Origin of the sequence: Deinococcus metallilatus (genome assembly GCF_004758605.1) — a bacterium.
GTDB lineage: Bacteria > Deinococcota > Deinococci > Deinococcales > Deinococcaceae > Deinococcus > Deinococcus metallilatus.
On the sequence record NZ_CP038512.1, the window covers coordinates 1,442,501 to 1,665,325 of the forward strand.

The 222,825-nt window shown below is 68.7% G+C and carries 224 protein-coding genes and 1 riboswitch (2 of these 225 only partly in view); of the genes, 121 read left to right on the forward strand and 103 right to left on the reverse strand.

Annotated features, from left to right (window positions below; translation table 11 throughout):
- Both E5F05_RS12945 and E5F05_RS12950 read right to left on the reverse strand, forming a co-directional pair.
- Positions 1-450, reverse strand: partial view of an aminoglycoside phosphotransferase family protein gene (locus E5F05_RS12945; protein WP_241687159.1) — the 5' portion only. The gene continues 360 nt to the left of window position 1, outside the view; the window shows 450 of its 810 coding nt (coding positions 1-450); it begins with the start codon at positions 448-450; the stop codon falls past the left edge of the window.
- Between the two features lie 25 nt (positions 451-475).
- Entirely contained in the window at positions 476-1,615 is a 1,140-nt protein-coding gene (locus E5F05_RS12950) for an alpha/beta hydrolase family protein (RefSeq protein WP_129119035.1), read from the reverse strand.
- Positions 1,616-1,749: 134 nt separating this feature from the next.
- On the opposite strand from E5F05_RS12950, the gene E5F05_RS12955 reads away from it, so the two are divergent.
- The 5 genes from E5F05_RS12955 to tsaD are packed head-to-tail and all read left to right on the forward strand — an operon-like array spanning position 1,750 to position 5,549.
- Complete coding sequence (locus tag E5F05_RS12955) at positions 1,750-2,574, forward strand: undecaprenyl-diphosphate phosphatase (protein WP_129119036.1); 825 nt, start codon at positions 1,750-1,752, stop codon at positions 2,572-2,574.
- A gap of 36 nt (positions 2,575-2,610) precedes the next feature.
- Positions 2,611-3,660, forward strand: a complete 1,050-nt coding sequence (locus tag E5F05_RS12960; RefSeq protein WP_129119037.1) for a heme-dependent oxidative N-demethylase subunit alpha family protein — start codon at positions 2,611-2,613, stop codon at positions 3,658-3,660.
- The gene (locus E5F05_RS12965) at positions 3,657-4,100 is read left to right on the forward strand and encodes a guanyl-specific ribonuclease (RefSeq protein ID WP_129119038.1); all 444 of its coding nucleotides are present in this window, start codon (positions 3,657-3,659) and stop codon (positions 4,098-4,100) included. Before E5F05_RS12960 ends, E5F05_RS12965 begins: the two co-directional genes overlap by 4 nt.
- The gene (locus tag E5F05_RS12970; protein WP_221274245.1) at positions 4,100-4,495 is read left to right on the forward strand and encodes a barstar family protein; all 396 of its coding nucleotides are present in this window, start codon (positions 4,100-4,102) and stop codon (positions 4,493-4,495) included. The genes E5F05_RS12965 and E5F05_RS12970 overlap by 1 nt, the downstream gene beginning before the upstream one ends.
- 52 nt (positions 4,496-4,547) lie before the next feature.
- Positions 4,548-5,549, forward strand: a complete 1,002-nt coding sequence (tsaD, locus tag E5F05_RS12975; RefSeq protein WP_129119040.1) for a tRNA (adenosine(37)-N6)-threonylcarbamoyltransferase complex transferase subunit TsaD — start codon at positions 4,548-4,550, stop codon at positions 5,547-5,549.
- 3 nt (positions 5,550-5,552) lie between these two features.
- Here the strand turns inward: tsaD and E5F05_RS12980 are convergent, their stop codons facing one another.
- Both E5F05_RS12980 and E5F05_RS12985 read right to left on the reverse strand, forming a co-directional pair.
- Complete coding sequence (locus E5F05_RS12980) at positions 5,553-5,975, reverse strand: type II toxin-antitoxin system VapC family toxin (protein WP_129119041.1); 423 nt, start codon at positions 5,973-5,975, stop codon at positions 5,553-5,555.
- Positions 5,975-6,229, reverse strand: coding sequence for a type II toxin-antitoxin system Phd/YefM family antitoxin (locus tag E5F05_RS12985; RefSeq protein ID WP_129119042.1), 255 nt, complete (start codon positions 6,227-6,229; stop codon positions 5,975-5,977). The genes E5F05_RS12980 and E5F05_RS12985 overlap by 1 nt, the downstream gene beginning before the upstream one ends.
- 132 nt (positions 6,230-6,361) lie before the next feature.
- Here E5F05_RS12985 and secA point away from each other — a divergent pair, with 132 nt between their 5' ends.
- The 4 genes from secA (at position 6,362) to E5F05_RS13005 (ending at position 12,429) form a co-directional block, all read left to right on the forward strand.
- The gene (gene secA / locus E5F05_RS12990; protein WP_129119043.1) at positions 6,362-8,971 is read left to right on the forward strand and encodes a preprotein translocase subunit SecA; all 2,610 of its coding nucleotides are present in this window, start codon (positions 6,362-6,364) and stop codon (positions 8,969-8,971) included.
- A gap of 328 nt (positions 8,972-9,299) precedes the next feature.
- The gene (locus tag E5F05_RS12995; protein ID WP_129119044.1) at positions 9,300-10,508 is read left to right on the forward strand and encodes an ABC transporter ATP-binding protein; all 1,209 of its coding nucleotides are present in this window, start codon (positions 9,300-9,302) and stop codon (positions 10,506-10,508) included.
- A 197-nt stretch (positions 10,509-10,705) separates the two neighbouring features.
- On the forward strand, positions 10,706-11,464 hold the full coding sequence (locus tag E5F05_RS13000; RefSeq protein WP_221274244.1) for an ABC transporter substrate-binding protein: 759 nt from the start codon (positions 10,706-10,708) through the stop codon (positions 11,462-11,464).
- A gap of 173 nt (positions 11,465-11,637) precedes the next feature.
- Entirely contained in the window at positions 11,638-12,429 is a 792-nt protein-coding gene (locus E5F05_RS13005; protein WP_129119045.1) for an amino acid ABC transporter permease, read from the forward strand.
- A gap of 84 nt (positions 12,430-12,513) precedes the next feature.
- On the opposite strand, the gene E5F05_RS13010 is transcribed toward E5F05_RS13005, so the two are convergent.
- Together E5F05_RS13010 and E5F05_RS13015 are read right to left on the reverse strand one after the other, a co-directional pair.
- On the reverse strand, positions 12,514-14,688 hold the full coding sequence (locus E5F05_RS13010) for a TRAP transporter permease (protein WP_206733013.1): 2,175 nt from the start codon (positions 14,686-14,688) through the stop codon (positions 12,514-12,516).
- An 84-nt stretch (positions 14,689-14,772) separates the two neighbouring features.
- Entirely contained in the window at positions 14,773-15,726 is a 954-nt protein-coding gene (locus E5F05_RS13015; protein ID WP_129119046.1) for a TAXI family TRAP transporter solute-binding subunit, read from the reverse strand.
- A gap of 143 nt (positions 15,727-15,869) precedes the next feature.
- On the opposite strand from E5F05_RS13015, the gene E5F05_RS13020 reads away from it, so the two are divergent.
- Positions 15,870-16,613: an amino acid ABC transporter ATP-binding protein gene (locus tag E5F05_RS13020; RefSeq protein WP_129119047.1), complete on the forward strand. Its 744-nt coding sequence runs from the start codon at positions 15,870-15,872 to the stop codon at positions 16,611-16,613.
- 65 nt (positions 16,614-16,678) lie between these two features.
- On the opposite strand, the gene E5F05_RS13025 is transcribed toward E5F05_RS13020, so the two are convergent.
- The 4 genes from E5F05_RS13025 to E5F05_RS13040 form a co-directional block, all read right to left on the reverse strand.
- Positions 16,679-17,917, reverse strand: a complete 1,239-nt coding sequence (locus E5F05_RS13025; protein ID WP_129119048.1) for an MFS transporter — start codon at positions 17,915-17,917, stop codon at positions 16,679-16,681.
- Positions 17,918-18,029: 112 nt separating this feature from the next.
- Positions 18,030-19,661: a chloride channel protein gene (locus E5F05_RS13030; protein ID WP_129119049.1), complete on the reverse strand. Its 1,632-nt coding sequence runs from the start codon at positions 19,659-19,661 to the stop codon at positions 18,030-18,032.
- Positions 19,662-19,864: 203 nt separating this feature from the next.
- Positions 19,865-20,392 carry a hypothetical protein gene (locus tag E5F05_RS13035; RefSeq protein WP_129119050.1) on the reverse strand — a complete coding sequence of 176 codons (528 nt, stop codon included), beginning with the start codon at positions 20,390-20,392 and terminating at the stop codon, positions 19,865-19,867.
- Positions 20,389-21,840 carry an alpha-amylase family glycosyl hydrolase gene (locus tag E5F05_RS13040; RefSeq protein ID WP_129119051.1) on the reverse strand — a complete coding sequence of 484 codons (1,452 nt, stop codon included), beginning with the start codon at positions 21,838-21,840 and terminating at the stop codon, positions 20,389-20,391. The genes E5F05_RS13035 and E5F05_RS13040 overlap by 4 nt, the downstream gene beginning before the upstream one ends.
- A gap of 89 nt (positions 21,841-21,929) precedes the next feature.
- Between E5F05_RS13040 and E5F05_RS13045 the strand changes: the two genes are divergently transcribed.
- Positions 21,930-22,478 carry an inorganic diphosphatase gene (locus E5F05_RS13045; RefSeq protein WP_129119052.1) on the forward strand — a complete coding sequence of 183 codons (549 nt, stop codon included), beginning with the start codon at positions 21,930-21,932 and terminating at the stop codon, positions 22,476-22,478.
- Here E5F05_RS13045 and E5F05_RS13050 read toward each other — a convergent pair whose 3' ends face one another.
- Both E5F05_RS13050 and E5F05_RS13055 read right to left on the reverse strand, forming a co-directional pair.
- Positions 22,479-24,965, reverse strand: a complete 2,487-nt coding sequence (locus E5F05_RS13050) for a phosphoenolpyruvate carboxylase (RefSeq protein WP_129119053.1) — start codon at positions 24,963-24,965, stop codon at positions 22,479-22,481.
- Between the two features lie 4 nt (positions 24,966-24,969).
- Positions 24,970-25,746, reverse strand: coding sequence for a TIGR00282 family metallophosphoesterase (locus tag E5F05_RS13055; RefSeq protein WP_129119054.1), 777 nt, complete (start codon positions 25,744-25,746; stop codon positions 24,970-24,972).
- Between the two features lie 220 nt (positions 25,747-25,966).
- Between E5F05_RS13055 and E5F05_RS13060 the strand changes: the two genes are divergently transcribed.
- Complete coding sequence (locus tag E5F05_RS13060) at positions 25,967-26,701, forward strand: HD-GYP domain-containing protein (RefSeq protein ID WP_241687160.1); 735 nt, start codon at positions 25,967-25,969, stop codon at positions 26,699-26,701.
- A gap of 59 nt (positions 26,702-26,760) precedes the next feature.
- Here E5F05_RS13060 and E5F05_RS13065 read toward each other — a convergent pair whose 3' ends face one another.
- Complete coding sequence (locus E5F05_RS13065) at positions 26,761-27,396, reverse strand: hypothetical protein (RefSeq protein WP_129119055.1); 636 nt, start codon at positions 27,394-27,396, stop codon at positions 26,761-26,763.
- 129 nt (positions 27,397-27,525) lie between these two features.
- On the opposite strand from E5F05_RS13065, the gene E5F05_RS13070 reads away from it, so the two are divergent.
- Positions 27,526-28,635, forward strand: a complete 1,110-nt coding sequence (locus E5F05_RS13070) for an N-acetylmuramoyl-L-alanine amidase family protein (RefSeq protein ID WP_129119056.1) — start codon at positions 27,526-27,528, stop codon at positions 28,633-28,635.
- Between the two features lie 81 nt (positions 28,636-28,716).
- Here E5F05_RS13070 and E5F05_RS13075 read toward each other — a convergent pair whose 3' ends face one another.
- The 9 genes from E5F05_RS13075 to E5F05_RS13115 form a co-directional block, all read right to left on the reverse strand.
- Positions 28,717-29,289 carry a cob(I)yrinic acid a,c-diamide adenosyltransferase gene (locus E5F05_RS13075; protein ID WP_129119057.1) on the reverse strand — a complete coding sequence of 191 codons (573 nt, stop codon included), beginning with the start codon at positions 29,287-29,289 and terminating at the stop codon, positions 28,717-28,719.
- Positions 29,290-29,369: 80 nt separating this feature from the next.
- Positions 29,370-30,875: a 4-alpha-glucanotransferase gene (gene malQ / locus E5F05_RS13080; RefSeq protein ID WP_129119058.1), complete on the reverse strand. Its 1,506-nt coding sequence runs from the start codon at positions 30,873-30,875 to the stop codon at positions 29,370-29,372.
- Positions 30,876-31,363: 488 nt separating this feature from the next.
- The gene (locus E5F05_RS13085; RefSeq protein ID WP_129119059.1) at positions 31,364-31,834 is read right to left on the reverse strand and encodes a transcription elongation factor GreA; all 471 of its coding nucleotides are present in this window, start codon (positions 31,832-31,834) and stop codon (positions 31,364-31,366) included.
- Between the two features lie 36 nt (positions 31,835-31,870).
- The gene (locus E5F05_RS13090; RefSeq protein ID WP_129119060.1) at positions 31,871-32,947 is read right to left on the reverse strand and encodes a type IV pilus twitching motility protein PilT; all 1,077 of its coding nucleotides are present in this window, start codon (positions 32,945-32,947) and stop codon (positions 31,871-31,873) included.
- Positions 32,944-33,816, reverse strand: coding sequence for a pantoate--beta-alanine ligase (gene panC / locus E5F05_RS13095; protein WP_129119061.1), 873 nt, complete (start codon positions 33,814-33,816; stop codon positions 32,944-32,946). The genes E5F05_RS13090 and panC overlap by 4 nt, the downstream gene beginning before the upstream one ends.
- 8 nt (positions 33,817-33,824) lie before the next feature.
- A complete protein-coding gene (locus E5F05_RS13100) occupies positions 33,825-34,193 on the reverse strand; it encodes a phage holin family protein (RefSeq protein WP_129119062.1) in 369 nt (122 codons plus the stop codon).
- 38 nt (positions 34,194-34,231) lie between these two features.
- Positions 34,232-35,830, reverse strand: coding sequence for an alpha-amylase family glycosyl hydrolase (locus tag E5F05_RS13105; RefSeq protein ID WP_129119063.1), 1,599 nt, complete (start codon positions 35,828-35,830; stop codon positions 34,232-34,234).
- A gap of 236 nt (positions 35,831-36,066) precedes the next feature.
- The gene (locus tag E5F05_RS13110; RefSeq protein ID WP_129119064.1) at positions 36,067-36,426 is read right to left on the reverse strand and encodes a hypothetical protein; all 360 of its coding nucleotides are present in this window, start codon (positions 36,424-36,426) and stop codon (positions 36,067-36,069) included.
- 158 nt (positions 36,427-36,584) lie between these two features.
- The gene (locus tag E5F05_RS13115) at positions 36,585-37,190 is read right to left on the reverse strand and encodes a septum site-determining protein MinC (RefSeq protein ID WP_129119065.1); all 606 of its coding nucleotides are present in this window, start codon (positions 37,188-37,190) and stop codon (positions 36,585-36,587) included.
- A gap of 90 nt (positions 37,191-37,280) precedes the next feature.
- Between E5F05_RS13115 and E5F05_RS13120 the strand changes: the two genes are divergently transcribed.
- The 3 genes from E5F05_RS13120 (at position 37,281) to E5F05_RS13130 (ending at position 41,411) form a co-directional block, all read left to right on the forward strand.
- Entirely contained in the window at positions 37,281-37,667 is a 387-nt protein-coding gene (locus E5F05_RS13120; protein ID WP_129119066.1) for a S1 RNA-binding domain-containing protein, read from the forward strand.
- A gap of 211 nt (positions 37,668-37,878) precedes the next feature.
- Positions 37,879-39,552, forward strand: coding sequence for an FAD-binding dehydrogenase (locus E5F05_RS13125; protein ID WP_129119067.1), 1,674 nt, complete (start codon positions 37,879-37,881; stop codon positions 39,550-39,552).
- A gap of 578 nt (positions 39,553-40,130) precedes the next feature.
- Complete coding sequence (locus E5F05_RS13130) at positions 40,131-41,411, forward strand: S1C family serine protease (RefSeq protein WP_129119068.1); 1,281 nt, start codon at positions 40,131-40,133, stop codon at positions 41,409-41,411.
- Positions 41,412-41,462: 51 nt separating this feature from the next.
- Here the strand turns inward: E5F05_RS13130 and E5F05_RS13135 are convergent, their stop codons facing one another.
- The 8 genes from E5F05_RS13135 to E5F05_RS13170 all read right to left on the reverse strand — a co-directional run bounded on the left by E5F05_RS13135 (position 41,463) and on the right by E5F05_RS13170 (position 46,529).
- Positions 41,463-41,741: a hypothetical protein gene (locus tag E5F05_RS13135; protein WP_129119069.1), complete on the reverse strand. Its 279-nt coding sequence runs from the start codon at positions 41,739-41,741 to the stop codon at positions 41,463-41,465.
- 48 nt (positions 41,742-41,789) lie between these two features.
- A complete protein-coding gene (locus E5F05_RS13140; RefSeq protein ID WP_129119070.1) occupies positions 41,790-42,161 on the reverse strand; it encodes a hypothetical protein in 372 nt (123 codons plus the stop codon).
- Between the two features lie 33 nt (positions 42,162-42,194).
- The gene (locus tag E5F05_RS13145) at positions 42,195-42,998 is read right to left on the reverse strand and encodes a [LysW]-aminoadipate kinase (protein WP_129119071.1); all 804 of its coding nucleotides are present in this window, start codon (positions 42,996-42,998) and stop codon (positions 42,195-42,197) included.
- A gap of 91 nt (positions 42,999-43,089) precedes the next feature.
- Positions 43,090-44,283, reverse strand: coding sequence for an MFS transporter (locus tag E5F05_RS13150; RefSeq protein WP_129119072.1), 1,194 nt, complete (start codon positions 44,281-44,283; stop codon positions 43,090-43,092).
- Positions 44,284-44,363: 80 nt separating this feature from the next.
- A complete protein-coding gene (locus E5F05_RS13155; RefSeq protein ID WP_129119073.1) occupies positions 44,364-44,657 on the reverse strand; it encodes a GNAT family N-acetyltransferase in 294 nt (97 codons plus the stop codon).
- Positions 44,654-45,229 carry an inosine/xanthosine triphosphatase gene (gene yjjX / locus E5F05_RS13160; protein WP_129119074.1) on the reverse strand — a complete coding sequence of 192 codons (576 nt, stop codon included), beginning with the start codon at positions 45,227-45,229 and terminating at the stop codon, positions 44,654-44,656. The genes E5F05_RS13155 and yjjX overlap by 4 nt, the downstream gene beginning before the upstream one ends.
- Complete coding sequence (locus E5F05_RS13165; RefSeq protein ID WP_129119075.1) at positions 45,226-45,636, reverse strand: DinB family protein; 411 nt, start codon at positions 45,634-45,636, stop codon at positions 45,226-45,228. Before E5F05_RS13165 ends, yjjX begins: the two co-directional genes overlap by 4 nt.
- Positions 45,637-45,669: 33 nt before the next feature.
- A protein-coding gene (locus E5F05_RS13170; protein WP_146719922.1) for an IS5 family transposase occupies positions 45,670-46,529 on the reverse strand; the annotation gives its coding sequence in 2 pieces (ribosomal slippage) (positions 45,670-46,172 and positions 46,172-46,529; 861 coding nt in all).
- 317 nt (positions 46,530-46,846) lie between these two features.
- Between E5F05_RS13170 and E5F05_RS13175 the strand changes: the two genes are divergently transcribed.
- Positions 46,847-47,296 carry a response regulator gene (locus tag E5F05_RS13175; protein WP_129119096.1) on the forward strand — a complete coding sequence of 150 codons (450 nt, stop codon included), beginning with the start codon at positions 46,847-46,849 and terminating at the stop codon, positions 47,294-47,296.
- Positions 47,297-47,517: 221 nt separating this feature from the next.
- On the opposite strand, the gene argC is transcribed toward E5F05_RS13175, so the two are convergent.
- From argC to purB, 5 genes are all read right to left on the reverse strand, one after another.
- Complete coding sequence (gene argC, locus E5F05_RS13180; RefSeq protein WP_129119097.1) at positions 47,518-48,582, reverse strand: N-acetyl-gamma-glutamyl-phosphate reductase; 1,065 nt, start codon at positions 48,580-48,582, stop codon at positions 47,518-47,520.
- A 67-nt stretch (positions 48,583-48,649) separates the two neighbouring features.
- Positions 48,650-49,453 carry an NUDIX hydrolase gene (locus E5F05_RS21660; RefSeq protein ID WP_241687161.1) on the reverse strand — a complete coding sequence of 268 codons (804 nt, stop codon included), beginning with the start codon at positions 49,451-49,453 and terminating at the stop codon, positions 48,650-48,652.
- A 17-nt stretch (positions 49,454-49,470) separates the two neighbouring features.
- On the reverse strand, positions 49,471-51,501 hold the full coding sequence (locus tag E5F05_RS13190; protein WP_129119098.1) for a beta-N-acetylhexosaminidase: 2,031 nt from the start codon (positions 51,499-51,501) through the stop codon (positions 49,471-49,473).
- A gap of 206 nt (positions 51,502-51,707) precedes the next feature.
- Positions 51,708-52,937 (reverse strand): ABC transporter substrate-binding protein, encoded by a 1,230-nt coding sequence (locus E5F05_RS13195; protein ID WP_129119099.1) that lies wholly within the window; start codon positions 52,935-52,937, stop codon positions 51,708-51,710.
- A gap of 105 nt (positions 52,938-53,042) precedes the next feature.
- Positions 53,043-54,350, reverse strand: a complete 1,308-nt coding sequence (gene purB / locus E5F05_RS13200; protein WP_129119100.1) for an adenylosuccinate lyase — start codon at positions 54,348-54,350, stop codon at positions 53,043-53,045.
- A gap of 24 nt (positions 54,351-54,374) precedes the next feature.
- Here purB and E5F05_RS13205 point away from each other — a divergent pair, with 24 nt between their 5' ends.
- Positions 54,375-54,977 carry a hypothetical protein gene (locus E5F05_RS13205; RefSeq protein ID WP_129119101.1) on the forward strand — a complete coding sequence of 201 codons (603 nt, stop codon included), beginning with the start codon at positions 54,375-54,377 and terminating at the stop codon, positions 54,975-54,977.
- Here the strand turns inward: E5F05_RS13205 and E5F05_RS13210 are convergent.
- A complete protein-coding gene (locus E5F05_RS13210) occupies positions 54,974-55,621 on the reverse strand; it encodes a hypothetical protein (protein WP_129119102.1) in 648 nt (215 codons plus the stop codon). The genes E5F05_RS13205 and E5F05_RS13210 overlap by 4 nt on opposite strands.
- A 45-nt stretch (positions 55,622-55,666) precedes the next feature.
- Here E5F05_RS13210 and E5F05_RS13215 point away from each other — a divergent pair, with 45 nt between their 5' ends.
- Both E5F05_RS13215 and E5F05_RS21370 read left to right on the forward strand, forming a co-directional pair.
- On the forward strand, positions 55,667-56,458 hold the full coding sequence (locus E5F05_RS13215; RefSeq protein ID WP_129119103.1) for an inositol monophosphatase family protein: 792 nt from the start codon (positions 55,667-55,669) through the stop codon (positions 56,456-56,458).
- A complete protein-coding gene (locus E5F05_RS21370) occupies positions 56,459-56,635 on the forward strand; it encodes a hypothetical protein (protein ID WP_164973474.1) in 177 nt (58 codons plus the stop codon).
- Here the strand turns inward: E5F05_RS21370 and E5F05_RS13220 are convergent.
- Positions 56,632-57,321 (reverse strand): HAD family hydrolase, encoded by a 690-nt coding sequence (locus E5F05_RS13220; RefSeq protein WP_129119104.1) that lies wholly within the window; start codon positions 57,319-57,321, stop codon positions 56,632-56,634. The genes E5F05_RS21370 and E5F05_RS13220 overlap by 4 nt on opposite strands.
- 89 nt (positions 57,322-57,410) lie before the next feature.
- Here E5F05_RS13220 and E5F05_RS13225 point away from each other — a divergent pair, with 89 nt between their 5' ends.
- On the forward strand, positions 57,411-58,208 hold the full coding sequence (locus E5F05_RS13225) for an SDR family NAD(P)-dependent oxidoreductase (protein WP_129119105.1): 798 nt from the start codon (positions 57,411-57,413) through the stop codon (positions 58,206-58,208).
- Between the two features lie 96 nt (positions 58,209-58,304).
- Here E5F05_RS13225 and E5F05_RS13230 read toward each other — a convergent pair whose 3' ends face one another.
- The 5 genes from E5F05_RS13230 to E5F05_RS13250 all read right to left on the reverse strand — a co-directional run bounded on the left by E5F05_RS13230 (position 58,305) and on the right by E5F05_RS13250 (position 64,825).
- Positions 58,305-58,745, reverse strand: a complete 441-nt coding sequence (locus E5F05_RS13230) for a disulfide bond formation protein B (protein ID WP_129119106.1) — start codon at positions 58,743-58,745, stop codon at positions 58,305-58,307.
- Positions 58,742-59,452: a DsbA family protein gene (locus tag E5F05_RS13235; protein ID WP_129119107.1), complete on the reverse strand. Its 711-nt coding sequence runs from the start codon at positions 59,450-59,452 to the stop codon at positions 58,742-58,744. Before E5F05_RS13235 ends, E5F05_RS13230 begins: the two co-directional genes overlap by 4 nt.
- Before the next feature lie 68 nt (positions 59,453-59,520).
- Positions 59,521-60,210: a hypothetical protein gene (locus tag E5F05_RS13240; protein ID WP_129119108.1), complete on the reverse strand. Its 690-nt coding sequence runs from the start codon at positions 60,208-60,210 to the stop codon at positions 59,521-59,523.
- A complete protein-coding gene (gene uvrA / locus E5F05_RS13245) occupies positions 60,207-63,224 on the reverse strand; it encodes an excinuclease ABC subunit UvrA (protein WP_129119109.1) in 3,018 nt (1,005 codons plus the stop codon). The genes E5F05_RS13240 and uvrA overlap by 4 nt, the downstream gene beginning before the upstream one ends.
- Before the next feature lie 488 nt (positions 63,225-63,712).
- Positions 63,713-64,825 carry a BMP family lipoprotein gene (locus E5F05_RS13250; RefSeq protein ID WP_129119110.1) on the reverse strand — a complete coding sequence of 371 codons (1,113 nt, stop codon included), beginning with the start codon at positions 64,823-64,825 and terminating at the stop codon, positions 63,713-63,715.
- Positions 64,826-65,053: 228 nt separating this feature from the next.
- Between E5F05_RS13250 and ligA the strand changes: the two genes are divergently transcribed.
- The 6 genes from ligA to E5F05_RS13280 all read left to right on the forward strand — a co-directional run bounded on the left by ligA (position 65,054) and on the right by E5F05_RS13280 (position 70,002).
- On the forward strand, positions 65,054-67,090 hold the full coding sequence (gene ligA / locus E5F05_RS13255) for an NAD-dependent DNA ligase LigA (protein ID WP_129119111.1): 2,037 nt from the start codon (positions 65,054-65,056) through the stop codon (positions 67,088-67,090).
- A gap of 116 nt (positions 67,091-67,206) precedes the next feature.
- The gene (locus E5F05_RS13260; protein WP_129119112.1) at positions 67,207-67,548 is read left to right on the forward strand and encodes an Asp23/Gls24 family envelope stress response protein; all 342 of its coding nucleotides are present in this window, start codon (positions 67,207-67,209) and stop codon (positions 67,546-67,548) included.
- Positions 67,545-68,054 carry a transcription antitermination factor NusB gene (nusB, locus tag E5F05_RS13265; RefSeq protein ID WP_129119113.1) on the forward strand — a complete coding sequence of 170 codons (510 nt, stop codon included), beginning with the start codon at positions 67,545-67,547 and terminating at the stop codon, positions 68,052-68,054. The genes E5F05_RS13260 and nusB overlap by 4 nt, the downstream gene beginning before the upstream one ends.
- On the forward strand, positions 68,051-68,905 hold the full coding sequence (locus tag E5F05_RS13270) for a bifunctional 5,10-methylenetetrahydrofolate dehydrogenase/5,10-methenyltetrahydrofolate cyclohydrolase (RefSeq protein ID WP_129119114.1): 855 nt from the start codon (positions 68,051-68,053) through the stop codon (positions 68,903-68,905). Before nusB ends, E5F05_RS13270 begins: the two co-directional genes overlap by 4 nt.
- 13 nt (positions 68,906-68,918) lie before the next feature.
- Positions 68,919-69,380: a divergent PAP2 family protein gene (locus E5F05_RS13275; protein WP_129119115.1), complete on the forward strand. Its 462-nt coding sequence runs from the start codon at positions 68,919-68,921 to the stop codon at positions 69,378-69,380.
- Positions 69,381-69,435: 55 nt separating this feature from the next.
- Complete coding sequence (locus tag E5F05_RS13280) at positions 69,436-70,002, forward strand: class I SAM-dependent methyltransferase (RefSeq protein WP_129119116.1); 567 nt, start codon at positions 69,436-69,438, stop codon at positions 70,000-70,002.
- A 15-nt stretch (positions 70,003-70,017) separates the two neighbouring features.
- On the opposite strand, the gene E5F05_RS13285 is transcribed toward E5F05_RS13280, so the two are convergent.
- A complete protein-coding gene (locus tag E5F05_RS13285) occupies positions 70,018-70,395 on the reverse strand; it encodes an NADH-quinone oxidoreductase subunit 15 (RefSeq protein ID WP_129119117.1) in 378 nt (125 codons plus the stop codon).
- Between the two features lie 109 nt (positions 70,396-70,504).
- On the opposite strand from E5F05_RS13285, the gene E5F05_RS13290 reads away from it, so the two are divergent.
- The 6 genes from E5F05_RS13290 (at position 70,505) to E5F05_RS13315 (ending at position 75,141) form a co-directional block, all read left to right on the forward strand.
- A complete protein-coding gene (locus E5F05_RS13290; RefSeq protein WP_129119118.1) occupies positions 70,505-70,843 on the forward strand; it encodes a c-type cytochrome in 339 nt (112 codons plus the stop codon).
- A gap of 167 nt (positions 70,844-71,010) precedes the next feature.
- Positions 71,011-72,135: a BMP family lipoprotein gene (locus E5F05_RS13295; RefSeq protein ID WP_129119119.1), complete on the forward strand. Its 1,125-nt coding sequence runs from the start codon at positions 71,011-71,013 to the stop codon at positions 72,133-72,135.
- Positions 72,136-72,199: 64 nt separating this feature from the next.
- Positions 72,200-73,426 (forward strand): flavodoxin-dependent (E)-4-hydroxy-3-methylbut-2-enyl-diphosphate synthase, encoded by a 1,227-nt coding sequence (ispG, locus tag E5F05_RS13300; RefSeq protein WP_129119120.1) that lies wholly within the window; start codon positions 72,200-72,202, stop codon positions 73,424-73,426.
- Between the two features lie 5 nt (positions 73,427-73,431).
- On the forward strand, positions 73,432-73,905 hold the full coding sequence (locus E5F05_RS13305) for a hypothetical protein (protein WP_129119121.1): 474 nt from the start codon (positions 73,432-73,434) through the stop codon (positions 73,903-73,905).
- Positions 73,906-73,951: 46 nt separating this feature from the next.
- The gene (locus E5F05_RS13310) at positions 73,952-74,353 is read left to right on the forward strand and encodes a DUF4259 domain-containing protein (protein ID WP_129119122.1); all 402 of its coding nucleotides are present in this window, start codon (positions 73,952-73,954) and stop codon (positions 74,351-74,353) included.
- A 71-nt stretch (positions 74,354-74,424) separates the two neighbouring features.
- A complete protein-coding gene (locus tag E5F05_RS13315; RefSeq protein WP_129119123.1) occupies positions 74,425-75,141 on the forward strand; it encodes a hypothetical protein in 717 nt (238 codons plus the stop codon).
- Positions 75,142-75,182: 41 nt separating this feature from the next.
- Here the strand turns inward: E5F05_RS13315 and E5F05_RS13320 are convergent, their stop codons facing one another.
- Positions 75,183-76,034, reverse strand: a complete 852-nt coding sequence (locus tag E5F05_RS13320) for a M55 family metallopeptidase (protein WP_129119124.1) — start codon at positions 76,032-76,034, stop codon at positions 75,183-75,185.
- Between the two features lie 273 nt (positions 76,035-76,307).
- Between E5F05_RS13320 and map the strand changes: the two genes are divergently transcribed.
- From map to E5F05_RS13340, 4 genes are all read left to right on the forward strand, one after another.
- A complete protein-coding gene (gene map, locus E5F05_RS13325) occupies positions 76,308-77,069 on the forward strand; it encodes a type I methionyl aminopeptidase (RefSeq protein ID WP_164973476.1) in 762 nt (253 codons plus the stop codon).
- On the forward strand, positions 77,066-77,722 hold the full coding sequence (locus E5F05_RS13330) for a pentapeptide repeat-containing protein (protein ID WP_129119126.1): 657 nt from the start codon (positions 77,066-77,068) through the stop codon (positions 77,720-77,722). The genes map and E5F05_RS13330 overlap by 4 nt, the downstream gene beginning before the upstream one ends.
- A 66-nt stretch (positions 77,723-77,788) precedes the next feature.
- On the forward strand, positions 77,789-78,088 hold the full coding sequence (locus E5F05_RS13335) for a stage V sporulation protein S (RefSeq protein WP_129119428.1): 300 nt from the start codon (positions 77,789-77,791) through the stop codon (positions 78,086-78,088).
- A 57-nt stretch (positions 78,089-78,145) separates the two neighbouring features.
- Positions 78,146-78,826 (forward strand): zinc metallopeptidase, encoded by a 681-nt coding sequence (locus tag E5F05_RS13340; RefSeq protein WP_129119429.1) that lies wholly within the window; start codon positions 78,146-78,148, stop codon positions 78,824-78,826.
- A gap of 99 nt (positions 78,827-78,925) precedes the next feature.
- Here E5F05_RS13340 and E5F05_RS13345 read toward each other — a convergent pair whose 3' ends face one another.
- Together E5F05_RS13345 and E5F05_RS13350 are read right to left on the reverse strand one after the other, a co-directional pair.
- Positions 78,926-79,285, reverse strand: a complete 360-nt coding sequence (locus E5F05_RS13345) for a metal-sulfur cluster assembly factor (protein WP_164973477.1) — start codon at positions 79,283-79,285, stop codon at positions 78,926-78,928.
- Positions 79,285-79,614, reverse strand: a complete 330-nt coding sequence (locus E5F05_RS13350) for a rhodanese-like domain-containing protein (protein ID WP_164973478.1) — start codon at positions 79,612-79,614, stop codon at positions 79,285-79,287. Before E5F05_RS13350 ends, E5F05_RS13345 begins: the two co-directional genes overlap by 1 nt.
- 56 nt (positions 79,615-79,670) lie before the next feature.
- Here E5F05_RS13350 and E5F05_RS13355 point away from each other — a divergent pair, with 56 nt between their 5' ends.
- From E5F05_RS13355 to E5F05_RS13380, 6 genes are all read left to right on the forward strand, one after another.
- Positions 79,671-79,982, forward strand: a complete 312-nt coding sequence (locus E5F05_RS13355) for a rhodanese-like domain-containing protein (RefSeq protein ID WP_129119128.1) — start codon at positions 79,671-79,673, stop codon at positions 79,980-79,982.
- Between the two features lie 44 nt (positions 79,983-80,026).
- Positions 80,027-80,206 carry a hypothetical protein gene (locus tag E5F05_RS13360; RefSeq protein WP_129119129.1) on the forward strand — a complete coding sequence of 60 codons (180 nt, stop codon included), beginning with the start codon at positions 80,027-80,029 and terminating at the stop codon, positions 80,204-80,206.
- A 43-nt stretch (positions 80,207-80,249) separates the two neighbouring features.
- Positions 80,250-80,732, forward strand: coding sequence for a universal stress protein (locus E5F05_RS13365; RefSeq protein WP_129119130.1), 483 nt, complete (start codon positions 80,250-80,252; stop codon positions 80,730-80,732).
- Between the two features lie 53 nt (positions 80,733-80,785).
- Positions 80,786-83,332, forward strand: coding sequence for a U32 family peptidase (locus E5F05_RS13370; protein ID WP_164973479.1), 2,547 nt, complete (start codon positions 80,786-80,788; stop codon positions 83,330-83,332).
- Between the two features lie 85 nt (positions 83,333-83,417).
- Positions 83,418-83,942 carry a DUF402 domain-containing protein gene (locus tag E5F05_RS13375; RefSeq protein ID WP_129119131.1) on the forward strand — a complete coding sequence of 175 codons (525 nt, stop codon included), beginning with the start codon at positions 83,418-83,420 and terminating at the stop codon, positions 83,940-83,942.
- A gap of 47 nt (positions 83,943-83,989) precedes the next feature.
- Positions 83,990-84,697, forward strand: a complete 708-nt coding sequence (locus E5F05_RS13380) for a hypothetical protein (RefSeq protein WP_129119132.1) — start codon at positions 83,990-83,992, stop codon at positions 84,695-84,697.
- Between the two features lie 3 nt (positions 84,698-84,700).
- Here the strand turns inward: E5F05_RS13380 and bshC are convergent, their stop codons facing one another.
- Together bshC and E5F05_RS13390 are read right to left on the reverse strand one after the other, a co-directional pair.
- Entirely contained in the window at positions 84,701-86,257 is a 1,557-nt protein-coding gene (gene bshC, locus E5F05_RS13385) for a bacillithiol biosynthesis cysteine-adding enzyme BshC (protein WP_129119133.1), read from the reverse strand.
- Positions 86,258-86,352: 95 nt separating this feature from the next.
- Complete coding sequence (locus E5F05_RS13390; RefSeq protein ID WP_129119134.1) at positions 86,353-87,027, reverse strand: Crp/Fnr family transcriptional regulator; 675 nt, start codon at positions 87,025-87,027, stop codon at positions 86,353-86,355.
- A 108-nt stretch (positions 87,028-87,135) separates the two neighbouring features.
- Between E5F05_RS13390 and E5F05_RS13395 the strand changes: the two genes are divergently transcribed.
- Entirely contained in the window at positions 87,136-87,903 is a 768-nt protein-coding gene (locus E5F05_RS13395; RefSeq protein WP_129119135.1) for a WecB/TagA/CpsF family glycosyltransferase, read from the forward strand.
- A gap of 3 nt (positions 87,904-87,906) precedes the next feature.
- Here the strand turns inward: E5F05_RS13395 and E5F05_RS13400 are convergent, their stop codons facing one another.
- The 5 genes from E5F05_RS13400 to E5F05_RS13420 all read right to left on the reverse strand — a co-directional run bounded on the left by E5F05_RS13400 (position 87,907) and on the right by E5F05_RS13420 (position 94,986).
- The gene (locus tag E5F05_RS13400) at positions 87,907-88,308 is read right to left on the reverse strand and encodes a penicillin-binding protein (protein ID WP_164973495.1); all 402 of its coding nucleotides are present in this window, start codon (positions 88,306-88,308) and stop codon (positions 87,907-87,909) included.
- 119 nt (positions 88,309-88,427) lie between these two features.
- Positions 88,428-90,776 carry a transglycosylase domain-containing protein gene (locus E5F05_RS13405; RefSeq protein WP_129119137.1) on the reverse strand — a complete coding sequence of 783 codons (2,349 nt, stop codon included), beginning with the start codon at positions 90,774-90,776 and terminating at the stop codon, positions 88,428-88,430.
- A gap of 37 nt (positions 90,777-90,813) precedes the next feature.
- Positions 90,814-91,200 (reverse strand): response regulator, encoded by a 387-nt coding sequence (locus tag E5F05_RS13410; protein WP_129119138.1) that lies wholly within the window; start codon positions 91,198-91,200, stop codon positions 90,814-90,816.
- A gap of 161 nt (positions 91,201-91,361) precedes the next feature.
- The gene (locus tag E5F05_RS13415) at positions 91,362-93,056 is read right to left on the reverse strand and encodes an Ig-like domain-containing protein (protein WP_129119139.1); all 1,695 of its coding nucleotides are present in this window, start codon (positions 93,054-93,056) and stop codon (positions 91,362-91,364) included.
- Between the two features lie 241 nt (positions 93,057-93,297).
- The gene (locus tag E5F05_RS13420) at positions 93,298-94,986 is read right to left on the reverse strand and encodes a long-chain-fatty-acid--CoA ligase (RefSeq protein ID WP_129119140.1); all 1,689 of its coding nucleotides are present in this window, start codon (positions 94,984-94,986) and stop codon (positions 93,298-93,300) included.
- Between the two features lie 124 nt (positions 94,987-95,110).
- Between E5F05_RS13420 and E5F05_RS13425 the strand changes: the two genes are divergently transcribed.
- The 5 genes from E5F05_RS13425 to E5F05_RS13445 are packed head-to-tail and all read left to right on the forward strand — an operon-like array spanning position 95,111 to position 97,633.
- A complete protein-coding gene (locus tag E5F05_RS13425) occupies positions 95,111-95,659 on the forward strand; it encodes a nucleoside deaminase (protein WP_129119141.1) in 549 nt (182 codons plus the stop codon).
- The gene (locus E5F05_RS13430) at positions 95,656-96,561 is read left to right on the forward strand and encodes a ribokinase (RefSeq protein WP_129119142.1); all 906 of its coding nucleotides are present in this window, start codon (positions 95,656-95,658) and stop codon (positions 96,559-96,561) included. The genes E5F05_RS13425 and E5F05_RS13430 overlap by 4 nt, the downstream gene beginning before the upstream one ends.
- A 9-nt stretch (positions 96,562-96,570) precedes the next feature.
- Positions 96,571-97,086 (forward strand): DUF1999 domain-containing protein, encoded by a 516-nt coding sequence (locus E5F05_RS13435; RefSeq protein ID WP_129119143.1) that lies wholly within the window; start codon positions 96,571-96,573, stop codon positions 97,084-97,086.
- The gene (locus tag E5F05_RS13440; RefSeq protein ID WP_129119144.1) at positions 97,086-97,310 is read left to right on the forward strand and encodes a heavy-metal-associated domain-containing protein; all 225 of its coding nucleotides are present in this window, start codon (positions 97,086-97,088) and stop codon (positions 97,308-97,310) included. The genes E5F05_RS13435 and E5F05_RS13440 overlap by 1 nt, the downstream gene beginning before the upstream one ends.
- Before the next feature lie 2 nt (positions 97,311-97,312).
- Entirely contained in the window at positions 97,313-97,633 is a 321-nt protein-coding gene (locus E5F05_RS13445; protein WP_129119145.1) for a DUF503 domain-containing protein, read from the forward strand.
- A gap of 341 nt (positions 97,634-97,974) precedes the next feature.
- Here the strand turns inward: E5F05_RS13445 and lepB are convergent, their stop codons facing one another.
- Positions 97,975-98,754, reverse strand: coding sequence for a signal peptidase I (gene lepB / locus E5F05_RS13450; RefSeq protein ID WP_129119146.1), 780 nt, complete (start codon positions 98,752-98,754; stop codon positions 97,975-97,977).
- A 144-nt stretch (positions 98,755-98,898) separates the two neighbouring features.
- Here lepB and E5F05_RS13455 point away from each other — a divergent pair, with 144 nt between their 5' ends.
- The 3 genes from E5F05_RS13455 (at position 98,899) to E5F05_RS13465 (ending at position 102,597) form a co-directional block, all read left to right on the forward strand.
- The gene (locus E5F05_RS13455) at positions 98,899-99,651 is read left to right on the forward strand and encodes a serine/threonine-protein kinase (RefSeq protein ID WP_129119432.1); all 753 of its coding nucleotides are present in this window, start codon (positions 98,899-98,901) and stop codon (positions 99,649-99,651) included.
- A 628-nt stretch (positions 99,652-100,279) separates the two neighbouring features.
- The gene (locus tag E5F05_RS13460; RefSeq protein WP_221274137.1) at positions 100,280-101,710 is read left to right on the forward strand and encodes a glycoside hydrolase family 3 protein; all 1,431 of its coding nucleotides are present in this window, start codon (positions 100,280-100,282) and stop codon (positions 101,708-101,710) included.
- Positions 101,707-102,597, forward strand: a complete 891-nt coding sequence (locus E5F05_RS13465) for a GNAT family N-acetyltransferase (protein WP_129119148.1) — start codon at positions 101,707-101,709, stop codon at positions 102,595-102,597. The genes E5F05_RS13460 and E5F05_RS13465 overlap by 4 nt, the downstream gene beginning before the upstream one ends.
- Positions 102,598-102,601: 4 nt before the next feature.
- On the opposite strand, the gene E5F05_RS13470 is transcribed toward E5F05_RS13465, so the two are convergent.
- The gene (locus tag E5F05_RS13470) at positions 102,602-103,465 is read right to left on the reverse strand and encodes a DegV family protein (RefSeq protein WP_241687162.1); all 864 of its coding nucleotides are present in this window, start codon (positions 103,463-103,465) and stop codon (positions 102,602-102,604) included.
- Positions 103,462-104,349, reverse strand: a complete 888-nt coding sequence (locus E5F05_RS13475; RefSeq protein ID WP_129119149.1) for an NAD(P)-dependent oxidoreductase — start codon at positions 104,347-104,349, stop codon at positions 103,462-103,464. The genes E5F05_RS13470 and E5F05_RS13475 overlap by 4 nt, the downstream gene beginning before the upstream one ends.
- An 82-nt stretch (positions 104,350-104,431) precedes the next feature.
- Between E5F05_RS13475 and E5F05_RS13480 the strand changes: the two genes are divergently transcribed.
- Positions 104,432-105,340: an AEC family transporter gene (locus E5F05_RS13480; RefSeq protein WP_129119150.1), complete on the forward strand. Its 909-nt coding sequence runs from the start codon at positions 104,432-104,434 to the stop codon at positions 105,338-105,340.
- Positions 105,341-105,364: 24 nt separating this feature from the next.
- On the opposite strand, the gene E5F05_RS13485 is transcribed toward E5F05_RS13480, so the two are convergent.
- Entirely contained in the window at positions 105,365-106,720 is a 1,356-nt protein-coding gene (locus E5F05_RS13485; protein ID WP_129119151.1) for a hypothetical protein, read from the reverse strand.
- A gap of 868 nt (positions 106,721-107,588) precedes the next feature.
- Here E5F05_RS13485 and E5F05_RS13490 point away from each other — a divergent pair.
- The 8 genes from E5F05_RS13490 (at position 107,589) to E5F05_RS13525 (ending at position 116,055) form a co-directional block, all read left to right on the forward strand.
- Positions 107,589-108,692, forward strand: a complete 1,104-nt coding sequence (locus E5F05_RS13490) for a TM2 domain-containing protein (protein WP_206733015.1) — start codon at positions 107,589-107,591, stop codon at positions 108,690-108,692.
- Positions 108,693-108,773: 81 nt separating this feature from the next.
- Entirely contained in the window at positions 108,774-109,649 is an 876-nt protein-coding gene (locus E5F05_RS13495; protein ID WP_129119152.1) for a hypothetical protein, read from the forward strand.
- A 56-nt stretch (positions 109,650-109,705) separates the two neighbouring features.
- Positions 109,706-110,365: a hypothetical protein gene (locus E5F05_RS13500; protein ID WP_129119153.1), complete on the forward strand. Its 660-nt coding sequence runs from the start codon at positions 109,706-109,708 to the stop codon at positions 110,363-110,365.
- A 67-nt stretch (positions 110,366-110,432) separates the two neighbouring features.
- Positions 110,433-111,398, forward strand: a complete 966-nt coding sequence (locus E5F05_RS13505; RefSeq protein WP_129119154.1) for a vWA domain-containing protein — start codon at positions 110,433-110,435, stop codon at positions 111,396-111,398.
- A gap of 54 nt (positions 111,399-111,452) precedes the next feature.
- Entirely contained in the window at positions 111,453-112,250 is a 798-nt protein-coding gene (locus E5F05_RS13510) for a TrmH family RNA methyltransferase (RefSeq protein WP_129119155.1), read from the forward strand.
- A gap of 51 nt (positions 112,251-112,301) precedes the next feature.
- Positions 112,302-114,122 carry an oligoendopeptidase F gene (gene pepF / locus E5F05_RS13515; protein ID WP_129119156.1) on the forward strand — a complete coding sequence of 607 codons (1,821 nt, stop codon included), beginning with the start codon at positions 112,302-112,304 and terminating at the stop codon, positions 114,120-114,122.
- Between the two features lie 242 nt (positions 114,123-114,364).
- The gene (locus tag E5F05_RS13520) at positions 114,365-115,372 is read left to right on the forward strand and encodes an alpha/beta fold hydrolase (RefSeq protein WP_129119157.1); all 1,008 of its coding nucleotides are present in this window, start codon (positions 114,365-114,367) and stop codon (positions 115,370-115,372) included.
- Positions 115,373-115,479: 107 nt separating this feature from the next.
- Positions 115,480-116,055, forward strand: coding sequence for an HdeD family acid-resistance protein (locus E5F05_RS13525; protein ID WP_129119158.1), 576 nt, complete (start codon positions 115,480-115,482; stop codon positions 116,053-116,055).
- A 271-nt stretch (positions 116,056-116,326) separates the two neighbouring features.
- On the opposite strand, the gene E5F05_RS13530 is transcribed toward E5F05_RS13525, so the two are convergent.
- The 3 genes from E5F05_RS13530 to E5F05_RS13540 all read right to left on the reverse strand — a co-directional run bounded on the left by E5F05_RS13530 (position 116,327) and on the right by E5F05_RS13540 (position 118,245).
- Positions 116,327-116,788 carry a YbjN domain-containing protein gene (locus E5F05_RS13530; protein ID WP_129119159.1) on the reverse strand — a complete coding sequence of 154 codons (462 nt, stop codon included), beginning with the start codon at positions 116,786-116,788 and terminating at the stop codon, positions 116,327-116,329.
- Positions 116,789-116,851: 63 nt separating this feature from the next.
- A complete protein-coding gene (locus tag E5F05_RS21920) occupies positions 116,852-117,202 on the reverse strand; it encodes a septal ring lytic transglycosylase RlpA family protein (RefSeq protein WP_129119160.1) in 351 nt (116 codons plus the stop codon).
- Positions 117,199-118,245, reverse strand: coding sequence for a M24 family metallopeptidase (locus E5F05_RS13540; RefSeq protein ID WP_129119161.1), 1,047 nt, complete (start codon positions 118,243-118,245; stop codon positions 117,199-117,201). Before E5F05_RS13540 ends, E5F05_RS21920 begins: the two co-directional genes overlap by 4 nt.
- Positions 118,246-118,404: 159 nt before the next feature.
- Here E5F05_RS13540 and sucC point away from each other — a divergent pair, with 159 nt between their 5' ends.
- The 3 genes from sucC to E5F05_RS13555 all read left to right on the forward strand — a co-directional run bounded on the left by sucC (position 118,405) and on the right by E5F05_RS13555 (position 121,157).
- Positions 118,405-119,562, forward strand: coding sequence for an ADP-forming succinate--CoA ligase subunit beta (gene sucC, locus E5F05_RS13545; protein WP_129119162.1), 1,158 nt, complete (start codon positions 118,405-118,407; stop codon positions 119,560-119,562).
- Positions 119,562-120,473 (forward strand): succinate--CoA ligase subunit alpha, encoded by a 912-nt coding sequence (gene sucD / locus E5F05_RS13550; RefSeq protein WP_129119163.1) that lies wholly within the window; start codon positions 119,562-119,564, stop codon positions 120,471-120,473. Before sucC ends, sucD begins: the two co-directional genes overlap by 1 nt.
- A gap of 114 nt (positions 120,474-120,587) precedes the next feature.
- On the forward strand, positions 120,588-121,157 hold the full coding sequence (locus tag E5F05_RS13555) for a hypothetical protein (RefSeq protein WP_129119164.1): 570 nt from the start codon (positions 120,588-120,590) through the stop codon (positions 121,155-121,157).
- Positions 121,158-121,397: 240 nt separating this feature from the next.
- Here E5F05_RS13555 and bshA read toward each other — a convergent pair whose 3' ends face one another.
- Positions 121,398-122,540, reverse strand: coding sequence for an N-acetyl-alpha-D-glucosaminyl L-malate synthase BshA (bshA, locus tag E5F05_RS13560; RefSeq protein ID WP_129119165.1), 1,143 nt, complete (start codon positions 122,538-122,540; stop codon positions 121,398-121,400).
- Positions 122,541-122,621: 81 nt separating this feature from the next.
- On the opposite strand from bshA, the gene E5F05_RS13565 reads away from it, so the two are divergent.
- Entirely contained in the window at positions 122,622-123,467 is an 846-nt protein-coding gene (locus E5F05_RS13565) for a DegV family protein (protein WP_129119166.1), read from the forward strand.
- Positions 123,468-123,550: 83 nt separating this feature from the next.
- On the opposite strand, the gene E5F05_RS13570 is transcribed toward E5F05_RS13565, so the two are convergent.
- The 3 genes from E5F05_RS13570 to ileS all read right to left on the reverse strand — a co-directional run bounded on the left by E5F05_RS13570 (position 123,551) and on the right by ileS (position 128,030).
- On the reverse strand, positions 123,551-124,321 hold the full coding sequence (locus E5F05_RS13570) for a methyltransferase domain-containing protein (protein WP_129119167.1): 771 nt from the start codon (positions 124,319-124,321) through the stop codon (positions 123,551-123,553).
- A gap of 113 nt (positions 124,322-124,434) precedes the next feature.
- Positions 124,435-124,629, reverse strand: a complete 195-nt coding sequence (locus E5F05_RS13575) for a ChaB family protein (RefSeq protein WP_129119168.1) — start codon at positions 124,627-124,629, stop codon at positions 124,435-124,437.
- A gap of 116 nt (positions 124,630-124,745) precedes the next feature.
- Complete coding sequence (ileS, locus tag E5F05_RS13580) at positions 124,746-128,030, reverse strand: isoleucine--tRNA ligase (protein ID WP_129119169.1); 3,285 nt, start codon at positions 128,028-128,030, stop codon at positions 124,746-124,748.
- A 550-nt stretch (positions 128,031-128,580) separates the two neighbouring features.
- On the opposite strand from ileS, the gene fsa reads away from it, so the two are divergent.
- The 8 genes from fsa (at position 128,581) to E5F05_RS13620 (ending at position 135,631) form a co-directional block, all read left to right on the forward strand.
- On the forward strand, positions 128,581-129,321 hold the full coding sequence (gene fsa / locus E5F05_RS13585; protein ID WP_129119170.1) for a fructose-6-phosphate aldolase: 741 nt from the start codon (positions 128,581-128,583) through the stop codon (positions 129,319-129,321).
- Positions 129,318-130,595 (forward strand): transcription termination factor Rho, encoded by a 1,278-nt coding sequence (gene rho / locus E5F05_RS13590; RefSeq protein WP_129119171.1) that lies wholly within the window; start codon positions 129,318-129,320, stop codon positions 130,593-130,595. The genes fsa and rho overlap by 4 nt, the downstream gene beginning before the upstream one ends.
- A gap of 105 nt (positions 130,596-130,700) precedes the next feature.
- On the forward strand, positions 130,701-132,080 hold the full coding sequence (locus E5F05_RS13595; protein WP_129119172.1) for a peptidoglycan DD-metalloendopeptidase family protein: 1,380 nt from the start codon (positions 130,701-130,703) through the stop codon (positions 132,078-132,080).
- Entirely contained in the window at positions 132,077-132,454 is a 378-nt protein-coding gene (locus E5F05_RS13600) for a response regulator (RefSeq protein ID WP_129119173.1), read from the forward strand. Before E5F05_RS13595 ends, E5F05_RS13600 begins: the two co-directional genes overlap by 4 nt.
- Positions 132,455-132,515: 61 nt before the next feature.
- The gene (gene pdxS / locus E5F05_RS13605) at positions 132,516-133,409 is read left to right on the forward strand and encodes a pyridoxal 5'-phosphate synthase lyase subunit PdxS (RefSeq protein WP_164973480.1); all 894 of its coding nucleotides are present in this window, start codon (positions 132,516-132,518) and stop codon (positions 133,407-133,409) included.
- Between the two features lie 56 nt (positions 133,410-133,465).
- On the forward strand, positions 133,466-134,071 hold the full coding sequence (gene pdxT, locus E5F05_RS13610; protein WP_129119175.1) for a pyridoxal 5'-phosphate synthase glutaminase subunit PdxT: 606 nt from the start codon (positions 133,466-133,468) through the stop codon (positions 134,069-134,071).
- A 52-nt stretch (positions 134,072-134,123) separates the two neighbouring features.
- Positions 134,124-134,876: an alpha/beta fold hydrolase gene (locus E5F05_RS13615; protein WP_129119176.1), complete on the forward strand. Its 753-nt coding sequence runs from the start codon at positions 134,124-134,126 to the stop codon at positions 134,874-134,876.
- Entirely contained in the window at positions 134,873-135,631 is a 759-nt protein-coding gene (locus E5F05_RS13620; protein ID WP_129119177.1) for an alpha/beta fold hydrolase, read from the forward strand. The genes E5F05_RS13615 and E5F05_RS13620 overlap by 4 nt, the downstream gene beginning before the upstream one ends.
- Before the next feature lie 72 nt (positions 135,632-135,703).
- Here the strand turns inward: E5F05_RS13620 and E5F05_RS13625 are convergent, their stop codons facing one another.
- From E5F05_RS13625 to hisS, 7 genes are all read right to left on the reverse strand, one after another.
- Complete coding sequence (locus E5F05_RS13625) at positions 135,704-136,909, reverse strand: Gfo/Idh/MocA family protein (protein ID WP_129119178.1); 1,206 nt, start codon at positions 136,907-136,909, stop codon at positions 135,704-135,706.
- The gene (locus E5F05_RS13630) at positions 136,906-137,934 is read right to left on the reverse strand and encodes a dipeptide epimerase (protein ID WP_129119179.1); all 1,029 of its coding nucleotides are present in this window, start codon (positions 137,932-137,934) and stop codon (positions 136,906-136,908) included. Before E5F05_RS13630 ends, E5F05_RS13625 begins: the two co-directional genes overlap by 4 nt.
- Positions 137,922-138,794 (reverse strand): C40 family peptidase, encoded by an 873-nt coding sequence (locus E5F05_RS13635; RefSeq protein ID WP_129119180.1) that lies wholly within the window; start codon positions 138,792-138,794, stop codon positions 137,922-137,924. The genes E5F05_RS13630 and E5F05_RS13635 overlap by 13 nt, the downstream gene beginning before the upstream one ends.
- A 33-nt stretch (positions 138,795-138,827) precedes the next feature.
- Complete coding sequence (locus tag E5F05_RS13640; RefSeq protein WP_129119181.1) at positions 138,828-139,826, reverse strand: dipeptidase; 999 nt, start codon at positions 139,824-139,826, stop codon at positions 138,828-138,830.
- Complete coding sequence (locus E5F05_RS13645; protein WP_129119182.1) at positions 139,823-140,503, reverse strand: HAD family hydrolase; 681 nt, start codon at positions 140,501-140,503, stop codon at positions 139,823-139,825. The genes E5F05_RS13640 and E5F05_RS13645 overlap by 4 nt, the downstream gene beginning before the upstream one ends.
- A 116-nt stretch (positions 140,504-140,619) precedes the next feature.
- Positions 140,620-142,353, reverse strand: coding sequence for an aspartate--tRNA ligase (gene aspS, locus E5F05_RS13650; RefSeq protein ID WP_129119183.1), 1,734 nt, complete (start codon positions 142,351-142,353; stop codon positions 140,620-140,622).
- Between the two features lie 75 nt (positions 142,354-142,428).
- Positions 142,429-143,721 (reverse strand): histidine--tRNA ligase, encoded by a 1,293-nt coding sequence (hisS, locus tag E5F05_RS13655; protein ID WP_129119184.1) that lies wholly within the window; start codon positions 143,719-143,721, stop codon positions 142,429-142,431.
- A gap of 127 nt (positions 143,722-143,848) precedes the next feature.
- On the opposite strand from hisS, the gene E5F05_RS13660 reads away from it, so the two are divergent.
- A complete protein-coding gene (locus E5F05_RS13660) occupies positions 143,849-145,306 on the forward strand; it encodes an NAD-dependent succinate-semialdehyde dehydrogenase (protein WP_129119185.1) in 1,458 nt (485 codons plus the stop codon).
- 50 nt (positions 145,307-145,356) lie between these two features.
- Here the strand turns inward: E5F05_RS13660 and E5F05_RS13665 are convergent, their stop codons facing one another.
- On the reverse strand, positions 145,357-145,725 hold the full coding sequence (locus E5F05_RS13665) for an IPT/TIG domain-containing protein (RefSeq protein ID WP_129119186.1): 369 nt from the start codon (positions 145,723-145,725) through the stop codon (positions 145,357-145,359).
- Between the two features lie 38 nt (positions 145,726-145,763).
- On the opposite strand from E5F05_RS13665, the gene E5F05_RS13670 reads away from it, so the two are divergent.
- Positions 145,764-146,723: a diacylglycerol/lipid kinase family protein gene (locus tag E5F05_RS13670; RefSeq protein WP_129119187.1), complete on the forward strand. Its 960-nt coding sequence runs from the start codon at positions 145,764-145,766 to the stop codon at positions 146,721-146,723.
- 315 nt (positions 146,724-147,038) lie between these two features.
- Complete coding sequence (locus E5F05_RS13675; RefSeq protein ID WP_129119188.1) at positions 147,039-148,091, forward strand: tyrosine-type recombinase/integrase; 1,053 nt, start codon at positions 147,039-147,041, stop codon at positions 148,089-148,091.
- A gap of 13 nt (positions 148,092-148,104) precedes the next feature.
- On the opposite strand, the gene lnt is transcribed toward E5F05_RS13675, so the two are convergent.
- On the reverse strand, positions 148,105-149,544 hold the full coding sequence (gene lnt / locus E5F05_RS13680) for an apolipoprotein N-acyltransferase (protein WP_129119189.1): 1,440 nt from the start codon (positions 149,542-149,544) through the stop codon (positions 148,105-148,107).
- A 97-nt stretch (positions 149,545-149,641) separates the two neighbouring features.
- Here lnt and E5F05_RS13685 point away from each other — a divergent pair, with 97 nt between their 5' ends.
- Positions 149,642-150,346: a metallophosphoesterase family protein gene (locus E5F05_RS13685; protein WP_129119190.1), complete on the forward strand. Its 705-nt coding sequence runs from the start codon at positions 149,642-149,644 to the stop codon at positions 150,344-150,346.
- A gap of 76 nt (positions 150,347-150,422) precedes the next feature.
- On the opposite strand, the gene E5F05_RS13690 is transcribed toward E5F05_RS13685, so the two are convergent.
- From E5F05_RS13690 to E5F05_RS13700, 3 genes are all read right to left on the reverse strand, one after another.
- Complete coding sequence (locus tag E5F05_RS13690) at positions 150,423-151,580, reverse strand: alanine--glyoxylate aminotransferase family protein (RefSeq protein ID WP_129119191.1); 1,158 nt, start codon at positions 151,578-151,580, stop codon at positions 150,423-150,425.
- Between the two features lie 214 nt (positions 151,581-151,794).
- Complete coding sequence (locus tag E5F05_RS13695; protein ID WP_129119192.1) at positions 151,795-152,526, reverse strand: class I SAM-dependent methyltransferase; 732 nt, start codon at positions 152,524-152,526, stop codon at positions 151,795-151,797.
- Positions 152,523-153,149 carry a histidine phosphatase family protein gene (locus tag E5F05_RS13700; protein ID WP_129119193.1) on the reverse strand — a complete coding sequence of 209 codons (627 nt, stop codon included), beginning with the start codon at positions 153,147-153,149 and terminating at the stop codon, positions 152,523-152,525. The genes E5F05_RS13695 and E5F05_RS13700 overlap by 4 nt, the downstream gene beginning before the upstream one ends.
- Positions 153,150-153,213: 64 nt before the next feature.
- On the opposite strand from E5F05_RS13700, the gene uvrC reads away from it, so the two are divergent.
- Positions 153,214-155,088 carry an excinuclease ABC subunit UvrC gene (uvrC, locus tag E5F05_RS13705; protein ID WP_129119194.1) on the forward strand — a complete coding sequence of 625 codons (1,875 nt, stop codon included), beginning with the start codon at positions 153,214-153,216 and terminating at the stop codon, positions 155,086-155,088.
- A 55-nt stretch (positions 155,089-155,143) separates the two neighbouring features.
- On the opposite strand, the gene E5F05_RS21375 is transcribed toward uvrC, so the two are convergent.
- Positions 155,144-155,302 (reverse strand): hypothetical protein, encoded by a 159-nt coding sequence (locus tag E5F05_RS21375; RefSeq protein WP_164973481.1) that lies wholly within the window; start codon positions 155,300-155,302, stop codon positions 155,144-155,146.
- A 182-nt stretch (positions 155,303-155,484) separates the two neighbouring features.
- Between E5F05_RS21375 and E5F05_RS21925 the strand changes: the two genes are divergently transcribed.
- The gene (locus tag E5F05_RS21925) at positions 155,485-156,168 is read left to right on the forward strand and encodes a phosphatase PAP2 family protein (RefSeq protein WP_129119195.1); all 684 of its coding nucleotides are present in this window, start codon (positions 155,485-155,487) and stop codon (positions 156,166-156,168) included.
- Positions 156,169-156,283: 115 nt separating this feature from the next.
- On the opposite strand, the gene E5F05_RS13715 is transcribed toward E5F05_RS21925, so the two are convergent.
- The 3 genes from E5F05_RS13715 to E5F05_RS13725 all read right to left on the reverse strand — a co-directional run bounded on the left by E5F05_RS13715 (position 156,284) and on the right by E5F05_RS13725 (position 159,615).
- A complete protein-coding gene (locus tag E5F05_RS13715) occupies positions 156,284-157,243 on the reverse strand; it encodes a PIG-L deacetylase family protein (RefSeq protein WP_129119196.1) in 960 nt (319 codons plus the stop codon).
- A gap of 25 nt (positions 157,244-157,268) precedes the next feature.
- Positions 157,269-158,066 (reverse strand): hypothetical protein, encoded by a 798-nt coding sequence (locus E5F05_RS13720; protein ID WP_129119197.1) that lies wholly within the window; start codon positions 158,064-158,066, stop codon positions 157,269-157,271.
- Positions 158,067-158,202: 136 nt separating this feature from the next.
- The gene (locus E5F05_RS13725) at positions 158,203-159,615 is read right to left on the reverse strand and encodes an aspartate kinase (protein WP_129119198.1); all 1,413 of its coding nucleotides are present in this window, start codon (positions 159,613-159,615) and stop codon (positions 158,203-158,205) included.
- Positions 159,616-159,918: 303 nt separating this feature from the next.
- Here E5F05_RS13725 and gap point away from each other — a divergent pair, with 303 nt between their 5' ends.
- The 11 genes from gap (at position 159,919) to E5F05_RS13780 (ending at position 170,348) form a co-directional block, all read left to right on the forward strand.
- Complete coding sequence (gene gap, locus E5F05_RS13730; RefSeq protein ID WP_129119199.1) at positions 159,919-160,914, forward strand: type I glyceraldehyde-3-phosphate dehydrogenase; 996 nt, start codon at positions 159,919-159,921, stop codon at positions 160,912-160,914.
- Positions 160,915-160,999: 85 nt separating this feature from the next.
- A complete protein-coding gene (locus E5F05_RS13735) occupies positions 161,000-162,169 on the forward strand; it encodes a phosphoglycerate kinase (protein WP_129119200.1) in 1,170 nt (389 codons plus the stop codon).
- A gap of 69 nt (positions 162,170-162,238) precedes the next feature.
- Positions 162,239-162,979, forward strand: a complete 741-nt coding sequence (tpiA, locus tag E5F05_RS13740; RefSeq protein WP_129119201.1) for a triose-phosphate isomerase — start codon at positions 162,239-162,241, stop codon at positions 162,977-162,979.
- A 143-nt stretch (positions 162,980-163,122) separates the two neighbouring features.
- Positions 163,123-164,469, forward strand: a complete 1,347-nt coding sequence (asnS, locus tag E5F05_RS13745) for an asparagine--tRNA ligase (protein WP_129119202.1) — start codon at positions 163,123-163,125, stop codon at positions 164,467-164,469.
- Positions 164,470-164,679: 210 nt separating this feature from the next.
- On the forward strand, positions 164,680-164,892 hold the full coding sequence (locus E5F05_RS21465) for a hypothetical protein (RefSeq protein WP_206733016.1): 213 nt from the start codon (positions 164,680-164,682) through the stop codon (positions 164,890-164,892).
- A gap of 76 nt (positions 164,893-164,968) precedes the next feature.
- Positions 164,969-165,856 (forward strand): PhzF family phenazine biosynthesis isomerase, encoded by an 888-nt coding sequence (locus E5F05_RS13755; protein ID WP_129119203.1) that lies wholly within the window; start codon positions 164,969-164,971, stop codon positions 165,854-165,856.
- Between the two features lie 59 nt (positions 165,857-165,915).
- A riboswitch (cyclic di-GMP riboswitch) is annotated at positions 165,916-166,000 on the forward strand.
- A 76-nt stretch (positions 166,001-166,076) separates the two neighbouring features.
- Positions 166,077-166,571 (forward strand): hypothetical protein, encoded by a 495-nt coding sequence (locus E5F05_RS13760; protein ID WP_129119204.1) that lies wholly within the window; start codon positions 166,077-166,079, stop codon positions 166,569-166,571.
- Positions 166,572-166,632: 61 nt separating this feature from the next.
- Positions 166,633-167,223: a hypothetical protein gene (locus tag E5F05_RS13765; protein WP_129119205.1), complete on the forward strand. Its 591-nt coding sequence runs from the start codon at positions 166,633-166,635 to the stop codon at positions 167,221-167,223.
- A gap of 9 nt (positions 167,224-167,232) precedes the next feature.
- Positions 167,233-167,985 carry a 2-phosphosulfolactate phosphatase gene (locus E5F05_RS13770; RefSeq protein WP_129119206.1) on the forward strand — a complete coding sequence of 251 codons (753 nt, stop codon included), beginning with the start codon at positions 167,233-167,235 and terminating at the stop codon, positions 167,983-167,985.
- Positions 167,986-168,005: 20 nt separating this feature from the next.
- The gene (locus E5F05_RS13775) at positions 168,006-168,800 is read left to right on the forward strand and encodes a Cof-type HAD-IIB family hydrolase (RefSeq protein WP_129119207.1); all 795 of its coding nucleotides are present in this window, start codon (positions 168,006-168,008) and stop codon (positions 168,798-168,800) included.
- Between the two features lie 189 nt (positions 168,801-168,989).
- Positions 168,990-170,348 (forward strand): lipase family protein, encoded by a 1,359-nt coding sequence (locus tag E5F05_RS13780; RefSeq protein ID WP_129119208.1) that lies wholly within the window; start codon positions 168,990-168,992, stop codon positions 170,346-170,348.
- Between the two features lie 10 nt (positions 170,349-170,358).
- On the opposite strand, the gene cax is transcribed toward E5F05_RS13780, so the two are convergent.
- Positions 170,359-171,438 (reverse strand): calcium/proton exchanger, encoded by a 1,080-nt coding sequence (cax, locus tag E5F05_RS13785; protein ID WP_129119209.1) that lies wholly within the window; start codon positions 171,436-171,438, stop codon positions 170,359-170,361.
- A gap of 98 nt (positions 171,439-171,536) precedes the next feature.
- Between cax and recG the strand changes: the two genes are divergently transcribed.
- Both recG and E5F05_RS13795 read left to right on the forward strand, forming a co-directional pair.
- The gene (recG, locus tag E5F05_RS13790; RefSeq protein ID WP_129119210.1) at positions 171,537-173,873 is read left to right on the forward strand and encodes an ATP-dependent DNA helicase RecG; all 2,337 of its coding nucleotides are present in this window, start codon (positions 171,537-171,539) and stop codon (positions 173,871-173,873) included.
- Positions 173,874-174,420: 547 nt separating this feature from the next.
- A complete protein-coding gene (locus E5F05_RS13795) occupies positions 174,421-175,272 on the forward strand; it encodes an SDR family oxidoreductase (RefSeq protein ID WP_129119211.1) in 852 nt (283 codons plus the stop codon).
- A gap of 29 nt (positions 175,273-175,301) precedes the next feature.
- Here the strand turns inward: E5F05_RS13795 and E5F05_RS13800 are convergent, their stop codons facing one another.
- The 4 genes from E5F05_RS13800 to rsmA form a co-directional block, all read right to left on the reverse strand.
- Positions 175,302-176,840: a gamma-glutamyltransferase family protein gene (locus E5F05_RS13800; RefSeq protein WP_129119435.1), complete on the reverse strand. Its 1,539-nt coding sequence runs from the start codon at positions 176,838-176,840 to the stop codon at positions 175,302-175,304.
- A gap of 80 nt (positions 176,841-176,920) precedes the next feature.
- A complete protein-coding gene (locus E5F05_RS13805) occupies positions 176,921-177,529 on the reverse strand; it encodes a hypothetical protein (protein ID WP_129119212.1) in 609 nt (202 codons plus the stop codon).
- 80 nt (positions 177,530-177,609) lie between these two features.
- Positions 177,610-178,542: a carbohydrate kinase family protein gene (locus E5F05_RS13810; RefSeq protein WP_129119213.1), complete on the reverse strand. Its 933-nt coding sequence runs from the start codon at positions 178,540-178,542 to the stop codon at positions 177,610-177,612.
- A gap of 98 nt (positions 178,543-178,640) precedes the next feature.
- Positions 178,641-179,510, reverse strand: a complete 870-nt coding sequence (rsmA, locus tag E5F05_RS13815) for a 16S rRNA (adenine(1518)-N(6)/adenine(1519)-N(6))-dimethyltransferase RsmA (protein ID WP_129119214.1) — start codon at positions 179,508-179,510, stop codon at positions 178,641-178,643.
- Between the two features lie 89 nt (positions 179,511-179,599).
- Between rsmA and E5F05_RS13820 the strand changes: the two genes are divergently transcribed.
- From E5F05_RS13820 to E5F05_RS13830, 3 genes are read left to right on the forward strand one after another with little or no spacing between them, the layout of a single operon-like run.
- Complete coding sequence (locus E5F05_RS13820) at positions 179,600-180,448, forward strand: tetratricopeptide repeat protein (RefSeq protein ID WP_129119215.1); 849 nt, start codon at positions 179,600-179,602, stop codon at positions 180,446-180,448.
- A gap of 1 nt (position 180,449) precedes the next feature.
- Entirely contained in the window at positions 180,450-181,937 is a 1,488-nt protein-coding gene (locus E5F05_RS13825) for an NAD(P)H-hydrate dehydratase (protein WP_129119216.1), read from the forward strand.
- Positions 181,938-181,946: 9 nt separating this feature from the next.
- Positions 181,947-182,651: a DUF4388 domain-containing protein gene (locus tag E5F05_RS13830; RefSeq protein ID WP_129119217.1), complete on the forward strand. Its 705-nt coding sequence runs from the start codon at positions 181,947-181,949 to the stop codon at positions 182,649-182,651.
- A gap of 56 nt (positions 182,652-182,707) precedes the next feature.
- On the opposite strand, the gene E5F05_RS13835 is transcribed toward E5F05_RS13830, so the two are convergent.
- Positions 182,708-184,804, reverse strand: coding sequence for an MDR family MFS transporter (locus E5F05_RS13835; RefSeq protein WP_129119218.1), 2,097 nt, complete (start codon positions 184,802-184,804; stop codon positions 182,708-182,710).
- Positions 184,801-185,301 carry a MarR family winged helix-turn-helix transcriptional regulator gene (locus E5F05_RS13840; protein ID WP_129119219.1) on the reverse strand — a complete coding sequence of 167 codons (501 nt, stop codon included), beginning with the start codon at positions 185,299-185,301 and terminating at the stop codon, positions 184,801-184,803. Before E5F05_RS13840 ends, E5F05_RS13835 begins: the two co-directional genes overlap by 4 nt.
- A 594-nt stretch (positions 185,302-185,895) precedes the next feature.
- Here E5F05_RS13840 and E5F05_RS13845 point away from each other — a divergent pair.
- Both E5F05_RS13845 and E5F05_RS13850 read left to right on the forward strand, forming a co-directional pair.
- Complete coding sequence (locus tag E5F05_RS13845; protein ID WP_164973482.1) at positions 185,896-187,980, forward strand: outer membrane protein assembly factor BamB family protein; 2,085 nt, start codon at positions 185,896-185,898, stop codon at positions 187,978-187,980.
- Positions 187,981-187,982: 2 nt separating this feature from the next.
- Entirely contained in the window at positions 187,983-188,618 is a 636-nt protein-coding gene (locus E5F05_RS13850; RefSeq protein ID WP_129119221.1) for a hypothetical protein, read from the forward strand.
- 61 nt (positions 188,619-188,679) lie between these two features.
- Here E5F05_RS13850 and lysX read toward each other — a convergent pair whose 3' ends face one another.
- From lysX to E5F05_RS13880, 6 genes are all read right to left on the reverse strand, one after another.
- Positions 188,680-189,564 carry a lysine biosynthesis protein LysX gene (gene lysX, locus E5F05_RS13855; RefSeq protein WP_129119222.1) on the reverse strand — a complete coding sequence of 295 codons (885 nt, stop codon included), beginning with the start codon at positions 189,562-189,564 and terminating at the stop codon, positions 188,680-188,682.
- A 73-nt stretch (positions 189,565-189,637) separates the two neighbouring features.
- Positions 189,638-189,811 carry a lysine biosynthesis protein LysW gene (gene lysW / locus E5F05_RS13860; RefSeq protein ID WP_129119223.1) on the reverse strand — a complete coding sequence of 58 codons (174 nt, stop codon included), beginning with the start codon at positions 189,809-189,811 and terminating at the stop codon, positions 189,638-189,640.
- 66 nt (positions 189,812-189,877) lie between these two features.
- Positions 189,878-190,210 carry a hypothetical protein gene (locus E5F05_RS13865; protein ID WP_129119224.1) on the reverse strand — a complete coding sequence of 111 codons (333 nt, stop codon included), beginning with the start codon at positions 190,208-190,210 and terminating at the stop codon, positions 189,878-189,880.
- A 9-nt stretch (positions 190,211-190,219) separates the two neighbouring features.
- Positions 190,220-190,741, reverse strand: coding sequence for a LeuD/DmdB family oxidoreductase small subunit (locus E5F05_RS13870; RefSeq protein ID WP_129119225.1), 522 nt, complete (start codon positions 190,739-190,741; stop codon positions 190,220-190,222).
- Between the two features lie 160 nt (positions 190,742-190,901).
- Entirely contained in the window at positions 190,902-191,405 is a 504-nt protein-coding gene (locus E5F05_RS13875; RefSeq protein WP_129119226.1) for a hypothetical protein, read from the reverse strand.
- A 144-nt stretch (positions 191,406-191,549) separates the two neighbouring features.
- The gene (locus tag E5F05_RS13880; protein ID WP_129119227.1) at positions 191,550-192,836 is read right to left on the reverse strand and encodes a 3-isopropylmalate dehydratase large subunit; all 1,287 of its coding nucleotides are present in this window, start codon (positions 192,834-192,836) and stop codon (positions 191,550-191,552) included.
- 119 nt (positions 192,837-192,955) lie between these two features.
- Here E5F05_RS13880 and E5F05_RS13885 point away from each other — a divergent pair, with 119 nt between their 5' ends.
- Positions 192,956-193,444 carry a cation:proton antiporter regulatory subunit gene (locus E5F05_RS13885; RefSeq protein ID WP_129119228.1) on the forward strand — a complete coding sequence of 163 codons (489 nt, stop codon included), beginning with the start codon at positions 192,956-192,958 and terminating at the stop codon, positions 193,442-193,444.
- 123 nt (positions 193,445-193,567) lie between these two features.
- Positions 193,568-194,734 carry a cation:proton antiporter gene (locus tag E5F05_RS13890; protein ID WP_129119229.1) on the forward strand — a complete coding sequence of 389 codons (1,167 nt, stop codon included), beginning with the start codon at positions 193,568-193,570 and terminating at the stop codon, positions 194,732-194,734.
- Positions 194,735-194,779: 45 nt separating this feature from the next.
- Here E5F05_RS13890 and E5F05_RS13895 read toward each other — a convergent pair whose 3' ends face one another.
- From E5F05_RS13895 to icd, 6 genes are all read right to left on the reverse strand, one after another.
- Positions 194,780-195,451 (reverse strand): HAD family hydrolase, encoded by a 672-nt coding sequence (locus E5F05_RS13895; RefSeq protein ID WP_164973484.1) that lies wholly within the window; start codon positions 195,449-195,451, stop codon positions 194,780-194,782.
- 116 nt (positions 195,452-195,567) lie between these two features.
- Positions 195,568-197,100 carry a B12-binding domain-containing radical SAM protein gene (locus tag E5F05_RS13900; RefSeq protein ID WP_164973485.1) on the reverse strand — a complete coding sequence of 511 codons (1,533 nt, stop codon included), beginning with the start codon at positions 197,098-197,100 and terminating at the stop codon, positions 195,568-195,570.
- Positions 197,101-197,217: 117 nt separating this feature from the next.
- A complete protein-coding gene (locus E5F05_RS13905) occupies positions 197,218-197,982 on the reverse strand; it encodes a class I SAM-dependent methyltransferase (protein ID WP_129119232.1) in 765 nt (254 codons plus the stop codon).
- The gene (locus E5F05_RS13910; protein WP_129119233.1) at positions 197,979-198,206 is read right to left on the reverse strand and encodes a hypothetical protein; all 228 of its coding nucleotides are present in this window, start codon (positions 198,204-198,206) and stop codon (positions 197,979-197,981) included. The genes E5F05_RS13905 and E5F05_RS13910 overlap by 4 nt, the downstream gene beginning before the upstream one ends.
- Before the next feature lie 60 nt (positions 198,207-198,266).
- On the reverse strand, positions 198,267-199,436 hold the full coding sequence (locus tag E5F05_RS13915) for a hypothetical protein (RefSeq protein WP_241687164.1): 1,170 nt from the start codon (positions 199,434-199,436) through the stop codon (positions 198,267-198,269).
- 173 nt (positions 199,437-199,609) lie between these two features.
- Entirely contained in the window at positions 199,610-200,872 is a 1,263-nt protein-coding gene (gene icd, locus E5F05_RS13920) for an NADP-dependent isocitrate dehydrogenase (protein WP_129119234.1), read from the reverse strand.
- Positions 200,873-201,092: 220 nt separating this feature from the next.
- Between icd and E5F05_RS13925 the strand changes: the two genes are divergently transcribed.
- The 11 genes from E5F05_RS13925 to E5F05_RS13975 all read left to right on the forward strand — a co-directional run bounded on the left by E5F05_RS13925 (position 201,093) and on the right by E5F05_RS13975 (position 211,171).
- Positions 201,093-201,338 (forward strand): hypothetical protein, encoded by a 246-nt coding sequence (locus E5F05_RS13925; RefSeq protein ID WP_164973486.1) that lies wholly within the window; start codon positions 201,093-201,095, stop codon positions 201,336-201,338.
- Between the two features lie 104 nt (positions 201,339-201,442).
- Positions 201,443-202,375 carry a carbohydrate ABC transporter permease gene (locus E5F05_RS13930; RefSeq protein WP_129119236.1) on the forward strand — a complete coding sequence of 311 codons (933 nt, stop codon included), beginning with the start codon at positions 201,443-201,445 and terminating at the stop codon, positions 202,373-202,375.
- Positions 202,368-203,291, forward strand: coding sequence for a carbohydrate ABC transporter permease (locus E5F05_RS13935; RefSeq protein ID WP_129119237.1), 924 nt, complete (start codon positions 202,368-202,370; stop codon positions 203,289-203,291). The genes E5F05_RS13930 and E5F05_RS13935 overlap by 8 nt, the downstream gene beginning before the upstream one ends.
- A 64-nt stretch (positions 203,292-203,355) precedes the next feature.
- Positions 203,356-204,750 carry an FAD-dependent oxidoreductase gene (locus E5F05_RS13940; RefSeq protein ID WP_129119238.1) on the forward strand — a complete coding sequence of 465 codons (1,395 nt, stop codon included), beginning with the start codon at positions 203,356-203,358 and terminating at the stop codon, positions 204,748-204,750.
- 9 nt (positions 204,751-204,759) lie between these two features.
- Positions 204,760-205,341 (forward strand): DinB family protein, encoded by a 582-nt coding sequence (locus E5F05_RS13945; protein WP_129119239.1) that lies wholly within the window; start codon positions 204,760-204,762, stop codon positions 205,339-205,341.
- Positions 205,338-205,862 (forward strand): histidine phosphatase family protein, encoded by a 525-nt coding sequence (locus E5F05_RS13950; protein ID WP_129119240.1) that lies wholly within the window; start codon positions 205,338-205,340, stop codon positions 205,860-205,862. The genes E5F05_RS13945 and E5F05_RS13950 overlap by 4 nt, the downstream gene beginning before the upstream one ends.
- Complete coding sequence (locus E5F05_RS13955) at positions 205,859-206,635, forward strand: alpha/beta hydrolase family protein (protein ID WP_129119241.1); 777 nt, start codon at positions 205,859-205,861, stop codon at positions 206,633-206,635. The genes E5F05_RS13950 and E5F05_RS13955 overlap by 4 nt, the downstream gene beginning before the upstream one ends.
- Before the next feature lie 5 nt (positions 206,636-206,640).
- Complete coding sequence (locus E5F05_RS13960) at positions 206,641-208,185, forward strand: DUF4127 family protein (RefSeq protein ID WP_129119242.1); 1,545 nt, start codon at positions 206,641-206,643, stop codon at positions 208,183-208,185.
- On the forward strand, positions 208,182-208,532 hold the full coding sequence (locus tag E5F05_RS13965; RefSeq protein ID WP_129119243.1) for a hypothetical protein: 351 nt from the start codon (positions 208,182-208,184) through the stop codon (positions 208,530-208,532). The genes E5F05_RS13960 and E5F05_RS13965 overlap by 4 nt, the downstream gene beginning before the upstream one ends.
- A 9-nt stretch (positions 208,533-208,541) precedes the next feature.
- Positions 208,542-209,459, forward strand: coding sequence for an ROK family protein (locus E5F05_RS13970; protein ID WP_375791554.1), 918 nt, complete (start codon positions 208,542-208,544; stop codon positions 209,457-209,459).
- 134 nt (positions 209,460-209,593) lie between these two features.
- Positions 209,594-211,171, forward strand: coding sequence for an L-glutamate gamma-semialdehyde dehydrogenase (locus tag E5F05_RS13975; RefSeq protein ID WP_129119244.1), 1,578 nt, complete (start codon positions 209,594-209,596; stop codon positions 211,169-211,171).
- Position 211,172: 1 nt separating this feature from the next.
- Here the strand turns inward: E5F05_RS13975 and E5F05_RS13980 are convergent, their stop codons facing one another.
- Positions 211,173-211,526 (reverse strand): DUF4180 domain-containing protein, encoded by a 354-nt coding sequence (locus E5F05_RS13980; RefSeq protein ID WP_129119245.1) that lies wholly within the window; start codon positions 211,524-211,526, stop codon positions 211,173-211,175.
- A gap of 43 nt (positions 211,527-211,569) precedes the next feature.
- Between E5F05_RS13980 and E5F05_RS13985 the strand changes: the two genes are divergently transcribed.
- From E5F05_RS13985 to E5F05_RS14005, 5 genes are read left to right on the forward strand one after another with little or no spacing between them, the layout of a single operon-like run.
- Positions 211,570-212,076 (forward strand): DinB family protein, encoded by a 507-nt coding sequence (locus E5F05_RS13985; protein ID WP_129119246.1) that lies wholly within the window; start codon positions 211,570-211,572, stop codon positions 212,074-212,076.
- Positions 212,073-212,567 carry a DinB family protein gene (locus tag E5F05_RS13990; protein WP_241687165.1) on the forward strand — a complete coding sequence of 165 codons (495 nt, stop codon included), beginning with the start codon at positions 212,073-212,075 and terminating at the stop codon, positions 212,565-212,567. The genes E5F05_RS13985 and E5F05_RS13990 overlap by 4 nt, the downstream gene beginning before the upstream one ends.
- On the forward strand, positions 212,564-213,478 hold the full coding sequence (locus E5F05_RS13995) for a hypothetical protein (protein WP_241687166.1): 915 nt from the start codon (positions 212,564-212,566) through the stop codon (positions 213,476-213,478). The genes E5F05_RS13990 and E5F05_RS13995 overlap by 4 nt, the downstream gene beginning before the upstream one ends.
- Positions 213,475-213,945, forward strand: coding sequence for a dCTP deaminase domain-containing protein (locus tag E5F05_RS14000; protein ID WP_129119248.1), 471 nt, complete (start codon positions 213,475-213,477; stop codon positions 213,943-213,945). The genes E5F05_RS13995 and E5F05_RS14000 overlap by 4 nt, the downstream gene beginning before the upstream one ends.
- 48 nt (positions 213,946-213,993) lie before the next feature.
- Positions 213,994-215,286 (forward strand): aminotransferase family protein, encoded by a 1,293-nt coding sequence (locus E5F05_RS14005; protein ID WP_129119249.1) that lies wholly within the window; start codon positions 213,994-213,996, stop codon positions 215,284-215,286.
- Positions 215,287-215,317: 31 nt separating this feature from the next.
- On the opposite strand, the gene E5F05_RS14010 is transcribed toward E5F05_RS14005, so the two are convergent.
- Together E5F05_RS14010 and E5F05_RS14015 are read right to left on the reverse strand one after the other, a co-directional pair.
- On the reverse strand, positions 215,318-216,490 hold the full coding sequence (locus E5F05_RS14010) for an acyl-CoA dehydrogenase (RefSeq protein ID WP_129119250.1): 1,173 nt from the start codon (positions 216,488-216,490) through the stop codon (positions 215,318-215,320).
- A gap of 87 nt (positions 216,491-216,577) precedes the next feature.
- Positions 216,578-216,838: a hypothetical protein gene (locus E5F05_RS14015; RefSeq protein ID WP_129119251.1), complete on the reverse strand. Its 261-nt coding sequence runs from the start codon at positions 216,836-216,838 to the stop codon at positions 216,578-216,580.
- Between the two features lie 137 nt (positions 216,839-216,975).
- Here E5F05_RS14015 and E5F05_RS14020 point away from each other — a divergent pair, with 137 nt between their 5' ends.
- The 6 genes from E5F05_RS14020 to E5F05_RS14045 all read left to right on the forward strand — a co-directional run bounded on the left by E5F05_RS14020 (position 216,976) and on the right by E5F05_RS14045 (position 222,484).
- Positions 216,976-217,278, forward strand: coding sequence for a hypothetical protein (locus E5F05_RS14020; protein WP_129119252.1), 303 nt, complete (start codon positions 216,976-216,978; stop codon positions 217,276-217,278).
- Positions 217,279-217,372: 94 nt separating this feature from the next.
- Positions 217,373-217,801, forward strand: a complete 429-nt coding sequence (gene fabZ, locus E5F05_RS14025) for a 3-hydroxyacyl-ACP dehydratase FabZ (protein WP_129119253.1) — start codon at positions 217,373-217,375, stop codon at positions 217,799-217,801.
- Between the two features lie 97 nt (positions 217,802-217,898).
- A complete protein-coding gene (locus E5F05_RS14030; RefSeq protein WP_129119254.1) occupies positions 217,899-219,044 on the forward strand; it encodes an LptF/LptG family permease in 1,146 nt (381 codons plus the stop codon).
- Between the two features lie 282 nt (positions 219,045-219,326).
- On the forward strand, positions 219,327-220,460 hold the full coding sequence (locus tag E5F05_RS14035) for an MGDG synthase family glycosyltransferase (protein ID WP_129119255.1): 1,134 nt from the start codon (positions 219,327-219,329) through the stop codon (positions 220,458-220,460).
- Positions 220,457-221,674, forward strand: coding sequence for a polysaccharide deacetylase family protein (locus tag E5F05_RS14040; protein ID WP_129119256.1), 1,218 nt, complete (start codon positions 220,457-220,459; stop codon positions 221,672-221,674). The genes E5F05_RS14035 and E5F05_RS14040 overlap by 4 nt, the downstream gene beginning before the upstream one ends.
- Before the next feature lie 69 nt (positions 221,675-221,743).
- On the forward strand, positions 221,744-222,484 hold the full coding sequence (locus E5F05_RS14045; protein WP_129119257.1) for a class I SAM-dependent methyltransferase: 741 nt from the start codon (positions 221,744-221,746) through the stop codon (positions 222,482-222,484).
- A gap of 156 nt (positions 222,485-222,640) precedes the next feature.
- Here the strand turns inward: E5F05_RS14045 and E5F05_RS14050 are convergent, their stop codons facing one another.
- Positions 222,641-222,825: the 3' end of a metal-binding protein gene (locus E5F05_RS14050; protein WP_129119258.1), read on the reverse strand. Its footprint extends 343 nt past the window's final position; the window shows 185 of its 528 coding nt (coding positions 344-528); its start codon lies beyond the right edge, outside the window — the gene reads right to left on this strand; its stop codon occupies positions 222,641-222,643.

A 222,825-nucleotide genomic window follows, 5' to 3' on the forward strand; every position in this document is an offset into this window, starting at 1 on the left:
CAGGTGCCGGGCCGTGTCCGCCGCTTCCACAAAAAGCCCCCCGTGCTGCCTGGAAGCAGCCTCCAGCGAGCGAAACCACCGCTCCAGCGGTGCCAGCTCGGGCAGCGGCCGGGCGCGCGGAAGATGCAGCCGGGCCGCCACTCCGCAGAGGACACGGGAAGCCTCATCATCCTGTCCTTCGCGGACCATCCGCACCAGGGAGCGCGGCCCCGTCACCCGTTCCAGCAGCAGCGCCCCGGTCTGCTCTTCGTGTGCTAGCACCCGCGCGGCGCCCTCGCCGTCCCACCACCGCATCAGCAGGCCGCCGCGCCGCTCCTCGGCCTCACGCGGCAGCTTCAGCATGGCGGCCTCGCCCCGCCAGCGCACCGGCAACAGGTCACTGCTATGCGTGTGAATCGGCTCGCCGTCCGGCACGAGTTGCCAGCGTTCCAGAAACGGGGCAAACGGCACAGGTCCGGCTACAGGCCTCCCCATCTCAGTGCGTCTTGATCCAGTTCGCCGCGTCTCGCATCGGCCCCGCCGCGATGGGCCGGAAGTCGTCGTCGATGGGGCTGGCGGCAGGTCCCAGCGAGTGCCCCAGACCGGGGTAGACCTTGATCGTCGCGTCTCTTCCCGCCGCCTTGAACGCCTGCTCCAGCGTGCCCAGATACTTCGCGGGCGTGTTGGCATCGTTCGCGCCTTGCAGCACCAGCACCGGAACCTTGAGGTTGGGCACCTGCTCGGTCACGGTGGGCAGGGCGCGGCCCGGCGCGTAGATGCTGAAAAAGCCCTGCGGGGTAAAGGCGTAATCCAGCACAGCCTGAAACCCCGGCACGACCTCGCTATCCACCTCCAGCTTGCCGTCCTTGTTGGTGTCGAGCAGCGGGTTGATGACGAACTTGCCCTGCTGCGCCTGCACCCGGTCCGTGAAGTAAGACGCTGCGTTTTTGGCGACCAGGCCAGCCTTTCCGGCCAGCAGCTTTGCGAAGTCGGCATTGGTGAGCGCCCCGCCCACCACCGAGCGCAGGTAAGGCAGTTGCACGTTATTGAACTGCGCCTCGAAGAGCTGCCGCCAGGGCAGCACCACCGGCCCCTGCACGATCAGGCCCGCGACCTCCGGGTGCCTCGCCACCAGCGCGGCGGCGACAGTGGACCCCTCGCTCCAGCCGTAGACGAAGATCTTCTTCGGGTCCACGCGCGGGTTTTGCTCCACCCCACGCAAGGCGACCTCGGCGTCCTTCAGGAAGAGATTCAGGTCGGCCTTGGTGTAGAAGCTCTGGTAATCCACCTGGCCGGGGCCGCTGACGTAGTGCTTGTTGTAACGCAACGTGGCGATGCCCTGGGCGGCGAAGGCGTCCGCCAGGTCCTTGAAGATGGCGGACTTGACCTTGCCGTCCTGGCCGAGCATCGTGAAGTTCATATCGGCGGGGGTGGAGCCGTGGATCAGCAGGACGGCGGGCAGCTTCCCGCTCTTGCCCTGGGGATAGGTCCACTCGGCCTTGCTCTGGAAGTCACCGAAATTCAGGGTGGTGGTCACACGTTCCGCCTGTCCCTGTCCGGCCTGGCCCCCCTCGGCGCCGCCCGCGTGGGCGAGAGAGGACAGCAGCAGTGCGGAGAGCAGAAAACTTTTTCGCATGTCTCAACCTAACCCGTTTCGTGAGAGGCGTTACAGGAACAGGCCAAACGGCAGACCTGGCCTGGACCGCCTGCGTCCCCTCCGCCTTTGGCCTGAGGCCCACCTTCGGCCCGAGGTGCTAGCCTCCCCCGGACATGGATTGGTTTTACGCCATTATTTACGGGATCGTCGAGGGCATCACCGAATTTTTGCCGGTCAGCTCCACGGGGCACCTGATCGTCGCCGGGAACCTGATGGGCGTGCCCTGGCCCAAGGAGATCAAGGACACCTTCGAGGTGGTGATTCAGGGCGGCGCGATCCTGGCCGTGCTTGTCTTCTACTGGCGCGACTTCGTGCAGCAGGCGCGCGTGATCGGGCATGATCAGCCCACGCAGCGGCTGTGGCTGGGGGTGGTGGTGGCGTGTATTCCGGCGCTGATCCTCGGCGTGCTGTTCGCGGACGCGATCAAGGCGAACCTGTTCCGGCCCAGCGTGGTCGCCTGGGCGCTGATCGTGGGCGGCGTGCTGATGTGGGTGATCGAGAGCCGCAAGGCCCCGCCCGTCATCCACAGCCTCAAGGGGATCGGCGTGGGCCGGGCCTTTTTGATCGGCGCGGCGCAGTGCCTCGCGCTGCTGTGGCCGGGCTTCTCGCGCAGCGCCAGCTCCATCCTGGGCGGGATGATCATGGGCCTCGACCGCCCGACCGCCACCCAGTTCAGCTTCTACCTGGGGATTCCGACGCTGGGCGGCGCGGCGCTGATCGACTTCATCCAGAGCCGTGCCCTCCTCGCGCAGATCGGCCTCCTGAACGTGGTGCTGGGCGCGGCGGTCAGCTTCGTGGTGGCGTATCTCGCCATAGGCTGGCTGCTGCGCTTCGTGTCCCACAACAGTTTCAAGGGCTTCGCCGTGTACCGCGTCGTGGTCGGCGTGCTGATCCTGCTGCTGGTGGCGAGCGGCAGGCTGGCGAACGGGGGCCTGTAGGGGAGGAAGGCTCCGGCACTCTGCCAGAATGGCCCTGTGTTCGCCCAGTCCCCGGTCCTTTACCGTCCCTTCCTGAGCGGCCGATACGCCGTCTCGGCAGGCCTGTACCGCCTCGGCGTGCAGCCGGTGCCGTGGGTGGGGGAGGGCGTGGTGGAGACGCACACCTTCGCCCTCGACCGCGAGTATCCGCGCTTCGTGGCGAGCAAGGTGGCCGCCCACCGCCGCGCGCTGCACGAGTACGCGGGTGAGGCGGGGTTGACGCCCGACCTGCGGGAAGAGGCCCTCACCTTCATCGCCCGCACCCTCGCCGCCGAGAGTGACGGTGGGATGACCTGGGACGGGCGGACGTTCCGGAATGCCGCCCTCGGCTGGGCCGCCGACCTCGACCCCCGGCGCGGGAGTGTGGAGGCGCTGGCCCGCTTCGCCGCGCCGCTGGCCGACCTCGTGATGGAGGTGACGCCCGTGAACGCGCTGGATTTCCTGGGCTTGAATGCGCCGGAAGACCTGGCCCTGGTCGCGCGCGACCCCCGGACCGGCCAGGACTGGCTGGCCGCCGCGCATGTGCTGTCGCCGCAGCACTGGGACCCGCGGGACAAGCTGGGGCGGGACTTCGTGGCGGTTCATACGCCGGTCGCGGGCAGCGGCCCGATGAACGCCACGGCGCCCCGATTGGTGGACGCGGTGATCACGCGCGGCCCCTTCGTGCGCTTTGCCTGGGGAGTGGCGATGAGTGACCGGCTGGACCACCACCCCGCCGCCCCGCCGGATGCCGACCGCGCTGGCTCCACCCGCTTCGATCCGGACGGCGCGTTCCTGCGGGTGGAGCGGCAGACCCTGACCGGTTTTCCTGCCGCGCACGGGGCACTGTTCACCATCCGGCCCTCTACGTCTCCGCTGCGTGAGGCCGTGGCGAATCCCGCCCACGCTGCCGCGCTCGCCGCCGCCCTCCGGACCATGACGCCCGAGCAGGTGACGTACAAGGGCCTGGACGGGCTGCTGCCGGACCTGCTGGCCTGGCTGGACACGCGGGCGGAAAGGGAAAGTCAAGGTCAGGGCTGCGGCTGCGCCGTAGACTTCGGGACGTGAGCCGCCGTCACCGCCTGCCCCTTGCTGCCGTCCTGCTCGCGGGGCTGCTGGCCGCCTGCGACTTCTCTGGGGGCGGCCAGCAGGCGCGGCAGACCACGACGACTTCCACCACCACCCGCCTGACCCGTGACCCGGTCAGCGGTCTGCCCTTCGTCGCCGTCCGCGACCTTCCGCCCGAGGGCCAGCGCACGCTGCGGCTGATCCGGGCGGGCGGCCCCTTCCCGTACCGCAAGGACGGCAGCGTCTTTGGCAACCGCGAGGGTGTGCTGCCCGGGCGGCCCAGCGGCAGCTACCGCGAGTACACCGTGCCCACCCCGGGCGAGGGGGACCGGGGCGCGCGGCGGATCATCTGCGTGACGGAGAGGCCCCAGGCGCCCCCCGCTGCCGAGTGCTACTACAGCGCCGACCACTACACCACCTTCCGGAGAATCCAGCCGTGATGAACGTCTTCAATGAGGCCCCGCAGGGCATCCAGGCCGCGCCCCACGACCCGCGTATCGTGGCCGCCGGGTATCAGGTGGCGGTGCGCGAGGTCGATCTTTCCCGGGTGCGCGACAAGGAGAGCCTGATGCTGGCTTTTTTGCGCGGCCTGGCCCTGACCGAGAGCTTCGGGCGCAACTGGGACGCCCTCTACGACGTGCTGACCGACCCCGACGCGCGCCCGGCCCGCTTCGCGCTGGTGCTGTGCGACTACGAACACTTCCGCAGGCGGCACAAGCATCTGGGAGCCGAACTGGAGCGCGTGCTGCTCGACGCCCAGCGCGACGCCGCCGCGCAGGGCCGCTGCCTGTGGCTGCTGGCCGAGGAACCCGCTTCTGATCCGAGGCACTGGTGAGGCGGGCCTCCGCCACCCATCGCCTCCGGCACCCCTGCTACACTCCCCCGCGATGAGTTCCCCGCTGTACATCCTCGGCATCGACACCTCCTGCGACGACACCGGGGTGGGCGTGGTGGAACTGACGCCGGACGGGTCGGTGCGGGTGCGGGCCAACCGCGTCTGGTCGCAGACCGTCCACGCCCAGTACGGCGGCGTGATGCCGGAGATGGCGAGCCGCGAACACGTGGAGCGCATTGATGCCGTACTGGGGGACGCGCTGGCCGAGGCAGGCCTGACGGTGGGGGACATCGGCGCGGTCGCGGCGACCTCCGGCCCCGGCCTGGTCGGTGCGCTGCTGGTGGGGCTGATGTACGGCAAGGGCCTCGCGCAGGCGCTGGACGTGCCCTTCTATGCCGCCCATCACCTCGAAGGCCACATCTTCGCGGCGGCGAGCGAGGCGGAGCTTCAGGCGCCCTACCTCGCGCTGGTCGTGAGCGGCGGGCACACCCACCTCTTCGACGTGCCCCGGGAGGGCGAATACGTGCTGGTCGGGGCCACCCGCGACGACGCGGCGGGCGAGGCCTTCGACAAGATCGCGCGGCTGGCGGGCCTGGGTTACCCCGGCGGTCCCGCCATCAGCGAGGCGGCCCGGCGTGGCGACCCGGACGCGGTGCCCTTCAAGGAACCGCTCCAGGGGCAGAAAGGCTTCGACTTCTCCTTCAGCGGCCTGAAGACGGCGGCGTTGCTGGCCCACCGGGCCGGTGCCAAACCGGAAGACCTGGCGGCGGGCTTCGAGCGGGCCGCAGTGCGTTTCCTCGTCAAAACCACGCTGCGGGCCGCGCAGGTGTACGGGCGGGAGACGGTGGTGGTGTCGGGTGGCGTGGCGGCCAACCGCGCGCTGCGGGAAGCCTTCGCCGCCAGCCCGGTCCGGGCCGTGTTCCCCGGCAAGGGCCTGAACACCGACAACGGCGCGATGATCGCGCTGGCGGGGGCCGCCGCCATCCGCGCAGGACGCGAACCCAGCCCGCTCAGCGAGGGTGCGGTGGCGTATGCGCCGCTGGCGAACGCCTGAGCCTCAAGTCTCCCAGGGATTGAGGAGCGGGACGCCGAGTGCCTCAAAGTCGGCGGTGTTGCAAGTGACCAGGGTGAGGCCGTGGTGGAGGGCGGTGGCGGCCAGAAGCGAGTCCATTCTGGGAAGCTGGCCCGGCGTTTTCCCACTGCGGAGAACGAGCTGCGCCCAGGTTGCCATCACTTCCTTGGTGACGGGGAGGACGCGGCCCCGGTACTCCTGATCCAGTAAACGGTTTGCCCACACGCGGAGCTGGGCCCGGCGTACCGGGTCACTGAGGCGTTCCACCCCGTACTCGATCTCTCCAGCCGTCACGGCGCTGAGGTACGTCTCGCTCAGCGGGACTGAAGAGAGGAAGGCCATCAAACCCGGATTGGAACGGAGTTTGGCTGTCTCACTCACCGTGTGGGTATCCAGCAGATACGGCATCAGTCAAAATCCAGCTCGATGTCGCCCCAGGGTGTGCGGTCACGCTCAAATTCCAGGTCCTCGATCTTGGGAATGTCGCGCAATGCCTCAATCGCCATCCGAACCGGCCCGCTCTGCCCTTCAGGCTCAACCGCCACCAGACGCGCCGCAGGCTTGCCATGCCGCGTCACGATCACCGTTTCCCCCGCCTCCACCTCGCGGATCAGTTGGCTGAGCTTGGCCTTGGCATCCTGAAGCTTCACGGTTTTCGTCATCCCGCCCCTTTTCTGGTCGCTCTGACCAGATTCTAACCGATTTGCCCTGAGCCCCCCCCGCTCAACTTCCTTTCGCCCGCTCTGCTGAAATCCGGCGATGGTGGCCCCGCCCACGCGCTATACTCATGTGTCATGTTCCGTGTCCTGAACAAAGTGTTCGATAACAACCAGCGCGACGTGCAGCGCATCATCAAGACGGTGGTGCAGCCCGTGAACGCGCTGGAAGAAGAGACGATGAAAATCGAGAACCTCGCCGAGGCGTTCATGGCCCTGCGAAAGCGGGTCCAGGAGGGCGGGGAGTCGCTGGACGACGTGCTGGTGCCCGCCTTCGCCCTGATCCGCGAGGCGGGCCGCCGGTCCATCGGCAAGCGCCACTACGACGTGCAGTTGATCGGCGGGACGGCGCTCCACCAGGGCCGCATCGCCGAGATGCGCACCGGCGAGGGCAAGACGCTGGTCGCCACGCTGGCCCTCGCGCTGAATGCCCTGGAAGGCAAGGGGGCTCACCTCGTCACCGTGAACGATTACCTCGCCCGCGTCGGGGCCGAGGAGATGGGCCTGCTGTACCGCACGCTGGGCCTGACGGTGGGCCTCGCCAGCCGTGACCTCCAGCCGCACGAGCGTCAGGCCGCCTACGCCTGCGACATCACCTACGTCACCAACAGTGAGCTGGGCTTCGACTACCTGCGCGACAATATGGCCCAGAGCCGCGAGCAACTGGTGCTGCGCGCCGATCACCCCCTCCACTACGCCATCGTGGACGAGGTGGATTCCATCCTGATCGATGAGGCCCGTACACCGCTGATCATCTCGGGCGCGGCGGAAAAGGCGACCGACCTGTACTACGTGTACGCCAAGCTGATCCGCCGTCTCCAGAAGGGCGAACCCGCCGAACCCGGCAAGCGCGCGGAGCCGACCGGCGACTACACCATCGACGAGAAGGGCAAGCAGGTTCACCTGACCGAAGGCGGCATCGCCAAGATCGAGCGCCTGCTCTCGCTGACCGATCTCTACAGCCCCGAGAATATGGACAAGGCGCACATGATCACCCAGGCGATCCGCGCCCGCGAGCTGTACCACCGCGAGAAGGACTACATCGTGAACGCCGAGGGTGAGGTCATCATCATCGACGAGTTCACCGGACGCTCGATGCCGGGCCGCCGCTACGGCGAAGGGCTGCACCAGGCCATCGAGGCCAAGGAAGGCGTGAAGATCGAGAACGAGAACCAGACCCTCGCCACGATCACCTACCAGAACTTCTTCCGCCTGTACGACAAGTTCGCGGGCATGACCGGCACCGCCAAGACCGAGGAAAAGGAATTCCTCGACATCTACGGCTCCGACGTGCTGGTGATCCCCACCAACAAGCCGGTGATCCGCCAGGACGCCGACGACCTGGTGTACCGCACCCGCATGGGCAAGTACCAGGCTGTCGTGGGGGAAGTGCAGGAGATGCACGCCACCGGCCGCCCGATCCTGATCGGCACCGCCAGCATCGACACCTCCGAGCAGCTCAGCGCCTTGCTCACGCAGGCGGGCATCCGGCACTCGGTCCTGAACGCCAAGTACGAGGCGCAGGAGGCCAGCATCATCGCGCAGGCGGGCCGTTCGGGGACCGTCACCATCGCCACCAACATGGCCGGGCGCGGCACCGACATCATGCTGGGCGGCAACGCCGAATTCATTCTGGGCGAGGCCATCGAGCAGAATTTCGGGATCAGCCGCTTCGCCCCCGAGGCCGAGGCCTTTATCAAGGCGATCAGCCGTCAGGACCCGGAAGCCGAACAGTTGGGGATGCAGATTCCCGGCATGACCGCCGACTTTATCCGGCAGGCGCGGCAGCTCCAGACGGACACCGTGGCGGACCGGGCCCGCGTGCAGGAACTGGGCGGCCTGCACATCATCGGCACCGAGCGCCACGAGTCCCGGCGCATCGACAACCAGCTTCGCGGGCGCGCGGGCCGTCAGGGCGACCCCGGCTCCAGCCGCTTCTACGTGTCCTTCGAGGACGACCTGATGCGCCTCTTTGCCAACGACCGGGTGGTCGCCATGATGGACCGCCTGGGCATGGACGACACGCAGCCCATCGAGGCCAAGATGGTCACCGGGGCCATCGAGCGCGCGCAGGCCCGGGTGGAGGACCGCAACTTCGGCATCCGCAAGCAACTGCTGGAGTTCGACAACGTGATGAGCAAGCAGCGCGACACCATCTATGCCCAGCGCCGCGAGGTGCTGCTCGGCGCCGACGAGGACGTGGAGGAATCCACCGAGGGCATGATCGCGGACTTCACCGAGATGCAGCTCGCCTACTACGCCCCGATTGACCAGGCCCCGGAAACCTGGGACCTGGAGACGCTCCGCACCAATCTGATCGACGCGGTGCCCCAGCTCGAAAGCTACGACTTCGAGGCCCTGCGGACCATGACGCCGGGGGACGCCCACGCGCACGTGATCGAGGCCGTGGCCGACACCTTCGACGCGCGCAAGGAGGAACTCAGCCCGACCATGCTGAACAGCCTCTCGCGCTACGTGCTGCTTCAGGTGGTGGACCAGCACTGGAAGGAACACCTGCACGGCATGGACGTGCTGAGGCAGGGCATCGGCCTGCGCGGCTACGGCCAGCGCGACCCCTTCACCGAGTACAAGTTCGAGGCGACGAACATGTTCAACGACATGATCGACAACCTCAAGGGTGAGGTCACCAAGTTCGTGTTCCGGATGCAGTTCGGGCAGGCGAGCTGAGGCAGGGCGTAAAAGACCCCTCACCCAACCCTCCGCAAGCGGCTGTACCAGTCTCCCCACGGGAGAGGGCTTTTCTGACCCCTCTACCAAGGGGAGACTTGCAAAGCTGCGAAGCAGAGGGGCCTGGCGAAGCCAGGGGGTGAGGGGTCTTTGACACGCTCCCTGCGGCGCCACACCGTTTTCCCATTCTCCCGGACATGGTAAACTCCCCCCGTCAGCCAAGCGTCAGCGTTCACCCTGGGATTCTCGTTTGCGTACCCCGGTTGCCCGACCTCTCTGTCAAAGGAGACATTCACGGGCAAGAGATGGGGCGAAAGGTAGGCTCATCATGGCGGAAGTCGTTCTGGAGCACATCCACAAGTACTACGGCACCAAGCAGCATGCGGTGAAGGACTTCAACCTGGACATCGCCGACCGCGAGTTCATGGTCTTCGTCGGGCCTTCGGGCTGTGGCAAGTCCACCACCCTGCGGATGATCGCAGGCCTGGAGGATATCTCCGACGGCGTGTTACGGATCGGGGACCGCGTTGTGAACGACGTGCCGCCCAAGGACCGCGACATCGCGATGGTCTTCCAGAACTACGCGCTGTACCCGCACATGAATGTCTACGAGAACATGGCCTTCGGCCTGAAGCTCCGCAAGACGCCCAAGGCCGAGATCGACAAGCGCGTGCGGGACGCGGCGCGCATTCTCCAGATCGAGCACCTGCTGGGCCGCAAGCCCAAGGAACTCTCCGGCGGTCAGCGTCAGCGCGTGGCGATGGGCCGCGCCATCGTGCGCGAGCCGAAGGTCTTTTTGATGGACGAGCCGCTCTCCAACCTCGACGCGAAGCTGCGCGTGGAGATGCGCTCGCAGATTTCTCAACTTCACCGCCGCCTGGGCGCCACCATCATCTACGTGACGCACGACCAGGTCGAGGCGATGACGCTGGGCGACCGCATCGTGGTGATGCGCGACGGCGTGATCATGCAGGTGGACACGCCGATGAACCTCTACGACTTCCCGCAGAACAAGTTCGTGGCGGGCTTTATCGGCAGCCCCTCCATGAACTTCCTGACCGCCCGCGTGCAGAACGGCGAATTCGTGGTCGGCGGCAGCCGCGTCGCGCCGATGGGCCGCCTCGCGCAGAGCCTCAGGGCCTACGAGGGCAAGGAGGTCTACCTGGGTATCCGCCCCGAGCATATCGGCGTGGTGGGCCAGAGTGACATCCCGCAGGGCGTGAACGTGCTGCGCGGCAAGATCGTGGTGGTCGAGCCGCTGGGCGCGCAGACCGACCTGATCATCGACGTGGACGGGCAGGATATCACGGCCAAGGTCGAGGGGCAGGCCGCCGTGGACCCGGGCGACGACATCGAGCTGCTGATCGACCAGACGCGCCTGCACGCCTTCGACCACGAAACCGAGATGGCCATCGACCGGGGCACGCCGACCGGCAAGCGCGGCCAGGCGGACACGCTCGGCCTGGGGTACGAGTACGGCACGCCCGCAACCAGCCAGGCCCCCGGCACCGTCACCGTCATCTCCGCCGACGACTGAACCCGCTCGTCCTGCCCCGCGCCGCCTTCTTCCGGGAGGCGGCGCTTTTGTGACCCGCTTCTGACCTACCCCCCCCAGTTCCTCATGCTCTCCTCCTTTACCTGCTCTTCACCCGGCGCTAGAGTGGCCCATCACTTCAACCCGCCGGTCCCCAGGCGCCAGCCAGGCGGCCGGAACGGCCAGAACGAGGAGCCTGCATGATCAAGAAAGCACTGCTGACCCTGACCGCCCTGAGCCTGCTCGCCAGCGCCGCCGAGGCGCGCACCTGGGACGAGATCAAGAAGAGCGGCACCATCAGGATCGCCACCGAGGGGGCCTTTCCGCCCTTCAACCTGATGAAGGGCAACCAGCTCACCGGCTTCGAGGTGGACCTCGCCAATGCCCTGGCCCAGCAGCTCGGCCTCAAGGTGCAGTGGGTGACGCAGCCCTTCGACAACCTGCTGATCGGCCTCAATCAGGACCGCTACGACTTCGTGATCGCCAGCCACGGCATCACCCCCGAGCGGCAGAAGGCCGTGGACTTCGCCAACCCGCACTACTGCACGGGCGGCGCGATTGTCACGCATCCCGGCGGCCCCATGACGGCGGCGGCGCTGAAGGGCAAGACGGTGGCGGTGCAGGTCGGCACCACCTACCTGCAAAACGTCAGCAAGGTGCCCGGCGTGGGCGACGTGAAGACCTTCCCTAAGGACACCGACGCGCAGGCCGCGCTGCTGGCGGGCCGGGTGGACGCCTGGGTGGGCGACAAGTTCACCGGCCTCGATCTGGTGAAGGCCCAGAAAGGCAAGCTGGTGCAGGGGGACCTGCTGTTCAATGAACGCATCGGCATGGCCGTGAAGAAGGGCAACAGCAGCCTGCTGAAGGAACTGAACGCCGCGCTCGCCAAGGTCATGAACAACGGCACCTACGCCAAGATCAGTGGGGAGTACTTCGGCCAGGACATCCGCTGCCGCTGAGGCCAGCCGGAAGGGGGGGAGTGGGGGAAGCGTGTGGGAGAGCTTCCCCCACCCTCTTTGCGGGGTCTGCGTGCGCGCCTTGCGGCTACCCTGTGGCCGCGTATCTGTGCCATCATCGGCGCAATGAAAATCGAGCGTGACTCACGGTTCACGGCCCTCCCCGGGAGGCGGGCGTGACCGTCCCGAAAGCGGCGCCGCGCCAGCCGCTGGGCGGCTTCGCCCTGCTGGCCTGGGTGGTGGCCGCCGCCGCCGCGTTCTTCCTGCTGTTCTTCCTGATCACCGCCGTGCTGCGGCAGATACCCGACCCCATCGGCCCGCGCGCCGACCTGTTCGTGGAGGGCGCCCGGATGACCCTCCAGCTCACGGTGGTGAGCGGCTTGATCGGCCTGCTGGTCGGCATCGTCGCGGGCATCATGCGGACCAGCGCCGTGTGGCTCGTCCGCGCCCCGGCCAGCCTGTTCATCTGGCTGATTCGCGGCACGCCGCTGCTGGTGCAGATCCTGTTCGTGTACAACGCCCTCCCGCCCATCCTGCAAGCCATCGGCCTGAAGGTCGAGCTGAACGAGTTCTGGTCGGCGGTGATCGCGCTGGCCCTCAACGTCGGCGCGTACAACGCCGAGGTGATCCGCGCGGGCATCCTGGCCGTACCGCGCGGCCAGACCGAGGCGGCCCGCAGCCTGGGCCTCAGCGGCGCGCAGACCATGCGGACGGTGGTGCTGCCGCAAGCCCTGCGGATCGTGGTCCCGCCCCTGGTGAACAACCTGGTCGCGCTGCTCAAGGACTCCTCGCTGGCCTCCTCCATCGCCCTGCTCGAACTCACGCTGGCGGGGTCGCGCGTCTCCAGCGAAACCTTCCAGCCGGTCCCCGTCCTGACCACCGTGGCCTGCGTCTACCTCGCCCTCACCACCGTGATGACGCTCTTCACGGACCAGCTCGAAAAGCGGGTGAAGATCGCGACGCGGTAAGCGGTCAGCCGTCAGCAAGAACAGGCCCCCAGCGCGCTCGGCTGGGGGTTTTGCTGATCACTGATGGCTGAGAGCTGACGGCTCCTACACCGCAGGCACCACCGGCGGCCCCTCCTTCCGGCTCCCCGCCTTCTGCCAGAAGTACACGGCCGCGATCAGCCCCAGGGCAGCGAGGTTCCACAGGATGTGTGTGGGGATGATCAGGATGAAGGACGCGACCAGCAGCAGCAGCATCTGGAAGACGTTGGTGCGGCGGTGCAGGAAGCGCAGCGTGGCGGCGCTGAAGGCCACCAGGCCGAGGAACGCGAACAGGATCATCGGGATGGCCTCGGCCCAGGGCAGGCCGCCCAGGCGACCGTTGGCGATCAGGAGCAGCGACGGGTTGAAGAACATCATGTAGGCCAGCAGCGCCGTCCGCAGCTCGTACTGGAACGCCTGAATGCCCGTGGCGACCGGATTCCCGCCCGAGATCGCGGCGGCGGCGAAGGCGGCCAGCGCGACCGGCGGCGTGGAGTCGGCCATGATCCCGAAGTAGAAGACGAACATGTGGACCGGGAGCATCTGCGCCGGGTTGGTCGCGTCCAGCCCGGCAATCTTGGCGACGATGGGCACGATCAGCGCGCTCATCAGGATGTAGTTCGCGGTGGTGGGCAGGCCCATCCCCAGGATCAGCGCGATCAGTTGCGCCATTAGCAGCACGACCAGCATCGCGCCGAACGTGGCGACGGCGGTGGCATCCACGCCCGGCAGCAGGCCCGCCACGCCTGCCAGGAAGGACCGGAAGCCCTCGCTGACCAGTTGCACAATGTCCGCCAGCCCGAAACCCAGCCCGGTGATCGTCACGATCCCCACGATGATCCCGGCGGCCGCGGTGGCGATGGCGATGCCGATCATGCTCCTGGCTCCAGCCTCGAACGCCTCGATCAGCATCCGTGCGGCGTCGAGCAGCCCGCGTCCGACGGTGCGCCCGTCGCGGCTGGCCCGCCACGCCTCCTGCACGAACATCATGGCGATCATCAGGAAGATGGTGTTCAGGGCGATGCGCTCGGGCGTGGCGTCGGGGTTGACTGTCAGCGTGCCGATCAGGTAGACCAGCGGAATCAGGTAGTACCAGCCCGAGAGCAGCGTCCGCCGTACACGCGGGAGTTCGCTGCGGGGCAGGCCGCGCAACCCCAGTTTCAGCGCCTCGATGTGCGTGACCACCAGCAGCGCCGCGTAGCACAGGAAGGCGGGCACGGCGGCGGCCAGGATCAGGCTGCGGTACTCGATGTTGAGGTTCTGCGCCATGATGAAGGCGGCGGCCCCCATCACCGGGGGCATCAGTTGCCCGTTGGAACTGCTGGCGACCTCGATGGCCCCGGCCTTCTCCGCCGAGTAGCCGACCCGCTTCATCGTCCCGATGGTGATGTTCCCGCCGGTCACGACGTTGGACACCGCCGAGCCGCTGATGATGCCGTTGAGCGCGCTGCTCAGGACGCTGGCCTTGGCCGGGCCGCCCCGGAAGCCGCCCAGCAGCCCCTGCGCCACGTTCATGAACCACTCGCCCGCGCCCAGCTTGTCGAACACCGAGCCGAACAGCACGAACAGAAAGACGATCTGCGCGCTGACGCCGATGGCCGTGCCAAAGATGCCCTCGGTGTTGGCGAACAGTTGCCCGACCACCTGCGGCCAGGTCTGCCCGGCGTGGAGCTGAAGCTGCGGCCCCAGGTCGCCCCGGATCAGCCCGCGCGGTCCGGTGAGGGCGTACAGCATGAACACCCCCGCCACGATGGGCATCGCGATCCCGATGGTGCGCCACGCGGCCAGCAGCAGCAGCACGACCATCGCGCTGCCCACCCACACGTCCGTGTTGTTCAGCACGCCGCCCTGCACGTTGGCAATGGTGGGGTACTGGGTGATCAGGTAGACGGCGGTGCCGACCGCCGCGGTGCCCAGAATCCAGTCGTACCACGGCACGCCCACCTGCGGCTCTCCCGGCGTCTTGCGGAAGGGGAAGACCAGATAGGCCAGGGCAAACGCGAAGGCCAGGTGCGTGGCGCGCAGCAGCAGGGTGTCGATGGTGCCCACCTGCGCCGCGTACATCTGAAAGAGGCACCAGGCGATGGCGATAACTGTCACCAGGCTCTTTTGCCAGCCGTACAGCTTGCGCCCGCCCGTCTCGGCCGCCTCGACCATTTCCAGGGCGCGTCTCTCGCCCTCGGTCATGCCGCTGTGGTCGAGGGCCGGGTCGCTGGAGACGGGTCTTGTCGGATCACTCATAGCTGACTCATTCCTTCTCTCGAAAAAAGGAGCCAGCCGCCGTGATGCGCGCGGGCTGGCCCCTCCTGGCAGGCCTGGGGCCGATTACTTGACGTTGATGCCCTTTTCCTTGAAGAACTTCAGGGCGCCGGGGTGCAGCGGGGCGGGCAGGCCCTTGACCGCCTTCTCGTAGCTGAAGCTGGCGAGGCTGGGGTTCAGGGCTTTCAGTTCCGCCTCGTTGCTGAAAATGGCCTTCATGGCCTTGTAGACGGTGTCGTCGGGGACATTGGTGGTCGTCACCAGCGTGGCCTGCACCGCCACGCTGGGCACGGTGGCGCCGATGCCCTTGTAGCTGTTGGCGGGGATGTTGTGGCGCACGTAGAAGGGGTACTTCTTGATGAGCGCGGAGGCCTGGTTGCCGCTGACCGGCACCAGCTTCACGTCCACCGTCTGCGCGATCTGGCTGATGGCGCTGGCCCCCACGCCGACCGTGTAGAAGAGGGCGTCAGCGCGCTTGTCCTGCATCAGCGAGATGCCCTGGGCAGGGGAGACACGCAGCGCCTGCCCCAGGTCGCCCTCATTCAGGCCGTAGGCTTCCAGCACCTGCTTGGCGGTCTGTTCGGTGCCCGACCCCAGGTCACCGATCACCACGCGCTTGCCCTTCAGGTCAGCCATCGAGTTGATTCCCGCGTCCTTGCGCGCCACCACGTGCAGTACTTCCGGATACAGCACGGCCATCGTGCGGAGCTTGCTGTTCGCCTTGCCCTGGAAGGCCTGGAGGCCAGTGCCCTTGTAGGCGTAGTACACGATGTCGTTTTGGGCGATGGCCGCGTCGAGTTCGCCGGTGGCGAGCGCGTTCACGTTGAAGACGCTCCCGCCCGTGCTGCGGGCATTGGCGCGCACGCCTCCCCCGGCGTCGTTGATCATCTTGGCCATGCCGGTCGCAACCGGAAAGTACACCCCGGTGGTGCTGCCCGACCCGATGGTCAGAAAGGCGGTGCCCTGCGCGAGGGCGACGGCGGCGGTACCGAGCAGCAAAACAGTGGTGATTCTTTTCATGCAGTCTCCTTCTGGCAACGGCGGAGCGTCGCCGGGTCGTGGCTGTGTGTGGTTCTGAAGCTTAGCATAGCCTCATCTTTGACTGCGCTTTCCGTCGTCCCTGCCTGGGCCGCAGGCCGCGCCAGAGCGTGTACACTCCGCGCATGACGCAAGCGGGACCGATCATCGTGGCGAAGGACGTGGAGAAGCATTTCGGGAGCTTCCAGGCCCTGCGGGGAGTGAGCCTCACCGTCCAGCCCCGCGAAGTCGTCGTCATCATCGGCCCCTCCGGCAGCGGCAAGAGCACCTTCATCCGCACCCTCAACGCCCTCGATCCCCACGACCACGGCTCCATCACCGTCGACGGTATCCCCCTCGACGGGCAGCGGCACCTCGACGAAATCCGCCGCGAGGTCGGCATGGTCTTCCAGTCCTTCAACCTCTTCCCCCATCTCACCGTCCTCGAAAACATCACCCTCGCCCCCACCCGTGTCCGCAAAACCAGCCCCGCTGAAGCCGAACAGCGTGCCCTGGAACTCCTGAGGCGGGTGGGGATTGAGGAACAGGCGCACAAGTATCCGGCGCAGCTCTCAGGGGGGCAACAGCAACGGGTGGCGATTGCCCGGGCGTTGGCGATGGACCCGAAGGTGATGCTGTTTGATGAGCCGACCTCGGCGCTGGATCCGGAGATGATCAAGGAAGTGCTGGATGTGATGAAGGAGCTGGCGCGGTCGGGGATGACGATGCTGGTGGTGACACATGAGATGGGGTTTGCGCGGGAGGTGGCGGACCGGATTTTGTTTTTTGACCGGGGACAGATCGTGGAGGATACGACGCCGGAAGCGTTCTACAACCATCCCCAGCACGAACGCGCCCAGGCCTTTTTAAGCAAAATCCTCGGCCATTAAGGGCAGGAGTGAGGGGTTAGGCGTCAGGAATTAGGGAAGTCCGAAATCCTAACGCCTAATCCCTCTTACGCATCCCGCCGCAACTTCCCGCACTGCCACCAGGCGGCGGCGAACAGCACCGCGCTCAGGACGAACACCACGCGGTAACCGGCGGCGTCAGCCAGCAGGCCACCCAGGACCGGGGCGAACAGCGCCGCGCCGACCAGGGTATTCAGCGTGCCGATGTAGCGGCTGCGGGCGTCCGCCGGGGCGAGATTCAACAGGTGGTTGGTGTGGCCCAGGTTGAAGCCTTGCAGGGCCACGCTGGACAGGATGAAGACCAGCAGGTACGCGCCCGGCGGCAGGTGCAGAGTCCCTACCGTCAGGGCCAGCAGCGGGGCCAGGCCCGCGAAAAAGGCCGCGTAGCGGATGATGCGCCGCGACCCCTTCCGCTCGGCCACACGCTGCCACAGGATGTTCGAGAGGGGCGCCGCCCCGGTCAGCGCCATCACGAACGTGCCCAGGGTGGCGGCCGGGTAGTGCAGGTCGCGCAGCGCGTAGACGGCGTAGAAGGGATCGCCCATGCTGGCGGCGGCCAGCAGCAGCCGCACGATCAGGAAGGCCCGGAAGTGCCGGTCCGCCAGCGTTTGCGGGATGGCCCGGACCTCCTCGCGCACCTTTCCGGGTGGGAGGGGCGGATCGGCGGGTTCCGTCACCCGCCCGAACACGCCGTAGCCGACCGTATAGGCGACGGTGCCCAGCAGGAAGATCAGCGCGTAGTTCAGCGGAAAGCTCAACCCCGACGCCAGAATCCAGCGCACCACCAGCCCGGCCCCGAAGGCCAGCAGCCCGCCGTAGAGGTTGCGGGTGCCAAAGAACCAGGCGCGCCGCCCCGGGGGCACGATCTTGCTCACGACCTCCAGAAACGGCAGCCCCGACACGCCCGAGGCCAGCGCGTTCAGCAGCATCGCCAGCACGAAGAGGGTCAGGCACAGCGCGGGTTGTCCGGCCAGCGTCGCTGCGATCACCACCATCGCCAGATACGTCAGCATCCGCACCAGCGCCGCCGAGCGGTACACCGGCAATTTGTAGGGCAGCGAGCGGACCCGCGCCGCCACCAGCAATTGCGGCAGCATCCATCCCCCTGCCGAGATGGCGGGCAGCAGCCCGATGATGGCATTGGGGGCTCCCAGCCGCGCCGCGAAGCCTGCCACCACCACAGACACACTCAGAAAGCCGTCCCCCAGGAAGACCAGCCACCCGTTCAGAATCCCCAGGCGTTCGTTGGGATTCCATCTGAGGCGGGCAGGACGGGCAACAGACACCCGAGCATTATGGGGAGTGTTGGCCGGGCCTGTTCAGGATGGAGAGACGGGTGGGGCAGAGGACAGAGGGCGCATGAAAGCCCTCAGCGCGGCCTGAATGCCTGCCCCCTCGCTACCCCGGCAACCGCAGCACGCCTTCCAGCGCGGCGTAGGCGTCGGGCCGCGCGAGGAAGACCAGCTCGTCGTCGGCGGTGAGGCGCAGTTCGGGGCGGGGGAGACGAACGGCGCCGTCGCGGACGATGCCCACGACCTCCACGCCCGGTGGCAGCGCCAGGACCGACAGGCGCGCGCCAAGCCAGCCGGGCGGCACGGCGCGGCGGTACAGTTCCTGTTCGGAGGCGAGCGGGGCGGGGCCGCCCTCCTCGGCGGGGGAAGGCGCGTGCAGGGGCGTGGCGGGCACTGCCGGGGCGCGGCGGGGGACGAAGCGCACGCCGTCGGGCAGCAGCGGCACACCTGCGTGAACGGCACTGGCAGCGCGTGAGCGGGCCTGTCCCGGCAGCAGCCCCGACTCCCCGCTCAGCACGTGCGCGAGGCCCGCCGTGAGCAGCGCGGCAGGCAGCAGGGCGTCCCCCCCCCAGGCAACGGCCAGCAGCGCCGCCGCGACCGGGGCATTCAGCGTGACAGTCAGGAAGGCGACGGCACCGATCAGGGTGGCGACGGTCGGGTCCACGCCCAGCAGGGCGCCCAGCCCCGCCCCGAGCAGGCCCCCCACACCGACCGAAGGCAGCACGCCCCCCCCAAACGCCAGCCGCGCGCCGAGGGCCAGCAGCAGCCAGCGCCACGCACCCGCCCCCAGGGCTTCCGGCCCCAGAAACCCCGACAGGCCCAGTTGCACCCAGCCTGACCCGTCCCCCAGCACGGCGGGAGTACTCCACACCGCGAGCGCCGCCGTGAGCAGCCCGAACGCCCCGCCCGCCACGGGCCGCCAGGAGCCGCTCGTCCACGTCTCCGGAATCACCCGGCAGGCGAGGAGAGAGGCCCACCCGGCCAGCGTGACCGCCAGCGCCACGCCCAGGAAGGCCGGGGCCTGCGCGAGGGCGGGCACGGGCAGCGCCTCCACGCTGAACAGCGGCATGAACCCGAAGGCCGCGCCATAGACGGCGTACCCGGTGACTGCGGCCAGCACGCAGGGCATCAGCACCTCGAACTCGAACTCGAAGCGTCGGTACAGCACCTCCGCAATTAGGACGGCGGCGGCGAGCGGCGCGTGCAGCACCGCCCCCAGTCCCGCCGCGGCCCCCGCCAGCGTGAGCGTGCGGCTTTCCACCGCGTCCAGCCGCGTCGCCTGACGCAAGAGCCGCGTGCCCAGTTGCCCGACCAGTGTGAAGGGCGCGTCCCGGCCCACCAGAAGGCCCGAGCCGTAGCCGAGCAGCGTGGCCGCCAGCGTCCGCCCCTGCACCGCCATGCCCGGCCACTGCCCCCGCGCGTGGTAGCCGCCCACCAGTTGGGCGAGCGGGTCGCCAGCTTCCCTCGGCACCAGCCAGGCATACGCCGCCCCGACCACCGGCAGCGCCAGCAGGCCCCAGGGCAGCGCCGTGCCAAAGGCCATCAGCAGGCCGCCCTCACCCGGCGTGCCGGGGGGCGAGTATCCAGTCACCTGCGCGCCCAGCTCCAGCAGCAGGTCCAGCCCCAGCCGCAGCAGGATGCAGAGGCCTCCCACCAGCGCTCCCAGCAGCACGCTCAGCACCACCAGTCGTCCGGTTTCCAGGCGAGTCAGGACAGCGCGGGGCAGCGGAGAACGCATCGGGGAGCATGGTAGCAGGGAGGGGGGAGGGATTAGGCGCTAGGGCTTTTGGGAAGGAGAGCGGAGGTGCTTACTGGCTTGAACAAAAGCCCAGAGGATTGACCGGACGCAAGGGCGGACTCACAGAACTGCTGGCAGAGGCGCAAGAAGTCGTGTGAAAGATTTGGGCGGTCGTACTCGTCAGGCAGGCTGGGTCAGGGAGTTTACGGCACACCGGTTCTTCGGCAGGAGTCCAGGTAGGGGTATTGCGCGACGTAGCGCTCTGGTGTGGAGTTCGCGGTGAGGACGTGCCGACGAGGATCAAGGGTGACTCGAACGGCCAGGCGTGGAGCCACGTCGAGGAGTGGCACGAGGTCCCGCCTGACGTTATGGGCGAGCGGCGGTTGATTCGTGAACACGGCCGCCCAGCCGCTTTGCGCCCCACCACTGGCATAGACCGCCTTGCCCGTGAAGTCCAGTCGTATGCAGTCGGCAAAATCAATGATGTTGTGGTCTGGATCGAACTGAGGGTACCAGAAGAGCTTGGCACTGTCGTTCACCCCGATGTAGGGCACCCCGTCGAACCAGCGGAGGGTGACCTGACCGTTGGGGTGCCCATTGACCTGCACCGTGTAAGCCGTCGTGATGTTGGCAGCGGGTGCCGTGGACAGGAGCAGGAAGCCAATGAGGGCTATGCCTTTTGATCGCCTCATTTTCAACGCTGTCCTTTTCCGCATCGCGTAAGTCCTCACCGCGCTCCTACTTCAAACGCCGCCGCGTCCTCTCCCGGCAAACTGAGGTGCAGCCACCCCCCGCTCACGCTGAGCTTGGCGTCCTGTCCCGTGAAGAGACTGCGGGTGACGGCCTGCGGGTCAGCCTTCAGGTCCAGGGCACTCAGGCGGACGCTGTAGGTCTTTCTGGCCTTGCCGTTATGCCAGGCGACCAGCACGCGCTCGCCCCCAGCCTCGCGGGTGAAGAGCAGCAGGTCGTCTTCCAGGCGGGTGGGCGTGGGCAGCAGTTTCTGGGTGCCGACACTGAGGGCGCGGCTGGCCTTGCGGACGGCGATGGCGTCACGGGCCGTCTCGAAGACCTGGCGCTCGGCGGGGGTCCACTCGTTCTCGAAGCGCATGTCGCGGCGGTTGTCGGGGTCGGGGCCGCCGCGCAGGGCGATCTCGGTGCCCTGCCAGATCACCGGCACGCCCCTGAGGGTCATCAAGGCGCGCAAGCCGTAGCGGGTGCGGGTTTGGGCCTGATCTTCGAACAGGCTGCCCTGGGCAAAGCGCGGAATGTCGTGGTTGTCCAGAAAGAGCGCCACCTCGCCGGGTCGGGGCAGTTCGTCCTGGCGGGCCAGCACGCTCGCCACCCGGCCCAGGCCCTGCCCGCCCATGATGCTCTGCTGCATAGCTGCTTGCAGACTGAAGAGGAAGAGGCTGTCGAGTCCCGCCCGCTGCCAGTCGGCCACCGTGCCCGTATCCGCCCCGTACCACTCGCCCAGTGTCCACGTCCCGGCGGCGCGGTCGCGGGCCAGCAGCTCTTTCAGGAACGGTGCCTCCACGTGCTTGATCGCGTCGTAGCGGAAACCGTCCACCCCCTGCTGCCGCCAGAAGTCGGCGTTGCCGCGCAGCAGCGTCCGCACCTCCGGATTCGACTGCTTCAGGTCCGGCAGGCCCGCCAGTGGACAGTCCACGTCCTTGTTTTTCTTGGCGTCACATTCGGCTTTTCCGTTGAACCACGCCGGATGTTCCTTCACCGCCGCCGCCTCGTAGCCGTAATGGTTGATGACCTGATCCAGCACGACGCGCATCTTTGCCCCGTGCGCTGCCTTCACGAAGCCGTCAAAGTCCGCCAGCGTCCCGAAGTGCGGGTCCACGTCGCGGAAGTCGGCGGGCCAGTAGCCGTGATAGGGCGCGGTGTCAAAACTGTTCGCCGCCTGCTGCCGGTAGATCGGCGTGAGCCAGACCGCTGTCGCCCCAAGTTTCTGAATGTAGGGCAGCTTGGCGGTCAGCCCCGCCAGGTCGCCGCCGTGCCAGGCGCGCGGATCGGCCCGGTTCACGCCCGCGTCGTTCGCCGCATTTCCGTCCGCGAACCGGTCGGGCATCACCTGATAGAGCACCTGGCCCTCGAAGGAGGGGAGGGCCGGTGAAGCCTGCGCGCCCGCCAGCGAGGCGAGCAGCGCGGCGAGGAGGGGGAGGCGGCGCATGGGGGACATGGTAGGGGGAGAGAACTTCTTGCGCTTCAGCTTAAGCTTTCCTTCTGCTCCCCGCTCCCTGCCCTCCGCTACCATCCGGTATGTCTGACCTCACCCGGCTTCCTCACCGCCTCGACCCGGCAAAACAGAGCTGCCGGGCGATCATTGAGACGCCCAAGGGTAGACGCAGCAAATTCGACTACGACCCGGAGTCCGGGCTGTTCGAGCTGGGCGGCCTGCTGGCCGAGGGGATGACCTTTCCGCTGGATTTCGGCTTCGTGCCCTCGACGCTGGGCGGCGACGGCGACCCGCTGGACGTGCTGGTTCTCACGGACGAGCCGACCTTTCCGGGCTGCCTGCTGACCGTGCGCCTGCTGGGTGTGATCGAGGCCGAGCAGACCGAGGAGGGCAAGACCGAGCGCAATGACCGCCTGCTCGCGTTGGCCGAGTCGTCTTTCCTGTACGAGAAGGTCAGGGATGTGGAGGGGCTGCCGGGCCGCGTGGTGGAGCAGCTCCAGCAGTTTTTCGTCAACTACAACGCCGCCAAGGGCAAGCAGTTCAAGGTGCTGGCCGTGCGCGGCCCCGAGCGGGCGGCGGAACTCGTACAGGAAGGCAGCGAGGCGCTCCGCCGCAAGCAGGCCGGGCAGTAGTCAGCCGGTATTTCTCACCCCCGCCGCGATCCCCTGGAGGCTGAGCAGCAGGGGTCGCTCGTACTCGTCCAGGCCGCCTTCGGCGCTGCGGGCGCGGTGCAGCAGTTCGACCTGAATACGGTGGATCGGGTCGATGTAGGGATTGCGGAGCTTGATGCTCTCGCGCAGGCGGGGTTCGTTTGCCAGCAGTTCCGCGCCGACCGCCTCCTGCACCAGCCGCACCGTCTCGTCGTAGGCCGCCCGGAGCTGCCCGGCCAGGCGGTGTTCGCCCGAGAGGCGCAGGTACTCCGCGAAGATCAGGAAGTCACTCTTGGCGAGGCTCATCTGCGCGTTGTCCAGCACCGTGCGGAAAAAGGGCCACTGGGCGTACATCTGCCGCGCGAGGTCGGGGCCGATTTCGCGCAGGCCTTCCGCGAGGCCGTACCAGCCGGGCAGATTGGCGCGGTTCTGGGTCCAGCTCATCACCCAGGGAATCGCGCGCAGGTTGCCCAGGGAGGGCGCCCCCGGACGGCGGACGGGCCGCGAGGCGATGTTCAGGCGGGCGATCTCGTGGATGGGCGTGACCGCCTCGAAGAAGGGCAGGAAGTCGGGGTCGTGGACCAGGGCGCGGTAGGCGGCAGCACTCGCCTCTGCGGCGCGGGTCATGGCTGAAGTCCACTCGGCGGGCGGATTCCCGGCGGGGCGGGCGGCGGCCAGCAGCAGGCCGTAGAGCGCCTGTTCCAGATTGCGCCGCGCCAGGACCGGGTGACTGTACTTGTCTGCCAGTGCCTCGCCCTGTTCGGTGATGCGGAGGCCCGCGTCAATCGTCCCGGCAGGTTGTCCCAGGATCGCCCGCGACGCCGGGCCGCCCCCCCGCCCGATGGAGGTGCCGCGCCCGTGGAAGAAGCGCCAGGGGATGCCCGCGCGGCGGCACACGTCGCTGATCTTGCGCTGGGCCTCATGGAGCGCCCAGTTGGCGGCCAGAAAGCCCGCGTCCTTGTTGGAGTCGCTGTAGCCCAGCATGATCTCCTGCACGTCGCCGCCCAGCACCGCGCGGTATTCGGGCACGCTCAGCAGCTCCCACACGATCTGCGGCGCGCGTTCGAGGTCGTCCAGCGTCTCGAAGAGGGGCACCGGCAGAATGCGGAAGCCGACCTCGCGCGCCAGCAGCAGCGGCTCCAGCACGTCGGAGACGCTCTCGCTCATGCTGATGATGTACCGCCCGAAGGCGCGCGGCCCGCTGACCCGGGTGGCCGCCTGCACCTCGCGGATGGGGCCGATAGCCGCTTCCAGCTCCTCCGGCAGCGCCTCCCCGGCGGGCCACAGCGGGCGGCGGGAGCGCAGTTCGCGGGTCAGCACGTCCAGCTTGGCGTGTTCGGGGAGGTTCAGGTAATCCGGCTCCACGCCCGCCTCGGCCAGCAGCCGCGCGACCGCCGCGCCCGTCTGCGCGCTGTGTTCGCGGAGGTCCAGGCTGACGAGGTGCTGCCCGAACACCCGCGCGAACGTCAGCAGCGGCGTGAGCAGCAGGTCCGCGCTGCGGTGCTGGCCGTCGGCGTACAGGCGGGTCTTCAGGGCCTCCAGCCGGGGAACGAGGTCCACCGGCTCGCCGTCGCGGATGGCGTTGTGGAGTTCGCGCAGTTCCAGCCGGTAAGCTTCCTGCCCGTCCTCCCCCGGCTGGCCCTCCTCCTGGCTGAGGTCGGTGTAGGCCTGCCGCACCGCCGCCAGCAGCAGCTCGCGCGCCCGTTCGCGGTGCAGGGCCAGCGTCTCGCGGGTCGCTTCCGGTGTCACGAAGGGGTTGCCGTCGCGGTCCCCGCCCATCCATGAACTGAAGGAGAGGGGCAGCCTTGAGTCCGTCTCGCGCCCATACACCTGCTGGAAGGCCCGCGCGAGGTCGCGTTGCAGCTCCGGTAAGGCCTGCGCGATGGAGGCGATATAGGTCAGCCCGCCCTTCACCTCGTCCAGCACCGTGGGCTTGAGGCGGCGCAGCTCGGGCGTGCTCCACATCGCCTCGACGTGCGCGGCCACCCGCTCCAGCCCTTCGCCGTCCAGATCGGGAATGTCCCGCGCGACCTCCACCAGATGATTCCGGACGGTGCGGCGGCGCATCTCGGTCGGGTGCGCGGTGAAGGTGAGGCCCAGGTCCAGCCGGGCGAGCAGGGCCTCGGCCTCCTCGGCGCTCACGCCCTGCGCCCTGAGCTCGCTGAGGGCCTGCTCGATGCTCTGCGGGCGCACCCCGCGCGTCTGTGACAGCACCCGCACCCGCTCGTACTCCTCGGCCAGGTTCACCAGTTGGAAGTACCAGGTAAAGGCCCGCACCAGATTCTCGGCGGTCCGCTCGTCCAGGTCGGAGAGCAGGCGCCGCAGCTCCGTGTCGTCCCCCCCGGCGCGCACCTCGCGCACCAGCGCCCGCGTGCGCTCCACCAGATCGAAGAAGCACTCGCCCTCCTGCTCCCTGAGCACCTGCCCCAGCGTGCGCCCCAGCACGTTCACGTCACTGCTCAGCCCCATGTCTCTAGGCCTCCTCGGCGTAACGGTAGCGCTCCACGCTCAAGGCGCGGTTGCCCTCTATCTGGACAATCACCCCGTTCAACTCCGCCGGACCGCCCGCCACCGTGAAGCGGTGAGGCCGCTCGGTCAGGAATTTCTGGATGGGACCCTCCGGCGCCGCCCCGATGATGCTGTTCACCGGGCCGGTGAAGCCCACGTCGGTCTGGAAGGCGGTCCCACCCGGCAGAATCCGGGTGTCGGCGGTCGGGACGTGCGTGTGCGTGCCGATCACGGCGGCCACCCGCCCGTCCACGTGCCACGCCAGCGCCGCCTTCTCGCTGGTCGCCTCGGCGTGGAAGTCCACGAAGACGTTTCCCAGGTCGGGGCGGCCCAGCAGGTCGTCCAGCGTCAGAAAGGGATTGGCGACCGGCTCCATGAAGACGCGGCCCAGCAGGTTCACGACGGTCAGCCTTTCCCCCTTCAACGTGAAGGTCCGCCAGCCCACGCCGGGCGTGCCGGGGTCACTGGAGTTCAGGGGCCGCACGATGGGATACCTTTCCTCGTCCAGCATCAGCGCGTACACGTCCTTGTGGTGCCAGGCGTGGTTCCCCAGGGTGATGCAGTCGGCGCCTGCTCGCAAGATCGCTTCGGCGGCTTCCCGGTGCAGGCCGAAGCCCCCGGCGGCGTTCTCGCCGTTCACGATCACGAAGTCGAACTGGGGACGGAGGGTCGGCAGATGGGCGCTCAGCACCCGGCGGCCCGGTTGCCCGTACACGTCTCCCACAAACAGCACGCGAAGCATGCCCCCACCTTAACGTGAGGAAATGTGAGGGCCACACCCAGTCCCGGAACCGTACAGCCGGAAAGGGAAGAGAACCTGCGCGTCTTTACGCGCGGCGGGCGGTCCTCATCCCCATCACGCTCTGCTCACAGGCTGCCGGTTACGCTGTGGCCCATGTTCTCTGGCTCCCCTGTGTCCCGGTGCGCCTCTTCCCCTGACGGGTCGGCTCTCTGGTGGACACGTGGCTGAGGAGCCGGACCAGCTCGCCACGCCGCCCGCCCGGCCCGGTCCTGGCCCCAGCCGTCTGCTGGCCGAGGTGATGTGCACTGCGGGAGAGCGGCGCCAGACCACGCCTGCGGGCTGGGAAGCGGAACTCGGGTCGCCCGCTGCCCTGGAGACGCTCGTTCACCTGCTGGCGGTCAGCCAGGAGGGCTGGCAGGCAGGGCACATCAACCGCGTCGAGTACCTCGCCGTGCGCCTGGCCGCGGCGGCGGGCCTCCCGCCCGAGGAGGTGGAGGCGGTCCGCTGGGGGGCCGCGCTGCATGACATCGGCAAGGCGCGGGTGCCCCGGGAAATCCTCCAGAAACCCGGTCCCCTCGATCCGCCCGAGTACGCGGTGATCCTCCAGCATCCGGTGTGGGGCGTGGAACTGCTGGCCGACCTGCCGTGCCTGCCCCTGCCGACGGTGGACGCCGTCTGCTGTCACCACGAACGCTGGGACGGCGCGGGCTATCCGCTGGGCCTCCAGCAGCAGGCCATCCCGCTGAGTGCCCGCATCGTCAGCGTCGCGGACGTGTTTGACGCGCTCACCAGCACCCGGCCCTACAAGGCGGCCTGGAGTTGCGAGAAAGCGGCCCTGTACCTGCTCGAACAGGGCGGGCAGCAGTTCGACCCCCACCTGACGCACCTCTTTGTCGTCGAGGTGCTGGGTCTGGGACAACTGGCGGGCCACGGAGGCGACCCGGCCCGCCAGTAGGGCTGCCTCCCTGCCCGGCACCCCGGACAGGAGGCTCCACTCAGGTACTCAGGGAGAGGTCACTTCAGATAGGGGGCGAAGCGGGCGAGGGTGGCCGCGTCGGGCTTCGGGTTGGCCCGCAACAGGCGGTTGCCGCTGAAGGTCAGCAGCAGGGACTCGCCCGCCCTGCCCTGGATGGCGGGTTGCGGCGGCAACTGGTACTGGTAAGGGCCGCTCAGGACGGCCTGCGCCGTGGTGGCGTCGAAGGCCAGCGCCGCCCCGCTCAGGGCGGGGGCCTGGGCCTTCACGCCGCCGAGCGCACTCACGAAGCCGGTCTTCAGGTGCAGCACGAGGCGGCTCGCCCGGAGGTCCTTCAGCCGCGCGTCCGTGTAGGTCACGCCGCCCGAGGCCGTGACGGTGCCCCGCTTCAGGTCGTAGGTGACGTTCGACGCGCGCAGGCTGCCGCCCTGGCGGGTGGTCAGGGTCGCGTCCTGTGCGTTCAGGAGGTCGCCGGGCTTGAGCTGGATGTGCGCGGCGCTGAGCCGCAGCCCGGTGCGCGCGTCGGTGGCGGTGCCGCCCTGGGGGAGATCGGTCGTCCCCGTCTCCAGGTTCAGGTTCTGGGGACCCCGGGGCGTCACGTTCAGCCCGCCAAAGGTCACGGCGCTCCCCGCCCCCAGCGTCAGCGAGGCGAGCAGCGAGAGGAGCAGACGGTGCATGTGCCCCACCCTAGCGCCCGTCCGCTGAGGGGCGTGAGCGCCGCCGTCAGGTCCACTTCAGCTCGGGCGTGTCACCCTCTCAGGGCGTGTCATCCGCCTGACGGGGCCGGAGCGGTACACTTCGGCGCAGTGAAGCGCCTCCTTCTCCTCCTGCTGCTCGCGGCCTCCACGGCGACGGCCGCCCCCCGCGTCGGCACGCACGACGGCTACACACGGGTCGTGTTCGACCTGCCGCGCCCCGCTTCCGCCAGCACCCGGGTCACCGGCCAGAGCGTGACCGTCAAGCTGGGCCTGACCCTTCCCGCCGAGCAGGGACGGCTGAGCGCGCCCGGCGTCACCGCCTACGCGGTCGCGGGCGGCACGGTGACCGTCACGCTGGCCCGGGGGCATGCGGGGGCCCGGGTGCAGGTGATCCCCCCCAAAGACGGCCAGTCCGCCCGGCTGGTGATCGACGTGCCCACCAGTGCCGCCGCTGCGCGCGTGCCCGCCACACCGGTCCGCAGCCCGGCTCCCCCGGCCGCCGTGACCCGGCCCGCCAGCACGGCCAACCTGGCCCGCCCGCGCGTGGTGCTGGACCCCGGCCACGGCGGCGTGGACCCCGGGATGCAGAGCCGCTGGGTGCAGGAACATGCGGTGACGCTCGACGTGGCCCTGCGCGTCCGCGATGTGCTCCGTCAGCACGGCGTGGACGTGGTGATGACCCGCGAAACGAACACCGACCTCAGCGCGGACAAGGCGACCGACCTCGACCTGCGCTCCAAGATGGCCACGAACGACAAGACCAGCGCCTACGTCAGCATCCACGTGAATGCCTCGACCGACCCCGCCGGGCAGGGGATCGAGACGTACTACTTCGGGCAGCCGCTGGGGGGCGGGAGCCGCAGCGTCGCCGTCACCGAGAACGGCGGTGGCAGCATCGGCCAGGAACTCACGCGCCGCGCCGCCGACCGGGCGCAGAGCCAGCTCGGTGACCTGCTCGCCCAGGCCAAGCTTGCCTTCTCGCGCCAGCTCGCGCAGAAGGTCCAGGCCCACCTGGTCAGCGCCACCGGCGCGTTCAACCGCGGTGTCCAGACCGACGCCTTCTACGTGATCCGCTATCCCACCACCCCTGCCATCCTGATCGAGATCGGCTTCGGCTCCAGCCCGGTCGAGGGTCCCAAGCTCGCCCAGCCCGCCTACCGTGACCGGGTCGCTCAGGCGATTGCCCGGGCGATTCTGGAGTTTCTGAACAGGGAGTAAGCCTGTGGCTCGTGGCTTGTAGAGCGGAAGCAAACGCTTGAGCATCCGCTTGCTACAGGCGACAGGCCACAAGCGACAAGCCTATCGCCTCTTCTTCACCGTCCACGCCTGCTCGCTCACGCCTGCCTGCTGGTTCGCGGCGCGGGCCATCACGAACAGCAGGTCCGAGACGCGGTTGAGGTAGACCTGCACGTGGGGATTGATCTCCTCCTCCTGCGCCAGCCGGATCACCTCGCGTTCGGCGCGGCGGGCGACCGTGCGGGCGAGTTGCAGGGCGGCGGCGGTGGGCGTACCGCCGGGATGTACGAAGCCGGTAAAGGGCGGGGCGTGCTCCTGGTAGCGGTCGATCATCGCCTCCAGAAAGGCGCTGTCCTCGGCGTCGATGCGGCTGAGATTCTTCGCGTAGGGGCTGTCCTGCCGGGTGGCGAGGTCGGCCCCCAGGTCGAAGAGCGCGTTCTGGAGGTACTCCAGGTCGGCGTCCAGCGCGGTGTCCGGCTGGCCGCCCTGCGCGTTGTGCGCCCGCGCGAGGCCGATCACGCTGTTCAGTTCGTCCACCGTGCCGTATGCCTCGACGCGCGGATGCGCCTTGCTGACCCGGTCCGCGCCGTACAGGCCCGTCGAGCCTTTGTCTCCCGTTCGGGTGTAGAGCTTCATAGGGGAAGGATAGTGCGTGGGAGGCGGGGCGCGGTCCGCGGGAAAAGATGAGCCTTTCCTGCGGACCGCGTATCGCTTCCCTACACCCGACCCGTCCGCTCCGTCAGTTCCCGCAGCCGGGCGGCGAGGTCGGGGCGCAGGTCTGCCGCCGGGTAACGCCAGGTCCAGTTGTGGGGGCCGGTGGTGCCGGGGAAGTTCATGCGGGCCTCGCTGCCGAGGTTCAGGAGGTCCTGGAGGGGCACGACGGCCAGGTTGGCGCGGCTCCCCAGGGCCATCTCGGTGAGCTGCCAGGCGAAGGTTTCCTCGGTGGGGTCGCTGTGGGTGTACAGGCGGAAGTTGCGCCGTTCCTGCTCGTCGGCGTGCTGCCACCAGCCGCGGGAGGTGTCGTTGTCGTGCGTGCCGGTGTACACGACCTGATTCGCCCGCAGGTTGTGGGGCAAGAAGTCGTTCACGCTGAAGTCGCCGCCGCCGAAGGCGAATTGCAGCACGGCCATTCCCGGCAGCCCGAAGTCGTCGCGCAGCTTCTCCACGTCCGGCGTGATGACGCCCAGGTCCTCCGCGATGATCGGCATGTCGCCCAGCGCCCGCTGCACAGCCTCCAGCAGCGCGTGGCCCGGCGCGGGCACCCAGCGGCCATGAATCGCCGTCTCGGCGGGAAAGGGAATTTCCCAGTAGGCCGCGAAGCCCCGGAAGTGGTCGATGCGGATGATGTCGTACAGCTTCAGGCTGCCCCGGAACCGCTCGATCCACCAGCGGAAGCCGTCCTGCTCCATCACGTCCCAGCGGTAAAGGGGATTGCCCCAGAGCTGCCCGGTCGCGCTGAAGTAGTCCGGCGGCACGCCCGCGACCACGGTCGGCTGGCCCTGGTCGTCGAAGAAGAACTGCTCGCGGTTGGCCCAGGCGTCGCTGGAATCCATCGCCACGAAAATCGGGATGTCCCCGATCACCTGCACGCCCCGCTCACGGGCATACTCGCGCAGCGCCCGCCACTGCCGGAAGAAGAGGAACTGGATGAACTTCACGCGCTCGGTGGTGGGCGCGAGCTGCTCACGCGCCCTCGCCAGCGCCTCCGGCTCCCGGTCGCGGGTGCCCGGTTCCCAGGCGTTCCAGGGCAGGCCGCCGTGCGCGTCCTTGAGCGCCATGAAGAGGGCGTAATCGTCCAGCCAGTCGGCCTCGTCCGCCTGGAACGCCTCGAAGTTGGCCTTCAGGTGCGCCCCCGCCCCGGCCGCGAAATGGGCGTAGGCGCGGTTCAGCATCTGCGTGCGCCACACATACTGCAACCCGAAGTCCACCCGCCCGGCCTCGAAGACCGGGACGGCGTCGAAGTCGCTGTCTTGCAGCAGCCCCTCTTCCCGCAGTGTGGTCAGGTCGATCAGATAAGGGTTGCCCGCGAAGGCGCTGAACGCCTGATAGGGGCTGTCGCCGTACCCGGTCGGGCCGAGCGGCATGACCTGCCACGACTGCTGCCCGGCCTGGGCCAGCCAGTCCACAAAGTGCCGGGCGTGCGCCCCGAGTTCCCCGATGCCGTAGGGACCCGGAAGGCTGGTGGGATGCAGCAGCACGCCGCTGGAACGCTGGGTGATCATCTGGGAAGCCTCCGTTGTTGGGCGAGAGATGGGCTGGAAGTGTTTCCAGTTTGTGGCCTGCATTGTAACGGGGGAGGGATTAGGAGTTAGGCGTTAGGGAAAGGCTCGATCCCCTTCTCATACCTTGGGATTGACGCGAAACCTCTGTTTTTGGTGGAGTTGGAGAGGACGGGTTTCTGGGACGTGGTGAGGGCAAGCTGCGTTTGCCACCCCTCTGCAAGAAGCTCTACGAGTCCCAGCCTCTCGCGGTGCGAGCTGTACCAGTCCCCCGGAAGGGGCTGGGTGATGCAGATAAGTCTCTCATGGGGGTTGCTGTTTCGTTCGGGCCGCGCTGGGACGGCGATGCCGTCCACTCCCCGCCCAGCCTCCCCCCCAAGGGGGGAGGGGCAAAACAGCCCCATACGCTCTCGTCTTCTGAATCGCGTCCGTCCTGTCCTAACTCCTAAAAAAGGCGGAGCTTCCACCCCGCCCTCTTCATCCAACCGCGCTCAGTCGTACTTGACTTCCAGCACCTCGAACCGGGCCGTGCCCTTGGGGAGCTGGACCATCACGGTTTCGCCGGGGCGTTTGCCGCTGAGGGCCTGGCCGATGGGGCTGGCGTCACTGATCTTGCCCTTCAGCACGTCCACCTCGTAGGTGCCGACCAGTTCGAAGCGGTGTTCCTTGCCCTTCTCGTCGCGGACCAGTATTCGTGCGCCCAGGCCCGCCGCGCCGGAGGTGTCCTCGGCGACGATCACGGCGCGTTCCAGTTGGTCTTCCAGCTCGATGATGCGCGCCTCGTTCTCGCTCTGCTGCATCCGGGCCTCGTCGTAGGCGGCGCTCTCGCGCAGGTCGCCGTCAGCGATGGCGGAGCCCATGTAGGCGCTGATCTGCTCGCGGCGTTCGTTCTTCAGGTAATCCAGCGTTTCGCGCAGCTTGTCATGGCCGCGTTGCGTCATGGGAATGCGTGCCTTCGTCATGGCGGCCCAGTATAGGGCAGCGGGGCAGGCCGCGGTTCAGGAGAGGAAGCCCGCGCGGGTGATCATCAGCCGCAGTTCGTGTGGGCTGGTGGCGTGGTCCAGCGCCTCCTCCAGCGTGATCAGGTGGTGGCGGTAGAGCTGGACGAGGTGCTGGTCGAAGGTCTGCATCCCGCGAATGTTGTCCTCGATCAGCGCGTCCTTGATCAGCGGGGTCTTTTCCTCGTCCCGGATGTAGTCCTGCACCAGCGGCGTGTTCAGCAGCACCTCGGTGCCCAGCACCCGGCCCACCCCGTCCGCCCGGCGCAGCAGGCGCTGGCTGAGGATGCCGACCAGCGACTCGGCGAGTTGCAGACGAATCTGGGGGCGCTCGTAGGGCGGGAAGAAGTCGATGATGCGGTTCACGCTGCGGACCGCGTCCTGGGTGTGCAGCGTACTCAGCACCAGATGCCCGGTCTGCGCGGCGGAGAGGGCCGCCTCGACCGTTTCCTTGTCGCGCATCTCCCCGATCATGATCACGTCGGGGTCCTGGCGCAGGGCGTATTTGAGGGCCGTGCGAAAGTCGCGGGTGTCCGAGCCGACCTCGCGCTGCACGACCAGGCTCTTGCCGTTCTTGTGCAGGAACTCGATGGGGTCTTCGATGGTGATGATGTTGTGCGCGTAGGTCCGGTTGATGTGGTCGATCAGGGCCGCGAGCGTGGTGCTCTTGCCGGAGCCGGTGGGGCCGGAGATCAGCACCAGCCCGCGTGAGGCCGCCGCGAAGCCGCGCAGAACGTCGGTGGGCAGGCCGAGCGTCTCGAAACTGGGGATGCCGTCCGCCACGGCCCGCATCACGATCCCGACCGCGCCGCGCTGCCGGAAGACATTGCAGCGGAAGCGCCCCAGGCCGGGCACGCTGTAGGCGAGGTCCAGTTCGTTGCGGTACTCGAAGTCTTCCCACTGCTCCGGGCTCAGGAGCGCCCGCGCCAGCGCGACCGTATCGGACGGCGTCAGCGCCTGGGTTCCGAAGGGCAGCAGGCTGCCGTCCACCCGGCCCATCGGCGGACTCCCCACCTGGAGATGCACGTCTGATGCGCGGCGGGTGATGACCTCGCGCAGCAGCTCGTCGAGGGTCAAGCGTCCTCTCCCCCCGTCCACCGTTCCTCGGCCCACAGGGGCACGTTGTCGATCAGCCGGACGCCGAACATCCGGGCGGCCACCAGCACGCGCGTCATGGGATCATTCTCCACGCGCTCTCTTTCGCGCATGTCACTGTCCACGACCGTCAGGTAGTCGGGCCGGACCTCCGGGTCCCGCGCCAGCACCTCCAGGCCCGCCTGGACAAGCCGCGCCGTGTCGCGTTCGCCCGCGGCGGCCGCCTCCTGCACCGCCCACAGCGCGCGGGAGAGGACCACCGCCCGCTCCTGCTGCTCCGGCGTCAGGTAGCTGTTGCGGCTGCTGAGGGCCAGCCCCGACGCCGCGCGCACGGTGGGCACGCCCACGACCCGCACCGGCACGTTCAGGTCGCGCACCATCCGCCGCACCACCGCGAGCTGCTGCCAGTCCTTCTCCCCGAAGTACGCCCGCTCCGGCTGCACGATGTTCAGCAGCTTCAGCACCACCGTCGAGACACCGTCGAAGTGGCCGGGGCGCGCGTGGCCCTCGGGGGGGCCGGAAACGCCGCTCACCGTGACGGTCGTGGCGTAGCCATCCGGATACATCGTGGTCACCTCGGGATGAAACAGCAGGTCCGCGCCTGCCGCCCCCGCCACCGCCAGATCGCGGTCCAGGTCGCGTGGGTAGCGGCCGAGGTCCTCGTTCACGCCGAACTGCCTGGGGTTCACGAACACGCTGACCACGACCACATCGCACGCCGCCCGTGCCTGCCGGATCAGCGCGGCGTGCCCATCGTGCAGGTAGCCCATCGTGGGGACCAGGCCCACCCGGCCCGGCCCGGCCAGCGCCTCACGGACCTCCTCGGTGGTGGTGAGCACCCGCGGCGTCACGGCGACCTTCAACCGCGTCCCCCGTCCAGCCCCAGCGCGCCCACAATGGCGTCCAGCAGCCAACTGATGATGGTCAGGATCAGCGCGCCCACGATGGCCGCCCCGAAGCCCGCCACGTTCAGCGACGTCACGCTCGCCACCAGCCACAGCACCACGCCGTTCACCACCAGCGTGAAGAGGCCGAGCGTGAGCAGGTTGATCGGCAGGCTCAGCAGCAGCAGCACCGGCCGGATCAGCGCATTCACGATGCCCAGCACCAGCGCCGCGAGGATCACGCTCAGCGCGTCGGTGCCCGGCGCGAAGGACACGCCCGCGTACACCCGCGTCAGCAGGTACAGCGCCAGTGCGTTCACCAGGAGCCGAATCAGGAAGCCCATGTGCTGAGAATAAGCCTCCTGACCCGGAATGGGGGGGGTTAGCGGCCCAGGACGATCCGCGCCTCGTTCGGCCGCAGGGGAGAGGCGGCGGGCGGCGCGTCGTTCAGGCTGCTCAGCAGTGTTTCGCCCCCCGCGAGGTCCCCCACTTCCCGCGTTTCCCCGCCGAAGTTCAGCAGCACGACCAGGCGCTCCCCCTCAAGCGTCCGCTCGAAGGCGAAGACGTCGGTGTGTTGCGTGTCCAGCGAACGGTACTCGCCGCCCAGCAGGGCCGGGTGCTCGCGCCGCAGCGCCGTCAACGCGCGGAAGTAGTTCAGGTCGCTGTGCGGTTCGCCCTCTTCCACCTGCACGTTCACGCGGTCCGCGTCGTCCGCGATGGGCAGCCAGGGGGTAACGCCCGCCGGGGCGAAGCCCGCGTTGGGGCCCGTGTCCCACTGCATCGGCGTGCGCTCGGGGTCGCGGCTGGCGGTGGGCACGTCGGGTTCCTGAAGGCCCGCCGGGTCCACCATCCGCTCAGGAGGAATCGGGACGTCGTGCATACCGATCTCGTCGCCGTAGTAGGCGGTGGGGGTGCCGCGCAGGGTGAGCAGCAGGGTCTGCGCGACCCGGTACTGATCCGCGCCCACCCTGGACTTGAAGCGCGGCTTGTCATGGTTGCCCAGCACCCAGTTGGGCCAACTGTGGGTGGCCCGGCACGCCACGTCGTAGTCGTCCACGAAGGCGCGAATCTCCCGGGCGTCCCAGGGCAGCAGGATCAGGTGGAAGTTGAAGGGCAGGTGCGCCAGCGGCGCCTCCGGCGTGCCCGCGTAGCGCAGCAGCCGCTCGACGGTCAGGTAAATCTCGCCCACCATCATGCGGTCATCGAACTCGTCCAGCACCCCGCGCATCATCCGCACGTAGTCCAGGGTGGCGGGCTGGTCGTTGGTGTAGATGTGCAGCGTCTGCGCGTACTCGTTCATGCCGGGCCGCCAGTCGGGATTCTCCGGCTCGTCCAGAAAACGCTCGTCCTCCGCGAGCAGGTTCATCACGTCCACCCGGAAGCCGTCCACCCCCCGCCGCAACCAGAAGCGCAGCGCGTCCAGCATCGCGGCCTGCACCTCCGGGTTGCTCCAGTTGAGATCCGGCTGTCCCGGCAGGAACTGGTGCAGGTAGTACTGCCCGCTCGCCTCGTCCAGCGTCCACGCCGGGCCCCCGAAGTGTGATTTCCAGTTGTTCGGCGGCCCGCCGTCCGGGGCCGGGTCGCGCCATACATACCAGTCCCGTTTCGGGCTGTCCTTGCCCGAGAGTGCCTCCTGAAACCAGGCGTGGTCGGAGGAGGTGTGGTTGGGCACGTAGTCCAGCATCACCTTCAGCCCCAGCCGGTGCGCCTCCGCCACCAGCGCGTCGAAATCTGCGAGCGTCCCGAAGAGGGGATCGATGTCGCAGTAGTCGGCCACGTCATACCCGAAGTCACGCATGGGCGAGACGAAGATGGGGGAGAGCCACACCGCCTCCACGCCCAGCGAGGCCACGTAGGGCAGCCTGGAGGTGATGCCGCGCAGGTCGCCCACGCCGTCGCCCGAGGCGTCCTGAAACGACCGGGGGTAAATCTGGTAGATGATCCCGCGTTGCCACCACTTCAGTTCGCTGGGCTGCGTCATGGGTCAAGCGTAGCAGGAAAAGGGGGAGGACTGAAACGATTCAGAAAAGGGTACAGGACAGCCACGAAGTCCGGTTTTGGGTAGGCTCGGGCGGGTTGACCCCTCAGTCAGCTCCGCTCAAGGGGAGCCAGGAACGCGAGTTGCCCTCTTGTTGCCTCCCCTTGAGGGGAGGTGGCCCGCAGGGCCGGACTCGCAGAGCTGTGCAGCAGAGGGGTTCCACCGGGGCCGAGCGAACCTCAGCCCAGCGGTTCGAGGTGAACCTGACGGGCGCCGCTGGCTCGCCAGGTGTTCAGGTCGTGCAGGCCCTCTTCACTCAGGTCGGCGGTGGCCGCGCCGTTTGCCTGGACTATCCAACCGCGCCGGTTCGCCTCGGCGGGCAGGCCGCGCAGGTGGTAGCGGCCCGGCGCGACGTTCCCGGCCAGTTTCAGGGTGACGAGGTGCGGGTAATACTCGCGCTCGAAGCGGCGCTGCAAGCGTTCGGCCCGGCCGCTGTCGATGCCTGAAATCCCGAAAAACAGGAAAAAGGCCCCGAAGTCCACCGGCAAGCCGCGTCGCTTGCGTCTGACAATCAGGCCCGTGATCTCGGTCGGCGTCATGCCCTCAGGGTAGATGCCGGAGGGCGGGCGTTGGTCCCTTATACGGCTTCCGCTCCATACCGCTTCGGCCCGTATTCTCCCTGCTCGCTCTGCTGTGCAGTTCTACGGGCCCGCTCGGATTTCCAGGTTGACAAGTCACCTTTCCACCGGAGTCCGTATTACCGGTGCGGCTCGATCACGATCATCCCGCCCTGCAAGCGGGCCAGTTCCGCGTCCCCCGGCCCTTCGAGCTTCCGCATGGTGCTGAGGCTGCTCCCTTCCGGGGCGCGGGCGACGGCGTCCCCGATGCGAATCTGCGCGCTGGCGATGGGCCGCGCCCAGACAATCGCGTCGGCATTGCCCCCGTAGCCCGCATGGACCACGCCGCGCAGGGCGCCCATCACGATCACGTCGCCGCCCGCCACGATCTCCGCGCCGGGGTTCACGTCGCCCAGGATCACCACGCTGCCCCGGTACTCGCCCCGGAAGCCCGCGCGCACGCCGTGCGGCAGGATCACGGTGCGGGCGCTGCCTTCCTCGCCCTCGCTGCCGGGGCCGGTGACGGTGACTCGCGGCGCACGGATGCGGCCTGGCGTGCCACCCGCGGCGCGAATGGCCGTGAGGGCGACCTCCAGCGCGCCGGGGTCGGCGTCGCCCTGCACTTCGAGGGTTACGCTGGAGCCGAGCAGTTCCGTGCGGGACGCAAGGGTCTGTGAGACGCTGTCCGCCGTATCGCCCGGTTCGAGGAGGAGGTTCATGCCGCCGAGCGTGCCGCGAAGCTTCATCCTCTTCACTTTACCTTCCGCAACTTCGTGCATGGCAGGAGGGGCGGGCGTGGTATAGAATGTGATTTATGCTGATTCAGGAGGGCACCCTTGGTGCAGCTTGACCCCGGCGCGGTCGTTGAGGGCCGCGTCACGCGCGTCACCGACTTCGGTGCGTTTGTCCAGTTTGAGAACGGCGAGACTGGCCTCGTGCATATCTCGCAGATCGCGCACTCCTTTGTGCGGAACATCCACGACCACGTCCGCGAAGGCGAGACGGTGGAGGTCAAGGTGCTGGGCCGCGACGAGCGGGGCCGCCTCGACCTCTCCATCAAGGAGCTGCTGGAAGAACCCGAGGAAGTGCCGCGCCCCCGCGCCATCGGTCGCCAGAGTCCGCAGTTCGAGGCCAAGCTCCGCTCCTTCATGCGCGACGCCAAGGAGCGCACTGGCGGCGGCGGCAGCAAGAAAGGCCCCGCCACCACGAAGCGCAAGAAGTAATACCGATTCCGAGAATTTCCGTATCAAGTACGGGAATTCTCCGAGCGGACTTGCTGCGCAGCAGAGGACTTTCCCGCGCTTTCCCGGAAAGTTCGGATGGGAAGCGGAATCCGTCTAAGCCTCACCCAAAATTCAACCCAGCATCCGGCCCCTGCCTTTCCCGGCGGGGGTCATGTCCTGCGCCGCACGATTTTCCCTGTACTGTTTCCCCATGCCCAACCCTGCTACGCATAGCCCCGCTACGGACGTGATCGTCGTTGGCGCCGGTCTGGCCGGACTGGTCGCCGCCGCGGAGATCGCCGACGCCGGAAAGCGCGTCCTGCTGCTCGATCAGGAAGGCGAACAGAACCTGGGCGGGCAGGCGTACTGGTCCTTCGGCGGCCTCTTCTTCGTGGACTCGCCCGAGCAGCGCAGGCTGGGCATCCGCGATTCACATGAGCTGGCCTGGAGCGACTGGCAGAACAACGCGGGCTTCGACCGCCCGGACGATCACTGGCCCCGCCGCTGGGCCGAAGCCTACGTGGACTTCGCAGCGGGCGAGAAGCGGGCGTGGCTGCACGGCCTGGGCGTGCGCTGGTTCCCGGCGGTCGGCTGGGCCGAGCGGGGCGGTCAGGGCGCGGGCGGGCCGGGCAACAGCGTGCCGCGCTTTCACATCACCTGGGGGACCGGCCCCGGCGTGGTGGAGCCGTTCGAGCGGCGCGTGCGCGAACACGTGGCGGCGGGCCGGATCGCCTTCCGCTTCCGGCACCGCGTCCGGGGGCTGAACATCACGAACGGGGTGGTCCACGGCGTTCACGGGCACGTGCTGGAGCCTTCCGACACGCCGCGCGGCGAGGCGAGTTCGCGCGTGGTGGTGGGCGACTTCGACCTGAACGCGGGCGCGGTGGTAGTCACTTCCGGCGGGATCGGCGGCAACCTCGACCTGGTGCGGCGCAACTGGCCGACCGAGCGAATGGGGCCGCCTCCGGCCTTCATGGTCGCGGGCGTGCCGAAATACGTGGACGGCGAGCTTCAGGGCCTCGTGCAGGCGGCGGGCGCCAGTCTGATCAACCCCGACCGGATGTGGCACTACACCGAGGGGCTGCGGAACTGGAATCCGATCTGGCCGAATCACGGCATCCGCGTGCTGCCCGGCCCCAGCAGCCTGTGGCTGGACCCGACCGGGCGGCGCCTGCCCTTCCCGAACTACCCCGGCTTCGACACCCTCGCCACCCTGACGCACATCACGCGGCATGAGTACCCCTACACCTGGTTCCTGCTCAACCGCCAGATCATCAAGAAGGAATTCGGGCTGTCGGGCAGCGAGCAGAACCCCGACCTGACCGGCCGTGACCCCCGGCTGACGCTGCGGCGGGCGACGGGGAAAGTGCCGGGACCCGTGCAGGCCTTTATGGATTACGGCGCCGACTTCGTGGTGCGGGACAACCTGCGCGACCTGGTGGCGGGCATGAACGAACGGGCCGGGAATGACCTGCTGGACCTCGCCACCGTCGAACGCGAGGTGCGCGAACGGGACATGCAGCTCGCCAACGTGGCCGGGAAGGATACGCAACTCGCCCTCGCCCGCAACGCCCGCGCCCTGCTCAGCGAGCGGCTGATCCGGGTCGCCAAACCCGCCCCGATCCTCGACCCGGCGAACGGCCCGCTGATCGCCGTGAAGCTCAACATCCTGACCCGCAAGACGCTGGGCGGCCTGGAAACCGACCTCCAGGGCCGCGTCCTGCGTCCCGGCGGCGAGGTGATGCCGGGTCTGTACGCGGCGGGCGAGGTCGCGGGCTTCGGCGGAGGCGGAATGCACGGCTACCGCGCGCTGGAGGGAACCTTCCTGGGCGGCTGCCTCTTCAGCGGGCGGATCGCGGGCCGGGCGAGCGCGGCGGCGCTGTGAGGGGAAGACGGAGGACTTACGCGAAACGTGTTCCTTGCAGGGCCGAGGAAAAACGCGATTTCTTGCGTTGAGACGGCTTCGCCGTCCACCCCCTCCCAACCTCTGCGAGTCTCGCAGGGCGAGCTGAACCATTCCCCGCAAGGGGCTGAGCGATGTACTCATCTAAGAGAAGCGCGATGGGGACGCCATCTCTCTCCCTCAGAGGGTCGGGGAGAGGGGTGGCAGCCGCCAGGCTGACCTCAAGACAGACCAGGCATTCGGTCATCCAGTGGCCTCTCTACGCTGGGCCCGTTCACCCCCTCCCAACCTCCCCCCTCTCCTGCGGAGCTGTGCCAGTCAAGGGGGAGGAGACTTTTTATCGCCCCACACGTCATTTCTTCTCTAAGAGAGTTAGATGCATCACTCGGCCAGCAAGGGGGAGGAGTAAAAAGCTGCTCTACGCGCGCGCTCTGAAGCCCGGAAGTCCTGAGCAGTGAGGCGTGGAACCTTCACGGCCCCACTTACCACTGTCCACTCACGCCTAACCCCTGACCGCTTTTTTTAACCGCCGCGTAACAGGCGCGCTGCAAACTCCGCGCATGAACAGGAATCTCTCCCTGCTGGCTCTGTCCGGTACGCTCGCGCTCGGCGCGTTTGCGGGCTTTGAATTGTCGGAGCGGTCCAGCGCGCAGGTGACCAACACCCTGCCCGCTGCGACGGCCCAGGCCACCCCTTCCACCGCCAACGTCTTCGACTCGGGCCGTGCCCGCACCGAGTCGGAGGCGAACACCGTGCAGGTCGTCAAGGACCGTCAGGACGGCCTGGTGTACGTCAGCGTGACCGAGAGCGGGCAGGGCGGCCCGCAGGTGCAGCAACAGCAGTTTCAGGACCCCTTCGGCTTCGGGATCCCCGGTATGCCGGGCGGTGGCGGCAACGGCGGCATGCAGAAAGCGACCGGCAGCGGCTTTTTCGTGGACGCGCAGGGCGACATCATCACGAACAACCACGTGGTCGAGGGCGCCAGCGAGATCACGATCCGCCTGCACGGCAACAAGCAGACCTACAAGGCGAAGGTGATCGGCCGCGCCCCCGACTTCGACCTGGCCCTGATCCGGCCCGAGGGCCTGCCCCAGGGGGCCATCAAGCCCATCCCGCTCGGTGACTCCTCGCAACTCGACGTGGGCCTCAAGGCAATTGCGATGGGCGCGCCCTTCGGCCTGGACTTCAGCGTTTCCGAGGGCATCATCAGCAGTCTGGACCGCACGGTGCCGGTCGGTGCGAAGGAGGTCGATCAGCAGGTCATCCAGACCGACGCGGCCATCAACCCCGGCAACAGCGGTGGGCCGCTGCTCAACAGCGCCGGGCAGGTGATCGGCGTGAACACCCAGATTCTGACCGGTGGCAGCGAGCAGAGCGCGGGCGTGGGCTTCGCCATCCCCGTGAACACCGTCAAGCGGCTGCTCCCGCAACTCCAGGCGGGCGGCGAACTCCGGACGCCCACCCTGGGGATCCAGTTCACCGACCTGAGCGCCCTGCCGCAGGACGAACGCCAGAAGCTGAACCTCCCCGCCACCGGCGCCCTCGTGCAGCAGGTCTACCCCGGCAGCCCCGCCGCCCAGGCTGGACTCAGGGGCAGCGCCCAGGCCGCCGCGCAGGACCAGAACGGGCAGATGCAGAACGGGCAGCCGCAGATCGCCACGGACGGCGACATCATCGTGGCCGTGGACGGCCAGCCCATCACCGAGGGAGCGGACCTGAGCCGCGCCGTGATCGGCAAGCGCATCGGGGATACCCTGCGCCTCACCGTCCAGCGGAACGGGCAGACCCGCGACGTGACCGTCAACCTCCAGGCCTTCACGATTCCGGGCACGCAGCAGTAAGAACAGGAATGAGGGGGGCCGGGCACGTGACTGTGTCCGGCCCCTCGCTGGTCAGCCGAAGAGGGGTCCCAGGTCCGTGAGCACGCCCGTCGCCTGCGCGTCCCTGAACTCGTACCCGCCGAACACGTCCAGAAACGTCTCCCGCGACAGCCGCCGCGTCTGCCCGCTCGGTCCGGCCGCCTGCACCTCGTCGCCACGGACGGTCAGGCGGTAGACACCGACTTCATGCAGCCGCAGCTTCTTGCCGCGACCCTGCCGGGTGCAGGCGGTCACGGCGAACTCGCGCCCACCCCGCGCGGCGAGAAAGGCGAGCAGGTCGGCGGCGGTCATCGGGTGGGGAGGATAGCGCATCCGGTCACGGCTGGCGGACCGCTTCTGTTAGAGGTTGGGAAACGCGAACAGGACTGTCAACACGAGGCCTGCCCCAAAGCCCAGCATAAGCTCCCAGTCGAACTGCCTGAGATAGGGGCGGGTTGCGGGCAAGAACCGGAAGAAGAGTGGGAGGATGAGAAGGACTGCGAGCACGAACAGGTTTGGCCACGGAAAACCCAGTGAACTGGAAAACGGTAATGACAGCTTGAGGAGGTAACCCAGCAAAGCCGTTGCGTAGCCCCAGCCCAGAGCGGCGAAGAGCATGACGAGCCGCCTCCACCACTCCGGCCCATGCTGTTCCCAGTGCCGCAGCATGGCCGCCTGTGCCCTTTGCTGAGCGGCCAGCAGTTCCTGCCGGGCCTTCTCGCGGTCTTTCACCCCGTCAGTGTAGCCAGGGGAGGCGGGTAAGGCTCAACTCACCACCGTCCCCGCCCCCGCCAGTGCCGCGCTGACCGGCTGACCGGCCCGTGCGTCCCCGAAGATCACCCGCTTCACACCGCCCTGCACGGCCTCAGCGGCCCCCAGTACTTTCTTCTTCATGCGGTCCTGCGCGAAGTCCAGGTAGCTCTCGACATCGTTCGCAGGAATGGCCGGAATCAGGCTGGCCTCGTCGGGGTAGGCGCGCAGCAGGCCGGGCACGTTGGAGAGCAGCAAGAGCGCGTCGGCGCTCAGGGCGACCGCCAGGGCAGCGGCAGCCCGGTCGCCGTCCACGTTGATCGCAATACCCTCGTAGCTGACGGCGGGGGGCGTCAGCACCGGCAGGTAGCCCGCGCCCAGCAGCAAATTCACCAGCTCCACGTTCACGCGCTCGACGGTGCCGGTGTGGTCGCCGCGCAGGACCTTGACCTTCCCGTTCTCCACGGCCCGCACGCTGTCCTTGTGCTTGCCCTCGAAGATGCGACCGTCCAGCCCCGACAGGCCGACCGCGTTCACGCCGAGGCGCTGGAGCCGCTCCACGATGCCCTTGTTCATCTTGCCGCAGTACACCATCTCGAAGATTTCCAGCGTCTCGCGGTCGGTAAACCGCGACGTGTACCCGCTGGGGCTGGTCACGAAACGCGGCGGGTGCCCCAGCGCCTCCGCCACCCGGTTCGTCTCGCCGCTGCCCCCATGCACCAGCACGAACCGCTGCCCCTGTTGCCACAGCGCGGCCAGGTCGGCGCACACCGCGTCGTAATCGATTCCGGCGCTCCCGCCCACCTTCACGACAATCATGGGAAGGAAGGTAGCATCTGAAAAGCGGCTGGGGCAAATGGGTGGCAACTGTAAAGGGGGCGGTATCAGCAGAAGGCTGTCTCTGGGCCATTCAGTCGGCGGCCGCCGCCCGCTGCGTGGTCAGCCTCCACCCCAGCACCAGCAGGCCCGCCCCCACCAGCACCGCGAAGACCGCCGCGGCCGCGAAGGTCTGGCTCACGTCCGCGCCGTGCACGAAGGGCCTCGCCAGCAGCGGCGACAGGAATTGCCCCAGAAAGATGCTGGCCGACAGGCCGCTCATCACCCGCCCGCGCGCATGGGCCGGGGCGAGGGCCGCCAGGAAGGTGTTCAGGTTGGGCGTGACCAGACCCGCGCCCGCCCCCCCGATGATCAATCCGGGGACCACCCACCCGGCCCCCGGGGCGAGGCTTACCACCGTCCACCCGACCGCCAGCGCCACCAGGCTGAAGCCCGCCGTGAGGACCGGCGTCCGGGTCCCGCCCCGCCGTGAGAACCACAGTGCCGCGAGTGCCCCCGAAAGCGTGCTGACCCCCATCACGAAGCCCACCAGCGCCGGGGCCACGCCCAGGCCTTCCAGCCGGTACGGAAGCTGGGTCGGCATCAGGTAGAAGACCAGCATGTAGGCCAGCGCCACCGCGTAGGCCAGCAGGACCGGCCGCCACGGGACGCGCTCTACTGCCGCCTCCGCCAGGCGCTCCCCCGCCGTTTCCCCGCGCGGCAGCCGCAGCGCCAGCGGCACCAGCAGGAGGGCCGCCAGGTACACCGCGAAGGGCAGGCGCCAGCCGATCCCCGCCAGCAGCCCGCCCAGCGGCAGGAAGATCACGCCGCCCAGGCTGGTGAAGGCGCTCTGCAACCCCAGAAAGCGCGCCCGTTCCTGCCCGGCGAACAGGTCCGCCACCAGCGCCGAGCCCGCCGTCATGGTCGCGCCCACCGCCAAGCCCAGCAGCACCCGCCCCAGCATCAGACTTCCCAGTGTGGGCGCATACAGGCCGCTCGACCCGGCCAGGGCATAGAGCAGCATCGCCACCACCAGCACCGGCCTCCGCCCGATCCGGTCGGTGAGGTACCCGCTGAGCGGCGCGCTGACCGCGATGGCGAGGCCCACCACCGTCACCGTCAGCCGCACCAGCACGTCGGCATTGGGCAGGCCCGCGAAGTGCGCCTGCATGGCGGGCAGCGAGGGGGCGATGGTCGCCCCGCTCATGATGGTGAGGGTCGCCGTCAGCAGCAGCGTGACGCGCGTGAGCCAGGGGACCGGCCGGAGAGGAGAGGTGGGAACCGTCATCCCTCCGAGCCTGCGCCCGGAACAGTCCGGAACGCAACTGTCTGTTTCCGGGCCAGGGACGCTCCGGAGCTGGTGAGGCCTTACCGCTCCTGCGGCACGAGGTCGGCGTATTCGGGGTGTTCCTGAATAAAGGCCGCGACGAACTGGCAGGCGGGCACGACCTGGAGGCCCTGCGAGCGCGCGTCGTCGAGGGCCGCCTGGATCAGCTCCGAGCCGAGGCCCTGGCCCTCGTGGCCTTCCTCGACCTCGGTGTGGGTGAAGATCAGGGTGTCGCCTTCCGGCTGATAGTCGGCCATGCCCACCACCTGCCCGTTCAGCTTGATCTCGTAGCGGTTCTCAGCCTCGTTGTTGGTTACCTGTGCGCCCGGGGTCATGCTTCAGCGTAGAGCAATGCGCCACCGGGCAGGCCGTCTCTTAAGGGAGTCGCAGCCAGGGCCACCGCCTGCCGCCACACGTCCGCTCGGGTGATCAGGCCCCCGGTCAGCGCACCCACGCTCCCCACCCCGCGCTTGAGGTCGGTCAGGCCCAGCACGTGGTCCATCACCGGCCCCAGTTCCTCGCCTGCCCGCACGCGCGCGGCGACCAGCGGAGGCAGGCGCAGCTCGGCGGTGCGCGACACCTCCACCCTGACCTGACCTTCCCGGGCGTGTGCGACCGCCACCACGCCGAACAGCCACCCGTCCGCCCCCTGAAATGCCACGCCGCCCTCCAGCCCCACGCCCCAGCCTTCACGCTGCCCGATCAGAGCGAGGGCCGCCCGCGCCCGGTTCACCGCCCCCTCGCGCGTCTGCGCCTCACCGATGGGCTGGTCGGGCACGCCGCTGACGACCGCCACCCCCTCCACGCTCACTTCCGGCCACCACGCGCGGAACACGTCGCGGACCGGCTGCACCTTCGCGGGGTTCAGGCTGCCCACCCGCACGAGTGGGCCGGTGCTTCCGCTCACTGCGGCCACTCGCCCAGCACCCGGCGCAGCAGGGCCACCTGTCCCCAGTGGTAGGCGCTGTGGGCGGCGAGGTCCGTCAGCACCTCGCGTGCCCGCTCGGAGGGACTCCCGGCCAGGGCGCGCGCCTCGGCCAGCCCCAGGCGCAGGTCCGTCAGGTAAGCCCCGAAGCCTGCGGCGTCCGCCACCCCCGGCCAGATGTCCAGCCCCTCCGGCCAGGTTTCGGTTTTCCCCGAGGCGAGGTCCAGGCTCGCCCGCTGCGTGACCGCGAGGTGTGCCAGCAGGTCCGCGAGCGTGTAGGGCACGCCCAGCACCGTCCGGGTCGCCGTTTCAAAGGTCAGGCCGTCCAGCAGCGTCTCCGGGGCGGGAAAGATCGCGCCGCCTCCCAGGGCCGATTGCAGCATGTTCATGCCCGGCAGCCTAGGGTCTGTCTGGCTGAAGAATCAAAGCCAAAGAAGGATGCAAGCGAGGTGGACACCGGCTAAAAACTGGTGTCCACGCTTCTCGTACCGGGTGGCAATCGCCCGAAAATCCTTGAGGCGATTGATCCCCCGTTCGACGACCTGGCGGCCTTTGTAGGCTTCTGCGTCAAATTTTGGGGGGCGTCCCCCCCGCTTGCCCTTCCGCAGCCGGGCCTTGCGCGCATCCTGGCGCTCGGGACAGACACACCTGATCTTGCGTGCCCGCAAAGCACGCCGGTATTTCCTCGCCCCATACGCCCGATCCATCCGAAGGGTCGGGGGACGCTTGCGCGGGCGTCCCGGACCGGGACGCCCCACCCGCACGGCCTCCAGAAGCGGCACGAGGTAGGTCGGGTCGCTCGCCTGCCCAGCAGAGATCAGCACACTGAGGGGCCGACACTTCCCATCCATCAGGACGTGGATTTTGGTGGTGCGTCCCCCACGACTGATCCCGAGCCACTCGTCTTCGAGCGCCCCCTTTTTTCCAGCTTGGCTGGCTCTTTTCGTGCGCCCACCGCAGCGCGGTGGGCTTTGACGTGCGTGCTGTCCGCCGCCGCGCCTTCCCAATCAATCTTTCCCTCAGCATCCGCTTTCAGGTGCAGGGCGGCCAGAATCTCGGCCCAGACCCCGCTGCGCGACCAGCGGGTGAAGCGGTCATGACACGTCTTCCACGACCCATACCGCTCGGGAATGTCTCGCCACGTTGCCCCGGTCTTCTGACGCCAGATAATGCCGTTCAGCACCGGCTTATGGTCCTTGTAGGCGTGTCCCTTCTTGGGGTTTTTGGGGAGCAGTGGGGCCAGAATGGCCCACTGCTGCTCCGTCAAATCCGTCCGTCCCATCCCCCTATCCTGCCAAATTCAGCCAGACAGACCCTAGCCCGTAGAGCGGTGCCGTGATAGGTCGCCGAACCTTTCTGGGCCGAAGGAATGAGCGGGCCGTGCTGGGGCGGCGCGCAGTGGAGTGGCCGCCCAGGACACGCGGCAACGGCTGGGGTGCGCCGCCCATAAGACGGCGGGAAGGAATGGGGAAGGCGCCTGGGGCGGAAAAAAAGCCCAAGAGAAGCTCAAGGGACCGTTGCGGGCGTCTGAAGTGCCGGTTCAGCCACCTCCCAGACCGCTACGCCACACTGCGGGCAGCAGGACGGGAGGGACGACCGATGTTCATGCCTGATGCCACCCCCATCGAGATCCTGCTCGTTGAGGACAGCGAACCCGACATCCTCCTGACCGAGGAAGCTTTTGCCGCCGCTGGTGTCACCAACCGGCTGCACATCACCCGTGACGGCGTGGAGGCCCTGGCCTTCTTGCGCCGGGACGACGTGTACGCCGGTGCCCCCCGCCCGGACGTGATCCTGCTCGACATCAACATGCCGCGCATGAACGGCCTGGAAGTGCTGGCCGAACTCAAACGCGACCCCCAGCTCATGACCATTCCCGTGATCGTCCTGACTACCAGCGAGGCCGACGAGGACATCCTGCGCTCCTACCAGGCGCACGCGGCGAGCTACGTGGTCAAGCCCATCGACTTTGAACACTTCTACCAGGCGATTCAGGCGTTCGGGCGCTACATGCTGAGCATCGTGCGTCTGCCGCCGCCCACCTCATAAGACCTTCAGGTGAGTCGAAGCCGAGGGGCGAGCAGAGCGAGCATAAGAAAATACCGACTGGTAGCGATGGACTATGAGCGAGTGAGCCTACGTTGCTCGCTGCCGTTGCTCGCTGCAAGACAGGCGAAGGGCCGTACCTGAGCCTCTGAGAACATCCGGGAAAGCGCCGGATATTCTGGAATCAGGGCAAGTGGGTATGACCCCTTCGGCCCTGGGCCGGCTCAGGCCGGGTGCAGCCCCGCGAAGTCCAGCCCCGCCCTTTCCGGCCACCCGTGCGCGATGTTCAGGCTCTGGACGGCGTGCCCCGCCGTGCCCTTGACCAGATTATCAATCGCGCTCATCAGCACCACGCGGCCGGTGTCCACGTCCATCTCGAAGCCCAGGTCACAGTAGTTGGTGCCGTCGAGCAGCATGGGGTCGGGATAGCGGTGGATGCCCCGGGCCACCTTCACGATGCGGATGAACGGTTCAGAGGCGTACACCTCGCGGTAGGCCGCCCATACGTCGCGGTCGCTGTAGCCGTCGGGGATCCACGCCTGGATGGTGGTGAGGATGCCCCGCACACGCGGCGTGCTGATCGCGGTCAGGTGCAGGGGAAAGCGCCCCGGCAGTTCCTGAATCGCCTCGGCGGTGTGGCGGTGGCCGACCGGCTTGTACACGCGCAGGCTCCCCGCGCGTTCCGGGTGGTGGCTGGCCTCCGTGGGACTCGCGCCCGCCGCGCTGGAGCCGACCAGCCCGGTGGCGATGATGTCTTTCGGCAGCAGCACACCCAGCTTGAGCAGCGGGTACAGCGGCAGAATCACGCTGGTCGCGAAGCAGCCCGCGCAGGCGATGCGGGTCGCCCCGCGCAGTTCCTCGCGGTGCAGTTCGGGGTTGCCGTACACCCATTCGTTCAGCCGCTCCGGCGTGGGGTGGTCCTCGCCGTAGTACTGCCGGTAAAGCTCCGGGTCCTTGATCCGGAAGTCGGCGGACAGGTCCACGATCACGCGAGCCTTGCCCTCGAACTCCGCGATGCGCTTCGCGGCGCTCCCGTGCGGCAGGGCCAGCACCAGGATATCGGCCTCCTCCAGCTCGGCGGCCTTGCGGAACTTCAGGTTCGTGCGCCCGCGCAGGTTGGGATGCACGAGCGCCACCGGCTGCCCGGCGCTGCGCTCGCTGGTCACCTGCGTGACGTTCAGGTAAGGGTGCCCCAGCGCCAGCCGCAGGAACTCCCCGCCCGCGTAGCCCGAGCCGCCCACGATGGCGACGCTGTGCTGCTGAGAATTGGATTGCTCAGAACCAGTCATGCGGCCCAGTACATCACAAATTGTAGGTGAGGGGGCGGAGAAGTTTACACATGACAACCGAACAGTGCTACTGCTTGCCGTACACTCGCCAAATCACCTCCATCAGATCGCCCTTGACTGCTTCGCCGGAGGCGACCCGCGTCAGCACCTCACCCGGCGTGAGCCATTCGCCGCCGCTGAAGTCCTCCGGGTTAAGGTCGGGTCGCCCCTCGAACGGCACCTCGTACACCCGCATGAAACTGCTCAGGGTCGTGTCCAGCGGGCTGAAATTCGCCGTGACCTGCCAGCCCAGCGTGTCCACATTGAGATTCAGTTCCTCCCGCGCCTCCCGCTTGAAGGCTTCGTTGAAGGATTCACCCGCTACGACCTGCCCGCCCACGCTGAAATCCAGTGCCCCCGGCCAGCGGGTCTTGTGAGCCGCGCGGCGTGGGATGAACAGTTCACCGGCAGCATTCCGCAGGAAGGCATTCACTCCGCGCACGTACGGTACCTCCTCCGACGCCGCGCGCCACACCACGCCGATCACCTCCCCAGCGTTGTTCAACAAGTCGAGGAGTTCGTCACTGTCCGGCCCCACCGCGCGCTCCAGCAACGTGCTGTGGTATGTCACGCGCAGGTCGGGCCGCGCCGCCCGCAGCGCCCGCCAGAGCGTGTGGCCCTCGCGCTCGAAGCTGTCCCACTCGCTCTCGGTGTCCCGCAGGAAGGCCGCGCGCATCGGGAGGGGAGAGGCGGGGTCGGCCCGGTTCAGCGTCGAGTCGTAGGCGTCCGCCCAGGCCAGGAGCCGTACGGTCAATTCGGACGACAGCAGCAGCGTCAGCGGGTCCAGGTTTTCCCCGCGCGACCACAGGGGGAAGCAGCCATAGTCCGCCATCAACCGCAGCGGGCGGATTATTTCCCCCCTCCGATCAGCGTCAGGCCGAGCAAAGTCGGATTCGCCCCCTTGCCCTCGCTGACCAGGGTCACGCTCTGAATCACCACCCCTGGTTTCGGATTCGTCCACTCCAGCACGGGCACATTTATATCCAGCCCGTCGCGCGTCTTGCCGACCCAGCCCGGCGCAGAAATCATGCTGCTCGGTAGGGTGTCCGTCCACGCCCGGATGTGGCGTCCATATTCGAGCGGCTGATTCAGCACGCTGCCGTCGGCGTACCGGATTTCATAGCGCCCGATCACCTCGCGGTTGGTGGGGGCGGGCCAGCCGGTGGTGTGCAGGAAGGCGAGGGCGTCCGCCTTGCGCCCCAGTTCGAGGGTGACGCGCTCCGGCAGTTCCTTCGCCGCCGCCCGGTTGCCGCGCAGCATCACCGCGCCGCGCACGTCGAAGCGGTAGTTCCCGATCCGCACAGTTCCGCTGCCCAGGTTTCGCAGGTCGGTGTCCGGCCCCTTCCCAATCCAGCCCGTGCCGTCCTCGTCGGTCAGCTTGCGGGTCACCAGCGGCGCGAGGTTGACGAGGCTGCCCGCCGTCTGCCGGTAAGGGTTCGGCGCATAGAGGTCGCGGTACAGCGCGTCCGCCCCCTTCACTGCCTGGCCCGCCGGGTTCCAGAAGCTCGCGCCCGCGCGCACCAGCGCGACGCCCTGCTCGGCCATGCCGTCCCAGATGCTCGGATTCCCGAAGTAGCCCGACCAGCGCGTCTGGATCATGCCGACCGCCCCGGCCTGCACGGCGGCCCGGCTCAGGCCCTCGGCGTTGCCGACCTCGGCCCAGGACGCCCCCAGCACCGGGAAGCCCAGGGCCTTGATGCGGCGCATGGTGTCCGTGTTCGTGTCCGCCGTGTAGTTCCAGTACGCGACCTGGATGTCCTTGGGGAGTTTGGCGGGCAGGGTGGCAATCACGCTGTCCGAGAAGGCGGCGTCGTGCCAGATCATCGTCCCAACGTTCTGCGCCTTCAGGAAGTCGTGCAGCTTCAGCGTGTCGTCCACGAACAGCTTCTCGAAGCCCGCCGCCTTCCCGTTCTCGCGGGCCGGGAAGCGGTCACGGTTGCGGACCTCGTCGTGACCGATATGAATGACCTTCGGCTGAAAGACCTCAATGGCCTCGCGCAGCACGGGGAAGACGACGCGGTCATACGTCTGTGGATTGAGCGTGTCATAGGCAAAGGGATTCTGCGAGTCGGGATCCTGCACCAGATCGAGGTTCTTGCCGCCCTGGAACATCCAGCTCGTGTGCCCCAGCGTCTCGATCAGTGGGATCACCTCCAGCCCATGCTCGCGGGCGAGTTTCGCCACCCGGGCCGCCTCCGCCTTCGTCACGCCGCCGGGATGCGCCCAGCCCCCCGCTCGCGCCACGTCCCACTGCACGTAGTCGCTCATCACCAGCACGGCGTTGTACTTGAGCTGGGCCAGCAGCGGAATCAGCCGGTCATTCACGCTCTGGCTGCTCCCGTCGAGGTACAGCATCGCCACCCGCTGTGCGAGGGCGGGCGCGTCCTGAATGCGGGCGAAGCGGAGGCCATCCGGCGTGAGCAGTTGCCGTAAGGTCTGGGCGCCGGAGTAGGCCCCTCTGGCGTCCGCCCCGACCACATAGGCGCCCGTGCCATCCACCCACAGCGCGTAGCCCTCTGGTGTTTCGGTGTACAGGCCCGCCGCCTTTGCTTTCGCCGCCAGACCAGCGTCGGCCCGCGTGCCGATCACGATGGGGGTCTTGCCGCCGTCGGGCAGCGTGGCCCCCAGCCGCGTCTGCCACTGCTCGCGCAGGTCACGGACGGCCCAGCCCAGTTCGGGGGTGTTGCCCACGACCTTCACGCCCAGGCCCGTGAGCGGCAGCGTCCCCGCCGGGAACTCCGCCTTTTGCGGCTGCGGCACGAGGTCCGGGCGTGGTGCGGTGACGCGGGCATCCGGGACCGGGGTGACGGGGAGGGGGGCGGCGAGGGCGGGGGAGAGGAGGAGGGCGGCGGAAAGGAGAAGGGGGGTGGTCAGGCGCATGGATGGACCTCGTGGGAGGGAGGACAGGCGTTGCCTGCCACCCCCCTCCCCGGCCCTCTCCTGCGGAGCTGTACCAGTCCCCCGCAGGGGGAGGGAGAAAAAATCGTTGCCGTGGGGCTGTTCCGGCGTGAAGGTGGTGGGCAAAAGACGAGGCGGCACGCGGGGCCTGCTATGACAGGCCCCGCGTGCCGCTCCTCGCGCGCCGCTTACAGGCTCGCGTTCCACGCCTTCACGATGTCGTCGAGCGCCTGTTTCGCGCTCTTCTGTCCGGCCATCGCGGCCTCAATGTTGTCCTTGAAGACCTTGTTGAGCTTGCTGGCGTCCGGGTAGACCAGCGTGAGGTCCTTGGCCTTCTTCAGCTCCGTGGAGCTGACCAGCTTGCCCTGGTCGATGGCGTTGTTCCCGCCCTGCTTGAAGAACTTGTCGGTGCTGGCCTTGACGGTGCTGGGGAAGGTGGTCTTGGTGACCTTGCTGAACTGGAGCTGGTTCACGTCGTTGGTGAGGAACAGCGCGAGCTTCTGCGCCAGCGCCTTGTCCTTCACGCCCTTGGGCACGACGAAGCCCATCAGCGGGGTGTGGATCACGTTCCCGGCAATGTTGATCGGGTACGGCGCGACCTTCGTGACGTTGTAGATGTCCTTGTTGTCGTTCGCCACGCGCAGGATGAACTGCGGGCCGGTGATCAGCATGCCCAGCTTGCCCGCTGAGTACAGTTCGGTGGCGGCGGTGAAGCCCCGGCGCATGGTGTCTTCCGGGATGTAGCCCTGCTTGTACAGGTCCACGTAGCTCTGGAGCAGTTTCACGTGCTCGGGGCTGTTGAAGACGGCCTTGCCGCCGGTCTTGTCGAAGATGGGCAGGCCCGCTTCCTGGAACAGCACCAGCATGTTCAGGTTGTTGATGTTCGGCATGAAGCCGTACAGGCCGGTCTTGTCCTTGATCTGCCTGGCGGCGGCGATCAGCGTCTGGATCGTGCGGGGCGGGTTGTTGGGGTCCAGGCCCGCCTTGCGGAAGATGTCGGTGTTGTAGGCCACGACCTTCGGTGCCCAGTACCACGGCACGCCCATCACCTTGTCGCCAAAGGTGAAGGTGTTCAGCGGCGAGGCGAAGTACACCTTCTTCTGCGCGTCGGTCAGCGTCAGGGGTTCCAGCGCCCCCTGGTCCACCATCTTCACGACCATGTCCGAGGCCAGGTTGACGGCGGCGGGCGGACGGCCCGAGGCGATGGCCGCCAGCAGCTTCTGCTCGATGGCGGAGGCGGGCACGTCCACCCACTTGAGTTCCACGTTCGGGTTTTCCTTCTCGAACTGCGCCACCAGCCGGTTCATCTCGTCGTTGAAGAGGGGCGCGAGCGCGATGGTCCAGAACTCCACTTGCGTCTTCTGTGCGCTGGCGCTGCCGAGGGCCAGCAGGGCGGCGGTCATCAGGAACTTCTTCATGGGAACTCCTTGAGGCGGAATGTGAGGTACAGGGCAAACTCTAGCGTGAGCAACCTGAAGCCGTCTGAGAGGATGAGGGCTCAGTCTCATGCACCGGCCCGGCGCTCATAGCCCGAAGCGCGCGTAGATGTCCCCCACGTGCCGCAGATACCACTGCAAATCGAAGGCGGCGTCCAGTTCGGCCTCGCTCAGTGGGTTGTCCGCGTCGGCGCGCAGCAGGTCGCGCAGGCCCTCACCCGTCTCCCAGCTCCGCAGGGCGTTGCGCTGCACGAGATCGTAGGCGGCCTCGCGGCTCAGCCCCTTCTCGTCGATCAATGCGTGCAGGACCCGCTGGCTGAAGACCAGCCCGCCCAGGTCGTTGAGGTTTCGCAGCATCCGCTCGGGGAAGACCACCAGGTCACGCAGCACGCCCGTCAGACGGCGGGTGGCGTAACTCGCCGCCGAGGTCGCGTCGGGCAGGATCACCCGCTCGGCGCTGGAGTGGCTGATGTCGCGCTCGTGCCACAGCGCCACGTTTTCCAGCCCGGTCACCAGATACCCGCGCAGCAGCCGCGCAAAGCCGGTCACGTTCTCCGTCAGGATCGGATTCTTCTTGTGCGGCATGGAGGAACTGCCCGTCTGCCCCTTCTGAAAAGGCTCCATCGCCTCACGGACCTCGCTGCGCTGGAGGTGGCGGATTTCCACCGCGATCTTTTCCAGCGTCGTCCCCAGGATGGCGAGCGCCGAGAGCACCTCCGCGTGACGGTCGCGGGCGAGCGTCTGGTTGGTGACCGGCGCCGCCTCCCAGCCCCAGGCGGCGGCGACCTCCTCCTCAATGCGGGGCGAAACGTGGGCGTAGGTGCCGACCGACCCCGACAGCATCACCACCCGGATACGCTGGCGGGCGGCAGCCAGACGCTCCAGATCGCGGTCCAGCGTCGCCATCCAGTTCAGGAACTTCAGGCCGAAGGTCATCGGCTCGGCGTGGATGCCGTGGGTGCGGCCCACGGTCGGCGTGTGCTTGTGGGTGACGGCCTGCACCCGGCACACTTCCCGCAGCGCACGCACGTCCTCCTGAATGATGTTCAGCGCCTCGTCCAGCAGCAGGTTCTGGGCGGTGTCCACCACATCGGTGCTCGTCAGGCCGTGGTGAATGAAGCGGGCCTCCTCGCCGTAGCGTTCGGTCAGGGCGCGGGTAAAGGCCACGATGTCGTGCCGGGTGACCGCCTCGATCTCGGCCACCTTCCGGGCAAAGGCCTCGTCGAGCGGATCGGCCTTCCCGCGCTCGGTCAGCGTGTCGAAGGCTTCCCGGGGTACCTCGCCGTGCCGGGACTGCGCCTCCATCGCGGCGAGTTCCACCTTGAGCCACGCGCGGTACTTGCTGGCCTCGCTCCACAGTGCCTTCATCTCGGGAGTCAGGTAACGGTCAATCACGGCGGGCAGCTTATCCTGTTTGCCATGCTGGGGGACGTATGGCAGGCCATCGACGAGGGACGTTACGCCGATGCGCGGGCGCGGCTGGAGGCCGATCCGGCCCTGCTCGCCTCCGACCCCGGCCAGATGGCGCTGGGGTACGCCCTGGCGCATGACAGGCGCTTTGACGAGGCCCGCGAGGTCTACGGCAGGTTGCGCGCCGCCCACGCGGGCCAGCCCTGGGAACACGTCCCGCTGCACCAGCTCGGCACGGTGGAGCGTCTGGCCGGAAATCCTGGCGCCGCCCTGCGCCTTTTCGAGGAAGAGCGGGCCCTGATCGAGCGGCTCCCCGAGGACGAACGCGCCTTCAAACGGGCCGTGAACGGGTACGAGGTCGGCGTGAACCGGCTGGCTCTCGGGGAGGCGGAGGAGGCGCGGGCCGCCCTGACTGCCGCGCTGGCCGACGCCCAGGCGGCCGACGATCCGATGACGCTCGGCTGCGTTCACCGGGCCCTGGGCAATCTGGCCGCCCGCGCGGGTGACCGCGACACGGCCCTTACGGAATACAGGCAGGCGCAGGCGGCTTTTCAGGAAGCGGACGACGAGCGGGCGGCGGCTGAAACGCAGGCCCTCGGGGACGCCCTCTAGCCGCCGCGCACGCCCACCCACAGCACCCGCGCGCCGGGCATCTTCAGCGCGTCCTGCGGGAGATAGAGGTTCCACAGGGAGTTGAACGGCACGGCGTCCGGCAGGCCCAGCGCCCGCTGCAAGGCGTTCTGGTAGGTGGCGCAGTCCAGCCCGCCGTCCCGGTCGAGGAGGCCCGCCACCCGGTACGGCGTGCCGCTCAGCCGCGCGGCCTCGGCGCGCAGGGCCGGGAGCTGGTCCTCACGCACGCCCACATCCAGCACGATCACCACGTCCCGCTTTTCCAGGCGGGTTTCGGGCACGGTCTGCACGCCGCCGTTCAGCAGGCCGCCCCCGAAGATGCCCGGCGCTTCCGTGAGGAGGCCCGGGGCGAGCTTGCGGGAGAGGTGGCTGCACAGGCCCCAGGGCCGCGAGAGCTGCCAGCGCGCGCCGCACACCACGAGCAGGCTGCCCGCTGGCGCGCGGGCCACGGCCTCCTTCACGCTCAGCAGGCGGCCTTCGGGTACCCGCTGTTCGGTCAGGAGCCGCGCCGCTACCGGCTCGCTCCCCGCTGGCTCCGGGCGGAAATGCAGCTCACGGACCCCACCCGGCGCGCAGGCACACAGGGTCACGGCGAGCAGCAGGGAAACCAGGGCAGGCCGGGGCATGGCTCCATTGTGCGCCCGCCTTCGCCGCTCCACTACACTCGCCGCATGATCGATCTCCAGCAGGCATGGACGGTGGCGGTAGAGGCGGCCCGGACCGCCGGAGAGATTCACCTCGCCCACCTGGGGAAGGCCCTCAACATCCGCAGCAAGACCACCCCCAGCGACCTCGTGACCGAGGTGGACGCTCTGGCCGAGGCCGCCATCCGTACTGTGATCGCCCGCACTTACCCCGACCACGCGGTGCTGGGCGAGGAGGAGGGGCTGGGCCGCGGTCCGGCTGATGTCCCCTGCCGCTGGATCGTGGACCCGCTGGACGGTACGGTGAACTACGCCCACGGCTTTCCGTTCTTCTGCGCGAGCGTGGCGCTGGAGGTGGATGGAGAGCGGGTGGTCGGCGCGGTGTTCGACCCCACCCGCCAGGAACTGTTCACGGCCCGCCGGGGTGGGGGCGCGGACCTGAACGGCCAGCCCATTCGCGTCAGCACCACGCCGGGCCTGACCACGCCTGCGCTGGTGTCCACTGGCTTTCCCTACGACACGGGCGGCGGGCGCAATCTCGCCCTGGTGGCGCGGCTGCTGCGTCTGGGCGTGCCCGTCCGCCGCCCCGGGGCCGCCGCCCTCGACCTGTGCAACGTCGCCTGCGGGCGCATGGACGCCTACTGGGAGCTTGGCCTGAAACCCTGGGACAGCGCCGCGGGCAGCCTGATCGTGCAGGAGGCGGGCGGCACCGTCACCGACGCCCACGGCTCGCCCGACCCCTACGCGGAGATGATCGTCGCCACCAATGGCCTCCTGCACGCGGAACTCCTCGCCCTGCTGCGGGAAGAGGGGGCCTGAATGCTGCCGGGCCTGCTGGTCGCGCTGCTCGCCCTGCTGAACCTGGGCGGCCTCGCCTCCAGCCTGCTCCAGTTCGGGCGCGGGGAATGGCTGCCCGGCCTCGGCTCGCTGGCGCTGGTGGCCCTGTTCGACGCGGTGGGGTTCTGGCTGCTGCGCGAGTTGCGGGGGGAGGGCTAGCCCTGCGCCCCCTCCAGCGCCTCCAGCAAGGCCTTCGGATCATCCAGCACCAGCCCGTATTCCTCCAGCCCCGTGTCGCCGCCGCAGCGCAGGAGGACGCAGGGCACATGCGCCTTGTGCGCGGCCTTCGCGTCGTAGGGGGTGTCCCCGACCATCAGCGCCGCCCCGGCAGGCAGGCCCAGTTTCTCCAGCCCGACCTGGACCAGATCGGGCGCGGGTTTGCTGCTCTCCACCTCGCTGCTGCTGACCCTATCGAGCTTCAGGTCGTCCAGGTGCGCCTGCTTCAGCAGCGCGTCCACGATCTCGGCCTCGCCGCTGGTCGCCAGGACGACCTTCAGGCCGCGCGCCTGCAAGCCTTCCACCAGCGCCCGCGCGCCCCGGGTGGCGTGCAGATTGGGGATCAGCGGCTTGAAGTTCTTCAGCCACCCCTGCGTGAGCCGCTTTCCCACCGCGCTCTGGCTGTCTTCGCCGGTCAGCCTGGGAATCAACTGGTCGCCGCCCATGCCGATCAGGGGACGCACCTCCTCGAAGGTCCGGTCAAAGCCTTCCTCGCGGAGCGCCGCCACCCAGGCGTGGGCGTGCGCGTCGTTGGAGTCAATGAGCGTGCCGTCCACATCCAGCAGCACGCCCCGCAGGCGGCCGGGGTTCAGGGCGGCGTCCAGGGAGGCGGGCTGGGAGTGACTCATCCGCCCAGGCTACGCGCCTCCTCCCGTGAGAACCTTGAGCGGCCCTTCACACGGCGCACAGACCCGGGGGCCGGGTTGCACACTGGACTATGACGCGCAAGAGCAACCCCAGGGACGGCCAGCCGGACGCCGCCGCAGGCGCGCCGAACCCCGGTACGGTCGTCGTCACGGGAGCGGCGCGCGGCATCGGGCGTGCCATCGCGGAACTCTACGTGGAGCGCGGGCACAGCGTCCTCGGCGTGGACCTGAACCTCCCGCCCGTCCTCGCCGGGCAGGTCCGCATGAAGGCCGACGTGGGTACCACCGCGGGCCGTGAGCGCATCCTGCGGGTGGCCCGCGACCTGGGGGCGGTCGATGTCCTGGTGAACAATGCCGCCTACCAGGACGCGCACGGCGGCGTGCTGGAGGTCAGCGAACGCGGCTGGAGCCGCACCCTGGCGGTGAACCTCACCGCGCCGCTGCTGCTGATCCGCGCGCTGGCCCCCCTGATGCCCCCCGGCAGCGCCATCGTGAATGTCGCCAGCGTGCAGGGCCTCTTTGCCGAGCCGGGCAACGCCGCCTATGGCGCCAGCAAGGGCGGTCTGGTCAACCTCACGCGGGCCGCGGCGCTGGACCTCGCCCCCCACGGCATCCGCGTGAACGCCGTCGCTCCCGGAGCCATCGCCACCGAGGCGGTGTTGCACGCGATCCGCGAGAGCCAGGACCCGGGGCAGACCCGCCGCGACTACGAGGACCTCCACGCCCTGCGCCGCCTGGGCGAACCGCGCGAGGTGGCGCAGGCCGTGTACTTCCTCGCCAGCCCCGAGGCCAGTTTCATGACCGGCGCGATTGTGCCCGTGGACGGCGGCATGACGGCAAGCTTCATGATGGCAGGGCGGCCGGTGTAGGGAGAGGGGTTAGGTTTTAGGGGTTAGGAAAAGAAAAAAGAAAGGGCCGCCCAATGAGCGGTCCCCTTTCTTTTCCTAACGCCTCATCCCTCATCCCTAACGCCTCCCTCGCCCCCAGCCCAGCAGGCCGAGGATCAGCGTGAAGGCGATCAGGGACAGGACCGGGATGGTGATCACGGTGTTGAGCCGGGCCAGCCCCTCGGTGCCGCTGCCCCAGATGGGCCAGGGGATGCCGCAGGAACTGGCCGGATCGGTGGTGCAGGCGCGGAGGGTGGGCACGACGCCCCAGGTTTCCAGGTTCTGATACAGCGCCACCAGCCAGCCGATGGCGGCCAGCGGGAGGGCGTAGCGGCGGATGCCGAGGTCCCCCCCCAGCGCTGCTATCCCCAGGATCACGGCCAGCGGGTACATCATGACGCGCTGATACCAGCACAGGATGCAGGGCTTGAAGCCGCGCACCTCGCTGAAGTAAAGGCTGCCCAGGGTGGCGAGCAGGGCCACCACCCAGGCGAGGTAGAGGCGGTTGTCGCGGGTCACTGGCTGGCGGCGTCGATGGCGGCGCCGGTCTTGGCGGCCAGGTCCGCAAGGGTGGTGCCCTCGATCTTCTGACCGTTCACGAATACCGTCGGGGTGCCGTTCACGCCCGCCTTCTCGGCCTGCTGCTTGTCGGCCTCTACGCGGGCGGCGGTTTCGTCATTGTCAAGGCAGGTATTGAACTTGGCCTGATCGATGCCCTCCACGTTGCTGGCGAGGTCCTTGAGGCGGTCCTTGGTGGCCCACACGCTGAGTTCGTCGCCCTGCGCGCGGAACAAAATGGCCTTGAAGCGCATGAAGGCGTCGTTGCCGCCCTGGTCGTACACGCACTTGGCGGCCTCGGCGGCCAGCTTGCCATCGTCCACCGGCAGCCCGCGGGACGAGGCGATAAAGGGCCAGACCAGCGAGTAGATCTTCGCCTTGCCAGTATCGACATACTTGTTCTGGAGTTCCGGCATCACCGTCTCCTCGAACTGCTTGCAGATAGGGCACTTGAAGTCCTCCACCACCACCACATTGACGGGCGCGTCGGCCTTCCCGGCATAGGGCAGTGAGGCGAGATTGAAGTTCATGGTTCCTCCCGTTCCCGCCGCCGCGTTGGTGTTCCTGCCCCGGACGGCGAACAGGGCGATGGCGATCAACACGACAGCGATCAGCGTGCCGATCACCAGCACCGTGCGGTTCTGGTTGCTTCCCTGGAGTCTGGTCACGTCCCAAAGTGTACCGCCCGCCCCGGATGGCTGGGGCGGGCGGATGACCCGGAGGCGGCAGGAGCGCGTCAGCCCTGACGGCCCGGTTCCTGAGCCGTGGTCGCGGCCACGCTGCCCGGTTGGCCTTCCTCGGGTGCGGCGGTCGCGGTGATGACCTCGCTGGGGGGAAGCGGCGGTTCCGGGGTGGGGACCTGGGCCGCCGTGGGAACAGCCCGCCGCGCGGCGCGTCTGCGGGCACTGTACCGCCAGGCCACGCCCACCAGTTGCCGCACGAAGCTGAAGGCCAGGCCCGCCAGCATGGCCGTCAGGGCGGTGCGCTGAAAGGTCGCGTTGGCGGGCAGCGTCAGCCCCGGGTCCAGCTTGGTCCCGAAGCGGGCCAGGGCCAGCAGCGGCAGCGCGAAGATCACGGCGGCAAAGGGCAGCACGAAGGCTCCGCCCGAGTGCTTGACCAGCAGCAGCGCCAGCAGCGCCCCGCCCACCAGCGGCACGATCACCGGCCACTGGGAGGGCAGCGCCCCGGGGGCGAAGAACGGCAGACCCCCCAGCAGCGCCCCGATGTACCCGAACCACCCGCCGAACTCGTCGGCCAGGATGGTCAGCAGCACCCAGGCGAGCAGCTTCGCGGACCATGCACCCGGCGTCCACAGCAGGTATGCCAGCAGCCCGACCAGCGCCCAGCCGCCCAGCAGCCGCAGCACCGTCCAGACCGGCGACAGACGCGGCGCGGCGGCCTGCGCGGGCGCGAGGGCGCGCGTCACGCCCCGACCGCCTTCTTCGTCCGGGTCTTCCTGGCCGGGGTCGCCCCCACCAGTTCCGGCTCCTCGGCCTGGCTCCCGGCGGGGACGATGCCCGGCACGCGGCGCAGGTACTCCCCGGTGTAGCTCGTCGGGTGGGCGGCCAGTTGCTCGGGTGTTCCGGTCGCCACGACCGTGCCCCCCCGCACGCCGCCTTCCGGCCCCAGGTCGATGATGTGGTCGGCGCACTTCATCACATCGAGATTATGCTCAATGACCACCAGCGTGTTCCCACCCTCCACCAGCCGCTCCAGCACCTCCAGCAGCTTCCGCACGTCCTCGAAGTGCAGGCCGGTCGTCGGCTCGTCGAGGATGTAGATCGTCTTGCCGGTCGCGCGCTTGGACAGTTCGGAGGCCAGCTTGATGCGCTGCGCCTCGCCGCCGGAAAGGGTGGTCGAGGGCTGCCCGATCTTCATGTAGCCCAGGCCCACGTCGCACAGCAGTTGCATCTTGCGCTCGATGCCGGGGATGTTCTCGAAGAAGGTGCGGGCGTCCTCCACCGTCATATCCAGCACTTCGCTGATGGTCTTGCCGTTGTACTTGACTTCCAGCGTCTCGCGGTTGTACCTGGCCCCCTTGCAGACCTCGCACGGCACGTAGATGTCGGGCAGGAAGTTCATCTCGATCTTCATCACGCCGTCGCCCTTGCAGTGCTCGCAGCGCCCGCCCTTCACGTTGAAGGAGAAACGCCCCGCCTGGTACCCGCGCCGCCGCGCTTCCGGCGTCCGGGTGAAGAGGTCGCGAATCTCGGTGAAGACGCCGGTGTACGTCGCCGGGTTGGAGCGCGGCGTCCGGCCGATAGGCGACTGGTCGATCTCGATCACCTTGTCGAGGTACTCCATGCCCTCGATCCGGTCAAACCTGCCGGGGTTGGTCTTCGCGCCGTTGAGTTCGCGGGCCAGCGTGGCGTGCAGGATGTCGTGGATCAGGGTGGACTTGCCCGACCCGCTCGGCCCAGTCACGACCGTCATCGTCCCCAGCGGGATGTCGATATTCACGTCCTTGAGGTTGTGTTCGCGCGCCCCGATCACCTTCAGCTTCTTGCCGTTGCCGCGCCTCCGCGTCTGCGGGACCTCGATCTTCAGGTCGCCGCGCAGGTACTTGCCGGTCAGGCTGCCCGGGTTGTCCCGGACCTGCTCGGGCGTCCCGACCGCCACCACCTCGCCGCCGTGGACCCCCGCGCCCGGCCCCATGTCCACCAGGTAGTCGGCCTCCAGCATGGTGTCCTCGTCGTGCTCGACCACGATCAGGGTATTGCCGAGGTCGCGCAGGTTCTTCAGCGTGCCGATCAAGCGCCCGTTGTCCTTGGGGTGCAGGCCGATGGAGGGTTCGTCCAGCACATACAGCACGCCCGTCAGGCCCGAGCCGACCTGAGTGGCCAGGCGGATGCGCTGCGCCTCCCCACCCGAGAGCGTGTTCGCGGTGCGGTCGAGGCTGAGGTAATCCAGCCCCACGTCCACCAGGAACTTCAGCCGGGTGCGGATCGCCTTGAGGATCGGCGCGGCGACGGCGGTGCCGAACTCGTTCAGGCCGTACTCGTAGCGCCGTGGTTCGTGTGCCTTCGCGGTGCCGCCCAGGTGTTCGTGCAGGTGCGGCTCGATCAGCGCGCGCTCCACGGTGCCTTCCTGAAGTTCGCGGAAGAAGGCGTCCGCTTCCAGCACGCTCATCCCACTCGCCTGCGAGATGTTCAGGCCGCCCACGCGCACCGCCAGGATCTCGGGCTTGTAGCGCGTGCCGCCGCAGGTCGGGCAGGGCCGGAGTTCCATCAGTTCCTCCAGCTTCTCACGCATGAACTCGGACTCGGTGTCGGCGTAGCGCCGCTCCAGGTTCACGAGGACACCCTCGAACTCGGTCGTGAAGCGCATGGTTTCCTTGCCGTTCCGGCGGTACACCACCTCGAAGGGCTCGCCCGGCCCGTGCAGGATCGCCTTTTTGGCCTGTTCCGGCAGGTCGCGCCAGGGCGTCTTGAGGTCGAAGTCCAGGTGCTCCGCGAGCGCCTTGAGCTTGTCCCAGTAGTACACGCCGCCGCCGGTGCCCTTCTTGCTCCACGGGAGAATCGCGCCCTCCGCGATGCTGAGCTTCTCGTCGATCACCAGTTCCGGCGCGAACTCCTGCTTGCTGCCCAGGCCCGCGCAGTCGGGGCAGGCCCCGTAGGGATTGTTGAAACTGAAGGAGCGCGGTTCCAGTTCCTCCAGCACGCTGCCGTGTTCCGGGCAGGCGAACTTCTCGGAGTACAGTTCCTCGGCCCCCGAGTCCGGCATCAGCACCCGCAGCAGCCCCTCGCCGCGCCGCAGGCCCAGTTCCACGCTCTCCGCGATGCGGCTGCGGTCGGACTCGCGCAGCGTCACGCGGTCCACGACCACGTCCACGTCATGCTTCTCGAACTTCTCCAGCTTCAGCTTCTCGGCTTCCTCCAGCTCGTAGAGGGTGCCGTCCACCCGCACGCGCGCGAAGCCCTCGCGCCGCAGGTCCCCGAACAGCTTGCGGTACTCGCCCTTGCGCCCGCGCACGACCGGCGCGAGCAGGATCGCCCGCGCGTCCGCGAACTGCGTGAGCAGCCGGTCGGTGATCTCGCTGGGACTCTGCTTCTCGATCTTGCGCCCGCAGATCGGGCAGTACGGCGTGCCGACGCGGGCGTACAGCAGGCGCAGGTAATCGTGAATCTCGGTGACGGTGCCCACCGTGCTGCGCGGGTTGTGGCTGGTGGTCTTCTGGTCGATGGAGATGGCGGGGGAGAGGCCCTCGATGCTCTCCACGTCCGGCTTTTCCATCAGGCCTAGGAACTGCCGCGCGTAGGCACTGAGGGACTCCACGTAGCGGCGCTGGCCTTCGGCGTAGATGGTGTCGAAGGCCAGCGTGCTCTTGCCGCTGCCGGAGACGCCGGTGATCACCACGAACTTGTCGCGCGGCAGCTCGACCGTCACGTTCTTGAGGTTGTGTTCCCGCGCCCCGCGTACAATCAGGTTCTGGTTCTGCAAACTCAGGCTCCTTTGGGAAACGGCGTCTGGGAAGCCCCTGCGCCGCCTGGGGGTTCTGCTGGTCGCGTAAGGAGGGGTGACTCCTTCGCTCTGAAACAGGCCATTCTAGCACCTCAAGGCAGGTTCGCGCAGGAAAGGGAACGGGAGAGCCAGGGCTACCGCAAAGTCACCGAGTCCGCACAACTCGGTTGAAGCCCTCTGCTGCGCCGCTCTGCGAGTCCGGCCCTGCGGGCCACCTCCCCTCAAGGGGAGGCCACAGCTTGAGCTTCCTGTAGGGGGCAAATAGAGTCTCTGGCTCCCCTTGAGCGAAGCGGACTGAGGGGTTAATCGAGGCGAGCAGGCCCAAAACCGGACGTTGTGGTCGCCCTGGCTACGAGCAAGATGGCTGACGCCCTAAGCTTCCGGGGACTGCTCATGGCTCAAGGCTCAGAGCCTCAACAAAAAAGCAGGCGACCCGCGTGGGGCCGCCTTGCCTGAACTGCCGTGATTTACTGGGTGGGCACCTTGATCTTGCCGTTGATGATCTGGTTCTTGATGGCTTCGACCTTCAGCACCTGGCTGCTGGGGATCAGGACCTTGTTGTACTGGTCCATCGCGTAGCCCACGCCGTTTTCCTTCAGGCCGAAGCGGCGCTCGCCACCCTTGAACTTGTTGTCCTTGACATCCTTGATCAGGGCGTACACGGCGTTGTCCACGCGCTTCATCATCGAGGTCAGGCCGTGGTTCAGGGTGGCGGGGTTCTTGTCGAAGTCGCCGAGGTAGTTCTGGTTGCTGTCCACGCCGATAAAGAACATCGGGCGGGTGTTGCCCGCGCAGGCCTGCTTGTAGCTGGCGCTCTTGGACACGGTCTTGAAGTTGTCGCTGGTGAACTTCACGCCCGCGGGCAGGTTCGCGGCCTTGAGGCACTGCGTCTGCTTGACGTAGTCGATGACGCCGTTGCCGCTGGCGCCCGCCGCGGCGAAGATGATGTCGGCGCCCTTGGCGCGCATGCTGGCCGCGATCTCCTTGGCCTTGCCGGGGTTGTTCCAGGCGTCGGGGGTGGTGCCCACGTACTGCGCGATGACCTTCGCCCTGGGGTTGGCGGCCTTCACGCCCGCGGTGTACCCGGCCTCGAACTTGTGGATCAGCGGCACGTCCATGCCGCCCACGAAGCCGACCACGCCGGTGCTGCTGTTCAGGCCCGCCAGGTAGCCCACCAGGTAGCTGCCCTCCTGCTCGGAGAACACCAGGCTGGCGACGTTCTTCGCGGGGCTGATGTCGTCCACCAGGCCGAAGGCGAGGTCCGGGTTCTCCTTGGCGACCTGCGTGACGCTGGCATTGTTGGCAAAGCCCACGCCGATGGTCAGGTCGAAGCCCTGGTTGGCGAAGGAGCGGATGCCCTGCACCGTCTGGCTGGGGTCGCTGGGTTCAAAGTCCTTGACCTGCACGCCGAGGTTCTTCTGGGCGCGCTGGGTGCCCTCCCAGGCGCTCTGGTTGAAGCTCTTGTCGAACTTGCCGCCCGCATCGAAGGCGATGCCGACGCGGGTGGCCCCCTGCGCGGCGGCGAGGGTGGCCGAGGTGGCAACGGCGGTGGCGAGGGCGAGCGTCAGGAATTTCTTCATGTGTTCCTCCGGTGGAGTGGGATGCTGAGTTGAAAGGGAGTGAAACCCAGAACAGAGTATACGGAAATCGGCAGGTGTCTAGACCCCGTTCCACATGACCTCCGCCTGACGCAGATGAGAGGCAGGGACGAAGGGCGCTGAGCCTTTCTTCATGTCTCCCCGAAACTCTTTCTGGGCACACCCCGTTCCGGTCCGGCCCGAATGCCTGCCCGGTGCTACGCTTCCGGCATGAGTCACCCCGCCCCTGATACCCCGCCCGCCGAGGTCACCCGGGACCACTACCAGACCCTGCGCGCCGAGGTCGAGCGCCACGCCCGCGCCTATCATGAGCTGGACGCCCCCGAGATTCCCGACGACGTGTACGACCGTCTGGTGCGTGAGCTGCGGTCCATCGAGGAGGCGCACCCGGAGTGGGTGGGGGCCACCACGCCGACGCAGCAGGTCGGCGGCGCCCCCAGCGCGGCCTTCCAGCCCGTGAACCACCCCACCCCCATGACCAGCCTCGACAACGTCTTCGACGACGAGGAACTGGCCGAGTGGCAGGAGAAGCTGGCGCGGGCGCTGAACCTTCCCCCCGACTACGACGGCTTCACGTACACCGGCGAGCTGAAGATCGACGGCCTGAGCGTGAATCTGTATTACGTGGACGGCACGCTGCAATGGGCGGCCACGCGCGGCAACGGGCGTGTCGGGGAGATGGTGACGGAGCAGGTGCTCACCGTTCCCGGCCTGCCCCGCGAGCTGCCCGGCCTCCAGGGCGAGCTGGAGGTGCGCGGCGAGGTGTATCTCAGCCGGGCCGACTTCGCGGACTTCAACGCCCGCGCGGAGGAACTGGGCACGCCCCTGCTGAAAAACCCCCGCAATGGGGCCGCCGGGGCCCTGCGGCAGAAAGACCCCGAGGTGACCCGCACGCGGAACCTCAAGGCCATTTTCTACGCTCTGGGCAAGCGCGACAGCGTCCCGGCCCGTACCCAGGCCGAGGTGCTGACCTGGCTCGCCGCGCAGGGCTTCCCGACCAGCCGCTACAGCGAGACGTTCACGGGCCTCCAGGCCGCCGCCGACTATCACCGCCGCATGACGCAGCAGCGGGCGCAGTTTGAGTTCGACGCCGACGGCACGGTGCTGAAACTGGACTCGCTGGCGCTGGAGGCCGAAGCCGGATTCACCAGCCGCGCGCCCCGCTGGGCCATCGCCTACAAGTTCCCGGTCGAGGAGGTGGAGACGGTGCTGGAAAGCATCACGGTGAACGTGGGCCGCACCGGCAAGCTCGCGCCCCTCGCGCACCTCGCGCCCCGGCTGATCGAGGGCAGCACCGTCAGCAAGGCGACCCTCCACAACGAGGACTACATCCGCGACCTCGACCTGCGGATCGGGGACACGGTGGTGGTCCGCAAGTCGGGCGGCGTGATCCCGCAGATTATGCGCGTGGTGCTGGAAAAGCGCCCGCTTGACGCCGTCCCCTACCAGTTCCCCACCCACTGCCCCGAGTGCGGGCACGAGGTCACGCGCGCCGAGGGCGACGCCAACACCTACTGCCCCAACCCCGCCTGCCCGGCGCAGCAGTTCGAGCGGCTGCGCTACTTCGTCAGCCGGGGCGCGATGGACGTGCGCGGCATCGGGGAGAAGCTGATCGAGCAACTGCTCGCGGTGGGCCTGGTCCGCGACGCCGCCGACCTCTACACCCTGAACGCCGAGCAGCTCGCGGCGCTGGAGCGCAGCGGCGAGAAGAAGGCCGCGAATATCCTCGCGCAATTGGAAGCCAGCAAGACGCGGCCCCTCTGGCGCCTGATCAACGCGCTGGGCATGAACCACGTCGGGGAACGCAACGCTCAGGCGCTCGCCCACGCCTTCGGCACGCTGGACGCCCTCCTCGCCGCCACGCCCGAACAGATCGAGGCGGTGCCCGGGATGGGCGGCACCATCGCCCAGAGCGTGACCGCGGCCCTGACCGACCCCAGCATGCAGGACCTGATCCGCCGCCTGCGCGAACGCGGCCTGAACCCCGTGGAGGAGACGGCCCCACGCGGCGACGCCCTGGCGGGCCTGAGCTTCGTCCTCACCGGCGCCCTCTCCCGCCCCCGCGACGAGATCAAGGCGCGGTTGGAAGCGGCCGGAGCGCGCGTCACCGGCAGCGTCACCAAGAAGACCAGCTACCTCGTCGCGGGCGAGGAGGCAGGCAGCAAACTCGACCGCGCCCGCGAACTGGGGATCACGGTGCTGGACGAGGCGGGTCTGGGGGCGCTCCTGGCGGAGCGGGGCGTGTAGCGTGTGGCCGGTGGCCTAAAGCCTTTTCCACACGCCACAAGCCACGAGCCACAAGCCGCTACACTGTCCCCCACTGCGGGCCGCCTCTCACGTCGGCCCACCCGGAGGCGAGAAACATGGATGTGGAGATCAGCAAGAGTGTCCTGACGGACATCACCGCCACGACGCTGGAAGGCATCGAGGGCATCGAGGTGGCGAACGCGCCGCTCAAGGTCGGTGAGGTGCTGCGCCAGCAGGGCGGCCCGCGCCGTCCCCGCGCGCTGCGGGTCACCCGCGAGGGCGGGCAGGTCACGGTGGACGTGGGCCTGAACGTAGAGTACGGGCGCAACCTCGTCCAGCTCGCGCACCAGGCGCAGCGGGCGGTGTGCGAGAACGTCGAACTGATGACCGGCCTGAAGGTGAAGGCCGTGAACGTGACCGTGCTGGGCGTGGTGCTGCCCAGGGGAGCTGCCGCTTGACCCGCCGCCGTGAACGCGGGCAGCAGCCGGTGGGCACCCGCCGAGCCGCCCGCGAATTCGCCTTCCGCGTGCTGTTCGAGGCCGAGCGGGGCCACTTGCCACTGGACGCGGTGTTCACCCGTGCCGAGGGCGCCATGCGCGAGGGCGACGATACCTTCCCGCAACTGAACGCGGAGGCGCTGGCCTTCGCCCGGCAACTGGTGGACGGGCTGGGCGAGCGCCGCGCCGATGTGGACGCCACGCTGCGCCGCACCATTCGCGGCTGGGACTTCGAGCAGATGGCCCAGACCGACCTGAACGTGCTGCGCCTGGCGACCTACGAAATGATCTACACGCCGGAACCGCACCCCCCGGTGATCGAGAGCGCCGTCCGCATCGCCCGCAAGTTCGGCGGCGAGGACTCGGGCCGCTTCGTGAACGGGGTGCTGGGGGGACTGAGCCGCAGCCTCAAGACCGCCCCGCGCGCCCCCCGGGACGCCGAAGCCGAGGACGGGACCGGGGAGTGACCGCCCGCCTGCTCCCCGGTGCCCCCGCCGCGGAGGCCCTGCTGGCCGACGCTTCCGCCCGCGCCGCCCGGCTCCCCGCCCCCCCGCATCTGGTCATGGTGCGGCTGGGCGACGACCCCGCCAGCGTGAGCTACGTGCGCGGCAAGGACCGCAAGGCGCGCGAGGTGGGTCTGACCAGCACCGTGTACGCGCTGCCGGAGACGACCCCCCAGGCCGAACTCCTCGACCTGATCGCCCGGCTGAATGCCGACGACAGCGTGAACGGCATTCTGGTCCAGCTCCCGCTGCCCGCGCATGTCAGCGAGCAGGCGGTGCTGCACGCCATCGACCCGCGCAAGGACGTGGACGGCTTTCACCCGCTCAACGTGGGGGAACTGTGGGCCGGGCGTCCGGCGCTGCGGCCCTGCACACCCGCCGGAATCCTGTACCTGCTGGACCACTACGGCATCCCTGTGGCGGGTCAGCGGGCCGTGGTGGTGGGCCGCAGCCACATCGTCGGGCGGCCCCTGGCGGGACTCCTCCTCAATCGCGACGCCACCGTGACCGTCACCCACAGCCGGACGATTGATCTGGGGGCCGTGACGCGGGAGGCCGACCTGCTCTGCGTCGCGGTCGGGCAGCCGCACCTGATCACGCCCGAGATGGTCAGGCCGGGCGCGACCGTGATTGACGTGGGCATCAACCGCGTGCCTGGCGAGAACGGCGGCAAGGCGCACCTGACCGGCGACGTTGACCCGGAAGTGGCGCGGGTGGCGGGGGCGATCACGCCCGTTCCCGGTGGGGTCGGTCCCATGACCATCGCGCAGCTTCTTGCCAACACCGTTGCCGCCGCAGAGATGCAGGCGCGCTAGACTTCGCCGCAGCGTGACTCCCCCTCTCGACGACCTTTTCGGGAACCGCTGGCTGTGGACGGCCATCCTTGCCTCGACCGCCGCGCAGGTGCTCAAGGTGCTGCTGATCCTGCTGTTCGAGGGCCGCTGGCGCCCCGCCGCCTTTATGGAAACGGGCGGGATGCCCAGCAGCCACTCCGCGATGGTCGCCGCCCTCACGACCGGCGTGGCGCTCACGCAGGGCCTGGGCAGCCCCCTCTTTGCCGCCAGCGCCGTCTTCGCCCTGATCGTGATGTACGACGCGACCGGCGTGCGCCACGCCAGCGGCATGCAGGCCCGCCTCCTCAACGAACTGGTGGACGAACTGCGCGCCGTCGTCCGCGAGGGCTTCGCGCCCCAGCCCCTCCGGGTGCTGCTGGGCCACACCTACCTGGAGGTGCTGGTGGGCACCCTGCTGGGCATCGGGATGGCGTTCGTGGCCTTCCGGGTGCTGTGAGGGCGCCGTTCTGCGGATGCTGCTCTCCGGGGACCGCTCAGGCAGAATGTGAGCCATGACCGCTGTCACGGCCGACGAACTTCGCGTCATCATCGGTGCGGGAGAGCAGAGGTGGGCGGGCTGGATTCCCACCCAGCGTGAGGACCTGGACCTGCTCGACCGGGAAAGCTGGGTCGCCTGGTTTGGTGGGCGTCAGGCAGATGCGCTGCTGTGCGAACACGTCTGGGAACACCTGACCGAGGAACAGGGCCGTGCCGCCGCCCGGCTGTGCTTCGAGTTTCTGAAGCCGGGCGGCTTTCTTCGCTGCGCGGTCCCCGATGCGAACTTTCCAGATGCGGACTATCAGCGAACGGTTCAGGTGGGCGGCCCCGGTCCCGCCGATCACCCGGCCGCCGACCATCAGATCGTGTACGACTCCCGCCGCTTCACGGGCGTGTTCAGGAGCGCGGGCTTCGAGGTCGATCTGCTCGAATACTGCGACGAGGCCGGACGTTTCCACTACCACCAGTGGGACGTGACCACCGGACCCATCTACCGCTCCCTCCTCCTCGACCACCGCAACCGGGAGGGGCGCCTGGGCTTCGTTTCCCTCATCCTCGACGCCAGAAAGCCTCTGCGCTGAGAGGCGAGAGCAGGCCTACGCCACCCCCCGCACCGCCCCGTCCAGCAGCACCGCCAGCCGCCCCCGCGTGAAGGGCCGCTTGCCTTCGAGCAGGCCGCGTTCGCCCGCGTGCAGGTGCCAGTGCTTGCTCCCGCCCATCAGGCGCAGGGAGACGCCCTTCAGGTCCACGTGCCGGGGGCTGACGGCGGCCAGCAGCAGGGACTGTCCGCCTGCGGTCAGCGCCACGCTCATCACGGTGGTGGGCAGGTCGTAGGGGCGTTCCATGCGGTAGATGTAATCGGGGAAGTCCGCGACCTTCTCGAACCCCAGGCCGCGCGCGGCAGCCTCGGCCTCCAGCCAGCCGAGCAGTTCGACCCACTGTGCGTACAGCAGTCCATCCTTTGCGTGTGCCATGTGGCCCTGAGTGTAGACCAAGGCGCCAGCTTGCGGGCGAGGGAGCCGGGCCAAGAATCCCGGGCCGATGGCGAGCCGCACGGAAGGGCGGACTGCCGTAGGATGGCGCATGCGCCCGCTGATCAGCCTGTTGCTCCTGGCCGCCATCGCTGCTCCCGCCCACGCCGCCGTGAGTACCGCGGCGGGAAAGGCCATCTACACCGCCAACTGTGCGGGGTGTCATGGTGCAAAAGCGCAGGGCGGCGCCGGTCCCAGCCTGCACGGGGCTGCGGGTTGGTCCTACGCCCTCTTCCGCCGCGCGATGCTTCAGGACAAGGACGATCACGGCGCCCCCCTGAAACCGCCCATGCCCAACTGGGGCAAGATCGGCTTCAAGGGCGATCACGGCAAGCCCCCGACCGACACCGAAATCAAAAACCTCCAGGCCTACCTCAAGACCCTGAAGTGAAGGGCGCCTCCGGCTCAGGGAGGCTGCCGGAGCGCCCTCAGCCCTGAAGGAGCAGACCGCCTCCGGCTGCGCCCAGCGTGACCTCGCCGCCCGGATACCCCCGACCCCCCCGCTGGGGGCATTCTCAGTAAGGCGTTCGTCAGAGCCGGGACGGGAACATCTTCGCCATGCGCCGTCCCATGCACCGCACTGCACTCCTGCCGCTCGCCCTCGCTCCGGCCCTCCTGCTCGGGACGGTCCAGGCCTCGTCCTTTACCGTGGGGCTGGCCTTCGATCTGGGGGGGCGCAATGACCAGGGCTTCAACCAGGCGGCCTTCGAGGGGGCCAAACGCGCCATTGCGGCGACCGGGGGAGAGGTCCAGATCTTTGAACCCCAGACGCTCGAAGAGGTGGGCCGCGGCATTCCCCGGCTGACGGCGCTGGGGGCGAAAGTCGTGATCGGGGTGGGCGCCTCGAACAATGCGGCCATCACCGAGGCCGCCGCGAAAAATCCCGACGCGCGCTTTGTGACGGTCGGGTATCTGCCCAAGGGGCCGAATACGGTGGGCCTGCGTTTCCGCGAACAGGAGGGCGCCTTCCTCGCCGGGTACCTGGCGGGGAAGCAGAGCGCCACCGGGCGGGTCGGCTTTATCGGTGCCGCGCCGGTGGAGTCACTCGCCCGCTCGCGGGTGGGCTTCGAGACGGGCGTCAAGTTCGCCTGCCCTGCCTGCCAGATCAAGAGTGTGTACGTCAGCACCACCAATCAGGGCTTCAATAATCCTGCGGTGGCCAGGCAGCTTGCCGCCAAGCTCCTGGCGGACGGCGCCGATATCATCTACTCCGCAGCCGGTGCAAGCACCCTGGGCGTGATCGAGCAGATCAAGGCGCAACCCTGCCTGAAGGCGGCGAACCTCCCGGCCGGGGTGAAGTTCGGCGGCGACAACTTCAAAAACGTGCCCCGGAGTGCGGCCGAGCAGGACGCCTGCGCGGGGGACAGCCGCCCCACCTTCTTCATCGGGGTGGACACCAATAAGAACGCTCTGGGCGACTTCGACAGGAACCCGGCCACACTGAATCACGGCCTGACCAGCATGGTCACGCGGATCGACAACGCCGTGTACACGGTGATCAAGGACGTGGCCGAGGGCCGTCCCTGGCGTTCCGGTGACCGCTCCTTCGGCCTCAGCAACGGCGGCATCGCCCTGGCTCTGGACCAGTACAACAAGGCCCTGATTCCCGCCCCCCTCCAGGCCAACCTGAAGAAGATCGAGGAACTGATCGTGAACGGTACGGTGAAGGTTCCCGCGAATTAACCCAGGCCCTCCCGTGACGCCCCACCCGGAACGTCCCGCCTCCCCCCGCGTAGACTGACCGCATATGAGGACGCCGCGCCGTCAGACCGTGACCACCTGGGTAGGCCATGTCCCTGTGGGCAGCTCACATCCCATCGTCGTGCAGTCCATGACGAACACCGACACCGCCGATGCCGAGGCAACCGCCATTCAGGTCGCGCAGCTCGCGCGGGCCGGGTCGGAGATCGTGCGCGTGACCGTCAACACGCGGGAAGCCGCCGCCACCCTCCCCGAGATCGTGGCCCGCCTGCACGACATCGGTGTCGACGTGCCCATCGTCGGGGACTTTCATTACAACGGGCACATCCTGCTGCGCGAGTATCCCGAAACGGCGCGGCTGCTCGCCAAGTACCGCATCAACCCCGGCAACGTCGGGGCCGGGCAGCACCACGACGCCAACTTCGCCACGATGATCGAAGTCGCCCGGGAGTTCGGCAAACCCGTCCGGATCGGCGTGAACTGGGGTTCCCTGGATCAGCAGGTCCTCGCCCGCCTGATGGACGAGAACGCCCGCTCCCCTCACCCCAAGTCCGTCACCGACGTGATGATCGACGCGATGGTGGTGTCCGCCCTCGACTCCGCCCGCTACGCCGAGGCGCTGGGCCTCCCGCACGACAAGATCATCATCTCGGTCAAGGTCAGCTCCGCCCCCGAACTGTGGCAGGTCTACCGCCAGCTTGCGCCGCTGTGCGACTATCCCCTCCACCTCGGCCTGACCGAAGCGGGCATGGGCATGAAGGGCATGGTGGCCTCCAGCGTGGCCCTCGCGCCCCTGCTGACCGAGGGGATCGGGGATACCATCCGCGTCTCGCTCACGCCCGAACCCGGCGCCTCCCGCAAACTGGAAGTGGAGGTCGCGCAGCAGATTCTCCAGAGCCTCGGGTTGAGACAGTTTCTCCCGCAGGTCACCTCCTGCCCCGGCTGCGGGCGCACCACCTCCACCTTCTTTCAGCACCTCGCCCAGCAGATTCAGGACTACATCCGGGATGCGATGCCCGACTGGAAGGCGAAATACCCCGGTGTGGAGGATATGCAGGTCGCCGTGATGGGCTGCATCGTGAATGGCCCCGGCGAGAGCAAGCACGCCAATATCGGCATCTCGCTGCCCGGCACCGGCGAGGACCCCCGCGCCCCGGTCTATCAGGACGGCAAACTGCTCACCACCCTGCGCGGCCCCCGCATCGCGCAGGACTTTCAGGAACTGCTCGAAAAGTACGTGGAGGAGCGGTACGGGCGAATCGTCACAGGCTGACCTCCTTGTCATCGGTCATCGAGCGACTGGTGTACGCCCGCTGGGGCGGCCAGCCTGCCGAATTGGCCGAGGTGGACCGTACTCTGAACCGCGTTGCCCGGCGGCAGGGCTGGACGTTCGCCAAAGTTCCTGGCCTGGACTCCTGCGCCAGCTACCGCGCCCACGAATGGCAGGGCCGCTATGGAGAAGTTATCGGCTGGACGCTGCTGACACTCACCATTGCCGCCGTATCCAGCCAGCGCCCGGTCTGGGGCCTGCCGCCTGAGTTTCACCTCATCTCCAGCGGACCGCTTCACGACGCCCTCAGCGCCGACGGCTCGCTGGTGCTGCCCGACGCGGACTGGCTGCTTGCTCCGTTATCCGACAGCGACAGGGCCGCCCTCCGCGCTTCCGGGGCAGGCAACGGCTGGGAAGCCTATAACCTCAATTCTTGGAAGCCCTCCATCCGCGCGGAGGCACTGTTTACGCACTGGGACTGAGGTTGCGGGGGTTTTCTCGGCACTTCAAACCCTTTACCCTAAAGGCATGAACATCTGGGGCATCGGCAGCTTCGAGAATGAGGTCGGTGTGGCGTTTGCGCAGGAGGTCGTCGAGGACGGCGCCTTTGCCCTGGCCGAGGCGTTCGACGTGGCCCTCGATCCCGACAACGACTTTCTTGACGCCGAGGAGGGCCACCGCACCCTGGCCGCCGCCGAGATTCTGGTCGCGGCCCTGACCGGGGATACGTCCCACATCACGGACGCGCCGCTCCGCGCCTGGGTCGCCAGCGCGAACCTGACCGAGCTGGGACCGCTGCGCGAAGTGGCCCGTGAAGCCCTCGGCCGCGTTTGCGGCTCCGACAGCGCCCTTCCCGACCTCTGGGCCGACAGCGGGGACACCGACGAGTGGCGGGCGGACGTGAAGCGGCTGCGGGCCGCGCTGGCGTAGGGGATGGACAGCTTCCGGGCCGCGGCGAAAGGGCGGCCCTCGCGGGCGGACAGCCTTCCGCCTCAGGGGTCATGACCAAACGCATCGACGACCTGATTCAAAGCCTCCTGGGTGGGGCCGATCACCCGCTCGCTCCGTTCCTGCGCTCGCAGTGTCAAGAGTCGCGCCTGTTTCTCACCTTTGCCGAGACGTACGCGACCAAGATTCACAAGAAAGCACGTCTGGCGCCCCTTGCTGACGAGCTGGCCGACCTGTTCGCCGAATTGGCGGTGGCCGCCTTCCTGGTGCGTGACCGGCGCTCCACGGTGCGCTATGAACCCTACCGTGCGACCGGGCAACGCGGCCCGGATTTTCAGGTGGTCTTCAAGAGCCATTCGCCCTTGCACGTCGAAGTCACCCGGCTCCGTCTCCTGGCCGACGACGATCCGCCCCGAGCGGCGTTCAAATTCGCACGTGTGGTGTGTGACAAGATCGGTCAGTTCCCACCCGGCGCGATGAATTTGCTCGCGGTCGTCGTCCCGCCGGGCGCAGAAAGTGATGCTCTCGCCCCGGCCGCCCTCCGGTTGCTGGACCGTGAGCCTCGGCGTGAAGAGAGCCTGCCATCTCCTGAATTGCCCCTGGAAGGCGTGCGGGCCTATCGTCGCCAACGCCAGCGCCTCAGCGCCGTCGCGCTCTGTTCGTTTGGCCCCGACGGGCGGCCGCTGCGGGTCAAGCTCTGGCTCAACCCTCAGGCAAAACACCCTTTGCCTCCCGATGTCATCAAGTATCTCGCTGACACGGCGCATTAGGGCAGCGCGACGCCCCCTTCTTCGAGTGGTGACCCTGACCCTCACCCCTCCAGCCGCACCTCGGCCACCTTCGAGAGCATCCGGAAGGACTGGAAGAGATGCAGGGCGTCGGGGCTGGTGTAGGCGACCGTGACGCCATCCACGCGCTCCACGCCGGGCACCCGCCCTGCCTGGTCGGCGCGGGCCTGATGGTTGAAGCTGAGTTCCACGCGGGCGGGCCAGAGGGTCTTGTATGGTTTGGCGTCCTGCGCCGCGCGCACGGCTTTTTCCGCTCCCTCGCGGATGAGGCGCTGCGCCTCGCGCGGGTGCAGATGCAGTGCGGCAAAGCTGCTGAGGCCCTCCTTGACGGCCACGCAGACCACCTGCTCCCCCAGTTCATCCTGAATCTCGGCCATCGCCACGTCATCCCCGGCGGCGAAGACGACCGGCACGCCGTAATGCCCGGCGACCAGCGCGTTCAGGCCGTACTCGCCCGTATCGCGCCCGTTTACGCGGACATTGCGGATAAAGCCGTTCCAGGTGTGGGCCAGTGGCCCGCGCACGCTCCCCGCCCGGGCGTGGTAGCCCACGAACAGCAGCGCCCCCACGCCTTCCTCCTGCACGCCCTGCACCATGCTGAGCGGCTTGTCGTTGCCGCTGGTGAAGCGGACGCCCTCCGGCAGCAGTTCGGGCAGCAGGTTCCGCATGGTGTCGTGCGAGTCGTTCACCAGCACGGCCGTCGCACCGCCCGCGAAGGCACCCTCGGCGGCGGCGGCAGCCTCCAGCGTCATCCGCTCGCGGGCCGCCTGGTACTCCGCGGCATTCACCAGACCTCCGAACTCGGGTGGGCTGACCTGTACCCAGCTCGCCACGCCGCACACGCCCTCCATATCCACACTGATGACGACTTTCATGGAGGGCAGCCTACCGTGCCAGGGCAACCGCAACGTCCGGTTTTTGGAGGCACTCGCCCCGGTCAACCCCTCAGTCGGCTTCGCTGAGAGGGGAGCCAGGGACGCCATTGGCCCTTCAGGAAACCCATGCTGTGGCCTCCCCTTGAGGGGAGGTGGCCCGAGGGGCCCGAGGGGGCAAACGAGGCTGGGCGAACCTTGCGAATTTGCGGTGGCCCTCCCGACCGTGCCGCGCGGCAGGCGCCGGAGTGAAGGGCCGTGCTAGCCTTATCCGTTATGAGCCGTGTCGCCCTGAAATCCGCCCGCGAGATTGAAGCCATGCGCCGTGCGGGGGCGCTCGTCGCGGAAACCTTCCGCGTTCTCGACCCTTTCGTGAAGCCGGGCGTGACCCTGGCCGAACTCGACCGCATCGCGGAGGAGCACATCCGCAAGCACGGCGCCACGCCCGCCTACCTGGGCTACGGTCCCAGGAACAATCCCTTCCCCGCCACCATCTGCGCCAGCGTGAACGAGGTGATCTGTCACGGTATCCCCGGTCCCCGCGAACTGAAGGAGGGGGACATCATCGGGGTGGATATCGGCGTATTGCTTGACGGCGTGTACGGCGACGCCTGCTACACCTACACGGTCGGCCGGGTCAGCCCCGAGGTGCAGGGTCTGGTGGACACCACCCGTCAATCCCTCGCGGCGGGGCTGGAGGTCGTGAAGCCCGGCAACCGTACCGGCGACATCGGCCACGCCATCCAGTCGCTCGCGGAGGGGCGCGGCTACGGCGTGGTCCGCGAGTACACCGGCCACGGCATCGGCAAGCGGCTGCACGAGGAACCCACCATCTACCACTGGGGCGCCCGCTATACCGGCCTCAAGCTCCAGCCCGGCATGGTCTTCACCGTCGAACCGATGATCAACCTTGGCACGCCCGACACCCGCCTGCTGGGTGACGGCTGGACGGTCATCACCGCCGACAAGAAGCCCAGCGCGCAGTTCGAGCACACGGTGGTCGTTACGCCGAAGGGACATGAGATTCTGACGCTGTGACCGCTCCCCCCCCTCCCAAACCGCCGCACGCCCCGAAGTTCCCCCGCGGCGGCCTGCGCTCCCTGTCCCCGGAAGGGCTGGAGGACGAGAGCGTTTATCGGGGAACAGTCCTGGAGGGGCTGGACCTGAGCGGGCGGGCCCTCCATGCCGTCACCTTCGAGGGCACGGTCTTTCGGGGGGTGAACTTCACGGGCGCGGCATGGACCCACGTCCGGTTCGTGGACGTGCGGTTCGAGCATTGCGACCTCTCCGGGGCCAGGTGGACGGCCCTCAGCCTGCTCCGGGTGCAGTTCACCGACTGCCGTCTGCTGGGGCTTCAGGTGCCGGAGGCGCTCTGGCAGCATGTCCGCCTGACGCGCGTGCAGGCGCAACTGGCCCTCTGCTGGAAGATGGAAGCCAAAGCCCTCTGGCTGGAAGACAGCGATCTTTCCGAAGCGACCTTTATGGAGGCCAACCTTCCCGGTGCCGTCTTCCGGGGCTGTACCCTGCGTCAGACCGACTTCCGGGGAGCGAAAATGCCCGGCGCCGACCTGCGCACCTCGAACCTGTCGGGGATTCGTGTGGGCATCCCCGAACTCCAGGAGGTCACGGTGGAGGCCACGCAACTCCTCGACCTCGCCCACCTGCTGGGGGTGCGGGTTCCCTCAGGTTGAGTGCCGACCAGAAGGCCGGTGATTGATTTAAAGCCAGGCTGAGGCTAGATTAGAAGCATTAGCGTGATGGAGACTCTCCCGACTGTGGAAACCTTGCGTGTTTCTGGCAAGTCCAGGCCCAACGCGGTTGCTGGGGCTATCGCTGCCCTGCTGCGCGCGCAGGGGCGGGCCGAGGTCAACGCCATCGGCCCGGCGGCGGTCAACCAGGCGGTCAAGGCTCTGGCGATTGCCCGCGGCTATCTGGAAGGCAACGGCCTCGACCTTGCCGTGCAGCCTGCCTTCGTCACCCTCGATGTGGCCGATGAGGAACGGACGGCCATGACGTTCCGGGTATGGGCGGTCAGGCCGAACTCGCACAGCCCCTGACTCTCTCATAATACCTGAGTCAAATACGCTAAGATTATGGCAGGAGGAAGACCAGCCATGATCTTCGGCCCCTATACCTTTCTGATCCTGATCATTTTCGTCGCCTCTCTGCTGATCCAGGGTTACCTGAGCCGCACCTACGGCCAGTGGGGCAACGTCCGCAACAGCCGGAACCTGACCGGCGCGGAACTGGCCCGCCGGATGCTGGACGAGAACGGCCTCTCGAATGTGCCGGTGAACCCTGTCCCCGGCAACCTCAGCGACCACTACGACCCCATCCGGAAGGTCGTGAACCTGTCGGAAGCCAACTACTACAGCCCCAGCGTCAGTGCGCTGGCGGTCGCCGCCCACGAGGTCGGGCACGCCATTCAGGACAAGGTGCGGATGCCCGCCCTGGTGCTGCGCGGACATCTGGCGGTGCCCCTCAGCCTGGGGATGAACCTCGCGCCGCTGCTGCTGCTCGCGGGCGTGTTCCTGCACTTCACCGGCCTGATCTGGCTGGGCGTGATCCTGTTCGGGGCGGCCCTGCTGTTCCACCTGATCACCCTGCCGGTCGAGTTCGACGCCAGCCGCCGCGCGCTCGCCTATCTGAACGGGCGCGGCCTGACCGGTGGCCGCGAGAGCCAGGGGGCCCGCGCGGTCCTCACCGCCGCCGCCCTCACCTACGTCGCCGGTTTCGCGATGGCCCTGGCGCAACTGCTGAACGTGCTGGGGATTGCGCGCAGCCAGGAGGACTGAGGGAGAGCTTTCAGCGGTCAGCTTTCGGCAAGAACAGAGAACGCCCCGGCATGAAGCTGGGGCGTCTTGCTTTTCCTGACGGCTGAAAGCTGATCGCTCCTACACGTTGAACCCGAACATCCGCATCTGCCGCTTGCCGTCCTCGGTCATCTTGTCCGGGCCCCAGGGCGGCGTCCACACGAATTCGACATTCACCTCGTTCACGCCGTCCAGCCGTCCGACCGCCATCTCGGCGTCGGCGCGGATCAGGTCCTGCACCGGGCAACCGACGCTGGTGAGCGTCATGGTGATGTCCACCAGGCCACCGGGCATGATGTCCACACCGTAGATCAGGCCCAGGTCCACCACGTTCACCGGAATCTCGGGGTCCTTGACGACCTTCAGGGCTTCGAGCACCTGCGCCTCGGTGGGCAGGGTGGCCGCGTCCTGGGGGGCGGCGTTCGTGTTGCTGTCTTCCATCAGGCGCTCCCTTCCTCGGTGGGCAGGCCCGCGTCCTTCCAGGCCAGCGTGCCGCCCTCCAGGTTCACGACCTTCGCATAACCGTTGTCCAGCAGGTACTGCCCGGCGCGGGCGCTGCGGGCGCCGCTGCGGCAGATCATCACCAGCTCGCGGTCTTTGGGGAGTTCCGCGTAGCGGGCCTCGAACTCGCTGAGGGGCAGCAGCGTGGCGCCCCCCGCGTGCACCTCCTGGTACTCGTTCGGCTCGCGCACGTCCACCAGCAGGGCCCCTTCCTGCACCATCCTCTGCCCCTCGGCGGGCGACACGTCCTTCAGGGAATCGGCCTTCATGTGAGACAGCATACAGGCGCCCGCCGGGACGTATGGTGCGGGCGTACACTCCGGTCATGACCCTGCCCGTCGGCGTGACCCTGATCGACCTGCGCCCGGCGGAACTGCGCCTGCGCGAGCCGCTTTCGGGCCTGACCTCCCTGCCCGTCCTGGCGGTCACGCTGGACGCCATCGAGGACGGCACACACGGCCTGAGCGCGGACCTGGGGCCGCTGGTCGTGATCTGCGAACGGGGCGCCCGCTCCGGCCTGGCCGCCCGTTACCTCCAGGCGGACGGCCTCCAGGCCAGTGCCTACCCGGGTGGCGTCCCCGCCCTGCGCCGTGAGCTGGACAGGGGAGGGGCCGCGACAGAGGACAACCCGGGTTGACTCTCCGCTCATGCCCGGCTCGCCGCTGCGGCGCACCATGAAGCATGTCCCCCAAAGACCGCTACAACGAAGGCGACCGTGACCACAGCCACAACCCCGGCGCCAACCACGGCAGCCCGGACAAGAAGGGGGGCGACGGCGAACGCCACCGCGACGGCAGCGACAGCGGCGGCGGCAAGCACGGCGGCCATGACAGCAACAAGGACAGAAATGACAAGAGTTGACGGCCTGTCATAGCCCCGTAACCCGCCCGTCCCAGGCTGAGGTATGACGCACCCCGGAAACACCATCCTGGTGACCACCGACGCGAGCGAGCTGGGGCACCGCGCTCTGGCACACGCGCAAGCCCTGGCCCGCGCCCTGCACGCCGACCTGACCGTGCTGTACGTGCAGCCGGACCCGCTGCCCACGATGGCCGAGGCCTACGTCTACGTGCCGAGCAACACCGACCAGGCGCAGGAGGAGGCTCTGCGCGACATCCGTGATGATCTCGCGCGCCGTCTGCCGGGGGCGCGGGTGCGGGTGAAGCACGCCGATGGGCACCCCATCCCGCGTCTGATCATCGAGGCCGCGCGCGAGGAGGGGGCCGCCCTGATCGTGATGAGCACGCACGGCCGCAGCGGTCTGGGCCGCGCCCTGCTGGGCAGCGTGGCCGAGGCGGTCGCCCACCACGCTCCCGTGCCGGTGCTGCTGGTCCGCGCCGGTCATGAGGTGAAGGACTGGACCAGCGGGGAAACCGGCCCCGGCTGACCGGTTCCCTCGCTCACGCTCCGGCCGGGGGCGTTCGGCTAGACTGGCGCGTTATGGCGCGTGCCCGAGTGAAACCCGAAGTGATGAGTCCCGTCGGCGGCTGGCCGCAACTGCGCGCGGCGGTGGAGGCCGGGGCGGACGCGGTGTTCTTCGGGGTGCAGTCCACCCGGGGTCAGGGGTTTCACGCGCGGGCCAAGGTCGGCTTCACGGACGAGGAACTCCCCGACCTGATGCGGACCCTGCACGAGCGCGGCGTGCAGGGCTTCGTGACCTTCAATGTCCTGGTGTTCGACCGCGAACTGCGCGAGGCGGAACGGCAGCTGATGCACCTGGCGCAGTCCGGCGTGGACGCGATCATCGTGCAGGATCACGGCGTCGCGCGCCTGGCGCACGAGATCTGCCCCGACCTCCCCATCCACGGCAGCACGCAGATGAGCATCACCTCCGCCGAGGGCGCGGAACTGGCGCGGCGATGCGGCGCCAGCCGCGTCGTGCTGGGCCGCGAGCTGTCCCTGCGCGACATCGCCCGCATCGCCGCGCAGACGGACCTGGAACTGGAAACCTTCGTCCACGGGGCGCTCTGCGTGAGCTACAGCGGCCAGTGCTTTTCCAGCGAGGCGTGGGGTGGGCGCAGCGCCAACCGCGGCCAGTGCGCGCAGGCGTGCCGTCTGCCCTATGAACTGCTGGTGGACGGCGTTCACCGTGACCTGGGTGACGCCCGCTACCTGCTCTCGCCCGGCGACCTGTACGCGCTGCATCAGGTGCCCGACCTGATGAACGTCGGCGTCAACTGCCTGAAGATCGAGGGCCGCTACAAGGACGCGGATTTCGTCGCCCTGACCACCGCCGCCTACCGCCGGGCCGTGGATGAAGCCTGGGCGGCCCTGCCCCTCAGCGTGACCCCGCAGGAAGAACGCGATCTGGAGCAGGTGTACTCGCGCGGTCTGGGGCCGCATTTCATCGGCGGCACCAACCATCAGCAGGTGGTGCGGGGCCGTGCGCCCAGGCACCGGGGCGTGCGCGTCGGCACCGTGCGCGGCACCACCGAACGCGGGGTGCTGGTCGAACTCTCGGAAGAGGTCCGGCCCGGCGACGGCCTGGTCTTCGATTCGGCCAACTGGCGGACGCCCGAAGGCCGTGAGGAGGGCGGCTTCCTGTACGGTCTGTGGCAGCGCGGTCAGCCGGTCGAGGCCGTGCGGCCCGGTGAGACGGCGGAACTCCGCTTCGGGCGCGGCGCGGTGGACCCGGCCCGCGTGAAGGCGGGCGACCCGGTCTGGCGCACCCACGACCCGACGCTGAGCGCCCGCGTCAAGCCGCTGCTGGAGGCGAATGATCCGGTTCACACCCGACCCGTCACCGCCCATTTCCGGGGATGGGTCGGGGAAGTCCCGGCCCTCACCCTGGCGGACGAACAGGGGCGCAGCGTCACCGTGACCCTGCCCGACGCCCTCCAGCCCGCCCGCAACCGCGCTCTGGACGAGGCGGCCCTGCGCGAGCAGCTCGGCAAGCTGGGCGGCACCGGCTACCACCTCGCCGCCCTCACCGTGGAACTGGCCGGGGCAGGGTTCCTCCCCGTCTCGCAGCTCAACGCGCTGCGCCGCGAGGCGGCCGAGCAATTGACGGCCCTGCGCGGCCAGGCTCCCGAACGGCGCATCACCCCCCGGCTGGACGAGGTCTTGCGGGAGGCAGGTCAGAAAAGCCGCGCTGGAGCGGGCGAGGGACAGCCCCGCCTCCACGTCCTCGTCCGCACGCCCGAACAGCTTGGCGCGGCCATTGAAGAGCGGCCCGACTCGATCACGCTCGATTACCTCGAACTGTACGGCCTGAAGCCCAGCGTGGAGCGGGTGCGCGGGGCGGGGATTCCGGTGCGGGTCGCCAGCCCGCGCATCCTCAAGCCCACCGAGCAGAACCTCCAGAAGTTCCTGCTCTCGCTGGGGGCCGACCTGCTGGTGCGTTCGGGTGGCCTGCTGGAAGGCTTGCAGACCATGCCGGACCTCCCCGCCCTGACTGGCGATTTCAGCCTGAATGCGGCAAACGTCCTCACCACGCGGGCGCTGCTCGACCTGGGGCTGGAGCGGGTCACGCCCACGCACGACCTGAACGCCCGGCAGGTCACTGAGCTTGCCTCCCTGGTCGGTGCGGAGCGGCTGGAAGTCATCGCCTACCAGCACCTCCCCGTCTTCCACACCGAGCACTGCGTCTTCTGCCGGTTCCTGTCGGAAGGCACCGACTACACGAGCTGCGGCCATCCCTGCGAGTCGCACCGGGTCGCCCTGCGCGACGAGCGCGGCGTCGCCCATCCCGTCATGGCCGACGTGGGCTGCCGCAACACGGTCTTCGAGGGACGGCCCCAGGTCGCGGGCGCGCATCTCGGAGACTGGCTGGCGGCGGGGCTGCGGGAATTCCGCCTGGAATTCGTCCACGAGACGCCCGAACAGGTCCGTGACGTGATCCGCGCCCACCGCGCCTTCCTGGCGGGCGAACTGGCAGCGGCGGCTCTGGAAGCCCGCTTGCAGGCCCTCTCCGACCAGGGCACCACCGAGGGCAGCCTGTTTGTCCCGGAAGGCTTCGACCGCCTGCCTGCCCTGCCGGTCCTCTGAAGGCGGCCGGTCGTCTAGACTGCCTAAAGGCTGGCTTGAGCCAAAGTTCATATTCCCGGGGGGGCCTGATCCGGTACGGTGGTTCATGCGTGGAGCGGAACCTGTCAAGACCGAACGGCATGACGTAGGCGCGCGGCAGCATCACACGAACACGGGTATCCGCCCGGTTCACACCTACCGCGAACACGCCCACGGCCTGTTCGTCGCGCGTGACTTCGTGGCGCACCCCCGCATCCGGCACTGGCAGGCACACCTGTTGCCCGCCCTGGGCGCGGTGGTCTGCCGCTACGACTTCCACGGCCTGCGCGAACACGATTACTACATCGACATTGCCACGGTCACCCGTGTGGATGACCTCTGGACCGTCCGCGACCACTACCTCGACCTCCTGGTTCACGAAGGCATGGCCGCCGAGATCGTGGATACCGGTGAACTGCTCGCCGCGCATGACGCGGGCTTCATCGGTACCGCCGAGTTGCATCACGCCGTCACCACCGCGCACCAGGTGCTCTCCGGGCTCGCCCGCGCCCGCTACGAGCTGGGCGGGTGGCTGGCCGGGCAGGGGATCGAGCTGGACTGGCTGAGCGTGCCGGAGTACCTGACCGCGTAGGCCACTGCGCCGACGCTGCCGGTCCGGGTGGCCCGCTAGATTGGGCCATGCCCGCTGATGCCGCCCAAGCCCGCCTGGAAGCCGCGTTGCCCGCCGCACTCACCCGGATCACCTCCACCCCGGGCGTCTATGCGGTGCTGTGGTGCGGCAGCGCCCAGCGGGGAGAGGCGGACGCTCACAGCGACCTCGATGTTCATGCGTTGGTCACGGGAGATCACCGCTGGCGCAGCAGCTTCACCCTGGAGGGCGTGCTGGTGGAGGTCTTTCACAACCCGGCGCGGAAGGTCCGGGCGCTTCTGGAAGAGCCGGATCATGCCACCGTCGCCATGTTCGCGCAGGGCCGCGCCCTGGTAAACCACCCCGAGCTGGCGGAACTGATGGCGAGGGCTCGCGCGGTTCATCTGGCCGGTCCCTCCCCACGCGCCCTGACCCCATTCGAGCGGCACCTGCTGGTCGATGAGGTCGTCGAGGCCCGCGCGACGGCGGGGGACCCCCTGCACCCCCTCCTGGTGGCGAACGCGACCCGCAGAGCCGTCCGCGCCCTGTACGCTGCGCGCGGCTGGTGGGAGGTGAAGCCCCGACACTGGCTGCGCGATCTGAACGACCACGATCCGGTGGCGGCCCGGCATCTCCACGCCGCCCTGACCGCGCCCCGACCGGGCGAGCGCCAGGCGGCCTTAGAAGCCCTGGCCCTCTGTGTGCTGGACAGCCTGGCGTATGGCGAGAGCGTCACCGAAGCGCAGGCCGTGCCCTGACATTCAGGTCAGCGGCACTTCCGCCTGCGTGCCGGGGGGAAGGCTCAGGAGCTTCCGGAGCGGTTCCTCCCCGTGCTTCAGCAGATACGTCAGGAAGTTCATCTCGCGCTCCTGCGGGACACCGCCCGGCAAAAGGTGCTTTTTGAGCCGGGTCAGTTGCCGCGTCCGGTCGTCCTCCTGCCGGGCCAGCGCGCGCAGGGCGAGGGCCTGGAGGTGCGCGATGCGGGCCGTGGTGCGGGTGCGGGTCCGTTCGGCCGCCCCCTCCAGCGTGGGGTCGAGGGCGGCGAGGTCGGTGGTGAGGGCATAGAGCTCGGCCTCCAGCGCGGCGAGCCGCTGGGCCGACGCCGCCTCCGCCCCCCGTTCCCGCGCCAGCGCCCGGCCCAGCACCCCCTCCGGGTCGGCCTGCACCTGCGCGGCCGTCGCGTTCAGGCGCGAGAGCAGCCGCACGACGTTCGGCTCCAGCCAGGTCACACTCAGACGCGGCCACAGCAGCGGTTGCCGCAGCCCGTGCAATTCGTACACCTCCGCGAGTTGCGCCCCATAGGCGATCTCGCCCGGCCCGACCACAAAGGCCAGCGTGGGCAGCAGCGCGTCCTGTACGGCCGGGCGCAGGCCCGCCGCCGGGGTCACGCGCGACGGGTCGGCGGCCAGCACGGCCTGCACCTCCTCCGGGGTATATGGGCGCGTGTCGGTGTGAAACCGCTGCCCGTCGAAGCGCAGGAGCCGCCGCTGCCCGTCCTCCTCCTCGATGAAGAGGTTGGTCGCGCCCTGGGGGCGGCGCAGTTGCGGGATGAACCCCTCCGCTTCCAGCCGCCCCGCCGCCGCCTCGATGCGTGTGGGGCCTTCCAGCGGACGCTCCAGCTCGCGGGCGAGGGTGGGGGCCATCAGCCGAGCCAGGGCCGGATGCAGCGGGTCCAGCACCAGCACCCCGGCGGGTGCGAGGAGGCCGTGAATCAGCCGGGCGAACACGTCCGCGTAACTGCCGCCGCCCGCCAGAGCCCGCTCCACCCGCGCGCGCACCGCCGCCCGGTACTCCGGCGCCGTGTCGAAGCGGTCCAGCAGACTCAGCACCTGCGCCGTCCACTCTTCAAGCCAGGGCACCCGGCCCACCGGGACGCCTTCCGGCACGTCCAGCGTCAGGCGGTGCAGGTCCTCGGCGTGGTCGAGCAGGGTGGTGGAGGCGACCTCCGCCGCGTCGTGGTCCTGGCTGGCGACCCAGTACACGGCGACCACCGGGGCGTCTTCCCGGTCGAGTTGCCGGGCGAGCAGCGCCGCGTCCGCGCCCTTGTGGACGCTGTAGGCCGGGCCGGTCAGGAGGCCCGCCTGCTGCCCGGTCACCACCACCCGCGAGGCCGGGTGCGCCAGGCGCGCCAGCAGGCCCTCCACGTCCGCGTCCAGCGTGCCCAGGTCGCGGTGATAGGCCCGCAGGGCTCCAGCCAGGGCCGCCCGGTCCACATCGGGCCGCGTCTCTCCGGCCGCTCGCTCCAGATCGCCCGGCCCCAGCCGGAAGAAGGCGGGCAGGTCGCCCGCCCGGTATGCCGCTGCCATGCTTCTCGTCAAGATGTCACCTTTGTCCAGGGGCCGGAGGTGCCCTCTGTCCTCAAGCCCCTTCTGCTTTACATTCTACAGCACACGCGGGCCGTTGCCGGAGCGGCCTACCGCAATGGCTCGCGCGCGGCCGTCAGCAGGCCGCTGCGGTCGGTCAGGATGATGCGCCGGTAGCCCAGGTCGAGCAGCCCCCGTGCCCGGAAATCGCCCAGCAGCTTGGTGATGGTTTCGCGCGTGCTGCCCACCACATGCGCGAGGTCCTGGTGAGACACCCGCTCCCGCAGGGCCAGCGTGCCGCCGTCGGGCCAGGGGCCTTCGCGCTCGGCGAGGGCCAGCAGGGCCAGCGCCAGCCGCTGCGAAACCTCCATGAACACCAGGGCCGCCAGACGTTCCTGCACCCCCCGGGTCTGCCGCGTGACCTGCTCGGTCAGGGCCACGCCGACGGCCGGATGCGCCTGCGTCAGCCGCGTCAGGGTTTCCCCGCCCAGCAGCAGCGCCTCGGTGTCGTCCATCGCCTCGGCATACATCCCGTATACCGCGCCGGGCAGCAGCGCCGCCGCGCCCAGCAGGTCCCCCGGGCCGTGCACGTCCAGCGTGACTTCCCGCGCCCCTCCTCCCAGGCGGTACAGCCGCACGCTGCCGCGCATCAGGACAAACAGCGTTTCGGCCGGGTCCTCCGGGTGAAACAGCAACCCGCCCCGCGCCCAGCGGCCCACGCGCGCTGCGGCCACCACCTGCGCCTGCGTTTCCTGCGGCAGCGCCCCGAATGGCCCGGACATCATGAGGACAGTGTGCCATATCAGGTCCCCGGGGGCAGGGGGCCGGGCGGGAGAGAGGGCCCGCGCTGCCCCCGACCCGCGCCAGAGGCCGTGTTAGAATCCCCGCCACGCATGACCCGACCCGACCCGACCGCCCCGCCGCCGACCGGGCAGCGCCTCACCCTGTTTGACCTGCCGCTGGACGTGGTGACCCTGGAGCAGACCCTGGACCGGCTGGGCGCCTGGATGTTCGCCTCCCCCCGCACCCCCCACACGGTGGTCACGCTGAACCCCGAGCTCATCGTGCAGTCCCGCACGCAACCCGAGTTCCTGCGGGCCGTGCGGGAGGCCGACCTGGTGACCGCCGACGGCGTGGGCATCGTCTGGGCGGTGCGGCAACTGGACGGCCGCGAGGTGCCGCGCGCCCCCGGCTACGACATCGTGAAGGGCCTAATGGAGCGGCACGGCGCGGACCTGCGGGTCTTCTTCCTGGGGGCCAAGCCCGGCGTCGCGGAACAGGCCGCGCAGAACGCCGTCCGCGACTACGGGATTCAGGTGGCGGGCGTCCATCACGGCTACTTCGACCAGGCCGAGGATCAGCGGGTCGCGGAGCTCATCGGCGCGTCCGGCGCGCACCTCGTCCTGACGGGGATGGGGGCCGGGCGGCAGGAAATCTTCAACCAGTACTGGCGGCAGGTGCTGAATGCGCCCGTCCTGATCGGCTGCGGCGGCGTCATTGACGTGTTCGCCGGGACCGCCGACCTCGCCCCGGCCTGGACGCGCAAACTGGGCGTGGAGTTCATCTGGCGCGTGGGCCTGGACCGCAAACGCTGGAACCGTGCCCCCCGCCTCGCGCAGTTCGTGCGGCTGGTGCAGGCGGAGAAGCGGCGGATGCGGTAGGGATCAGGAGCGCGGCGCCAACCCCAAATCCCCCCCGAAATTCCCCTCCCAGGCGTTCAGCACCCTTCCCCCCTGGACCAGCAGCACCGTTGGATAGGCACCGACATGCAGCGCGCGGGCAAAGGCGGTCGCCTCCGGGCCACGCCAGACGTTGACGCCACTGGGGGCGGGGGCGGCCACGTCCTCGGCATTCACGGCCCGCACCGGCAGTCCGGCGGCCAGCACGGCGCCCCACAGCTCGCCCAGATCGCCGCAGTCGTGCGAATACACCACGATGACCTCACGGTCCGGGGTCATCCAGGGATGGGCGGGCAGCGGTTCGCCCAGGCGCACCCGCGCGTCTGCGGCGGGAGTGCCCAGGGCCAGCAGCAGCGTCAGCAGAGGCGCACGTTTCATGTGGGGCATCATGCCCGCCGCGCCCGCCCTCCTGCGTGACAGCCGCGTGAGAAGGCCACGGCCTGCCCGCGCGACCTCCTCACCCGGCCAAAAGAAAACCCCCGACAGGCTGCGGGGGTCTGGGTAGCTCAGGGCGTGCCCGGCGTGTTGGGGGCAGGGGCGGTGCCCGGTGCGCGGACGGCCTTGATCGCCTGGGGGTCCGGCTGCTCGTCGCGCAGGGGTTGTGGGCTGGGGTCGGGGGCGTAGCCGGGCAGGTCCTCGATGGCCACGCGCCGGGGCACCACGTTCCCGGGGGGCGTGAATTCGGTCGCCAGGCGGCCGGTTGTGCGGTCCACGTTGATGACGGTGGTACGCGGGTCAGCCGCGCTGGGGGTCCAGCCGGTTTCGCTGTAGACGACGGGGGCAGTATCCCCTTCGATGGGGGTGTTGGCGCTGTCCTTGTACCGCGGGTCCAGCAGCGCGACCTTCACGCCGGGCAGCCAGCCCTGGTCGGGCGCGTCCGCGTACACGATGCCGGGCGGCTGCACGAACGCGGTGGGCGTCTTGCCCGCGTGCGCGATCTCCATCATGCGCCGCCAGATGGGCGCGTTCACCAGACCGCTGTAGTAGCCACGCTGGGGCATCAGGCCGCCCTGCTGCTTGCCGACCCACACTGCGCCCAGGTAGAGCGGCGTGGTGCCCACGAACCAGAAGTCCTTGGGGCCGTTGCTGGTGCCGGTCTTGCCCGCCACCGGCCAGTTGCCGAACTTGGCGGGCCACGACAGCCCCCCCTGGGGCCCCGTGAGGTCGTTCACCACGCCCCGGATCATGTCCAGGCCCAGGAAGGCGATCTGCGGGGTCCAGACCCGCTTGGGTTTGGTGAGGTCGTTCGCCGCGTCGTACAGCACCTCGCCGCGTGCGGTCGTCACCCGGGTGATGTAGCGTGGCGCACGGTACAGGCCGCCATTCACGAAGGGCGCGTAGGCCGCCGCCATCTTCACCGGCGTCGTCTCGATGGCGCCCAGCGCCGCCGCCAGGCCCGTCCCGTCGTTCGGCGGCACGCCCAGCTCACGCAGCTTGGTGAAGAAGGTCTGGAGGCCGATCCGGTCGGCCAGCCGCACCGTCACCAGGTTCAGCGAGCGGTCCAGCGCCTCGCGGATCGTCATGCTGCGGTAGGTGGTGTGGCCCTCGAAGTTCTGCGGCTGGTACACGCCGCCTTTGCAGGTGTCGCAGGGGAAGGAAATGGGTTTGTCGTCCTCGCGGTGGGTCTGGTCCAGCCCGGTCGAGAGCGCGGTGGTGTACAGCAGCGGCTTGATGGTCGAGCCGACCTGCCGCTGGCCCTGCGCGGCGTTGTTCCAGTCGGCGGGCGGCTGGCTGCCGTTCAGCTTCTGCCCCACCATCCCCAGCACCTCGGCCGTGTAGGGGTCGATGATGACGGCCCCCAGCGTCGTGCCGGGCGGCATTCCGGTCGCCTCGCGGCTGGCCGTTTCGACGGCGGTCTGAATCTTGGGGTCGAGGGTGGTATACACCCGCAGGCCACCCGAGCCGTACACCTTCTCGCGCCCGAAGCGGCGGACCAGTTCGCTCTCCACCTGCCCCATGAAGTGCGGGGCGCGGGTGGTCGTCACCGCCTTGAGTTCCTTGGCGCTGCGGTCCACCAGCTTGGCGCTCTTCACGCTCCCGTTCGCGTCGTAGGTGATCTGCCAGCCGCGCGGCTGGAGATTCTCGTGCCAGGCGGCGTCGGCCTGCGCCTGCGTCACCCAGCCGTCCTCGACCATCCGCGAGAGCAGCGTCTTCATCAGCGGGCGGACGGCCTGGTAGTTGAAGTACCGTCCGGCGCTGGGCACCAGCACGGTCAGGTAGGCGCTTTCCGCCAGCGAGAGCTGCTTGGGCGTCTTGCGGAAGTAGGCCTGCGCCGCCGAATAGATGCCGTACAGTTCCACCGGGCCGCCGTCGCCCCAGTAGATCGCGTTGAGGTAGTCGCGCAGGATCTCTTCCTTGGTAAAGGCGCGCTCGACCTGCACGCTCAGCAGCCACTCCTTCACCTTGCGGTCGGGGGTGCGCGCCTGGTTGTACTCATCGAGCAGGAGGGTGTTCTTGATGAGCTGATTGGTCAGCGTCGAGCCGCCCTGCACGTCCTCGCCCTGGGCCACCCGGCGGAACTGCCGGGCAATGCCGTAGGGGTCCACCCCATAATGCTCGAAGAACCGGCGGTCCTCGTTGGAGATCAGCGCCGCCGTCATGAAGGGGCTGATCTCGTCCAGGCGCACCAGTGTGCGGCTGATCGCCTGATCCCCGATCTTGGGGACCAGTGTGCCCAGCGGCGTGCCGTCCCGCGCGAAGACCCGCGTCTCGGCCCCCAGGCTCAGGTTGTCCAGTTGGCGGTAGTCGGGCAGTTCCCGCGTCCATTTGGTGACGTAGGTGGCGCCCACCCCGGCAGCGGCCACTCCGCCCGCCAGCAGCAGCGATACGGTGAATTTCAGAAACCTCAGAAACACCCGGTTTCCTCCTTTGAAAGACGTTCGGACTTCCTGTTCACGCGCGGCGTGCCTCGATGAGCTGCTTCACGCGCCCCCGCAAGTTCTTGCCGCTCAGCGGCTTGTACACGAGGTCGTCGGCGCCAACCAGTTTGGCCTGATCGCGGGTCCGGTCGTCGTCAAAGCCGGTCAGCAGCAAGACGGCCACCCGGCGCAGCCGCTTGATGCGTTTCACCCGCGAGCAGATTTCAAAGCCGTCCATCTGCGGCATCTGCACGTCGAGCAGCATCGCGTCGGGTGTGTGGTCGCGCAGGTACTCCAGCGCCGCCCGGCCGTCCGGCACCGTGACGATCTCGTGCCCGTCCGCCGACAGAATGACCTCCAGCATGGTCCGGATGGCCGGTTCGTCGTCCGCGACGAGGATGGTATACGCCATGAGCGCCATGATAGTGCAGCGGGGGGAGGGGCAGTCTGTGCCGCCGTGCAGCCTGTGCTTTCCCGGGACTGTGCTTTTCCCAGAAAAGGCCGAACCCCCACGCGGGGTGGGGGCTGGGCTGAACATCGGGGAGGATAGGCCGAACGTGGGTCCTTGAGTGACGACCCCGGTCAGGGAGAGGAGAAGGACACTCGCGCCTCCGTGCTGGAGTTGACCCCAGTGTTGTCGGTGGCGACGGCGAAGACGCTGTACAGGCCTCCCGTCGGTGTGTTCTGCCACACCACCCTGTAGGGCGCACTGGTGGCCTCGCCGATTTTCTGGACCGGACCGTACATGTAGGGGCGCGCGAAGAACTCCACCTTCGCGATGCCCTCCGGGTCCGAGGCGTCCACCGAGAGCGTCAGGGGCTGGCTGGCAGGAACCGGGGTGATCGAGCTGTCGGCAGGTGGGGAGGTGAAGGTCACCGTCGGTGCCGTGTCCCCCGCCTGCGGCCTGCGGTAAATCTCGATGGCCGAGAAGTTGGCGGTCGCGGTGCCGGTGCTCGCCACGTTCAGCACGCCGTCACTCACGCTGACGCCGATGGGCCCCAGCCGCTTCCACTGGCCCGCCGCGCCCGGCTCGAAGCGCGCGACGGTCTGGCCCTCCATCTGGATGTCGTAGGGCGTCGCGTCCTCGGCCCGCACCCACAGGAAGACAGAGTAGGAGGCCTGGGGAACGGGCACCCCCACCTCCAGCCCTCCCGGGCGGGAGAGGGCCGTGCGGACCAGGGCCTCGCGGTTGGGTTCGGCGGCGGGAGCCAGCGCGCTGCCGGGCACGCTCGTGGGGGTGCCGTTGGTCGTGATCCCCGACGTGTCCCCCGCGGCAAAGTTCACGCCACCGAACCGCACGTCGTAACGCTGGGTCTGCACGGAGGGGCCACCGAAGTTGATCGCGCGCAACACCGGGCCTGAGAGCAGGGCGTTGCTCGAGTCGGCATTGGAGAAGACGGCGCTTTGTTCCGCGGAGGTGGTGGCCGCCCCCTGGTCGTCAACGGCCCGGGCGGTGAAGGGGCCCCTGAAGGTATCGTCGCTGTAGCGGTTGCGCGGATACACGAAGGTGTAGGGGGCGGTGGTGTCCTCGCCGATCTTGCTCGCCCCGAAGTAGAACTCGACCTTGGCAACCTGGCCGTCCGGGTCCGAGGCGTCCGCTTTCAGGATGATGTTGTTGTCGGCCAGGTGTGATGCGTGGCCGTACACGTCCGGCAACAGAATGCCGTTGTCGATGGGCTGGAGGGTGACCGTCGGGGCCTGGTTGACGGGCGGGGGGCTCTGGACGGGCTCGATGACAAGATAATCCACGATGGCGTTGCGGTCGCGGTCCGGCCCCTCGTAGAGGTCGTTGATGAACGAGAGGTTGAACACCTGTCCTGGCTTGAGGTCGAAGTCTCCGAACTTCCGCGTCACGTAGGTCGCCGAGTCCAGCGTTGCCACCGCCAGCCGTCGTTGCTTCGCGTCGTTCAGGTCCACGACCGGCCAGCCCCGGAACTCCTCCCCGCGGCCCTCGACGGAGACGGCGTAGCGTCCCGCCTTGACGCTGCCGGGCACGACGAAGCGCACGTTGTCGTTGGTGCCGAGGAGAATGACGGCCTTGCCGCCGCTGGCTGCGGGGTCGCTGATGATCCGTCCCCCCGAGCGGGGGTTGGCGACCGCCTGGGGCGTCACGCCAGCCTCGATGCTCCCCGCCTCGGCTTCGAGCTGGAGCGCCTCCGGGGCCGTGGGAACCGACCCCGTCTGACTACAGCCGACCAGCCCCAGGCCCAGCGTCAGCAGCAGGATGGCCCCCCGTCCGCCGCGCCGCTGCGCGCTCCCCCCTGTTCCCTGTGCCATCTTCTTCCCCCCTTGCGCCCTCATGAACTGCGAAAGCTGGCGCTCTGCGCCCGTGTGCCCAGACCGTCAGTTATCCACCTGCCTGTACTATGCCCTCTCCGGGGCCGCTCACCAGGTTGATCTCTTTGCACATCTGTTGCTCAAAGAGGGATGGTGGCTGTGGAGCCGGGGATCGGGCGAATGCAGACGGTGGGCGAGTCCCCACTCCCGGGGAGAGCCCGCCCACCGCCGGAGAGTGCCGCTAGGCCGGTTTCAGCGCCGCCCGCGCTTCCTCCGCGAGCTGGCGGCGCAGCACCTTGAGGGCCGCCGACTTGGGCAGCTCCGCGCGGAACTCCACGCTGCGCGGCGCCTTGTAGGGGCTGAGGTTCGCCCGGCAGTGCGCGATGATCTCCGCCTCGGTCGCGGTCATGCCGGGTTTGAGGGCCACCACCGCGTGAACCGTCTCGCCGCGGTACGGGTCGGGCAGGCCCACGGCGGCGGCCTCCAGCACGGCGGGGTGCGCGTACAGCACCTCTTCCACCTCACGCGGGTAGATGTTGTGCCCCCCCGCGATGATCAGGTCCTTCTTGCGGTCCACGATGCGGAAGTAGCCGTCATCGTCCATCACCGCCATGTCGCCGGTCAGCAGCCAGGTCTGCCCGTGGGCCTCGCGCAGCACCTTCGCCGTCTCGTCGGGCCGCTCCCAGTAGCCCCGCATGATGTTGGGGCCGGACACCCACAGTTCACCGATTTCGCCGCTCGGCAAAGGGTTGCCGTCCTCGCCCGCCACCAGCGCGTCCACGCCGGGGATGGGCAGGCCGATGCTGCCCTCGCGCTGGTCCCCGAAGATCGGGTTGACGTGCGTGACCGGGCTGGATTCGGTCAGGCCGTAGCCCTCCACCAGATTCGCCCCGCCCGTGATCTGCCGGAACCGGCGCGCCGTCTCCAGCGGCAGCGGCGCACTCCCGCTGATGCAGGCGCGGATGGTGGTCAGGTCGAAGTTAGGCGTGTCGGGGTGGTTGTTGATCGCGTTGTACAGCGTGGGCACGCCGGGAAAGAGGGTCGCCCCGCTCGCCTGGATCTGCCCCAGCACCATTTTGATGTCGCGGGCGTTCGGCACCAGCACCAGCGTCGCGCCGGTCAGCATGCTGAGGTTCATGCCCACCGTCATGCCGTACACGTGGAAAAACGGAATCGCGGCCAGCGTCACCTCCTGCCCCGGCTTCAGGTCGGTCATCCACGCCCGGCACTGCTCGGCATTGGCGACGAGGTTGCGGTGCGTGAGCATCGCGCCCTTGGGCACGCCGGTGGTGCCGCCGGTGTATTGCAGCAGGGCCACGTCGTCCGGGCGCAGCGTGACGGCCTGCGGCGCGGGCGCCTGGCCCTTCAGCAGTCCCCTGAAGCTGTAGACCGACCCGCCCGCCTTCACATTGACCCAGCTCCCCTCGCGCCGGGCCTTGAGGGGGTACAGCACGTTCTTGGGAAAGGGCAGTGCGTCCTGAATCCCGGTCACGATCACCCGCTGGACCGGCACGCGCGCGGCGATCTGCTGGTAGCGCGGATAGAAGGCGTCCAGCAGGATCAGTGTCTCGCTGCCGCTGTCCTGAAGCTGGTGTTCCAGTTCCGTGGGCACGTACAGCGGGCTGGTGTTCACCACTGTCGCCCCGGCCAGCAGCGTGCCGAAAAAGGCCACGACGAACTGCGGCGAGTTGGGCAGCATGAGGCTGACGCGCTCGCCGGGCTGCACACCGATTTTTTGCAGGCCCGCCGCGAACCGCTGCACGTCCTGCCACAGCTCGCGGTAGCTGGTGGCGGCCCCGATGAAACTCAGCGCCGTGCGCTCCGGGAAGGCCTCGGCGCTGCGGCGCAGCAGGTCGGGCAGGGTGTCATTCGTCGGCACACAGTCGCGGGGAACACCTTCTTCGTAATGGTCCAGCCAGGGCCTCATCATGCCGCTCCTCACACTCCTCGGGTCTGCCTCTCACGGCGGGAGGCAGACTGCTTGAATTGAACCGAGTATAAACTGAACTCGGTATAAATGTACTTGATCGGCGCCGCGCGTGCCAGACTGCCTCATGCCGCCTGCCCCGCTGGACCCGGCCACCCACCGGCCCCACCTCGAAGAAGCCCTGCGCCTGGCCCGGGAAGCGCAGGCCGCAGGCAGTGCCCCGGTCGGCGCGGTCCTGGTCAATGCCCGGGGCGAGGTGATCGCGCGGGGCCGCAACCGCGTGGGGGAAGCCCAGTCGCCCGAACACGTGGGTGCGGCGAGTGTCGCCCACGCCGAGATGGACGTGTTCTTCAGCGTGGGCAAGGTCCGGGACGCCGAAACCCTCACCCTCTACACCAGCCTGGAGCCCTGCCTGATGTGCGGCGGCGCCTCGGCCCTGCTGGGCGTGGGCCGGGTGGTGTGGGCCACCGCCGATCCCTGGGGCGGCTCGGGTCGCCTGATCAGGTGGAGTGACCACCCCGCCATGCAGGAAACCGACGTGGTGCCCTGTCCCGACCCCGACCTCGAAGCAGAGGGCGCCCGCCTCTTTGCCCCCGAGGCCAGGCGGGCCTTTCCCGAGGAGGGCTGGGCGCTGTGGCGGCAGCGGTATCCGGCGGAAACGGCGGGCGTGGAATGAGCGTGCTGGTGGTCGGCAGCGTCAATGCCGACGTGACCGTCCGCGCCGCCCGCATCCCCGCGCCGGGCGAGACGGTGCTGGGGGAAGAGGCCCGCGTCTCTCCGGGGGGCAAGGGGGCGAATCAGGCGGTCGCCGCCGCGCTGGCCGGGTCAAGCGTGACCCTCTGCGGCGCCGTCGGGCGCGACACCTTCCGCGCCCCCGCCCTCTCCGGCCTCACCCGCGCCGGGGTGGACCTCGCCGGACTGCACGAGCTGGACGCGCCCACCGGCCTCGCGCTGATCACGGTCGCGGCGAGCGGCGAGAACGCGATCACCGTCGCCAGCGGCGCAAATGCCCGCGTCACGTCCGCTCATCTGCCCACCGACCTGAGCGGCTTCACCCACCTGCTCCTTCAGAACGAACTCCCATCTGAAGTCAACCGGGAGGCCGCCCGCCGCGCCCACGCCGCCGGACTGACCGTGCTCCACAACGCCGCCCCCGCGCGCCAGGCCCCCATGGAACAGCCCGACCCGGAATTGCTCGCCCACACGCACCACCTGATCGTGAACGAACACGAACTCGCCGCGTTTGCCAGCGGGGGAGGAGAGGCCCTGGAAACGCAGGCCCGCGCCCTCCTCACCCGTGGCCCCCGCGCCGTGACGGTCACCCTCGGCGCGCAGGGAAGCCTGACCGTGACAGCGGACGCCGTGGACCGCCTCCCGGCCTTCCCGGTCACGCCGGTGGACACGACGGGCGCGGGCGACACCTTCTGCGGCGTGCTGACCGCCTGGCTCGCCCAGGGCCACCCCCTCCCCACCGCCCTGCACGCGGCCGGAGTCGCCGCCGCCCTCGCCTGCACCCGCCCCGGCGCGCAGGACGCGATGCCCGACCGCGCCGAGATTGCCGCCGCCCTCGCGCGCTAGGCTGCCTCCATGCAGTACCGCACCTTTGCCGAGCCCGATTACGACGCCCTGCAAGCGTTGGACCTCGCCGCCCAGCGCCAGGCCGACCCGGCCTTCGACACCCTCCCCGCCCGCGAGCGTGAGGGCCGCCTCAGCACCAGCCTCCCCGCCCTTAAGTTCTACGAGCGCAGCGAACATTCCTTCGCCGCCCAGGACGAGGCGGGGGAGATGCGGGGCCTGATCCTGGCGCAGCACGTCTGGCAGGGGGACCGGCCCATCGTCCTGGTCCGCACGGTGATCCTCGCGCCGGACGCGCCCGAAGGCACGGCGGCGGGCCTGCTGCACGCGACCGTCAAGAGCGCCTACGACAGCGCCGTGTACGAGGTGCATTTCCCCCTCGCGCCCGCGCTGGAGGCCGCCGCACGGCGGGAAGAAGCGCACCTGACCGGCCAGTACGCCGTCTGCCACCTCGGGACCCGTGCCGGGACAGCCCCCGGCGAGCGCCTCGGCACAAGCCCAAGCGCCGGGGCGGAAGGACGCGCATAATGGCGGGCATGACGACCCGAGCCACCCGCGTGCTGCTCGGCGTGCGCGGCATGACCCGCGACGCCGGGGAGCGTGTCGCCGCCCACCTGCGTACCCTGCCCGGCGTGAGCCAGGCCACGCCCGACGACGGCCAGATCGAAGTCCACTACGACCCCAGCCAGCACACCGTCATGGACCTGGTGCGTGCGGTGCGCGCCCAGGGCTTCCTGGCGGGCATGCTCTAGACGTGGCGCTCGGCTACGTCGGCATCCTGACCGTCCGGGTCGAGATGCCGTGGGTGTCGAACCTCAAGGAGAAACGCGCCCTGGTCCGCCCGGTCGTCGAGCGCCTCAAGGCCCGCTATCCCCTCACGGTCGCGCGTCTGGACGGCCTCGACGCCCACGACTGGGAGGTGATCGGCGTCGCCACCCTCAGCAACGATTACGGCTGGGTGGAAGAAACCCTGCGGATGGCCGCCGACTTCATCGCCCGCGAAGGCGAGTACCGCGTCGCCTGGGAGGAAACCGACATCACCGTGCTGGGCGGCGACCAGGACGAGGAAGACTGACGGCGGACTGCGGAGGAATCCAGCTCAGCGTCCATCTGTGCCCCGGGTGCGGTGAAGGGCCTTTCGCCTCGGGGGAATCTTCTGTGCGCTCTCCTGCGGACCTGTCGAGCGGCGTGTAGAAGCAGTGCGGGCGGGGCCGTCGCCACTCGACCAGCCCAGGCGGTTCCGGGCCGCTCTCCAAAGCCCGGGCCAGCCGCAGGGCGAGGCCAGCATCACCCTCTTTCCCGACAACAACGGGATGTTTCTCGAAGCGGCCTGACCCCGAACACGCTGACGGGGCGGCGCACGGAAAGAGCGTCGGCCTTTTCCGGCGCCGACGCTCTTCTGCCCTCGCGGACCCGTTACTTCGCCAACTGCGTCTTGAGCGTGTCGAACGCCTCGGGACGCTTCAGAACACGCCAGTTCAGCACGCTCGGGCCGCTGAACTCCGCCACGCGCCCCGCCGAGCAGTCGTAGCGGGCGTTGGCCTTCCGCATGACCGGCCAGATGACCGCCACGGCGCGCCCCGCCACGTCGCGCTTCAGGACTGGCCCGAAGAGGCGTGAATCCTCGCTGCCGCCCGCCGTGCGGTTGTCTCCCATCACGAAGTAGTGTCCGGCAGGCACGGTGATCTCGGGCTGGTCGGGCATGATCCCGGCGGCGCTGGACGTGGCGCCGTTTGCCAGGTCGCTCTGGGTGTCCCAGCAGCCCTGCTCGCGCCAGTAGTCGGTCGTCCAGCTCGAATCCAGTTTCTGCCCGTTCACGTAGACCTCGCCGCCCTCGATCCGGATGCGGTCACCGGGCAGGCCGATCAGGCGCTTGATCAGAAAGGGCCGGTACGACCACAGCCCGAACGCGCTCTTGGTCAGGTTCGGCACCTGCGCCGCCGCCTCGCGCGGGGGCTTGAAGATCAGGATGTCGCCCCGGTGAAAGTCCCCGACGCCCGCCTTGTGCAGCCACGTCTCGTATTTCGGCACGAACACGCGCTCGTGGTCGCGCAGGTTCGGCATCATGCTCACGCCGTCCACGCCCACGAGCGTCGCCACGAACTGCGTGATCACCACCGCGAACACGATGGGTTCCAGCACTTCCTTCCACAGCTTCCCGAGCGGTCCGGGCGCGGGTTTGTTCAGTCTTGTCATGCGGCTCCTTGTCCGCCGCGCAGGATAGCGGACGGCGGCTGGGGGTGCGCGGTGCTCCCAGGGGGGTGTTTCAGCGGGCACTGGTTGTCATGGGGCCACTGGGGGTATCACCTCGCCCGGCACCTGGGGTACCGTGAGGGCGCAATGCCGCTGGCAGGTGAGGTGGTGGGGGAGGGGGTGCGGCTGGTGCGTCCCCTCGGTCGTGGGTCGCACAGCCTGGTGTATTTCGCGGTCGGCCCGGACGGGCAGCCCTGCGCCGTGAAGATCTTCGATCCGCATTTTGCCGCCCATGCCGCACGCGAGTACCGCAACGGCGCGCGCCTCGACCACCCCCGGCTGGTCCGGGTCCTGGCTCCGGTGCGCATCGGGGACCGCCCCGCGCTGATCGTGACGCTCGCGCGCGGGGCGGTGCTGTTCGAGCGGTATTCCCGCCGCCCGGCCCTGACCCATGACCGCCGCGCCTTCCTGCTCACGCTGGCGCACCTGCTGGACGGGCTGGGCTACCTGCACGCGCAGGGGCTGGTCCACCGTGACGTGAAGCCCGAGAACATCCTGGTCGAACCGGGCGGCAGCGCGAAGCTGGTGGACTTCGACCTGTCCGGCCCGGCCCGCGAGGTCTTCGCGGGTCCCACCCGGATGGGCACCGCCGCCTTCCAGAGTCCCGAGGCGGCGCGCGGGGAAGCCCTCGGCCCCGAGAGTGACCTCTACAGCGTCGGTGTGCTGCTGGGCTGGGGGCTGCACGGTGCCCTCTCCGGCCCGGAGGTGCCGCCGCCCCCGCTGGCTGACCCGCTGGACCCGCTGCTCGTCGCCCTGACTGAACCCGACCGCACCCGGCGGCTGAAGAGCGCGGTGCAGGCGCGGGAGATGCTGCTGAAGCTGGCGGGGTTGCCGTACTGAGCGTTGAGGGACTGGGGGAGGGCCGCCCAGACCCCCTCTCTGGAAAGACTGAGAATACAGACTTGTAAATCTCGGGAGAAGAGGGCAGGGGTGTGGGGCTCTGGCTGCCCGTGAAGGCTCAGGGCAACCGCGAGGTCCGGTTTTGGAAGTGCTCGGCCCGGTCAACCCCTCAGTCAGCTCTGCTGACAGCTCCCCTCAAGGGGAGCCGGGAACGCGGTTTGCCCGCTAGGAAGCTCAATCTGTGGCCTCCCCTTGAACGCTTGATGTGCCTTACAGGGCTGGCGGGTAGGACAAGCAGAAGTGTTTTTCTCGTCTGGGACGAGGGCGAGCTTCGCCCGTCACCCCCCTCCCCAGCCCTCTCCTGCGGAGCTGTGCCAGTCCCCCGCCAGGGGGGAGAGAGAAAAAAGCCCATCTGAGACAGCGAGTTTCTATTGCACATCAAGCGTCTTGAGGGGAGGTGGCCCGCAGGGCCGGACTCGCAGAGCTGCGGAGCAGAGGGGTTCAACCGGGGCTGTGCTGACTCAGCGCCTTTGCGGTTGCCCTACACTCAAAGCCCACCCCGGCCTCCTTCCTCCCCCTCATCCCTTACGCTGGGCGGGTGACTCGACCCAAGCCCGGCTCTCTGGTGATGGTGGACATTCCCGGCCCAGTGCTCGACGCGGACACGGCGGCGCATCTGCGGCGGCACGGCATCCGCGCCGTGTGCCTGTTCGGGAAGAACGTGCAGGACGCCGGGCAGTTGCGCCAGCTCTGCGAGGACCTGCGGGAGGTGATGGGTGAGGAGGCCCTGATCGCGCTGGACCACGAGGGCGGGGCCATTCTGCGGCCGACCTTCTGGCCGTTCGCGCCCTCCGCGATGTGCCTGGGGGCAGCCGACAACGCGGCGCTGACGGAGGACGTGAACGCGGCCCTCGCGCGGCAACTGCGCTCGGTGGGCGTGAACTGGAACTTCGCGCCCGTGCTGGACGTGAACGTGAACCCGGCGAATCCCGTCATCGGGGAGCGGGCGTACGGGGCGGACGTGGACCGGGTGACTCGGCACGGCACGGCGGCCCTGCTGGGCCATACCCGCGAGCGGGTCGCGGGCTGCGTGAAGCACTTTCCGGGGCACGGTGACACGTACCTGGACAGTCACCATGCCCTGCCGCGCGTGAGCAAGAGCCGCGCCGAACTGGACGCGGTGGAGTTCGTTCCCTTCCGCGCCTGCCTGCCCCTCGCGCCCGGCGTGATGACCGCGCATATCGTGTATGACGCGCTCGACCCCGTGCACCCCGCGACCCTGTCCCGCGCCGTCCTGACGGACCTCCTGCGCCGCGAGTGGGGCTATACGGGCGTGACCGTCACCGACAGCATGGGCATGCAGGCCATCGACGCCAACTACGGCCGGGGCGAGGCGGCGGTCCTGGCCCTGCGCGCCGGGGCCGACCTGGTGATGGCCCTGGGCCGCCGCGAGGCGCAGGACGCCACCCTGGCGGCCATCGCGGACGCCCTGGACGGGGAACTGGACGCCCGGGAGGTGGAGGCCAGCCTCGCCCGGTTGCATGCGTTGGCCGCGGCTTTCCCGGCAGAGGCGGACCCGGCGCTGGACCCCCAGGCCGACGCGCCGCTGCTCGCCCACGCCTGGACCTGCGGCCTGACGACGATAGGCCAGCCGCAGCCCCCCGCCCCCGGCTCCCGGGTCCTGCTCGCCTCGCAGCGCCGGGTGGCCCGCGAGAACGTCAGCGAGGCCAGCGTGGATGCTGCGACGCTCGCCCGCGAACTGGGAGCAGTGTACGACGTGACGCTCCACGCCTACGACGACCCGGCGGACCTCGACTGGCAGGCCCTGCGCGCCTCCGGCCTGCCGCTGATCCTCGCCACGACCACCCGGCACCGCCAGCCCGCCCTGGTGGGGGCGCGGCCTGACCTGCACCTCGCCCTCTATAACCCCTATGCGGCGGTGGACGTGAAGGCGCCCGCCGTCCTCACCTACGGCTTTCGCCCGGAAGCCCGCGCGGCCCTGGTCGCCTGGCTGCGCGGCGAGGTGGGTGCGCCGGGCCGTCTGCCCTTCCTCGCATGAACATTCCCACCCTCCCCGAGATCGCGGCGCTGTGGGCTGCTGCCTGGCCGGGCCGCCTGCCCCATCCGCGCGGCCTCGCGGGCCGTCTGGGCGAGCCGTCCGGCTGGGCGTGGCGGCGGGACGATGCGGGGCGGCTGGTCGCCTTCGCCGTCTTCCGGCCACCGGAAAGTTATCCGCACGGCCACCTGCGCCTGCTGCTCACCCATCCCGACGTGCGGGGCCGGGGCCTGGGCCGTTCAATCGTCGCGGAGGTGCGGGAGCGGCTCGGCCCCGTTCCCCTCGCGCCGGGTGAGGAACGCGGCCACTTCCTGCCCGGCGTGCCCGAAGCCAGCGTGGGCTTCTTTGAACGGGCTGGCTTCACCCGCACGGGCCGCGTGAGCGTGGACATGGTGGCCGACCTCCGCCCGCCGCTCCCCGAAGCGCGGCTGCCCGCCCACCTGCGCCTCACCGACGCCCGCGAGGCAGACGTGCTGCCGGGGGTGCAGAACCTCACGGAGAGCGTCTTCAGCCCCCGCTGGACGCATGACGCGACCGCCGTCGCCACCCGCGCACCCCACCAACTGCTGGCCCTGCAAGACGGTGAGCGCGTTCTCGGTTTCGCCCTGGTCGGCAGCGAGGACGACCCGGCGATCCTGCCCTCGTTCCTGTTCCCGGCGGCCCTGCGCGCCGCCGTCGGCACGGCTGGCCCGGTGGGCGGCCTGGGCCCCATCGGCCTGCATCCCGACCTGCGCGGGAGTGGCCTGGGCCGCGCCTTCATGCTCGCCGCCATGCACCACCTGCGCGGTCAGGGCGTGCAGGCGATGGGCATCGACTGGACCGGCATCGCGCCCTTCTACGAGAAGCTGGGCTTCCGCACCTGGGCGACGTATGTTCACCTGCGCGGCTGAGCCGTCACCGCTCCCACACCCAGTTCCCCGGTGCAGCGGCCACCCCCACCGCCCTCGGCCCGGTGTGCACGTTCAGCACCGGATTCACACCGGTAGCGCCTGCCCAGACAATGGGGTGACGTGCCTGGATCGCGGCCAGCAGCGCGTCGGCATCCTCGCGGACGCTGCCGTAGAGCAGGCCCACCCGCAGCGGCGTGCCCTCGCCATAGCGGCTGGTAACCTGGGTGGCGACGGCCTCGATGCCCCCCTTGTAGCTGCGCGCCCGGCCCACGTTCGTATAGGCGCCCGTCGCCCGGTCCACCGTGATCACCGGCTTGAGGTTCAGCAGGCCCCCCAGCGTGGCCTGCACCCGCCCGATCCGTCCGCCCCGGCGCAGGTACTCCAGCGTCTCGATGGTGAAGTACAGTTCCGTCTCCCCGGCGGTCCGGCGCACCCAGTCCAGCGCCGTCTCCAGCGTCTCGCCGCGCTGTGATGCCGTCGCCGCCGCGTGAACCTGAAACGCCTGGGCCGCGCTCAGCGTGCGTGTATCGACAACGGTGACCGGAAGCTCCGGCACCACCGCCCGCGCCTGTTCCGCCGCGTTGATGCTCCCCGACAGCCCGCCGCTGATCGTCAGCGCCAGCACGGGCAGAAGGCCTCCGCTGGCCCGCCGCTCCGCCTCCGCCCAGTCCTGGGGAGTGGGCTGGCTGGAGGTCGGATGGACCGGGTGGGTCTGCAACTCGCGGTACAGCCCCTCGCGCGTGATCTCGTCCATCCGGTACGTCCTGGAGCCGAAATTCAGGCTGAAGGGCGCGACCGGCACGGCGTTGTTCAGGCCCGCGAAGGCGTCCAGCCCGCCATCCGTCGCCACCCCGAAGAGGGGCGTCACTTGATCTCCGTGCCGTTCATCTGCTCCACCAGCTTCAGCGCGGCGCTGTAGTCCGCTTCCGCCCCAATGCTGTGGGCCGCCGCCCGGTACAGCGCCGCCACCTGCGTCAGCACGGGCGCGCTGGCCCTGGCGTCCTGCACCACCTCGGCCGCGATCCCCGCGTCCTTGGCGAGCAGGCCGAGCTGGAACGTCACCGGAAACTCGCGCGTCAGCACCCGCTGGGGAATCAGCGCCTCGGTGGGGTAGCTGCGCCCGCTGCTCGCGTTGATCACGTCCAGCGCCGCGTGCAGGTCCACCCCCGTCCGCGCCAGCGCCGCCAGCCCCTCGCCCGCCGCCCACATATTCACGGCCATCAGCGTGTTGTTGATCGCCTTTACCGCGAAGCCCGCGCCCACGTCGCCCACATGGACCACCTTCGCGGCGAAGGCGAGGTCGGCGCGCACCCGCTCCAGCACTGCCGTATCCCCGCCGACCATCACGGTCAGTTTTCCGGCGGCCGCGCCCCCCGGTCCCCCGCTCACGGGGGCATCCAGAAAGGCCACCCCGCGCCCCGCCAGCCCCGCCGCCTGTCGCCGCGCCGCTTCCGGCTGCCCGCTGGTGCAGTCCACCCAGACCGCCCCGGCCCGCAGTTGGCCGCCCAGCGCCGTCAGTACCTCATCCACCTCCGCGCTGGTGGGCAGGCAGGAAAAGATCACGTCGGCGGCGGCCACCTCGGGCAGCGCCGCCGCCTCGCTGCCGAACTCGCGGGCGTGGGCGTCCGCTTTCGCCTGCGTGCGGTTCCAGACGAGCGTGCGCCCGCCCGTCTCTTTGGTGTGCCGGGCGAGCTGTGCGGCCATCGGCCAGCCCATCGCGCCCAGGCCCAGGAATGCCAGTGTTCTGCTCATCGTGCCCAGGCTAGGTCCCCTCCGCCCGCCTACCATCAACTCTGAACCGAGTCCAGAAAGAGGCCGAGCTATCCTGCCCCCCGTGTTTCCGGCCCTCCTCAACGTCGTGCTACCGGTCGTGCTGGTCGCGGGAGTCGGTGCGCTGCTGGCCCGCCGCTTCACGCTGAGCCAGGACACGCTGGGCAAGGTCAGCCTGAACGGCCTGACGCCCGCCCTGGCCCTCAGCAGCCTGCTGGGCACCAGCGTGAGCGCGCAGGCGGGGTTGCACCTGGCCGCCGCTTATTTCGTGCTGGCCCTGTCGGGCGTGCTGCTCGCCTTTCTCGCCGCGCACCGTGCCGCCAGCGTGACCCGCCGCGCCGTCATGGCAAGTGTCGCCATCGGCAACAACGGCAACTTCGGATTGCCCATCGCCCTCTTCGCGCTGGGGCAGCCGGGACTGGACCAGGCGGTCGTGATCTTCCTGTGTTCGGTGGTCCTGACCTTCACGCTGGGGCCGCTGCTGTACGGCTCGGCGGGCGGGGCACGGGCCGGGCTGAAGGCCGTCTTGCGCCTCCCGGTCGTGTGGTGCATCGCCGCCGCGCTGCTGGTCCGTCTCCTGCACCTCCCCGTCCCGCTGGGCCTGCGCCGGGGCGTGGACCTGCTGGGGCAGGCCGCGCTGCCGATGGTGCTGCTGTCGCTGGGCATCCAGATCGGTCAGGCGGGCCGCATCGCCCTGACCCGGCCGGTGCTGACCGCCGTGGGGCTGCGGGTCCTCGCCATGCCCGCGCTCGCGCTGGGCCTGGGCCTCCTGCTGGGCCTGCGCGGGTTGAACCTCCAGGGCCTGGTCCTGGCCTCCGCGATGCCCACCGCCGTGAATGCCTTTCTGCTGGCCCGCGAATACCACGCCGACGCGGAGACGGTCGCCAGCGCGGTCGCCCTCAGCACCTTCGCCAGTCTGCTGACGGCGGCGCTGGTGGTGACGGCGCTGCCGGTGATCGGGCGGCTGGGTTGATCGAGAGTAACCTTCCCTCTGGACTCACCACAGTTTGATGGGTTTGGAGAGAGGCACGCCCTCTTCGAGTTCGTTGAGGCGACGTTCCGCAGCACGTGTCCACTCGTCGACACCCACTTCACTCAACAGGCCCAGAGCCTCACGGAGCGATTCCACAGCTTGCGCACGCTGCCCCGACGCTTCCTCAATCTCCGCGCGTTCCACGGTGATGATGGCGCGATCACTGATGTTTTGGGAGGCACGTGCGCTCCGCGCCGCCCGGAGCAGCTCTTTGCGTGCCTCATCGATCCTTCCTTGTAAGCGGTAGGCATACGCGAGGTTCACCTCGATGTCGATGCTCCCGCCGAAGTCCATCGAGTCCGCGAAGTCGCGCGCGTGCAAACTCCAACGAATGGCCTCGGCGAGAAATCCCGGCGCATGGTGGGGCGCATCCGGCACCCCCTCCTCGTGGAGCCGGAAATTCACAGCGGCGAGGTTGTTGTACTGCGCGTGCATGGCCCAGGGCCAGTGCCCTCGCGTGAAGTGCCCCAGCGCCGACTGGTAACGCCGCGCCGCTTCCATCAGCTCTCCGTCCTGCTGCGCGAGATATCCCAGCCCCGCTTCGATGGCCCCCCATTCGCGGTGGTGGCCTTCTCCAAGCAATCGTGCCGCGTGGGCATATGCCGCTCTTGCCGGTTTCGGTTGCACTTTCCGCATGTGAAACCGCGCGATCTGAATCCAGGTCAGGGCTTCGACTTCATCGCTGGGCAGGGTCGCCGCGTCCTGCTGGTACCGCTGCAACTGCTCCTGCAATGCCTTCACCGTGGACCAGCCCTCTTCGTGTGAGGCGGAGACGGTCTTGACCCAGGCGATCATCGCCAGTGCCCGGAGATGCTGGTCAGGCGACGGTTCAGCCAGAAAGGCCGCGCGGGCGTGTTCCTCCGCGTCCCTGTAACGTCCCTGTTCGAAAGCAGTGGCGGCGAGAACCAGCAGCCGCGCCGCATTCAGCGTGTCGGACTGCATGGGCGCCGCCTCGTCAAACACCCAGGCGGCAAAGGTTTCCAGATCGGCGAGGTCGTGCGACAAGGCGCCGATCTCGGCCATGTTCAGGGCCCACCGCTTCGTCTTTTCCCTGGGCGCGAAGGCCACGAGAGGCGCTCTGAGTTCGCCCAGGCGCATCAGCAGCCGCGACGCGGCGTTTTTGATGGCCCCGTCATTCAGGTGGGACCAGCCACGGGCACGGCGGAATTCGCTGACCTCCGCCCCACCCTTCCCCCTCAGCGTGGCCACGGCGACCACCGCCAGCAGGCGTTGCTGCCGCACGTCGAGGTCGAGGGTCTGGCCGTGCAGCGTCAGGAGGCCGCTTCGCGTGTGGAAGTGCAGACCACTCGGCTCGGTCATTTCAATTGATGGTACCTGCCCCACGAGGAGCGTGGGGCGCACTTGAGAATGAGTGAGAAAACCTGGCAGTTGCACCCGTGAGAGCAGCGGCTTAGGCTGGCCTCACGTGGTTGTGAGGTTTTCCTCATTGCGGCCACGTCCCTTTTCCCCGGAAAAGTCGCTCTGTCGGTGCCACGGTAAGGGCCGTGGGTGGGTTTCTATTGCTCTAAACAGGTGGAGGAAAACATGAAGGGGAATAGGTTGAGAACTCTCTGGAGTGGCCTGACTATTACCTTGCTTTCCACCCTCAGTGGATTCGCAGGGGCACAGGGGCAGACCTGGCCAGACGATAAGGGGAACGGAAACTTTACCTTTCTCGGCTGTTACGTAGGACCTGATGGTGTGCAGTGCGACCTCTCCTACACGTTGACCAAGCTGGAGCAGGGGAACGTTGAGTACAACTGTGACTGGGTTCAACTCTTCACGTCTGATGGGAAGACTGCAAAGGCCTATCGTGTTGCGGTAGCGGGCAGCGGCTTTTACTGTAACCCCAGGGCGGACGTCATCAAAGACGTACCTGTAACAATCTCCATCCGCCTCCCACTTCCCGCTGGCACCTCCTCCATCCGAGCACTTGTACTGCCCGGCAAGCGCCTCGACAACGTGCCGGTGAGCAGCGGCAACGCACCCGCGCCCATTGTGCAGCGCCCCGCTACTCCCGCTCCTGCTCCTGCCCCAGCCGTCAACGCCGACCAGTACAACATTCAGCTCAGTGGGTGCAAAGCGACGGGCAACGGGGCCTACACCTGCACAGGTGCAGTGGTCACGCCGAGGCGCTGAACCTGAAGCCCTATTCTGTTCTGCTTTCCGAAAGGATCAGGTTGAGGCCATGACAGTCATTTCCGATCCCCTGATTCAAAAAGCCTACAGTCAATTGTCCACCGAAGACCGGATGATCTTCGAGAATGCCTACAAACGGAAGGCAAGGAAAATCGGCGTGGCCTACCTCTGCTGGTTTTTCGGCTTGCATTACGCCTATCTCGGGCAGTGGGGCACCCAGTTCATCTACTGGTTTACCTTTTCCGGTTTCCTGATCTGGGCACTGATCGACCTCTTCCGCTTGCCCACCCTGGTCGCCAACCGCAACAAGGACATCGCCCTGGAAGTCCTGCAACACGTCAAGCTCCATGCCGAATCCGGAACGACAGTGGTGATGACCGGAGTTCCTGTGGTGGCCCCGACGCCCGAGCCTTCACCCCCCGAAGTCAGTAGCACCTCGGACCCCGTGAGTCCGTTACTGACTTCTCCCTTGTTCACCCCGCAGGCCACACAGAACAACTGGCTGATTCCCGCTGGGATCATCGCCGCCCTGGTTGTCTTGTTTGGGGGCGGATGGCTTGGTGTTCACGCCTTCAGCGCCCGCGCCCACGCGAGTGAGCCAGTCTCCCCACCAGTCGCAAGCACACCTACGCTGACGGCCAGTGCGGTTTCCCCTGCTGTCTCCACGGCATCAGTACCCACTCCCGAGGCTACGGGTCCCAGTTTCCGGCTTGTGAAACCTCTCAGCGATCCAGTGAGGTCGGGTATGCCCCGCCTGTATGACCTCGCCACCACCATGGACGGCAGTGATGGCAAGGGGTGTGCCCTGATCGATCCGGGCAACCCGGTCAAACGGTGCCGGGTCAGCGTGTCGACCACGGGTCAATACACCTGGGGCAGTGCCTGGTGTTCCGCGAACGCTGCAGGACTGGCGAACTTCCTCAACCACGCCACCTTTCGCTACGAGATTGACGGGCAACCCATCAACAAGGAGCAATTCTGGGAAGGCCACACGTCCACTTGCCTGAAACGTCGCTTGGTCGTCCAGGACTTTCAACCCGGACAAACCCACGAGTTCAGGCTGATTACCGAACTTGACCGCTCCATTCAGGATGGGGGAAGCCGATATCCGGCGGGGAGGTATGAACTGCAATTGACGGTTAAGGCGCATTAATTGCGTGAGAACGAAGCAAGCTTGTTCAGCGCACACTAGCACCCCTGTTTTCTTTTTCAAATCTCTTGCAAGGAGTAAGCTATGAATAAAAATCTATCTGCGGTCTCTGTTTTATCCACGCTTATCTTATCCAATATATCATTTGTGGAAGCTCAATCCACTGCAAAAAATTTGCAGGTCGGATTGGGGCTGTCCGGTTATTGGGATCATATTATAAAAACTACACTTAATTTTACCGGCTGCTCTTCTAATAGTAAAGGCACTATTGTCTGTAGCTTTATAATTAACTCTAATGAAAGTGTAGATAAGAGGATTTTGATTAACAGGGAGCGACTTTTTAATGTGGTTACATCAGATGGAACAAGATACGCTCCAGATAAGATCAGTATTAGTTCGTTTAATAATGGCAAAGAGACAGACGGCGATATTGACACAACCGTATCTCCCGGAATCAACTACAGCTTGCAAATTAAATTTGAAAACATGCCACCTTCACTGAACATGCTCAAGTACCTCGATATCGGCCATAAGGACGACAAATGGGTACGGCTGGAAGATGTCGCCATTCGCGGTACCCCTACCCCTGTCTCCTCACTCCCCACCCCGCAAGCCATCGCCAACCCCAAGCAGTACCTGACCGCGAACGCCACCTCCGGCTACGCCACCCTCTCTGGTGTGGCACTCAACGGGGGCATGTACGATGTGACGCTGCAAGGCTGTCGTGTGACCAATCCCGGCATGGCTGCCTGTACACTGAGCCTGGCTCCCATGCGCGCCACCGCCCAGAGCGCGACCCTGGAAAACCTGAACGTGGCGGTGAACGGCGCTGTTGTGGCGGCAACCGCTACGGCCACCCCTGCCGTGACCACCCTGACAATCACCGCGCCGGTCAACGTCAACCGGATTGACGAATTGCGGCTCGGCAATGCCCGGTTTGTGAATGTGGCGGTGCGGTGATGCGGGCGCGGTCCGGGCTGGCGCTCCTCGCCGGAAGTGTCGGTGTAGCATCGGCTTTGAACGCGGTGCCGATGCAGGGCGCTCCTGCGGGCAAAGCGAGTGCGGCCGACGTGCAACTCGTGCGAAGTCAGGGCTTTCCCGCGATGGCCGCTTATCAGAACAAGTCCGATTACCCATGTCAGGACGAGACGGCTAGAGATCAACATGGGGACGCACAAAGCGTGGCGGGCAGCTTCACACGCAAAGGGGCCAAACAGCGGCTCGTGTCGGTGTGGTATTGCGGAGCAGCCAACTTCAATCAGTACGTCCTCGGCGTTCTGGAGGGTAACCGGCTTGTCGCGGCTTACACAGTTCAGGGCATGAATGTGCACGTCGAGAAGTTCCGGGACGTGAACGGCAACGGCACGGATGACGTGATTGTCCGGGCCTCCTATAGCGGAGCGGGAGGCATGGGAGGTTCGGCGGAGTTGGCAGACTTCCATTCGGGCGGTCTCAAATCTTTCGGCTCATTTAGGACATCGGACGAGGTGTGTCCCTGGTATCAGGGAGGCGACACCGAGATGCATGATGACGAATACAAGATCATGGTCACACCCGGCAACCAGCCTTCTTTTCGACAGACCATTCACCGAACTGAATGTGGGTCAGGACTCGAAAGGATGATCACGGGTCCGGTCAAAGGAAAACCCGGTTTTATAAGCCTCCTGAAACGCTGATCAACACGGCTGGACTGTCCACCCTTCTTTCCCCTCCACCCTTCCACGTTGCCTTCAGGAGGCCCGTATGAAAAAGTGTGCATTGCTCGTCGCCACCACCCTCGCCCTCACGCTCGCGTCCTGCGGTCACGGACCGGCCGCACCCACCGAACCGGCCGCGACAGCCGGGACCATCAACGGCGTACGCGTCATCGACGCCAACACCTATCAGGTGGGCTTTACACCCCTGAACGGGCAGGACGTCGTGACGACCGCCACCCTCAAGAGCGCGAGCGTCAAGGTCATCAGTGCGGGCACCGCGACAGCGACGATCTGCGGGCAGGTGAAGACGCAAGACGTCATCACGGCGGCCATCAGTCTGGACAGCACCGGCAGCATGACCGACAACGATCCACAGAAACTTCGCCGCGAGGCCGCGCAGGCGTTCGTGGCTCGCCTGGGCAGCCGGGACAAGGCGGCGGTGCTGTCGTTCGACGGGTCCACCTCACCCAACCACAACCTGTCGGTGTCCTATCTCTGGCAGGACTTTACGGGGGATAAGGCTCTGCTGAACACTGCCGTAGGCCGTGCCACCTTCGCGGGAGGCGGCACGCCACTTTACGGGGCGATCATCGACGCCAGCAACCTGACAGCAGCCAGTGGCGGGGCAAACGGTACAGTGCTCATCCTCACGGACGGTGAGGATACTGCCCGCAACCCCACAGCGCAGGCAGCCATCGCGGTGGCGAAGCAGAACGGTACGAGGGTCTATGCCATCGGGCTGGACGCGCGGAATACCGTGAACTTCTCGGTCCTGGAGGACCTGACAGCGGCGACGGGCGGGTTGTTTCAGAAGGCGACCAGCGCGACACAACTCCAGGGGTTCTTCGACAAGATGTACAACGCATTCCGGGCGCAGGGCTGCGTGCAGGTGAACTTCACCCAAAAGCCCACAGCGGGCACGGTGGTGACTGGCACGCTGGTGATTACCGTAGAGGCGCAGAACAGGAAGCCTGTGGACATTGAGGTGCCCTTCACGCTCACCGTCCGCTAAGAGCTTGTCAGGAGAGAGGCCTCGCCCGCCGCCACGGGGCATACTGAAGCCCCGATGACCGCCCCCGACCCCATCACCTCCCTGCAAAACCCGCAAGTCAAGCGGCTGGTGCGCCTGCGTCAGCGCCGCGAGCGCGAGCGCGAAGGCCTGATCCTGATCGAGGGAGCGCGTGAACTCGCGCGGGCGGCCGCGGCGGGCCTGGTCCCGACCACCCTCTACACCTGCGAGGCCCTCTACAGCCCCGAGGCGCACGCGGTCGCCGCCACGCTCCCCGGCCCCCGCACCCACCTCTCCCGTGAGGCCTTTGAAAAGGTCAGCGGGCGCGAGAACCCCGACGGCCTCCTCGCCACCGTCCCCGCACCCGCGCCCCGCCTCCCCGAACCCGGTGAGGACACGGTGCTGGTCGTCCTGCACGGTCTGGAAAAGCCCGGCAACGTCGGCGCGATCTTGCGGACGGCGGACGCGGCGGGGGCGGCGGGGGTCCTGGTGCTGGGGCGCGGCGCCGACGTGTACAGTCCCAACGTGATCCGCGCGTCCCAGGGCAGCGTCTTCACCCTGCCCGTCGCCGCTCTGGACGAGGAGGAGGCCCTGGCCTGGCTGGCGGATCGGGCCTTTACCCGCGTCGCCTGCACCCCCGACGCCCCGCAGGTCTACTGGGACGCCCCCCTGACCGGCCGGGTCGCCCTGGTCCTCGGCGCCGAACACGAGGGCCTGCCTCAGAGGTGGCGGGCCGCCGAGGTGCCGGTGCGCGTCCCCATGCACGGCGCCGCCGATAGCCTGAACGTCGCCACCGCCGCCGCCCTGGTCCTGTACGAATGCGTGCGCCAGCGGCGGGCGGCCCCGTCCCGATAGGCCAAACGGCGGAGCCTGCCGCCGGGCCGGACGGGTGGTAGCCTGCCCGACATGACCACAACCCAGCAGAAGGCCGCCCTGCCGTCCCGCGCCGACGTTCCCCGCGAGCAGACCTGGGACATCGAGGCCCTCTTCGCCACGCCCGCCGCCTGGGACGCCGAGGCGCAGGCCCTGCCCGCCGCGATTGACGCCCTGGCCGCCCACGCCGGAAAGCTGGGCAGCAGCCCGGAAGCCCTCGCCGCCTATCTGCGCGAGGCCGACGAGGTGGAACTGCGCTTGGTCCGCCTCCTGTCCTACGCAAGCATGGGCGCGAGCGTGGACGGGCGTGACGCCGTGGCCGCCGCCCGCCGCGACCAGGCCAGCACCATTGCCGCGCGCTTCGGCAGCGTGACTGCCTTTGCCGATCCCGAACTCCTCGCGCTGGACGAGGGGACGGTCCGCGGCTGGCTCACGCGCCCCGACCTGGAGGATGACCGCATCCGCCTGGAACGCCTCTGGCGGGACCGCGCCCACGTGCGCTCGGCCGAGGTCGAAGAACTCCTGGGCGCGGTGCAGGCCCCCTTCGCCTCCGAGCGGAGCATCCACCCGGCCCTGGCGAACATGGACCTGCGCTTCGGCACGGCGGGCGGCGAGAAGATCACCCAGGGCAACGTGGACCGCCTGACCGCCTCCCCCGACCGCGAGGTCCGCCGCGAGGCCTGGGAAAACTACGCCGACGCCCACCTCGCCGTGAAGCACAGCCAGGCCGCGATGTACGCCACCAGCGTCCGCCAGAACGTCTTCCTGGCCCGCGCCCGCCACTACCCCGACGCGATCACCGCGACCCTCGCGCCCAACCGTATCCCCGTGGGGGTCGTGACCACCCTGCTGGACACCTACCGCGCCCACACCCCCACCTGGCACCGCTACTGGAATGTTCGCCGCCGCTGGCTGAACCTCCCCGAACTGCGCGAATACGACGTGAAGGCTGCCCTGGTCCCCCCCCGCGAGGTGAGCTACGCGCAGGCGGTCGAGTGGATCGCGGCGGGCATGGCCCCCCTGGGAGAGGACTACGTGCGGGATTTGCGCGCGGGCCTCACCACCGAACGCTGGGTGGACTACGCCGAGAACGACGGCAAACGCCAGGGCGCCTACTCCAACGGCGGCGGGCGCGTCAAACCCTACATCTTCATGACCTGGAACGGCACCGTGGCCAGCTACTCCACCCTGGCCCACGAGATCGGCCACTCCATGCACTCGCTCCTCTCCCAGCGCGAACACCCCTACGCGGTCCCCCGCTACACCCTCTTCCACGCCGAGGTCGCCAGCAACTTCAATCAGGCGATGGTCCGCCAGTCCCTCCTCAAGCAGGCACGTGAGGCGGGCGACACGGATTTTGAGGTCGCCCTGATCGAAGAAGCCCTCGCCAACTTCCACCGCTACTTCTTCATCATGCCGACCCTCGCGGCCTTCGAGCTGGAGAGTTACCGCCGCATCGAGGCGGGCGGGACGCTCAGCGCCCCCGACCTGATCGACCTCACCGCCGACCTGCTGAAACAGGGCTACGGCGAAGGCGTGACGATGGACCGCGAGCGCAGCGGCATTCTGTGGGCGCAGTTCTCCACCCACCTCTACGCCAACTTCTACGCCTACCAGTACGCCACCGGCATCAGCGCCGCCCACCAGCTCCTCGAACAGTTCGCCCAGGACCCGGAAGCCGCCCGCGAGCGTTACCTGGCCTTCCTGAAGTCCGGCGGCAGCCTCGATCCCATCGACGCCCTGAAGGAGGCGGGCGTGGACATGCTCAGCCCCGAACCCGTGGAGGCGACCTTCCGTGTGCTGGCCGGGTACGTGGACCGGCTGGAGGAACTGCTGGCGCAGCGAGGCAACTGATGGGGCAGGTGGGGCGGAGGTCTATGACCTTCTTGCACTGATGCCAGAACATCCGGACGGGAAAGCGGATGTTTTCCGTTCGGAGAGGCCCTCTCCTGCGGACTCGTAGAGCTGCCCCGCGGAGCTTTGCCAGTCGCCTGTCTCGCACGAAGCGCCGGAGGCTCACCAGCTCATGATGGCTTCCTCAAGCCTCTTCCGCGTCCCGTCGTTCCTCACCGGGGACTTGTGGCTTACGCTCAGGTATGACCTTACCGGGCAAAGCACGGTCCTCCCTCCTGCCCGAAGCGGCCTGGTTGGCGGCCCTGCCCCTGGCGGCCTGGCTGGGCTGGAGCCTCTACAGCCGCCTGCGCGTCCCCCACGACCTGACGCCCCCGCCCGCCCTGGCCGCCGAGCGGCGCACCCTCGGCCGCCGCGCGGGGCTGCTCAACGTGTACGTCGCGGGTTCGGGGGCCCCCCTGCTCCTGATCCACAGCGTGAACGCCGCCGCGAGCGCCTATGAGGTCCGTCCCCTCTTCGAGCATTACCGCGCTTCCCGCCGCGTGTACGCCCTCGACCTCCCGGGCTTCGGCTTCTCCCGGCGGGGGGACCGGGAGTACCGACCGCGCCTGATGGCCGACGCGGTCCATGACGTTCTCGACGAGATCGCCCTGGAGGACGGCCGTCCCGTGGACGCCCTGGCCCTCTCGCTGGGCGGCGAGTTCCTGGCGCGCGCTGCCTCGGAGGGGCCGGACCGCTTCCGCTCGGTCACCCTCGTCACGCCGACCGGCTTCGGGAAGAACGAGCAGTTCTACGGCGATCCGGGCAGTACCCGGGAAAGCGCGGGGCTCAAACGTGTGTACGAGAACCCGCTCTGGGCGCAGCCCTTTTACGACCTGCTGGCAAGCGCGCCCAGCCTGCGCTACTTCCTGAAGCTGACCTTCGGCTCGTCTGCGGCCGTCGACGAGGGGCTGCTGCGGTACGACTACCCCACCTCGCACGTGCCCGGCGCCCGGCACGCGCCCTTCGCCTTCATCAGCGGACTGCTGTTCGGCGCCGACATCGACCGGGTGTACGAAAGCCTCACTGTCCCGGTATGGCTGGCCTACGGGGAGCGTGACCGCTTCACGGACTTCGGCGATCTCGGCAACGTCGAGAACAGACCCAACTGGAGCTTCGAGCGGTTTGATACGGGCGCGCTGGTCTACTTCGAGGAACCCAGACGCTTCACGGCCGCTTACGACGCCTTCCTGGCCGGGGCCGGAGCAAACTGAAGCTGGCCCCGCCCGAGCAGCTTGAGGCGCTGATCACCTGGACGCGGCGGCTGGCACAGGAAGAGACGACAGCAGGCAAGCCTCCCTACCGAAGAAAGAGGTGGATCATGACGCAACCCGGTAACCCTGGCCCGGCCCCTACCCCCTCCTTCCGCGCCGCCGCCCGTTCCTCCTGGGGCTGGACAGTGGCGCGCGGCGTGCTGACGCTGCTCTTCGGCATCCTGGCGCTGATCTGGCCGGGTGCGGCGTTCCTGTCGCTCGCCGTCGTGTTCGGGGCCTACGCCTTCGTGGACGGGATCGCCACCCTGATCGGTGGCTTTTCCTCGCGGGCGGGTGGGGTGCGCTGGCCCCTGGTCCTCAGCGGGGTGCTGGGCATCCTGGCGGGCATCGTCACTTTCGTCAACCCCGGCGCGACGGTCCTGGCGCTGCTGTGGCTGGTCGCGGCCTGGGCGCTGGTGCGCGGCGTGCTGGAGATCGTGGCCGCGATTCGCTGGCGGGCGGCGATTCCGGGGGCCGGGGAGTGGCTGGTGGGCCTCAGCGGTCTGCTGCTGGTGATCCTGGGCATCCTGCTGGCACTGAACCCCATCGCGGGGACGCTCACGGTTTCCTATTTCATCGGGGTCTACGCCCTGATCGCGGGCATCGTGCTGATCGTGCTGGGTCTGCGGATGCGGAACCTGTAGTTCACGCTCCCCCGTTTTGCCTTTCAGGGAACGCCGGAGGGGCTGGGAGGTCGCAAGGGGCATTCGCTGGTGCAGGTGGCGTGCGAGGGGCTTACGCGAAGTGGCGGGCAGGGCCCTGACGGGGCGGCTGTGCGGTGATCCAGCTCACCGGCACCTTAGAACCCTAACTCCGTCTGAAACAAAAAATTCACGACCAAGTTTGTCGTGAATAATTTCACTTATAATCTAGAGAAGAGAGGGCAGGAGTTCCCCGCCCTCGCCTCTGACGTTCTTACGCCTGCGGCTGCTGGAGCTGCGGCCCCGGCACGTAGCCCTCGAGGGCCGCGTAGTCGTCCTGGAAGTGCATCAGAACGCCGCCGAAGAGGGTGTCGAAGGTTTCCTGGGGCATCTCGGCCAGGGTGGGGTAGAAGCCCACGTACTCCAGCCAGACGTTGCCGTCCGCGTCGATGGAGCGGCTGAAGGCGCGCTCGCGGTTGCGCTCGTTGAGCAGGACCATGACCTCCTGGCGGCGGTCGGCGTACTGCTTCTGGGTCACGCAGGTGATCTCCAGGCGGCTGGTGTTGTTGGGGCCGTCGTTCACGCTCACCAGCACGGCCGCGTCGCCCATCTCGAAGCGCCAGCCCATGCGGATGAAGCGCTGGCCGTTGTTCTCTTCCATGTCGAGCTGGACTTCCTTCTCGCGCAGGTACTTGGCGAGCGTGTCCAGCGTCAGAAGCGCCGTTTCCATCGTCATTGAAACTCCTCCTCTAGGGGTGAAACCCGGGCCGATTCTAACATCACTGTCCGGCGGGGGCGGCTAGGACCGGGGCAGCACCTGGACCGTTACGGGCGCAACCCCCGCAGAGAGGATGCCCAGCCTGGAGGCCGCCGTGCGTGACAGGTCGATCACGCGCGAGGCGTTCCCGAACGGTCCCCGGTCATTGATCAGCACGTCCACGCTGCGGCCGGTGCGGGTATGCGTGACCCTGACCCAGGTCCCCAGCGGCAGCGTCCGGTGCGCGGCAGTCAGGCGGGTATGCCGGTTGTATTTGCCGCCGTAATAGACCGCGTGGCCCCGCTGGTACACGCTGGCCTGCGCGGTCCCGCCCGGCAACCCGAAGGCGACGCTCCCCGCCAGCAGCGCCGCCGCCAGAGCCGCCGCCCTCACAGCCGCTCCTTCGGCGCGCGGCTCAGGACCTCGTGGCCGTCCTCCGTCACCAGCACCAGGTCCTCGAGCCGGACGCCGCCCACGCCCGGCAGGTACGCGCCCGGCTCCACCGTCACCACCATGCCCGGCTCCAGCACGTCCTCGCTGCCCTTGCGGAGGCTCGGCCCCTCGTGGATGTTCAGCCCGACGCCGTGCCCCAGCGAGTGCGCGAACGCCTCGGCCAGCCCGTGCCGCTCCAGAATCCCGCGAGCCAGCGCGTCGAGATCGCCCGTCCTCGCTCCGGGCCGGACCGCCGCCACCGCCGCCTCCTCGGCCTCCAGCACCGCGTTGTAGACCCGGCGCAGGTCCTCGGACGGCGTCCCCACCGCGACCGTCCGCGTCATGTCGCTGTGGTAGCCGTTCACCCGCGCGCCGAAATCAATCGTCACCAGATCACCGTCCTCGATCACCCGTTCCGACGCCACGCCGTGCGGCATCGCCCCGCGCGGCCCGCTCGCCACGATCACGTCGAAGCCGACCTCCGCGCCCGCGCGGCGCAGTCCCATTTCCAGCGCCAGCGCCACGTCCAGTTCGCGCACGCCCGCGCGGATCATCGGGCGCACCTCCCCAAACACGCGGTCCGCCACCGCCTGCGCCTCCCGGATCGCCTGCACCTCCTGGGGCGACTTCACCAGCCGCACGCCTTCCACCAGCCCGCGCGTCGGCACCAGCGCCGCGTCCCAGTGCTCGCGCAACGCCTCCAGCCCGGCCACCGTCAGGTGTTCGGCCTCGAAGCCGACCCGTGCGCCCTTCACCTTCTGTGCCGCGTCCTGGTACGTCTCGGGCGGGCGGGCGATCACCTGCGGCACCTGCGATTCCTCCTGCGCCTGCACGGTGTAGCGCGCGTCGGTGTAGAGCGTCGCCCCGTCCCCGGTCACCAGCACCTTGCCGTCCTGGCCGCTCGAAAAGCCGCTCAAGGCCCGCACGTTCGCCGGATTGCTCACCCACAGCGCGTCCACGCCCGCCGCCTTCATCGCGGCCCTCAACTGGTCGAGTTGCGTCATGAGGCGGAAGGTAACACGCGCCCGCCGCCCACACCGGGCCTTCGCTTCCTGTCCCCACTGAGGGGACAAGGTGCCTGTCCAAGTGGAATGCAGCTTATACTCCTTCTTCGGGACAAAAGACAGGCCACAAGGGGCCGCCACCCAAGGAGGAGAGTTTCCGTGAAACTTCACGAGTATCAGGGGAAGGAACTGCTGCGGCGCTTCGGCGTGAACGTGCAGGAAGGCAAGGTGGCCTACACGCCCGATGAGGTGCGCGACATCGCCCGCGACTACGGTCAGCCGGTGGTCGTCAAGGCGCAGGTTCACGTGGGCGGGCGCGGCAAGGCGGGCGGCGTGAAATTCAGCCCCACGCTCGACAAGGCGTACGAGAACGGCCAGAACATCCTGGGCATGGACATCAAGGGCCTGACCGTCAAGAAGGTGCTGGTCACCAAGGCCGTCGATATCGACGCGGGGACCGAGTACTACGTCGGCATGATCGTCGACCGCAACGTGCAGAGCTACACCCTGATGGCGTCGGCGGAAGGTGGCATGGAGATCGAGGAGGTCGCCGCCGCCACCCCCGAAAAGATCATCAAGTACCGCGTCGACCCCATCACCGGCCTGCGCCCCTTCGAGGCCCGTGAAGTGGCCCTCCAGGCGGGCTTCAAGGGCAACCTCAACAAGATCGCGGACATGATGGTCAAGATGAGCGACGCGGCCCTCAAGATGGACGCCGTGCTGGTCGAGATCAACCCCCTCTTCGTGGACGCGGACGGCACGCCCGTGGCGCTGGACACCAAGTTCGAGATCGACGACAACGCGATGTACCGTCACAAGGACCTGGCCGAGTGGCGCGAACTGGAAGCCGAACACCCCCTGGAGATCGAGGCCAGCAAGTACGGCTTCGCCTACGTGAAGCTCGACGGCAACGTCGGCGTGCTGGGCAACGGCGCGGGCATCGTGATGACCTCCCTCGACGTGGTGAACCGCGCCGGGGCCAAGCCCGCCAACTTCCTCGACATCGGCGGCGGCGCGCGGGCCGACATCGTCTACAACGCGATCAAGCTCGTCAGCAAGGACCCCGACGTCAAGAGCATCTTCGTGAACATTTTCGGTGGCATCACCCGCGCGGATGAAGTGGCGAAGGGCATCATCCAGGCGCTGAACGAGGGCATCCTGACCAAGCCGGTCCGCATGCGCGTGGCCGGAACGGCGGAGGAGGAAGCCAAGGCCCTGCTGGCCGAGGTCAACAGCCCGCTGATCCAGATGTACCCCGACATGTTCCAGGCGGCGGAAGCGGCGGCCCAGGAAGCGAACAAGGTGGAGGCGAAGTAATGGGCATTCTCGTCAACAAGGACACCCAGGTCCTGGTGGTCGGCATCACCGGGCGTGAAGGCTCCAACCACACCCGCGCGATGAAGGAATTCGGCACCAAGATTGTCGCGGGCGTCACCCCCGGCAAGGGCGGCCAGACGCACGAGGGCGTGCCGGTGTACAACAGCGTCGAGGAAGCCCAATCAAAGCACCGCATCGACACCAGCATCATCTTCGTGCCGCCCGCCGGGGCCGCCGACGCCGTGCTGGAAAGCGCCCACGCGGGCGTGCCCCTGATCGTGCTGATCACCGAGGGCGTCCCGACGGTGGACATGATGCGCGCCGTGCAGGAAGTCAAGGCCCTCGACCTGGTCAGCCGCGCCGAAGGTGGCCCCGGCGTCCGCCTGATCGGCGGCAACTGCCCCGGCCTGGTCACCAGCGGCGAGTGCAAGGTGGGCATCATGCCCAACCGCATCTACGAGCAGCAAGGCCGCGTCGGCCTGATCTCCCGCTCCGGCACCCTCACCTACGAGGCCGCCAAGCTGCTGCTCGACGCGGGTCTGGGCACCTCCACCACCGTCGGCATCGGCGGTGACCCGGTGATCGGCACCACCTTCGCGGACGTGCTCCCCATGTTCGAGGCCGACCCCGAAACCGACGCCGTCGTGGTGATCGGTGAGATCGGCGGTGCGGACGAGGAAGCCGCCGCCGAGTACATCGCCCAGAACATGAAGAAGCCGGTCGTGGCCTTTATCTCCGGCCGCTCCGCCCCCAAGGGCAAGCGCATGGGCCACGCGGGCGCGATCATCATGGGCGACGTGGGCACCCCCGAGAGCAAGCTGGCCGCCTTCCAGGCCGCGAACGTCCCCGTCGCGGACACCATGCCCGAGATCGTGGAACTGGTGAAAAAGGCGCTGAACGTCAACGCCTGAACCGGATGAACAGGGGAGGGGGCTGGAGCCAGGCGCTCCGGCTCCTTTTCCTTGAACCGCTCTTTCTCTGGCGCTCCGTCACCTCCCCGTCAGGCCCGCGCGTAGACTGGAGCCATGAAGCTTCGTCTCCCCCTTCTCGTGGCGGCCCTTTTCTTCGGATCGGGCGGCGCCCTCACCGTGACGGGGAGTGTGACGGGCAGCGTTCCGGCGGATACCCGTGTCAGCGGCTGGGCCGTCAGCGCCTCCGGCCAGCCCGTGCAGGAAATCGTGAGCGTGCCCGTGCAGGGCGGCCAGTTCCGCCTGGAAATCCCCACCGCCTCCCCCAGCTTCCGCGCCCAGACCGCCCTCAATGCCCAGAACGTCACCTGGCCGGGTGTGCTCGACCCCGTCAGCGTCAGCGCCGAGACGCAGACCGCCGAGCTGAAGTTCTTCACCTACCGCGACGCGAACAGGAACGGCCAGCACGACGAGGGCGAGGCCCTGCGCGAGGTGGCCGTGAGTGCCGGACGCGGTTCCCTGTTCATCGTCTGGGTCAACTCCGACGTGACCGTGAAGGCCAGCCGTGGTTACGAGGTGGCCCTCAAGCGTGGCTGGAATGCCTTCGTTGTCGAGGTGGGCCGCGCCGTGAAGGTGGCGCCTTTCGTGGAAGGTGCAGTGGACGTGACGCTCAATCTGGGCCGCTGATCCCTTATGGCTGGCTGGTGGCGTGTTCCACGGCCAACCCACTGCTTTTGACCTCAAAGCCAGCACAAATTTCACGAATAGATTTATTGTGAAATTCTTCACTAGATACATCACTGAGCTGGGCTGGCATCCCTAGGCAAAGAGCGCTTGGAGCAAAAGACCCCCTCACCCCTTGCTTCGCAAGGCCCTCTCCCACCGGGGGAGAGGGTCAAAAACAACGTCATCTTGACGACAAATGCTCTAAAGGGACAGCGTCATCGTCCGCGCATAGGCGGCCAGATACAGCGGCACGATCCGGTCGGGGTGAAAGCGGGTCAGGGCGGCCTGACGGCCCGCCGCGCCCATGCTGAGGTACAGGTCGCGGTCCCGCAGCACCCGCAGTGCCGCGTCGGCCATCGCGTCCACGTCGCCCACCGGGGCGAGGAAGCCGGTGACCCCGTCCTCCACGACCTCGGGAATCCCGCCCGCGCGGGCGGCGACGACCGGGACCTCGCAGCTCATGGCCTCCAGGGCGGCCAGGCCGAAACTCTCGTTGCTGCTGGGAAGGAGGAACAGGTCGCTGATCCCCAGCACCGTCTCGACATCGGGAAAGGACCCCAGGAACTGGGTGCGGCCGATCACGCCCAGTTGCCCGGCCAGTTCCAGCGCGCGGGGCCGTTCCGGGCCGTCCCCGATCATCAGCAGCCGGGCGGGAATCTCACTGGCGACGCGGGCAAAGACCCGCACCACGTCCTCCACACGCTTCACCGGGCGGAAGTTGCTGACGTGGACCAGCAGCGCCTCCTCCGGGTGGGCGAAGCGGGCGCGCACGGCGGGGTCGGTCACGCGCACGAAGCGCGCCGCGTCCACGAAGTTGTGAATCACCTCGATCTCGCGGTCCACGCCGAACACCTCCCGCGTCTGCTGCGCGAGGAAGGCCGAGACGGCCGTCACGTGGTCGCTGCGCTCGATGGCGTGCCGGGTGGTGTGCCGGAAGGCGGGCTCCGCGCCTACCAGCGTCACGTCGGTGCCGTGCAGGGTGGTCATGACCCGGCTGCGCCCGGTGATGGCCCGCGCGTGGATGGCCGCCGTCGCGTGCGGAATCGCGTAGTGCGCGTGCGTGAGGCGCACGTCATGCTCCAGAATCACCTCGGTCAGCGTGTTCGTGGCCGCCAGTTCCGGGTAGGGCTGGTCGAACAGCGCGTAGGCGAAGCCGCCCACCTGATGGAAGAACGGCCCCCGCAGGCCCCGGTGCCCCGCCAGGCGGAAGGGCACGGCGGACCCGACAAAGTGAACCTCACGCCCCGCCTGGGCGACCTTCAACCCCAGCTCGGTGGCCACCACGCCGGACCCCCCGGCTCCCGCGTGGCACAGCACGGCAATCTTTTCTGGAATCGGCGCCATGACTGCGGAGTATAGGCCCCGCCGCCGCTTCCCGGCGAGGTGTCAGAGTTGTGTACGTCCGCCCACCGTACATTCGGGTTCATGCTTGCCGTCGTCACCGATTCGACCTGCGACCTTCACCCCGACAGAGTCCGCCAGCTCGGCCTCCACGTCGTGCCGCTGCACGTGCTGCTGGGCGAGCGGTCCTTTCTCGACTGGCAGGACATCGACCCGGACGCGGTGTACGACCACCAGCGCGGCGGCGGGAACGTGACCACCCAGCCCGCAACCCAGGCGGCGTTCGCGGCCCTGTACCGCGAGCTGCTCGCCACGCACGAGGGCGTCATCAGCATCCACCTCAGCGGCCACCTCTCGGCCACCGCCGAGCACGCGCGTCAGGCGGCCCGCGCCCTGAACGCGGGGGACCGGGTGCAGGTGGTCGACAGCCAGTTCGCGTCCCTGCCGCTGGCCGAGGTCGTGATGGCCGCCCGTGACGCCGCCTCTGCCGGGGGCGACATGCAGGCGGCCCTGGGCGCGATCAGGGCGGTGCAGGAGGGCCTGCGGGTCGAGTTCACGGTCCCGACCCTGGAGTTCCTGCGGCGCGGCGGGCGCCTCTCGCGCACCCAGGAACTCATCGGCAATGTCCTCGGCGTCCGGCCGGTCCTGGGCTTCGACGGAGGCCACCTCAAGGCCGTGCGCCGGGTGCGTGCCAAAGACGCCACGCGCGACATCCTCGGCCAACTGGAAGAACGCTTTGGCCGTGATCCGGTGGCCGTGACCATCGGGCACGCGGGCCGCGACCCCGCCCGCGTCGCCGAACTCAAGGCCGCCGTGAGCGCCAGCCGCCTGAACGTCGCCCAGGGCCGCCTGCAACTGATGGGGCCGGTGATCGGTGCCCACGTCGGCCCCGGCACCTACGGCCTGCTGGCCCGGCCCTATGCGGGTTAGCCGTCAGGCGTTCCAGGCAAAGCGGCGCGTGCCGCAAGCGCGAGGCGGGCCGTTTGGCCTTTCGCCGCACCGGTCGTCTGCCTTCAGCCCCTGCGCGCCGTGAACAGCACCCGCGTGAAGGCGTAGAACACCCGCTCACCCGGCCACTGCTCCCGCAGCCGCGCCAGATACGCCGCCGTGAACCGTTCCCCGTCCGCCGCGTTCAGCCGCGAGAGGTACGGTACCAGCGCCGTGCCGCGCGTCCAGTCGAGGATGCCCTCCGCACCCGGCAGCACCACCGGATAGACCTTGCTGATGGCGGTGATGTCCAGGGCGCCCAGCTCATCCAGCCGCTCGGCGTACTGCGCGGGTGTCAGCACCGGGGAAGCTCCGTGCGCCGTGCCGAAGCGCGTGAAGCCCTGCAACTCTTCCCCGAACTCGTTCGCCGTCTCGGTCAGCAGGCGGTGGCTGGCATGATCGTGGTTGGCGGGCACCTGCACCGCCAGCACACCGCCAGGCCGCACCCTTTCCCACAGCCGGGCCAGCAGCGCCCGGTGGTCGGGGAGCCACTGCAAAGCCGCGTTGGAGAAGATCAGGTCGTACTCCCCCTGAAGCTCCAGAATGTCCCCCTGCTCGAAACGCAGATGGGGCAGCCCCGCCGCGTCCGCCTTTGCCAGCATCTCCGCACTGCTGTCCAGCCCCAGCACCCGCGCCCCCGGAAAGCGTTCCGCCAGCGTCCGCGTGTGTTCCCCGGTGCCGCACCCCAGGTCCACAATCTCGCGGTAGGGGAGGTCGGGCAGCATCGCCAGCAGGTCACGGACGGGGGCGCTCCGGGCTTCGCGGTGGCGGTGGTACTGGTCGGGGTTCCAGGTCATGCCCCCAGCGTAAGCCATCTCCAGTCATTCTGTCCGTACTCCAGTAGTAACAAGGAAAAAGCCAAAAAGTTCGGCTGGAAGAGCATTCCCTCCAGCCGTTCCACGGGTATGACCTATTTGTCGTGCTCGCGCTCTTCCTTCGCCCCCGCCTTCTTGGCTGCCGCGTGGGCGACGGCAAAGGCGCGGTGTTCATCCCCGCCGTACTCGTCCAGGGCGCTATTGAACGCCTTCAGAAACGCTTCTTTCTGGTGGTGGTCGTACTGGTCCACCTGGGACTGCGGCAGGTCCGAAATGCTGTTGTAGGGCATACTTCCTCCTCCCGCCCATGCTGAGGGGCATTTCTGAGGCGCGCGCCGCAAGCGTGTAAAGGTGGGCAAAGGGGAGGGGCGGACGCCCGCAGGCCCGCCCCCCGTTTCTGCCTCGCTCAGAGCTTCGTCAGGTACGCCGTTCCGCCTTCGACCTCCGCCGCGTCCCCCTCGCCCGGGCCGAAGGTCAGCTCGGGCGCCAGCACCTCCCCGGCGATGAAGTCGCGCCAGGTTTCGGCGGCCTCGCGGGCGTCCCCCGTCAACTCCAGGGCGAGGCGGATGCGGTCCTGCACCTCGAAACCCGCCGCCTTGCGCGCCTCCTGAATGCCGCGCACCAGGTCGCGGGCCAGGCCCTCCAGCACCAGCTCACGGGTGAGGTGCGTGTCGAAGGCCACCAGGAACCCGCCGTCCTCCGCCGCCGCCACGCCTTCCGGGGCCTTGGCGTCCACCAGCACCTGCTCCGGCGTCAGCGTGAAGGTCTGCCCCTGCGCCTCCACCGTGAAGCTCTCGCCCTTCTGCACGGCGCGGGCCACGGCCGCCGCGTCCGCATTCGCCAGCGCCGCCCGCACCTGCGGCAGCGCCTTGCCGTAGACCTTGCCGATCACCGGCAGGTTGGGGCGCAGGCTGTACTGCACCAGATCGGTGACCCCTTCGAGGAACGTCACGTTCTTGACGTTCAGCTCCTCCTTGATCTGCTCCTGTGCCCGGCGCAGCGCCTCCGTCAGTTCCGGCGTGCTCGCCCGCACCGTCACGCTCGCCAGCGGCTGCCGCGTCTTGAGGTTGTGGGCGCCGCGTACCGCCCGGCCCAGTTCCACCACCTTCATCACTGCGGCCATTTCCGCCGTCAGCCGCTCGTCCAGCCGCTCCGCCCGGACCTGCGGCCAGCGCGTGAGGTGAACACTCTCCGCCCCCTCCCCGCGCGTGAGGTTGCGGTACATCGCGTCGGCCAGGAAGGGCGTGAAGGGCGCGGTCAGTTGCGACACCACCACCAGCGCCTCGTGCAGGGTGGCATAGGCGGCCACGTCCACCTGCCCGCCTTCCCCCCAGAAGCGCGAGCGGCTGCGCCGGACATACCAGTTGCTCAGGTCATTCACGAAGCGTTCCAGCGCGCGCCCACCCCCACGGGCGTCGTAGGCATCCAGCGCCGCCGTCACGTCCCGTACCGTCTCCTCCAGCCGCGCGAGCAGCCAGCGGTCCATCTCGGGGCGCTCTCCCACAGCGGGCGCCGCGTTCAGGTCAGGTCGGTCCAGATTCGCGTACAGCACGAAGAACGAGTAGACGTTCCAGAGCGTGTTCACGTAATTGCGCTGCGCTTCCGCGACCAGCCGCTCGGAGAACCGCTTCTGGTCGCCGGGGTCCGACGCCATGAACATGTACCAGCGCACGCTGTCCGCGCCGTACTTGTCGAACAGCGGCAGCGGCTCCACCACGTTGCCCTTGCTCTTGCTCATCTTCGCGCCGTGTTCGTCCACGATGTGGCCCAGGCAGATCACGTTCCGGTAGGCGGGCTGGTTATAGAGCATGGTGGCGATGGCGTGCAGGCTGTAGAACCACCCGCGTGTTTGGTCAATCGCCTCGCTGATGAAGTCGGCGGGGAAGTGCCGCTCGAACAGGTCCTTCTGCGCCTCGCTGCCCGGCAGCGCCCGCTCGCCCGTCTCGTCCGTCAGCAGATGCCACTGCGCGTAGGGCATCGAGCCGGAGTCGAACCACACGTCCAGCACCTCCGGGACGCGGCGGTACGTCTTGCCGCCTTGCTCAAAGGTGATGTCGTCGATATAGGGCCGGTGCAAGTCCAGCTCCGTGAGGTCGCGCCCGGTCAGCTTCTCCAGCTCGGCCACGCTGCCCACCACGCGCAGGTCGCCGTCCTCGCTCATCCAGAAGGGGAGCGGCGTGCCCCAGTAGCGTTCGCGGCTGATGGCCCAGTCCACGTTGCCCTCAAGCCAGTTGCCGAAGCGCCCGTTCTTGATGTTGGCGGGCACCCAGTTGATCTTCTGGTTCTCCTCCAGCATCCGGTCCGACATGCTGTTGGTGCGGATGTACCAGCCCTTCTTGGCGAAGTAGAGGATCGGGTCGCCCGTGCGGTCGTGGAAGGGGTAGCGGTGCCGCAGCGTCCCCGCGTGGAACATCCGCCCCCGCGCCTTGAGGTCCGCGATCAGCCCCTTGTCCGCATCCTTGAAGAACTTCCCGCGCTCACCCGTCACCCGCAGGATGCCGTGATCGTCCACGCCGAACATCAGCGGCACGCCGTACTTGCGGGCCAGTTCCAGGTCCTCCGCGCCGTAGGCCGGGGCCTCGTGCGCCACGCCGGAGCCGTCCTCCGCGCTCACGAAGTCCGCCAGCGTCACGAAATGCATCACCGGGCGGCCTTCCGCGTTCCGCTCGTGCAGCCTCCCCAGCACCCCCAGCTCGGTCGCCACCTCGGGGAAGGGCGGTTCGTACTCCACGCCTTCCAGATCGCGGCCCTTGAAGGTGGTCAGCACTTCCAGAGGCGGCACGTTCTTGTGCAGCCCGCTGAGGCGTTCCACCGCGTCCGCCGCGACGATGACCGGCCCCGCCTCGCTGCGGGCGACCACATACGTCAGGTCGGGGTTCACCGCCGCCAGCGTGTTGCTCGGCAGCGTCCAGGGGGTCGTCGTCCACACCACCAGCGCGAGGTTCTGCCGGTCCTCGCCACTCAGCGCACTCAACGCCGCGTGCGCCCGCTCCGGCAGGGTGTCCCAGATCACCGGAAAACGTACGTACACGCTGGGGTCGTCCACCATGCGGTAACTGTCCACCTCGCCCAGTTCGGCGCGCGAGAGGGTGGTGCTGATGCGCGGCGAGAGGGGCACTACCTTGTAATCCTGCGCGAGCAGCCCCCCCGCGTGCAGCCGCTTCAGCAGGTTCCACACGCTCTCCACGTACTCGTTCTCGTAGGTGATGTAGGGATCGCTCAGATCGACCCAGTACCCCAGCCGCTCGGTGAAGGTGTTCCACTCCTGAATGGTTTCCCACACCGACGTGCGGCACAGCCGGTTGAACTCCTCCAGTTCCTCGCGGCTCGCGCCGTGGTTGCGGCCCAGCAGCCCCAGCTTCTTCTCCACGCTGATCTCGACCGGCAGGCCGTGCGTGTCCCAGCCCCCCTTGCGGGTGACGTGGTAGCCCTGCATCACCTTGTAGCGCGGGAAGAGGTCTTTGAACGAGCGCGCCAGGACATGATGCAGCGCCGGACGCCCGTTCGCGGTCGGCGGCCCCTCGTAGAAGACGAACTCCGGCTGCCCTTCTTTGCGTTCCTGCGTCTGCTCGAAGACGCGCGCCTGCTGCCAGAAGTTCAGCACGCCAACTTCGAGTTCGCGGAAGCTGGGCTGCGAATTGACCGGCTGAAAGAGGGGAGAGGTGGTGGGTCGGGCATCGGTGGTGGTCATGCTGGCTCCTTCGGAGTGTCGAACCGTCTGACGGTCTAAAGGTCAAAAGGGGGCTGTTCGGCGGTCAGACGGTTTGACCGTTAGACCAAAAACAAGGCACGTCCCAGCCTTCAATGCTGGGACGCGCCTGGAAACGTGCTCGCGCGTGGTACCACCCAACTTCGCCACGTGGATGTGGCCTCGTTCATGCCCGCTGTCGGGGGGCGGCCGGGACGTTCTACTCGGCGTGGGCCTTTCTTCGTCCGGCGCGGGAGCTGATCTTCGGCGGGGGACCACCGGCCCGGCTCGCACCGTCCCGGACTCGCTCCTGGTGGCCTGGCCCCGCGTACTCTTCTCGCGTTCGCCTTCTGAATTGCTCACCCCCGCTCGGGGGTACTGCTCATGGTAGGCGCGCAGCATGGACAGGTCAATCCGCCCGGTCACGCATTCTGGCGGCAGCAGATATGGTGAACTGTAAGGCAGCAGGGGAGGGGCCAGAGCAAGTGCTGACCATGTGGACCTGGCAGGCCACCGGGCACGCCCCCTACAATCCCCGAAAAGGAGAGTCAATATGCAATTCTTCATCGACACCGCGATCATCGACGAGGTTCGTGAAATCAACAGTTGGGGCGTCCTGTCGGGCGTCACCACCAACCCCAGCCTGGTCGCCTCGTCCGGGCGCGACTTCAAGGAAGTCATTCAGGAGATCGCCCAGCTGGTCGGCGGCGCGATCAGCGCCGAGGTCACCGCCCTGGACGCCCCCGGCATGATCAAGGAAGGCCGCGAGGTCGCGGGCTGGAGCAACCACGTCGTCGTCAAGCTGCCGCTGACCCCGGCGGGCCTGCAAGCCTGCAAGGTGCTGACCGGCGAGGGCATCAAGACCAACATCACCCTCTGCTTCAGCGTGCCCCAGGCGCTGCTGGCGGCGCAGGCCGGGGCCACCTACATCAGCCCCTTCGCGGGCCGGGTGGACGATATCGGCTGGGACGGCATCGAACTGGTGCGCCAGATCAAGGAAGCCTACGTCCTGGGCGATCTCCAGACCAAGGTGCTGGCCGCCTCGATCCGCCACCCGCAGCACGTCGTGCAGGCCGCGCTGGCGGGAGCCGACGTGGCGACGGTGCCCTACAAGGTCTTCACCCAGATGATCAAGCACCCGCTGACCCAGGCGGGCCTCGACGCCTTCCTCAAGGACTGGGCCAAGCGGGCCGGGGCCAGCCCCGAAACCCCCTCCAGCGAGGCGGGCACCAACCCGCAGCAGGGCGGCGTGACGGCGCAGGGTGAGCCGGTCCAGGGAGGTCAGAAGAAGTGACCGAACCCCACACCGCGCCGCTCCCCTTTCACGAACTCCAGCAGAAAATCCTGCCGGAACTGCACCTGATCGCCGCCCAGACCGGCATCGAGAACTACCGCAAGCTCAAAAAGGACGCCCTGGCCCTCGCTATCATGGAGCGGCAGGCCGAGGCCGAGGGGCAGGTCCTGGCGCGCGGCTACCTCGACATCAGCTCCGACGGCTACGGCTTTCTCCAGTCCAACCTGCTCGACCCCGCCTCCAGAAGCGTGCTGGTGACGGCGGGCGTGATCAAGCAGTTCCACCTGCGGACCGGTGACGAGGTGATCGGCCGCGCCCGCCGCCCCCGCGAGAACGAACGTTACGGCACGCTGGTGCAGGTCGAGGCGGTCAACGGCCTGGACCCCGAGTCCGCCCGCCAGCGCCCCCGCTTCGACGACCTGACGCCCACCTTCCCGGACCGGCAGCTCGTCCTCGAAGACCCGCTGATGGACGACAGCCTCTCGCTGCGGGTGGTGGACCTGCTCGTGCCCATCGGGCGCGGCCAGCGGGCCCTGATCGTCGCGCCGCCCAAGGCTGGCAAGACGACCCTGCTCAAGAAGATCGCCAACTCCATCGTCAAGAACTACCCCGACGTGACGGTGATGGTCCTGCTGGTGGACGAGCGCCCCGAGGAGGTCACCGACTTCCGCGAGAGCGTGCAGGGCGCGCAGGTGATCGCCTCGACCTTCGACGAGCCGCCGCAGCACCACGTCCGCGTCGCGGAGTTCGTCCACGAACGCGCCCGCCGCATCGTGGAGGAAGGCGGGCACGTGGTGATCCTGCTCGACTCGATCACCCGCCTGGCCCGCGCGAACAACCTGGTCACGCCGCCCACCGGCCGCACCCTCTCGGGCGGCCTGGACTCCAACGCGCTGCACTGGCCCAAGCGCTTCCTGGGCGCCGCGCGCAACATCCGCGAGGGCGGCAGCCTCACCATCCTGGCAACGGCGCTGGTCGAAACCGGCTCGCGCATGGACGACGTGATCTTCGAGGAGTTCAAGGGCACCGGCAACGCCGAACTGGTCCTCTCGCGCCGCCTGGAAGAGCGCCGCATCTTCCCCGCGCTCGACATCCTAAAGTCCGGCACCCGCCGCGAGGAGCTGCTCCTCCAGCCCGAGGTGCTGAAGAAGATGTGGCTGCTGCGCAAGGTGATCAGCGACATGGACCCCGCCGACGCGATGGAGATGCTGCTCGGCCGCATGGGCAAGACGCGCAACAACGTCGAGTTCCTGCAAGCCCTCGCGGGCGGCTGAAGTCCCGCCGCGCGTCCGCCCCGGCCTGATCCCCGGCGGCGGGCGCCCTTCCGGCGGTCCCCTTTTCCGGCCTGGCGGCGGTCAGGCCGAGGTTCTGGAGTTCTGGTGCCTGAGTTTCCCCCCCGCCCCCCCCGGGGCCACGTTTCCCTGTCCCGGCGGCTGGCCCTCACGCTCGCGCTGTGCGGCCTGCCCGCCCTCGCCCCCCTCGCCGCCGCCATGCCCGAGACGCCGGAAGGCCTCGCCGCCCTGCTGGGGGTGCCCACCCCCGCCGAGCGCCTGACGGCGGCCCTCCCCACCGTTCACCTGACGCGCGTCCCGCAGCCTGCCAGCGTGCTGGTCGTGACCACGCAGAGCGCGGCCCAGGTCGCGGCCCGCTACGGTGTCCCGGCGGCGGCCGTGGACCCGCTGCCGCACGCGGAAGACCAGCGCGCGAAGGTCCTGCGCGTGCGCCTGCCCGCCCCAGAACTGCGCCGCCCGCCCGTGTGGCCCCGCTCGGTCACCACCCACACCGTCCGCCCCGGCGAGACGCTGGCCAGCATCGCGTCGGACGCGGGGCTGAGCCTGCTCGACCTGCTCAGCGCCAACCTGGGCCGCGCGAGCCTCGACGACCTGACGCCCGGCGAGGCGCTGTTCGTCCCCACCGCCGAGCGGGGGCTGCTGGTCCGCCTCAAGCCGGGGCAGACGGCCCTGTCGGTGATCGCGGGCTACCGCGCCGACCTGGCCCGCACCGCCCGCGCGAACGACGTGCTGCCGACGGCCCTGCGGCCCGGCGACTACCTGCTGCTGCCCGGCATCCAGGCGGAAAGCCTGTACGCGAAACTGGTCGAGCGCCGCGCGGCCCGGCAGGAAGCGGAGCGCCTGGCGCGCGTGCAGGCGCAGTACCAGCGGTATCTCGCCTGGCAGCACGACCGCCTCCAGGCCCTGTACGACCAGCAGGAGAAGTACGAGGCCTACCTCGCCTGGAAAAACAGCCCCGAGCGCCAGCGCCGTCTCCAGCAGTACGAGCGGCAGGTGCAGTTCGAAGCCGCCCAGGCCGCCGAGCGTGACCGCCAGCAGGCCGCCCAGTCGCTCAGCGTCCAGCCCGCCGGGGTGAACGTCTCGGCCGCGGGCCACCTCGCCTGGCCGATGCACGCCTACCGCATCACCAGCCGCTACGGCGAGGCCGACATCGACTTCCACAAGCAGGTGTTCCACGGCGGCGTGGACCTGGCGGCCCCGGCGGGCACACCGATCTACGCATCTGCGGCAGGCACCGTGACCGAGAGCGGGTATGGTGCGTACGGCATGAACGTCTACACCGTCCAGGGGGACAGCACCCTGATCTACGGCCACCTCAGCCGCAGCGCCGTCAGCGCCGGGCAGACCGTGCAGCAGGGGGACCTGATCGGGTACGTCGGCTGCACCGGCATCTGCACCGGCCCGCACCTGCACTTCGAGCTGCGTCTCGCGGGCCAGGCGGTGGACCCGCTGGCGCTGCTGCCGTGAAGGGCCCGGCGCCGGGCCTGCGCCTGCTGGTCGTGGACGACGAGGCCCAGATCCTCGAACTGCTCGACCTCACCCTGGGCCTGCACGGCTTTACCGTGGTCACGGCGTGCAGCGGTCCCCACGCCCTGGACGCCGCCCGCCACACCACCTTCGACGTGATCGTGATGGACGTGCTGATGACCCCCTGGGACGGCTTCGAGACGGTGCGCCGCCTGCACGCGGCCCTGGGCGCGGCCATGCCGCCCGTCGTGTTCCTCTCCGGCCTCAACCGCCCGGAACAGGTGCCGGGCCTGGTCACCGAGTACCTGGTCAAGCCCTTCCGGCCCTCCCAACTGGTCGAGAGCATCCGGCGGGTCGCCTCTTCCGGAATCTGACCCCATTCTCTCCCCGCAACTGGCTCTCTTCATGGGGCCAGTTGCGGGGCATACTGCCCGCATGACCGAACCCACCCAGACCGGAACCGCCCAGATCAAGCAGGGCTTTGCCGAGATGTTCAAGGGCGGCGTCATCATGGACGTGGTGACCGCCGACCAGGCCCGCATCGCGGAGGCCGCCGGGGCGACCGCCGTGATGGCGCTGGAGCGCGTCCCTGCCGACATCCGCGTGGCCGGGGGCGTGGCCCGCATGAGCGACCCCAAGATGATCAAGGAGATCATCGGCGCCGTCACCATCCCCGTGATGGCGAAAGTCCGCATCGGCCACTTCGTCGAGGCGCAGATCCTCCAGGCGCTCGGCGTGGACTTCATCGACGAGTCCGAGGTGCTGACCCCCGCCGACGACCAGTACCACATCGAGAAGACCAAATTCACCGTGCCCTTCGTCTGCGGCGCGAAGAACCTGGGCGAGGCCCTGCGCCGCGTGGGCGAGGGCGCCAGCATGATCCGCACCAAGGGCGAGGCCGGGACCGGCAACATCATCGAGGCCGTGCGCCACGCCCGCACCGTCCTGGGCGAGATCCGCTCCATCCAGGCCCGCCCGACCGACGAGCTGATGACGGTGGCCCGCGATCTCCAGGCCCCCTACCACCTGGTCCAGTACGTCCACGAGCACGGCAAGCTGCCGGTCGTGAACTTCGCCGCGGGCGGCGTCGCCACGCCCGCCGACGCCGCCCTGATGATGCACCTGGGCCTCGACGGCGTCTTTGTCGGCAGCGGCATCTTCAAGAGCGACAATCCCGAGCGCCGCGCCCGCGCCATCGTGAAGGCCGTCACCCACTACCAGAACCCCGACGTGCTGGCCGAGATCAGCGAGGACCTCGGCGCGCCCATGACCGGCATCAACATCGACAGCCTGGTGCCCGCCGAGCGCCTGGCGGGCCGGGGCTGGTAAAAGAAAGCGGCCAGCTTCCGGCACCGTGCTGGCGCCTGGCCGCTGAAAGCTTTCCTATGACCCAGCCCCACATCGGCGTCCTGGCCCTGCAAGGGGCCTTCCGCGAACACCGCCAGCGCCTGGAATCGCTCGGCGCGCGCGTCACCGAAGTCCGCCTGCCTGCCGACCTCGCGGGCCTCCAGGGCCTGGTCATCCCCGGCGGCGAGAGCACCACCATCGCGCGGCTGATGGCCGACTACGCCCTGTGGGCCCCTGTCCGCGACTTTCACGCGGCGGGCGGGGCGCTGTGGGGCACCTGCGCGGGGGCCATCCTGCTCGCGCGGGAAGTCCACGGCGCCCCCCCGCAGTTCGGCGGCCAGCAGGACAGCCTGGCCCTGATGGACCTGACCGTGCGCCGCAACGCCTTCGGGCGGCAGGTGGACTCCTTTCACACGCCGCTCCAGGTGCAGGGCCTGGACACCCCCTTTCCCGCCGTCTTCATCCGTGCCCCCGTCATCGAGCGGGTGGGGGAAGGCGTGGAGGTGCTCGCCCGGCACGCGGGCCAGATCGTCCTGGCCCGGCAGGGCCGCCTGCTCGCCAGCTCCTTCCACCCGGAACTCACGGCCGACGCGCGGCTGCACGCGCTGTTTCTGGACCTGGCCGCCGCGCCCCTGCCCGCCTGAGCGCACCGCCCCCTTTCCTTAAGGCTCCGGCTGTGGCCGGGGTCTTTCGACTATGCTCGGGCGCGTGCGATCCCTGCAATTCCGCTCCGGCGGGGCAACCCTGAGCTATGACGCCACCGGGCGCGGTGACCCCCTGGTGCTGGTGCATGGCCTGAGCGGGTCGAGCCGCTGGTGGCGGCGCAACGTCCCCGCCCTGTCCGCCACGCACCGCGTCTATGTGCTAGACCTCGCCGGGTACGGGCAGGCCGCGCGTCAACGTGCCCTCGGCGTGCGCGAGGCCGCCGCGCTGATCGCCGCCTGGCTTGACCATCAGGACCTCCAGCGCGTCACCCTGATCGGGCACTCGATGGGTGGGCACATCTGCATGCATGTCGCCGCGCTGCGCCCCGGGCGGGTGCGGAATCTGGTGCTGGCCTGCGCGAGCGGCCTGCTGAAAGGGAGCCTCTACCGCCTGGCCCTCAACCTGCCGCGCGCCGCCCTGACCGGCCGCCTGACCTTCGTGCCGCGCATCCTGGCCGACGCCGCCCGCAGCGGTCCCCTCAACCTGTGGCGCAGCACCACCGACCTGCTGCGCGACAGCGTGCAGGACCTCCTGCCGCACCTGGCCGCCCGGACGCTGGTGATCTGGGGCGCGCGCGACGCCCTGGTGCCCGCCTCCCTCGGCCGCGTGCTCGCCGCCGCGATTCCCGGCGCCCGCTACGAGGAGATTCCCCGGGCCGGACACGTGGTGATGGTGGACGCCCCCGCGCAGTTCAACGCGCTGGTCCTCGACTTTCTGCGGGAAGGGGAGCCGCAGGCCTCTTGAGCGGTCAGACCCACCACTTCACCCGGGTCGGCGGCCTGCTCACCCACGCCTGCGTGCGCGGCGAGGGGCCGCCCCTGGTGCTGGTGCCGGGCCTGGGGTGCGCCTCGTGGATGTATGGCCGCGTCTCCCGCCAGTTGGCCCGCGCCCGCACCGTGTACACCTACGACCCCCCCGGCCAGGGCTTCAGCCAGGGTCGCCCCGGTTTCCCCCGCACCATCGAGGACCTCACCGACCACCTCGCGGCGTGGCTGGAGGTGACCGGCCTGCATCCGGTGCCGTTGCTGGGTCACTCGCTCGGCGGTGAGGTGGTCTTCGACCTCGCCGCCCGCTATCCCCATTTGGTGTCCGCCCTGATCGCCTGCGCGCCCACCGGCATCCCCGAGAATCCCCATATCCTCGCGCAACTGCTGCGCCTGGCCCTCGACGCGCCGCGCGAGCGGCCGCAACTCCTGCTGCCCGCCCTCGCCGCCTACCTCCGCTGCGGCCCGGCCCGGATGGCCCGCCTCGCGCAGGACCAGAGCCATCACGCCACCGGTCCCCTCCTGCCGCATGTGCGGGTGCCGACCCTGCTGCTCGACGGCACCCGTGACCCCGTGATTCAGGCCTGGACGCTGGAGGTCATCTGCCACGCCATCCCCCACGCGACCGTCCGCGAGATTCCCGGGGGAACCCACGCCCTCACCGACTCCTTTCCGCGGACGGTTGCCCGCTACACGCTGGATTTTCTGAAAGAGGTTGTAGAAGGAGCCTCCTGAGCCCTAAGAAGAAACAAAAATTTCACGACCAGGTTTATCGTGAATACTTTCACTTAATATTCCTTGCCGCCCTCACACTTGCTCGACCGTCCCCCGCAGGCGTGCCCGCTCAGCAGCAAAGGCCAGGCGGTGCGAATCGAACGATTCGGCCAGGGGGGTCGGCACGTCCGCCTCACCGCGCAGGAAGGCCAGCCAGGCGGCCACCAGAGCCTCGTCCCCGCCGCCGTGGTTGCCGCTCGTGTCCACGCAGAGACGTTCGGCCCCGCCTGTGCGGAAGTCGTGCAGCTCGATCTCGCCGCGTTCCATCTGGCCGCGCAGTTCGCCGTGGGTACCCAGCAGCTTCAGGGTCCGGGTATTGTTGTGGGTGAAGGCGCTGACCGTGAGCTGCGCCGTCACGCCACTGGCAAAGGTGACGGTGACGGCCTGGTGGTCCACCACGTCATTCCCCGCGCCGTACACGCAGCGTCCGTAGGGGCCGCGCGCCAGCGCCTCTGCCAGCGAGACGCCGCCCGCCGTCAGCACCGTCACCGGCCAGCGGTCCGGGTCGCGCGTGCCGTAGATGCGCCGCGCGTCGTAGGGGCAGCCCACGACCGGGCAGGTCACGCAGCGGTCCGACGCGCCGGGCGGCGCTTCCTCGGGGCGGAAGTGGTTGAGGCAGCCCTCGCTGCTCACCCGCACGGGGGGCGCGTCCGCGAACCAGCGCAGCAGGTCGAGGTCGTGGCCACTCTTCGCCAGCACGAAGGGTGCGGCGGGCGGCGACTGCGCCCAGTTGCCCCGCACGTATGAGTGCGCGTAATGCCAGAACGCCACGTTCTCCGCGTGCTGAATCCCGATCAGCTTTCCGAGCCGCCCGGAGTCCAGCACGCCCCGCACGGCCCGGAAAAAAGCGGTGGCGCGCAGCACGTGGCAGACCGTCACGCGGCCGGTGGACGCCGCCTCCGCCGCCAGCAGCCGGTCCAGCTCCGGCTCCGACAGGCAGACGGGTTTTTCCAGCAGCACGTCGTACCCCAGCTCCAGCGCCCGCAGGCACGGCCCCACATGCGCGTCGTCCGGCGTGGCGATCACCACCGCGTCCGCCACCCGTCCCAACGCGAAGAAGGCCTTCCAGTCGAGGAAGCACGCTTCCGGCGGGAGGCCGTGCCGCGCGGCGACCTCCGCCAGCCGGGCCGGACGCGGGTCCACCAGATGCGTGACCCGCGCCCCCTGCGCGCTCAGATGCCGCGCGTACACGTCCGCGCCCCGGTTGCCGCAGCCCAGGATGGCGACCGTCGGGGTCATCGCCGCTCCACTCCCCACCCGATTCCGGTCGGCCGTTCCAGTCGGCCCGCCGTCCATTCCAATCCCGTGAACGGGTCGTCGGCCAGCAGCAGGGCGCCGTCGAGGTCGGCCCAGTCGCACAAGCCCGCGAGATGGGCCGCCGCCGCGATGCCCAGCGAACTCTCGATCATGCAGCCGATCATCACCCCCATCCGGTGCGCGCGGGCCAGCCGCAACGCCCGCAGCGCCTGCAAGGGGCCACCCAGCTTGGCGAGCTTGAGGTTCACGCCGTCGAACGCCGCCGCCAGCGCGGGCACGTCCGCGACGTGGTGCAGGCTCTCATCCGCGACGAGCGGCACCCGGGCCAGGCGGCGCAGCTCGGCGTGCCCTTCCAGGTCCCCCGCCGCGAGGGGCTGCTCGACCAGTTCCACCCGCGCGGCGTCCAGCACCTCCAGCATCCGTTTGGCCTGCGGGCGGGTCCAGGCGGCGTTGGCGTCCACCCGCAGCGCCGCCTCCGGGACCTCCTCCCGCAGCGCCTCCACGATCTGCTCGTCCCGGGCGGTCCCGAGCTTCACTTTCAGGACGCCGTGCCCGCGCTCCACCGCCTCACGCGCCTGCCGCCGCATGTCCGGCAGCTCGCCCAGACTCACTGTGAAGCTGCTCTCCGGCAGCGGCCGGGGGGACAGCCCCAAGAGCCGCCACACCGGCACGCCCGCCGCGCGGGCGGCCCACTCGACCGCCGCCATCTCCAGCGCGCACTTCACGCTGGGATGGTCATACGGCATCCGCGCCGTCAGCCCCTCGTGCAGCCCGTCCCAGTCCCAGCCGTCCGTCAGGGCCGGGGCGAGCAGGGGCAGCACCGCCGCCACCGTCCCGCTCGTCTCGCCGTAAAAAGCGTTCGGCGCGGCCTCGCCCCGGCCCGTCACGCCGTCCTGTTCACAGGTGACGAAGGTGCGCGGATAGGTGGAGTGCGTCCAGCGCGCGATGCCGAAGGGCCGGGCGGTGTGCAGGTCCAGCGTCTCCCAGCCGACCTTCACGCCGTCCACCTCCCGAAGCCGGTCAGGCTGCCCGCCAGCCGCGCCCCGTACTCGCCTTCCCCCAGCGTTTCCACCGTCACCCGCATATGCGTGGCGTTCGCGTGGACCATCCGCCGCCCGTCCAGCATCAGCCCCACGTGCCCCGGGAAGAAGGCGAGGTCCCCGCGCTGCGGAGCCTCCACCGGCGTCAGAAAGGCCCGCTGCTGGTCCGCGTCGCGCGGCAACGCCCGGCCCAGCGCCGCGTAGGCGAGCTGCGCCAGCCCCGAGCAGTCCAGCCCCCAGGCGCTGCGCCCGCCCCAGACGTAGGGAGTGTCCAGCAGCCGCAGCGCGAACGTCGCCGCGTCCGTCCCCGGGGCGGGGGAGAGCGCGGCCCGCGCCACCCAGGCGGCCTGGCCGTTCGGCAGGTGGACCGGCACCCAGCCGCTCACCGCCTCGCCGGGAGCGCGCGTCAGAACCGCGCCCGCGCACAGTTCCGCCCGCAGCGGGGCGCTCACCTGTGGCCCCGCGTAGGCGTGGGCCCGCAGGGCCGTGACCCGCAACGGCTCGCCCCCCGCCGTCTCCCGGGAGACCAGCGCCTCCGCCCGCGCCCAGCCCAGGTAGCGGTCATGGCCCGTCCGGACCCAGGCCCAGCCGCCCGCCTGCTCCGTGATCACCTCCAGGGCCTCACCGGGCAGCGCCTCGGTGACCTGCGGGGCGTCCGCGTCAGGGCGGGCGCGCAGGCTGACCCGGGCATTCCCCGCCCGCGCCGCCCGCGGCGTGACAAAGCGCCAGCCTTCCCCCGATACCCTCCCGCGCAGCCCCTCCTCCGCGAGCCGGGCGTCGGGGTCATAGGCGTGCGTGCGGGGGTCCAGCGGGAGAGCAGCGGTCATGGTCCCAGGCTAGCGCCTGACCGGGCTGGGCCGTCACAGGTGCCGGGTCAGCCAGCGGCCCCAGTTCCCGCCTGCCACCCCGGCGCGGTGTTCTTCCGGCAACAGGTCGAGGAAGTGCCCCACGTCCCGGTACCGCTCCACCCCCGCCGGGGCCTTTTCCCGCCCGAAGCCGCCGTCCAGATCGGTGCCCAGCCCGACGTGTTCCCAGCCGACCCGCGCGGCGTAGTGCCGGGCGTGCGCGGCCAGTTCTTCCAGCCCCACGCGCGGCTGCGAAGGGTTCCAGCCCGCCCGGATAAAGGTGCCCAGGAACACCAGCCCGATCATGCCGCCCGTCGCCGCCACCGCCCGCGCCATCTCGTCCGTAAGCTGCCGGTTGCCCGGCACGAACGCCCGGCTGTTGGCGTGCGTGGCGATCACCCGTGGCCCGATCTCCAGCGCCTCCCAGAAGGCCGCGTCGTCGAGGTGCGAGGCGTCCAGGGTCAGCCCCAGGTCCCGCATGGCCGTCACCAGAGCGCGGCCCGCGTCCGTTAAAGGGCCGGGGGCCGCCGTGCCGCCCGCGTAGCGTGTCCGCCCCCAGGCCGGGCCGATCGCCCGCACGCCCGCCTCCTGCCAGAAGAGCAGATCGTCCGCGTCCCGGACCGGGTCCGCCCCCTCCATCAGCAGCACCACACCCAGCGGCCCTTCCGGCTGGGCCAGATGCGCCCGCACCTCCGCTCCCCCGCGCAGCAGGCGGATCAGCCCCGCGTCTTCCCAGCGGCGGTACTGGTCCAGTTGCGCGAGCGCCTGGGCCCGTGCCCCGGCGTGGTCGGTGTAGCCCTGCGGGCTCTGCTCCGTCCGCGGCAGCGCGAACAGGGTGCCGAACGCCACGCGCGTCCCGGCCGCCCCCAGTTCACCAAAAGTCACGGTGGCCGTCTCGCCCTCCACCGGGTCGGCGGCGCGCAGGGCCTCCAGCCCCAGCGTCAGGTCGCGGCCCTGAGCCGCGTTGAAGGCCAGGTCCAGGTGCCCGTCCACCAGCAGGGGAGGGGTGCTCAAGCCGTCACCGGCTTCTCCACCAGCGCGAGCACGGCCCACAGGTCATGGACCGCTCCAGCCGTCTTCCCGTGCAGGTCGATCAGGACCGCCCGCATCCCCAGCGCCCGCGCGGCCTGCACGTTCTCGGGTCGGTCGTCCACGAACAGCACCGCCCCGGCGGGCAGCCCCAGCCGGTCCAGCGCGTACTGGAACGCCCCCGCCTCCGGCTTGTGGACCCCAGCCGTGCAGCTCGCCACCGCCATGTCCACCAGGTCGGCCAGGCCCAGCGCCTTCAGTGTCCGGTCGATGCTCGGCAACGTATTGCTCAGCACTCCGATTTTCAGCCCCCGCGCCCGCAGTTCCGTCAGGACCTCCCGCGCGTCCGGTACCGCCTTCATGTACCGCTCGTAGGGAAAGGCCGCCACCAGGGCCAGGGCCTGCGCCCGGTCCAGTCCCAGCCGCGCCGCGAGTTCCTCCCCGTACTGCGTCCAGAAGGCTTCCTCCTCGTCGGCGGTGCGCAGGTCCCACCAGGCGGAGGCCCAGTCCTGCCACTGCGCGGCGAGCACCCGCCCCACCTCGGCCGCAGCGAGGCCGAAGCGTTCGGCGGCCCACCGCGCGGCCTCACGGGAGGTGCCCAGATCGGTCAGGGCGAGTGTGTCGTCGCGGTCGAACAGCACCGCCTGAAGGTGGGAGTTCATTGCCCGCAATTCTAGACCCTGCACAGGAGGTCAGGAAACAAAGGTTTCACGAAACAGTTTGTCGTGAAACCTTTCACTTATAGTCAAAGGAAAGAAGAGGCCGAGGCCCCCTTCCTTCACCCCTCCGGCCGCACCTCCACACCGACCTCGGCCAGTTGTGCCTGGTCGACAGGGGAGGGGGATTCGGCCATCAGGTCCACGCCGCGGTTGTTCTTGGGGAAGGCAATCACCTCGCGGATGCTGCCCGCGTCCGCCATCACCATCACCAGGCGGTCGAAGCCCCAGGCGATGCCGCCGTGGGGGGGCGTGCCGTACGAGAGTGCATCGAGAAAGAAGCCGAACTTCTCGCGGGCCTCCGCCTCGCTGAAGCCGAGGGCCTGGAACATCTTCGCCTGCACTGCCGGGTCGTGGATACGGATGGAGCCGCCGCCCACCTCGTACCCGTTCAGCACCAGGTCGTAGGCCTGCGCGCGAATCTCGCCCTGCCGCCCGGTGCCGAAGAGGGGAATGTCCGCCGGGTGCGGCGCGGTGAAGGGGTGGTGCATGTAGGTCCAGCTTCCCGTTTCCTCGTCGAATTCGAGCTGCGGGAAGTCCACCACCCAGGAGACGTGGAAGCGCGGGCCGCTCGCGGCCAGGTCGAAGAGGTCGCGCAGGCTCAACCGTACCGCTCCCAGCGCCGTCACCGCCTTCTTCCACTCGCCTGCGGAAAACAGCAGCGTGCCGCCCGGCTCGACCCCGGTCCGCTCGATCAGCGCCGCCGCCTGCTCGCCGACGAACTTGCTGATGCCGCCGGTGAAGCTGTCGCCGTCGCGCTTTACCCAGGCCAGCCCCTTTGCGCCGTTCTGCTTCGCCACCCGCTCCAGCTCGTCGATCTGCTTGCGGGTCAGTTCGGGAGCGGCCAGCACCTTCACAGTTTCCGCGTCCGTGAACGCCTTGAACTCGCCGCCCCGGAAGAGGTCGGTCACGTCCACGAAACTCAGGTCGAAGCGCAGGTCGGGCTTGTCCGAGCCGTAGCGGTCCATCGCGTCGAAGTAGCTCAGGCGTGGGAAGGGGAGAGGCAGGTCCACGCCCAGCACCGTGCGGAAGACGTGCGCCAGCAGGCGTTCCTGCACGTCCAGCACGTCCTCCTGCGTCACGAAGCTCATCTCCATGTCGAGCTGGGTGAAGTCGGGCTGGCGGTCAGCGCGCAGGTCCTCGTCGCGGAAGCAGCGGGCGAACTGGTAGTAGCGGTCGAGGCCCGCGATCATCAGCAGTTGCTTGAAAAGCTGGGGCGACTGCGGCAGCGCGTAGAACTCGCCGGGGTTCAGACGGCTGGGCACCAGGAAATCGCGCGCCCCCTCCGGCGTGGAGCGCGTCAGCATCGGCGTCTCCACCTGCACGAAGCCTTCCGCGTCGAGGAAGGCCGTCGCCGCCGCCATCGCCTTGCTTCTCAGCAGCAGGTGCCGCTGCATCTCGGGTCGGCGCAGGTCAAGGTAGCGGTACTTCAGGCGGATGTCCTCCGCGACCTGATCGCCCTTTTCCAGCTCGAAAGGGGGCGTCCTGGCCGCGTTCAGCACGGTCACGCGCGAGGCGATCACCTCGTAGTCGCCCAGACCGCCCTTGCGCTGGCCTTCGGGGCGGAGCTGGAAGCGGCCTTCCACCTCCACCACGTACTCGGCGCGCACGGTGTCGGCCTCCGCGAAGGCGGGAGAATCCGGTTCCACCTCCACCTGCACGGTACCCGAACGGTCACGCAGTTCGAGAAAGATCAATCCGCCCAGATCGCGGCGGCGGCCCACCCAGCCTTGCAGGATGACGGTCTGGTGGGCGTTGGACTCGTTCAGTTGGCCGATGTAGGAGGTGCGTTTCATGGGGGCTCCCGTTGGTCGTGTCTATGGTCTAAAGGTCTAACCGTCTCAAGGCGTTCTTCTTCGACCGTTAGACGGTCAGACCCGTTCTGCGAGGAAGGTATTCAGGTCGGGCAGCGCAACTTCCTGTTGCTCACCCGAAGCGAGGTTCTTGATGTTCAGCACGCCCCGCGCGGCCTCGTCGCTGCCGATGATGGCGGCGTAGCGGGCGCGGCGGCGGTCGGCTTCCTTGAAGGCGTTCCCCGGCTTGAGAGCGCGGTAGGCGAATTCCACGCGGGCCACCCGACGACCCTGGAGGGCGAGCCGCGCGGCGAGGCCCACGTTCTCCTCGTCCATCGCGGCGAGGAAGAGCAGCGGGCCGCCCGTCTCGGGAAAGGCCACGCCTTCCGCCTCCAGCGCCAGCAGCAGCCGCTCGATGCCGAAGGCCCAGCCGATGCCGGGCACTTCGGGTCCGCCGAGCTGCGCCGCGAGGCCGTCATAGCGTCCGCCCCCGCCCAGCGCCGACTTCGCCCCCACGCCCTCGTGGTGCAGTTCCCAGGCGGTGCGGCGGTAGTAGTCCAGCCCACGCACGATGGAGGGGTCGATGTCGAAGGGAATGTCCCAGGCGGTCAGGTACCGCTGCACCGCCTCGAAGTGCGCGCGCGCTTCCTCGCCCAGGAAGTCCAGCATCGGCTTCACGTTCAGCTCGCGGATCAGCGCCTGGTCGCCCTCGCTCTTGGAATCCAGAATCCGCATCGGGTTGCGGGTCAGGCGGTCCCGCGAGTCGTCCGAGAGGCGCCCCTCGTGCGGCGTGAACAGCTCGCGCAGGTAGGCGTTGTAGGCTTCACGGTCCTCGGGGTCACCGATGGAGCCGAGCTTTACCCGCACCCCGGTCAAGCCCAGCTCGCGCACGACCTCCCACATCAGCCAGATCGCCTCGGCATCCACGAGGGGATCAGTCGACCCCAGCACCTCGTAATCGACCTGATGGAACTGGCGCAAGCGGCCCTTCTGCACGTTCTCGGCGCGGAACATCGGGCCGTGCGTCCAGAGTTTCAGCGGCGCGGGGAGCTGCTTGAGGCCGTTCTGAAGGTAGGCGCGGACAATGCTGGCGGTGCCTTCCGGGCGCAGTACGTACCCGCCGTGGTCGCCGAAGTAGTACACCGTGAACATCTCCTTGCGGACGATGTCGGTGCTCCCCCCCACGCCGCGCTTGACGAGTTCGGCCTCCTCGAAGAGCGGCGTATTGATGAACTGCGCGCCCGCACGTTCCAGCACGCGCCGAGTGGTGTCCTGCACGAAGGCGAAGGCGGCCGCCTGCACGTCGCGGGAAAGTTTCGGACTGCCGTCCGGCAGGTGATCCTGGGTGCCCTTGGGGCGCTGTAACGCCATAACCCTGGGAGTGTAGCAGCCGGGCCGGAGAGTTAAACAGAAGCCCGCGCCCTCTCATCCTGGAGGGGCGGGGAACGGGAGAATCGGAGCTGATCTTCCCGCCTTCTTTCCCCAAGGAGCCTTCCCCATGACCCCCGACCCCCTGCACCCCGACAAGACCGCCAGCGATTCCGGCCACCGTCCCTTCGCCACCGTCAATCCCTATACCGGCGAGACGGTCCGTGAATTTCCTTTCCTGACCACCGGGGAGGCCCTCGCCGCCGTGGAGCGGGCGCACGAAGCCTTCGGCGCCTGGCGGCAACGGCCCGTCGAGGAACGCGCGGCCATCGTGCGGCGGGCCGGGGAGCTGATGCTGGAACGCAAGGACGAGCTGGCCCGCCTGGTCACGCTGGAGATGGGCAAGCTGATCCGCGAAAGCGGCTTCGAGGTCGAGCTGGCCGCCAGCATCCTGAAGTATTACGGCGAGAAGGGGCCGGAGTTTCTGCGCCCGCAACCGCTCCAGGTGGAGGGGGGAGAGGCCGCCATCGTCAACGAACCGCTGGGGGTGCTGCTGGGCATCGAGCCGTGGAACTTCCCGCTCTACCAGGTGGCCCGCTTCGCCGCGCCGTATCTGGTGGTGGGCAACACCATCCTGCTCAAACACGCTGAGATCTGCCCGCAGTCGGCCCTGGCGCTGGAGCAGCTCTTCCATGACGCGGGGGTGCCGGAGGGCGTCTACACCAACGTCTTCCTGAAGATCAGTGACGTTGAACCGGTGATCGCCCACCCCGCCGTACAGGGCGTCTCGCTGACCGGCAGCGAACGCGCGGGCGCCAGCGTGGCCGCCCTGGCCGGGCGGCACCTCAAGCGCTGCGTGCTGGAACTGGGCGGCAGCGATCCCTTTATCGTGCTGGACGCACCGGACTTCGAGAAGACCATCAAGGCCGCCGTGGTCGGGCGGATGGCCAACACCGGGCAGAGCTGCGTGGCGGCCAAGCGGTTTATCGTGCTCGACGAGCTGTATGACCCGTTCGTGGCCGGGCTGGCGCAGGGCTTCGCGGGCCTGAAGCCGGGTGACCCGGCCGACCCCACCACCCGCCTCGGCCCGCTGTCCTCCGAGCGGGCGGCGCAGGACCTGATGGCGCAGGTGCGGGACGCGGTGGACCAGGGCGCGACGGTGGTCACGGGCGGCGGACGCCCCGACCTCCCCGGCGCCTTTGTGGACGCCACCATCCTCACCGACGTGAAGCCAGGCATGCGCGCCTATTCCGAGGAGCTGTTCGGGCCGGTCGCGGTGGTCTACCGGGTCGCCAACGACGAGGAGGCCGTCGCCCTCGCCAACTCGTCGAGCTACGGGCTGGGGGGCGCGGTGTTTTGCAGTGACCTGGAACGCGCGCGGGCGGTGGCCGACCGCCTGGACAGCGGCATGGTGTGGATCAACCACCCCACCTCGTCCCAGGCGAACCTGCCCTTCGGCGGCGTGAAACGCTCGGGCTTCGGCCGCGAACTCGACCGCCTGGGCATCTTCGAGTTCACCAACCGCAAGCTGGTGCGGACGCTGCCCGCAGCTAAGGGCATGGGCAAGGCGGCCCAGGTGGTCGGCTGAAGGCAGGGGAGAGGGCAGCCCCACACGTCTGGGCCGCCCTCCCGGAACCGTTACTGCCGGACGCTGTAGGGCAACCCGGTGGACTGCCGCCCGCCCACTTCCACGAACAGCCACGAGCCGCCGACCGGCGCGTCGCCGGGAATGGTCAGCACGATCTCACTGTCCGTCCACGAGCGCACCGCCGAGGCCGGGAACAGGTAGCCGCCCGCCCCGGTCGCGTCCGCGCCCAGCCGGACCTTTCCGGTGGCGGGGCCGCCCAGGTAGCGGCCCTGAATCGTCAGCGTGCCGCCGCGCGGGGCCGGTTCCGACAGCTTGATCAGGACGGGCGTGACGGTGACGCCCAGGGCGGCCTGCTGACGCGGCGCGCAGGAGGCCAGGACACCCATGAACAGTAAAGAAGCAAAGAAGAAACGCACCATAGCAGCAGCCTCCGTGGGGGCAGTCTAATGAGCGCGAAATGACGGGTCAAACCACCCCCCCCAGCACCCCCGACCCGCGGCTGCACGGCAAGCGCATCCTGGTCGTCTTCAACCCCCGCAGCGGACAGGGTGAAAGTACGCTGCCGGAGTTCGTCCGCAGGCTGCGCGACGCAGGCGCGAGCGTGACCGAGCGCGAACTCCGGCCGGACTCGGCCATGACCGACTACCTGGGCGACCTGAAAAGCCACGACTATCTGGTTGGCGCGGGCGGCGACGGCACCGTCAGCAGCCTGGCCTACGCCGCCCGCTACCAGAACGTGCCGCTGCTCGCGTACCCCGCCGGGACGGCGAACCTGATCGCGCAGAATCTGGACCTGCCCAAAGACCCCGCCCAGCTCGCCGGGGTCGTCGCGGACGGCCACGCGGTCCGGGTGGACCTGGGTGAGGTGGAGGTGCACGGCGAGAAAAGCGGCTTCGCGATGCTGGCGGGCGCGGGGGCGGACGCCGCCATGATCCGCGACTCGGAAGAGTTGAAGGAACGTTTCGGCGTGATGGCCTACGTCATGAGCGCGATGAAGCAGCTCAACCCCAAGAAGACCACCTTCCACCTGGAGCTGGACGGACAGCAGCGTTCCTTCGAGGGCATCGGCGTGATGGTCGCGAACTTCGGCATGGCAAACTACCGCCTGCCCATCACCAGCGACATCAGCCCCTCGGACGGGCGCTTCACGGTCGTGCTGCTGAAAGCCGGGAACATCCTGCGGCTGGTGCCCAATCTGATCGACTCGGTGCGCGCCAAGCTCAACCTGGGCGACCCCCTGTTCAGCGGCAACCTGGAAACGCTGGAGGCCCGGACGGTCAAGGTGGATGCCGACGACCCCTTTCCGCTCCAGTACGACGGCGAGCTGCATGTCCAGACCACGCCCTTCACCGCCCGCATCCTGCCGGGCGCCATTCGCTTCCTCACGCCCGCGCGCAAGGCCGACCTGGATACCTGAAACGGGCGCCCGCACAGGAAGGCCAGGAAGGGGCCTCCGGGCGTTTCCGAGGGGCTCAGGTCGGGGGGAAACGGAGGGCGATTCCGGCCAGCCCTTGCCGGAACTCGTCAGATCACCTTTGGCGCAGTTGCGCGGCTCGCAGTTCGCGTGCCAACGGGACGATGTGGGCCCAAAGGCCCATGTTCGTGGTCCATGTTGGTCGAAGTGCTTTCCGCTCGCCAAACCACCCAAGCGGCTGCTTCATCCCGCCGCGCCTGCACGTTCTCCCATCATAAGTGCTATAAGTGAAATTATGAAACCTAAGAAGGTGACGTGTTGAGCGGCCCCTCCGCCCCCGGGCAGGCGCTGGTGCTGGCGTCGCGCTGGGCCAACGCGGCCAATCGCCGCCGCGAGGGTTTGCGCGCGGCCCATGCCCAGGATGCGGAAGCCCTGACGGAACTGCTGCACACCTACATGCGGCTCAAGTCCTCGCGGGCGGGCCGGACCAGCCGGGCGACCCTCGACCACTACGCGGAGTCCGCCCGGCGGTTTCTGGCCTTTACCGGACCACCCGAAGCGCCCTCACGCGCCCTCAATCAACTGGAGGCGGAGGATTTCGAGGTCTGGCTGCTGGAGTTGCAGGCGCAGGGGCTGTCCGCCAACAGCGTCAAGCGGCACCTGTATGGGGTCCGCAACCTGATGAGGGCTCTGGTGTGGGCGGGCGTGTTGAAAAGTGACCCCAGTGCGGGCGTCCGGCCCCCGGCGGAAACCAGCCCGGCCCACAGCCGGAAGCGGGCCATTCCGCTCGACCAGTTTCACGCGCTGTTGGCGCTCCCACACGTCCTGCATGAGGGCGATACCTTCCGCGCCAACCGGGACCGCGTGCTGCTGGAACTCGGCGGGAGCGGCGGCCTGCGCGCGGCGGAGATCGTCGGGTTGAATGTGGAGGATGTCAATCTGAACTTGCGGCAGCTCACCGTGCGCGGCAAGGGGGGAAAAACGCGGCTGGTCCCGCTGACAGGCGGACTGGCCGGGGCTTTGCGGGCCTGGTTGACCTCACGGCAGGCGATCACGGAACAGCCCGGGGGGCCTCTGCTCACGTCCCTGACGCGCCGGAACCTGGGCGGACGGTTGACCACCAAGGGCGCGCGCGATATCGCCCACGCCTACTATCAGCACCTCGGCCTCCCGCCCGAGATGTGGGGCCTGCACACGCTGCGCCGGACGGCGGGCACCCACCTGTACCGCGCCACCCGCGACCTGCACGTGGTCGCCGACCTGCTGGGGCACGCCTCGGTCACGACCAGCGCGATCTACGCCAAGATGGATGTGGACGTGCGCCGCGAGGCGGTGGAGGCGATGGAGCGGCTGCGGGCCGGGGAAGAGTGAACCTCTCCCCTGCTCAGCGGCGGTCGATGCGGGCGGCATAGACCAGCATCAACCCGGCCAGCAGCAGCGCGGGCAGGTCGCCCAGGCGGACGTAGAGGGTTTCCCCGCCGAGCAGCCGCGGGCGGACGTGCAGGGCACCTTCACCCCGGCTGAGGGTCTGCACGGGTTGACCAAGGTCGTCCACGGCGCCCGCGATGCCGCGGTTCACGCTGCGGACCAGCCAGCGGCGGGTTTCGATGGCGCGCACCCGGCCCATCATGAAGTGCTGCTGCACGCCCCAGCCGTCGTACCAGCCGTCGTTGCTGGGGTTGACCAGCACCTGGGCGCCCTGCCGCACGAGCCGCCGCGCCACCCAGGGAAAGACGCTGTCGTAACAGATATAGGCCCCGTAGCGCACGCCGTCCAGGGAGAGCGGCCGGACCTGCCGGGCGGGGGCGATGGCGGGCAGCTCGAAGCCGATGGCCTGCTCGATCACGCCGTAGGCCGCGTGCAGCGGGCGGTAGAGCGGAAAATATTCGCCGAAGGGGACCAGCTTGGCCTTTTCGTTGCGGGCGGTGACCTGTCCGCTGGCCGCCACGCCGACCACGCTGTTGCGGTGCGGCTCCTCCCCGTAGGGCGTGCCCAGCCCGCTGATGCCGGGACCGGGAAAGACCGGGAGGGCAGTCGGCCCCCCCGCCGCCGTCAGGGCGGTTTCACTCCACACGACGATCTCCCCGGGGGCACGCGGGGCGCTGAGCTGACGCTGGACTTCGAGCTGCTGCTCGGGCGTGAGCTGGCGGGACGCCCGGCCGAACGAGTCGAAGTCGGTCCGCAGCACCAGCATGGGCTGGACCGGACCCTGGCCGGGCACGCGCGTGATGCCGTAGGCCAGGGCCACCAGCCACGCGAAGGTGATGATCCGGTGCGGCCAGCGGCTGCCCCAGCGCACGCCGACAAACGAGGCGGCGGTGGCGATGACGAGGACGCTCCCCAGCAGCACGCCGCCCAGGTCCGCGATCTGCATGGCGGGCGTGGGCAGCAGGGTGTAGCCCAGCGTGGGCCAGGGAAAGGCCAGCGGGCCCAGAAAGCGCAGCCATTCGAGAATCACCCAGCCGCCCGCCAGCCCCCACACCCGCGCGGCAGACGAGCGGAAGAGCCGGGCGACCAGCCAGGCCATCAGCGCGAAGAAGGCCCCCTCCAGCGCGTACAGCGCAAAGGCAAGGACGCCCAGCACCGGCGTGCCAAACAGCTTGGACAGAAAGGCCGTGAGCCACCACAGGTGAACGGCGCTGTAGGTGCTCCCCGCCCACCACATCCGGGCGGCGGCCTGCCGGGGCGTTCCGGCCTTCGCGACATAGGCCAGGAGGAACGCCAGCGGCACCGGGGACAGAAAACTCCACGGGAGCGGCACTCCACAGGCCGCCAGGAGCACGCCGAGCAGCGCGGCGATCAGGAAGGGTGGGACCGGGGGCACCGCGCCATGATACGGGCCGGGGAGCGGCTCACCCCAACGGGGGAGGTGGGCGGGTGGGCTGCTGGCGGGGCAGGCGGTGCATTAGGATGGACCCACCTTGAGACTGGCTTTTATCAGTGACCTGCACGGCAACATCCAAGCGCTGACGACGGTGAAACGTTTTCTGGCAGAACAGATCGTGAACCAGGTGATCGTGGTGGGGGACCTGGTCGGCTACGGCGCCTCGCCCGGCCCGGTGATCGACTTCGTGCGGCGCGAGGGCTGGGTGACCGGCCTGGGCTCCAGCGACATGCGCGTGGCACTGGAACTGGGCGAGCGGGCGGAGCGCCACGGCGTCGCGGATCAGGTGCTGGGCTGGACGCGCAAGGTGCTCTCGCCGGACCAGCTCGAATTCCTGCGGCGGCTGCCACCGGGAGGCCGCCTGATGACGCCGGTGGGCCGGGTGCGCTTCTTTCACGGGAGCCCCCACGCGCCCGACCAGCGCCTGGACCTGATGGCCCCCGAGCGCGAGCTGGAGGAGCTGGCCGAGATGCTGGGCGCGCGGGTGGTCGTGGTCGGCGGCTCGCACGTGCCGTTTGTGCGGACGGTGGGCGACACGACCTTCGTGGACCCCGGTTCGGTCGGCCTGAGCCTCAACCACGAGCCGGGCGCGGATGTGGCCGTGGTGGACTGCGTGGGCCGCAAGCCCCGCGTCACGCTGCACAAGGTCAGCTACGACTATGCCTCCTCCGCCTTCGACATCATGGCCTGGAACCTGCCGCCGGTGATCGCGGACGTGATCCGCACCGGGAAGATGGGGTAAGCCGGTTTCGGCTGGACATTCAAAGGGAACAGAGGGGCGCAGTCAGTCTTGACCGCGCCCCTCTGTTCCCTTTCCTTCAGGCCGGAACGGCGTTCAGCGCCTCGTCGAAGCGGCTCACCAGGCCGCGTTCCCCCAGCAGGTCCTCCAGGGCGGTCATCAGGGCGCGGTAGGGCGCGGGACGGGCCGCCTCCCCCATCAGGCCCAGCCGCCAGATCAGGCCCGCCGTCGGTCCCAGGCCGCCCGTCACGCTGATCTCCCGCGCGCGCAGCGCCCCCCGAATGGCCGCGTCGTCGAAGCCCGCAGGGAGGCGCAGGGCCAGGACGGTGGGCAGCCGGGCGGCCCGGTCGGTCACATAGGGGGTGAATCCCAGCGGGGCCAGGGCCGCGAGGATGGCCTGGCTGACGTTCTGGACGCGGGCCTGCCGGGCGCTCAGCCCCTCCTCCAGGGCGGCGCGCAGGGCGGCGTGGAAGGCGTAGTGCAGGTTCACCGGGACGGTGTGGTGGTAACTCTGGTCCACCCAGTAGTCGCGCAGACCCCCGAAATCGCAGTACCACAGGGGCGTGGGGGTGCGCCGCGCCGCGTGGCGGGCCAGGGCGCGGTCACTGATCGCCACCGGCGCGAGGCCGGGAGGGGCCGAGAGGCACTTCTGCGCGCCGGTGTACACGTAGTCGATCCCCCAGGCCTGCATCTGGAACGGCTCCATCCCGGCGGTCGTCACGGCGTCCACGGTCAGCAGCGCCCCGCTTTGCCGGACCACGTCCGCGATTTCCGGGAGGGGGTTCAGCACACCCGTGCTCGTCTCCCCGTGGACCACCGCGACCAGTGACGCGCGGCCGAGCTGGGCCGCCACGTCCGCCGGGTTGATCGCCTCACCGAGCGGCGCCGTCACCTGCCGCACCCGCGCCCCGTAGCGAGCGGCCATCTCGGCCATCCGCGCCCCGAAGGACCCGTTCACGCAGACCAGCACCTCATCCCCGGGTTCCACCAGGTTGGCGAAGCCCGCTTCCATCCCCAGGCTCCCGGTGCCCGCGAGCAGCGCGGTGAACGTCTCCGGGGCCGTGCCGTACATCTCGCGCAGGTCGGCCTGGATTTCCCGGTTCAGCGCGAACACCTCCGGGTCCATGTGGCCGAGCATCTCGCGCAGCAGGGCCCGCTGCGCCCGCGGGTGGATCGGCGTCGGCCCGGGCGTGAGGAGGATGTGCTGCGGGAAGGGCGTGGGCGTGTCCTCAAGCATGGTCTGAAGTGTAGCACCGTCCCCGGAATGATGAGCAACGCCATTGCCTGAACAGGTCGAGCAATGCTGCGAAAAGCAATGATGTTGCTCTCCCCTTTTGGTTCTTGGTGGTTTGGGTGAGTGGAGGTGTGCTGGGCGGGCGAGGAGAATGGTAGGCAAGAATAGGATTAAGTGAAAATATTCACGATAAACTTACTCGTGATTTTTTTGTTCCCTAGACACGCTGAGCGGAGAGCAGCAGAAACATGGGCCGCTCACGTTCCTCCAACAACTCCGGCAGGTTGGCAAGTTGCTCTTCCGTTGGTCCCCACTCCTCCAGGTGGCGAAGGCTGAAGCCCTGCTCCAGCAACAGCTTCAGATACGTCCTGATGGTGCGGTGCTGTTTGACCACCCCTGGCGCCAGCCAATCGGTGATCCGCGGCCCTTCCACCAGATACTGATCCACCGGCCAGGTCTTCCCTCCCCCGGCTTCCGTGAGCCAGTGCGGTTGCCTGGGGGCGGTGTAGATGGGGTGTTCCACCGAGAAAACGAAGTGGCCGCCGGGAAGCAGGGTGCGGTGGACCTGCCCCAGCAGGGCCGGGAGGTGTTCGATGTAGTGCAGGGCCAGCGAACTGTAGACCAGCCCGAACCCGGCCTCGGGCAAGTGCACGTCCTCCAGGTCGGCCCGGAGGTAGGTCACGGCACGGTCGGAGGTGAGCGCCCGGGCGCGGGCCAGCATCTTCTCGGACAGGTCCAGTCCCACGACCTCGCGTGCGCCCTGTTGGCGGGCATAACGGCAGAACCAGCCGAAGCCGCACCCCAGGTCCAGCACCCTGAGGCCAGCCAAAGGGGGCAGCAGCGCCCGCAGGGACGCCCATTCCGGCGCACCCTCCAGCCCCCGCAGGGAGCGGCGCAATCGGCTGTAGCCCTCGAAGAACTCCGGCTGGTCATAGATGTTCTGACTCATGTTTCTGTCCGCTCTGACACGGTGACGAGGTGCGCTGTGTCCGCCACCCGCCGGGCGTACCACTGGCCCTGCTCGGCCAGCAGTTCGGTCACCGCCGCATTGCCATGCGTGAAGCGCCCTTCCCGCCAGGCTTCCTCGGGAGGGACTTGCAGGAGAAGTGCCAGGACCGCCGACAGGGCTGCGCCATGTGAGACGACAATGGGCGTCCCCTCCCCCTCAAAAACGCTCTCCAGGGCGGTCTGAAACCGCTGGGCCACAGCACGCAGGCTCTCACCGCCGGGAAAACCTGGCGTGCCGTCCTCATGCCGCCACTCGTGAACGTGGGTGTGCAGATGGCTGTAGGGGCGGCCTGCCCAGGTGCCGGTGTGAATCTCCTGCACGCCGTCGAGCGTGGTGACGGGCATGCCGAGGGCGGACGCGATGGCCTCCGCCGTCTGCCGGGCGCGGCGGTAGGGACTGGCGTAGATGCGCGGCGCGGACAGGCCCAGGGCCGCGAAGTGGGCGGCGACGGCGCGGGCCTGTCTCTCCCCCAGCGGGTCGAGGGGATCGTCATGACCGGCGCCGAGGGTCTGCGCGACGTTGCTGGCGGTCCGGGCGTGACGGACGAGGAAGAGGCGGGACATGCGGTCAGGCTAGCGCGGTGAGCGTTCTTCCGGTGCGGTGCGTGCGGCTCGCCTATCCTGGGGTGTGCATTTCGACGACCTGCCCGTGCTGCCTGCCTCGCCCGGCGTGTATCTCTTCCGCCAGGGCGGGACGCCGATCTATATCGGCAAGGCGGTCAATCTGCGTTCAAGGGTGGCGCAGCACTTCAAGGCGGGCGGCAAGAGCGGCAAGTTCACGGCGCTGGCCGACTCGCTGGAGTTCATCACCACCCGCAACGAGGTCGAGGCGCTGATCCTCGAAGCGAACCTGATCAAGCAGCACCGGCCGCACTACAACGTGCTGCTCAAGGACGACAAGCACTACCCTTTCCTGAAGCTGACGAACGAGGACTTCCCGATGCTGGTGGTCACGCGGCGGGTGCTGAAGGACGGCGGGAGTTATTACGGCCCCTACCCGGACGCCTCGGCAGTGCGGCGGGTCAAGCACCTGATCGACACGATGTTCCCGCTGCGGAAGAATTCGGGGCTGCCCCTCCAGAAAAAACCCCGGCCCTGCCTGAACTACCACATGGGCCGCTGTCTGGGGCCGTGTATCGGCGCGGCCGACCCGGGGGACTACACGCGGGTGGTGGAGGACGTGAAGGCGCTGCTGGAAGGCCGCGCCGCCCCGGTGATCGCCCGGCTGAAGGAGGATATGAAAGCCGCCGCGAAGGCGCAGGACTTCGAGCAGGCGGCCCGGGTGCGGGACCGGGTGCAGGCGGTCGAGAAGCTGTTCGGCACCGAGCAGCACGCCTTCGTGAGCGAGGAGACGGACCTGGATTTCCTGGGGGTCGCGCAGGCGGGCGAGTACGCGATGGTGCAGTTGTTCCGGCTGCGCGGCGGGCGGGTGGTGGGCCGCGACAAGCGCTTCCTGACCGACGCGGAGGCCAGCGGAGAGGGCAGCGGCGACGTGGGCGAGGTGCTGGGCGCCTTCGTGCGGGACTACTACACCCAGGCGACGCACGTCCCGCCGCTGATCCTGCTGCCCGCCGAGTTCGAGGACGCGCCGGTCTGGAGTGCCTTTCTCTCCGAGCAGGCCGGGCGCCGGGTCGAGATGCGGACGCCCAAGCGCGGGGACAAGGTCGATCTGGTGGAGATGGCGCAGCGCAACGCCGTGACCGGACTGGAATCGGAACTGGCGCTGCTGGAGCGGCGCGGGGACCACCCCGGCCTGGACGCGCTGCGGGAGGTGCTGGCGCTGCCCGACCGGCCCTGGCGGATCGAGGGGTACGACAACTCCAACCTGTTCGGCAGCAACATCGTCTCGGGGATGGTGGTGTTCGAGGGGGGCCGGGCGCGGCGGGGTGAGCATCGCCGCTTCAAGGTGAGGGGGCTCGACCACCCCGACGACTACACGGCGATGAAGCAGACGATTCTGCGGCGCTTTACCGGCACGCTGGCCGACAAGCTGCCGCTCCCGGACCTGCTCCTGATCGACGGCGGGCGCGGGCAGGTGAATGCGGCGTTGGACGCACTGAAGGAGGCCGGGGTGCGGGTGCCGGTGGTGGGCCTCGCCAAGCGGGAGGAGCGGCTCATCCTGCCGGGGCGCTACGGGGCGCAGTGGTGGCTGGAGTCGGGGAGCGAGGTGGGCGTGGACCGCGAACTGCTGCTGCCACACACGCACCCGGCACTGCGCGTGCTGATCGGCGTGCGCGACGAGGTGCATCATTACGCGGTGAGCTACCACCGCAAGCTGCGCGGGCAGGACATGCTCCGCAGCGTGTTCGATGACCTGCCGGGCATCGGCCAGAAGCGCAAGGACGCGCTGCTGGAGCATTTCACCAGCCTGGAGGACCTGGCGGCGGCGCCGGTCGAGCAGATCGCGGCGGTGCCGGGGATGAACCTGCGGGCGGCGCAGAGCGTGAAAGCCCACCTGACGGAACGGCTGGCGCAGCGGTCGGCCAACAGCGCACCGGCCTAACAAGTTCCGCCCCCTCTTCAGTGGAGGGGGCGGCTTGCGGGGCAGGAGTGGCGGGTCATGCGGGGCGGACGCGGGGGCGCAGGTGCAGGGCGCTCAGGAAGGCTTCGAGGCGGGGCTGGGCGGGCCGCAGGGGGCGGGCGGCGCGGACTTCGCGGGCGTGCTGGGCCTCGGCGCGGAGGGCTTCGGCGCGGTCAAGGTAGAGGTCGAGGTGCATCTGGCTTCCTTTCCGCCGCTCGGCGCGTTCGCTTCCCGGCTGTCCCTATGGTGCTCCAGGTGGCCCGGCGGCGGCATCGGCGCCTTAGCGCAGGCAGGCTGCGCCGAATGGCGGAGGGGGCGGCAGGCATTTCTGAACGTTTTCCGTTCGGCGGCCCGGCGGGACCTGCCTACAGTGGGAGGATGCGCCGTGACCTTCCCGACCTGCTCGCGCGGCACTGGACGCAACTCGCCCTGCTGCTGCTGGGTGTGCTGGTGCCGCTGCTGCTGCTCGCCGACCTCACCGAGGACGTGTTCCGGGAGGGGGGCTTCGCGTGGGACCGCACGGTTCTGGCCTGGTACGCCGCGCACCGCACGCCGGGGCTGACGCTGGCGGCGCGGGCGCTCGCGGTGCTGGGGGGGCTGGGGGTCCTGCCGTTCGTGACGGCGGCCACCGCGCTCTGGCTGGCGCGGCTGGGGGCGCGGGCGCACGCCTGGTTCCTGGTGTGGGCGGTGGCGGGCGCGACGCTGCTGAACGTGCTGGCCAAGCTGATCTTCCAGCGGCCGCGCCCCACCGACCTGGGGGCGGTGCTGACCGAGCGCGGCTTCTCGTTTCCCAGCGGGCACGCGATGAGCAACATGGCCTTCGGGTACGCGCTGGTGCTGGTGTTCTGGCATACCCGGGCGCGCTGGCCGGTGGCGGTGCTGGGCTTCGCCTGGGCGTTCGCGGTGGGTGCCAGCCGCAATTACCTGGGCGTGCATTACCCGACCGACGTGCTGGCGGGCTTCGCGGCGTCGATTGCCTGGGTGGCAGGCCTGTACCTGATCCTGGGGCAACGCTGGCCGCGGCTGCGGCAGGCCCCGGGGGCGGAGGAGCGGGAGGTCTGACGGTCGGCCTCATACGGGCTCCAATGGAAAGGTTGACTGGTAAACCTGGAACTCCGGGCGGACTCGTAGAGCGGCGCAGCAGAGCGAGCAGGAGAAAGGACGGGCTGAAGCGGTATCAGGGCTTCCGCCGGGCCGGGGCCACCTGCGGCGTCAGCAGTTCGTTTTCGCGCACGAACGCGAGCAGGAAGCGGCCCAGCACGTCCATCTGCGAGCGGTGCTCCAGCAGGGCACGCCGCTTGGCGTCCTCCTGGTCCGGGGTGAGGTCGAGGCGCTCCCAGGCGAGGGACCGTCCCCGCGGCGCGATCAGCAGCGGGAAGCGCGGGTGAAGTCCCTTGGGCAGCGGATATTCCAGGCCGCCATGCACGACCCAGAAGCGGAGGCGCCGCTCCTCCCCGCGCGCGGCCAGCAGGCGCGTGACGAAGTAGCTCGCGGCGCGGTGGTCGGGGTGCGCGTCCTGCACGCTGGGGGCCAGCACCCGGTCGGGCTTCACGCGGTCGAGGACGCGCGCCAGGTCGCGCTCAACACTCCGGCCGGTGTAGGGGGCGCCGGGCGTGAGCGCCTGCGGGTAGGGGACGTGGGCCGCGCGGGTGTAGCGGGACGTGTAAGGCTGGGCGTAATGCTCCAGAAAGAGGTGCAGCAGGCCGCCGTCGGGGTAGCCCAGGAAGATCAGGTGGTCCGGCGGCACGTTCAGGACCTGCATGGCGCGGGCCGCCTCCCTGGTCCGCCGCGCGCCCAGGGCGGCGAACTGCGTGCTGCTGGGCCGGGGCGCGTGCTCCAGCAGCACCGCGTCGAACTCGAAACCGTCCCCGCTGGTCAGCCACACCACCCACACCTGGGCGCCCGCCGCCTGCGCCTGGAGGACGCTGCCCGCGCAGCACAGCGTCTCGTCGTCGGGGTGCGGCGCGACGATCAGGACCCGCTCCCCGGCGTGGTAGGGCGCGACCGCGGGCAGGGCGGCCACCGCTCCGGCGGCGCGCGGATAAAAGAGCCGCAGGGCACCGGTGGTGTTGATCACGAAGGCGGCGGTCAGCAGCAGGCCAGCGGTCAGGACGGCGGCGCGCAGGCGGCGGGACACCCGGACAGTGTACGCAGTGGCGCGGTTAGCGCGGCCCGGGCGCGTCCGGGGTCAGGCCGACCTGAACGCGCGCACCCGGCATATACTGGCGGACATAGTGCAGCAGGGCCGAGATCAGGACGATCAGGCCGAACATCTCCAGGGATTCCTCGATAAAGATCAGCACCTCGGTCAGGACGTTGTGGTCGCCCATCACGGTGTCCGTCTTCCCCTGAAACAGTTCCATGCCCAGCGCCCCGCCCACGTACATCACGCCCGCCAGGATGATCTGGTTGCGGGTGCGGGCCGGGAGGTCGCGCAGGAACCGCAAAAAGGCCAGCAGGATCAGGAAGGTGGCGATGCCGTAGGGGATCACCCAGGCGTAGTGCAGGAAGCCGTCCGTGTGGAGCAGGCGGTGGACCGGGCTGACCAGCCGCTCGTGGAGGGCCGCCGCTTCGTCCAGCGTGAGGTAGGCGAAGATCCAGCTCAGGGTTCGCCAGCTCTGGGCGTGGGGCGCACCCACCGCGTGCTTGGCCCGCGCGATCAGGGCCATGATGATGGTCGGCACCAACAGCAGGAAGGTGTTGTACGTCGCGGAGAAGTTGGTTTCACCGTTGAGGTCCATCAAGTGCGCGACGAAGTCCCGCCCGAAGACGTGCGGCATGTAGAACATGCTCAGTGAACTCAGCAGGCCCACCACCACCACAAAGGTCGTCATCAGGGTGAGTCCCCGAACCAGACGGCGCTCGTCAAAGAGCATCCAGCCTGCCCGGCTATAGCTTGGCGCAGCCTGCGCGGCCGGAATTTGCGACGTGAGGGTGGGAGTCTCCGGCGAATAATCCATGTCGCGCTCCTTCTGGCCGCCCGAGCTTCAAGGGTTGTTTATGGGCTCGCTTCCATTTTTCGCCTTTCTCAACAGGATGGCCTTCAGGAAACCTTAATAAGTTCACATCTGACCCGGGACCGGCGGCCGCGCGGGTTCAGTCGGCGGCACTCACCGGCTCGCCCAGGCCGAAGGCGGCGTGGACGGCGCGGGTGGCGCCCTCGACCTGGGCGTCCTCGATGGCCACGCTGATGTTCAGCTCGCTGGACCCCTGGCTGATCATCAGGATGTTCACGTCGTCGGCGGCCAGGGCCCCGAAGAGCCGCGCGGCGACGCCCTTCTGGCCGCGCATCCCGGCCCCGACGATGGCGAGGACCGCGGCGCCGGGCTGCTCCTCGATGTTCAGTTCGCCGGTCACGGTGCGGCGCAGCGCGGTGAGGGTGCGGCCAGCGTCGGCGCTCTGGACGGCCAGCGAGACGTTGCTCATGGAACTGCTCTGGGACACCATCAGCAGGGTGATGTTCTCGCGGGCGATGGCGTCGAAGAGGCTCGCCACGACCTCGGGCACGCCCAGCACGCCCGCGCCGGTCACGTTGATCAGGCTCACGCGGCGGATGGCGGTGACGGCCTTGACCGGATGCCCGACCTCGTTGTGGGCGGCTTCCTGCACCAGCGTGCCGGGAAAGTCGGGATCGGCGGCGCTCTTCACGCGCAGGGGAATGCCGCTTTCCTGGAGGGGGGTAACGGCCAGCGGGTGCAGCACCTTGGCGCCGAAGTACGCCAGTTCCATCACCTCGCCGTAGCTGAGGACCTCGATGTTGCGGGCGTCCCCCACCACGCGGGGATCGGCGCTCATCACGCCGTCCACGTCCTTCCAGGCCCAGACCTCGTCGGCGTCCAGCGCCTTGCCGATGATGGTGGCGGAAAAGTCGGTGCCGCCGCGCCCCAGGGTGGTGATGGCCCCTTCTTCCGTCTCGCCCATGAAGCCCGCCACGACCGGCGTGACGCCCGCGCCCAGCAGGCCGCCCAGGCGGTCGCTGATGCGCTCGTAGGTGCCGGGGAGGGGCCGCGCGTTGCCGAAGTGCGCGTCGGTCATGATGCCCGCCTGCCCGCCGGTGAGGTGATGGGCGCGCAGGCCCTGCCCCTCCAGCGCGACTTGCATCAGCGGCGCGCTGAGGCGCTCCCCGAAGGCCACGATCAGGTCGCGCGAGCGCGGGGTGAGTTCGCGCAGCAGGTACACGCCGTAGACCGCCTGGCGCAGCGTCTCGTGCAGCTCGCGGATCTCGCGCACCGTCTCGGAGTCGGGGGCGGCGCCGAGTTCCTGCGCGGCCGTGAAGTGGCGGGTCCGCATGGCCGCGATCTCGTCGTTGGCCGCCGCGATATCACCGCTCTGGGCGGCGTCGGCCAGGCGCAGCAGTTGGTTGGTCACGCCCGCCATCGCGGACACCACCACGACCACCTTCACGCCCTCGCGGATGCTGCGCGCCGCGAGCGTGGCGCTGTGGCGGATGGCCTGGGCATCCTGCATGTTGGTGCCGCCGAATTTCATCACGAGAAGCGAGTACGCCATATCGGCCCCAGTATGCCGCCCGCCCTGGCCGCCTGGCGGGTGGGCGTCTGGGCAGGGCAGGCCGGGCGAGGTGGCGTGAACGCTGTTCCGTCCAACCGGCCTCTCCAGGCAGCGCGTTAGGGCGGCGCTGTGAGGCTCTTTACACCTGTACGGCGGGACGGGACACATGGCACGCGGTCCACAGTTCTCACAAGTTCAAGAAGACCGGGACAGGGGCACAAGGACTCTTGGGTTACACTCGCTTGTGGGTGGGGTGCGCGGGCCTGCCCCACAGTTCCCAACCGTGTTTGACGAGGAGGCAGTATGAAAGTAGGCATCAACGGCTTTGGCCGCATCGGGCGTCTGGTGTTTCGCAACCTGATCGAGCGTGGCGTGGACATCGAGGCGATCAACGACCTGACCGACACCCACACGCTGGCGACCCTGCTCAAGTACGACTCCACCGCCGGGCGCTTTCCGGGCACCGTGGAGTACGACGCTAACAACCTGATCGTGAACGGGAAGCCCATCCGCGTGCTGGCCGAGCGTGACCCCGCCAACCTCCCGTGGGGTGACCTGGGCGTGGACCTGGTGGTGGAATCTACCGGCATCTTCACCGACCGCGAGGGGGCCAGCAAGCACCTCCAGGGCGGCGCCAAGAAGGTGATCATCACGGCGCCTGCCAAGGGTGACGACCTCAGCGTGGTGCTGGGCGTGAACGAGGAAGAGTACGACCCCGCCAAGCACCACATCATCAGCAACGCGAGCTGCACCACCAACAGCCTGGGCGCGCCGATGAAGGTGCTGGACGAGGCCTTCGGGATCGAAAAGGCCATCATGACCACCGTCCACTCCTACACCAATGACCAGCGCGTGCTGGACCTGCCGCACAAGGACCTGCGCCGCGCCCGCGCCGCCGCCATCAACATCATCCCCACCAGCACGGGGGCGGCCAAGGCCGTGACGCAGGTGTACCCCAAGCTGAAGGGCAAGTTCGACGGCACCTCGCTGCGCGTGCCCACCCCGGTCGGCTCGATCAGCGACGTGGTGGTGATCCTGGGCCGCGACGTGACCGCCGACGAGGTCAACGCGGTCTTCCGCGAGGCCGCCGAGGGCAAGTACAAGAACATCATCAAGTACACCGAAGACCCCATCGTGCTGGCGGACATCGTGGGCGACCCGCACTCCGCCATCATCGACGGCGGCCTCACGATGGCGATGGGCAACCTGGTGAAGTTCTTCAGTTGGTACGACAACGAGTGGGGCTACAGCAACCGGATTGCCGATCTGGTGGAGCTGGTGCAGCAAAAGGGCGCCTAAGGAAGCTTTCAGCGGTCAGCCGTCAGCTCTCAGCTTCTGTTGCTGACCGCTGACGGCTGATGGCTGAAGGCTCAAAGGAGAAACCATGCAAACCCTCGACCAACTGGACGTGAACGGCAAGCGCGTGCTGGTGCGCGTGGACTACAACGTGCCGCTCAAAGACGGCGTGGTGCAGGACGAGACGCGGGTGACGGCCAGCCTGCCGACGCTGCAAAAGCTGCTGGACAGCGGCGCCGCGCTGGTGCTGATGAGCCACCTGGGCCGCCCGAAAAACGGGCCGGAGGAGAAGTACAGCCTGAAGCCGGTGGCGGCGGTGCTGGAAAAGGCGTTGGGGCGTCCGGTGAAGTTCATCGGCTCGCTGCCTTCCAGTGAGGAGACGCTGCGCGCGGTGGAGGCGCTCCAACCCGGCAAGGTCGCGCTGCTGGAGAACGTGCGCTTCGAGCCGGGCGAGGAGAAGAATGACCCGGAACTGAGCCGCAAGCTGGCGCGGCTGGGGGACGCCTTCGTGCTGGACGCCTTCGGGAGCGCGCACCGGGCGCACTCGTCGGTGAGCGGCGTGGCTGAGCTGCTGCCGCACGCGGCGGGGACGCTGCTTCAGACCGAAGTGGACGCGCTCTCGAAGCTGCTCGAAAACCCGGCGCGGCCCTACATCGTCATCATCGGCGGGGCGAAGGTCAGCGACAAGATCAAGGTGATCGAGAACCTGCTCCCCAAGGTGGACCGGATGCTGATCGGCGGCGGGATGATGTTTACCTTTATCAAGGCGCGCGGTGGGCAGATCGGCAACAGCCTGGTCGAAGAGGATCAGGTGCCCTATGCCCGGCAGCTCCTTGAGCAGTACGGCGACAAGCTGATGCTGCCGACCGATGCGGTCGCGGCGGACAGGTTCGCCCCCGACGCCCAGACGCAGGTCGTCCCCGCCGACCAGATTCCCGACGGCTGGATGGGCCTGGATATCGGTCCCGAGACGCGCAAAGCCTACGCGGACGCGCTCAAGGGGGCGCGCACCGTGTTCTGGAACGGCCCGATGGGCGTGTTCGAGTTCCCGGCCTTCGCGGCGGGGACGAACGCCGTGGCGCAGGCGGTCGCGGATCTGGGTGACCAGGCCTACACCGTTGTCGGCGGCGGCGATTCCGTCAGCGCGATCAACAAGAGCGGCCAGGCGGGCAGGGTGAGCCATATCAGCACCGGCGGCGGCGCCAGCCTGGAACTGCTGGAAGGCCAGCAGCTCCCGGGCGTGGAAGCGATGAAGTGATAAGGCGTTAGGGATGAGGTTTTAGGGTTTATTCCTAACCCCTCATCCCTAACGCCTCCAAGGAGAACCATGACCAGACCCAGACCCCTGCTCGCCCTCAACTGGAAAATGAACAAAACGCCCTCAGAAGCCCGTGCCTGGGCTGCCGACCTCGCTGCGGCCCTGACGCCGGGGGGCGCCGAACTCGCGGTGCTGGCCCCGGCGATTGACCTGCCGGTGCTGGCGGGGGAGCTGCCCGCAGGCGTGGCGCTGGGCGGGCAGGATGTTTCGCGCCATGAGGCGGGGGCGTATACCGGCGAGATCAGCGCCGAGATGCTGCGGGACGTGGGCGCGACCTGTGTCATCGTGGGCCACAGCGAGCGCCGCGAGTACCACGCTGAAACCGACGCGGTGGTGGCGGCCAAGGCGCGGCAGGCGCAGGCTTTCGGCCTCGTTCCCATCGTGTGTGTGGGCGAGAGCCTGGACGTGCGCGAGCGCGGGGAGCAGGTCAATTTCACGCTCGACCAACTGCGCGGCAGCACCGAAGGTGTGGGTGAGAACCTGATCGTCGCCTACGAACCCGTCTGGGCCATCGGCACCGGCAGAACCGCCACCGCCAAGGACGCCGAGGAGATGGCCGCCGCGATTCGCGGGGCGCTGGCCGGGCTGTACACCGCAGGCGCCCAGAGTTTCCGCATCCTGTACGGCGGCAGCGTGAAGCCGGACAACATCGCCTCGATCTGTGCCCAGCCGAACGTGAATGGTGCCCTCGTCGGCGGCGCGAGCCTGAAGGTGGCCGATGTGGTGGCCATGAATGATGCCCTGAAGTGAGGGCTGATCCGTTCTCCCCCACCCGGACGGAGTGGGGGTATTTGACTTGAAAGTGAATAGTTTCACGATAAATCTGTATGTGAAATTTTGGTTCTCTCATCAGGCGGGCTGAAGGCTTCTCCGGTCCGCCTATAATTCCGCACGTGACGGCAACCAGCACTTCCATTCGTGATTTGAAAGCCCATGTGGGCGAGACGGTCAGCGTGAACGCCTGGCTGACCGACAAGAGCGGCAAGGGCAAAATCCAGTTTCTGAAACTGCGTGACGGCAGCGGCTACGTGCAGGCGACGGTCTTCAAGGGCGACGTGCCAGAGGCGGCCTTCGAGGCGGCGCGGCGGCTCTCGCAGGAGCAGGCGGTCCGGGTCACGGGCGAGGTCCGCTCGGACGAGCGCGCGCCGGGCGGGGTGGAACTCGCGGTGCGCGAGCTGGTGCCGTTCGCGGAGAACCAGGACGAGTATCCCATCACGCCGAAGGAACACGGGATTGAGTTCCTGCTGGATCACCGCCACGTGTGGCTGCGGCACCGGCGGCCCTGGGCGATCCTGCGCGTGCGTGACTGCGTGGAGCGCGCCATTGTGGACTTCTTTTATCAGGAGGGCTTTATCCGCTTCGACGCGCCCTTCTTCACGCCGAACGCCGCCGAGGGGACGACCGAGCTGTTCGAGATCGACCTCTTCGGAGAGGACAAGGCGTACCTCTCGCAGACCGGGCAGCTTCACGCCGAGGCGGGGGCGCTGGCCTTCGGCAAGGTGTACACCTTCGGGCCGACCTTCCGCGCCGAGAAGAGCAAGACGCGGCGGCACCTGCTGGAGTTCTGGATGGTCGAGCCGGAGGTCGCGCCGAGCACCCACGCCGAGAACATGGCTTTGCAGGAACGGTTCGTGAGCTTCCTGGTCCGCCGGGCGCTGGAGGAATGCGGGACCGAGCTGGAGGTGCTGGGCCGCGACCTGGCGAAGCTGCGGCCAGCCGCCGAGGGAAACTATCCGCGCATCACCTACACCGAGGCGCTGGAGATCATCCGGAAGCACATCGAGGAAGGCGACCTGCCGCCGAACGTGCAGGCGGACGTGCAGCCGGTCGAGTGGGGGGACGACCTGGGCGCGCCGCACGAGACGATCCTGGGCTACCACTTCGACCGCCCGGTGATCGTCGAGAAGTACCCGGCGGCGATCAAGGCGTTCTACATGCAGCCCGACCCCGCAGACCCCCGGCTGGCCCTCTGCGACGACATGATCGCCCCGGAAGGCTACGGTGAGATCATCGGCGGTTCGGAGCGTATCCACGACTACGAGCTGCTCAGGGCGCGGATCGAGCGCGAGGGGCTGCCCAGGGAGGCCTTCGAGTGGTACCTCGACCTGCGGCGGTTCGGGAGCGTGCCGCACGCGGGCTTCGGCATGGGGCTGGAGCGGGCGGTGGCGTGGATCACCGGGATCGACCACATCCGCGAGGCCATCCCCTTCCCGCGCATGCTGACCCGCATGGTGCCCTGAGCACACCAGAGGTAAAGGCGACGCCAGCATCGAAATCAGAGCCCTGAGCGGCTGAGCGAACTGCTGATCGAGACGGTCGCGAACGCGGGCTCGGTCAGCTTCATGCATCCGCTCGATCCGGGCGCGGCCGTCGCCTTATCGCCAAGATGATGACCTGCCCCAGCCACCGCGGCCGAGGCTCTGGCCGCGCAGCGGGGGCGCACCCTCCTGGTGCTTGCCACCGCGGCCGATGGTGGAGCCTCGGCGCTGTACGAGCGGCTGGAGTTCAACCTTGCCGGAATGCTCCCCGGCTACGCGCTGAAGCCGCACGGTGGGCTGGCTGGGGCCCTGATCTCCTGGAAACAGCTCGGGGAAAAGGCGGAACAGGCGGCCTTCCCCCCGGGTGTTCCGCCCGGCCCTCCCCTTCCCCAGGGGAATAATTAAGTGAATGTTTTCACGATAGATCCGATTCGTGAAATTTTTGTTTCTCGCGCTCTGAGGAGTGCGCTACAGTGCCGCCATGATCGCGTATTGCGAGGTGAGCGCGTTCACCGATACGCCGGGACAGGGCAACCGGGCGGGCGTGGTGCTGGAGGCCGGGGAACTGTCCGAGGCGGAGATGCAGGCCCTCGCGGCGTTTCTGGACGTGCCGGAGACAGTCTTCGTCACGCGGATGGGCAGGGAGGCGGTGCGGGTGCGGTACTTCACGCCCACGCAGGAGATCGAGTTCTGCGGGCACGCCACGGTCGCCCTCGGGCTGAGGCTGGCCCAGAGTGGGCACTGGGGAGGCGGCCCGCTGGTGCTGGAAACGCTGGTGGGGCGCATTCCCCTGATGCTGGAGGCGGAAGCGGGCGTGCCCACGCGGGTGTGGATGGCGCAGCGGCGCCTGGAGTCGCGCCCGGTGCCGCGCGCCCTGCGGGCCGAACTCGCGGAGGCGCTGGGCCTCGACGAGCGCATGATTCACCGGGGGCTGCCGCTGGCATCGGCCAGCACGGGCCTCTGGAGCGTCTTTGTGCCGCTGCTCGACGGCGTGATTCTCGACGGGCTGGAACCGGACCTGCGGCGGATTCACGCGCTCTCCGACGCGCTGGAGGTGACCAGCGTGTACACCTACGCCCCAATGGGCGTGAGCCGCTTTGCCGCGCGGGACTTCGCGCCCGCGGTCGGGATTCCGGAGGACCCGGTCACGGGCAGCGCGGCGGGTGCGCTCCTCGCGCTGCTGGCGCGTGAAGGCCGCCTGCCGGTGCGGGGCGGGCGGGCCTGGGGCGTGGTGTACCAGGGCCACGCGCTGGGCACCCCTGGCGAGGTGGAGGTCGAGGTGACGCTCGCGGGGCAGACGGTGCAGGAGGTGCGCGTGGGGGGCCGCGCCGCGCTGAACCGCGAAGGGTACTGGACGGCGGAAACGTAAGTAAGACTTCTGTAGGAAGTTTGCATTATCTTGGGCGTGCTTCGTTAAGAGAATCCTCTCTGACGAAGAGAGGCGCTGAATCCTGTCCTGTAATGCGGGCACCTCGGACAGGAGGAGCCAGTGGTGCGACCGGCTTTTCGTTCAGCTTCCCGACCCATTCAACTGAATGCGCGGAAAGCTTTGATTCACCGGAAGAATCCTTTCCGGGGAGGAGATTCTGATGCATCACTTCAAGGCTTTGGCTCTGGTTGCGGCGCTGTTGACGGGCGGCGCGCTCGCCGCAGACAGCACGTCCACCGACCACAACAACGCGACGATGACCCTGACGGCCAGCGGAACAGCCAGCGACGCGGTCAAGTTCACCATCGCCCAGACGACCCTGACCATTCCGGCGGCCCAGGTGCGGCCGGGGGCCAGCTTTACGGTCAGCGTGCCCGTCAGCAATCCCACCAGCCGGAACATCAAGGTCAGCGGCGCGGCGGGCACCCCCAGCGGCGGGGCGTTTTCCAGCAAGCTGACCATCGCGCCGGTGAATGCCAGCAACGTGGCCATCGCGGGCGGCAGCAGCGGGACGCTGAGCTATACCTTCACCTTCGCCGCGGCCCAGGCGGGCGACCCGGTCTACACCGGCAACGTCTCCGTGACGTTCACCATCACCGCGACGGCGGACGACGCCGCACCAGGTGACCTGACCTTCGGCACCGGCGGCAACTGACTTTTCCTTTCCCTTGAGGCAGGACGGGCGCTCCGGCTCGTCCTGTTTTGCAGGAGCCTTGATGAGACGGACGGTTTGCCTTCTTCTGGCGCTCGCGGGTCAGGCGGGCGCGCAGTTCGCGGCCCCCGGCATCACCCTCACGCCGAGCAGCACCCAGGCGGCGCCGCTGGAAGTCGCCCGGCACGTTCTGGTACAACCCGAGAGGCTGGAAACGCGGCTGCAAACGGGTTACACGACCGGCAACCTGAACTTCACGCTGTTCAGTGAAGTAAACACCGAAGTCGTGCTGAAAACGAGCGACCCGCGTCTGGTCTTGCTGGGCAGCGAGAATGGCGTGGTGCGCCTGAACGCCTACTCGCTCCAGAGTGTCAGCGGCGTGGCGCTGGGGGCACACAACGGCACCCTCACCGTCAGCAACCGCGCGGGGCAGGTGCTGGTGACGGTGCCGTATATCGTCGCCCCCGCCAAAGCCCTCAACCAGAGCGTGTCCTTCTATTACACGCCGGGAAGCAATCAGGGGTCCCTCAGCTACGCCGTGTCGGGCAATCCGCAGTCGCCGCTCGACCCGCGCTGGAGCATGAGTGTCGGTGTGAACGTGAATCCCAGGGAGGGCCGGGTGGGCGGGAGCGTGGGCCTCAACGTGAGCTGGTAGCGTGGCCCCATGGCTCGTGAGGCGGCGTTCTGGGAACAACACGGGTTCGATGTTCGGCTGGAGTGGGGCGAGGCGGGCGTGCGGCACCTCGCCCCGCAGGCCGAAGCGGTGGTGATCGTGGACGTGCTGTCCTTTTCGACCTGCGTGGACGTGGGGGTGTCGCGCGGGGCAGCGGTGTTGCCCTACCGCTGGCGGGAGAGGCGGGCGGCGACGTTTGCCGCTGAACACGGGGCGCTGCTGGCGGGAGAGCGGGCGGCGGGTGGACCTTCGCTCTCGCCCGCCTCGCTGCTGAAACTGCCCCCGGGGACGCGGCTGGTGCTGCCCTCGCCCAACGGGGCCACGCTCTGCGCGTGGGCACAGGAAGGCAGCGGGGCGGCGGTGTTCGCGGCGTGCCTGCGAAATGCGGGGGCGGTGGGCGCCTTTTTGCGCGGACGCTTCCGGCGGGTGCTGGTGGTTCCGGCGGGGGAACGCTGGCCGGACGGGTCGTTGCGGCCCGCGCTGGAGGACGCTCTGGGGGCGGGGGCCGTGGTGGACGCGCTGTGCCGCTCAGCGGGCCTCTCCCCTTCCCCGGAGGCCCAGGGCGCGCGGACCGCCTTCCTGGCGCTGTGGGAGCGGTTGCCGGAGATGCTGAGAACCTGCGCCTCGGGGGCCGAACTGGTGGACCGGGGCTTCGCGGAGGACGTGACGCTGGCGGCGGAGCTGAACGTGAGTGGCGGCGTGCCGGTGTTGCAGGGGGGGGTGTTCGTGAACGCGGCGGACTGAGCGCGGCGTACACTGCCCGGATGCTCGGCCTGATGTGTGTGGATGTGGACGGAACGCTGGTCGGTACCGGGAACGTGGTGCGGGAGGACGTGTGGGCGGCGCTGGCGGACGCGCGGGCGCGCGGCGTGCGGATCGCGCTGTGCAGCGGGCGGCCCGCCTTCGGGAACGCGCTGGCCTACGCGCGGCGGCTGGACCCGGACGGCTGGCACGTCTTTCAGAACGGCGCGTCGGTGGTGAACGTGGGCAGCGGCGCGAGCCTGTCCGAACCGCTGCCGCAGGCGGGCCTGGCGCTGCTGCTGACCCGCGCCCACGAGACGGGGCGGCTGCTGGAGGTCTACACCGACAACGAGTACGGCGTCACGCAGCCGGGCGACCTGGCGCGGCGGCACGCGGAGTTGCTGGGGGTGCCTTACGTCCCGCGCGACCCGGAGACACTGACCGGCACGCGCGTGCGGGCGCAGTGGGTGGTGCCCCACGCCGAGGCCCCGGCGGTGCAGGCCGAACCGCACCCGGGCCTGGACCTGCACCCGGCGGGCAGCCCGGTGATGCCGGACGTGCTGTTCATCAGCGTGACGCGCGCGGGGGTCGGCAAGGGCAGCGCCGTCCGGCAGGTTGCCGCCGAGTACGGCGTGCCGCTGGGGCGGGTGATGATGGTCGGGGACGGGCACAACGACGTGACCGCCATGCGCGAGGTCGGTTATCCGGTCGCGATGGGCAATGCGGACGCCGAAGCCCACGCCGCCGCCCGCTACCACGTCGGGCACGTGGATGAAGGCGGACTGGTGGAAGCGGTGAGGCTGGCCCTGACCCTGTAATACCAACTTGCTCTGATTCCAGAACATACGGACAGGCCACCATAAGGTTTTCCATCGCCGCAAGCCGGTATTTTCTCGCTCCGCTCGGGTTCGTCTCCGACTCACCTGAAGTTCGTATAAGCTCAGGGGCGAGGTCTGGTCCCGGGCCCCCCGTTCACTCGTTCCGCTGGTCATGCGCTGGGGGAAGCGATGCCACAAGAACCGCCGGAAAGACACCTGCGCCTGGTGCTGGACGACGATCTGAACCTGGATGCCGCCTCGCTGGGGGCGTACGCGGGCTGGCAGGCGGCCCTGGCGGAGGCCGCGCGGGCAGGACCGCCGCCGCCGCGCGTGCTGCTGGCCGCGCACGGCGGCCTGGTTTCGCAGACGTCCGGCGAGGCCTTTGCAGGACACGTCCGGGAACTGGACGAGGCGGGCTGGACCGTCACCTTCATCACCCGGACCGGGCTGGAAGAGGCCCTGGACCGGCTGACGAACACGCACCTCTTCAGCGGGCTGGTGCGGGTGGTCGGTCAGCTCCTGGCGCTGTACCGCCGCAGCGATCCCGCCGCCTTCTTTCCGCTGGGGGCCTTCAGCGGGAACGCGAGCGGCCCGGTGACGGCCCCCACGCTGGACGCCCAGGCGCAGGCAAGAGAGCAGCGCCTCCTGGCGGACCTCCAGGGGCTGATCGGGTCGGAGGCAGCGGGGGACTCCGCCGAGGTGCGGGCACTGGTCGAGCACTGGCAGGCCCATCCGGCCGACCTGAGAAGCGCCGTGAAGAGCGCGGCGCAGCAAACCGCGGTCCTGCTGGGGCAGCACACCTGGCAGGCCGTGCAGCCCGCCGTGGCCCCGCTGCTGCAAGGCGCGGACAGGGACCAGGTCAGCCTCAGCGTGCAGGAGTTGCGGGCGGCTCTGGCGACCACGGCAGCAGCAGCGGCCGACCCGAATGCGCTGGAGGCCTACCTCGTCGAGCAGGTCATCCGCACGGTGTTTCCCCCGCCGCGCACGCTGTGGCAGCAGATGAAGGACCGGATGGCGGCCCTCGTGCGGCCCGGGGCGGTGGGGACGGCCCTGCTCGGCTTTCTGGACGGGTTGCCGCCGCTGCGGGTCGCGCTGGTGGGGCACAGCCTGGGCGGCATCCTGCTGGATCATCTGGAGCGGGCGGCCGCCACCCTCACGCCGCTGCGGGACCGGGTGGAAGGCGTGGTGTACCTGGCCCCGGCCAACACGCTGGCCTTCGCGCGGCAGACGCCCCGGCTGCCGCACGCGCGCTACGCCCTGATGGGCCTGACCGACGCCGAGGAACGCACCGAGGTGGGGCAGATTTCCCCGCTGATCGCGGGTCTGTATCCCCGGACGGTGCTGTATTTGATCAGCAACGCGCTGGAAGACCAGCGGGGCACGCCCCTCCTGGGGATGCAACGGTACCTGACGGCGGACAGCTTCCGGGGAAGGTTCCAGACGGTCACCTGGGTGCCCACCCCGCAGATTCAGCACTTCACGCACACCGGCTTTCTCAGCGATCCGGCCATCCGGGCGTGGGTGCGGGGGCAGCTCGGACTGGCCTGAATGCGCCGGATCACGGCAGCGGGTAGAAGAAGACCGCCAGGGCCAGGATCACGTACACGGCCAGCAGCAGCAGGCCCTCCAGCCAGTTCGTCTCGCCGTCGCGCACCACGCTGCCCGCGATCACCACGGCGGCCCCGATAGCGGCAAGTTCCAGCGGCGTCACGACCAGGTTCATCGGCTGCCCGACCAGCAGGCCCGCCAGCACCAGCAGCGGCGCGACCAGCAGGGCGACCTGCACGGTGGAGCCGAGGCTGATGGTCATCGAGAGGTCCATCTTGTTGCGCAGGGCGAACAGCACGGCGGCGGCGTGTTCGGCGGCGTTGCCGATGATCGGGATCAGGATCAGGCCCACGAAGAACTCGGTGAGGCCCAGGGCGGCGGTGGCGGCGTCGAGCGTCCCCACCAGGAACTCGGACATGAACGCGACGGCGATGGTGGCGGCGGCCAGCACGCCGACGGCGTAGGGCACGCTCCAGAGGGGACCTTCGTGCTCGTCGTGGGCGTCCGGGTCGTCGGCGGTGGAGAGGATGTCGCGGTGGCTGACCAGCGTGAAGTAGATGTAGGCGAGGTAGACCAGGATCAGGACGACGGCCGTCGCGTCGCTGAGGTTCACGTCCAGGGCCTCGATCCGTCCGGGCGTGATGCCGCGCGCCGCGAGGTCGAAGATGGTGGGGATCATCAGGGCGATCACGCTGATGGCCAGCAGGCTGGCGACGGTCGTGGCGGACTTCAGGTTGAAGCGTTGCTCCTTGTACTTCAGGCCGCCTAGGAACACGGCCAGGCCCATCACCAGCAGCAGGTTGCCCAGCATCGAGCCGATGATGCTGGCCTTGACCACCTCCAGCTTGCCCGCCTGGAGGGCGAAAAAGGCGATGATCAGCTCGGTGGCGTTCCCGAAGGTGGCGTTCAGCAGCCCGCCCACCGTGCTGCCCGCCCGCACCGCGAGCTGCTCGGTCGCCTGGCCCATGATGCCCGCCAGCGGCAGGATCGCCAGGGCCGCGCTGAGGAAGATCAGCGTGGGGCTGCCGTGCGTGACTTCCAGAAAGACCGCGATGGGCAGGAAGATCAGGAGGACGTTGAGCCACTTCATGGGGGGCAGTGTAGCCGGAAGGTGAGGCGGAGCACCTTCATGGGCAGCGGCGCAGGACACCAAGGCGCCCGCGCGCGTCTGTTAGCCTGCTCCCCGGTATGGCGACGGTCGCGGAATTGCGGGAGAAATTGCGCCGTCCGCTGGCGGCGGAACTCGCGGCGGGCTGCGCGGACCGGGTGGTGGCGGGCGGCGTGGAGCGGCTGCTGGCGTCGCCGCTGGCGAACCCCTTTCCGGGCGTGCGGGAGGCGCTGCGGGGGTACGCGGGGCTGGACGCGGCGGGCCGGGCGGAGGCGCTGCAACAGGCGCTGGCCTTGCTGGACGGGTCGGAGCGGAAGGCAGAGCCTCCCAGGACCACCCGCCAGGCCGTCCCGACCGCCGCCCCCGGCGAGCGGCTGCCCCCCGAGGCCGAGGTCACGCGGCTGGACACCGGACCGGGGGGCGCGCGCAAGCTCCAGTCCCTGGGCCTGCACACCCTGCGCGACGTGCTGCACGCCTACCCGCACCGCCACGAGGACCGCCGCGCCCTCCCCGACCTCTCCGAAGTGGAGGAAGGGCAGAAGGTCACGGTGGAGGGCACGGTGGTCGCCAAGACGCGCCGCAAGCCGAAGCCGAACATGCTGATTCTGGACGTGACGCTGGAAACGCCCTCGGGCGGGCGGGTCAGGGCGTCGTGGTTCAACCAGCCGTGGGTGGAGCGGCAACTGCGGGAAGGCGCGCGGCTGGTGTTGACGGGCCGGGTGAAGAAGTTCGGAAGAAGCGTGCAGCTCGGCGTGGAGCATCTGGAGACGGTGGAGGACGCGCAGGGCAGCCTCAGCACCGGGCGGATCGTCGGGGTGTACGACAGCAAGGACGGCATCTCGCAGGAGTTCTTGCGGCGGGCGGCCTTCCGGGCGCTCCAGGCGGTGCCCCTCGACGATTACCTGCCCGCCCACTGGCGGCGCGAACGCGGCCTGACCGACCTGGCGGACGCGCTGTGGGGGATGCACTTCCCGCGTGACGAGGCGCAACTGGAGCGGGCCATGCACCGGCTGCGCTTCGACGAGTACCTCTTTCTGGAGTTGCGCGTGCTGCTGCAAGGCGAGGACGCCGTGCTGCTGGGGAAACGCTTTCAGGCGACCGGGGACGACATCAGCCGCTTCGAGGCCGCCCTCCCCTTCCAGTTCACGGGGGCGCAGCGGCGGGTGCTGCTGGAGATCACCGACGACATGCGCTCGGAGAGGCAGATGGCGCGGCTGGTGCAGGGCGACGTGGGCAGCGGCAAGACGGCGGTGGCGGCCTGCGCGCTGTACCTGGCCGTGCGGGACGGCTACCAGGGCGCGCTGATGGCCCCGACCGAGATTCTGGCGCGGCAGCACTACGCGAATCTGGTGGGGTACCTGGGCAAGCTCGACGTGCGGGTGGGCCTCCTGATCGGCGCGATGACGCCGAAGGCCAAGCTGGAGATGCAGACGCGCATCGCGGAAGGCGACGTGGACGTGGTCGTGGGCACCCAGGCGCTGATTCAGGAGAACGTGCGCTTCGACAATCTGGGCCTGGCCGTGGTGGACGAGGAACACCGCTTCGGCGTGATGCAGCGGCGCAAATTGCTCTCGGGCCGCCCGGACGTGCTGGTGATGTCGGCCACGCCGATTCCGCGCAGCCTGGCGCTGACCGCATACGGCGACCTGGAACTCAGCGTGATCGACGAGCTGCCGCCGGGGCGCACGCCGGTCGAGACGAAGCTGATTCAGGACACGCACCGCCAGCAGGCCTACGGCTTCGTGATGAAGCAAATCCGGGAGGGACGGCAGGCGTACGTGGTGACGGCGCTGATCGAGGAGAACGAGAATCTGGAGCTGCTGGCCGCCACGCAACTGGCGGACGACCTGCGGGTGATCCTGCCCGAAGCGCGCATCGAGCTGCTGCACGGCAAGATGACGGCGGCCGAAAAGGACTTCGTGATGGACCGCTTCCGCGGGCGGGAGTTCGACGTGCTGGTGAGTACCACCGTGATCGAGGTGGGCGTGGACGTGCCCAACGCCAGCGTGATGGTGATCGAGAACGCGGAACGCTTCGGCCTCTCGCAACTGCATCAGCTCCGGGGGCGGGTAGGGCGCGGCAGCGCGCAGAGCTACTGTGTGCTGATCGCCGGGGAACACAGCAAGAAGACCCGCCAGCGCCTCAAGATCATCGAGGGCAGCACCGACGGCTTCGTGATCGCGGAGGCGGACCTGAAGCTGCGCGGCCCGGGCGAGCTACGCGGAACGCGGCAGAGCGGGATTCCCGACCTGCGGTTGGGCGACCTCGCCAGCGACGTGGAGGTCATCGAGCAGGCGCGCGCGCTCGCCAAGCACATCCTGAGCCATGACCCGAGGTTGGAGCATCCCCGGCTGCAATACCTGCGCCAGGAACTCCAGAGCCGCAGCCAGAGCGTGGCCTTCCGTGAGGTGATCTGAGGCGGGCGGAGCTTTCCGAGGGGGACTGGGCACGGCTGGCACGACTTGATCCTCCCTGGGAGCCTCTGACAGCAGAGCAGGCAGAGCTATTCAAGGAGGAGCTGTGTGGGGAGGTCAGCCAGGGGCACGTTCTACACGGCGTTCAGGTTCAGTTTCTCGCGCGTCGTGTGGGCTACGACGACTTTCTGGCCTCCGCACCTGAACTCGAAGCCCCCTGGGTGCGCGTGCCTCTGACGTGGCTGTACGCGAGATACGGACAGGCAGAGCGTCCGCCCTGGCCTTCCACCCTCCTGTACGCGAGCCACGAGGACTTCTGCGCCGGGCAAGAGCCGGAGCGCGGCGCCTCATGAGGGGAGTCGTGTGTCACCCTCAATTCCGGTGACACTGCCTTTACGCCGGGGTCATAGTCCTGTGACAGGGCCGGGCGTACACTCTGGGCATCAGCGCAATTCAAGATGCGGGCCGGGTGAAGTCCGCGCGCCGGGAGGCCGATTCCGCCGGGGGTCGGCCTTGCCTTTTGGGCCGGGACCGTCCCTATGCTGGCGGAATGACACAGAGCATGAGGGGCAAGACGGTGCTGGTGACCGGGGCGACGAACGGCATCGGGTGGGTGACGGCGCGGGGACTGGCGCGGGTGGGCGCGCGGGTGGTGATCGTGGGTCGCAATCCCGGGAAGACGGCGCGGGTCGCGGCGGAGATCGGGGCAGCGGACACCCTCATCGCCGATCTGTCCGAACTCGCGCAGGTGCGCCGGGCCGCCGCCGAGTTCCGCGAGCGGGTCGGAAGGCTGGACGTGCTGGTGAACAACGCGGGCGCGTTTTACAGCAGGCGGCAGGAAACGCGCGAGGGGATCGAGCTGACTTGGGCGCTCAACCACCTCGCGCCCTTCCTGCTAACGGGAGAACTGCTGCCGCTGCTGCGGCAATCGGAAGACGCGCGGGTGGTGACGGTGGCCTCGGCGGCACACCGCTTCGGGCGGATTCGCTTTGACGACCCCGAGTTCCGGCACGGCTACGGGGGGTGGGCGGCCTACAACCAGAGCAAGCTGGCGAACATCCTGTTCACACGTGAACTCGCGCGGCGTGAACCGGGCGTGAAAAGCAACAGCGTCCACCCCGGCCTCGTCCGCTCCGGCTTCGGGCACAACAACGGCGGAGCCGTCAGCCTGCTGTGGCGGCTGTTTGAACGCTTCGGGACCACGCCCGAGGCGGGTGCGAAGACGAGCATCCTCCTGGCCAGCGATCCGGCCCTGAAGGTCAGCGGGCATTACTTCAACACGGGACGCGAGATCAGGCCCGCCCCGCACGCGCTGGACGACGGAGCGGCGCAGAGGCTCTGGACGCTGAGCGAGGCGTATGTGGGGGACACCGGCGCGCCGTGGGGGGTCCGTGGGGAGTGATCCGTGGACTCTCCCCACTCACTCCCCACCTACCAGACCGCGATATGCCCGTCGGTCCGGCTCTCGGTGCCGCCCTCGAGCACTCCCGTCTCAGGGTTGCGCCAGATAATCTGTCCCCGGCCGAAGGAACCGGGCTCCAGTTGTACCCGGACGTCGTGTCCACGTGCCGCCAGTGCCCGCGCCAGGTCAGCCCCCAGGGCGTATTCGACCTCCACCGCCTTGCCCTGGAGCCACTGCCAACGGGGAGCATCGAGGGCCTGTTGCGGATTCATGCCGTAGCGAACGGTGTTCAGCACCACTTGCACGTGGCCCTGCGGCTGCATGAACCCGCCCATCACACCGAAGGGACCGACGGGGGTGCCATCCGCACGGGATAGGAAGCCGGGGATGATGGTGTGGTAGGGCCGCTTGCCGGGCGCCAGGGCATTGGGATGCGCCGGGTCGAGGTGGAAGTTGTGCCCCCGGTTGTGCAGGGCGATGCCGGTGCCGGGGACGACCACCCCGCTCCCAAACCCCATGTAGTTGCTCTGGATCAGGCTCACCATCTGGCCCTGATCGTCGGCGGTGCAGAGGTACACCGTGCCGCCGGTGCTGGGCGCGCGGGTGGCGGGGTCGTGGGCCGTCTCGCCCAGGAGGGCACGGTGCGCGGCGGCGTTCTCAGCGGAGAGAAGGCGGTCCACGTCGACGGGGACGTGGCGCGGATCACCGACATACCTATGCGCGTCAGTAAAGCCGCGCTTCATCGCCTCGATCTGGAGGTGCAGCCCCTGGGGATCGTCGCGGCGGTCGGGCAGGTCCAGATCGTTCAGGACGTTCAGGGCGATCAGTGCGGCGATGCCCTGGCCGTTGGGCGGAATCTCCCAGACGTCGTGCCCCTGGAAGGCCGTGCGGATCGGCTCCACCCACTCCGACTGGTGGGCCGCCAGGTCCTCCCCACGCAGCAGGCCCCCCGTTGCACGGGCGTGCGCGTCGATGTGCTCCGCGAGGTCACCCTCATAGAAGGCCCTGCCCCCCGTCTGCGCGATCCGCTCCAGCGTGCGGGCGTGGCCCTCACTCCGCCACACGGCACCCGGCGCGGGCGTGAAGCCGTCCGGCGCGAAGACGCGGAACCACTCCTCCATGATGGGGAGGTTCAGGCCCCGGTAGACGCGGATGGCCCGCGCCCAGCCCGCCGCCAGGACCGGCGAGAGCGGGTAGCCGTCGCGGGCGTAGCGGATCGCGGGCGCCAGCACGGCCCCGAAGGGCAGGCGGCCGAAGCGGGCGTGCAGGTCGGCCCAGCCCAGCACCGCACCGGGAACGGTGACGGGCAGCCAGCCGTGCCTGGGCATGTCGCCGCCGTCCAGGATGTCCAGGGTCAGGGCGGCGGGGGCGGCGCCGCTGGCGTTCAGGCCGTGCAGTTCGCCGCCCGCCCACACCAGCGCGAAGAGGTCGCCGCCGATGCCGTTGCTGGTCGGTTCCACCACCGTCAGCGCGGTGGCGGTGGCGATGGCCGCATCGACCGCGTTGCCTCCGGCCTGGAGGACGCTCAGGCCCGCCTGGGCGGCGAGCGGCTGGCTGGTGGCGACCATGCCCCGGCGCGCGTACACCGGACGCCGGACGGTGGGGGTATCAGGTTGGAAGGTCACGGGAGACAGGCTATTACGCCGGGTCAGCGGCCTGCCAGGAACAGGCGGCCGACCGCGTTGATAAAGGCGTCGCGGCGTTCCAGCTCCTCCGGCATGTACCGCTCGCGCAGCAGGCGGGCCTTGAAGTCGGCCACGCTCTCCCCGGCCGGGACCGGCCAGGTTTCCAGCGGCATGCAGGCGAGCCGCTGATCCTCGCCCCAGCGCCACTCGGGATTCACCGGCAGACCGGCCTGGGCGGCGGCGAGGGGCCAGGTGGCGTCCACCACCATGTCGCCTTCCGGCGCATGCACGGTCAGGTAGTTGTGGATGTCCACCACGGGCTGCCCGCCGGTCAGGGCCAGGAGTTCCGGCGGGGCACCGGGGGGCGGCGTGATTTCCTGGGTGCAGGCGATCAGGGTGCTGCTCACCCCGCGTTCGGCGAGCAGGGCGGCCAGCAGCTCGTGCTTGGTGCTGCACGTGCCGCGCCACTCCCGCACGATTCCGGCGGGGTCATGCGTGCTGGCACGGGCATAGGGCATGTCGCGGACCAGGGCGAAGACTTCAGGAGGGTCGGGGAGGGGGGCTGCCGGGTCGCGCAGGCCGCGGGCGGCGGCCTCTTCGTGCAGCAGCCGCGTGAGGGACAGGGAGGTCATGGTCCAGGGTAACAGGCTCCTCCAGCCAAAAAGCGTGCCCCGAACCCCACCCGGGGCCGGGGCACGGGCCGCTGCTGGCCTTACCGGGCCAGGGCCGCTTCCAGATCGGCGGGCGTGATGGGACGGGCCTGGGCGCCGACGCGGGTGGCGGCGAGCGCACCGGCGGCATTGGCGATGCGGGCGGCCTGGGGGAGCGGCTGGCCGGTCAGGACCGCGTGGGCGAAGGCGGCGGTGAAGGTGTCGCCCGCGCCGGTGGAGTCCACGACCCGGCCCTCGGGCTTGATGGGGTCCACCAGTTCGGTTTCGGTGGGGGTCCAGACGATGCTGCCCATGCGGCCCACCTTGACGACCACGCGGCGCGCCCCCGCGTCGCCCAGTTGCGCCAGCGCCGCGCTGATGCTGGTGGTGTCGGTCAGGGCGAGCAGTTCGTGCTGGTTGAGGGTCAGGTAGTCCGCGCCGATCACGTTCTCGATCAGGTCGGTGCCGACCTTGTTCACCGCGCCGGTGCCGAGGTCGATAAAGACGGGGACGGGCTTTTTCGCCTTCTGGGCCGTCTCGATGGCCTTGAGGGTGTAGTCGCGCTGGGGCCCTTCGGTGAGGCTGTAGGCGCTCACGATGACCGCGTCCGCGCCCTCGATGTCCTTTTTCTTCAGCTTGGCGGGGTCGAGCTGACGGTTGGCGGCCCCGTCGCTGATCATCGCGCGCTGGCCGTCGGGCGTCTGCATCACGGTGATGGTGCTGGTGAGGTGCTCGGGATCGACCTGGATGGCCGCCAGCGAGACGCCGCTCTCGCGGACGCTCGCCAGGGCGTACTCCGCGAAGGGATCGTTGCCGACGCGGGCGGCGAGGGTCACGGTATGGCCCAGCCGCGCCAGGGTCACACTGATGGTGCCCCCGGCCCCGCCGGGTTTCATGGTGGCGCGGCCAGGCACAACTTCCTCGCCGGGGGCGGGAAGGCGGTCGAGGTGGTAGAGGTGATCGACGGTGACGTCACCGATAACGAAAAACTTCACGTGGGAACCTCCGGGCCAGAGTGGGGCGGCCCTCCAATGCACCTTGTTCGGGCGAACCTGGGCGTTGGGGAACAAAATTGGCGTTTGAAACGCGGTTCCTAACGTATCACGCCCGGCCTGCCAATACCCAGCCGCTGCGCGAGGGTCCGCAGGTCTTCCAGCGGCACGTCCTCGGCGCGCACGTCGGGGCGCAATCCGGTGGCCTCCAGCGCGGCCCCCACCGCCTCCCCCTCGAACCCGGCCAGGCGCAGATTGTTGCGCAGCGTCTTGCGGCGGTGGTGCAGGGCCGCCTCCACGAACTTCAGGAAGGCGGGGTCGGGCAGGGGGCGGGAACGGTCGAAGTCCAGCCGCACGACGCTGCTGGTCACGTCCGGGGCGGGCAGGAAGGCGCCCTTCGGCACGTCGCGCACGTGGCGGACGGTGCCGTGCAGGGCGGCCAGGGCGCTCAGGAAACCGTAGTTGTCCTGGCCGGGCCGGGCAGCGAGGCGCTGCGCCACTTCCTTCTGGACCAGCACGGTCGCGGAGAGGACGCCCGGGGCCTGCATGAAGCGCGAGAGCAGCACGCCGGTGATGTAGTAGGGCAGGTTGGCGATCACCCGCGTGCCCGCCGGGAGCGAGGCGTAGTCGAAGTCCAGGGCGTCGCCCCAGACCACGTTCACGTCCAGCCCCGCCAGGGTTTCGGCCAGGACGGGCTTGAGGCGCTCGTCCTTTTCCAGCGCCGTCACCCGCGCGCCGCGCGAGGCCAGCTCGCGGGTCAGGACGCCCAGGCCGGGGCCGACCTCCAGCACCGGGACACCGCTTGCCGCGCCGCCCGCCTCCGCAATTGAGCGCAGGATGTTGCCGTCGATCAAAAAGTTCTGCCCGAGGCTCTTGGTGGGTTTCAACCCGTGGCGGGCGAGCAGGTCGCGCACGCGCACGGGCGAGTACAGCGGGAGGGGCGCGGTGGGGGCGGGTTCGGGCTGGGTCAAGGGAGTCCTCGCGGGGCGGCCAGCCAATTGGACTATCCGATTGGAAAAGCGGGACGGATGGCGCCGGAGCGCGTCAGTATACTCCCGGCATGACCGACTCCGGCCGCCCCCTCAGCTCCCCGCTCGACGCCCCGCCCGACTGGGGCACCTTCGCCCGCGGCGGCGAGTGGCGGCGGGCCCTGGCGGCGGCGCGGGTCGCGGCGGCCCCCGCCGAGGTGACGACGGCGCTGGAGGGCGTGGTGGGCGTGCAGGAGGCCGTGCGTGCCCGGCGCTTCCCGCAGGCGCGGCGGGCCTGGACCGGGCTGCGGGAGGCGCTGGACGCGGCCCAGGGCGCGGGCCTGACGGGCGAGGTCGCGCTGCTGCGGTCGCTGGTGAGGCCGGACGCGCTGGGCGAGGCGCTGGCCGTGCTGGAGGGGCTGGGGCGCGGCACGGGCGGCGAGATCGAGACGGACGCGCTGCGGGAGCGGCTGGCCCCGGCCTTCGGGCACCCGCTGACGCAGGCGGAGGCCTTGAACACGGTCGGCGTGCTGCACGCGCTGCGCGAGGAACCGGACGCGGCCCGCGCGGCTTTCGAGCAGGCGCTGGCGGTGGACCCCGGCCATTACCGCGCGGTCACGAACATCGGCAATCTGGAGCTGGAGGCGGGGCACCCGGCCCAGGCGGAAGCCCGTTACCGCGAGGTGCTCCGCCTGAACCCCGACTACGACGGCGCGCACCACAACCTGGGGGTGGCGCTGCGGCGGCAGGGCAAGCTGCACGAGTCGGTCGGCGCGATCCGCCGCGCCCAGCGCCTGGGCCTGAAGCGTTCGCAGGAAGACTCCCGCGAGGACCTGCGCCAGCAGTTCGGTGACAGCGCGAGGTGGCGGACCCTGCGCTGGGTGCTGCTGGCAGCGGCGGTGCTGGTGCTGTATCTGATCGTGCGCGGCCTGGGGCACTGAGATGCCCGAGCAGGTGTTCTCCCCGGCCGGGGTCAGGGCGGTGGACGCGCGGTTGGCGGCAGCGAACCTGCTGGACCTGGCGATGGAGGAAGCCGGGCGGGCGGTGGCGGAAGCGGTCCATCTGCGCTTTCCGGGGAGCCGGGTGCTGGTGCTCGCCGGGGGAGGCGCGAACGGTGGGGACGCATACGTGGCCGCGCGGCATCTCGCGGCGCTGGGGCATCCGGTTGGCGTGCTGGCCGCGCCCGCGAGCCATCCGCTGACGCGCCTGAACCGGCGGCGGCTGGCCGCGTTCGGGATCAGGCCGGGAACGCTCACACCGCAGGCCGTGACCCGCCGCGCCCGCGAGGCGGACGTGCTGGTGGACGGCCTGCTGGGAACCGGCTTCACCCCGCCGCTGCGTCCGGCATTGAGCGCGGTGGTGGAGGCGGTGAACGCGGCCCGGGCCGGGGGCGCGAGGGTGGCCGCCATCGACCTGCCCAGCGGCCTCGACGCGGCGCGGGCGGACATACCGGGCGAGTCGGTCCACGCGGACCTCACCGTCACGCTGACGGGGTGGAAGACGGCGCTGCTGTTCGGCCCCGCCGCACACCGGGCGGGCGAGGTGGGGCTCGCGCCGCTGCGGGTGCCCGGGGAATGGATGGAGGAACAGGCGCTCGCCACCCGGCCCACCGACGCGGAGGTCGGGCGGCTGCTGCCCGTGCGCTTTCCCGACGCCCACAAGGGCACGGCCGGGCGCGTGTGGGTGGTCGGCGGGCATCCCGGCACGGTGGGCGCGGCGGCGCTGGCGGGGCTGGGGGCGCTGCGGGCCGGGGCAGGCCTCGTCACGATTCACTCGGAAGCGGAGGTGCCGCTGGTCACGCCCGAATTGATGATCCGGCAGCACGCGGACTTGGCCGGGGCGCTGGAGGAAGCGCGCGCCGGGGGGTTGCCGGACGCCCTCTGCCTGGGGATGGGCCTGGGGCCGCAGGCTGCCATGCTGGCGAGACAGGTGCTGGCCTGGAAGGTCAAGACGGTGCTGGACGCCGACGCGCTGCAACCCGAACTGGCGGGGGCCGGGCACGCAGAGTGCGTCTGGACCCCCCATCCCGGGGAGGCGGCGCGGCTGCTGGGCGTGCGGACGGAGGAGGTGACCCGTGATCCCCTCACCGCCGCCCGCACCCTGCAAGAACGCTTCGGCGGCGCGGTGGTGCTGAAGGGCGGCCCCAGCGTGATCGCGCACGCGGGCGGCCTGAGTGTCAGCCGTGGCGGGCATCCCGGGATGGCGAGCGCGGGCATGGGCGATACGCTCTCCGGCGTGATCGCGGCGCTGCTGGGGCAGGGCCTCACGGCCGAGGACGCGGCGGTGGCGGGGGTTCGGCTGCACGCCCAGGCGGGGGAACGGGCCGGGGAGCGGCACGGCTATGGCCTGATCGCCACCGATGTGAGCGAGGAACTGGGCGGCGCGTGGCTGGACCTGCGCGCTGCGGCCTCGCGGGGAATGGTAATCTGACGCTCACACATGCAGGGACTCCTCTCCGACCTGCCCCTGATGGGGATTCTGGAACTGGTCAACGCCACCCGGCAAACCGGCGTCCTCGACGTGAAGGCCGAGGTGCCGTACACCGTCGCCTTCGTGGGCGGCGAGATCGTGGGCGGCGGCATTCTCGACTGGTTGGGCGTGGACGCGATCCACGCCAGCCCGATGCTGCCGGACAGCGGCAGTTTCGAGTTCAAACCCAGCGCCGTGACCGGCTCGCCTCTCAGTCCTTACGGCCACTTCACGACCGACTGGGCGCGGGCGAGTGACGAATGGGAACAGGTCTGCGCCGTGATCGGCAGCCCCAGCCGGGTGTTCCGGGGCGACGTGCCGCTCTTTGACGGGGCGGAGGGCCGCAGCGCGCGCGGCGCCGCCCGGCAGACCGAACTGCCGCTGTTCGAGGTCGCGCAGCGGCTCGCGGACGCCGTGCGGCAGGGCCGGGCGGAACCGACCGGAAGGTACGCCTGGCACAGCCTGCGGCTCCGCTCGGGCACCACGCGCACCTCGCCCTCCCCGGTGGCCGCCGCGCTCGACGGGGAGCGGAACGTGGGCGAGGTGATCGCCGGGGGGCTGGCCGAGGCGGACGTGCGCGGCCACCTCCTCGCGGAGATTCGCGCCGGGCTGCGCTTTCCCGGCAGCGGGTGGGTGCTGCGCGACCTGATCTGGGAACAGAAGCACCTGGGGTAAAAAGCAGGAAGGGCGGGCGTGGCTGGATAACCACGCCTGCCCTTGTGCTTTGCCGCTTACATCTCCACGTGGGCGGGAGCCATCCGCTGCCCCTGCTGCCGGGTGGGCATGGTGAGGTCCGGCATCATCAGGGTGGCGAGAAAGGCCAGCAGCGCGACCAGGATGGAATACCGGTAGATGCTGGCGATGGTGTCCGCGAAGGCCACCTTCTGCGCGCGGGCACTGGCGAGGGCGATCCGTTCGCCATCGTTCACGCCCGTGAGCGCGGCGTCCAGCGCCTGCTGCTGGGCCTGCTGGGCAGCGGCGGGGGCGGCGGCGTCCAGGCCCTGCTTGATCCCTGCGAGGATCTGCTGACGGGCGGGGGCGCTGGCGAGGGCCTGCGGGGGAATCTGGGCGAGGCGCTGGCGCAGGGGCGCGGGCAGTTGCGGGTTCGCCGCGACGGCGGCGACCTGCGCGGGGTGGCCGCTGTTCACGGCCTGGGCGACCGAGCCGTACGCCTGGTCGAATCCGGCCCTCACCCCGGCGGCAACTCCCCCGGCGGGCAGGGCGGTCAGGCGGCTCTTCGCCTCGGCGGGGAGGTTCGGGTCCTTCTGGATGGCGGCGATGGCGGCCGGGTCGCCCGTCTCGATGGCCCGGGTGACGTTGCGGCGCAGCGCGGCGAAGTCCGAGCGGATCTGCGCGGGGGTCGGCGGGGTGGCGTTGCGGTTCTGGCCGCCGCTGCCCTCGCCGCTGCGGATGCGCTCACCGATGGTCTTGAGGGTGGTGGCGACGGTGCCCTGCTGCGCGGCGGCCTGGGCGGCGAACTGGGTGGCGAGGTTGGTGGTCAGGCCCGCCGTGAGGACCGCGCCGAAGATCGCGGTGCCGATGGTGCTGCCCATCTGCTGGAAGAACTGCCCGGCACTGGTCGCCACGCCGATCTCCCAGGGCTTGACGGCGAGTTGCAGGGCGGTGGTGTACAGCGGCAGCGTGGGGCCGAGGCCCAGACCCAGCAGGACCATCCGCAGGATCACGCCGCTGTAGGGGCTGTCGGCGGTCAGGGTGCTGAGGCTGTAGAAGCCCAGGGCGGCGATGATCAGGCCGCCCAGCATCAGCACCTTATAGCGGCCGATGCGGCTGGCGATCTGGCCGCTGCCGATGGCGCCGACGATCAACCCGGCCGTGAGGGGAATGGTGGCGGTGCCCGCCTTGGTGGCGCTGACGCCCTGCACCTGCACCAGATACAGGCTCAGGAAGAGGATCGCCCCCAGGAAGCCCGCGCCGATCAGGAAGCGCGCGACCGCGCCCCAGGCGAAGGTGGGGTTCCTGAAGAGGGTCAGCGGCAGGATCGGACTCTCGTTGCGGGCCTCCACGAACAGGAAGGCGATCAGGGCGGCGGCGCTCAGGCCGAACAGGCCCAGCAGGGTCGGGCTGGTCCAGGCGTAGGTGTTGTCCGCCCCCCAGGTCAGGGCCAGCAGCAGCGGCACCGCGAACACGATGATCAGGAACGCCCCCAGCCAGTCCACCTTCGCCTGGAGGCCGCTCGCCAGCCGGGGCATCTTGCTGGCGATGAACGCGAGGGCGATCAAGCCCAGCGGGAGGTTCACGTAGAACACCCAGCGCCAGCTGAGGTGGTCGGTCAGAAAGCCGCCCAGCAAAGGCCCGATCACGCTGCTGAGGCCGAACACCGCGCCGAAGAGGCCCTGGTAACGCGGCCGGTCCACCGGCTCGAACAGGTCCGCGACGATGGCGAAGGCCACCGAGCCGAGCGCCGCCGCGCCGATGCCCTGAAGGCCGCGGAACACCACGAGCTGCATCATCCCGCCGCCGAAGAGGTTGCCGAGGAACGCCTCGCCCGACAGCCCGCACAGCGCGGAACCGAGCAGGAAGATGGCGATCCCAATCATCAGCACCGGCTTGCGGCCGTACAGGTCCGAGAGCTTGCCGTAGATCGGCACCAGGGCCGTGTTGGTCAGCAGGTAGGCGGTCGTGACCCAGGCATAGAGGTTCAGGCCGCTCAAGTCGGCGGCGATGCGCGGCATGGCGGTCGCCACGATGGTCTGGTCCAGCGCGCTGAGAAAGAGGCCCAGCAGCACGCCGAACAGGATCACGCGCTTGGTGCCCATGTCGAGCGTCTGCGCGTAGTTGATGCGCTGGGGTGGGGTCGGTGCGGTCATGGAATCTCCTGGGAGGCGTCGGGGACGAGTTCGGCGAGCAGGGCGCGGATGGAGGACGTGGCGGCGCGGATCGTCTCCGGCGGGAGGCTGCTGAAGGCCGTGATGTAGGCGCCGGTGAACAGCTCGTCCATCCGGGCGACCACCTTCAGGCCCTGCTCGCTGGGCACCACCAGCTTCTCGCGGCGGTTCCCGGGGTTCTCGCGGCGCTGGGCCAGGCCGCGGCGGACCAGGCGTTCGACCAGGTGGCTGGTCGCGGGCACGCTCAGGCGGAGGCGTTCGGCCAGCGCCGTCACGGTCAGGGGTGCCTGGGCACGGAGCTGGTGCAGGGCCGTCATCTGGGTGAAGGTCAGGTCGTGGTCCTGCAAGCCGCCCTGCATGTTCAGCAGGACGTAACTGCTGATCAGGCGGTGGAGGCGGCGCATCTCCTGGCCGAACTCCGCCGCGTCCGTCCTCGTTGCCGCGTTCGGGGCGTTCGCCTGGGCTTCAATCTCTGACATGGTTGCAAGCTTGAAAGAGTCTTATCCATAAGACAGTAGGATGAACCCCAGAGCGCCGAGGCGCAAGCTCGCCAGATGGACGGGGCGAACAGGCCAGAACGCTTAGCCTGTACCCGGGACCAGGGCTATCGCACAGCGGCAAGATTCGCCCAGCCTCGTTTGACCCCTCTGCTGCGCCGCTCTGCGAGTCCGGCCCTTTGGGCCACCTCCCTTCAAGGGGAGGCAACAGATTGAGCTTCCTGGAGGGCAAACGACGTTCCTGGCTCCCTCCCCGGGGAGCTGTCAGCGAAGCTGACTGAGGAGTGAACCGGGCCGAGCACTTCCAAAACCGGACGTTGCAGTTGCCCCGCACCCGGGGCACAGGTGAAGCGTCCGGGAATGCTGGCCGCCGTAACCGTGCCTTTATCATGCCGCCTCTCCAACCTCCATGGGCGTAGCTTGAAAAGCAGGGACAAAACCCGTTTACCCCAGTGGAGGAACCGCACCCGCACCTCTCCGCCTCTCGCTCGACGGCACACCTTGGAGGAATGTATGCAGTCAGATACGTCTCGCCGGACAGGTCCCCTCATCCTTGCCGGAGGTGTCGCGGTCGCGATGCTGTCGGTCGCCCTGGCCGTCCGGCCCCCGACCGTCACGCAGGCGGCGGCCCAGGCGGCTCAGAAACCCGCGCAGGCGGGGGCCAATTCACAGACGCCCACCCAGACGACCGCGCAGACCACCGCCAAGACGGCGGCGGGGAACAACCCGCCCTTCACGGCGGCCCAGGTCAGCCGGGGCCAGCAGGTGTACGCCGGGCAATGCCAGTCCTGCCACGGGGGCAATCTGCAAGGCGTCTCGGGTCCGGCGCTGGCGGGGAGCGGCTTTCTCCAGAAGTGGGCCAATGGGCAGCATCCGCTGGCGGACCTGTACGAGGTGATTTCCAAGCACATGCCGCTGACGGCGCCGGGCAGCCTCACGCAGCAGCAGTACCTGGACGTGACGGCGTACATCCTGTCGAAAAACGGCTACCGCACCTCCAACCAGGCCCTCACCACCGCCGTCATGTCGGCCAAGCTGAACAAGCCGCCCACCGAGCAGGGGAACGCCGGAAAGGGCGCGACCGGCCAGGCCCAGGCAGCCCAGCCCGCGCCCACCGACCTGCCCAAGGTCATGGGGACGGTCAAGCAGGCGAGCGGCAACGCGCCCAGCCAGGCCGAACTGCTGAAGAACGTGGATGCCGACTGGATGATGTACAACGGCGACTACCGGGGCCAGCGATACTCGGCACTGAACCAGATCACGACCGACAACGCCAAGAACCTCCAAGTCAAATGTGTCTATCAGCTCGGTGAGATCGGCAGCTTCCAGACGGGGCCGGTGGTGTACCAGGGCCGCATGTACATCACCACACCGCGCAACACCTACGCGCTGAAGGCCGATACCTGTACCAAACTCTGGGAATACGACTACACGCCCAAGGGACCGGAACCCCAGCCCGCCAACCGCGGCGTCGCCCTCTACGACGGCAAACTGTTCCGGGGAACGACCGACGGCCACCTGCTCGCGCTGGACGCGGCCAACGGCAAGGTGCTGTGGGACAACTGGGTGGCGGACAGTGCCAAGGGTTACTTCCTGTCGGCGGCCCCCATCGCCGCGAACGGGCTGGTCTTTATCGGCGAAGCGGGGGCGGACTGGGGCGCCAACGGGCATGTCCGGGCCTTCGACGCGAACACCGGCAAACCCGTCTGGACCTTCGACGTGATTCCCACCGGCAACCAGCCGGGCGCGGATACCTGGAAGAGGGGGGCGGAACACGGCGGCGGCTCCATCTGGACTTCCCTGACGCTCGATCCGCCCAACGACCTGCTGTACGTGAGCATCGGCAACCCCGCGCCGGACTTCAACGGGGGCCTGCGGCCCGGCGACAACCTCTACACCGACTCGGTGGTCGTGCTGAACGCGAAGACCGGCAAGCTCGCCTGGTACGCCCAGCAGGTGCCGCACGACACCCACGACTGGGACACGGCGGCGGCGCCCATCGTCTACGACCTGGACGGCGGGAAGTACATGGCGGTGGCCAACAAGGGCGGCTGGCTGTACCTCTACGACCGCGTGACCCACAAGCTGATCAGCAAGCAGCAGACGACCACCCACCTGAACTCGGACAAGCCGGTCAGCCTGACCGGGCGCCGCGACTGCCCCGGCATCCTGGGCGGCGTGGAGTGGAATGGCCCGGCGCTCGATCCCCAGCAGAAGGTGCTGTACGTCAACAGTGTGGACTGGTGCGCGACCTACAAGATCGGCGAAACCCGCTACGTGGAAGGCAGCCTGTACTTCGGGGGCGACGCGACCTTCGACCCGGTCAAGGACGCCCGCGGTTGGGTCCGTGCCTATGACGCGACCACCGGCAATCCGCTGTGGAGCAAGAAGATGCCCACCCCGATGATCTCGGCGGTTACGCCCACGGCGGGCGGGGTTCTCTTCACCGGCGACCAGAACGGCGATTTCGTGGCCCTTGACGCCAAGAACGGCGACACGCTGTACAAGTTCCGCACTGGCGGCGCCATCGCGGGCGGCGTGGTGACGTACACGGTGGACGGTCAGCAGTACGTGGCGGTCACGTCCGGCAACGCCTCGCGCAGCATCTGGCTCACCACCGGGTCGCCCACCATCTTCGTGTTCCAGGTTCCGAAGGAATAGGGATGCCGCGCTTCTTGCCTCCCCTCCTCACCCTCTTGATCGCCGGTTCGGCCCTGGCCTACGTGCCCGCGCTGAATGCCTCGCTCCTCCAGAGCGCCTTTGACGAGGGACAGCGCCTGGCCGAGAACCGCGACTCCGGCTATCCGCTGAAGCCCTACACCCTGTATGTCGTGGCCGATACGCTGAAACTGGAGCCGCAGAACGGCGCCGTGGATGCGGTGACCATCGGCACGCCCTACGAGCGCACCCGCTACGAGAGTTTTCTCAGCAAGTACGGGGAGGACCCGATCACCCCGCAGCAGGCCCGTCAACGCGCGGAGCTGCCCGATTACGGCGTGGACTTTATCGTGTTCGCCCACGGACTCAAGCCCGAAGACCAGAACTTCCTGAACCGATTCGGCCCGGCCCGCCTGCGGTTGGGCGGCGTCACCCTGCGTCCGGTCGCCACCACAAAGTCGGGCGCCTCAATCTCGTCGTATCCGAGGACGGTGGGCGAGCCGGGCCTGCGCTTTACCGGCACGGTCACCTACCGCTTTCAGCTTCCCAAGAACCTGACGGCGGCGAAGGGAACACTCAGCTTCACCGATCCGAGCGGCAAGGCCTTCAATATCCCGGTGAATCTGACCCTCTACCGCTGAAACAGGCGGGCTGCGGCGGCCTTCCAGTGGAGTGGAGGCCGCCGCAGGTTCTGAATGAGGTTCAGATCGAGTGGGCCAGGCAGCCCAGCAGGCTCAGGGCGTATTCGCCCATCTTGCGCGGGATGTCCACACCGGTCGTGCTAACCGAGTTCTTGAACTCCATCGTGTGGTTGATCTCGATCACAAGGAGGCCGCCCCACTCATTGCGGCGCTGCGGGTCCTCGACCAGATCGATGGCGACGATCTCACCCTGGACGGCGGCGGCGGCACGGCCTGCGAGGTCGGCGATCTCGGGGGTGACCGGGCAGTTGCTGGCCTTCGCGCCCCGCGCCGTGTTGGTGATCCAGTGTTCGGAGGTGCGGTAGATCGCGCCGATGCATTCCCCACCAACCACGAAGGCGCGGATGTCGCGCTGAGGCTTGCGGATCAGCTCCTGCATGTAGAAGACGCCGTGCTGCGGTCCGCCCAGCACCTCCTTGTGTTCGATGATCGCCTCGGCGGCATCGCGGTCATTGATGCGGCTGACCATGCGGCCCCAGGAACCGACGGTGGGCTTCAGGACGACGGGATAACCGAGTTCCTCGATTAGGGCGAGGGCGGCCTCGCCGTCGAAGGCGACGCCGGTGCGCGGCGTGGGCAGACCGGCGCGGGCCAGGGCCGCGTTCGTGGCGAGCTTGTCGCCGCACAGCTCGATGACGTGCGAGGGGTTGATCACCTGCACGCCCAGGCCCTCCAGCGCCCGCGTGACGGCGTGCCCGCGCGTCTGGCTCACGCAGCGTTCCAGCGCGACCCGCCAGGGTACCTGGGCGCGGCCCTCTTCATCGAAAGTCACGCGCAGGTGCGGCGTGTACACCTTGTCATAGGGCACGCCGAGAGCATCGAGCGCCTCGAACAGCATCTTCTCGTCGGGGCGGATTCGGTCGTAGAGGACGGCGAGTTCGGCCATAAGGGAAAGGGGTGAGGGGTGAGGCGTTAGAGGTTAGGTTGTTCCTAATACCTAACCCCTAATCCCCAACACCTCACTCGCCCCAGTCCTCCGCTTCCTGCGGGGCGAGTTCCAGGCGGGGGGGGTCCACCGACACGACCTCGTATTCCACGCCGGTCTCGTCGTCGATGACCAGTTCGCCCAGTTCGGGGTCGGTGAGTTCGATGATCGCGCCCGTCTCGGGGTTTTCAAATTGAATGATCGACATGCTTAGCTCCTTGCAAGTGACAGGCTAGCGGGCGAGAAAGATTTCAGACGTTATTGTCTAGGCGAGTCATTCCACTTCCTCGAACTCCAGTTCGATCTGGGCGCGGCAGTGGGGGCAGGGGATCAGGGTGGCGGCCACCCCGTCCTGGCCCTCTATGGTCGGCGCGTCCGCCAGCATCTCGTCGGTCACGTCGAATTCCTCACCGCAGTTGGGGCAGGTGGTCAGGACGCCCAGCAGCTCCAGCTCGAAGTCCTCGCCCGCGCCGTTGCGGGTGACTTCCATCTCGGCATTGCAGGAATCGCAGACGATTACGTCCCCCACCTCCAACTCGGCGCGGTCCTCGTCGGTGAGTTCGAGCAGCTCGGCGCAGACGGGGCAGACAATCTCCAGGGTGGCCATACGCCCAGTTTACGGGCCGCCCTCCCCTGCCGGTTCGCCGGGCTGTTCGCCGGGAAAACGTCCGTACCTCTTGAAGAAGGCCAGGATGCTGCCCTCGCGCAGAGCTTCGCGCAGGAACTCGGGCGGCGGCGGAAGCTGGACCGTGCCGCGCGCATACGTCAGCAGGCCCGTTTCCACATCCAGGCTCACCTCGTCGCCGTCCTCCAGTACCCCGGTCAGGTCCGCCTCGAAGGCGGGAATGCCCAGATTCAGCAGGTTGCGGTAGTGGATGCGGGCAAAGGAGGGCGCGATGATGCCGCCGATGCGGAGCTTCTTGAGGGCTTGCGGCGCGTACTCGCGGCTGCTGCCCAGGCCCCAGTTGCGTCCACCGATCAGCACGTCGCCGGGCTGGACCTGTGAAGCAAACTCCGGGCGGATGTAGTGGAAGGCGTAGCTTTGAAACACGTCCTCGCCCGCCATGAAGGGCGCGAACTTGCCGGGGAGGATGTCGTCGGTGTTGACGGAGTCGCCAAATTTCCAGATACGGGGCATAGTTGTTCTCCTATCGTTATATACTCAAGCCATGCCAGCCAAATATTCCAAGAAACATACAGAGCACGTGTCTGACTTTACCAGAGAATTGTTATAGGTAACTTCCAAGATTAAAAGAAATGATTCGCAGGTTTGAACATATAAATCACTCTTGCCCGTCTCAGTTTGTATCACTCGTTGTTGCGTATGACCAACGAATGTTATTTAGGCGTGTACCAACGGTTTCTAGCAGCCTTTGAGCATCTGGTGATTTACAAGGCGGCCCAGAGATTCCAAGGCGACCACCCCCTGGCTCACCTAAAAGCACCTGATACGACGCTACTGAGTCGCGCGATGACGCGAGGACTAGGCGAATAAAAAAAGGCGTCACGGTCTGGTCACTAATTAAAATGCACATACCGATGAGTTCGGCAGTTCCCAATCCAGTCTTCCGTGCGCTGGTTAAAAATACACCATCCAGACTTTCTCTTTCCCATTCTGAATAACTATGAGAAAGTAGTTGAGGAATATACAATTCCAACAGATAGCTGAGGTCTGCGGACGGTTCTACCTTGAACTCCGAATCAACAGAAGTCTCCTCCAGATAGACACTTAATTGAGAGGCGACTTTAGCCTCCAAACTTAAACTTGAAGAACTTCGGTACGTACCAGATCCGTTCATCATTTTCGGTTCTCCAGATGCTTCTCGATGCTCTTAATAAGCTGTTGCTCAGCGGACAGATGTGCGTTATGCCTATAATCTGCCCCTAGTCTCACAGTGGCGCTGATTCTCGTCTGGACACTAACGTCTGGAGGGAACACTTCCGCATCAAACGGCACCGACCGGCTGCGCCACATCCTCCGGCAAAGCAATCTTCCCCATCACCGCCGTCGCCGCCGCCACCGCGGGCGAGGCGAGGTAAATCTTGGCGTCCTTGTCGCCCATCCGCCCGATGAAGTTGCGGTTGGAGGTGGAAACGCAGACCTCGCCGGGGGCCAGCACGCCCTGGTGACGGCCCATGCAGGGACCGCAGCCGGGGGTCCCCAGCACCGCGCCCGCTTGCATCAGGGTCAGCAGGGTGCCGTCCTGCATCGCCGCCTCCATCACCTCGCTGCTGGCGGGGATGACGAGGAGGCGCGTGGCGGGGTTGACCCTCTGACCCCGCAACACCTCGGCGGCAGCGTGCAGGTCTTCCAGGCGGCCATTCGTGCAGGTGCCGATGAAAACCTGATCCACCTTCAGGCCGCGCAGTTCGGTCACGTCGTGGACGTTGTCCACTTCGCTGGGGGCACTCATGCGGGGACGCAGGGCGGAGAGGTCAAGCTCGACCTCACGGACGTAGGTTGCGCCCGGATCGGGGTACACCCAGTCGGGGATGTCGTAGCCGTAGTCCGTCAGGATTTCGCCGCCGGGCACCACCAGGCCCGCCTTCGCGCCCGCCTCCACGCACAGGTTCGCGAGCGTCATCCGTTCGCCGCGCGTGAAGCGGTCCCCGGCGTGCATCTCGATGCTCTGGTAGGTGGCGCCGTCGGCCCCCAGGACGCGGATCATTTCCAGGGCGGCGTCCTTGGCGGTCACGCCCGGCTGGAGTTCTCCGGTGAAGGTCACCTTCACGCTTTCGGGCACCCGCAGCCAGGTCTTGCCGCTGGCGGCGGCGAGGGCGATGTCGGTCGCGCCCATGCCGGTACCGAAGGCGGCGACCGCGCCGTAGGTGGTCGAGTGGCTGTCCGACCCCAGCACGATCCAGCCGGGCTGCGCGAGGCGTTCTTCCATCAGGACCTGATGGCAGATGCCGCGCCCCACGTCGAAGAGGCGCACGCCCGTCTTCGCGGCATACTCGCGGGCCTCCTTCTGCGCCTGCGCGACGCTGACGGTGGAGGCGGGGGCGACATGGTCCACGACGATGGACACGCGCCTGGGGAACTTTGGCGTGGCGGCCAGGTCTTCTTCCATCCGCTGGATGAAGCTCTGCGCGATGGAGTCCACGACCATCACCTGATCCACGTCCACAACGGCGAGGTCGCCCGCGTACACGGTCTGGCTGCCGCGCCGCGAAAGGATTTTTTCCGCCATCGTCTGTGGCCTTCCGGGAGGGCGGGGGGAGGAAATGCTCATGCCGCCATTCTCGCGTGAACCGGCAGCAGAGGTGTGAGCTTGACTGCTCAAAGGGGGAAGTCGCCTGTCATTTGATAAGTGACACAGTGCGCGGGGGAGTCCCGGCATATCCTGCCGGTATGGTGAAACTGGAAGAGACGCCGCTGCCCGGTGTGGGCGTGCGGTACGACTTTGACGGACGCTTCGGCAAGCGCGTGGGCGTGATCACGCACCGCGACGGACGGCGGGAGATTTTCGTCTCGCGGCGTGACGACCCGGACGCCTGCGCGCAGAGCATCGTGCTGAGCGACGAGGAGGCGGAGGCAGTCGCGGACCTGCTGGGCGGCAGCACCATCACCCGCCATGTCAGCAAGCTCACGCAGGATATCGAGGGGCTGGCGATGGACTGGGTGAATGTGCCGGGCACCAGCCCGTATGCCGGGCATCCCCTGGGCGACACCATGATGCGGACCCGCACCGGCGCGAGCATCGTGGCCGTGATGCGGGACGGGCAGGCCATCCCTGCCCCCGGCCCAGAGTTCCCGCTGCTCGCCGGGGATACGGTCGTCGTGGTCGGGACGCCGGGCGGCGTGGTCAGGGCCGCGAAGCTGCTCAGCGGCGAGGACTGAACCTTCCCTTGTCCGGCCGTCGCGGCGACCGGACGTTCAGACGGCTCTTTCAGATTTCTGGACTCCGCTTTCCTGTTTTCGTGCTTCTTTTTTTCGCCCCTTCTTTCTTTTTCGGAGGTTCTTTTGCCCCTGGCTCAACTGTTTCTGGAACTGGGCGCGGTGGTGCTCGCGCTGGCCTTTGTCGGCCGGGCCGCCGGACGGCTCGGGATCACGCCCATCCCGCTGTATCTGCTCGCGGGCATCGGCCTGGGCGCCTTTATGCACCTGGGCGACGCGCCCGAGGAATTCATTCACATCGGCGCGGAGATCGGCGCGGTCCTGCTGCTGTTCGCGCTGGGTCTGGAGTACACCAGCCAGGAACTGCGGGACAACCTCCAGGCGAACCGGCAGGTGGGGGTGCTGGACCTGGGGTTGAACTTCACGCCGGGGCTGCTGGCGGGGTTCCTGCTGGGCTTTCCGCCGCTGGCCGCCGTGCTGCTGGGGGGCGTGACCTACCTCAGTTCCAGCGGGATCGCCAGCAAGATTCTGGGCGACCTGGGCCGCCTGGGCAACCGCGAGACGCCGGTGATTCTGGCCGTCTGCGTGCTGGAGGACGTGGCGATGGCGGCCTATCTGCCGGTGGTCGCCGCGCTGCTGATCGGCGGGACACTCGCGGCCATCGGCGTCAATCTGCTGGTGGCGCTCGCCGCGTTTGCCGTGGCGTTCTTTCTGGCGCTGCGTTACGGGTACGTCCTGAGCGGCCTGGTGAACGCCCAGAGCAACGAGGCACTCTTGCTCAGCGTGTTCGGGCTGGTGCTGGTCGTGGCGGGGGCCGCCGATCTGCTGAAGGTGTCCGCCGCCATCGGGGCCTTTCTGGTGGGCATTGCCCTCTCCGGCGAGGTGGCCGACCGCGCACGGCACCTGATCGAGCCGCTGCGGGACCTCTTCGCCGCCGTGTTCTTCGTGTTCTTCGGGCTGCAACTGAACTTGGGGAGCGTACCGGGCGTGCTGCTTCCGGCCCTGCTGCTGACCGTGATCACCAGCGCCACCAAGTTTTTCACCGGCTGGTGGGGGGCGGCCCAGGCAGGCGTGCAGACACGCGGACGCTACCGCGCGGGCACCACCCTGATTCCGCGCGGCGAGTTCAGCATCCTGATCGCCGGGCTGGGCCTGGGCCTCGCGCCCACGCTGGGGCCGCTGGCCGCCGTGTACGTGCTGCTGACCGCGATCCTGGGGCCGGTGCTGGCCCGCTTCGACGCGCAACTCGCACCGCTGTTCGATAGAAGGTTGCGGGAGATGCGGGCGGGTTAGGGATTGGCCGCGCGGCGCAGATGACCCAGGAACGCGCGTTCCTCCTTAGGTAGCGGTCATCTCAGCGCTGCACAAAGAAAGGATCTCGTTAAGCGTAGACACCGTCAGAAAGGCGCGGGGATGAGCCGGTCCACGGCGTATCAGAACAGCCGACATTCCAGCGGCCACCGCACCCTCCACGTCATGCGAAGGCGAATCCCCTACGTACAGAGCCTCATGCGGCTCTACGCCAAGCAGGTCCAGAGTATGGTGAAAGATTTGGGGGTCCGGCTTGAAGATGCCGACCTCGCCGGAGACCACCACCACCGAGAAATACCGGTCTAGGCCACTCCATTCCAGGCGGGCCCGCTGCTCCTTGCCGTCGTAGGCATTGGTCAGGAGTCCAAGCTTGAAGTGTGGTTGCAGGGCACGCAACAGTTTCACCGCTCCCACGCTGGGAGCGCAGGAAGTTACCAACTGGTCCCGGTACACCGCCACATACTCTTCACGCCACTCCGCGCCACAGTGGGCAAACGTCGCCTGCAGGCGTTCAAGGTGCATCAGCAGGGGATTGGAGGATCCCTGCTCCACTCGCCCATGAAAGGACATGATTGCGTCCACGCTCGCCTCGATAAAGGTGTCGAGTGGCGTTTCCACTCCGGCATGCCGGTGGAGGTGTGACAGGGCCTGAAGGTCCGAAGCGACGAAATCCGTGAGGGTTCCATCGAAGTCGAACACGATAGCCCTGAAATCACCAAACGGGCGACGGGACAAAGTGGGTAGATTGTACAACCAGAGAGCACCGAACAAGAGGGCCGCCCCATTCTGAAAGCGGCTGCCTCGTGTTCAAGTAGTCAGACCGCCAGCCCCTGCGCGTGCGCACTGACCTCTTTCGCCGCGTACTGCCCCGGTGGCAGCTCGATCACGGGCGCGTTCGTCTCGAACTCGTCGCGCCAGCCGACTTCCTCCAGGGCCTTTTTCCAGGCACCGATGCTCTCGTTGTGGTAAATCTGGTAGGCGGCCAGCCCCACTTCGGGGCCGCCGCGCGCGATCACCGATTCCACCCAGGCCCACTTGGCGGACACATTGCGGAGTTCGGCGGTGGTCCGCAGTTCCTTCTGGATGCGCTTGAGACGCTTCTCGATGGTCTGCACGCCCGCGAAGGGGTCCGCGAAGTGCGGCGTGTGGCGCTTGGGGACGAAGGGGCTGATGCCCAGGGCGACGCGGTTGATCTTCGCCAGGTCCTTGGTGAACGAGATCAGCTCGGTGATGTCGTCGTCGTTCTCCGGGCCGAGGCCGATCATCATGTAGACCTTGATGCCGGAAAAGCCCAGGTCGCGGCTGATCTGCGCGGTCTTGACGAGGTCTTCGGTGGTGATGCCCTTCTTCAGCCAGCGGCGCAGGCGTTCGGAGGGGGCGTCGGAGGCGACGGTGAAGGTCCGCAGGCCGCCCGCCTTCAGGATAGCGGCCAGTTCCTCGTCCACGGTATCGGCGCGGATGCTGCTCACGCCCAGCTTGATACCGCGCTCGGTGAGGGTGCGGCCGACAAACTTGGTGTGCGGGAAGTCGGAGAGGGCCGCGCCGACCAGGCCGACCTTCTCCGCCCAGTCGGGAATCACGTCCAGCAGTTCCTGCGCCTGGTTGTTGCGGTTGGGGCCGTACATGGTGCGGGCCAGGCAGAAGGTGCAGGGGCGCGGGCAACCGCGCTGCGCCTCGACCAGGAACATGTTGCTGAGTTCGCTGTGGGGCGTGACGATTTGAGAATAGGCCGGGAGGAGTTCCTTGGGCGCCGTCGCCCAGGTCGGCTCGTGGACGTGGCGCGCGGGCAGGAAGATACCCGGCATCCCGTCGATCAGGTCGTAGAACTCCTCGCGGGTGCTGGCCTCGCGCAGCGCCCCCGCCACCACCGGCACGATCTGCTCACCGTCCCCGATCACGATCACGTCCGCGAAGGGCGTCAGCGGATAGGGGTTGGAGGACGTGAAGGGTCCCCCGATCATCACGATGGGGTCGGTGTCGTCGCGCTCCTCGCGCAGCGGGTGCATTCCGGCCACGTCCAGCGTGCGGATGATATTCGTCAGGTCCAGCTCGAACGAGACGCTCAGGGCGAACAGTTCACAGTCGCCCGCCGCACGGCCCGACTCGACGGTGGGGAGGGGCTGCCCCGTGCGCTCGAAGGCGTCCACATCGTCGGGCAGGAAGGCACGCTCGCAGGCGACGCCCTCCTCCTGATTGAACATGCGGTAGATGACCTGATAGCCGAGAGACGCCATGCCGACGCTGTAACGGTTCGGGAACGCCAGCGTGACGCGGATGGGCGCCTGCTTGAAGAGGGTGCCCGTCTCCGCGTCCAGCAACGGTTTGATTTCAGTGCGCCAGTAACTCAAAAAGCCTCCCATTCACCAAAGAGCGCAGCGGCGCCGGAGAGCTTCAGACACTCAAGGGGCAGCGCGCGTCACAGCCGCTTATTGTATCCCATCTTGTTTTCTGAACTGAAGCGCGGATCACGGGGTATCCAGGCGGCCCGCAAAGGCGTGCGTGCGGTAGGCGAGTGTGACCGTGCCCCCCTGCTGATAGGCGCCGAAGAGGGCGTCGAGGGCCTGCGTCATCGCCGGGTAAGCCGCGTCCTCGGGCGAGGGCAGGTAGCTGACGCTGGCGGCGAGGGCGTGGAGCCGCTCGCGGGTGAGGGGGAGGGGATTTTCAAACATGACACGCTCGAAGCCGCCGGGCATGAACTGGGGCAGTTCGGCTTCTGGGACGCGGGTGGCGAGTTGGGGCACGCCAGGTTCGGTAAAGCGGGCGACCGCCTCCCCGTAAGCCACGTTGAACGGCGTGTCCTCGCCCCGCCAGTCGTTCCAGACGAGCAGGACATGCCCGCCGGGGCGCAGGATGCGGCGGAACTCCCGCACAGTCGGTTCGGGCTTGAACCAGTGGGCCGCCTGGGCGGCGGTGACGAGGGAGACGCACTTCTCCGGCAGGCCGGTGGCCTCGCTGGTCCCGTCATGCACCGTCAATTGCCCCGCCGCCGCCTGATCGGCCAGCTCCTCGGCCAGCCGGGCGCGCATCTCGGGATTCGGCTCGACGGCGTGAACCTGCGCGGCGTGCCGCAGCAGCAGGCGGGTGAACAGGCCGGTGCCCGCGCCCACATCGGCCACGCCGCCCGCGAGCAGGTTCCGTTCCGCCAGCCAAGCGCCGAGCGCATCCGGATAGCGAGGCCGGGCCTGCGCGTACACGCCTGCCCGGCCCAGGAAACGGTCGGGGGCCGTCAACGCCTGACCTCACGGGCGGGGCGCCAGGCACTCGCGATGAAGTAGGCGAGGCCGCCCAGCCCACCCGCCACGATCAGGAAGCTCAGCAGCCGCACCAGCACGGCGGTGACACCGACCACGAAGGCACCCAGGCCCACCAGCAGTTGCCCGGCCAGCCAGAGCAGCGCCAGCGCCGTGAGGGCCAGCAGCACCACTCCGGCGAGGGCGAACAGGAGGCGCGTCATGGCGGGAGTCTACCGCCTGCCCGCCCCACTTCAACCCGGTTCGGCCACCGCCAGTCCGGCTCAAGGGGCAAAACGCCGGACCTGCACCCGGTACACGCCCCCCACGTCCTCCCGCCAGGCCAGCACCACGGCGCCCGAGGCGTCCACCGCCACCGAGGGGGAACGGGCATCACGCCGGGGGTCAAGGTTCACCGGCCCCAGGTCCTGCCAGACCTGATTGTCCCAGCGGGCGAGGTTCACGTGGCCCATCCCGCCGCGCTCTTCCACCCAGGCGACCACCGGACGCCCCTGGGGGTCCACCGCCAACGACGGGGCAGAGGCGGACCCGGCGCCGATCCTCCCACCCAGGGGCACCCAGGTTTGCCCGTCCCAGCGCGAGGCGAAGAGGCCGTCCTGGCCGCTCACGTCCTCCAGCCAGGCCACGATGGGGCGCTCCTGGGCGTCCAGCACCAGGCGGGTGGAGGCGACGTACGTGTTCGGGTGACGGTTGAGTGCTCCGCCGAGAGCTTCCCAGCCTTCCCCGGTCCCGCGCTTCACGTACACGTTGCTGGAAAGGACGTCCCCCTGCAACCACGCCACGACGGGCTGTCCAGCACGGTCCAGGGCGAGCGCGGGCGTGCGGGAAAAGGCGCGGATATCGTTGAAAGGCTCACTCCGCGTCCAGACCTTCGCCTGCTCGTCCCAGGTCCGGACCGTCAGGCGGCTGCCGTAGGGCCTGCGGAGAGATTCGCCCCACGCCAGCACCGGCTCGCCGCGGCGCGCGGCCACTGCCCGCGTCCTGGCCGCGTAGGGCAGGTCATCCCCGAGGTAGCGCGTCCGCCAGTCCGTCCAGTTGCCGTTCAGAAAGGCGCGGAACACCACCACGTCGTTGTCGCCGTAGTTCTCGTTCCACACGAGGATGGGCGCGCCGCGCTCGTCCATGGCCAGGTTGAGGTTGGAGATCGGGCGGGGGCGGTCGTAGTTGAGGACCCCGCCCAGCGCCTGCCAGGTGCCGCCCGCCTGCCGCCACGCCGTCAGCTCACGCGCGGTGAAGGTGCCGCGCCCACTACTGACCGTGCCCACGTCCGCGATGACGGCGAGGACCAGGGACCCGTCGGGCGCGGCGGCCAGCTGGAGTTCGCGCACGGGCCGCGCGGGATCGAGGCCGGGAGGGGCGCCGGGGGTGGGCACGGTCGCGAGCGCGGCGGCGGTGAGGGCCGCAAGTCCCGTCATCAGGGAGTGCTGACGCATGGTTCCTTTCCTCCGCTTGGGTCCGGTGGGCCGGTAGGAGCTGATCGCTTCTCATTGTGCGGCCTGTCACACGGGGCCACAAGGCCGCCTCAGGGCGACGGGGGCCGGAGGACGCAGCGCAACAGGGCAGAGAGTCGCCCTGACCCTCTGCCCTGTTGCGCTCTTTGCCGCGTTTACGCCTGGCGCATGTTCTCGATGATCTTGTCCGCGAACTGGCTGGTCTTCACCTCGGTAGCACCTTCCATGTTGCGGGCGAAGTCGTAGGTCACGTACTTCTGCCCGATGGTCTGTTCCAGGCCCTTCAGGATCAGGTCGGCGGCCTCGACCCAGCCCATGTAACGCAGCATCATCTCGCCGGAGAGGATCACCGACGAGGGGTTGATCACGTCCTTCCCGGCGTACTTGGGCGCGGTGCCGTGCGTGGCCTCGAAGATCGCGTGGCCGGTCTGGTAGTTGATGTTGGCACCGGGCGCGATGCCGATGCCGCCCACCTGCGCGGCCAGCGCGTCCGAGATGTAGTCGCCGTTGAGGTTGGTGGTGGCGATCACGTCATACTCGGTGGGGCGCAGCAGGATCTGCTGGAGGAAGTTGTCCGCGATCACGTCCTTGATCACGATGCCGTTCGGAAGCTGGAGCCAGGGGCCGCCGTCGAGTTCCACACCGCCGAATTCGCGCTTGGCGAGGTCGTAGCCCCAGTCGCGGAAGCCACCCTCGGTGAACTTCATGATGTTGCCCTTGTGGACCAGGGTGACGCTCTTGCGGCCGTTCTGGATGGCGTACTCGATGGCCGCGCGCACCAGCCGCTCCGTGCCTTCCTGCGACACGGGCTTGACGCCCAGAGAGGACGTTTCGGGGAAGCGGATCTTGTTGACGCCCAGTTCGTTGATCAGGAAGTCGCGCAGCTTGATCGCGTCGGGCGTTCCGGCCTTGTATTCGATCCCGGCGTAGATGTCTTCGGTGTTCTCACGGAAGATCACCATGTCCACGTCCTGGGGGCGCTTGACGGGGCTGGGCACGCCGGGGAAGTACTGCACCGGGCGCACGCAGGCGTAGAGGTCGAGCATCTGCCGCAGCGCGACGTTGATGGAACGGATGCCGGTCCCGACCGGCGTGGTCAGCGGCCCCTTGATGCCGAAGAGGTACTCGTTGAAGGCGTCGAGCGTGCCCTGGGGCAGCCACTCGCCCTCGCCGTAGACCTCCAGCGCCTTTTCGCCCGCGTAGACTTCCATCCACTCGATCTTCTTCTCCCGGCCATAGGCCTGTTCGACGGCGGCATCGAACACGCGCACCGAGGCGCGCCAGATGTCGGGGCCAGTGCCGTCGCCCTCGACGAAGGGGATGACGGGACGGGAGGGCACGACGAGCTTGCCGCCCTCCATGCGAATCTTCTCGCCCTGTGTGGGCACCTTGATGTGCTGGTCGGAAAGCTGGGTCATGACGGTCCAACTCTACCCCCGCGCCGCCTGGGGGGGAATCGGTGTTCCTGTTACCCTGGGGGTGTACACGCGGTCCAACATTTCGCGCCTGTCCCGTTCCTCAAGGTTGAGCTAGGGAAATGGTAATGAAGAGCTGAAGCCGCCCTTCACCTGGGCGGCAGCCGGGCGCGCGATGCTGCTCGCACCCAAGCGGGAATCCACAACCAGGAGGTTCACACTGATGAGTGATGACAAAAGCGCGCTGGAGAATATGGCCGACGCCGCCGGAGCCAAGCTGAAGGAAGGCGCTGACCGCGCCCGCGCCGCCGGGCACGACATCGCCAGCAACTTCGGGGGCACCGCCGACAACCTGAAGGACAAGGCCGAGGCCGCCGAGGACCGCGCCAAGGCCGAGGTCCACAACGCCGAGGCGCACGCCGAGTACAACGAGGGCAAGCGCGAGGCGCAGGACGGCGACGGCCACTGACCTCCAGCAAAGCCTGAAAGCCCCAGCCGAAGGGGGCCGGTCACCTCAATAGGGTGGCCGGTTTTTCATGCCAGGGGGCGCGGCGGATGCGTAGACTGCCCCTCATGACCACCACCCCACGGCGTGAGTCGCGCCGGGCGCAGCACGCGCGGGGCGGAACGGGGGCGCGCGTGACCGTGCGAAATACCCTGATCGCCTACGCCTTCATGCTGCCCTTCCTCGTCCTGCTCGTCCTGTATCACACCTGGCCGGTCTTTTTCGGCACCTACCTGGCCTTTACCAAGTACAACATCATCAGCCCGCCCGAATGGGTGGGGCTGGAGAACTTCCGCACGCTCGCCGCCGACAGCCAGTTCTGGTCGGGGCTGAAAAACAGCCTGAAGTACATCCTGGTCGTGCCGGTGATTCAGATTCTCGCCATCGGGGTCGCCCTGCTGGTGAACCGGCCGCTGAAGGGCATCGGCTTTTTCCGCACCGCCTATTACGTGCCGGTGGTGACCAGCTTCGCGGTCGTCGGCCTGATCTGGACATGGATGTACCAGCAGGACGGGCCGGTGGACGCGGTGCTGGGATTCCTGGGGCTGCACCGGGGCGGCAGCCTGCTGAACAACCCCTTCACGGCCCTCTACGCCGTGATGTTCGTGACGCTGTGGAAGGGCATCGGGTATTACATGGTGCTGTATCTGGCGGGCTTGCAGGCAATTGGCAGGGAACTGGAGGAGGCCGCCGTGATCGACGGCGCGACCCGCTGGCAGGTCTTTCTGAACGTGACGCTGCCGGGCCTGCGCCCGACCATTCTGGTGTGCAGCCTGCTCTCGACCATCAGCGCGATCAAGGTGTTCGAGGAGATTTACGTGATGACGCAGGGCGGCCCCGCCGGAAGTACCTACACGGCCCTTTTCTACACGTACTCGCGGGCCTTTGTGGACTTCCAGTACGGGCTGGCGGCGGCGGCCGGGCTCATCATCGCCGTGATCAGCATTCTGTTCGGGCTGCTGAACTTCAAACTGACGCGGGGGGGGAAGGCGGATGCTTGAGAGAGCGACCAGCGGTCAACCGTCAGCGATCAACCGGGCCGCCGCCGATCTCAAGGCGCGGAAGCGGCGCAAGGACCGGGTGGCGAATCTCGCGGCCTACGCCGTGCTGATCGTCATTGCCCTGATCATGCTCTACCCGTTCTACTGGACCCTCATCACCAGTCTGGAACCGACCGGGAACATCTACCAGGCGAAGCTGCTGCCGAGCGGCGTCAGCCTGAAGAATTACGTGGAGGTGCTGACGGGGACGACCGTCCCATTCTGGCGGCTGATCCTGAACAGCCTCATCATCTGCACGGCGGGCGTGACCCTGACCGTCACGCTGGCGGCGCTGGCGGCGTATCCGCTCGCCAAGATGCGTTTTCCGGGGCGCGACCTGATCTTCTACGCCATCCTGGTGCTGATGGTGCTGCCCAACGAGGCGGGGTTGATCGTCAACTACATCACGACCATCAAGCTGGGGCTGCTGCAACAGACGAATCCGGTCATCGACGCGATTCGGCAGTACGCGGCGGTGGTGCTGCCGAGCATCGCCAGCATCGTGGGGCTGTTCCTGCTGCGTCAGGCATACCTGGGGGTACCGGTCGAGCTGATCGAGGCGGCGCGCATCGACGGGGCGAAGGAGCTGACTATCTGGCGGCGGATCATGCTGCCGCTGGCGCTGCCAACCATCGTGGCCTTCGGCATTCTGGAGTTCGTGGCGTACTGGAACAGCTTCCTGTGGGCGCGGATCATGCTGCCGGACAAGAACCTGATGCCGCTCTCGGCGGGCCTGCTGGAACTGTCAGGCACCTTCAGCACCAACTCGCGCGCGGTGATGGCGGGGGCGGTGATCACGGTCCTGCCCATCCTGGTGATCTTCGCTTTCGGGCAGCGGTACTTCATGAAGGGGATCGAGGGGGCGGTAAAGGGGTGAGCGGGGAAGTGGTGCGTGGTCAGTGGTTAGTGGGGCCTACCACCTCGCGTTGTAGGGAGAGACGGTGAATCTCCCCTACCAGACCGAACCCCGCACCTGGGACGTGATCGTGGCCGGGGGCGGCACTGCCGGGGCCATCGCGGGCATCGCGGCGGCGCGAGCGGGGGTGCGGGTGCTCGTCGTGGAGGCGCTGGGGAGCCTGGGTGGGACCGGCACGAACGCCTGGGTCACGCCGCTAATGCGGAACGTGTCAGGCGGGCAGAACCTGAACCGGGGGCTGACGGACGAACTGAAGGTGCGGCTGCACGCACGGGGCGACGGGGCCACCGACGCGAACGGCAACGACAACTGGTTCAACCCCGAAGGGCTGAAGATGGTGCTGGAGCAGATGTTGCTGGAAGCGGGCGGCGAGGTGCTGTACCACACACACGTGGTCGCGCCCATCCTTTCCCCACAGGCCACAAGCGACAAGCCGCAAGCCGTCACCGCACTCGTCCTGCACAACAAGGGCGGCCTGCAAGCCTTCCGCGCGGGCGTCTTGATCGACGCGACGGGAGATGCGGATGTGGTGATGCGGGCCGGGGCTCCCTTCCACGCGGGCGACGAGGACGGCGTGCACCAGGCGATGAGCCTGCGCTTCACGTTGGCGGGGGTGGATACCGCGCGGCTCTGCGCCTTTCTTGGCAGACACGGGCAGCCCCAGGCCTCGCCCGACTTCCTGCACTTCTGGATGGTGTGGGGGCGGAAGTCCAGCCTGGAGCCGCTCTTTCGGGAAGCGGTGGCGGCGGGCGTGCTGGAGGAGCGGGACGGAGATTACTTCCAGGGCTTCAGCGTGCCGGGGCGGCCCGGCGAGATCAGCTTCAACTGCCCGCGCATCCGGGCGGACCTGAACGACGGCTCCGATCCCTGGCACCTCTCGGCGGCGCAGACGGACGGGCGGGCGGCCATCGACCGGCTGACGGCCTTCTGCCGCGCGTCCCTGCCGGGCTGCGAAACCGCGTACATCGGCACCGTCGCCATGATGGTGGGGGTGCGCGAGACGCGGCGGATCGTGGGGGAGTACACGCTGACGCTGGAGGACATTCTCGATTGCCGCCGCTTTCCGGACAGCATCTGCCGGAACCACTATCCGGTGGACATTCACAGCGTCAAGGGTGGGGCACGGCTGCTGCACGAGCGGGACGGCGCGGCGCCCTACTTTGCCCCCGACGCCTATCACGACCTGCCGTACCGGGCGCCGGTGCCGGTGGGCCTGCGCAACGTGCTGGTGCCAGGGCGGGCGGCCAGCAGCACCTTCGAGGCGCAATCGGCCATCCGCGTGCAGCAGAACTGTCACACGATGGGCGAGGCGGCGGGGATCGCGGCGGCGTGGGCGGCGCGGGACCACGGCGGGGAGGTGCGGGCAGTGGATATTCCGGCCCTCCAGACGGAGATGCGGCGGCTGGGCGGGAATGTGTAACCTGTCACCATGACCTCCACCGAACCGCACACCGAAGATCCGTCGCGCTGGTACCGCATCGAGCCGGACGCACGCTCCACGCCGCACGTCGGAGCGCTGGTGGACATGCTGAACTATGCGCGCATGACCACCCTGCACGCGGTCCAGGGGCTGAGCGTGGAGGAGCTGGACGCCCGGCCGCCGGGCTTTCGGAACTCCATCGGGATGCTGCTGGCCCACATCGCGGCGGTGGACCGGGTCTACCACTGGCTCTCCTTCGAGGGCCGCGATCCCTTTACCGAGAGCATCCCGGAGTTTGACCCATACCGCTCCGGCCTCACGATGGGTGCGGAGGGCGGCGAGGCCGTGCGGGGCCGCCCGCTGGAGTGGTACCTGGCCGAGCTGGAGGCGTCGCGCGGGCATACGCTCGCCACCCTCGCGCAGAAGGATGATGCCTGGCTGGCCTCGCGCCTGACCGTGCCCGGCTTCGACTATCCCAACCACCACTGGGCCTGGTTCCACGTGATGGAGGACGAGGTCAGCCACCGGGGGCAGATGCGCCTGATTCGCAACATCGTCGCGCCGAGGCAGGCGGCGGAGCAGGCCACTTGAGCGGAAGCGATCTCCTGCTGGTCCGCCACGCGAAAGCGGAGGGGCAAGCCCCTGAGGCACCCCTCACGGCCGAAGGGAAAGCCCAGGCGGCCCGGCTGGCGGAAGCTCTGGCCGGGTTGGGCATCACCCGCATCGTGAGCAGCCCCTGGAAGCGGGCGGTGGAGACAGCGCGGCCTCTGGCCGAGAGGCTGGGGCTGGAGGTGGAGACGGACGTGCGCCTGACCGAGCGGGTGCTGAGCGGTCTGGACCTGCCGGATTGGATGACGCACTTGCAGGCCAGCTTCAGGGACCCGGACCTCACGCTGCCGGGCGGTGAGTCCGGTACACAGGCACAAGCCCGCGCCCTCGCCGCCCTGGCTGATGCAAGGGACCTGAAAGGGGTGACGGTCATCGTGACCCACGGCAACCTGCTGGCGCTCGCGCTGGGGCTGGACTACGCGGGCTGGGCGGGGCTGCGGAATCCGGACGTGTGGCGGCTGGACACGGGGGGGCACGCGGAACGAGTGGAGGTGGGGAGATGACGAACGAGCGGAGCTTCAACCCGGCGGACCCCCACGCCACCCCGCTGTATCAGGGCACGCCGTACCTGATCGAGCGGCGCGTGCTGGCGGGCGTGCCGTGCCTGATAGAGAGGCCCCCGGAGATGACGGACGTGCAGAACGTCTGCCTCGTGTATCACGGCGCCTGGGCGGCCAAAGAGGGGAAACTGGGCGTGTACTCCGCCCTGACCGCGCGGGGCTGGGCCGTCGTCATCCCCGACGCGGCGCTGCACGGCGAGCGGACAGGCGACACACCGCCTGGCCTGAATGCCCGCGAGTACATGTGGGAAAGCGTGCGGCGCACGGTCGCGGAGGCTCCGGCCTTGCTGGACGCGCTGGCGGAGACGTTCGGCCCATTGCCCGTTTCCATCACCGGGTCCAGTATGGGCGGGTACGTGACGCAGACGCTGGCCCGCACCGAGCGGCGGGTGGGGCGGGCGGCGGCGCTGATCACCTCCGGCGTGTGGGAGGAACCGGAAGTGAGGAAACCGGAACTGCGCGCCTTTCTGGAGGCGAACCGGCCCGTCACGCACGCGGAGGGCACGCCGCCCACGCCCCTGCTGCTGGCGAGCGGGGACCGTGACCCGGCGTTTCCCCTCGCCGCGAATCACGTTCCGACCGCCGCCGCTTACCGTGAGGCATACGCGCGGGCCGGATGCCCGGAGAACTTCCGGGAGGTGGTGTTTCCCGGTGTGGGGCACTACACCAGCCGGGGAATGCGGGACGCGGTCCTCCAGTTCTTTTTGCAAGACTGACGCGCGTGACCCGCCTGCTGCTGATTCCGCCCGATACCCGGCCGCCCACGCTGGACCACCCCGCGCAACTCGCCCACATGACCGGCGCGGAGGTGCGGGTGCCGCCACCCGCTGCGTTGCCGGACTTCTTCACTCCCGGCGATACCGGGACGCTGCGAACCTGGCTGCTGGACCAGGCGCGGGAGGCGGACGTGCTGGTCGTCTGTCTGGAAACGCTCACCCTGGGGGGCATGATTCCGGCGCGGCGGGTGTCGGATGCGCTGGAGGACGTGTTGGAGCGGCTCGCCGTGCTGCGGGAGGTGCGGGCGCTGAATCCGGGGCTGCGCGTGTATGCCTTCGGGGTGATCGTGCGGGTGGCGCACGACAACGACCCGCACGAGGAAAAGCCCTATTACGGCGAATGGGGGCGCGAACTGCGGGCGTACAGCACGGCCTTCGACCGCCACACTCGGCACGGGGAAGGCGAGCGGGCAGCCCTGGACGCGGCCCGCGCTGCCCTGCCCCCGGACATCCTGGCCGACTGGGTGGGTACCCGCGAGCGCAACCGCGCGCTGCACCTCGCCGCGCTGGACCTGCTGCAAGGCGGCACGCTGACGCACCTGTGCCTCACGCTGGACGACACCACGCCCTACGGCCTGGCCGCCTACGACCGGCGGATGCTGGAGGCCCGCGCCGACGAACTGGGCGTGTGGGAGCGGCTGGACGTGTACCCCGGCGCCGACGAGGTGCCGTGCGCGCTGATCGCCCGGGCGCTGAGGCCGGAGCCGGTGCGGGTCTGGGTGCGCTACAGCGGTCTGCTGGGTGCGGGGGCCGACCTGATCTACGAGGACCGCCCGGCGGGGGAACTGGTGCGGGCCCACCTGCGCGCGGCGGGGTGCCGGATGGCGGACACGCCGGACGAGGCGGACTTCGTGCTGGCGGTGAACACGCCGGGGACGCGGCAGGCCAGCTTTCAGCCGGACTTTGCCACGGTGGACACGCCGCACCGGAACCTCCCCGCCTTCGTGGACCTCGTGCGGGATGACCTGGCGGCGGGGCGGGCCGTGACTCTCGCGGACATCGCCTATCCGAACGGGGCAGAGAGGCGGCTGTGGACGCTGCTGCAAGCACTGCCGCTGGCGGACCTCACCGGATATGCCGCCTGGAACACGGCGGGGAACACGCTGGGGTCGGCGGTCGCGTTCGGCAAGCTCGCGCCGCTGGTGAGGGATCGCGCGGCCCAGGCCGAGGCCCTGTTCGCCCGGATGGTGGACGACGCGCTGTACCAGGCATTCACGCGGGCCGAAGTGCGCGCCCGGCTGGAGAATCCCAGCCCCTTTGACCTGGGGGGGCAACGGGCGGAGGCGGAGGCGCAGTTGCGCGAAACCATCACGCCGCGTATCCGGGCGCTGTGGGAGCGGCACTTCGCGCAGACCGGGCTGACGCTGGAGGTCGGGGAGGCGCGTCTGGCGTGGCCCCGGCTGTTCACCGGGGTGTTTCCACTGACGGTGCGGGGCTCCCCCCAAAGTGGGACGCCCACGGGGGAGCAGGCGGGCAAACTCAACGGGTGAAGCTGCGCCGCCTGCTCCTCCCCGCCGTCTTCCTGCTGGGCCTCCTGGGGCTGGGTGCCTGGGCCTACGGGGTGTTCTGGCCGGTGGTGGATGTGCGGGTGGTCAACTGGAGTGGCGCGGCGCTCCGGGGCCTGCGCGTCTGTTTTGAGTCGGGCGAGTGCGCGGAGCGGGCCGAACTGGGGGCCGGGCGAACGTGGCGCGTGCCGCTGGAGATCACCGGGGACAACGGCGCAACCCTCACTTTTGACGGTCTGCACGGGATGCAGCACGCAAATGCCTACGTCACACCGGGTATGGGCGTGCATGGGGTGGTGAGGCCCAGCGGCGCGATAGAGCAGGAGCAGTGAGAATGGCGCATGATCCTGGCTGATGACGGCATGACTTCTCCCCTCCTCGCCCTCGACATCGGCGGCACGTCCATGCGGGCGGCGCTGGTGGAGGAGGGGCGCGTGGTGGAACGGCGCGAGACGCGCACACCCAAACCCTCGACCCCGCAGGCCGTGCTGACGGCGGCGCTTGGTCTTGCCGCTCCGCTGGCTCCCCGCGTGGCCGCCGTCGGCGTGGCCTGCGCGGGCGCAGTGGCGCGGGGGCACGTGACCGCGACGGCCACCCATACCTTTCCCGGCTGGACCGATATTCCGCTGGAACAGCGTCTCGCGGAGGGGCTGGGCCTGCCCTGCTCGGTGCTGAACGACGCGCGGGCCGCCGCCTGGGGCGAGTTCAGGGCGGGAGCGGGACGCGGCACCTCCGAATTCATGTTCATTACGGTCAGTACCGGTGTGGGCGCGGGACTGGTGCTGGGCGAGAGGCTGCACCTCGCGGCGAACGGGCTGGATGCCGAACTGGGATTCGTGAGCGTGCCCGCCCTGTGGCACGGGGGGGCGGAGGTGCCGCCGCTCGGCCTGCTGGGGCCGCTGGAATTCGAGACGAGCGGCACGGCGCTGGGCGAGCGGGCACGGACGCGGGGCCTCGCTGACGCGAAAGCTCTCTGCGACGCGGCGGAGGCCGGACAGGCGGCAGCAGAAGCCGAATACACCCGTTCGGCCTCGCTGATCGCCTGGAAGATCGCAGACGTGGCCGCCCTGCTGGGCGTGACGCGGGTGGCGCTGGGCGGCAGCGTGGGTCTGCGTGAGGGTTACCTGGCGCGGGTACGGGCGTCCCTCGGACGCTTCCCCGAACGCTACCGGCCCCAGGTCGTTCACGCGGAACTGGGGGCGGATGCGGGCCTGATCGGGGCGGCGCTGTGGGCGGGCCGGGCGACTTCCGGCACTTGACATTTGTAAGGTCGTGGGCAAAAAGTCCAGGCTCTCCGCAGGTTCGCGATGGGGCTTTTTTGCCGTCTGACAGCGGTTTTGCGCTGCTTTGGAGCACGTGTTAAGCTCGCCTTGATTTCAAGGAGGCAACACCTATGACCAGCACGCTGATGGAGGGCTTCCTCCCGTTCGAGCATGAGCCGTATTTCAACTTTGGCCGCGAAGAGGTGGCGGAGCAGCAGCGCGAGGCCTACCGGCTGGTGCGGGAGAAGTACGTGGGCCGCACCTTCCCGATGTTCATTTGTGGCAAGCCGGTCGAGGGCAGCGAGACGTTCGAGGTCCACAACCCGGCCGACACCCGCGAGGTGGCATGGCGCTTCCCCAAGGCCACGCCGGAGCAACTCGAAGAGGCGATCACCTGCGCGAAGGCGGCCTTCGAGGAATGGCGTTTTTCTGACCCCATGCAGCGCGCGACGATCTTCAAGCGGGCCGCCGACCTGCTGCGGGCGCGCCGCATGGAATTCAACGCGGTGATGGGCCTGGAAAATGGCAAGAACTGGGCCGAGGCGGACGGCGAGATCGCGGAGTGCGTGGACCACTTCGAGGTCTTCGCCCGCGAGGCGCTGAAGTGGGCGCAGGGCAAGCCGGTCTACCCGATGCCCGACGAACACGTCACGATGGTGTACGAGCCCATCGGCGTGGTCGCGGTGATCAGCCCCTGGAACTTCCCGGCGGCGATTCCGCTGGGCATGGCGCTGGGCGCGATTGCGGCGGGCAATTCAGTCGTGTGGAAACCCGCCTCAGAGACGCCCCTGAGTAGCCTGCTGCTGGTCGAACTGCTGTTCGAGGCAGGCCTGCCCCGCAACGTCATCCAGTTCATCACCGGCACGGACGAGGTGCTCGGTGATCCCCTGGTGGACCACAAGGACATTCGGATGATCGCCTTTACCGGCAGCAAGGAGATCGGCTGCCGCATCATGGAGCGCGCGGCCAAGGTGCAGCCGGGCCAGAAGTGGCTCAAGCGCGTGATGGCCGAGATGGGCGGCAAGGACCCCACGGTGGTGTGTGCCGACGCCGATCTGGACGCCGCCGCCCAGGGCATCGTGCAGGCGGCTTTCGGGTACGCGGGCCAGAAGTGCAGCGCGTGCAGCCGCGTGATTGCCGAAGACAGCGTGTATGACGAGCTGCTCGATAAGGTGGTGACGCTGGCCCGCGAACTGAAGGTCGGCTCGCCGGAGGAGAACGCGGCCCTCGGCCCGGTGATCCATCCGGGCAGCGCGAACCGCATCCTGGATTACATCGAGAAGGGCAAGGGGACGGCCCGCCTGGTGCTGGGCGGCGAACGCGCGGAGAGCGGGGAGCGCGAGGGCGGCTACATCGCGCCGACCATCTTCGCGGACGTGAACCCGCGTGACCCCCTCTTCCAGGAGGAGATTTTCGGCCCAGTGCTGAGCTTCACCCGGGCGCGCGACTGGCGGCACGCCATCGACCTCGCCAACGACAGCGAGTACGGCCTGACCGCCGCCTTCTACAGCCGCGACCCCCAGAAGATCAACGAGGCCCGCCGCCTGATTCACGTGGGCAATCTGTACGTGAACCGCAAATGCACCGGGGCGCTCTCCGGCACACACGCCTTCGGCGGCTACGGCATGAGCGGCACGAATGCCAAGGTGGGCGGACCGGATTACCTGTTCTGGTTCCTCCAGACGAAGACGGTGGCGCAGAAGTACTGAGTCAGCCTGCGGCGCTGGCCCGGAGCCACAACCACGCCTCCTCCTCGGTCCGCACGAAACGAATCCAACGGTGAGTGGCGTGTTCAAAGGCCAGCTCGGCAAAGCATTTGCCGTGGGCGGCGAAGTCGGGCAGCACCAGCGCCACCCGCAGGCGGTAATTCGTGAACTTCTGGAACGCCTCACCGGCCAGCCCGCTCCGCAGCCGGAAGAACTCGGGGGACAGGTCGGCTTCCGTCAGGATCAGTCCGTCCAGGCCAAAGGCCGCGCCGATCAGCTCCGGGACGTCGGCCAGCGTGCGGAGCGGCACACCGAGTTGGCTCGCCGTCCTGGTCCGGGGGAATTCGTCCGTCGTCATTCCGGCAACCTAACAAAGCCTCCTCTTCTGCGAAACTGGCCTTATGACTGATCCCCAACCTGACCGCAACGAGCGCGCGCAGCTCGCGTTCGCCCGCCTGCTGCCCAAGCTGTTCCGGGGCGGGCAGGCATTCGTGGGCGTGGAAGCGGCGCTGAGCGGGCTGGACACGGCCACTGCCGTGCGCCGTCCCGAACACCTCCCACACAGCGTGGCCGAACTGGTCGCGCACGTGAACTGGTGGAACCGCTGGATGCTGGACGTGATCGAGGGCGGGCAGCCGATGCCCTACCCCAAGCACGCGGCGGACACCTGGCCCGCCGTCCGCGAAGAGGACTGGTCCAGGGTACGCAACGAGTTCTACGAGCTGCTGGCCCGCATCGACACGCACACCGCCCGCCCCGACCTCGCCAACCCCGTCAACCACGACGAGACGATTGGGGAGTTGCTGGCCGACTTCGCGCTGCACACCGCGCACCACTTCGGGCAGGTGATCACGGTGCGGCAGGCGCTCGGGGCATGGCCGCCTCCGGGGGGTGGGGATACGTGGTGAAGGAGCCCTCAGCGGTCAGCGGTCAGCTTTCGGCGTTCGGTGCCGCTGTCGGGAATCTGTTCCGGGGCGGCCCCGCGAATGTGTCGTGGGAGCGGGCGCTGGAGGGACTGAGCGCGGAGGATGCGGCGCGGGTGCCGGACAGGCTGCCGCATTCTGTGGCGCAGGTCGTGGCGCACGTCCAGTTCTGGCAGGCGTACCTGTTGGAGGTGATCGCCGGGGAGAATCCACCCGCCCCGGAACACGCCGCCGGGGGCTGGCCCGAACCGGGCAGTTGGGAGACGCTCCAGGCCGCGTTCTTCCGTGACTCGGAGGCGCTGCGGGCCCTCACGCGGGACGCGGACTTCACCGCCACGCTCGACCGCAAGGAACGCCCCTGGGCGGTGGGCCTCACCAACTTCGGGGGACACAGCGTCTATCACCTGGGCCAGGTGGTCAGCATCCGGCAGGCGCTGGGGCTGTGGCCACCGCCAAGCGGTGGGGATACGTGGTGAGGGAACGGTCAGCCGTCAGCGGCCCGCGTTCAGCGGAAGGCGTCTGGCTCGCCGTCACCGAGCTGAACGCGGGGGATTCGAGCCGCGCCTCGCACGTGTGGCGGGCGGAGGGGGCAGGCGGGCCGGTGATCCTGCGCCGTCCGTGGTGGACTTCGCCGGACGTGAGCGCCTTTATGCTGGGCCTCACGCGCCTGTTTGGAGTAGACCCGCGCGACCTGCACGCTACCGCCGACACTTACCGCTTCTGGCGTGGGCTGGGGGTCTGGGCGGTGCCGGAGGTCCTGGGCATGAAGGACTTTCGGGGTGGGCCAGCGTTGCGGGTGGCCTTTGTCCCCGGTGAGCCGCCGCGCGATCTGCGGGAGGCGGACGCGGCGGAATTGGGGCGGCGGGTGGCGGCGGTCCATTCCCACACAGCGGGCGGCTTCGGCCCGGCCACCGGAAATGGCTTACGGCCCCTCCCCGACTTCTATCCCCACGCGCTGAAGGTGGTGCGGGAGGTCGCGGCCCACTTCGCACCGGAAGCGTGGGCCGACCACTGGCCGGAAGTGGAGTCAGCCTTCACCACGCCGCTCTCCCCCACCCGCGCTGTGCCGATGCTGCTCGATTGGGCTGGCTCGCAGTTCGTGTGGCGTGACGGGCAGCCGTTCGCCCTGGTGGATGTGGAGGCGTCGGCCTTCGCCCCGCCGGAACTGGACCTGTGCCTCTGGGAAATCCTGCTGCCGCCACAGGGGACGCGGGCCTTCCGCTGTGGCTACGAGGAACGCCTCCCCTTCCCTGACCTCGGCCCGCACCGCGCGGCGTGCCGCCTGATTTTGCGCGCCCTGGAAGGTGCGCCACCACTGCGGGACTGGCTCGGACTGGCGACACAGTTTGACGATGCGGCTCCACATGACGAAGGACAACGCCAGTGACGCCCCATAAGCAACGCGGCTTTGAACTCGTGGCCCCGCAGCACAGAAAGCATCCGGACGTGGAAATTCGGCTTCCCAGAAGGGGTTCCAGACACTCCGCCGGATATGACTTTCATACACCCGTCGCCTTCACAATCGCGCCAGGGGAAAGGACGATCTTTGCCACGGACATCAAGGTCTACATGCAGCCGGACGAGTACCTTGCCATTTACCCGCGTTCCTCGATCGGCATGAAGGCCATCATGATTACCAGCACCGTTGGTATCGTCGATTCCGATTTCTATTCCAACCCACACAACGACGGGAACATTCACATTCTTCTCCATAACGTGGGCGACACGCCTTTTCAGGCGCAAGCAGGCGACCGGATCGCGCAGGGCCTCTTTACCAAGTACCTGCTGGCCGACGGCGACGACCTGTCCACTGGCGCCGAGCGTCAGGGCGGCTACGGCCACACCGGGCGCTAGCTTCGTCTCTCTTCCCCCTTCATCCCCCAGACCCCCGCAGGAGTTCTCATGTCCAACGTCTTCTACCGTTCCCGCAAGCCCTACCCCACCGCCGTGCGCGGCGAGGGCGTCTACCTCTACGACGCCCAGGGGCGGCGATATCTGGACGGCTCCTCTGGCGCGCTGGTGGCGAACATCGGGCACGGGCGGGGGGAGGTGGCGGACGCTCTGGCCCGGCAGGCGCGGGAACTGCCCTTCGTGCACGGCTCGCAGTTCACTTCGCCCGTGCTGGAGGAGTACGCCGCGCGGCTGATGGACTTTCTGGGGCTGCCCGGCTTCCGCTTCTGGGCCGTCTCGGGCGGTTCGGAGGCGAACGAGAGCGCGATCAAGCTGGCGCGGCAGTACCACGTGGAACGGGGCGAGCCGGGGCGCTACAAGGTGATCACGCGGGTGCCGAGCTATCACGGGGCCTCTCTGGGGGCGCTGGCCGCCTCCGGGATGGGGGCGCGGCGGGCGATCTATTCGCCCCTGCTGAACGAGGCCGCCTGGCCGAAGATGCCCAAGCCGGACCCCACGCTTTCCGGCGAGGCCGACGCCGAACGCCTGCGGGCCATGCTGGAGGAAGCGGGGCCTGCGAGCGTGGCCGCCTTTATCGCCGAGCCGGTGGTCGGCGCGTCGGATGCGGCGCTGACCCCAAATGCGGGCTACCACGCCCGGATTGCAGAGATTTGCCGTGAGTACGGCGTCCTCTTCGTGGCGGACGAGGTGATGAGCGGCATGGGGCGGTGCGGGTCGCCGCTGGCCGTCCGGTTACACGACGACGTGACGCCTGACATCGTGGTGCTGGGCAAGGGGCTGGCCGCAGGGTACGCGCCGCTGGCAGGCCTGGCGGCGAGTCCGGAGGTATACGGCACCGTGATGAACGGCTCCGGGGCCTTCAAGCACGGCTTCACCTACGCGGGCCACCCGGTCAGCGTGGCGGCGGGCCTTGCCGTGCTGGATATCGTGGAGCGCGAAGGGCTGACGGAGCGGGCGCGGGTGCAGGGGGAGCGGCTGCTGGCCGGACTACGGGAACTGAAGGCACGTCACCCCATTGTTCTGGAAGCGCGGGGGCTAGGGCTCCTGCTGGGCCTGGTGCTGGGTGACCCGGCCACCGGGCAGGCGTTCGAGACGCCGGGCATCGCGGAGCGGGTGGCAAAAGCCGCCTTGAGCCGTGGCCTGATCACCTACCCCGGCACGGGCGCGGTGGACGGCACGCGCGGCGACCACCTGCTGCTCGGCCCGCCCCTCAGCATCAGCGGCGCGGAGGTGGACGAGATACTGGGGGCACTGGATGGGGCTTTGGGAGAGGCAGAGGGCTGACACACGGCTCCCTCTGTGCTCTGCATAGACCTCAATATTCCCCGAACACTGCCCGGCTGATCACAAGCTGCTGAATCTCGCTGGTGCCCTCGTAAATCTCGGTCACTTTGGCGTCACGGTAGAGGCGTTCGACAGGGTACTCGCGGCTGTAGCCGTTGCCGCCGAAAATCTGGATGGCGTCGCGGGCACAGTCCACCGCCGCCTCGGAGGCGAGCAGCTTGGCGATGCTGGCCTCCTTGCCGTAGGGCTGGCCCTGGTCCTTGAGCCAGGCGGCCTTGAGGGCGACCAGGCGGGCGGACTCGATACGGGCGGCCATGCGGGCGACCTTGAAGGACACGCCCTCGAACTCCTTCAGTTTCTTGCCGAACTGCTCGCGTTCGGAGGCGTAGCGGGCGGCGTTCTCCAGCGCGGCGCGGGCGATGCCGAGGGCCTGCATGGCGATCCCGATGCGGCCCGAATCGAGGCTGGCGAGGGCGATGATCAGGCCCTGTCCTTCCTCGCCCACCATGTTCTCCTGCGGCACGCGCACCCCGTCGAAGGTGACGGTGGTGGTGTGCGCCGCGTGCAGCCCCAGCTTCTCCTCGGGGCGGCCGAAGCTGAGGCCGGGCGTTCCGTTTTCCACGATGAAGCAGGAGATGCCACGTGCGCCGGGGCCACCCGTGCGGGCCATCACGAGGTAGGTGTCGGCCTGTCCGCCCGAGGTAATCCACGCTTTGCTGCCGTTCAGCACCCAGACGTCCCCTTCGCGTTCCGCCTTCAGGCGCAGGCTGGCCGCGTCGCTGCCCGCGCCGGGTTCGGTGAGGCAGAAGGCCCCGATATGTTCGCCCCGGGCGAGGGGCCGCAGGTACTTCTCGCGCTGCGCGTCGGTGCCGTAGCGCAAGATCATCTGCTCCGGCAGACCGTTCTGCACACTGACGATCACCGCCACGCTGGCATCGGCGGCGGCGATCTCTTCCAGGCACAGGGCGTAGGTGACCGAATCGAGGCCCGCGCCGTCCCACTGTTCCGGCACGGTGGCGCCCAGCAGGCCCAGTTCGGCCAGGCCGCGCAGTTGCTCGCGGGGGTAGTCGCCGCTGCGGTCGTACTCGGCCGCCTTCGGGGCGATCTCGGCGCGGCAGTAGTCGCGGACGTGCTGCACGATCAGGCGCTGGTCGCCTGTGAGGGCAAAGAAGATCCCCGCCTCGGCGGTGGTCGTGGTGGTCATGAATTCAGGCTACCAAACGGTTGTTAGGGTTGTGGGAGATGGGCTGGAGGATGCGGGAAAAGAGGCCAGGCGCCTGTGCCCCACCACCTACAACCCACGGCCTACGACCTCCTCCAGCGCCTCCTCGATGCCGCGCCCCCGCCAGCCCGTCTCGACCCCCAGGGCCTCGCCGCCTTCCCACTTCAGCGCCGCGCCGATCACCGCGCCGCCTGCGATGGCGAGGGCCGCTGCGGTCAGGGCGCCTTGTGGCGCCTGCGGGCACAGCCGCGCGGCGGCCGCCCGGAGGGCAGGCGCCAGAGGCAAAGGCGGGCGGGTCACGCGGACGCGGGCCGGGAGGGCGGAGGACACGGGGCGGAGTGTAGCAGGCGGGATGCGGGAGGCAGGGGGCGGCGCGCGGTCTTCTCGGGCTCTTCGCTCAGGCGGCTTCAGTGAGACTGTTCCCCTGACGGCTGTCCCTCCCGCGCACCGCTTCCCTCCGCTCTAGAATGCCCGCCGATGACAGGCCAGAGGCAGAGAACAAGGCAGGCGACAACGTGCGGGCGCTGAGGTGGCTGGGGGTCATCCTGCTGGCCCTGCTCACGCTGGCGCTGGCGGTCCTCACGCTGGGGAGTTTCGCCAGCCTGAACCCGAACGCGCCGTTGTGGCTGCGGACATTGGGCGGGGTGGAGACGCTCCTCAGCAGACAGGCGGGCGCGGGGCAGGTGCCCGGCTTCGCGCGGGCCGCCCTGCTGACGCTGCTGACCAGCCTGCTGGCGGGCCTGGTCGCCTTCCTCAAGCCGCGCGCCTGACCCCGGCGAGAGGACCGGGCGCTTTGGGACCCCGTGCTACCCTTGGGGCGTTTTGTCGGGGGGATGGTCCCCCGGCCCCCGAGGAGTGTCTGCTATGGAACCCCTGCTGATTCAGGACGTGCTGAAGATTCTGCCGCACCGTTTCCCCTTCGTCCTGGTGGACCGCGTGCTGAGCGCGGAGGGCGGCGAGGTCCACGCCCTCAAGAACGTGACCGTCAATGAACCCTTCTTTCCCGGCCACTTCCCGCAGGAACCCGTGATGCCGGGCGTGCTGATCGTGGAGGCGCTGGCGCAGGCCAGCATGTTCTGCCTGCACGGGGAGCTGGAGCCGGGCACCATCGGTTACCTCGCGGGCGTGGAGGGCGCGCGCTTCAAGCGCAAGGTGATTCCGGGCGACCAGCTTCACCTGTACGCCAAACTGGACTTCCTGCGCCGGGGCCTGGGCAAGACCACCTGCCGCGCGGAGGTGGACGGACAGGTGGCGGCGGAGGCGACGATTCTGTTTGCGGTGGGGAAGGGATGAGGAGGCTTGTGGCTCGTAGCTTGTGGCCTGTAGAGGCGGCCAGGTCCTTTTCCACAAGCCACGTGCTACAAGCCACAGGCCGCGCCAGAGGCGCGCAATGACCCGCCTCACCCGCTACGTCACGGGTGAGCTGCTGCCGCCGCTGGTGACGGGCACGCTGCTGTTCACGGCGATCCTGAGCTTCGGGTACTTCTTCATCAGCAGCCAGTGGCTCCGGGGCGTGCCGGTGGGATTGATCGGGCAGTGGATCGGGTACCAGGTGCCGGACACGCTGGTCAAGGTGCTGCCGATGGCGGTCGTGCTGATGACGGTGGTGGCCTTCGGACGGCTCGCCACCGAGCGGGAACTGGTGGCGGTGCAGTCGGGCGGGATCGGGCTGGGGCAGGTGGCGCGGCCGGTCGCGGTGGTGGCGGCGCTGGTCACCGCGCTGGCGATCTGGCTGAGTCTGTGGGTGGCTCCCCGCGCGAACGTGGAGACGCGCGGGCTGTACTGGGACGTGCTGACGGGCGCGGGCCTCTCGCACGTCATCGGGAAGACGCTGGACCTGGGCGGAAATCTCACGCTCTGGCTGGGGGGGTACGACCACGCCCGGCGGGAGTTGAAGAATGTCCGGGTGGAACGCTGGCAGGCGGACGACCCACAGCGCGCGACGGTGATCTTCGCGGACAGCGGGACCTTCGAGAACAACCAACTTTCCCTGCGCGGGTATCAGGTGTACACGGTGAATTACCGCGCCGCCGCCGAACTCGCCCGCGTGCCCGAGAACGACCCCGCCGCCTTCCGCGCCGCCGTGCAGGAGGTCTTCCCGAACGTGGTGATTCCCGAGGACGCGAACAGCACGCTGAACCTCGATACCGGGCTGTCGCGCAAGCAGACCATCGCGCAGTACGCCGACGCCATCGGCGCGGACAGCGAGGGCTGGCCGGAACTGGTCACCAAGCTGACCGCGCCCGGTGTGCCGCAGCAGGAGCGGCAGGACGCCCGGGTGAACCTGAACCGCAAGCTGGCGCTGCCCTTCGGCAATCTGGTGCTGGCGCTGGCCGCGCTGCCGTTCGCGCTGCGCTTCGGGCGCACGCTGGGCGTCTCGCTGGGGATCGCGCTTCTGATCGCGGTCGCGTACTACCTGGTCTTCTTCGTGGGCCTGACGCTGGCCGGGGCCTTGCCCGGTCTGCCCGAACTCGGCGTGTGGCTGGCGAACATCGTCTTCGCGGGGCTGGGGCTGTGGCTGTTGAGGCGGGCGTGAGGATGGGTCGTGGGTCGTGGGCTGTGGGGTGCGGGGAAGCTTCCGCTTCTCGCTCTGGCTTCTGCGCTCACGGCTCGAGGCTTAAGGCTCAGGACGTACGCCATTCAGGAAGAGAGAGGGCACGGGAAGGAGTTTTTAGCTCCTCCCCCCCTGCGGGGGAGGTGGGGAGGGGGGTGGACGGCGTAGCCGTCCTGACGCAAGAAAATGCAACTTTAAGCCCCGCTCTCAGGAACAGAGTTCACGCACGTCCCAAGCTCATCGCTCCTGCCCCCCGGGGTCGCCATGCCTGACCCCTCCGGCCCCGAGCTGCGCGCCCTGATCCTCTCCGCCTCGTTCGGCAGCGGGCACCATCAGGCGAACGACGCGCTGGACCGGGCGCTGCGGGCGGCGGGGGTGGACCTGCGGGCGCGGCACGCGGATTTCATCGCGTACCTGAACGCCTTCGAGCGGGCGGTGACGGTCGGGACCTACGACGCCTGGCTGCGTTACGCGCCGGGCATGTACAAGGCGTTTTACGAGTGGACGGATCAGGAGACGGAACCGCGCGCACTGACCGGCACCTTCGGCTGGCTGGGCCTGCGCGGGATGCTGCGGGATATGCGCGATGTCCGCCCCGAAGTGGTCGTGAGCAGTTTCCCGACCCCCGTCGCGCTGGCCCACACCGCCCGCCAGCGGCTGCGCGCCGACTTCCTGAACGCGCTCGTCGTGACCGATTACCGGGTGCATCACCACTGGGCGCGGCCCGAGGCCGAGTTGCTGATGGTGGCGAACGAGGAGGCGCGCGGGCAGATGGTGGACCGCTGGCGCCTTCCCGAAGCGAACGTGGCCGTGACCGGCATTCCCATTGCCCCGGCCTACCGGACCCTGATCGGGGCGGACCGGACGGCACTGCGCGAGAAGCACGGGCTGAAGGTGGACGAACCGCTGATTCTGGTGTCGGGCGGGGGAACCGGCACGTACCGGGCGCTGAACCGGGTCCTGAATGAACTGGCGAACCTGGGCAGGCGGGTGCAGGTGCTGGTGCTGGCGGGGGCGCGGGGGCGCGGCGTGACGCGGGTGGGCGGCGCGACGGTTCACGCGCTGGGCTTCACCACCGCTTTCCCCGAACTGCTGGCCGCGTCCGACCTCGTGGTGGGCAAGGCGGGCGGCCTGACGGTGGCGGAGGCGACCACGCTGGGCGTCCCGCTGGTCATCTTCGAGCCGATTCCGGGGCAGGAGGAACACAACGCGGATTACCTGGTGCGGCACGGGGCGGGGCTGTGGGCGCACGCGCTGGCCGAGGTGCGGCCCGCCGTGTTGCGCGCACTGGACGCAGGCGAACACGCCCGGCTGAGCGCGAACGCCCGCGCCCTCAGCGTGCCCGATGCCGCCGACCGGGTGGCCGCCGCGCTGCTGCGGAAACTGGGGCGGGCATGAGGCCGTCTCTGAAAAGGGGCGCGTGGCTGGGTGCGGGGCTGCTGACCCTGTACGTCGTCCTCCCCTATCTGCTGACGCAGCGCCTCAACCTGGGGCTGGTGCGGGAGGGCAAGCAACGCCGCAAAGCTCTAGCCCTGACCTTCGATGACGGGCCCGACCCCGCGACTACGCCCGCCGTACTGGACGCGCTGCGGGGGGCAGGCGCGCGGGCCACCTTCTTCGTGATCGCGGACCGGGCGGAGGCACACCCGGACCTGATCCGCCGGATGCTGGAGGAGGGACATCAGGTGGAGGCGCACGCCGCGAGGCACGTTCACGCCTGGCTGCGGACACCCTGGGGGGCCTTCCTCGATCCGCTGCGGGCCGCCCGGCGTGTTGCGGCGGTGACGGGGCGGCCCGTCCGCCTGCACCGTCCCCCCCACGGCGCTTACACCCTCGCTACCCGGCTGGGTCAACGTGCGGCGGGTGTCACGGGCGCCCACTGGAGCGTGGAGGGCCGCGACTGGCACCCGGCCTTCACGCCCGAAGGGGTGCGGCAACGGGTGAACGAATTGGCCTTCCCCGGCGCGGTGGTCGTGCTGCACGACGCGGGACCGGGCGCCAGAAACACGGGGCCGATGCTGCCCGGCCTGCTGGCGGATTTAAGGGAACGGGACTATGCGCTGGTTCCGCTGGGCGAACTGGAAGGGGCCGCGCCGCTCACCCTGCGCGAGCTGCCGCGCCGCCTGATGCGGGGGCTGGACCGGGTGTTCGACCGGCTGGGCGGCACGCGGCCCGCCGGGGGGCGCGCGGACAACCTCTTCCGCGTCGGTCCGGTCAGCTTTCCGCTGGCTGGGGTCACGCTGGGGGGCGGCACACCCATCCAGAAGGGCACCCCCGCCGCCGAGTTCCACGTGAACAACCCGCTGCTGGTGGACCTGGGCCTGCGCCGCAGCCTGCGCCTGGCCCGCGAGGACTTCCGCGACCTGGCCCGTGACCTCCAGACCCGCCCCGACCTGCAAGACGCCCAGGTGGTGTTCTGCCTCAGCGCCCTGTCGCCACTGCTCGCCACGCTGGGGTTCGAGACACAGAGCCTTTCCCCCGCCGATACGCGCCGCCTGCGTGCCTGGGCCAGCGTGCTGCGGCGGGCATACGGCAGCGACCCCCACGCGCCGGAGCCGAAGCTGAGCGTGATGGGACGGGAGGCGTTCGTGGCGAGGTATGGGGCGCGGTAGGCGGTGCGTGGTACGCCGTAAAGACTGTTCCCGCGCACTGCGTCCCGCCTACCGCGTACCCTCTTCCCCGTGAACTACGACGACTTCGCCGACCTCTACGATCACCAGTACGACCTCTACCGCGACGACCTGCACTTCTACGCGGGTGTGGCCGAGCGCGCAGGCGGGCCGGTGCTGGAGGTAGGCGCGGGGACCGGGCGGGTGACGGCCTTCCTGGCGCGGCGGGGCGTGCGGGTGGTGGGGCTGGAGCCGAGCGCGCGCATGATCGAGCGGGGCCGGGCGCGGGCCCAGGAACAAGGGCTGGACCTGACCTTCGTGCAGGGGGACGCGCGGACTTTCCGGCTGGACGAACGCTTCGGGCTGGTGATCGCGCCCTTCAACGCGCTGATGCACCTCTACACGCCGAACGAGCAGTTGAGCGCGCTGGAGAACATCCGGGCACACCTCACCAAGGGTGGGGCGTTCGTGTTCGACCTGTACGTGCCGCGCTACGGCGAGATGAACACCCTGCGGCACGAGGGCGAGACGTTCTACGGGCCGGACGGCTCGCGCACGGACGTGTTTCTGGTGCAGCGGCACGACCGGCCCCGGCAGCACGTGACCACCGAGTATTACGTGGACACCACCGCCCAGGACGGCACGCTGCGGCGGCGGCACTACACGCTGACACAGCGGTACTACACCCGCTTCGAGATGGAATGGCTGCTGCGCTGCGCGGGCTTCGAGTCGCCGCAGGTCACGGGGAGCTTCCAGGGCGGGCCGCTGGAGGAAAGCAGTGACGTGATGGTGTTCCGGACGCGGGCGAAGTGATGGGGGCCCTCATACCGACTGGCTCTGATTCCAGCACATCCGGGAAAGCGCCGGATGTTCTTCCATCGCCGCCAGCCGGTACTTCTTGCTGCTCGCTCTGCTTCGCAGCTTTGCAAGTCCGCTCGGTTGATTCTCGCGAATCAACACAATTTGGTATCAGAACCGCTTCCTGACCTCCCGCCGCGCACGCCGCAACCCGTGGTCAGGCCGCACGCCGTCCGCGATCAGGTGGAGCCACTGGCTGAGGTAGTACCCCAGCAGCAGGGGCAGCAGCACCTTCAGGCTGAGGGGCTGCGGGACGCCGGGCAGCGGGACGGCGGGCCACACGAAGCGCAGCAGGC

Bases quoted from the DNA above. Each gene is read 5' to 3' on its own strand.
- E5F05_RS13425 (WP_129119141.1), top strand. From the start codon at position 95,111: ATGCCGCCTGCCCCGCTGGACCCGGCCACCCACCGGCCCCACCTCGAA.
- E5F05_RS13015 (WP_129119046.1), bottom strand. From the start codon at position 15,726: ATGAAAAGAATCACCACTGTTTTGCTGCTCGGTACCGCCGCCGTCGCC.
- E5F05_RS13845 (WP_164973482.1), top strand. From the start codon at position 185,896: ATGCTGTCGGTCGCCCTGGCCGTCCGGCCCCCGACCGTCACGCAGGCG.
- E5F05_RS13045 (WP_129119052.1), top strand. From the start codon at position 21,930: ATGTCTGACCTCACCCGGCTTCCTCACCGCCTCGACCCGGCAAAACAG.
- E5F05_RS13010 (WP_206733013.1), bottom strand. From the start codon at position 14,688: ATGAGTGATCCGACAAGACCCGTCTCCAGCGACCCGGCCCTCGACCAC.
- E5F05_RS13935 (WP_129119237.1), top strand. From the start codon at position 202,368: ATGCTTGAGAGAGCGACCAGCGGTCAACCGTCAGCGATCAACCGGGCC.
- E5F05_RS13260 (WP_129119112.1), top strand. From the start codon at position 67,207: ATGGATGTGGAGATCAGCAAGAGTGTCCTGACGGACATCACCGCCACG.
- E5F05_RS13370 (WP_164973479.1), top strand. From the start codon at position 80,786: ATGGCGCGTGCCCGAGTGAAACCCGAAGTGATGAGTCCCGTCGGCGGC.
- E5F05_RS13985 (WP_129119246.1), top strand. From the start codon at position 211,570: ATGACTGATCCCCAACCTGACCGCAACGAGCGCGCGCAGCTCGCGTTC.
- E5F05_RS13280 (WP_129119116.1), top strand. From the start codon at position 69,436: ATGACCGCTGTCACGGCCGACGAACTTCGCGTCATCATCGGTGCGGGA.
- E5F05_RS13980 (WP_129119245.1), bottom strand. From the start codon at position 211,526: ATGACGACGGACGAATTCCCCCGGACCAGGACGGCGAGCCAACTCGGT.
- E5F05_RS13430 (WP_129119142.1), top strand. From the start codon at position 95,656: ATGAGCGTGCTGGTGGTCGGCAGCGTCAATGCCGACGTGACCGTCCGC.
- E5F05_RS14040 (WP_129119256.1), top strand. From the start codon at position 220,457: ATGAGGCCGTCTCTGAAAAGGGGCGCGTGGCTGGGTGCGGGGCTGCTG.
- E5F05_RS13775 (WP_129119207.1), top strand. From the start codon at position 168,006: ATGCTCGGCCTGATGTGTGTGGATGTGGACGGAACGCTGGTCGGTACC.
- E5F05_RS13555 (WP_129119164.1), top strand. From the start codon at position 120,588: ATGAAGCTTCGTCTCCCCCTTCTCGTGGCGGCCCTTTTCTTCGGATCG.
- E5F05_RS13690 (WP_129119191.1), bottom strand. From the start codon at position 151,580: ATGCTTGAGGACACGCCCACGCCCTTCCCGCAGCACATCCTCCTCACG.
- E5F05_RS12955 (WP_129119036.1), top strand. From the start codon at position 1,750: ATGGATTGGTTTTACGCCATTATTTACGGGATCGTCGAGGGCATCACC.
- E5F05_RS13030 (WP_129119049.1), bottom strand. From the start codon at position 19,661: ATGCGTTCTCCGCTGCCCCGCGCTGTCCTGACTCGCCTGGAAACCGGA.
- E5F05_RS13040 (WP_129119051.1), bottom strand. From the start codon at position 21,840: ATGCGCCGCCTCCCCCTCCTCGCCGCGCTGCTCGCCTCGCTGGCGGGC.
- E5F05_RS14020 (WP_129119252.1), top strand. From the start codon at position 216,976: ATGCCCGCCGATGACAGGCCAGAGGCAGAGAACAAGGCAGGCGACAAC.
- E5F05_RS13510 (WP_129119155.1), top strand. From the start codon at position 111,453: ATGACCGCCCCCGACCCCATCACCTCCCTGCAAAACCCGCAAGTCAAG.
- E5F05_RS13340 (WP_129119429.1), top strand. From the start codon at position 78,146: ATGATCTTCGGCCCCTATACCTTTCTGATCCTGATCATTTTCGTCGCC.
- E5F05_RS14030 (WP_129119254.1), top strand. From the start codon at position 217,899: ATGACCCGCCTCACCCGCTACGTCACGGGTGAGCTGCTGCCGCCGCTG.
- E5F05_RS13570 (WP_129119167.1), bottom strand. From the start codon at position 124,321: ATGACCTGGAACCCCGACCAGTACCACCGCCACCGCGAAGCCCGGAGC.
- E5F05_RS14035 (WP_129119255.1), top strand. From the start codon at position 219,327: ATGCCTGACCCCTCCGGCCCCGAGCTGCGCGCCCTGATCCTCTCCGCC.
- E5F05_RS13575 (WP_129119168.1), bottom strand. From the start codon at position 124,629: ATGCCCTACAACAGCATTTCGGACCTGCCGCAGTCCCAGGTGGACCAG.
- E5F05_RS13075 (WP_129119057.1), bottom strand. From the start codon at position 29,289: ATGAAGCTCTACACCCGAACGGGAGACAAAGGCTCGACGGGCCTGTAC.
- E5F05_RS13780 (WP_129119208.1), top strand. From the start codon at position 168,990: ATGCCACAAGAACCGCCGGAAAGACACCTGCGCCTGGTGCTGGACGAC.
- E5F05_RS13795 (WP_129119211.1), top strand. From the start codon at position 174,421: ATGACACAGAGCATGAGGGGCAAGACGGTGCTGGTGACCGGGGCGACG.
- E5F05_RS12970 (WP_221274245.1), top strand. From the start codon at position 4,100: ATGAACGTCTTCAATGAGGCCCCGCAGGGCATCCAGGCCGCGCCCCAC.
- E5F05_RS13835 (WP_129119218.1), bottom strand. From the start codon at position 184,804: ATGACCGCACCGACCCCACCCCAGCGCATCAACTACGCGCAGACGCTC.
- E5F05_RS13285 (WP_129119117.1), bottom strand. From the start codon at position 70,395: ATGGCACACGCAAAGGATGGACTGCTGTACGCACAGTGGGTCGAACTG.
- lepB (WP_129119146.1), bottom strand. From the start codon at position 98,754: ATGACAAGACTGAACAAACCCGCGCCCGGACCGCTCGGGAAGCTGTGG.
- bshA (WP_129119165.1), bottom strand. From the start codon at position 122,540: ATGGCGCCGATTCCAGAAAAGATTGCCGTGCTGTGCCACGCGGGAGCC.
- E5F05_RS13215 (WP_129119103.1), top strand. From the start codon at position 55,667: ATGATCGATCTCCAGCAGGCATGGACGGTGGCGGTAGAGGCGGCCCGG.
- E5F05_RS13165 (WP_129119075.1), bottom strand. From the start codon at position 45,636: ATGAACATGCTGCAATCGGCCCTGGGAGGCGGCGCGATCTTTCCCGCC.
- E5F05_RS13525 (WP_129119158.1), top strand. From the start codon at position 115,480: ATGACGCAACCCGGTAACCCTGGCCCGGCCCCTACCCCCTCCTTCCGC.
- fabZ (WP_129119253.1), top strand. From the start codon at position 217,373: ATGGAACCCCTGCTGATTCAGGACGTGCTGAAGATTCTGCCGCACCGT.
- E5F05_RS13925 (WP_164973486.1), top strand. From the start codon at position 201,093: ATGAGTGATGACAAAAGCGCGCTGGAGAATATGGCCGACGCCGCCGGA.
- E5F05_RS13440 (WP_129119144.1), top strand. From the start codon at position 97,086: ATGGCGGGCATGACGACCCGAGCCACCCGCGTGCTGCTCGGCGTGCGC.
- E5F05_RS13220 (WP_129119104.1), bottom strand. From the start codon at position 57,321: ATGAGTCACTCCCAGCCCGCCTCCCTGGACGCCGCCCTGAACCCCGGC.
- E5F05_RS13435 (WP_129119143.1), top strand. From the start codon at position 96,571: ATGCAGTACCGCACCTTTGCCGAGCCCGATTACGACGCCCTGCAAGCG.
- E5F05_RS13050 (WP_129119053.1), bottom strand. From the start codon at position 24,965: ATGGGGCTGAGCAGTGACGTGAACGTGCTGGGGCGCACGCTGGGGCAG.
- E5F05_RS13175 (WP_129119096.1), top strand. From the start codon at position 46,847: ATGTTCATGCCTGATGCCACCCCCATCGAGATCCTGCTCGTTGAGGAC.
- E5F05_RS13225 (WP_129119105.1), top strand. From the start codon at position 57,411: ATGACGCGCAAGAGCAACCCCAGGGACGGCCAGCCGGACGCCGCCGCA.
- E5F05_RS13205 (WP_129119101.1), top strand. From the start codon at position 54,375: ATGCTGGGGGACGTATGGCAGGCCATCGACGAGGGACGTTACGCCGAT.
- hisS (WP_129119184.1), bottom strand. From the start codon at position 143,721: ATGGCGTTACAGCGCCCCAAGGGCACCCAGGATCACCTGCCGGACGGC.
- E5F05_RS13825 (WP_129119216.1), top strand. From the start codon at position 180,450: ATGCCCGAGCAGGTGTTCTCCCCGGCCGGGGTCAGGGCGGTGGACGCG.
- E5F05_RS13310 (WP_129119122.1), top strand. From the start codon at position 73,952: ATGAACATCTGGGGCATCGGCAGCTTCGAGAATGAGGTCGGTGTGGCG.
- E5F05_RS13210 (WP_129119102.1), bottom strand. From the start codon at position 55,621: ATGCCCCGGCCTGCCCTGGTTTCCCTGCTGCTCGCCGTGACCCTGTGT.
- E5F05_RS13355 (WP_129119128.1), top strand. From the start codon at position 79,671: ATGACCCTGCCCGTCGGCGTGACCCTGATCGACCTGCGCCCGGCGGAA.
- E5F05_RS13115 (WP_129119065.1), bottom strand. From the start codon at position 37,190: ATGAAGCTTCGCGGCACGCTCGGCGGCATGAACCTCCTCCTCGAACCG.
- E5F05_RS13875 (WP_129119226.1), bottom strand. From the start codon at position 191,405: ATGATGAACGGATCTGGTACGTACCGAAGTTCTTCAAGTTTAAGTTTG.
- E5F05_RS13130 (WP_129119068.1), top strand. From the start codon at position 40,131: ATGAACAGGAATCTCTCCCTGCTGGCTCTGTCCGGTACGCTCGCGCTC.
- aspS (WP_129119183.1), bottom strand. From the start codon at position 142,353: ATGAAACGCACCTCCTACATCGGCCAACTGAACGAGTCCAACGCCCAC.
- gap (WP_129119199.1), top strand. From the start codon at position 159,919: ATGAAAGTAGGCATCAACGGCTTTGGCCGCATCGGGCGTCTGGTGTTT.
- E5F05_RS13100 (WP_129119062.1), bottom strand. From the start codon at position 34,193: ATGGGCTTCCTGATTCGGCTCCTGGTGAACGCACTGGCGCTGTACCTG.
- E5F05_RS13085 (WP_129119059.1), bottom strand. From the start codon at position 31,834: ATGACGAAGGCACGCATTCCCATGACGCAACGCGGCCATGACAAGCTG.
- E5F05_RS13460 (WP_221274137.1), top strand. From the start codon at position 100,280: ATGGTGGACATTCCCGGCCCAGTGCTCGACGCGGACACGGCGGCGCAT.
- E5F05_RS13865 (WP_129119224.1), bottom strand. From the start codon at position 190,210: ATGGCCACCCTGGAGATTGTCTGCCCCGTCTGCGCCGAGCTGCTCGAA.
- E5F05_RS13125 (WP_129119067.1), top strand. From the start codon at position 37,879: ATGCCCAACCCTGCTACGCATAGCCCCGCTACGGACGTGATCGTCGTT.
- E5F05_RS13695 (WP_129119192.1), bottom strand. From the start codon at position 152,526: ATGAGTCAGAACATCTATGACCAGCCGGAGTTCTTCGAGGGCTACAGC.
- E5F05_RS13375 (WP_129119131.1), top strand. From the start codon at position 83,418: ATGCGTGGAGCGGAACCTGTCAAGACCGAACGGCATGACGTAGGCGCG.
- E5F05_RS13335 (WP_129119428.1), top strand. From the start codon at position 77,789: ATGGAGACTCTCCCGACTGTGGAAACCTTGCGTGTTTCTGGCAAGTCC.
- E5F05_RS21925 (WP_129119195.1), top strand. From the start codon at position 155,485: ATGCGCCGTGACCTTCCCGACCTGCTCGCGCGGCACTGGACGCAACTC.
- E5F05_RS13700 (WP_129119193.1), bottom strand. From the start codon at position 153,149: ATGTCCCGCCTCTTCCTCGTCCGTCACGCCCGGACCGCCAGCAACGTC.
- E5F05_RS13155 (WP_129119073.1), bottom strand. From the start codon at position 44,657: ATGACCCCGGGCGCACAGGTAACCAACAACGAGGCTGAGAACCGCTAC.
- E5F05_RS13495 (WP_129119152.1), top strand. From the start codon at position 108,774: ATGAATAAAAATCTATCTGCGGTCTCTGTTTTATCCACGCTTATCTTA.
- E5F05_RS13915 (WP_241687164.1), bottom strand. From the start codon at position 199,436: ATGCGTCAGCACTCCCTGATGACGGGACTTGCGGCCCTCACCGCCGCC.
- argC (WP_129119097.1), bottom strand. From the start codon at position 48,582: ATGACTGGTTCTGAGCAATCCAATTCTCAGCAGCACAGCGTCGCCATC.
- E5F05_RS13380 (WP_129119132.1), top strand. From the start codon at position 83,990: ATGCCCGCTGATGCCGCCCAAGCCCGCCTGGAAGCCGCGTTGCCCGCC.
- E5F05_RS13350 (WP_164973478.1), bottom strand. From the start codon at position 79,614: ATGAAGGCCGATTCCCTGAAGGACGTGTCGCCCGCCGAGGGGCAGAGG.
- E5F05_RS13505 (WP_129119154.1), top strand. From the start codon at position 110,433: ATGAAAAAGTGTGCATTGCTCGTCGCCACCACCCTCGCCCTCACGCTC.
- E5F05_RS14010 (WP_129119250.1), bottom strand. From the start codon at position 216,490: ATGACCACCACGACCACCGCCGAGGCGGGGATCTTCTTTGCCCTCACA.
- E5F05_RS13720 (WP_129119197.1), bottom strand. From the start codon at position 158,066: ATGGATTATTCGCCGGAGACTCCCACCCTCACGTCGCAAATTCCGGCC.
- E5F05_RS13465 (WP_129119148.1), top strand. From the start codon at position 101,707: ATGAACATTCCCACCCTCCCCGAGATCGCGGCGCTGTGGGCTGCTGCC.
- E5F05_RS12950 (WP_129119035.1), bottom strand. From the start codon at position 1,615: ATGCGAAAAAGTTTTCTGCTCTCCGCACTGCTGCTGTCCTCTCTCGCC.
- pdxS (WP_164973480.1), top strand. From the start codon at position 132,516: ATGACCGAACCCACCCAGACCGGAACCGCCCAGATCAAGCAGGGCTTT.
- E5F05_RS13870 (WP_129119225.1), bottom strand. From the start codon at position 190,741: ATGCCCCGTATCTGGAAATTTGGCGACTCCGTCAACACCGACGACATC.
- E5F05_RS13390 (WP_129119134.1), bottom strand. From the start codon at position 87,027: ATGATGTCCGGGCCATTCGGGGCGCTGCCGCAGGAAACGCAGGCGCAG.
- E5F05_RS13805 (WP_129119212.1), bottom strand. From the start codon at position 177,529: ATGACCTCCCTGTCCCTCACGCGGCTGCTGCACGAAGAGGCCGCCGCC.
- E5F05_RS13250 (WP_129119110.1), bottom strand. From the start codon at position 64,825: ATGAAGAAATTCCTGACGCTCGCCCTCGCCACCGCCGTTGCCACCTCG.
- lysX (WP_129119222.1), bottom strand. From the start codon at position 189,564: ATGGCCGAACTCGCCGTCCTCTACGACCGAATCCGCCCCGACGAGAAG.
- E5F05_RS13490 (WP_206733015.1), top strand. From the start codon at position 107,589: ATGACAGTCATTTCCGATCCCCTGATTCAAAAAGCCTACAGTCAATTG.
- secA (WP_129119043.1), top strand. From the start codon at position 6,362: ATGTTCCGTGTCCTGAACAAAGTGTTCGATAACAACCAGCGCGACGTG.
- ligA (WP_129119111.1), top strand. From the start codon at position 65,054: ATGAGTCACCCCGCCCCTGATACCCCGCCCGCCGAGGTCACCCGGGAC.
- E5F05_RS13530 (WP_129119159.1), bottom strand. From the start codon at position 116,788: ATGACGATGGAAACGGCGCTTCTGACGCTGGACACGCTCGCCAAGTAC.
- E5F05_RS13395 (WP_129119135.1), top strand. From the start codon at position 87,136: ATGACCCGACCCGACCCGACCGCCCCGCCGCCGACCGGGCAGCGCCTC.
- E5F05_RS13670 (WP_129119187.1), top strand. From the start codon at position 145,764: ATGACGGGTCAAACCACCCCCCCCAGCACCCCCGACCCGCGGCTGCAC.
- E5F05_RS13735 (WP_129119200.1), top strand. From the start codon at position 161,000: ATGCAAACCCTCGACCAACTGGACGTGAACGGCAAGCGCGTGCTGGTG.
- E5F05_RS12980 (WP_129119041.1), bottom strand. From the start codon at position 5,975: ATGCCGTATCTGCTGGATACCCACACGGTGAGTGAGACAGCCAAACTC.
- E5F05_RS13565 (WP_129119166.1), top strand. From the start codon at position 122,622: ATGCTTGCCGTCGTCACCGATTCGACCTGCGACCTTCACCCCGACAGA.
- fsa (WP_129119170.1), top strand. From the start codon at position 128,581: ATGCAATTCTTCATCGACACCGCGATCATCGACGAGGTTCGTGAAATC.
- E5F05_RS13360 (WP_129119129.1), top strand. From the start codon at position 80,027: ATGTCCCCCAAAGACCGCTACAACGAAGGCGACCGTGACCACAGCCAC.
- E5F05_RS13415 (WP_129119139.1), bottom strand. From the start codon at position 93,056: ATGGCACAGGGAACAGGGGGGAGCGCGCAGCGGCGCGGCGGACGGGGG.
- E5F05_RS13645 (WP_129119182.1), bottom strand. From the start codon at position 140,503: ATGAACTCCCACCTTCAGGCGGTGCTGTTCGACCGCGACGACACACTC.
- E5F05_RS13660 (WP_129119185.1), top strand. From the start codon at position 143,849: ATGACCCCCGACCCCCTGCACCCCGACAAGACCGCCAGCGATTCCGGC.
- E5F05_RS13055 (WP_129119054.1), bottom strand. From the start codon at position 25,746: ATGCTTCGCGTGCTGTTTGTGGGAGACGTGTACGGGCAACCGGGCCGC.
- ispG (WP_129119120.1), top strand. From the start codon at position 72,200: ATGAGGACGCCGCGCCGTCAGACCGTGACCACCTGGGTAGGCCATGTC.
- E5F05_RS13365 (WP_129119130.1), top strand. From the start codon at position 80,250: ATGACGCACCCCGGAAACACCATCCTGGTGACCACCGACGCGAGCGAG.
- E5F05_RS13975 (WP_129119244.1), top strand. From the start codon at position 209,594: ATGACCAGCACGCTGATGGAGGGCTTCCTCCCGTTCGAGCATGAGCCG.
- E5F05_RS13540 (WP_129119161.1), bottom strand. From the start codon at position 118,245: ATGACGCAACTCGACCAGTTGAGGGCCGCGATGAAGGCGGCGGGCGTG.
- tpiA (WP_129119201.1), top strand. From the start codon at position 162,239: ATGACCAGACCCAGACCCCTGCTCGCCCTCAACTGGAAAATGAACAAA.
- E5F05_RS13760 (WP_129119204.1), top strand. From the start codon at position 166,077: ATGCATCACTTCAAGGCTTTGGCTCTGGTTGCGGCGCTGTTGACGGGC.
- E5F05_RS13665 (WP_129119186.1), bottom strand. From the start codon at position 145,725: ATGGTGCGTTTCTTCTTTGCTTCTTTACTGTTCATGGGTGTCCTGGCC.
- E5F05_RS13770 (WP_129119206.1), top strand. From the start codon at position 167,233: ATGGCTCGTGAGGCGGCGTTCTGGGAACAACACGGGTTCGATGTTCGG.
- map (WP_164973476.1), top strand. From the start codon at position 76,308: ATGAGCCGTGTCGCCCTGAAATCCGCCCGCGAGATTGAAGCCATGCGC.
- icd (WP_129119234.1), bottom strand. From the start codon at position 200,872: ATGACCCAGCTTTCCGACCAGCACATCAAGGTGCCCACACAGGGCGAG.
- E5F05_RS13765 (WP_129119205.1), top strand. From the start codon at position 166,633: ATGAGACGGACGGTTTGCCTTCTTCTGGCGCTCGCGGGTCAGGCGGGC.
- pepF (WP_129119156.1), top strand. From the start codon at position 112,302: ATGACCACAACCCAGCAGAAGGCCGCCCTGCCGTCCCGCGCCGACGTT.
- E5F05_RS13840 (WP_129119219.1), bottom strand. From the start codon at position 185,301: ATGTCAGAGATTGAAGCCCAGGCGAACGCCCCGAACGCGGCAACGAGG.
- E5F05_RS13020 (WP_129119047.1), top strand. From the start codon at position 15,870: ATGACGCAAGCGGGACCGATCATCGTGGCGAAGGACGTGGAGAAGCAT.
- E5F05_RS13410 (WP_129119138.1), bottom strand. From the start codon at position 91,200: ATGGCGCTCATGGCGTATACCATCCTCGTCGCGGACGACGAACCGGCC.
- ileS (WP_129119169.1), bottom strand. From the start codon at position 128,030: ATGACCACCACCGATGCCCGACCCACCACCTCTCCCCTCTTTCAGCCG.
- E5F05_RS13420 (WP_129119140.1), bottom strand. From the start codon at position 94,986: ATGATGAGGCCCTGGCTGGACCATTACGAAGAAGGTGTTCCCCGCGAC.
- sucD (WP_129119163.1), top strand. From the start codon at position 119,562: ATGGGCATTCTCGTCAACAAGGACACCCAGGTCCTGGTGGTCGGCATC.
- E5F05_RS13135 (WP_129119069.1), bottom strand. From the start codon at position 41,741: ATGACCGCCGCCGACCTGCTCGCCTTTCTCGCCGCGCGGGGTGGGCGC.
- E5F05_RS21375 (WP_164973481.1), bottom strand. From the start codon at position 155,302: ATGCACCTCGACCTCTACCTTGACCGCGCCGAAGCCCTCCGCGCCGAG.
- E5F05_RS13625 (WP_129119178.1), bottom strand. From the start codon at position 136,909: ATGACCCCGACGGTCGCCATCCTGGGCTGCGGCAACCGGGGCGCGGAC.
- E5F05_RS13820 (WP_129119215.1), top strand. From the start codon at position 179,600: ATGACCGACTCCGGCCGCCCCCTCAGCTCCCCGCTCGACGCCCCGCCC.
- E5F05_RS13145 (WP_129119071.1), bottom strand. From the start codon at position 42,998: ATGATTGTCGTGAAGGTGGGCGGGAGCGCCGGAATCGATTACGACGCG.
- E5F05_RS13400 (WP_164973495.1), bottom strand. From the start codon at position 88,308: ATGCCCCACATGAAACGTGCGCCTCTGCTGACGCTGCTGCTGGCCCTG.
- E5F05_RS12995 (WP_129119044.1), top strand. From the start codon at position 9,300: ATGGCGGAAGTCGTTCTGGAGCACATCCACAAGTACTACGGCACCAAG.
- E5F05_RS13945 (WP_129119239.1), top strand. From the start codon at position 204,760: ATGACCTCCACCGAACCGCACACCGAAGATCCGTCGCGCTGGTACCGC.
- malQ (WP_129119058.1), bottom strand. From the start codon at position 30,875: ATGATCACCCAGCGTTCCAGCGGCGTGCTGCTGCATCCCACCAGCCTT.
- E5F05_RS13320 (WP_129119124.1), bottom strand. From the start codon at position 76,034: ATGAAAGTCGTCATCAGTGTGGATATGGAGGGCGTGTGCGGCGTGGCG.
- E5F05_RS13955 (WP_129119241.1), top strand. From the start codon at position 205,859: ATGACGAACGAGCGGAGCTTCAACCCGGCGGACCCCCACGCCACCCCG.
- E5F05_RS13150 (WP_129119072.1), bottom strand. From the start codon at position 44,283: ATGACGGTTCCCACCTCTCCTCTCCGGCCGGTCCCCTGGCTCACGCGC.
- E5F05_RS13755 (WP_129119203.1), top strand. From the start codon at position 164,969: ATGATCGCGTATTGCGAGGTGAGCGCGTTCACCGATACGCCGGGACAG.
- E5F05_RS13850 (WP_129119221.1), top strand. From the start codon at position 187,983: ATGCCGCGCTTCTTGCCTCCCCTCCTCACCCTCTTGATCGCCGGTTCG.
- cax (WP_129119209.1), bottom strand. From the start codon at position 171,438: ATGAAGTGGCTCAACGTCCTCCTGATCTTCCTGCCCATCGCGGTCTTT.
- E5F05_RS13800 (WP_129119435.1), bottom strand. From the start codon at position 176,840: ATGGTCGCCACCAGCCAGCCGCTCGCCGCCCAGGCGGGCCTGAGCGTC.
- pdxT (WP_129119175.1), top strand. From the start codon at position 133,466: ATGACCCAGCCCCACATCGGCGTCCTGGCCCTGCAAGGGGCCTTCCGC.
- tsaD (WP_129119040.1), top strand. From the start codon at position 4,548: ATGAGTTCCCCGCTGTACATCCTCGGCATCGACACCTCCTGCGACGAC.
- E5F05_RS13885 (WP_129119228.1), top strand. From the start codon at position 192,956: ATGGTGAAACTGGAAGAGACGCCGCTGCCCGGTGTGGGCGTGCGGTAC.
- E5F05_RS13315 (WP_129119123.1), top strand. From the start codon at position 74,425: ATGACCAAACGCATCGACGACCTGATTCAAAGCCTCCTGGGTGGGGCC.
- E5F05_RS13725 (WP_129119198.1), bottom strand. From the start codon at position 159,615: ATGGCGTACTCGCTTCTCGTGATGAAATTCGGCGGCACCAACATGCAG.
- E5F05_RS13455 (WP_129119432.1), top strand. From the start codon at position 98,899: ATGCCGCTGGCAGGTGAGGTGGTGGGGGAGGGGGTGCGGCTGGTGCGT.
- E5F05_RS13475 (WP_129119149.1), bottom strand. From the start codon at position 104,349: ATGAGCAGAACACTGGCATTCCTGGGCCTGGGCGCGATGGGCTGGCCG.
- E5F05_RS13930 (WP_129119236.1), top strand. From the start codon at position 201,443: ATGACCACCACCCCACGGCGTGAGTCGCGCCGGGCGCAGCACGCGCGG.
- E5F05_RS13970 (WP_375791554.1), top strand. From the start codon at position 208,542: ATGATCCTGGCTGATGACGGCATGACTTCTCCCCTCCTCGCCCTCGAC.
- E5F05_RS13830 (WP_129119217.1), top strand. From the start codon at position 181,947: ATGCAGGGACTCCTCTCCGACCTGCCCCTGATGGGGATTCTGGAACTG.
- E5F05_RS13110 (WP_129119064.1), bottom strand. From the start codon at position 36,426: ATGACGCCGACCGAGATCACGGGCCTGATTGTCAGACGCAAGCGACGC.
- E5F05_RS14005 (WP_129119249.1), top strand. From the start codon at position 213,994: ATGTCCAACGTCTTCTACCGTTCCCGCAAGCCCTACCCCACCGCCGTG.
- E5F05_RS13880 (WP_129119227.1), bottom strand. From the start codon at position 192,836: ATGAGCATTTCCTCCCCCCGCCCTCCCGGAAGGCCACAGACGATGGCG.
- E5F05_RS21370 (WP_164973474.1), top strand. From the start codon at position 56,459: ATGCTGCCGGGCCTGCTGGTCGCGCTGCTCGCCCTGCTGAACCTGGGC.
- E5F05_RS13195 (WP_129119099.1), bottom strand. From the start codon at position 52,937: ATGAAGAAGTTCCTGATGACCGCCGCCCTGCTGGCCCTCGGCAGCGCC.
- E5F05_RS13615 (WP_129119176.1), top strand. From the start codon at position 134,124: ATGCTCGGGCGCGTGCGATCCCTGCAATTCCGCTCCGGCGGGGCAACC.
- E5F05_RS13065 (WP_129119055.1), bottom strand. From the start codon at position 27,396: ATGCACCGTCTGCTCCTCTCGCTGCTCGCCTCGCTGACGCTGGGGGCG.
- E5F05_RS13910 (WP_129119233.1), bottom strand. From the start codon at position 198,206: ATGACGCGCCTCCTGTTCGCCCTCGCCGGAGTGGTGCTGCTGGCCCTC.
- E5F05_RS13295 (WP_129119119.1), top strand. From the start codon at position 71,011: ATGCGCCGTCCCATGCACCGCACTGCACTCCTGCCGCTCGCCCTCGCT.
- E5F05_RS13635 (WP_129119180.1), bottom strand. From the start codon at position 138,794: ATGACCGCTGCTCTCCCGCTGGACCCCCGCACGCACGCCTATGACCCC.
- E5F05_RS21660 (WP_241687161.1), bottom strand. From the start codon at position 49,453: ATGGCGGACTATGGCTGCTTCCCCCTGTGGTCGCGCGGGGAAAACCTG.
- E5F05_RS13485 (WP_129119151.1), bottom strand. From the start codon at position 106,720: ATGACCGAGCCGAGTGGTCTGCACTTCCACACGCGAAGCGGCCTCCTG.
- E5F05_RS13520 (WP_129119157.1), top strand. From the start codon at position 114,365: ATGACCTTACCGGGCAAAGCACGGTCCTCCCTCCTGCCCGAAGCGGCC.
- lysW (WP_129119223.1), bottom strand. From the start codon at position 189,811: ATGTCGATCATTCAATTTGAAAACCCCGAGACGGGCGCGATCATCGAA.
- E5F05_RS13290 (WP_129119118.1), top strand. From the start codon at position 70,505: ATGCGCCCGCTGATCAGCCTGTTGCTCCTGGCCGCCATCGCTGCTCCC.
- E5F05_RS13000 (WP_221274244.1), top strand. From the start codon at position 10,706: ATGATCAAGAAAGCACTGCTGACCCTGACCGCCCTGAGCCTGCTCGCC.
- E5F05_RS13345 (WP_164973477.1), bottom strand. From the start codon at position 79,285: ATGGAAGACAGCAACACGAACGCCGCCCCCCAGGACGCGGCCACCCTG.
- E5F05_RS13105 (WP_129119063.1), bottom strand. From the start codon at position 35,830: ATGACGCAGCCCAGCGAACTGAAGTGGTGGCAACGCGGGATCATCTAC.
- E5F05_RS13190 (WP_129119098.1), bottom strand. From the start codon at position 51,501: ATGCGCCTGACCACCCCCCTTCTCCTTTCCGCCGCCCTCCTCCTCTCC.
- E5F05_RS12985 (WP_129119042.1), bottom strand. From the start codon at position 6,229: ATGACGAAAACCGTGAAGCTTCAGGATGCCAAGGCCAAGCTCAGCCAA.
- recG (WP_129119210.1), top strand. From the start codon at position 171,537: ATGGCGACGGTCGCGGAATTGCGGGAGAAATTGCGCCGTCCGCTGGCG.